General features: G+C 72.2%; 198 protein-coding genes and 5 pseudogenes (2 of these 203 only partly in view). 102 read left to right on the top strand and 101 right to left on the bottom strand.

Annotated elements, in window-relative coordinates:
• From ACMATS_RS35785 to ACMATS_RS35770, 4 genes are all read right to left on the bottom strand, one after another.
• A protein-coding gene (locus ACMATS_RS35785) for an erythromycin esterase family protein (RefSeq protein WP_414170353.1) crosses the window boundary here: on the bottom strand, positions 1–1069 show its 5' portion. The gene continues 320 nt to the left of window position 1, outside the view; 1069 of the gene's 1389 nt are visible here — the first part of the coding sequence; the start codon lies at positions 1067–1069; its stop codon lies off the left edge, out of view.
• Positions 1066–2001: a carbohydrate kinase family protein gene (locus ACMATS_RS35780; protein WP_390775212.1), complete on the bottom strand. Its 936-nt coding sequence runs from the start codon at positions 1999–2001 to the stop codon at positions 1066–1068. The genes ACMATS_RS35785 and ACMATS_RS35780 overlap by 4 nt, the downstream gene beginning before the upstream one ends.
• On the bottom strand, positions 1998–2948 hold the full coding sequence (locus ACMATS_RS35775) for a pseudouridine-5'-phosphate glycosidase (protein WP_391157109.1): 951 nt from the start codon (positions 2946–2948) through the stop codon (positions 1998–2000). The genes ACMATS_RS35780 and ACMATS_RS35775 overlap by 4 nt, the downstream gene beginning before the upstream one ends.
• Positions 2949–3090: 142 nt before the next feature.
• Positions 3091–3519 (bottom strand): GNAT family N-acetyltransferase, encoded by a 429-nt coding sequence (locus ACMATS_RS35770; protein WP_414170352.1) that lies wholly within the window; start codon positions 3517–3519, stop codon positions 3091–3093.
• Positions 3520–3552: 33 nt separating this feature from the next.
• Here ACMATS_RS35770 and ACMATS_RS35765 point away from each other — a divergent pair, with 33 nt between their 5' ends.
• Entirely contained in the window at positions 3553–4242 is a 690-nt protein-coding gene (locus ACMATS_RS35765; protein WP_414170351.1) for a G1 family glutamic endopeptidase, read from the top strand.
• 285 nt (positions 4243–4527) lie between these two features.
• Here the strand turns inward: ACMATS_RS35765 and ACMATS_RS35760 are convergent, their stop codons facing one another.
• Positions 4528–5316, bottom strand: a complete 789-nt coding sequence (locus tag ACMATS_RS35760; RefSeq protein WP_390775217.1) for a polysaccharide deacetylase family protein — start codon at positions 5314–5316, stop codon at positions 4528–4530.
• Positions 5317–5473: 157 nt separating this feature from the next.
• Here ACMATS_RS35760 and ACMATS_RS35755 point away from each other — a divergent pair, with 157 nt between their 5' ends.
• The gene (locus ACMATS_RS35755) at positions 5474–6037 is read left to right on the top strand and encodes a hypothetical protein (protein ID WP_390775218.1); all 564 of its coding nucleotides are present in this window, start codon (positions 5474–5476) and stop codon (positions 6035–6037) included.
• Between the two features lie 71 nt (positions 6038–6108).
• Here ACMATS_RS35755 and ACMATS_RS35750 read toward each other — a convergent pair whose 3' ends face one another.
• A complete protein-coding gene (locus ACMATS_RS35750) occupies positions 6109–6657 on the bottom strand; it encodes a GbsR/MarR family transcriptional regulator (protein ID WP_414170350.1) in 549 nt (182 codons plus the stop codon).
• A gap of 98 nt (positions 6658–6755) precedes the next feature.
• Here ACMATS_RS35750 and ACMATS_RS35745 point away from each other — a divergent pair, with 98 nt between their 5' ends.
• From ACMATS_RS35745 to ACMATS_RS35730, 4 genes are all read left to right on the top strand, one after another.
• Positions 6756–7682: an ATP-binding cassette domain-containing protein gene (locus ACMATS_RS35745; protein WP_414170349.1), complete on the top strand. Its 927-nt coding sequence runs from the start codon at positions 6756–6758 to the stop codon at positions 7680–7682.
• Positions 7679–9298, top strand: a complete 1620-nt coding sequence (locus ACMATS_RS35740) for an ABC transporter permease (protein ID WP_390775221.1) — start codon at positions 7679–7681, stop codon at positions 9296–9298. The genes ACMATS_RS35745 and ACMATS_RS35740 overlap by 4 nt, the downstream gene beginning before the upstream one ends.
• A 71-nt stretch (positions 9299–9369) precedes the next feature.
• Positions 9370–9732: a PadR family transcriptional regulator gene (locus ACMATS_RS35735; protein WP_414170348.1), complete on the top strand. Its 363-nt coding sequence runs from the start codon at positions 9370–9372 to the stop codon at positions 9730–9732.
• A complete protein-coding gene (locus ACMATS_RS35730) occupies positions 9729–10643 on the top strand; it encodes a hypothetical protein (RefSeq protein WP_414170347.1) in 915 nt (304 codons plus the stop codon). Before ACMATS_RS35735 ends, ACMATS_RS35730 begins: the two co-directional genes overlap by 4 nt.
• Positions 10644–11117: 474 nt before the next feature.
• Here the strand turns inward: ACMATS_RS35730 and ACMATS_RS35725 are convergent, their stop codons facing one another.
• Together ACMATS_RS35725 and ACMATS_RS35720 are read right to left on the bottom strand one after the other, a co-directional pair.
• Entirely contained in the window at positions 11118–12245 is a 1128-nt protein-coding gene (locus ACMATS_RS35725; protein ID WP_414170346.1) for an IS4 family transposase, read from the bottom strand.
• 270 nt (positions 12246–12515) lie between these two features.
• Positions 12516–13175: a TetR/AcrR family transcriptional regulator gene (locus ACMATS_RS35720; RefSeq protein WP_414170345.1), complete on the bottom strand. Its 660-nt coding sequence runs from the start codon at positions 13173–13175 to the stop codon at positions 12516–12518.
• Between the two features lie 351 nt (positions 13176–13526).
• On the opposite strand from ACMATS_RS35720, the gene ACMATS_RS35715 reads away from it, so the two are divergent.
• The 4 genes from ACMATS_RS35715 (at position 13527) to ACMATS_RS35700 (ending at position 16468) form a co-directional block, all read left to right on the top strand.
• Positions 13527–13784: a hypothetical protein gene (locus tag ACMATS_RS35715; protein ID WP_390775224.1), complete on the top strand. Its 258-nt coding sequence runs from the start codon at positions 13527–13529 to the stop codon at positions 13782–13784.
• Between the two features lie 352 nt (positions 13785–14136).
• Positions 14137–14463: a hypothetical protein gene (locus ACMATS_RS35710; RefSeq protein ID WP_390775225.1), complete on the top strand. Its 327-nt coding sequence runs from the start codon at positions 14137–14139 to the stop codon at positions 14461–14463.
• Between the two features lie 104 nt (positions 14464–14567).
• Positions 14568–15941 (top strand): hypothetical protein, encoded by a 1374-nt coding sequence (locus tag ACMATS_RS35705; RefSeq protein WP_414170344.1) that lies wholly within the window; start codon positions 14568–14570, stop codon positions 15939–15941.
• A 95-nt stretch (positions 15942–16036) separates the two neighbouring features.
• Positions 16037–16468: a nuclear transport factor 2 family protein gene (locus ACMATS_RS35700; RefSeq protein ID WP_390775227.1), complete on the top strand. Its 432-nt coding sequence runs from the start codon at positions 16037–16039 to the stop codon at positions 16466–16468.
• A 19-nt stretch (positions 16469–16487) separates the two neighbouring features.
• On the opposite strand, the gene pth is transcribed toward ACMATS_RS35700, so the two are convergent.
• Positions 16488–17078: an aminoacyl-tRNA hydrolase gene (gene pth / locus ACMATS_RS35695; RefSeq protein WP_414170343.1), complete on the bottom strand. Its 591-nt coding sequence runs from the start codon at positions 17076–17078 to the stop codon at positions 16488–16490.
• A gap of 165 nt (positions 17079–17243) precedes the next feature.
• Here pth and ACMATS_RS35690 point away from each other — a divergent pair, with 165 nt between their 5' ends.
• Positions 17244–17816, top strand: a complete 573-nt coding sequence (locus ACMATS_RS35690) for a TetR/AcrR family transcriptional regulator (protein ID WP_391157140.1) — start codon at positions 17244–17246, stop codon at positions 17814–17816.
• Positions 17817–17876: 60 nt separating this feature from the next.
• On the top strand, positions 17877–19082 hold the full coding sequence (locus ACMATS_RS35685) for a GDSL-type esterase/lipase family protein (RefSeq protein WP_414170342.1): 1206 nt from the start codon (positions 17877–17879) through the stop codon (positions 19080–19082).
• Positions 19083–19131: 49 nt separating this feature from the next.
• On the opposite strand, the gene ACMATS_RS35680 is transcribed toward ACMATS_RS35685, so the two are convergent.
• Positions 19132–20598 carry a PQQ-binding-like beta-propeller repeat protein gene (locus ACMATS_RS35680; protein ID WP_414170341.1) on the bottom strand — a complete coding sequence of 489 codons (1467 nt, stop codon included), beginning with the start codon at positions 20596–20598 and terminating at the stop codon, positions 19132–19134.
• 294 nt (positions 20599–20892) lie between these two features.
• Here ACMATS_RS35680 and ACMATS_RS35675 point away from each other — a divergent pair, with 294 nt between their 5' ends.
• Together ACMATS_RS35675 and ACMATS_RS35670 are read left to right on the top strand one after the other, a co-directional pair.
• Complete coding sequence (locus ACMATS_RS35675; RefSeq protein ID WP_414170340.1) at positions 20893–22413, top strand: helix-turn-helix domain-containing protein; 1521 nt, start codon at positions 20893–20895, stop codon at positions 22411–22413.
• 56 nt (positions 22414–22469) lie between these two features.
• The gene (locus ACMATS_RS35670; protein WP_414170339.1) at positions 22470–22976 is read left to right on the top strand and encodes a GNAT family N-acetyltransferase; all 507 of its coding nucleotides are present in this window, start codon (positions 22470–22472) and stop codon (positions 22974–22976) included.
• A gap of 6 nt (positions 22977–22982) precedes the next feature.
• Here ACMATS_RS35670 and ACMATS_RS35665 read toward each other — a convergent pair whose 3' ends face one another.
• From ACMATS_RS35665 to ACMATS_RS35655, 3 genes are all read right to left on the bottom strand, one after another.
• A complete protein-coding gene (locus ACMATS_RS35665) occupies positions 22983–23663 on the bottom strand; it encodes a rhomboid family intramembrane serine protease (RefSeq protein ID WP_414170338.1) in 681 nt (226 codons plus the stop codon).
• Between the two features lie 92 nt (positions 23664–23755).
• Positions 23756–24148: a hypothetical protein gene (locus tag ACMATS_RS35660; RefSeq protein ID WP_414170337.1), complete on the bottom strand. Its 393-nt coding sequence runs from the start codon at positions 24146–24148 to the stop codon at positions 23756–23758.
• A 288-nt stretch (positions 24149–24436) separates the two neighbouring features.
• On the bottom strand, positions 24437–25249 hold the full coding sequence (locus tag ACMATS_RS35655) for a hypothetical protein (protein WP_414170336.1): 813 nt from the start codon (positions 25247–25249) through the stop codon (positions 24437–24439).
• Positions 25250–25635: 386 nt separating this feature from the next.
• Here ACMATS_RS35655 and ACMATS_RS35650 point away from each other — a divergent pair, with 386 nt between their 5' ends.
• Positions 25636–25869: a hypothetical protein gene (locus tag ACMATS_RS35650; protein WP_414170335.1), complete on the top strand. Its 234-nt coding sequence runs from the start codon at positions 25636–25638 to the stop codon at positions 25867–25869.
• Between the two features lie 4 nt (positions 25870–25873).
• Here ACMATS_RS35650 and ACMATS_RS35645 read toward each other — a convergent pair whose 3' ends face one another.
• Positions 25874–26758, bottom strand: a complete 885-nt coding sequence (locus ACMATS_RS35645) for an ATP-grasp domain-containing protein (RefSeq protein ID WP_390775238.1) — start codon at positions 26756–26758, stop codon at positions 25874–25876.
• Positions 26759–26900: 142 nt separating this feature from the next.
• Positions 26901–27692 carry a LysR family transcriptional regulator substrate-binding protein gene (locus tag ACMATS_RS35640; protein WP_390775239.1) on the bottom strand — a complete coding sequence of 264 codons (792 nt, stop codon included), beginning with the start codon at positions 27690–27692 and terminating at the stop codon, positions 26901–26903.
• Between the two features lie 58 nt (positions 27693–27750).
• Between ACMATS_RS35640 and ACMATS_RS35635 the strand changes: the two genes are divergently transcribed.
• Both ACMATS_RS35635 and ACMATS_RS35630 read left to right on the top strand, forming a co-directional pair.
• A complete protein-coding gene (locus ACMATS_RS35635) occupies positions 27751–28167 on the top strand; it encodes a DUF5997 family protein (protein ID WP_336412049.1) in 417 nt (138 codons plus the stop codon).
• 133 nt (positions 28168–28300) lie between these two features.
• Positions 28301–30580 carry a SpoIIE family protein phosphatase gene (locus ACMATS_RS35630; protein WP_414170334.1) on the top strand — a complete coding sequence of 760 codons (2280 nt, stop codon included), beginning with the start codon at positions 28301–28303 and terminating at the stop codon, positions 30578–30580.
• On the opposite strand, the gene ACMATS_RS35625 is transcribed toward ACMATS_RS35630, so the two are convergent.
• On the bottom strand, positions 30581–31447 hold the full coding sequence (locus ACMATS_RS35625) for a LysR family transcriptional regulator (protein ID WP_414170333.1): 867 nt from the start codon (positions 31445–31447) through the stop codon (positions 30581–30583). It lies immediately after the preceding gene.
• Positions 31448–31763: 316 nt separating this feature from the next.
• On the opposite strand from ACMATS_RS35625, the gene ACMATS_RS35620 reads away from it, so the two are divergent.
• The 3 genes from ACMATS_RS35620 (at position 31764) to ACMATS_RS35610 (ending at position 33521) form a co-directional block, all read left to right on the top strand.
• Entirely contained in the window at positions 31764–32174 is a 411-nt protein-coding gene (locus tag ACMATS_RS35620; RefSeq protein WP_414170332.1) for a YbfB/YjiJ family MFS transporter, read from the top strand.
• Between the two features lie 79 nt (positions 32175–32253).
• Entirely contained in the window at positions 32254–33309 is a 1056-nt protein-coding gene (locus ACMATS_RS35615) for an NAD(P)H-dependent flavin oxidoreductase (protein ID WP_414170331.1), read from the top strand.
• A complete protein-coding gene (locus tag ACMATS_RS35610) occupies positions 33306–33521 on the top strand; it encodes a carboxymuconolactone decarboxylase family protein (RefSeq protein WP_414170330.1) in 216 nt (71 codons plus the stop codon). Before ACMATS_RS35615 ends, ACMATS_RS35610 begins: the two co-directional genes overlap by 4 nt.
• Positions 33522–33592: 71 nt before the next feature.
• Here the strand turns inward: ACMATS_RS35610 and ACMATS_RS35605 are convergent, their stop codons facing one another.
• Positions 33593–35062 carry an alkaline phosphatase family protein gene (locus ACMATS_RS35605; RefSeq protein ID WP_414170329.1) on the bottom strand — a complete coding sequence of 490 codons (1470 nt, stop codon included), beginning with the start codon at positions 35060–35062 and terminating at the stop codon, positions 33593–33595.
• Between the two features lie 216 nt (positions 35063–35278).
• Here ACMATS_RS35605 and ACMATS_RS35600 point away from each other — a divergent pair, with 216 nt between their 5' ends.
• Both ACMATS_RS35600 and ACMATS_RS35595 read left to right on the top strand, forming a co-directional pair.
• Complete coding sequence (locus tag ACMATS_RS35600) at positions 35279–36187, top strand: universal stress protein (protein WP_414170328.1); 909 nt, start codon at positions 35279–35281, stop codon at positions 36185–36187.
• An 86-nt stretch (positions 36188–36273) separates the two neighbouring features.
• A complete protein-coding gene (locus ACMATS_RS35595; protein ID WP_391157032.1) occupies positions 36274–37410 on the top strand; it encodes a site-2 protease family protein in 1137 nt (378 codons plus the stop codon).
• 51 nt (positions 37411–37461) lie between these two features.
• On the opposite strand, the gene ACMATS_RS35590 is transcribed toward ACMATS_RS35595, so the two are convergent.
• From ACMATS_RS35590 to ACMATS_RS35580, 3 genes are all read right to left on the bottom strand, one after another.
• The gene (locus ACMATS_RS35590; protein WP_391157035.1) at positions 37462–38574 is read right to left on the bottom strand and encodes an alpha/beta hydrolase; all 1113 of its coding nucleotides are present in this window, start codon (positions 38572–38574) and stop codon (positions 37462–37464) included.
• A gap of 163 nt (positions 38575–38737) precedes the next feature.
• The gene (locus ACMATS_RS35585) at positions 38738–39949 is read right to left on the bottom strand and encodes a protoporphyrinogen/coproporphyrinogen oxidase (protein ID WP_414170327.1); all 1212 of its coding nucleotides are present in this window, start codon (positions 39947–39949) and stop codon (positions 38738–38740) included.
• Positions 39946–41223 (bottom strand): globin domain-containing protein, encoded by a 1278-nt coding sequence (locus ACMATS_RS35580; protein ID WP_414170326.1) that lies wholly within the window; start codon positions 41221–41223, stop codon positions 39946–39948. The genes ACMATS_RS35585 and ACMATS_RS35580 overlap by 4 nt, the downstream gene beginning before the upstream one ends.
• A gap of 181 nt (positions 41224–41404) precedes the next feature.
• Here ACMATS_RS35580 and ACMATS_RS35575 point away from each other — a divergent pair, with 181 nt between their 5' ends.
• Entirely contained in the window at positions 41405–41971 is a 567-nt protein-coding gene (locus tag ACMATS_RS35575) for a GNAT family N-acetyltransferase (RefSeq protein ID WP_390776138.1), read from the top strand.
• A gap of 110 nt (positions 41972–42081) precedes the next feature.
• Positions 42082–43422, top strand: coding sequence for an alkaline phosphatase family protein (locus tag ACMATS_RS35570; RefSeq protein WP_414170325.1), 1341 nt, complete (start codon positions 42082–42084; stop codon positions 43420–43422).
• Between the two features lie 61 nt (positions 43423–43483).
• Here ACMATS_RS35570 and ACMATS_RS35565 read toward each other — a convergent pair whose 3' ends face one another.
• From ACMATS_RS35565 to ACMATS_RS35555, 3 genes are all read right to left on the bottom strand, one after another.
• Positions 43484–46174 carry a glycosyl hydrolase gene (locus ACMATS_RS35565; protein ID WP_414170324.1) on the bottom strand — a complete coding sequence of 897 codons (2691 nt, stop codon included), beginning with the start codon at positions 46172–46174 and terminating at the stop codon, positions 43484–43486.
• A 146-nt stretch (positions 46175–46320) separates the two neighbouring features.
• On the bottom strand, positions 46321–47265 hold the full coding sequence (locus ACMATS_RS35560; protein ID WP_414170323.1) for an ALF repeat-containing protein: 945 nt from the start codon (positions 47263–47265) through the stop codon (positions 46321–46323).
• An 88-nt stretch (positions 47266–47353) separates the two neighbouring features.
• Positions 47354–48586, bottom strand: a complete 1233-nt coding sequence (locus tag ACMATS_RS35555; protein ID WP_414170322.1) for an alpha/beta hydrolase family protein — start codon at positions 48584–48586, stop codon at positions 47354–47356.
• Between the two features lie 117 nt (positions 48587–48703).
• Here ACMATS_RS35555 and ACMATS_RS35550 point away from each other — a divergent pair, with 117 nt between their 5' ends.
• Positions 48704–49675, top strand: a complete 972-nt coding sequence (locus tag ACMATS_RS35550; RefSeq protein ID WP_414170321.1) for an ArsR/SmtB family transcription factor — start codon at positions 48704–48706, stop codon at positions 49673–49675.
• 48 nt (positions 49676–49723) lie between these two features.
• Here ACMATS_RS35550 and ACMATS_RS35545 read toward each other — a convergent pair.
• The 5 genes and pseudogenes from ACMATS_RS35545 to ACMATS_RS35525 all read right to left on the bottom strand — a co-directional run.
• A pseudogene (locus ACMATS_RS35545) lies at positions 49724–50347 on the bottom strand (alpha/beta fold hydrolase); the annotation flags it as partial.
• A 121-nt stretch (positions 50348–50468) separates the two neighbouring features.
• On the bottom strand, positions 50469–51158 hold the full coding sequence (locus ACMATS_RS35540; RefSeq protein WP_390775255.1) for a ribonuclease H family protein: 690 nt from the start codon (positions 51156–51158) through the stop codon (positions 50469–50471).
• A gap of 94 nt (positions 51159–51252) precedes the next feature.
• Complete coding sequence (locus ACMATS_RS35535) at positions 51253–51984, bottom strand: transglycosylase SLT domain-containing protein (RefSeq protein ID WP_391157054.1); 732 nt, start codon at positions 51982–51984, stop codon at positions 51253–51255.
• 268 nt (positions 51985–52252) lie between these two features.
• Complete coding sequence (locus tag ACMATS_RS35530) at positions 52253–53617, bottom strand: cytochrome P450 (RefSeq protein WP_390775257.1); 1365 nt, start codon at positions 53615–53617, stop codon at positions 52253–52255.
• 29 nt (positions 53618–53646) lie between these two features.
• Complete coding sequence (locus tag ACMATS_RS35525) at positions 53647–54804, bottom strand: DUF5005 domain-containing protein (RefSeq protein WP_414170320.1); 1158 nt, start codon at positions 54802–54804, stop codon at positions 53647–53649.
• Positions 54805–55010: 206 nt separating this feature from the next.
• Between ACMATS_RS35525 and ACMATS_RS35520 the strand changes: the two genes are divergently transcribed.
• The 3 genes from ACMATS_RS35520 (at position 55011) to ACMATS_RS35510 (ending at position 58664) form a co-directional block, all read left to right on the top strand.
• Positions 55011–56444 carry a glutamate decarboxylase gene (locus ACMATS_RS35520; protein WP_391157062.1) on the top strand — a complete coding sequence of 478 codons (1434 nt, stop codon included), beginning with the start codon at positions 55011–55013 and terminating at the stop codon, positions 56442–56444.
• 10 nt (positions 56445–56454) lie between these two features.
• A complete protein-coding gene (locus tag ACMATS_RS35515; RefSeq protein ID WP_414170319.1) occupies positions 56455–57324 on the top strand; it encodes a class II glutamine amidotransferase in 870 nt (289 codons plus the stop codon).
• A 71-nt stretch (positions 57325–57395) separates the two neighbouring features.
• Positions 57396–58664, top strand: a complete 1269-nt coding sequence (locus ACMATS_RS35510; RefSeq protein WP_414170318.1) for a DUF418 domain-containing protein — start codon at positions 57396–57398, stop codon at positions 58662–58664.
• Here ACMATS_RS35510 and ACMATS_RS35505 read toward each other — a convergent pair.
• The gene (locus tag ACMATS_RS35505; RefSeq protein WP_414170317.1) at positions 58642–59490 is read right to left on the bottom strand and encodes an SDR family NAD(P)-dependent oxidoreductase; all 849 of its coding nucleotides are present in this window, start codon (positions 59488–59490) and stop codon (positions 58642–58644) included. The genes ACMATS_RS35510 and ACMATS_RS35505 overlap by 23 nt on opposite strands.
• 81 nt (positions 59491–59571) lie before the next feature.
• On the opposite strand from ACMATS_RS35505, the gene ACMATS_RS35500 reads away from it, so the two are divergent.
• Both ACMATS_RS35500 and ACMATS_RS35495 read left to right on the top strand, forming a co-directional pair.
• Complete coding sequence (locus ACMATS_RS35500; protein ID WP_390775263.1) at positions 59572–60036, top strand: MarR family winged helix-turn-helix transcriptional regulator; 465 nt, start codon at positions 59572–59574, stop codon at positions 60034–60036.
• A gap of 110 nt (positions 60037–60146) precedes the next feature.
• A complete protein-coding gene (locus tag ACMATS_RS35495) occupies positions 60147–61253 on the top strand; it encodes an AI-2E family transporter (protein ID WP_390775264.1) in 1107 nt (368 codons plus the stop codon).
• 104 nt (positions 61254–61357) lie between these two features.
• Here the strand turns inward: ACMATS_RS35495 and ACMATS_RS35490 are convergent, their stop codons facing one another.
• Positions 61358–62584 carry an RNA-guided endonuclease InsQ/TnpB family protein gene (locus tag ACMATS_RS35490; RefSeq protein WP_414170316.1) on the bottom strand — a complete coding sequence of 409 codons (1227 nt, stop codon included), beginning with the start codon at positions 62582–62584 and terminating at the stop codon, positions 61358–61360.
• A 664-nt stretch (positions 62585–63248) separates the two neighbouring features.
• Here ACMATS_RS35490 and ACMATS_RS35485 point away from each other — a divergent pair.
• The 4 genes from ACMATS_RS35485 to ACMATS_RS35470 all read left to right on the top strand — a co-directional run bounded on the left by ACMATS_RS35485 (position 63249) and on the right by ACMATS_RS35470 (position 67837).
• Complete coding sequence (locus ACMATS_RS35485) at positions 63249–64604, top strand: OFA family MFS transporter (protein ID WP_414170315.1); 1356 nt, start codon at positions 63249–63251, stop codon at positions 64602–64604.
• Positions 64601–64711 carry an MFS transporter small subunit gene (locus ACMATS_RS35480; RefSeq protein WP_414170314.1) on the top strand — a complete coding sequence of 37 codons (111 nt, stop codon included), beginning with the start codon at positions 64601–64603 and terminating at the stop codon, positions 64709–64711. Before ACMATS_RS35485 ends, ACMATS_RS35480 begins: the two co-directional genes overlap by 4 nt.
• Before the next feature lie 158 nt (positions 64712–64869).
• Entirely contained in the window at positions 64870–65883 is a 1014-nt protein-coding gene (locus tag ACMATS_RS35475; RefSeq protein ID WP_414170313.1) for an SMP-30/gluconolactonase/LRE family protein, read from the top strand.
• 211 nt (positions 65884–66094) lie between these two features.
• Positions 66095–67837: a TIGR03767 family metallophosphoesterase gene (locus ACMATS_RS35470; RefSeq protein ID WP_414170312.1), complete on the top strand. Its 1743-nt coding sequence runs from the start codon at positions 66095–66097 to the stop codon at positions 67835–67837.
• Positions 67838–68075: 238 nt separating this feature from the next.
• On the opposite strand, the gene ACMATS_RS35465 is transcribed toward ACMATS_RS35470, so the two are convergent.
• Positions 68076–68927, bottom strand: a complete 852-nt coding sequence (locus tag ACMATS_RS35465; protein WP_414170311.1) for a class I SAM-dependent methyltransferase — start codon at positions 68925–68927, stop codon at positions 68076–68078.
• 106 nt (positions 68928–69033) lie between these two features.
• Here ACMATS_RS35465 and ACMATS_RS35460 point away from each other — a divergent pair, with 106 nt between their 5' ends.
• The 4 genes from ACMATS_RS35460 to ACMATS_RS35445 all read left to right on the top strand — a co-directional run bounded on the left by ACMATS_RS35460 (position 69034) and on the right by ACMATS_RS35445 (position 72605).
• Complete coding sequence (locus tag ACMATS_RS35460; protein ID WP_414170310.1) at positions 69034–70476, top strand: glycoside hydrolase family 47 protein; 1443 nt, start codon at positions 69034–69036, stop codon at positions 70474–70476.
• 104 nt (positions 70477–70580) lie between these two features.
• On the top strand, positions 70581–71555 hold the full coding sequence (locus tag ACMATS_RS35455; protein ID WP_414170309.1) for a helix-turn-helix transcriptional regulator: 975 nt from the start codon (positions 70581–70583) through the stop codon (positions 71553–71555).
• A gap of 89 nt (positions 71556–71644) precedes the next feature.
• Positions 71645–72100: a hypothetical protein gene (locus ACMATS_RS35450; protein ID WP_414170308.1), complete on the top strand. Its 456-nt coding sequence runs from the start codon at positions 71645–71647 to the stop codon at positions 72098–72100.
• A gap of 16 nt (positions 72101–72116) precedes the next feature.
• Positions 72117–72605, top strand: coding sequence for a hypothetical protein (locus tag ACMATS_RS35445; protein WP_414170307.1), 489 nt, complete (start codon positions 72117–72119; stop codon positions 72603–72605).
• A gap of 916 nt (positions 72606–73521) precedes the next feature.
• Here the strand turns inward: ACMATS_RS35445 and ACMATS_RS35440 are convergent.
• Positions 73522–73634: pseudogene (locus tag ACMATS_RS35440) on the bottom strand (glyoxalase); the annotation flags it as partial.
• An 87-nt stretch (positions 73635–73721) separates the two neighbouring features.
• Here ACMATS_RS35440 and ACMATS_RS35435 point away from each other — a divergent pair.
• The 3 genes from ACMATS_RS35435 (at position 73722) to ACMATS_RS35425 (ending at position 76244) form a co-directional block, all read left to right on the top strand.
• Positions 73722–74573, top strand: a complete 852-nt coding sequence (locus ACMATS_RS35435) for an IS5 family transposase (protein WP_414169457.1) — start codon at positions 73722–73724, stop codon at positions 74571–74573.
• A 175-nt stretch (positions 74574–74748) separates the two neighbouring features.
• On the top strand, positions 74749–74898 hold the full coding sequence (locus ACMATS_RS35430) for a hypothetical protein (protein ID WP_414170306.1): 150 nt from the start codon (positions 74749–74751) through the stop codon (positions 74896–74898).
• Between the two features lie 206 nt (positions 74899–75104).
• Positions 75105–76244, top strand: coding sequence for an alpha/beta fold hydrolase (locus tag ACMATS_RS35425; RefSeq protein WP_414170305.1), 1140 nt, complete (start codon positions 75105–75107; stop codon positions 76242–76244).
• Positions 76245–76431: 187 nt separating this feature from the next.
• Here the strand turns inward: ACMATS_RS35425 and ACMATS_RS35420 are convergent, their stop codons facing one another.
• Positions 76432–77238 carry a VOC family protein gene (locus ACMATS_RS35420; protein WP_414170304.1) on the bottom strand — a complete coding sequence of 269 codons (807 nt, stop codon included), beginning with the start codon at positions 77236–77238 and terminating at the stop codon, positions 76432–76434.
• A gap of 239 nt (positions 77239–77477) precedes the next feature.
• Between ACMATS_RS35420 and ACMATS_RS35415 the strand changes: the two genes are divergently transcribed.
• A complete protein-coding gene (locus tag ACMATS_RS35415; RefSeq protein WP_414170302.1) occupies positions 77478–79538 on the top strand; it encodes an alkyl/aryl-sulfatase in 2061 nt (686 codons plus the stop codon).
• Positions 79539–79834: 296 nt separating this feature from the next.
• Here ACMATS_RS35415 and htpG read toward each other — a convergent pair whose 3' ends face one another.
• The 7 genes from htpG to ACMATS_RS35380 all read right to left on the bottom strand — a co-directional run bounded on the left by htpG (position 79835) and on the right by ACMATS_RS35380 (position 90988).
• Complete coding sequence (gene htpG / locus ACMATS_RS35410; RefSeq protein ID WP_414170301.1) at positions 79835–81730, bottom strand: molecular chaperone HtpG; 1896 nt, start codon at positions 81728–81730, stop codon at positions 79835–79837.
• Between the two features lie 148 nt (positions 81731–81878).
• Positions 81879–83849, bottom strand: a complete 1971-nt coding sequence (locus ACMATS_RS35405) for a potassium transporter Kup (RefSeq protein ID WP_414170300.1) — start codon at positions 83847–83849, stop codon at positions 81879–81881.
• Positions 83850–84061: 212 nt separating this feature from the next.
• A complete protein-coding gene (locus ACMATS_RS35400; RefSeq protein WP_414170299.1) occupies positions 84062–87325 on the bottom strand; it encodes a tetratricopeptide repeat protein in 3264 nt (1087 codons plus the stop codon).
• 130 nt (positions 87326–87455) lie between these two features.
• A complete protein-coding gene (locus ACMATS_RS35395) occupies positions 87456–87773 on the bottom strand; it encodes a hypothetical protein (RefSeq protein ID WP_390775295.1) in 318 nt (105 codons plus the stop codon).
• Between the two features lie 61 nt (positions 87774–87834).
• Positions 87835–89151, bottom strand: coding sequence for an NRAMP family divalent metal transporter (locus ACMATS_RS35390; protein ID WP_390775296.1), 1317 nt, complete (start codon positions 89149–89151; stop codon positions 87835–87837).
• Between the two features lie 56 nt (positions 89152–89207).
• Positions 89208–90014: a Tellurium resistance gene (locus tag ACMATS_RS35385; protein WP_391154390.1), complete on the bottom strand. Its 807-nt coding sequence runs from the start codon at positions 90012–90014 to the stop codon at positions 89208–89210.
• 443 nt (positions 90015–90457) lie between these two features.
• Positions 90458–90988: an SRPBCC family protein gene (locus ACMATS_RS35380; protein ID WP_391154392.1), complete on the bottom strand. Its 531-nt coding sequence runs from the start codon at positions 90986–90988 to the stop codon at positions 90458–90460.
• A 194-nt stretch (positions 90989–91182) separates the two neighbouring features.
• On the opposite strand from ACMATS_RS35380, the gene ACMATS_RS35375 reads away from it, so the two are divergent.
• The gene (locus ACMATS_RS35375; RefSeq protein ID WP_414170298.1) at positions 91183–92775 is read left to right on the top strand and encodes a trypsin-like peptidase domain-containing protein; all 1593 of its coding nucleotides are present in this window, start codon (positions 91183–91185) and stop codon (positions 92773–92775) included.
• Here ACMATS_RS35375 and ACMATS_RS35370 read toward each other — a convergent pair.
• From ACMATS_RS35370 to ACMATS_RS35355, 4 genes are all read right to left on the bottom strand, one after another.
• A complete protein-coding gene (locus tag ACMATS_RS35370) occupies positions 92772–94151 on the bottom strand; it encodes a cytochrome P450 (RefSeq protein WP_414170297.1) in 1380 nt (459 codons plus the stop codon). The genes ACMATS_RS35375 and ACMATS_RS35370 overlap by 4 nt on opposite strands.
• A 354-nt stretch (positions 94152–94505) precedes the next feature.
• Positions 94506–95162, bottom strand: a complete 657-nt coding sequence (locus tag ACMATS_RS35365) for an NADPH-dependent FMN reductase (protein WP_414170296.1) — start codon at positions 95160–95162, stop codon at positions 94506–94508.
• A 64-nt stretch (positions 95163–95226) separates the two neighbouring features.
• A complete protein-coding gene (locus ACMATS_RS35360; protein ID WP_414170295.1) occupies positions 95227–96309 on the bottom strand; it encodes an alpha/beta hydrolase in 1083 nt (360 codons plus the stop codon).
• 54 nt (positions 96310–96363) lie between these two features.
• Positions 96364–97620 carry a lanthionine synthetase C family protein gene (locus tag ACMATS_RS35355; protein WP_414170294.1) on the bottom strand — a complete coding sequence of 419 codons (1257 nt, stop codon included), beginning with the start codon at positions 97618–97620 and terminating at the stop codon, positions 96364–96366.
• Between the two features lie 153 nt (positions 97621–97773).
• On the opposite strand from ACMATS_RS35355, the gene ACMATS_RS35350 reads away from it, so the two are divergent.
• The 7 genes and pseudogenes from ACMATS_RS35350 (at position 97774) to ACMATS_RS35320 (ending at position 106914) form a co-directional block, all read left to right on the top strand.
• Complete coding sequence (locus ACMATS_RS35350; RefSeq protein WP_414170293.1) at positions 97774–97920, top strand: hypothetical protein; 147 nt, start codon at positions 97774–97776, stop codon at positions 97918–97920.
• Positions 97921–98020: 100 nt separating this feature from the next.
• Positions 98021–101038 carry a lantibiotic dehydratase gene (locus ACMATS_RS35345; protein WP_414170292.1) on the top strand — a complete coding sequence of 1006 codons (3018 nt, stop codon included), beginning with the start codon at positions 98021–98023 and terminating at the stop codon, positions 101036–101038.
• A gap of 37 nt (positions 101039–101075) precedes the next feature.
• Entirely contained in the window at positions 101076–102818 is a 1743-nt protein-coding gene (locus ACMATS_RS35340) for a pyruvate dehydrogenase (RefSeq protein WP_390775303.1), read from the top strand.
• On the top strand, positions 102815–103015 hold the full coding sequence (locus tag ACMATS_RS35335) for a hypothetical protein (protein ID WP_391154408.1): 201 nt from the start codon (positions 102815–102817) through the stop codon (positions 103013–103015). The genes ACMATS_RS35340 and ACMATS_RS35335 overlap by 4 nt, the downstream gene beginning before the upstream one ends.
• Positions 103016–103119: 104 nt before the next feature.
• Complete coding sequence (locus ACMATS_RS35330) at positions 103120–103695, top strand: IS607 family transposase (RefSeq protein WP_414170291.1); 576 nt, start codon at positions 103120–103122, stop codon at positions 103693–103695.
• A pseudogene (locus ACMATS_RS35325) lies at positions 103688–105332 on the top strand (IS200/IS605 family accessory protein TnpB-related protein). The gene ACMATS_RS35330 and the pseudogene ACMATS_RS35325 overlap by 8 nt, the downstream one beginning before the upstream one ends.
• Before the next feature lie 331 nt (positions 105333–105663).
• Positions 105664–106914 (top strand): cytochrome P450 family protein, encoded by a 1251-nt coding sequence (locus ACMATS_RS35320; protein WP_414170290.1) that lies wholly within the window; start codon positions 105664–105666, stop codon positions 106912–106914.
• Here ACMATS_RS35320 and ACMATS_RS35315 read toward each other — a convergent pair.
• Positions 106904–107143, bottom strand: a complete 240-nt coding sequence (locus tag ACMATS_RS35315; protein ID WP_414170289.1) for a hypothetical protein — start codon at positions 107141–107143, stop codon at positions 106904–106906. The two genes, ACMATS_RS35320 and ACMATS_RS35315, sit on opposite strands and share 11 nt — an antisense overlap.
• Positions 107144–107264: 121 nt before the next feature.
• Between ACMATS_RS35315 and ACMATS_RS35310 the strand changes: the two genes are divergently transcribed.
• Positions 107265–107531 carry a GlsB/YeaQ/YmgE family stress response membrane protein gene (locus tag ACMATS_RS35310; protein ID WP_390776139.1) on the top strand — a complete coding sequence of 89 codons (267 nt, stop codon included), beginning with the start codon at positions 107265–107267 and terminating at the stop codon, positions 107529–107531.
• A gap of 90 nt (positions 107532–107621) precedes the next feature.
• Positions 107622–108230 carry a TMEM175 family protein gene (locus ACMATS_RS35305; RefSeq protein WP_414170288.1) on the top strand — a complete coding sequence of 203 codons (609 nt, stop codon included), beginning with the start codon at positions 107622–107624 and terminating at the stop codon, positions 108228–108230.
• On the opposite strand, the gene ACMATS_RS35300 is transcribed toward ACMATS_RS35305, so the two are convergent.
• Positions 108211–109185, bottom strand: a complete 975-nt coding sequence (locus ACMATS_RS35300; protein ID WP_414170287.1) for an AEC family transporter — start codon at positions 109183–109185, stop codon at positions 108211–108213. The two genes, ACMATS_RS35305 and ACMATS_RS35300, sit on opposite strands and share 20 nt — an antisense overlap.
• Before the next feature lie 93 nt (positions 109186–109278).
• Here ACMATS_RS35300 and ACMATS_RS35295 point away from each other — a divergent pair, with 93 nt between their 5' ends.
• The 3 genes from ACMATS_RS35295 to ACMATS_RS35285 all read left to right on the top strand — a co-directional run bounded on the left by ACMATS_RS35295 (position 109279) and on the right by ACMATS_RS35285 (position 113544).
• The gene (locus ACMATS_RS35295; RefSeq protein WP_390775310.1) at positions 109279–111147 is read left to right on the top strand and encodes a CASTOR/POLLUX-related putative ion channel; all 1869 of its coding nucleotides are present in this window, start codon (positions 109279–109281) and stop codon (positions 111145–111147) included.
• Positions 111148–111179: 32 nt separating this feature from the next.
• Entirely contained in the window at positions 111180–112904 is a 1725-nt protein-coding gene (polX, locus tag ACMATS_RS35290) for a DNA polymerase/3'-5' exonuclease PolX (protein WP_391154428.1), read from the top strand.
• A gap of 109 nt (positions 112905–113013) precedes the next feature.
• Entirely contained in the window at positions 113014–113544 is a 531-nt protein-coding gene (locus ACMATS_RS35285; protein ID WP_414170286.1) for a hypothetical protein, read from the top strand.
• A 71-nt stretch (positions 113545–113615) separates the two neighbouring features.
• Here the strand turns inward: ACMATS_RS35285 and ACMATS_RS35280 are convergent, their stop codons facing one another.
• The 6 genes from ACMATS_RS35280 to ACMATS_RS35255 all read right to left on the bottom strand — a co-directional run bounded on the left by ACMATS_RS35280 (position 113616) and on the right by ACMATS_RS35255 (position 121364).
• Entirely contained in the window at positions 113616–115049 is a 1434-nt protein-coding gene (locus ACMATS_RS35280) for an FtsW/RodA/SpoVE family cell cycle protein (protein ID WP_414170856.1), read from the bottom strand.
• A gap of 37 nt (positions 115050–115086) precedes the next feature.
• Positions 115087–116421 carry an LCP family protein gene (locus ACMATS_RS35275; RefSeq protein ID WP_414170285.1) on the bottom strand — a complete coding sequence of 445 codons (1335 nt, stop codon included), beginning with the start codon at positions 116419–116421 and terminating at the stop codon, positions 115087–115089.
• The gene (locus ACMATS_RS35270) at positions 116402–116914 is read right to left on the bottom strand and encodes a DUF6542 domain-containing protein (protein WP_414170284.1); all 513 of its coding nucleotides are present in this window, start codon (positions 116912–116914) and stop codon (positions 116402–116404) included. Before ACMATS_RS35270 ends, ACMATS_RS35275 begins: the two co-directional genes overlap by 20 nt.
• A gap of 212 nt (positions 116915–117126) precedes the next feature.
• On the bottom strand, positions 117127–118713 hold the full coding sequence (locus ACMATS_RS35265) for a M4 family metallopeptidase (protein ID WP_414170855.1): 1587 nt from the start codon (positions 118711–118713) through the stop codon (positions 117127–117129).
• A 362-nt stretch (positions 118714–119075) separates the two neighbouring features.
• Positions 119076–120116 (bottom strand): methyltransferase, encoded by a 1041-nt coding sequence (locus tag ACMATS_RS35260; protein ID WP_414170283.1) that lies wholly within the window; start codon positions 120114–120116, stop codon positions 119076–119078.
• Between the two features lie 264 nt (positions 120117–120380).
• A complete protein-coding gene (locus ACMATS_RS35255) occupies positions 120381–121364 on the bottom strand; it encodes an Lrp/AsnC family transcriptional regulator (RefSeq protein ID WP_414170282.1) in 984 nt (327 codons plus the stop codon).
• Between the two features lie 140 nt (positions 121365–121504).
• Here ACMATS_RS35255 and ACMATS_RS35250 point away from each other — a divergent pair, with 140 nt between their 5' ends.
• From ACMATS_RS35250 to ACMATS_RS35240, 3 genes are all read left to right on the top strand, one after another.
• The gene (locus ACMATS_RS35250; protein ID WP_414170281.1) at positions 121505–122977 is read left to right on the top strand and encodes an MFS transporter; all 1473 of its coding nucleotides are present in this window, start codon (positions 121505–121507) and stop codon (positions 122975–122977) included.
• Between the two features lie 178 nt (positions 122978–123155).
• Entirely contained in the window at positions 123156–123791 is a 636-nt protein-coding gene (locus ACMATS_RS35245) for a DUF4956 domain-containing protein (protein WP_390775318.1), read from the top strand.
• Entirely contained in the window at positions 123788–124612 is an 825-nt protein-coding gene (locus ACMATS_RS35240; protein ID WP_414170280.1) for a polyphosphate polymerase domain-containing protein, read from the top strand. The genes ACMATS_RS35245 and ACMATS_RS35240 overlap by 4 nt, the downstream gene beginning before the upstream one ends.
• Before the next feature lie 16 nt (positions 124613–124628).
• Here the strand turns inward: ACMATS_RS35240 and ACMATS_RS35235 are convergent, their stop codons facing one another.
• Positions 124629–125834, bottom strand: coding sequence for a cytochrome P450 (locus ACMATS_RS35235; protein WP_390775320.1), 1206 nt, complete (start codon positions 125832–125834; stop codon positions 124629–124631).
• 258 nt (positions 125835–126092) lie between these two features.
• On the opposite strand from ACMATS_RS35235, the gene ACMATS_RS35230 reads away from it, so the two are divergent.
• On the top strand, positions 126093–127112 hold the full coding sequence (locus ACMATS_RS35230; protein ID WP_414170279.1) for a DUF1259 domain-containing protein: 1020 nt from the start codon (positions 126093–126095) through the stop codon (positions 127110–127112).
• A 17-nt stretch (positions 127113–127129) separates the two neighbouring features.
• On the opposite strand, the gene ACMATS_RS35225 is transcribed toward ACMATS_RS35230, so the two are convergent.
• The 4 genes and pseudogenes from ACMATS_RS35225 to ACMATS_RS35210 form a co-directional block, all read right to left on the bottom strand.
• Positions 127130–127309: a hypothetical protein gene (locus tag ACMATS_RS35225; RefSeq protein WP_391154449.1), complete on the bottom strand. Its 180-nt coding sequence runs from the start codon at positions 127307–127309 to the stop codon at positions 127130–127132.
• A 115-nt stretch (positions 127310–127424) separates the two neighbouring features.
• Entirely contained in the window at positions 127425–128411 is a 987-nt protein-coding gene (locus ACMATS_RS35220; protein WP_414170278.1) for a CapA family protein, read from the bottom strand.
• 202 nt (positions 128412–128613) lie between these two features.
• A pseudogene (gene tnpA, locus ACMATS_RS35215) lies at positions 128614–128868 on the bottom strand (IS200/IS605 family transposase); the annotation flags it as partial.
• A gap of 102 nt (positions 128869–128970) precedes the next feature.
• On the bottom strand, positions 128971–129555 hold the full coding sequence (locus tag ACMATS_RS35210; protein ID WP_414170277.1) for a sugar O-acetyltransferase: 585 nt from the start codon (positions 129553–129555) through the stop codon (positions 128971–128973).
• 151 nt (positions 129556–129706) lie between these two features.
• Here ACMATS_RS35210 and ACMATS_RS35205 point away from each other — a divergent pair, with 151 nt between their 5' ends.
• Together ACMATS_RS35205 and ACMATS_RS35200 are read left to right on the top strand one after the other, a co-directional pair.
• Entirely contained in the window at positions 129707–130750 is a 1044-nt protein-coding gene (locus tag ACMATS_RS35205) for an ArsR/SmtB family transcription factor (protein ID WP_414170276.1), read from the top strand.
• A gap of 152 nt (positions 130751–130902) precedes the next feature.
• Positions 130903–131268: a hypothetical protein gene (locus ACMATS_RS35200; protein WP_414170275.1), complete on the top strand. Its 366-nt coding sequence runs from the start codon at positions 130903–130905 to the stop codon at positions 131266–131268.
• 9 nt (positions 131269–131277) lie between these two features.
• On the opposite strand, the gene ACMATS_RS35195 is transcribed toward ACMATS_RS35200, so the two are convergent.
• Positions 131278–131604 carry a putative quinol monooxygenase gene (locus ACMATS_RS35195; RefSeq protein WP_390775327.1) on the bottom strand — a complete coding sequence of 109 codons (327 nt, stop codon included), beginning with the start codon at positions 131602–131604 and terminating at the stop codon, positions 131278–131280.
• A 395-nt stretch (positions 131605–131999) separates the two neighbouring features.
• Between ACMATS_RS35195 and ACMATS_RS35190 the strand changes: the two genes are divergently transcribed.
• The 4 genes from ACMATS_RS35190 (at position 132000) to ACMATS_RS35175 (ending at position 139252) form a co-directional block, all read left to right on the top strand.
• Positions 132000–135881, top strand: a complete 3882-nt coding sequence (locus ACMATS_RS35190; protein WP_414170274.1) for a helix-turn-helix domain-containing protein — start codon at positions 132000–132002, stop codon at positions 135879–135881.
• Between the two features lie 82 nt (positions 135882–135963).
• Positions 135964–136890, top strand: coding sequence for an ATP-grasp domain-containing protein (locus tag ACMATS_RS35185; protein WP_391154458.1), 927 nt, complete (start codon positions 135964–135966; stop codon positions 136888–136890).
• 11 nt (positions 136891–136901) lie between these two features.
• Positions 136902–137423: a nucleoside deaminase gene (locus ACMATS_RS35180; protein WP_414170273.1), complete on the top strand. Its 522-nt coding sequence runs from the start codon at positions 136902–136904 to the stop codon at positions 137421–137423.
• A gap of 356 nt (positions 137424–137779) precedes the next feature.
• Complete coding sequence (locus ACMATS_RS35175; protein WP_414170272.1) at positions 137780–139252, top strand: hypothetical protein; 1473 nt, start codon at positions 137780–137782, stop codon at positions 139250–139252.
• Between the two features lie 125 nt (positions 139253–139377).
• Here ACMATS_RS35175 and ACMATS_RS35170 read toward each other — a convergent pair whose 3' ends face one another.
• On the bottom strand, positions 139378–141054 hold the full coding sequence (locus ACMATS_RS35170) for a bifunctional 3'-5' exonuclease/DNA polymerase (RefSeq protein WP_414170271.1): 1677 nt from the start codon (positions 141052–141054) through the stop codon (positions 139378–139380).
• Positions 141055–141318: 264 nt separating this feature from the next.
• On the opposite strand from ACMATS_RS35170, the gene ACMATS_RS35165 reads away from it, so the two are divergent.
• The 3 genes from ACMATS_RS35165 (at position 141319) to ACMATS_RS35155 (ending at position 143519) form a co-directional block, all read left to right on the top strand.
• Positions 141319–141552, top strand: coding sequence for a chaplin family protein (locus ACMATS_RS35165; RefSeq protein ID WP_390775332.1), 234 nt, complete (start codon positions 141319–141321; stop codon positions 141550–141552).
• Positions 141553–141758: 206 nt separating this feature from the next.
• Positions 141759–142772: a non-homologous end-joining DNA ligase gene (gene ligD / locus ACMATS_RS35160; RefSeq protein WP_390775333.1), complete on the top strand. Its 1014-nt coding sequence runs from the start codon at positions 141759–141761 to the stop codon at positions 142770–142772.
• A 108-nt stretch (positions 142773–142880) separates the two neighbouring features.
• Entirely contained in the window at positions 142881–143519 is a 639-nt protein-coding gene (locus ACMATS_RS35155; RefSeq protein ID WP_390775334.1) for a hypothetical protein, read from the top strand.
• Positions 143520–143532: 13 nt separating this feature from the next.
• Here the strand turns inward: ACMATS_RS35155 and ACMATS_RS35150 are convergent, their stop codons facing one another.
• The 3 genes from ACMATS_RS35150 to ACMATS_RS35140 all read right to left on the bottom strand — a co-directional run bounded on the left by ACMATS_RS35150 (position 143533) and on the right by ACMATS_RS35140 (position 146577).
• Complete coding sequence (locus ACMATS_RS35150; protein ID WP_390775335.1) at positions 143533–144072, bottom strand: class I SAM-dependent methyltransferase; 540 nt, start codon at positions 144070–144072, stop codon at positions 143533–143535.
• Between the two features lie 11 nt (positions 144073–144083).
• Positions 144084–145295, bottom strand: a complete 1212-nt coding sequence (locus ACMATS_RS35145; protein WP_414170270.1) for a serine hydrolase domain-containing protein — start codon at positions 145293–145295, stop codon at positions 144084–144086.
• Positions 145296–145449: 154 nt separating this feature from the next.
• Positions 145450–146577 (bottom strand): dispase autolysis-inducing protein, encoded by a 1128-nt coding sequence (locus tag ACMATS_RS35140; RefSeq protein ID WP_414170269.1) that lies wholly within the window; start codon positions 146575–146577, stop codon positions 145450–145452.
• A 241-nt stretch (positions 146578–146818) separates the two neighbouring features.
• On the opposite strand from ACMATS_RS35140, the gene ACMATS_RS35135 reads away from it, so the two are divergent.
• Complete coding sequence (locus ACMATS_RS35135) at positions 146819–147235, top strand: hypothetical protein (RefSeq protein ID WP_390775338.1); 417 nt, start codon at positions 146819–146821, stop codon at positions 147233–147235.
• 103 nt (positions 147236–147338) lie between these two features.
• Complete coding sequence (locus ACMATS_RS35130) at positions 147339–148967, top strand: APC family permease (RefSeq protein ID WP_414170268.1); 1629 nt, start codon at positions 147339–147341, stop codon at positions 148965–148967.
• A gap of 172 nt (positions 148968–149139) precedes the next feature.
• Here ACMATS_RS35130 and ACMATS_RS35125 read toward each other — a convergent pair whose 3' ends face one another.
• On the bottom strand, positions 149140–150375 hold the full coding sequence (locus ACMATS_RS35125; protein WP_414170267.1) for a cytochrome P450 family protein: 1236 nt from the start codon (positions 150373–150375) through the stop codon (positions 149140–149142).
• Positions 150376–150684: 309 nt separating this feature from the next.
• On the opposite strand from ACMATS_RS35125, the gene ACMATS_RS35120 reads away from it, so the two are divergent.
• The 3 genes from ACMATS_RS35120 (at position 150685) to ACMATS_RS35110 (ending at position 152376) form a co-directional block, all read left to right on the top strand.
• Positions 150685–151344, top strand: a complete 660-nt coding sequence (locus ACMATS_RS35120; protein WP_390775341.1) for a DUF4360 domain-containing protein — start codon at positions 150685–150687, stop codon at positions 151342–151344.
• A gap of 47 nt (positions 151345–151391) precedes the next feature.
• Entirely contained in the window at positions 151392–151904 is a 513-nt protein-coding gene (locus ACMATS_RS35115; protein ID WP_414170266.1) for a hypothetical protein, read from the top strand.
• 265 nt (positions 151905–152169) lie between these two features.
• Positions 152170–152376, top strand: coding sequence for a hypothetical protein (locus tag ACMATS_RS35110; protein WP_414170854.1), 207 nt, complete (start codon positions 152170–152172; stop codon positions 152374–152376).
• 81 nt (positions 152377–152457) lie between these two features.
• On the opposite strand, the gene ACMATS_RS35105 is transcribed toward ACMATS_RS35110, so the two are convergent.
• The 4 genes from ACMATS_RS35105 to ACMATS_RS35090 all read right to left on the bottom strand — a co-directional run bounded on the left by ACMATS_RS35105 (position 152458) and on the right by ACMATS_RS35090 (position 156018).
• On the bottom strand, positions 152458–153918 hold the full coding sequence (locus ACMATS_RS35105; protein ID WP_414170265.1) for an FAD-dependent monooxygenase: 1461 nt from the start codon (positions 153916–153918) through the stop codon (positions 152458–152460).
• Positions 153919–153952: 34 nt separating this feature from the next.
• Positions 153953–154663: a VC0807 family protein gene (locus tag ACMATS_RS35100; RefSeq protein ID WP_414170264.1), complete on the bottom strand. Its 711-nt coding sequence runs from the start codon at positions 154661–154663 to the stop codon at positions 153953–153955.
• Between the two features lie 65 nt (positions 154664–154728).
• Positions 154729–155370: a TetR/AcrR family transcriptional regulator gene (locus ACMATS_RS35095; RefSeq protein ID WP_414170263.1), complete on the bottom strand. Its 642-nt coding sequence runs from the start codon at positions 155368–155370 to the stop codon at positions 154729–154731.
• Between the two features lie 150 nt (positions 155371–155520).
• Positions 155521–156018 carry a hypothetical protein gene (locus ACMATS_RS35090; protein WP_414170262.1) on the bottom strand — a complete coding sequence of 166 codons (498 nt, stop codon included), beginning with the start codon at positions 156016–156018 and terminating at the stop codon, positions 155521–155523.
• A 146-nt stretch (positions 156019–156164) separates the two neighbouring features.
• Between ACMATS_RS35090 and ACMATS_RS35085 the strand changes: the two genes are divergently transcribed.
• The gene (locus tag ACMATS_RS35085) at positions 156165–156695 is read left to right on the top strand and encodes an NADPH-dependent FMN reductase (RefSeq protein ID WP_414170261.1); all 531 of its coding nucleotides are present in this window, start codon (positions 156165–156167) and stop codon (positions 156693–156695) included.
• 229 nt (positions 156696–156924) lie between these two features.
• Here the strand turns inward: ACMATS_RS35085 and ACMATS_RS35080 are convergent, their stop codons facing one another.
• The 5 genes from ACMATS_RS35080 to ACMATS_RS35060 form a co-directional block, all read right to left on the bottom strand.
• Positions 156925–157800: a hypothetical protein gene (locus tag ACMATS_RS35080; protein WP_414170260.1), complete on the bottom strand. Its 876-nt coding sequence runs from the start codon at positions 157798–157800 to the stop codon at positions 156925–156927.
• Positions 157801–157912: 112 nt separating this feature from the next.
• On the bottom strand, positions 157913–158458 hold the full coding sequence (locus ACMATS_RS35075; RefSeq protein ID WP_414170259.1) for an EF-hand domain-containing protein: 546 nt from the start codon (positions 158456–158458) through the stop codon (positions 157913–157915).
• Between the two features lie 117 nt (positions 158459–158575).
• Positions 158576–159235 carry a hypothetical protein gene (locus ACMATS_RS35070; protein WP_390775350.1) on the bottom strand — a complete coding sequence of 220 codons (660 nt, stop codon included), beginning with the start codon at positions 159233–159235 and terminating at the stop codon, positions 158576–158578.
• 172 nt (positions 159236–159407) lie between these two features.
• Positions 159408–160010 carry an NADPH-dependent FMN reductase gene (locus ACMATS_RS35065; RefSeq protein WP_390775351.1) on the bottom strand — a complete coding sequence of 201 codons (603 nt, stop codon included), beginning with the start codon at positions 160008–160010 and terminating at the stop codon, positions 159408–159410.
• A 34-nt stretch (positions 160011–160044) separates the two neighbouring features.
• Positions 160045–160731 carry a PhzF family phenazine biosynthesis protein gene (locus ACMATS_RS35060; protein WP_414170258.1) on the bottom strand — a complete coding sequence of 229 codons (687 nt, stop codon included), beginning with the start codon at positions 160729–160731 and terminating at the stop codon, positions 160045–160047.
• A 70-nt stretch (positions 160732–160801) separates the two neighbouring features.
• Here ACMATS_RS35060 and ACMATS_RS35055 point away from each other — a divergent pair, with 70 nt between their 5' ends.
• The 9 genes from ACMATS_RS35055 to ACMATS_RS35015 all read left to right on the top strand — a co-directional run bounded on the left by ACMATS_RS35055 (position 160802) and on the right by ACMATS_RS35015 (position 170442).
• Complete coding sequence (locus ACMATS_RS35055) at positions 160802–161401, top strand: TetR/AcrR family transcriptional regulator (protein ID WP_414170257.1); 600 nt, start codon at positions 160802–160804, stop codon at positions 161399–161401.
• Positions 161402–161429: 28 nt separating this feature from the next.
• On the top strand, positions 161430–162023 hold the full coding sequence (locus tag ACMATS_RS35050; protein WP_390775354.1) for a DUF4865 family protein: 594 nt from the start codon (positions 161430–161432) through the stop codon (positions 162021–162023).
• Positions 162024–162184: 161 nt separating this feature from the next.
• Positions 162185–162823, top strand: coding sequence for a hypothetical protein (locus tag ACMATS_RS35045; RefSeq protein ID WP_390775355.1), 639 nt, complete (start codon positions 162185–162187; stop codon positions 162821–162823).
• A 142-nt stretch (positions 162824–162965) separates the two neighbouring features.
• Positions 162966–163448, top strand: coding sequence for an NADH-quinone oxidoreductase subunit B family protein (locus ACMATS_RS35040; RefSeq protein WP_336415860.1), 483 nt, complete (start codon positions 162966–162968; stop codon positions 163446–163448).
• On the top strand, positions 163445–165751 hold the full coding sequence (locus tag ACMATS_RS35035; protein WP_414170256.1) for a proton-conducting transporter membrane subunit: 2307 nt from the start codon (positions 163445–163447) through the stop codon (positions 165749–165751). Before ACMATS_RS35040 ends, ACMATS_RS35035 begins: the two co-directional genes overlap by 4 nt.
• 5 nt (positions 165752–165756) lie before the next feature.
• Entirely contained in the window at positions 165757–166710 is a 954-nt protein-coding gene (locus ACMATS_RS35030; protein ID WP_414170255.1) for a respiratory chain complex I subunit 1 family protein, read from the top strand.
• A 7-nt stretch (positions 166711–166717) separates the two neighbouring features.
• Positions 166718–167425 (top strand): hypothetical protein, encoded by a 708-nt coding sequence (locus ACMATS_RS35025; protein WP_336415863.1) that lies wholly within the window; start codon positions 166718–166720, stop codon positions 167423–167425.
• Positions 167425–168921 carry a proton-conducting transporter membrane subunit gene (locus ACMATS_RS35020; RefSeq protein WP_414170254.1) on the top strand — a complete coding sequence of 499 codons (1497 nt, stop codon included), beginning with the start codon at positions 167425–167427 and terminating at the stop codon, positions 168919–168921. The genes ACMATS_RS35025 and ACMATS_RS35020 overlap by 1 nt, the downstream gene beginning before the upstream one ends.
• A gap of 3 nt (positions 168922–168924) precedes the next feature.
• Positions 168925–170442 (top strand): NADH-quinone oxidoreductase subunit C, encoded by a 1518-nt coding sequence (locus ACMATS_RS35015; RefSeq protein WP_391154509.1) that lies wholly within the window; start codon positions 168925–168927, stop codon positions 170440–170442.
• 4 nt (positions 170443–170446) lie between these two features.
• Here ACMATS_RS35015 and ACMATS_RS35010 read toward each other — a convergent pair whose 3' ends face one another.
• A complete protein-coding gene (locus tag ACMATS_RS35010) occupies positions 170447–171322 on the bottom strand; it encodes a universal stress protein (protein WP_414170253.1) in 876 nt (291 codons plus the stop codon).
• A 171-nt stretch (positions 171323–171493) separates the two neighbouring features.
• Between ACMATS_RS35010 and ACMATS_RS35005 the strand changes: the two genes are divergently transcribed.
• The 5 genes from ACMATS_RS35005 to ACMATS_RS34985 all read left to right on the top strand — a co-directional run bounded on the left by ACMATS_RS35005 (position 171494) and on the right by ACMATS_RS34985 (position 176389).
• Positions 171494–172114, top strand: a complete 621-nt coding sequence (locus tag ACMATS_RS35005) for a hypothetical protein (RefSeq protein WP_391154511.1) — start codon at positions 171494–171496, stop codon at positions 172112–172114.
• A gap of 15 nt (positions 172115–172129) precedes the next feature.
• Positions 172130–173155, top strand: coding sequence for a zinc-binding alcohol dehydrogenase family protein (locus tag ACMATS_RS35000; RefSeq protein ID WP_414170252.1), 1026 nt, complete (start codon positions 172130–172132; stop codon positions 173153–173155).
• A gap of 43 nt (positions 173156–173198) precedes the next feature.
• Positions 173199–174113 (top strand): ABC transporter ATP-binding protein, encoded by a 915-nt coding sequence (locus ACMATS_RS34995; RefSeq protein WP_414170251.1) that lies wholly within the window; start codon positions 173199–173201, stop codon positions 174111–174113.
• Entirely contained in the window at positions 174110–174934 is an 825-nt protein-coding gene (locus ACMATS_RS34990; protein ID WP_414170250.1) for an ABC transporter permease subunit, read from the top strand. Before ACMATS_RS34995 ends, ACMATS_RS34990 begins: the two co-directional genes overlap by 4 nt.
• A gap of 225 nt (positions 174935–175159) precedes the next feature.
• Positions 175160–176389, top strand: coding sequence for an FUSC family protein (locus ACMATS_RS34985; RefSeq protein ID WP_390775366.1), 1230 nt, complete (start codon positions 175160–175162; stop codon positions 176387–176389).
• A gap of 248 nt (positions 176390–176637) precedes the next feature.
• On the opposite strand, the gene ACMATS_RS34980 is transcribed toward ACMATS_RS34985, so the two are convergent.
• From ACMATS_RS34980 to ACMATS_RS34955, 6 genes and pseudogenes are all read right to left on the bottom strand, one after another.
• Complete coding sequence (locus ACMATS_RS34980; RefSeq protein WP_390775367.1) at positions 176638–177495, bottom strand: isocitrate lyase/PEP mutase family protein; 858 nt, start codon at positions 177493–177495, stop codon at positions 176638–176640.
• Between the two features lie 389 nt (positions 177496–177884).
• Positions 177885–178283: pseudogene (locus tag ACMATS_RS34975) on the bottom strand (L,D-transpeptidase); the annotation flags it as partial.
• A gap of 418 nt (positions 178284–178701) precedes the next feature.
• Positions 178702–179319 carry a trimeric intracellular cation channel family protein gene (locus ACMATS_RS34970; protein ID WP_414170249.1) on the bottom strand — a complete coding sequence of 206 codons (618 nt, stop codon included), beginning with the start codon at positions 179317–179319 and terminating at the stop codon, positions 178702–178704.
• 157 nt (positions 179320–179476) lie between these two features.
• Positions 179477–180349: a hypothetical protein gene (locus tag ACMATS_RS34965; RefSeq protein WP_414170248.1), complete on the bottom strand. Its 873-nt coding sequence runs from the start codon at positions 180347–180349 to the stop codon at positions 179477–179479.
• Positions 180342–181073, bottom strand: coding sequence for a hypothetical protein (locus ACMATS_RS34960; RefSeq protein ID WP_390775370.1), 732 nt, complete (start codon positions 181071–181073; stop codon positions 180342–180344). The genes ACMATS_RS34965 and ACMATS_RS34960 overlap by 8 nt, the downstream gene beginning before the upstream one ends.
• 70 nt (positions 181074–181143) lie before the next feature.
• Positions 181144–182067, bottom strand: coding sequence for an MBL fold metallo-hydrolase (locus tag ACMATS_RS34955; protein WP_390775371.1), 924 nt, complete (start codon positions 182065–182067; stop codon positions 181144–181146).
• Between the two features lie 179 nt (positions 182068–182246).
• Here ACMATS_RS34955 and ACMATS_RS34950 point away from each other — a divergent pair, with 179 nt between their 5' ends.
• The 5 genes from ACMATS_RS34950 to ACMATS_RS34930 all read left to right on the top strand — a co-directional run bounded on the left by ACMATS_RS34950 (position 182247) and on the right by ACMATS_RS34930 (position 187715).
• A complete protein-coding gene (locus tag ACMATS_RS34950) occupies positions 182247–183464 on the top strand; it encodes a hypothetical protein (RefSeq protein ID WP_414170247.1) in 1218 nt (405 codons plus the stop codon).
• Between the two features lie 24 nt (positions 183465–183488).
• Positions 183489–184655, top strand: a complete 1167-nt coding sequence (locus ACMATS_RS34945; protein WP_390775373.1) for a MalY/PatB family protein — start codon at positions 183489–183491, stop codon at positions 184653–184655.
• Positions 184656–184780: 125 nt separating this feature from the next.
• On the top strand, positions 184781–185413 hold the full coding sequence (locus ACMATS_RS34940) for a 50S ribosomal protein L25/general stress protein Ctc (protein WP_390775374.1): 633 nt from the start codon (positions 184781–184783) through the stop codon (positions 185411–185413).
• A 58-nt stretch (positions 185414–185471) separates the two neighbouring features.
• Positions 185472–186611, top strand: coding sequence for a permease (locus ACMATS_RS34935; protein ID WP_414170246.1), 1140 nt, complete (start codon positions 185472–185474; stop codon positions 186609–186611).
• A 165-nt stretch (positions 186612–186776) separates the two neighbouring features.
• Positions 186777–187715 (top strand): hypothetical protein, encoded by a 939-nt coding sequence (locus ACMATS_RS34930; RefSeq protein ID WP_414170245.1) that lies wholly within the window; start codon positions 186777–186779, stop codon positions 187713–187715.
• A 51-nt stretch (positions 187716–187766) separates the two neighbouring features.
• Here ACMATS_RS34930 and ACMATS_RS34925 read toward each other — a convergent pair whose 3' ends face one another.
• Together ACMATS_RS34925 and ACMATS_RS34920 are read right to left on the bottom strand one after the other, a co-directional pair.
• Entirely contained in the window at positions 187767–188528 is a 762-nt protein-coding gene (locus ACMATS_RS34925) for a CbtA family protein (RefSeq protein WP_391154534.1), read from the bottom strand.
• A gap of 21 nt (positions 188529–188549) precedes the next feature.
• Complete coding sequence (locus tag ACMATS_RS34920; protein WP_390775378.1) at positions 188550–188753, bottom strand: CbtB domain-containing protein; 204 nt, start codon at positions 188751–188753, stop codon at positions 188550–188552.
• Between the two features lie 260 nt (positions 188754–189013).
• Between ACMATS_RS34920 and ACMATS_RS34915 the strand changes: the two genes are divergently transcribed.
• Positions 189014–189589, top strand: a complete 576-nt coding sequence (locus ACMATS_RS34915) for a histidine phosphatase family protein (protein WP_414170244.1) — start codon at positions 189014–189016, stop codon at positions 189587–189589.
• A 73-nt stretch (positions 189590–189662) separates the two neighbouring features.
• On the opposite strand, the gene ACMATS_RS34910 is transcribed toward ACMATS_RS34915, so the two are convergent.
• The 3 genes from ACMATS_RS34910 to ACMATS_RS34900 all read right to left on the bottom strand — a co-directional run bounded on the left by ACMATS_RS34910 (position 189663) and on the right by ACMATS_RS34900 (position 192119).
• Positions 189663–189989 carry a cupredoxin family copper-binding protein gene (locus tag ACMATS_RS34910; protein ID WP_414170243.1) on the bottom strand — a complete coding sequence of 109 codons (327 nt, stop codon included), beginning with the start codon at positions 189987–189989 and terminating at the stop codon, positions 189663–189665.
• Between the two features lie 289 nt (positions 189990–190278).
• Positions 190279–191358: a PP2C family protein-serine/threonine phosphatase gene (locus ACMATS_RS34905; protein WP_414170242.1), complete on the bottom strand. Its 1080-nt coding sequence runs from the start codon at positions 191356–191358 to the stop codon at positions 190279–190281.
• Positions 191358–192119, bottom strand: coding sequence for a DUF72 domain-containing protein (locus tag ACMATS_RS34900; RefSeq protein WP_414170241.1), 762 nt, complete (start codon positions 192117–192119; stop codon positions 191358–191360). The genes ACMATS_RS34905 and ACMATS_RS34900 overlap by 1 nt, the downstream gene beginning before the upstream one ends.
• Before the next feature lie 44 nt (positions 192120–192163).
• On the opposite strand from ACMATS_RS34900, the gene ACMATS_RS34895 reads away from it, so the two are divergent.
• The 3 genes from ACMATS_RS34895 to ACMATS_RS34885 all read left to right on the top strand — a co-directional run bounded on the left by ACMATS_RS34895 (position 192164) and on the right by ACMATS_RS34885 (position 195489).
• Entirely contained in the window at positions 192164–192586 is a 423-nt protein-coding gene (locus tag ACMATS_RS34895) for an HIT family protein (protein WP_390775383.1), read from the top strand.
• A 275-nt stretch (positions 192587–192861) separates the two neighbouring features.
• Positions 192862–194178, top strand: a complete 1317-nt coding sequence (locus tag ACMATS_RS34890) for an alpha/beta family hydrolase (RefSeq protein WP_414170240.1) — start codon at positions 192862–192864, stop codon at positions 194176–194178.
• A gap of 327 nt (positions 194179–194505) precedes the next feature.
• Positions 194506–195489: a trypsin-like serine peptidase gene (locus tag ACMATS_RS34885; RefSeq protein WP_391154544.1), complete on the top strand. Its 984-nt coding sequence runs from the start codon at positions 194506–194508 to the stop codon at positions 195487–195489.
• Positions 195490–195515: 26 nt separating this feature from the next.
• Here the strand turns inward: ACMATS_RS34885 and ACMATS_RS34880 are convergent, their stop codons facing one another.
• Positions 195516–196370, bottom strand: a complete 855-nt coding sequence (locus tag ACMATS_RS34880; protein ID WP_414170239.1) for a universal stress protein — start codon at positions 196368–196370, stop codon at positions 195516–195518.
• Between the two features lie 214 nt (positions 196371–196584).
• Here ACMATS_RS34880 and ACMATS_RS34875 point away from each other — a divergent pair, with 214 nt between their 5' ends.
• Positions 196585–197259: a response regulator gene (locus ACMATS_RS34875; protein ID WP_390775387.1), complete on the top strand. Its 675-nt coding sequence runs from the start codon at positions 196585–196587 to the stop codon at positions 197257–197259.
• Positions 197260–197301: 42 nt separating this feature from the next.
• Here ACMATS_RS34875 and ACMATS_RS34870 read toward each other — a convergent pair whose 3' ends face one another.
• The 11 genes from ACMATS_RS34870 to ACMATS_RS34820 form a co-directional block, all read right to left on the bottom strand.
• Positions 197302–199014, bottom strand: a complete 1713-nt coding sequence (locus ACMATS_RS34870; protein ID WP_414170238.1) for a GAF domain-containing protein — start codon at positions 199012–199014, stop codon at positions 197302–197304.
• A gap of 68 nt (positions 199015–199082) precedes the next feature.
• A complete protein-coding gene (locus ACMATS_RS34865; RefSeq protein ID WP_414170237.1) occupies positions 199083–201839 on the bottom strand; it encodes a SpoIIE family protein phosphatase in 2757 nt (918 codons plus the stop codon).
• A gap of 112 nt (positions 201840–201951) precedes the next feature.
• A complete protein-coding gene (locus ACMATS_RS34860; RefSeq protein WP_390775390.1) occupies positions 201952–203439 on the bottom strand; it encodes an amino acid permease in 1488 nt (495 codons plus the stop codon).
• A gap of 463 nt (positions 203440–203902) precedes the next feature.
• Positions 203903–205819: an ATP-dependent zinc metalloprotease FtsH gene (gene ftsH / locus ACMATS_RS34855; protein ID WP_414170236.1), complete on the bottom strand. Its 1917-nt coding sequence runs from the start codon at positions 205817–205819 to the stop codon at positions 203903–203905.
• Between the two features lie 70 nt (positions 205820–205889).
• On the bottom strand, positions 205890–208784 hold the full coding sequence (locus ACMATS_RS34850) for a hypothetical protein (RefSeq protein ID WP_414170235.1): 2895 nt from the start codon (positions 208782–208784) through the stop codon (positions 205890–205892).
• Positions 208784–210613, bottom strand: a complete 1830-nt coding sequence (locus ACMATS_RS34845) for a peroxidase family protein (RefSeq protein ID WP_414170234.1) — start codon at positions 210611–210613, stop codon at positions 208784–208786. The genes ACMATS_RS34850 and ACMATS_RS34845 overlap by 1 nt, the downstream gene beginning before the upstream one ends.
• Positions 210610–211014 carry a hypothetical protein gene (locus ACMATS_RS34840; protein ID WP_390775394.1) on the bottom strand — a complete coding sequence of 135 codons (405 nt, stop codon included), beginning with the start codon at positions 211012–211014 and terminating at the stop codon, positions 210610–210612. Before ACMATS_RS34840 ends, ACMATS_RS34845 begins: the two co-directional genes overlap by 4 nt.
• 89 nt (positions 211015–211103) lie before the next feature.
• Positions 211104–212267, bottom strand: coding sequence for a hypothetical protein (locus ACMATS_RS34835; RefSeq protein ID WP_414170233.1), 1164 nt, complete (start codon positions 212265–212267; stop codon positions 211104–211106).
• Positions 212264–213676 (bottom strand): Dyp-type peroxidase, encoded by a 1413-nt coding sequence (locus tag ACMATS_RS34830; protein ID WP_414170232.1) that lies wholly within the window; start codon positions 213674–213676, stop codon positions 212264–212266. Before ACMATS_RS34830 ends, ACMATS_RS34835 begins: the two co-directional genes overlap by 4 nt.
• A 13-nt stretch (positions 213677–213689) precedes the next feature.
• Positions 213690–214964 carry a hypothetical protein gene (locus tag ACMATS_RS34825; RefSeq protein ID WP_391154558.1) on the bottom strand — a complete coding sequence of 425 codons (1275 nt, stop codon included), beginning with the start codon at positions 214962–214964 and terminating at the stop codon, positions 213690–213692.
• Position 214965: 1 nt separating this feature from the next.
• Positions 214966–215424, bottom strand: a complete 459-nt coding sequence (locus tag ACMATS_RS34820) for a hypothetical protein (RefSeq protein ID WP_414170231.1) — start codon at positions 215422–215424, stop codon at positions 214966–214968.
• Positions 215425–215562: 138 nt separating this feature from the next.
• Between ACMATS_RS34820 and ACMATS_RS34815 the strand changes: the two genes are divergently transcribed.
• The 4 genes from ACMATS_RS34815 to ACMATS_RS34800 all read left to right on the top strand — a co-directional run bounded on the left by ACMATS_RS34815 (position 215563) and on the right by ACMATS_RS34800 (position 224282).
• Positions 215563–218928, top strand: coding sequence for an NACHT domain-containing protein (locus tag ACMATS_RS34815; protein WP_414170230.1), 3366 nt, complete (start codon positions 215563–215565; stop codon positions 218926–218928).
• A gap of 133 nt (positions 218929–219061) precedes the next feature.
• Positions 219062–221449, top strand: coding sequence for a phosphoketolase (locus tag ACMATS_RS34810; protein WP_414170229.1), 2388 nt, complete (start codon positions 219062–219064; stop codon positions 221447–221449).
• Between the two features lie 480 nt (positions 221450–221929).
• Positions 221930–223345: an MBL fold metallo-hydrolase RNA specificity domain-containing protein gene (locus tag ACMATS_RS34805; RefSeq protein ID WP_414170228.1), complete on the top strand. Its 1416-nt coding sequence runs from the start codon at positions 221930–221932 to the stop codon at positions 223343–223345.
• A gap of 109 nt (positions 223346–223454) precedes the next feature.
• Positions 223455–224282, top strand: a complete 828-nt coding sequence (locus ACMATS_RS34800; protein ID WP_390775402.1) for a universal stress protein — start codon at positions 223455–223457, stop codon at positions 224280–224282.
• Positions 224283–224301: 19 nt separating this feature from the next.
• Here ACMATS_RS34800 and ACMATS_RS34795 read toward each other — a convergent pair whose 3' ends face one another.
• The 5 genes from ACMATS_RS34795 to ACMATS_RS34775 all read right to left on the bottom strand — a co-directional run.
• Positions 224302–224709 carry a hypothetical protein gene (locus tag ACMATS_RS34795; RefSeq protein ID WP_390775403.1) on the bottom strand — a complete coding sequence of 136 codons (408 nt, stop codon included), beginning with the start codon at positions 224707–224709 and terminating at the stop codon, positions 224302–224304.
• A gap of 312 nt (positions 224710–225021) precedes the next feature.
• Positions 225022–225429 carry a peptidase inhibitor family I36 protein gene (locus tag ACMATS_RS34790; RefSeq protein WP_390775404.1) on the bottom strand — a complete coding sequence of 136 codons (408 nt, stop codon included), beginning with the start codon at positions 225427–225429 and terminating at the stop codon, positions 225022–225024.
• Positions 225430–225455: 26 nt separating this feature from the next.
• A complete protein-coding gene (locus ACMATS_RS34785) occupies positions 225456–225827 on the bottom strand; it encodes a hypothetical protein (protein ID WP_414170853.1) in 372 nt (123 codons plus the stop codon).
• Positions 225790–226677 carry a hypothetical protein gene (locus tag ACMATS_RS34780; RefSeq protein ID WP_414170227.1) on the bottom strand — a complete coding sequence of 296 codons (888 nt, stop codon included), beginning with the start codon at positions 226675–226677 and terminating at the stop codon, positions 225790–225792. The genes ACMATS_RS34785 and ACMATS_RS34780 overlap by 38 nt, the downstream gene beginning before the upstream one ends.
• A protein-coding gene (locus ACMATS_RS34775) for a hypothetical protein (RefSeq protein ID WP_414170226.1) crosses the window boundary here: on the bottom strand, positions 226674–226841 show its 3' portion. It continues 627 nt past the right edge of the window; the window shows 168 of its 795 coding nt (coding positions 628–795); the start codon falls outside the window, past its right edge; the stop codon is at positions 226674–226676. Before ACMATS_RS34775 ends, ACMATS_RS34780 begins: the two co-directional genes overlap by 4 nt.

Here is a 226841-nt window from a genome sequence, read left to right as displayed (position 1 = left end):
CGTAGAGGGACGTGCCGACGGCCACGTACTTGCTGCCGATGAGCTCGCGCAGGGCCGCGCCCGTGGTGACGGGGTAGTAGGCGGGCATGACCGTCTCGTAGGAGATGTGGCCGTCGTGGGCCGACACGACGACGCGGTCACCGGTCTGCCGCTGCCACCACACGGCGATCTCCGCCATGACGCGGTCGCGTTGGCGGCCCATGGCGGCCGCCTGGGCCGGGTCGTCGATGTCGAAGGTGTAGGACGTGGCCAGCTGGGAGATGATCCAGGCCTCTTCGAGCACCCGGGGATCCTGCTGGTCCGCCTCGGCCAGCAGTCGATAGGCGGCTGCTGCGTCCTCGGAGATGGCCTTCCGCTCCGCGAGCGGCTTGGCGTTGTGCGCGGCCATGCGCGTGGCGACCCCTCCGGGCAGGGCGCGAAGTGCCGCGTAACGGCTGCGCAGTTCGGGTACGAGGACGGGTTCGTGGGCGGCCGCCCAGGCCAGGATGCGCTCGTACTGCTCGGGGCCGGCGTCGGAGAAGTCCATGCCCACGACGTGGACCTTGTGGGCACTGGTGCGGTTGTGCTCCCGCATCCAGCGGAACATGGTGAGGAGTTCCTCGGTGTTCAGCAGCAGGTATCCGTCCTGGAACTCCTCGCGCATGATCTGCTGCGGGTCGCCCTCGCCGGTCAGGACGTAGGTGTTCAGCCGGGCCGCCGCCGACCAGCTCATCTCCGTGGCGAGGGCGGAGAACCCTTCCCGCTCGACCAGGTATCGGAACAACCGGTCCTTCACGGTGAAGACTTCCTTCGAACCGTGCGAGGCCTCGCCGAGGCCGACGACCGTCGCGCCCCGGGTCATCGCACCGAACGCGGCCAGATCGCTCCCGGAGCCGCCGGGTGCCGTGCTGCGCAGCGGATGGGCGTGCCGCTGCAGTCCCGCCACCACGGCCCGGTCCGGGGCGGCAACGGTGGAGGAGGATCCGGCCCGCGGCCCGGCCGCCGCCGTCGCGGAGGCGGCCGGGACCAGGAGTGCCGCCAGGGCGAGGGCCACGGCCAGGGGGGTGCGGCATAAAGTCACGTGCGTCATACAGGTGTTATACCCGGCGACTTCTGTGACTCCTGTGGCGGGCGCCCGCCGATGACGGTCACCGCCTCGGCGCCCGCCCGGCAGCCGAGGCGCGCGGCGGTGACCGGGTCGTGCCCCGCCAGACAGGCCGCCAGGTACGCCCCGGTGAAGGCGTCGCCGGCGCCCGTGGTGTCCACGGCGGTGACGGTCTCGGCCGGAACCCGGCCGACGACCGTGCCGGATCGGGCCACCACCGCGCCCCGCGGGCCGAGGGTGGAGACCACGAGCGGAACGTCCCGGCTCAGCTTCGCCACCGCGTCCCGGGGCTCCGGCAGTCCCGTGAGGAGCGCCGCCTCGTCGCAGTTGGGCAGCAGAACATCCGCCCCGGCAACGGCCGTCAGGAAGCGGTCCACCCCGAAGCGGGCGATGAAGCCCGCCGAGGCCGGGTCGACGCTCACCGGCACGGACCGGGCACGGGCCGCCTCCATCGCCAGCCGGGCGAGCGCGCGGCTCGCGGCGGCGAAGAAGAGATAGCCGGAGACGTGCAGGTGTCCGGCTCCGGCCAGCAGGTCGTCGCTCCAGTCGGCGGCGGACAGGCGCAGCACCGCGCCGCTGTCGGTGAGGAACGTCCGCTCGCCGTCCGCCCCGACGAGGGAGACGACCGTGCCGGTGGGCACGTCGGGGTCGAGCACCAGGTGCGGGAGGACGCCTGCTGCGCGCAGCGCGCGCTCGTGCCAGTCCGCCGACTCCTCCCCCACCCGGGCCAGGATGCGCACGTCGCGGGCGCCCGAACGGGCCGCCCAGCAGGCCACGTTGGCGCCCGCGCCGCCCGGGAGGGTGGTGATGCGGGCCTCGGTGTCGGTCGCGGGGGCGAGCGGTGTGCGGTGGCGGGCGACGACGTCGGTCACCACGTCGCCGACGACGAGCAGCGCCCCGCCCGTGCCGCCCGTCATGACGCCGACGCGTACGCCACGGCGACCTCGGCCGCCAGCCGCACATTGCCGCGCACCGCGGCCACGTTGGCCTCCAGCGATGCACCGTCCGTGTGCCGGACGAGGTGGTCGAGGAGGAAGGGGGTGACGGCCTGGCCGGAGATCCCCTCCCGGGCACAGGCTTCCAGCGCCCCGGCCAGTACGCGGTCGTGCAGCGCCGGATCCAACTGCTCCGCTTCGGACACCGGGTTCGCGACGACCAGCGCCGAGGGCGGGCCTCCGAGTGCGTCCTGGGCGCGCAGCACGGCGGCGACCTCCTCCGCGGACTCGGCAGTCCAGTCGACCGGTTCGCCGGAGCTGCGCAGGTAGAAGCCCGGGAACTGCGTGGTGCGGAAGCCCAGGACCCCGACGCCCAGCGTCTCCAGGCGCTGCAGCGTGGCCGGCACGTCCAGGACCGACTTCACCCCCGCGCAGACCACGGCGATCCGCTCGCGGGCCAGGAGGTGCAGGTCCGCCGACTCGTCCTGGGTCCGCGTCCACTCCCGGTGCACCCCTCCCAGGCCGCCCGTGCCGAAGACCCGGATCCCGGCCCGTGCGGCCAGGAACGCGGTCGCGGACACCGTCGTCGCCCCGCTCGCGCCCGCCGCCACGGCCGGTGCCAGATCCCGGTGCCCGAGCTTGCGGATGCCGTCCCCGCCCGCCACCCGCGCCGACTGCGCCTTGTCCAGGCCGATGCAGGGCCGTCCGTCCAGCACCGCGATCGTCGCGGGAACGGCGCCGCCGTCCCGTACGAGCTGCTCCAGCTCCTCCGCCACCGCGAGGTTCCGCGGCCGCGGCAGGCCGTAGGCGATGATCGTCGACTCCAGCGCGACCACCGGCCGACCGCGGTCCAGCGCCTCCCGCACCTCTTCCGACACGACCGTCACGGCTGTCACGGCCGGCAGTCGCCCGGCTGACACCTCTGGCATCGCAGGTCCCTTCTGTCACACCACGCGTGGCACTGCTCGATGGATCCTGGCGGCACGGAGCAGATTCCAAACCCGTGAGGCCGGAAGCCTTCGGCATCTTGGCCTAGGGGGGGGCCGCACGGGCGGCGCGGTCGGCCGTGCGTCAGATCCCGAAGGGTGCCGCGTAGCGGACGGTGCCGCGCGGCAGCGGGCGGGACGCGTCCAGCGAGAGGACCATCAGGGCCTCGTCCGGGACGTCGAACTCCTCGGCCGCGTTCAGGGCGGCGCGGACGGCGGCAGAGCCGGCACCGCTCCCCTGCCGCTCGGGCCGCCGTACGGCGACGGGAGCCAGGCACAGGGCCGGGGTGTCGCCGATGTGGCAGCGGGTCAGCAGGGCGTGGCCGACGAGCGTGCCGTCCGGGTCGGCGGCGACGACGACGGACAGGCCGTCGGTCCAGGAGCCGTCGGCGCGCAGGGCGTCGACGAGGTCGGCTTCGAGCGGGGTGTCGAACGCGGCGAGGTTGATCTCGCTGATGGCGGGGATGTCGGCGGCGGTCGCCCATGAGGGTGAACACGCCCGGACCGCACCCATGACCGACGGACATATCGGGCAAAGAGGACGGCCATGGGCATCAAGGCATGGAAGAGAAAGCGCGGGCGCATCACGGCAGCCGCGATGTGCACCGCCGTGCTCACCCTTCCCCAGGGAGCCGCACACGCGGCCACCGCATCCGCAACCCCCGTCCTGCGTACGTACCTGGACAGCAACTGGGGCGGCTACGTCGCGCAGGGCAGCTTCACCGGCATCACCGGTTCGTGGACCGAGCCGCACGTCACCTGCGGAAGCGCCAACGACCTGTTCGCTCCCTGGGTCGGCCTGGACGGCTTCGGGTCGAACACCGCCGAGCAGACGGGCGTGCAGACCGACTGCTCGACCGGCGTGCCTGTGCTGTCGGCCTTCTACGAGATGTATCCCGGCCCGCCGATGTACTGGAGCGACCCTGTGCAAGAGGGCGACAGCATCACCGCCTCCGTCGTCTTCAACGGCGGGGACAGTTACGCCTTGACGCTCACCGACACCACCCAGGGCTGGACCGAGCGCGTGAACAAGAGCATCGCAGGGCGCAATGCCAGCGCCGAGGCGGTCATCGAGTCGCCCTCACAGAGCTACCCGTCCTTCAGCCGCCTGACCTTCACCGGCGTCACGGTGGACGGGCAGCCGTTCAGCAACGCCAAACCTCTGCCACTGTCCAGCGGGGGCTACACACCGGGACCTCTGTCCGGCGGATCCTTCTCCCTCACCCGGTCCCCGTGAACCGGCCGTCCACGGGGACGCGCACGCCGGGGCACGGCTGACAGCCTCGCCACTTGCATCGACGCTTGCGTCAACTGCCGCGGACGGCCTGCTGGTAGGCGCGGAGAAGGTCGGGGGCGTCGATACTTCCGTGGTGGTGGTACTGGTGCCAGAAGCCGTCCTCGTAGCGGAAGTACCGGCTGGTACGGATCTCCAGCAGGGCGGACGTGCCGTCGGAGGTGGTGTGACTGCCGGTCTCGCGGCCGGCGAAGATGGCGTGCCGCTCGTGCCACCCGGCCGCCCGGGCTACGCCTTGGGGAAACTGAAGGTGTAGCCCTGCTCCTTGAACCAGGGCAGCAGTTGTTCCAGGGCCTGCATCGTCTGTGCGCGGTCCCCTCCGCCGTCGTGGAGCAGGACCGTGGGCCCGTTGGCGAGTTGCCGCTTGACCGTCGTGACGATGGTGTCGACGCCGGGCTTCCGGTAGTCGCCAGGGTCCACATTCCAGCCCAGGCTGCGCATCCCGTGGGCGGCGGCCAGTTGACGGCTCTGCGGGGTGAACGCGCCGCCGGGTGCCCGGTAGTAGTGGAGCTTCGCCCCGCCGGACGCCTCGTCGATCATCCGCTTCGCGTCGAGGATCTCCTTGCCCTGGTAAGCCACGGGCTTCTTGTCCATGGCGGTGTCGTGGCTCACCGAGTGGTCGCACAGCCGGTGCCCCGCCGCGACGACCTTCTTCACCAGGTCCGGGTGGGCCTGGGCGTTGGGGCCGGTCATGCAGAACGTCGCCTTGGCACCGAAGGAGTCCAGTATCTCCAGTGCCTTGGGGGTCCACGTCGGGTCGGGGCCGTCGTCGAGGGTCAGGTTGACGGCCTTGCCCGGGTCCTCCGCCTGCCGGGAGATGCTCATCTCGACGGTGGGGGTGGGCAGACCGGGGTCCGGCCGGTTGTCCTCCGCGGCGCCCGCCGGGCCGTTCGGCCCCAGCACCACGGCGCCCGTCAGCGCGGCCATCCCCGTCAGCGCCGCCGCGAGCGCGCCCAGGGTGCCCCGCATCGCCGTGAACTTCGCCTTGGCCTTCTCCGCCGTGAACCCTGACTTCATCCGACCGCTCCCTGTCGTCGCCTGCCAGGTGAGCCAATCACGCGAAAAACGGCGAAAGGGGGCTTGTCATCGTCCGGTCATGGAATGCGCACGCAGTGCGTGCGAGGCGGTGAAGTGACCGGTCGGAGCCGACATCGTTGCACAGCGTATGCGGAGTATGCGGATTCTCAAGCGGCCGAAGCTCGTCCTCTCCTCCTTCGCCGCACTGACGGCACTCGGGGCCATCGGCGCGGCCCTGGTCGGCCCCGCGCTCCCGATCACCGGCAAGAACACGTTCTGCCTGGCCAGGGGCACCGGTATGAGCCTGGCCGGCATCGAGGGGGCGTCGACCTCGGGGGGCTGTGCGACGCTGTCGGGCAAGGGCACGCTCTCCACCGACCTGACGGCCGGCGAGATCCCGCTCCAGGGCGGCCTGCGCCTGTACACGCCCCAACACCGGCTGGACGTACACAACTTGATCATGCGCATCGACAGCCGCACGGCGACGGCGGACCTCTCGATCGACGGCGCCCGGCCGGCCCACGTCACCTTCCTCACCTACACGATCAACCCCGGGCACGTCACAGTCGCGTACCCGACCGTCAGGACCACCTCGGTGTCCCTGCACCTGGCCGACTCCGCGGGCCCGTCCTTCCTCAGGGCCTTCCCGGCCAGTCCGGTCGGCGTCCACGACAAGCTCTTCGTCTACAGCGGAACGGCCGAGTTCACGAAGGTGCAGTAGCCCGACGTCTCCGCCGGGCGCGGGTTTCCCCGTGTGGACCGCCGCGGATCGCCGCGGATCGTCGGGGTCACCTACGCGCCGGACGACGGCACCGGCGGGAGGTCCAGGGTCGCGCGGTGGGCGCGCCAGCGCTCCAGCATGGTCTGCATCTCGCCCTGCAGGAAGTGCATGAACGCCGCCGTCTCGATCAGCCGCACCCCCGCGGGAGTGCTCACACCGCCGAGGGTCTCCGCGCCTTCGCGGAGGAGCTTCTCCCAGCGGGCGAGCAGCTGGTCGCGGCGGGTGAGACTCTCGTACCAGATCTCGTTGTGCACGACGTACCGGTCGCGGCGGGAGCCGGGCTCGCGCTCGCGGCTGACCATGTCGACCTGGGAGAGGTAGCGGATCGCGCCGGAGACGGCGGCCGGGCTGATCTGCAGGGCCAGGGCCAGCTCCGCCGAGGTCATCGAGGCGTTCTCGGAGGAGAGCAGGGCCGCGAAGACGCGGGCGGCCATGCGCTGCATGCCCGCCTCCGCGAGCTCGGAGGCGAAACGTTCCACGAAGCGGGACATCTCGTCCGGGCCCCGGTCCGCCGGTGCCGCTCCGGCGCCGTCACTGCTCTTGCCGCTCTTGCCACTCATGGGCCCGTCGCCTCCTTCGTCCGCCCCGTCCCGCACCCTTGAACTTTACACGGTTCCTTATCTTCACAAGTTCGTGAAACTACTGTACATTCAAAAGCATGACGAAGGCCATCACGGTCGCCGGACTGCACAAGTCGTTCGGGCGCACCCACGCGCTGGACGGCCTCGACCTCGCGGTCGAGGCCGGTGAGGTCCACGGCTTCCTCGGGCCCAACGGCGCCGGGAAGTCCACCGCCATCCGCGTCCTGCTGGGGCTGCTGCGCGCCGATTCCGGCGCCGCCCAGGTGCTCGGCAGGGATCCGTGGCACGATGCGGTGGAGCTGCACCGGCACGTCGCGTACGTACCGGGGGACGTCACACTGTGGCGCAATCTCTCCGGCGGCGAAGTCATCGATCTGTACGGGCGGTTGAGGGGCGGCCTCGACGCACGGCGGCGCGCCGAGCTCCTCGACCGCTTCGAGCTCGACCCCACCAAGAAGGGCCGCACCTACTCCAAGGGAAACCGGCAGAAGGTCGCCCTGGTCGCCGCGTTCGCCTCGGACGTGGAGCTGCTCATTCTGGACGAGCCGACCAGCGGCCTCGATCCGCTGATGGAGGAGGTCTTCCAGAGCTGCGTCGAGGACGAGCGCAATCGCGGCCGGACCGTCCTGCTGTCGTCCCACATCCTCAGCGAGGTCGAATCCCTCTGCGACCGGGTCAGCATCATCCGCAAGGGCCGGACCGTGGAGACCGGTTCGCTCGCCGAGCTGCGGCATCTCACCCGCACCTCGGTGACGGCCGAGCTGGCCGGCCCGGCCGACGGGCTCTCCCGGCTGCCCGGGGTGCACAACCTCGACGTCCAGGGCCTGCAGGTCACGTTCCAGGTGGACACCGACAAGATCGACGCGGCGCTCCGCTCGCTCACCGTCTCCGGGGTCCGCTCGCTCGTCTCGACTCCCCCGACCCTGGAGGAGCTGTTCCTGCGCCACTACCAGGACGACGTCAGCAGCGGCGCGACCGCCGGTGAAGGGGCGGTCTCGCGATGACCACGGCAACCGCCCCCGCGCTCGTCCGCCACCGCAGGCCCTCCGGCCGACTCGCCGGTACCGGTGCCCTGTTGCGGCTCGCGCTCCGCAGGGACCGGCTGATGCTCCCGGTGTGGATCCTGGCACTCGGCGGGACGCTGGCCAGCGGGGCCGGCACCCTGGCGAAGTTGTACGACACGGCGGCCAAGCGGGCCGACCTCGCCGAGTCGATGAACGGCAACAGCTCGCTGCGCGCCCTCTACGGCCCGGTCTTCGCCGACTCCCTCGGCGCGCTCAACGCCTGGCGGCTGGGCGGAGCCATGGCCGTGCTGGCCGCCGTGATGAGCCTCATGATCGTCGTGCGCCACACCCGGGACGAGGAGGAGACGGGCCGCCAGGAACTGCTGTCCTCGGCATGTGTGGGGCGGCACGCGCCGCTCGCCTCGGCCCTGCTGACGGCACTGCTCGCCAATGCCGGCGTGGCTCTGATCACCACGGCGGGGCTCGCCAGGTCGACGGGTTCCGCAGCGAGTTCGGCAGCGCTCGGGCTCGCCGTCGGCGCGACCGGGATGGCATTCGCCGGTGTCGCGGCGATCACGGCGCAGCTGACCGAGAGCGGGCGGCTCGCCAAGGGGCTCGCGGGCGCCGTGCTCGGCGCCGCCTTCGTGCTGCGAGCGGCGGGCGACACCTCGACCCGCGACGCCTCGTCGGTGCTCAACTGGCTCTCCCCGCTGGGCTGGGCGGAGAACGTGCGGCCCTACGCCGGCGAGCGCTGGTGGGCGCTGCTCCTGCTCGTGGCAGCGGCCGCGGCCCAGAGCGCCGTGGCCTACGCGCTCGCCGGGCGACGCGACATCGGCATGGGGCTCGTGCCGCCCCGGCCGGGCCCGGCCGAGGGGCGCATGACCACGGTGTACGGACTCGCCTGGCGGCTGCAGCGCGGCGCCGTCACCGGCTGGACGGCCGGATTCGCCCTGGCAGGACTGCTGTTCGGCGGAATGACCAAGGGAGCGACGCGGCTGCTCGGCGACAACGAGCAGACGAAGGAGATGTTCCAGCGCATGGGCGGCCAGACCGGGCTCACCAACGCCTACCTCGCCGCCATCATCGGCCTGCTCGGCATGGTCGCCGCGCTGTTCGCCGCGCAGTCGGTGCTGCGCCTGCACAACGAGGAGACGGGCGGCCGGGCCGAGCCGGTCCTCGCGAACGCGGTGGGCCGACTGCCGTGGGCCGCAGGCCACTTGGTGATCGCATTCGGCGGCTCGGTCCTTCTGATGACGGTCGGCGGACTCGGCCTGGCGGCCGGTTGCGGCGAGGGCTTCGGACGGATCCTGGGCGCCGCGCTGGTCCAGGTCCCGGCGATATGGGTCCTGGCGGGCCTGACGGTGCTGCTGTACGGGGCGCTCCCGAAGGCGGCCCCGGCGGCGTGGGGCGTGGTCGGGGTCTGCCTCGCCCTCGGCTGGATCGGCCCCGCCCTGAATCTGCCTCAGGCCGCCCTGGACCTTTCCCCCTTCGGCCATCTCCCCAAGCTGCCCGGTACGCCGATGCACTGGCTCCCGGTCCTGAGTCTGCTGGTCCTGGGGACTGCCCTGACCGGCGCGGGCCTGGCGGCGCTGCGGCGGCGGGACATATCCGGGTGAGCGGGGGCGGCAGTAAGGCGGACCCGGAAGACACGATGACCATATGCCGATGATCGGCATATGGTCGTCACATGACCGACCGACCATTACAAGAGCCGACGCTGCTCCTGCTGACAGCCCTGAGCGACCAGCCGCGGCACGGCTACGCGATCGTCCAGGAAGTCCTGGCCATGTCCGGCGGCCGCGTGCGGCTGCGCACCGGCACGCTGTACGCCGCCCTCGACCGGCTGGTGGGCGAGGAACTGATCGAAGTGCACCGCGAGGAGGTCGTCGACGGCCGGCTGCGCCGCAGTTACACCCTCACCGGCGAGGGCCGGGTGCGGCTGGCCGCCGAGGCCGAGCGGCTGTACGCCACGGCGCGCGAGGCGCGGCGCAGGCTGGGGCTGGCCGACAGGCTCGGCTTCGGCCCGGCGCCGAAGGGAGCGACCGCATGAACCGGCCGCCCAGAGCGCTCTCGCTCTACCCCCGCGCGTACCGCGCGGCTCACGGCGAGGAAATCGCCGCGCACTACGCCGAGTCCACCGCCGACGCCTCCCGGCCCGAACGGTGGCGGGAGGAGGCCGACCTGGCCGCGCACGCGCTGCGCCTGAGGTTCCGGCTGACCTCCGACCACTCCGGAGGCCGGGCGCTGGCCACGGCTGCGCCCTACGCCGCGGTCGGGGCGGCGGTCTACGCTGCGCTGGCGGGCGCCCAGTTGGTGCTGGCCACTACGCGACCACCTGTCCTCCACGGAGGCTTACCGCTCGTGCCACAGGTGGCCGCGGATGTGGCGCTGACAGCGGCGGGAGTCTCCACACTGGCCGGGCGCTGGCGCGCGGCGCGCTGTCTGATGTTGCTGGGCACACTGTTATTGATCATGCAGTGGGTCGGCTACGGCATCCTGCTGGAAGGCGACAGCCGCCCGTTGTCGCTCGGCCTCGCCCTGGCCCTGGTGTTCGGCTGCCCGCCCGACACCCCGCCGGTGGGGCGTGGACAGCGCAGGAGAACGGCCGCCTTCGCCGTCTTCGCCCTGCTCCCCCTGCTCGCGCTGCTGCTGATGGGGCAGTTGCTGCTGCTGGAGAGTACGTTCATGTTCACCAGCATCTCCACGTCCGTGCCGGTCGTCCTGGCCCTCTCGGTGCTCCTCGCCGTCGAGGGAATGCGCTCCGCCACGCCCAGGGCGCACGCGACCGGTGTTGCGTTGTCCGCGCTGCCTTGGTTGACGTTCTGCGTCCAGTGGTTGTACGGGGAGTTGGACACCCTGCTGTTCTGTGCCGGTCTACTGGGGGCCGGTGCCCTCACCATGTGGGCGCGGCAACTGCGCCGGGCCGACCGGGAGCTCGACGGCGGACCGCTGCCACGGTGAGGTGAACAAGCCTCCCGGCCCGGACCCGCACCCCCGTGGCGTGTCCGGGCCGACTTCCTCACGAGAAGTGAACCATGCGGTTCACAAAATGTCAGGGGAATATCTTGCTGCCGTGATGCGGCATCGGTGACACCAAGTGACCAGCTTTCAGGGGCGATCCACTCCCGTGCCCACGCTCTCGACAGTGAACTTGCGGCGCACCGCCGAAGCCCCCCCGGGCCCCCGGCGCTCCGCTCCGGACACGCCCTAGGGCCAATGCCGTTGCTTTAGGGTCCGCGTGGTGCTGGGTCGTGAATGGTGACGGCATCGGCGGGTGCTGTTGCTGGCTGAGGCCAGTATCGGTGGTGGGCCCGTTTGAGGTGGTAGTTGGACATCTTGCGTTTGACCACGCGGGGCTGGGCCCGGAGCCGGCGGGGTGGCAGGAGGTGGGACAGCAGGTCGTCGCGGAGCTGGACGAGCGCGGTGACCAGCTGTTCAGGGGGAAAAAATGCCTGGCGTGGTGGTGACACTGCGGCGTGCTGAGCGCAGGGTGTCGGTGAAGGAGAGCCGGTCGGGATCGGTCCCACCAGCGGCCGCTGTTCTGCAGGCCAGGACCCTCAGGGCGTGGTGGACGAGCAGGTGGGCCCAGATCTGCTGGAGCACGCCGTCCGGCGTTTTGCTCGACAGCACCACGTGCCTCCCGCGCTGCTGGGTTTTGATCTCGGCGAAGACGGACTCGATCTCCCACCGCTGGCAGTAGAGCGCGGCCAGTTCCAGAGCCGGGAACCGTTGCGCATCCAGCAGGTCGGTGACCAGCCGGTATTCGGTGTCGTGGCCTTCCACCCCGTAGGCGATCACCCGGACTCGTACCGGGTCGCGTTTCTTGCTGTCGCTGCCCGCGTGGATGCGGCTGAGCCAGGAACCGTCCGGCAGGCGGGCCTGCACGGGCAGAACCCGGTTCGCCGGCACCCTCCACAACAGGCGGGCGCCGGTCGCGGTGAAGGCCCGCCAGAGCGGGACGCCGAGGAACTCACGGTCGGCCAGGACGAGCATGCCCGGCCCGGCGGAACGCACCAGACGAGCAGCCAGGGTGAGCTCGCCGGTCCGGCATCCGCTCAGCTCCGCATCCAGCACCGCATGGGTGCCGCATTCGGCCAGGGCCGCCATCCTCACCTGCGGGAACGCTGCCCTGTCCGGTCTGCGGGTGTTGCCGGGCCTGCCGAATGCCTCCTGGTTCGCCGGTGTGTCCGCGGTGTCCCAGCAGGTGCTGTCCACCGCCATCAGTCGCAGGCCCCGCCAGAAAGCTCCTGGTGTCCGCTCGTCGGCCAGCGGCGCGGCCGTGGTGGCGAACAGCACCCGCAACGGCTCCGGCCCCAGCCGGTCCCGGGCGCGGAACAGCGACGACTTCGCAGGGACCCGCCACGAACCCAGCATCCCGGCCCCGCGCAGGCCCTCGACCAGGTGCCGCAGCACCTCCAGATACGGTGCGGGTGAGAACAGGGCCAGACCGAGCACGAAATAGACCACCAGCCGCGCGGGCAGCAGCCGTCTGCGTTGCTCGGTCCGGCCGCACGCGGCCACCACCCGGTCCACCAGACCCGGCGGATACACCCAGGTCAACAACCCAAGACCCGATAACTCCGGCACACTCTCGGCCACCGGCACCACCCCCGAGCTCGCGCCAGCAGCGTACGCCCCAGCCAACAAGCCCGTAAGGCAACGGCATTGGCCCTAGGGCGTGTCCGATGGGTCAGTGCGGGCCCCGCGACGTCTGGTGCGGTGCATCGCAAGGCGGAGCATCATCCGCGTACTGGGCGTACTCGGGTGATGCGACAACGCAGCGAGGTGCCGTGCCAGGCGTCGCGGGGCCCGCACTGACCCATCGGACACGCCCTAACCCCCGGCGGCCTCCTCCCGCTCCAGGGCGCGGACCAGCGCCTCGAACCCCGCGTCGACGCCCACGGAATCCCCGCTCGTCGCCAGTTCGAGCAGGAGGCCCCGGAGCGTCGCCAGGGTCATCGCCGCGATCTCCAGCCTGCGTCGGTCGGACCAGTCCGCCGGGCAGAGGGTCAGCATGGCGGGCAGGTACTCCTGCGCCGCCGTCCTGGCGATCCCGCCATGACGGCCGGGGTTGCACATGGCCAGGCCCATGGCCTGCTCGAGCACCCGCGCCCCCGACTGCTCCCTCTTCAGGGCCGGCCACGCGGCGCGTACGCGCGCTGCCAGCGTCCGGTGGGCCGGATCACGGGCGGCGGCGACGAGTGCATTGTCCATCTCCGTGCGTCGTTCGCGCAGCGCGAGTACCGCCTGCCGGAGCAGGTCGTCGGCTCCGTCGAAGTGGTAGAGCAGCACCTTGTGCGTGGTGCCGGCCGCCCGCGCCGCGCGCCGGAGCGAGAAGTCGGGGAGCCCGTTGGCCGCGAGGTCGTCGGCGACCCGGTCGAGCAGTTCCCGGCGTCTGGCCTCGCCCCGCGGAGAACCTGCCGACCGCCGATAGCCTGCTCGTACTGGTGCGCCATCGTCGGCAGAGGTGGTGTTCACCATGCCAGTGTCCATGGCCGCTCACCGCACGATCCAGCGGCGACCGTTCCGACTTCCGCACCCGGCACCCGGCACCCCCGCACTGGCGCCGGACCGGGCGAACGTTCCACACCTGACAGGGTTTTCGCCGACAGCGTCAGGGCGCTGCGCCGTTTACCCCCTCCCGGGGGACCGCTCCGACACGACTGGGTGATCAGCGCATTGGCGACGTGTCGTGTATTCCTATTCGGGCTAGCCTCTGTGGGGGACGGCAAGGACACGGACGGCCAAGGCTGTTGTGTTCGTATGCGCCGGCGGGGGCGCACGGTGGAGGGCCGGGCGCGACGGCGTCGTCCCAGAGGGAGGGAACCAGGAATGGGGTCCGCCGTGACCTTCGGAGAGCTCGACCGGGTATGCGGGGAGGAGCTTCCGCCGCGGATCGCGCTGTCGAGCGTCTCGCCGGCAGGCGCCGAACAGGCCGTGTACCCGATGCTGGTGAGAACGGACCACGGGACGACGGTGGCCTATGCCTGTCAGTACCGGCAGGATGCGCCCGGCCCGGGTCTTCTCGTCGCGTTGGGATTGGCTCCGAGCACTCCTGGGTACACCACCACCTGTATTCCCGCGGCCATTTCCCATCACTGACTGCCGCACCGGATTCATCGACTTCCCGACTTCACCGATCAACTTTCACCGATCGATTTTCCACGGAACTGACCGGCCCGGCCGATTGGTTCACGGGTGACAGCTCGCCCTGTTCAGTTTCGCCGTATCACCGCCGACGACAACCAGCAGCGCGCACGCGGAAAGTCGAACGCATCCGCATGCTTCAGACGCCTTCAGATGCTTTCGTACGCCTTCCTGCGCCTGCACGTCGCCGGAAAACAAGGATTCGTCCTTGACGCCCTCTGCAACGAGGGCTCTTCGAGGGCGATTTCGGGTCGCCGCTCCGGCGATCCGAATGCGGAAACCGCGGAAACGAGAGAAAGGGAACGGCATGGAGAACCCCATCAGCTTCGAGGAGCTCGACAAGATCGCGGGCGAGGTGCTGCCCGAGCGGACCGTCCTGGGCGTCCTGGCCACTCCGTTCAACCACGGCGGTGGCCCCGGCAGCAGCGCCGGCGCCGGCAGCAGCAGCTCCGCGGCGGCCACGGGCGGCGGCGTCTTCGCCCCCGCCCCCAGTGACCACGGCACCACGATCCTGTCGTCCTGCCAGTCCATCGACCGGCAGGGAACCCCGGGGCTGCTCGGTTCGCTCGGCCTGGGCTCCGAGAACCCTGCCAGCAACATGACCTGCACCCCCGCGGCCATCTCGAGCCACTGATCGGCCGGCGGCTCTCCGCAGCCGCCGGGGAGGGCCGGGTGCACCCGGCCCTCCCCCCGCCGTCGCAGGCCGTCCGCCCGCCCCGTCGTTCCTGGAGAGCGCCCATGTCCCTGCCATCCGCTCCGCGCACCGGCGAGGCCGGGTCACCGCCGGGGCGGCGGCGAACTCCGGACGGCCGGGTCGGGGAGCCCGGGCTGCTGGACGGGACGGAGCTGGTCGGCGAGTTCGAGGACTCCGGCTACCGCGAACCGCCCCATCTGGTCTGCCGCCCCGACGGTCAGCTCGTGCGGCTCCCGGTCCTGTTGTACCGGGTCGTCAGAGCGCTGGACGGCCGGCACCGGGAGCGTCAGGACGGACCACCGGACGAAGGCCGGACGATCACGGCGCTGGTGGCGGACGAGCTCAGCCGGGAGTCGGGCCGGCAATTCACCGCCGCGCACGTCGCATTCCTCATCGACGAGAAACTCGCGCCGCTCGGCATCACCACCCACAGCGACGGTTCGCCGCCTCCGCCCACGCCCAGGACCGACCCGTTCCTCTCCTTCCGTTTCCGACTGGCGGTCGTCCCCGAGCACGTCACCTGGTTTCTCTCGGGGCTCTTCGCGTGGCTGTTCCGCCCGCTGCTCGCCGCGCTCGGCATCTGTGCCTTCGTGGCGGGTGAAGCGTGGCTGTGGACGACGCAGAACACCGGTGCCGCACTGCAGGAAGTGCTGTCGGCCCCGTCCAGCGTTCTCCTCGTCGTTCTGCTGGCCGTCGCCTCGTGCGCCTTTCACGAACTGGGCCACGGCGCAGCGTGCCGGTACGGGGGCGTGCGGCCGGGCGCCATGGGGTGCGGCATCTATCTCGTGTGGCCCGCCTTCTACACCGACATCACCAACTCCTATCGGCTGGGCCGCGCCGGGCGCATCCGGGCCGACTTGGGTGGCGTCTACTTCAACGCGCTGTTCACTCTCGGGCTGCTGGGCGTTTACGCACTCACCGGATTCCCGCTGCTTCTCGTGGCGATCCTCTCCGTCCATCTGGAAATCGTTCAACAGCTGCTTCCCACGCTGCGGTTCGACGGCTATTACATCGTCGCGGACCTGGTCGGCATTCCCGACCTCTTCAAATACATCGCCCCCATCCTCAAGCGGGTCCTGCTGCGCAGGCCTCAGGACGACCGGCTTCGGGGCCTCAAGAGGTGGCCGCAAATCGTCGTCACCGTATGGGTCCTGTTCCTGGTTCCGGCGCTCACTCTCCAGTTGGGCTTGGTGGTCGTCAATCTGCCCCAACTGCTGCAGGCGGACTGGCAGACAGCGGCCCTGCTGATCGCACGCGCCGACACGGCGGGCCTTCAGCCGCTCGCAGTGCTCTCGGCCTGCCTCCAGATCCTGCTGCTGGCGCTGCCCGTTGCCGGTGTGCTGCTGGCACTGGTGCGGCCGCTGCGCTCCCTCGTCCGGTTCGTCTGCCGAGCAGGCAGACTAATCAAGTTTGACTAATGAATCGCTCCGACCTACCTTCGTGGCAGTAGATCCGGCACGCCTGACACTGCTGCCGGTACGTCTCATGTGTGCACCAGCATGGAGGAGAGATCGTGACGGTTCTGCCCGACACCGGCTACTGCCCCACCGACGAGGAACTGTCCGAAATCCAGGAGTGGTTCGCCGCCTACGACGCAGCCAGCGGCCGACGCGACATCGAGGCCATGGCCGACGTCGCGGTCTTCCCGCTCAACCTCGTGAGCGACGACTCCGCGGGGCAGGGGGCGAGCGCCCAGTGGGACCGGCAGCAGTTCGTCGCAGCCATGACCCGCATCATGGGGGACGGCGACGAGGGCATCACCTTCGACTCCACCCGCACCCCGGTCTTTCTCGGCCCCTCCCTCGCCGTGGTCTTCACCGACTCGGTCATGACCGCGGAGGGGCGGACACAGCGGCTGCGCTACGCGGACATCCTTGTCCGGCAGGGCGACTCGTGGGCGTTCCAGACCATGATCCAGGGTGGTTGGGGGGACCAGCTGGCCTGACCGGTCGCGCGCGTGCCCGTCACACCTGGGCCTGGGCGGTGTGCAGCGCGGTCTGCGCCTTGTCCAGGCCGTGGACGACGAGAGCTTCGACCGTGTCCGCGCAACGGTCCAACAGCGGCGGAAGGCCGGTCCGTTCGGATTCCGAGAAATTCTGCAGGACGAACTGACCGGCCTTCTGCCCCTGCGGCGGGCGGCCGATGCCGAACCGGAGCCGCGCGTAGTCCTGGGTTCCCAGGGCCTCGGTCACCGAGCGCACCCCGTTGTGCCCGCCCGCGCCGCCGCCGCGCTTCATCCTGACGGCGCCGAACCGGAACGCCATGTCGTCGTACACCACGAGAAGCCGCTCCGCCGGAACACCGTAGGCCTGCAGTACGGCGGCGACAGGGTTGCCCGAAAGGTTGATGAACCACTGCGGCTTGGCCAGGATCACGCGCCTGCCGTCGACCTCGATCTCCGCCAGACGGCAGCGGGCCCTGTGCCACCTGAACGCCGCTCCATGCCGCCGGGCGAGATGGTCGACGGCCAGGAAGCCGGCGTTGTGCCGCGTCCCGCCGAACCACGGTCCCGGGTTTCCGAGCCCTGCCACGACCCAGCATTCGTCGGACGTCACAGCGTCGGAACCTCTCGTAGACACAGGCGGTGCGTCGCATGGTAGCCGGAAGATCATCACCCCCCTCCCCCGCTCCTCCACTTCCTGAAGAGCAGGGTCGTTTGCCTAAAGGGTTTAGGCAAATGCATAATCACTTCTGTCCACACGAGGACCAGGAGGAGAGACATGGCGCGCGCAGGACTGACCGCGGAACGCCTGACCCGGGCGGGGGCGGAGCTGGCCGACGAGGTCGGCTTCGAGCAGGTGACCGTCTCGGCGCTCGCCCGGCGATTCGACGTCAAGGTCGCGAGCCTGTACTCGCACCTGAAGAGCTCCCAGGACCTCAAGACCCGGATCACCCTGCTCGCGCTGGAGGAACTCGCCGACCGGGCCGCCGACGCCATGGCCGGGCGGGCCGGCAAGGACGCCCTGACCGCTTTCGCGAACGTCCTCCGCGACTACGCCCGGGAGCATCCCGGCCGCTACGCCGCGGCTCAGCTCCGGCTCGACGCGGAGACGGCTGCCGCCAGCGCCGGCGTCAGGCACGCGCGGATGATGCGGGCGATCCTGCGCGGCTACGACCTGGAGGAGCCCGACCAGACGCACGCGGTCCGGCTGTTGGGCAGCGTCTTCCACGGCTACGTCAGCCTGGAGGCGGGCGGAGGGTTCAGTCACAGCGCCCCCGACTCGCAGGAATCGTGGTCCCGGATCCTGGACTCCCTCGACGCCCTGCTGCGCAACTGGCCCGCGGGGCCCTAGCCCCGCGCCGCGCACCCTGCATCTCCGTCATCCGCAAACGTCGATCGGCAAGACGAGAGCATGAACACCACCAAGCACGGCAAGCACAACGATCACGACTGGATCACCACGCCCATCACCGCGGATCTCCTGCGCGGCGCCCTTGAGTTGGAGCACACCGCGCACGGGGTGCTGCCGCACCGGCTGCCCGCGTGGGCCCGCGCCCAGTGCACCGACGGTCAGCTCGCCATGGCCGAGGCCCAGCCCTCCGGCGTACGGCTCGTCTTCCGGACCCGGGCCACCGCCGTCGAGCTGGACACGCTGCCCACCAAGCGCGTCCACGTGGGTGCGCCGCCCCGTCCGGACGGCGTGTACGACCTGCTCGTCGACGGGCAGTTGGCCGATCAGGCCGGTGTGGCCGGCGGCAACACCCTGACCATCGACATGACGACCGGAACCGCCGAGAGCCGGCCCGGACCGGTCGGCACCCTCCGCTTCTCCGGCCTGCCCGGCCGGGACAAGGACGTCGAGATCTGGCTGCCGCACAACGAGACCACCGAACTCGTCGCCCTGCGCACCGACGCCCCGGTCGGGCCCGCGCCGGACCGCGGCCGCATGGTGTGGCTGCACCACGGCAGTTCGATCAGCCACGGTTCCGACGCCGCGAGCCCCACGACCATATGGCCCGCGCGCGCCGCGTCCCTCGGCGGCGTGGAACTGGTCAACCTGGGCCTGGGCGGCAGCGCGCTGCTCGACCCGTTCACCGCCCGCACCCTGCGGGACACCCCCGCCGACCTGATCAGCGTCAAGATCGGCATCAATGTCGTCAACACCGACCTGATGCGCCTGCGCGCCTTCGGCCCTGCCGTCCACGGCTTCCTCGACACCGTCCGCGAGGGCCACCCCGCCGCACCGCTGCTGGTCGTCTCGCCCGTCCTGTGCCCCATCCACGAGGACACCCCGGGGCCCAGCGCCCCGGATTTCACCGCCCTCGCCGCCGGGCGGCTGCAGTTCCGGGCCGCGGGTGATCCGGCGGAGCGCGCGAGCGGGAAGCTGACCCTGGGCGTCGTCCGGGACGAACTGGCCCGCATCGTGCGGCAGCGCGCGGCCGACGATCCGAACCTGCACTACCTCGACGGCCGCGAGCTCTACGGCCGGGCCGACTCGGCCGAACTGCCGCTGCCCGACGGGCTCCACCCGGACACCGCCACCCACCGCCTCATCGGTGAACGCTTCGCGGGGCTGGCGTTCGGCGACGGCGGTCCCTTCGCGGACCGCAGGGCCTGACGCCGGCAGGGCGCATGCCGCCGCATCGCGCCCTGCCCCGCTGCCGTCCTCAGGAAGCCGGCAGGGAGATCAGTGCCTTCTGCCGCGCCTTCGGTGCCTGTCCCGGCTTCTCGCTGACGTAGCCCGCCGAGAGGTACAGCCGCCCGTGGCCGACCAGGGCCAGCGGGTCGGAGCCGATCCATGCGGTTCGGGGCGTCGGTGCGTAGCGGCGCACCAGCGTCTGACGGCCTGTTGCGGGATCGAAGCGCACGAGCCGGGCAGGGTCGTGAATGTTGCCCGCCATGTAGGCCAGGACGTCGTCGGTGTCCGAGGCGACGGCGTAGAAGTCCTGCAGGTAGCCGCGCGACCGCTGCTCCCACAGACGCTGTCCGTTCGTCAGCGACCAGGCGACCATCTTGTTGTTGTCGGTCGCGTCCGTCTCCTTGCTCTGCGCCACGACGAAGATCTTGTCGCCCTTGATCTGGACGTTGGCGGCGGGGCTGCCGTCGGTGGTCAGCAGTTCGCGGTCGGTGTCGGAGCCGCCGGCGAGGCGGGTGCGGAGCCGGCCGTCGTCGTCGAGCACCACCGGACGCAGCTGCTTCATGTCGCGGGACTCGGGCACGTTGACGACGACCGGTGAGGTGGCAAGTACCTTGGCCTCGCCGCCGTGTTCGCCGAGCCGGTAGGCCCACTGGGGGCGTCCGGTGGCGGGGTCGACGCCGACGGCGTCGTAGACGGTGTCGCGGGCCTCGTTCCAGCAGGACTGCAGACGGACGAGCCGGCGGCCGCCGGTGTAGCCCATGCTGATGTTGCCATGGGTGCCGTGGCAGTCCTCGCCGCCGAGGAGTTCATCCGTCTCCTTCCACAGCAGGGTGCCGTCGGCGACCCGCAGAGCGCTGGTGCGGTGCCCGGCCGCCGAGACGACCACGGTGTCACCGCTGCGGGCAATCTTGTCGCCGGCGCCGATGACCTTGTCGTCGGCGTCGAGGGTGTGCTCCCAGAGCGCCTTGCCGGAGGCCAGGTCGACGGCGACGAAGGTGGAGCAGGTGTCCCCCTTGCCGCGGGCGAAGACGGCGACGTCGCCGGTGGAGTCGGTGGACGCCTGGCAGAGCCTGGCGCCGTCGGGGTTGCGGACGGTCCACAACTCCTTGCCGCTGTCCGGTTCGTAGGCGTGGACGCCGTCCGGCAGGGCCTTGACGACGGCCTTGTCCGTGAACCAGACGCCGCGGATCATCTGCGGGTGCTCCGCGCCGGTCGGCATGTAGGGCACGCTCCACGATCCCTTGCCGGCCTCCGGCCCGCGGTGCCATCCGCCCGGGCGCACGCCCAGAGCGGGCCACAACCACCAGACGCCGGCGGCCACGACGGCCGCGAAGGCGAGGAGCGCGGCCACGACCATGCCGACGATCCTGGCCGAGGACGTGGTGGCCGGTGCGGGCGCACCGCCGTACCGGGGTGCAGGCGCAGTGACGGCGCTGCCGTCGGCGGGCTGCTGCTCGTGGGACTGCAGGGGGCTTCGGTCTGCGGCATCGTTCACCGCGGGGTACTCCTCGGGCAGTCGGGCCCACTCGGCCGCGAACGCCTTTCCGGCACCCGGCGTGTGGTCGGTCGTCGGTCTGTCGTCCGACGGCCATTTCTATCAAACCGGGGCAGGGCGCTCCCCTCCGCCTCCGCCCCGGAATCCGGGGTGGTGCCCTGATCGCTCTCGGTTCCTCCCCGCACGGCGGGATCACACCTCCGATACCGGAATGCACGCTGTCCGCCCGAACGGGTAGTCTGCGGCGCACATATACTGGGGGGTAATATGCAAGTCCGGGCACACGAGACATTCTTGTCCGACCCGCGCGGCCGCAGAGCCGACGACGTGCTGGCCATGCACCGCTCCGCCCGCAGGGGCGGCACCCGGTCCCTGCTGCGATGGCTCGCCGGGCGCACCGGAGTTCGCGTACTGCTGATCGCCACCGACGGCACGGTCCTGGCCGAGGAAGGCGGCACCGGAACAGCGGGCCACACCGAACTCGCCCGGAGCGGAGCGGAGGAACTGCGCTCCCGCGGCCTGGGGTCCCTGACCCTCGACGGGGAGAGCGGCACGGCCCTCTTGGTCTCCCTGAACGGAACGCGGAAACACTCCGCGCCCGCCCTCGCCGCCGTCACGCCCCGGCCGGTTCCGGACGGACTGGCGCGGCTGCTCTCCGACGTGGCATCGGCCCTGGACCTGTGCTGGACGTCGGAACAGACCGAACGGCAGTTGCGCCGCCTGGAACTCGCCGAGGTGCGCAACCGGGAAGCCGTACTGCACCTGCTGATGAACGGTCATGTCGCCACCGCACGGCAGATCGCGGACGTCCTGGAGCCGGCGCTGCCCGACGTGATCCGCTACCTCGTCGCCGAGGCCCCGCCCCGCCTGCGTCATGCGCTGGCACACAGGTGCGCCGAACTCGCGCCCGGCGCCTGGGTCGTGCCGTGCCCGGTGTACGAGGACCACGTGCTCGTCCTGGCCCCGTCGGCCCCCGGAGCAGGTGCCGAGGAGGCCTCGGCACTCGCCTCGGCCGTCGCGGGGACACCGGGCGACGTCACGGTCGGCGTGAGCGAGGCCGTCCCCCTGCGCGACGCGGCCACCGGCTACGCGCAGGCCTTCCACGCCCTGGTGACGGCACGCAGCCGTACGGACCGATGGGCGACGTTCGCCTGCCGGCCCGATCCCGCCCTCGTGCTCGGGCCGACGGCGCGGGAGTGGGCCGCGCAGGTGCTGGCGCCCCTGCGCACGTACTTCGCGCGGCGCCCCCAGGACCCCGACAGCGCAGAACTCGCCGTCACAGCGACCTCCTGGCTCGCTTTCTCCTCACAGGCGACCACCTACCTCAAGATCCACCGGAACACCCTGTCCGCCCGGCTGAGGCTCATGGAGGACCTGCTGTCCCTCGACCTGGACCGGCTCGCCGACCAGTCCCTCCTGGCGCTGGCCCTGCGCGCGGACTCCGGCCCGCGGGCCCGCCCTGCAGGGCCCGGCACGGTCGGAGACACGGCGCCGCGCTCGCTCGACGACCTCCTGGCCCGGCCGGCCGCCGTGGAGTGGGCCCGCAACCTGCTGCGCCCCGTCGAGGCGCTCTCCCCCGCCACCGGCCTCGGGCACACGCTGGACGCCTGGCTGCGCAACGACGCCCGGCTCGCCCCCACGGCCACGGAGCTGTCGCTGTCGACCACGGCGGTCCGCAAACGTCTCACCCGCGTCGAGGAACTCCTCGGACGCTCCCTGCTCCGCGCCCCCAGCGACCGCCACGACCTGTGGCTGGCCAAACGCGCCCTGCACCTCACGGACGCCGCGCGGCAGTGCGCGGCAATTCCCGGTTGAGCCACCTCGTGGATGCGCTGCGGACGGCGCCCCACCCGGCCTTGGAGAATGGATCCATGCGTATCCGAGCAGCACACCTGGACGAACTGCCCGTCCTCCAGGACATCGAGAGAGCCGCCGGAGAGTGTTTCCGGGCGATCGGCATGCCGGAGATCGCCGACGACGCGCCTCCCTCGACCGACGAACTCGCCCGCCACCAGCGCGCCGGCCTGGCCTGGGTCGCGGTCGACGACGCCGCTGTCCCCGTCGCGTATCTGATTGCGGACCGCGTCGACGGCAACCTCCACGTGGAGCAGGTGTCGGTGCATCCGGGCAGCGCCCGTCGCGGTATCGGCCGGTCCCTGCTGGACCGGCTGGCCGCCCGGGCCAGGAGCGAGGGGGCGCCCGCGCTGACCCTCACCACATTCACCGAGGTTCCGTGGAACGCCCCTTACTACGCGCGCCTGGGATTCCTGCCCCTGGACGACGGCGAACTCACCCCCGGCCTGGAGCGGATCCGCCGGCACGAAGCGGCACTCGGCCTGGACCGGTGGCCGCGGACCTGCATGCGCCGGGCGCTGTGACCGGATTCAACTCCGGAATCGACTCCGGAATCGACTCCGGAATCGACTCCGCTTGCTCGCGAGGGTGATGGCCGCGCCCAGGAGCGAGCCGGTCAGGACGCCGATGCCATGGTTGTTCTGAAGGACGCACAGCACCACGCCCGCGGCCGGGACCGGCAGCGAGAGCCAGCGCAGCGGCGCGCGTTCACCGGTCAGGGCGTACGCGCACGCCAGGGCGCCGACCAGGCCGCACAGCCCGACCGAGTCGCCGCCGCCGTGCACGCTCCAGCCCGCCATGCTCACCGCGTGTGCGGCGGCACCGCTCGCCACGAAGAGCAGCGGCATGCGGACCGGGCCGAACAGCCGCTGCGCGGCCGGGGCGACGACCGCGGCCGCGACGAGGTTGAAGGCGAGCTGGCCCGGGCCCGAGGTCTGCACGAGCAGCGCGGTGAGCGCCCGCCACCACGGCCCATCGGGTGTGCGCTCCAGGTGGGGCATGACACCGGGAACGACCGTCTGCACCACCGCCATCACCGCCATCACGCCGACCAGTGCCGCGGCGGCCCACGGCACCGGACGCCCCCACAGCGTGCGCACCAGCTCGGGCGGAGCGACCCGGCGCCGGCCCGTCTGTGCCGTGATGACCTCGGCACCGGGCATGACCACGGCGGCCGCGCAGGTGTACAGGGCGATGGTGTGCACATTCATGGCACAAGCCTGCCGAATGCGGGGCTCCGGACGGCAGGGAGGGATGTGGGGCGGCCGTCGTGACAAATGTCCTGCCGGCCGGTGTCAGGGCATCACCCGCCGGCCGGGGCAGCGGCCTTGTCGTCCTCGTTCTCTTCCTTCTCCTCTTCCTTCTCCTCTCTCCTCTCCGCTTCCTTGTCCTCTTCCTTGTCCTCGTCGGCCCGGACCTTCTGCCACGCGCGGATCTCGGCCTCGGCGACGGGCTCGAACTCCGGCCGGTGCTCGGCGACGCGCACCCAGACGTACGCGCGGCGGCGGTGGTTCTCGGCGCGCTCGTCCTCCGGCACCGGCTCGCCCTGCAGTGCGGCGGCCAGGAAGTCGTCGCTCTGCTCGGCCAGTGCGGCGAGCAGGAGCAGGGCGTCGCCGGGGTGGGCGACGTCGGGGCCGGTCGCTTCCAGCAGAAGCGCACGGTCGTCGACCATTTCATCGGGCTGCTGTTCACTCATCCGGGTCTCCTTCCGAACATCTGAACCCCGTCCTGCCTCAACGACGCCGCGGCCGCAGGGACACGCATCCCTGCGGCCGGGCGGGAACAGGTGACGAGGTCGGTGGAGCCGGTCGTGGCATCGAGCCACACCACCCGGGTGCCGCTGTCGGCCGTACGCTCTCGGTGGCCGACAGGCGGATGCCCTGCAGCGCGTCCTTGCCGCTGCCCGGGCTGATGTCGACGGCACCGGAGCCGTCGAGGTTCACGCGGCGCACCGCGGTCATGTCGCTGGGCCAGTGGTCCCTGGTCAGCCATAAGACGTGCTGGCCGGTGGCAGCGGTCGGTGGACCGTCTCCTGGGGCGTGAGCTGCTGCAGCACCGTCCGCTTCCCCGTCGCGGTGTCCAGGACCTCAAGGTCGGTGCGCCACTTGCGGTTCTCGTGGTACCAGTCGGCGAAGGCGATCCGGCCGTCGGCAAGGGACGGCTGCTGCGTGGACGGGCCGCGTCCCCAACCGTCGCCGCCCGGCGTGATGTACGTCGGATCCGTCTCGCCCATCCGCAGGTACACCACGCGCTGGCCGACGTGCCGCAGGGTGACCTCGAAGACCACGGTCTTCCCGTCGACGTGCATCGAGTCGGTGCGCCCGGCCCAGACCGAGTAGGCCTCGCTGTCGCCGCCGCCGTACACCGTCTTGGTGCCGTCCCAGAAGGCGTTGACGTACGGTGCGCCGTAATCGCGCACACCGACGAGGGAGTTGACGGTCATGCCGCGGCCGTCGAGGCTGTTCCGGCCGTGGACCGTCCTGTAGCAGTCGTAGGCCTTGCCCGCCGCCCGGTGGGCGTCCACCGCGCCGGCCTCCGTGGCCTCCTTGCCGAAGGCCGGGGCCGGCGAGGCGAACTCCTTGATGCCGCCGGGCCAGTTGCCGGCGACGTCGCCGACATCATGTGACGCCGGAGCCCTGCACTCCGGAGTCGGAGGCGGGCGGCCCCGCCGGGGGAACCGTGGGGGTGCCCGTCCCTGCTCTGCGTCTTCCTGCGCGTGCTCTGGGCCGGCGCAAGGTTTCCCTCCCCAACGTGTCCGAAGCCGCTGAAACGTCTGGAACGTCTTGGGCAGGGCCATGCAAGCGGGGATATGACAGCGGTATCAACGGTTACGGTTTCCGCCGGACGGCTTTCGGTCTTGATCGGGCCGGGGCCGTCGAAGTGCCGCTGGACTGCACCGATCCGCAGGTACCGCTCTCGGGCCTGGGCTGTGCGTCGTCTGCTCCCCTGTCTGAGAGCCCTTCAGACCTGGGACGGCACGGTCTCCCAAGCCGGCGAACGGGGCTTCGCTCCCCCGCTGGTTCTGGTGGACAAACGGCCGCGCAAGCGCGAGACGGGCGCGCTCGAACCAAGCGGGCTCGCCGACGAAGTCCGGTGCGTGATCGCGCCCCGAAGGGGCGCGGGGAACTGCGCGACCAGCCACGACGAGCCCGTAGCCGACGCACCGCGCTTCCCGCGGAGCTCTTGGTCACCCCCACCACCGTCCGCGACGGTGCAGCCGGGCTGGAGGTTCTGGTCGTGGCCCACGACGCCGTGATCGTGGCCGTGCGTCATGTCCTCGCCGGGCTCGGCAGCCCGGCGCCCGATGCCGCTCCCGTGGCGAACGCGTCGATATCCCGGTGGGATGGCGACGGCGCGCGTCTGCTGCTCGACGAGTACGGCGCCACCGGGCACGTGGGGGACCTGGCACCGTCATGACCCGTCATGACCTGCGGCGGCTCTCCGTCCGTACGGCCTCGGCGAAGCGCTCCAGGGCCTGCGGGTCGTACCGGAGGAACAGGTTGGGCTCGATGAGCTCCAGTTCCATGACCACCGGGTCGCCGGCCTCGTTCAGCGCGAGGTCCACTCGGGCGTACAGCAGCGGATCCGGTGCGGGAATCGCCGCCAGGGCCCGGAGCGCCGTGCGGATCTCCGTCTCGGTCGGCTTGTAGCGGGTCACGCCGGGGTGGGGTGCCCTGTCGTTGTCGATCACCCCCGGTTCGCTCAGGAGGGGCTGTTTGCGGATCGCATGGCTGAAGGTGCCGGAGAAGAAGGCCAGGGCGCGTTCGCCTTCCGCCACGCGGCGCAGGTACGGCTGGACCATCGCGGCGCGGCCCTGGTCCAGGAGCATGCGGGCGTGGTCCACGGCGTCGGCGGCGCAGTCGGGCTCGTAGCGCGCGGTGTCGCGGGCGCCCAGGGAGACCACGGGTTTGACCACCACGCCCCCGGCCGCGTCGACGTCCGCCTCGCTGCACGGCCGGCCGGGTTCGAGCCATCGTGTCGGGACGACCGGGACTCCGCGTTCGGCGAGGTGGCGCAGGTAGTGCTTGTCGCTGTTCCAGCGCACCACGGGTGCCGGGTTCCGCAGCCGGGTGGCGTGGGCCGTCGCGTCGGCCCACGCCAGGAATTCGCCGAGGCGGTCCACGTAGTCCCAGGTCGAGCGGATGACCGCCAGGTCGAACCGGTCCCAGCGCACGGAGTCCGCGTCCCAGGGCACCGCCTCCGCGACGCAGCCGTCGGCGCGCAGGGCTTCGATGAGCAGGGGGAGGTCCTCGTCGTGCTCGGCACCGACGTCACTCGTCACCAGCGCGATCCTGTCAGCGCCCATGCGACTCTCCTGTCTCAGCAGTCCGGACCGGCGCCCCTGTTACAGAAGACCACGCCGGACACTGCCGGGCGGGATACGGGCGCGGCTTCGCCGTGTCGCGGAGTCGCGGTGCCGCCGGTGCTAGGGAATGTGACGACAGGCCCTAGCCCCGGCGGCGCGGCTTGCCGCGCTTCGCGCTCCCCTTCGTGCCGCCGGAGCCGCTGCGCGAGCCCTTGCCGGCCGGCTTGCCGCCGGACTTGGCCGCGGGCTTGGCGCCGGCGGGCTTGCGCCGTGCGCCGCCGGTGCCCGCGGGCTTGCGCTCCGGTTCCTCGGCGGTGCGGCGGCCCCGGGTGCTGTTGACGGTGCGGCCGCGGACGATCCCGATGAAGTCCTCCACCAGGTCCGTGGTCCGCTCCTCGGGCCACGACAGTACGACGCTCGACTGGGGCACGTCCGTGACCGGCCGGTAGGTGAGGTCCTTGCGGTGGTGCAGGCGGGCGAGCGACTGCGGGACGAGCAGCAGGCCCACCCCGGCGGCCACCAGTTCGATGGCGTCCGCCGTCGTCGCCGGCCGCTCGAAGGCGGGCTTCCCGGGCGGGTGCTCCCAGTCGAGGGTGTCGTCGAGGGGGTGGAAGAGGATCTCGTCGGCCAGGTCCTCGGCGGACACCTCCTCGACCGCCGCGATGACGTGGTCCTTCGGGACCACGACGACCGTCGTCTCGGTGTAGAGCGGGATCGCGCTGAAGTACGTGCGGTCGACCGGCAGGCGCACGAGACCGGCGTCCGCGTCGCCGCGGCGCAGCACGTCGGGCGCCTCGGCGGCGGGCGTCTGGACGAGGTCCATGGGGGTGCCGGGCAGCCGCTCCTGCCAGATCCGCACCCATTTGGCGGGGGTCACGCCCGGGACGTACGCGAGCCGGAACGAGGGAGTTGCTTGTGCTTCCGAGCCTGTCACCTGGCCAGATTACCGGGCGTGGTCGGAAGCGGCGCACGCGATCGATATCCTTGACCCCATGACGTCGCACCAGAACGCCCAGACCATGAAGCCCGCGACCGCGGCCAAGAAGCTGGGTGTGTACCTCGAAGCCACCCCCGCCGAGTTCCGGGAGGGCGTGGTCTCGCGCGGCGAGCTCAACGCGCTGCAGGCCGACCCGCCCGCGTGGCTGCAGGAGCTGCGGCGCAACGGCCCGCACCCGCGCCCGGTGGTCGCGGCCAAGCTGGGCATCTCCATCTCGGGTCTCGCGCGCGGCGGGGTCAGCGAGGCGCTCACCACCGAGCAGATCGAGGCGCTGAAGGCGGAGTCCCCCGAGTGGCTGCAGAAGGAGCGCGCCACCCAGGCGGAGGTGCGCAAGGAAGCGGTGCGCATCAAGGAGAAGCACAAGCAGCAGGATGCGGAGCAGGGCGGGCAGCCGCGGCAGGCGCGTTCCTGACCCCTTCCCGATCCTTTCCGCCTGCCACCGCATCGCGGGTGGCAGGCGTGCCATGCGCGTGACGGATGCCGGAAAAGTGTAGATATGCAGGCATGCCCTGGTACGTACACCGGCACTGTCCGCAGGCACCGGCATGAGCGAGGATCCCGGCCGGCGGCCACGGCGCCGGCTGCCGAGCGCGTGGAGCGTGGCGAACCAGGCGTTCGCCCTCCATGCCGCGGTGGTGCTGTTCCTGGTCGTCGCCGTGGCGGTGGAGTGGGTGTACATCGCGCGGGACGACGCCCTGCACGAAGCCCGCGACCGGTCCCTGTCCGTGGCCGAGGGCTTCGCCAACGGCCCCGGGATCGCCGCGGTGCTGCGCTCGCCCGATCCGACGGCGGTGCTGCAGCCGCGGGCCGAGGCGGCCCGCACGCGGTCGGACGTCGACTTCGTCATCGTGATGAACACCGACGGGATCCGCTACACCTCTCCTGATCCGCAGCTCATCGGCAAGAAGTTCATCGGGACGATCGCCCCCGCCCTGGAGGGACGCTCGTTCACCGAGACGATCGACACGTCGCACGGGCCGAAGGTGCAGGCCGTGGTCCCGGTGACGGATACCGGCAACACCGTCGTCGGCCTGGTCTCCGCCGGTGAGGCGGTCCACGGGCTGAGCGGGCACGTCAGCCGGAGGCTCCCGTTCCTCTTCGGTGCCGCGGCCGTCGCGCTGGCGGTGGCCGTGGGTGGGAACGCACTGATCAGCCGACGGCTGCGGCGCCAGACCCACGGGCTGGGGCCCGCGGAGCTGGCGCGCATGTACGAGCACCTGAAGCTGCTCTACGACGCCAGCACCGCCGTGGGCACCACCCTGGACGTCCGGCGCACCGCGCAGGAGCTGGCGCACGTGGCGGTGCCCGCGTTCGCCGACACCGTCACCGTCGATCTGGCCGAACCGGTCGTCGAGGGCGGCGAGCCGGAGCCGCAGAACGGGGCGCGGCTGCTGCGCGTGGCCAGGGGCGGCATCGACGACGACCGTTCGCCGGCCCCCGAGGGGGAGTCCGTCGCGTTCGCCCCCGCCGCTCCGCAGAGCCGGGCCCTGCGCGACGGGCGGGCCTGTCTGCTGTCGGCGCCGCAGACGGACGGGCCGTTGATCGCGGCTCCGCTCGCCGCACGCGGTGCCATGCTGGGCGTGGTCTCGTTCCTGCGGTCGCGCACGGCGCAGCCCTTCGCCGCCGACGACCTGTCCGCCGCCGGCGAGCTGTGTTCCCGGGCGGCGGTGAGCATCGACAACGCCCGCCGCTACACCCGCGAGCACACCATGGCCGTCACCCTGCAGCGCAGCCTGCTGCCCGGGGTGCTGCCCGAGCACGGCGGCGTCGAGGTCGCCTCCGGCTATCTGCCCGCGCTGGGCGGCGTGGGCGGGGACTGGTTCGACGTCATCCCGCTGCCCGGCCTGCGCGTGGCCCTGGTGGTGGGCGACGTCGTGGGACGCGGACTGCACGCCGCGGCCACGATGGGACGGCTGCGCACGGCCGTGCACAACTTCTCCGCCCTCGACGTGCCGCCGGACGAGCTCCTGGCCCACCTCGACGAGCTGGTGACCCGCATCGACGAGGGCACCCAGACCGCCGGGGGCACACCGGTCACCGGGGCCACCTGCCTGTACGCCGTCTACGACCCGACCATCGGCCGCTGCACCCTGGCCCGCGCCGGGCACCCGCCGCCGGCCGTCCTGCACCCGGACGGCCGCGTCGAGTTCCCCGACGTCCCCGTGGGCCCGCCGCTGGGCGTGGACGGCCTGCCCTTCGAGGCGGCCGAGCTCGACCTGCCCGAGGGCAGCCGGCTGGTGCTCTACACCGACGGACTCGTCAGAGGCGCCGACCACGACCTCTCCGCCGGCATGCGCGCCCTGGGCGACACCCTCGCCTCCCGCGCCGGGCGCACCCCGCAGGAGACCTGCGACGCGGTGCTCCACGCGCTCGCCCCCGAACGGCCCCGCGACGACGTCGCCCTGCTCGTGGCACGCACCCGGCTGCTGGAGCCCGACCGGATCGCAGCCTGGGACGTGCCCGCCGACCCCGCCGCCGTCGCCCGGGTGCGCAACGCCGCCACACGCAGACTGGCCGAATGGGGGCTTGAGGAACTGTCCTTCACCACGGAACTGATCCTCAGCGAACTGATCACCAACGCCGTCCGCTACGCCGCCTCCCCGATCCGGCTGCGCGTGCTGCGCGGCCACAGCCTCGTCTGCGAGGTCTCCGACGCCAGCAGCACCGCCCCGCACCTGCGCTACGCGGCGACCACGGACGAGGGCGGGCGCGGGCTGTTCCTCGTCGCCCAGCTCGCCGACCGCTGGGGCACCCGCTACACCGCCACCGGCAAGATCATCTGGAGCGAGCAGGCGCTTCCGGACACCGGCCCCGGCACCGCCTGATCACCGCGTTCCCGGGGCGCGGCAGGGCCGTTCCGCCATCGCCGCCTCAACGAACGCGCGCAGGAGCGGGTGGCGGCTGCTGGGCGAGTGGACGATGTGGACGGGGATCGGGGGCGCGTCGTCGATCGGCAGGAAGCGGATCCACGCGTGCGGGCTGCGGCGCGCGGCGCTGTCGGGCACGACTCCCACCCCGCGTCCGGCGGCGACGAGTTCGAGCCACTCGTCGAAGTTGCCACAGGCGACCACGCCGCCGGGGGCCTGGTCGGCCGCCCAGTCCGCCGGAGTGGTGGTGCCGCTGACCGTGTTCACCACGAGCGGCCAGTCGCGGAACCCGTCCCAGCCCAGGCGGTCCCGCCCGGCGAGCGGGGAGGAGGTGGAGACGGCGGCGACGCGGCGCTCCTCGAGGAAGGGCACGGATATCGCGTTCCCGCCCGGCGGGACGCCGCGGATCACGGCGACGTCCACCTCGCCCAGGTCGACGGCCGCCGCCGGGTCGTCGTGGCGCACCGGCTCGACGGTGCCGCGGGTGGCGTCCTCGAAGCGGACGACAGCCCGCTGCGTCCAGGGATCGGGCAGCAGCCAGGCGAAGCCGAGCCGGATCGTGCCGCTGTCGCGGATGGCGTTGAGCGTGCTGTCGAGCGCGGGGAGCAGCCGTCCGAGCCGGTCCTGCGCGTGGTGGCCGGCCGGGGTGAGCGCGACGCGGCGCGACGTGCGGCGGACGAGCCGGGTGCCCAGCGCCGCCTCCAGCCGCTGGACGGAGCGGGACAACGAGGGCTGGGTCACACGGAGTTCACTCGCGGCCCGGCTGAAGGAAAGGTGCCGGGCGACGGCCAGAAATGCACGTAAGTGCCCGAGTTCGACATCCATGCGTCCACAGCATAGATGCGCTTGAGAAGGCATTTCCGCCTGGATTGTTCGCATGCTTCACTCAATTCCCGTAGACGCCTTGACCACGGGGGTGTTGGCCACGTGCCGACGGACCGGTCCGACCAGACCGACGGAATGAAAACGGCGCGGCAGCGCAGGCAGGACGGTGCCTCGCAGCCCGCGCGGCGGAAATTACGGGGAACAGAACGCAGAGTCGTCCTGGAGGGCGTCGGCTACATCGTCGCCGCCACCTTCCTCGTGGCCGCCCTGTCCGCCGACGGGTCGCCGTCCTGGCTGGGCACCGGTGCCCGGGTGAGTGGGCCTGGCCGCCTTCCCCTCGTGCGTGCTGTGGACGGCGCCGAGTCTGCGCGTCCCGCGCACCGTGCTGCTCACCGTCGCCCTGCTGGTCCAGGCGGTGGCGGTGGCGCTGCCCTCCGTCCCGGGCGGCACGGGTGCGGCCGTCGTCCCGGCCGTCGGCTTCGGCGGCACGTTCATGGCCATCACCCAGCTCTGGCTCGTCACCGGCACCGCCCTGGGCACGCCGCGCACCGTCGCCCTCCTCACCGCCGGGTACGGACTGGGGCAGGTGGCGGGGCCGCCGGCCGTCCGGCCCGTCCTCTCCCACGGCTACCGCCCGGCCCTGGCCATCAGCGGCGGAGTGCTGCTGGCCGCCGCCGTGTGTGCCGCACCGCTCATGCGCCGCGCGGCGGACCCGGCCCCCGCCTGACCACGACACCTTCCCGACCTCCCGACGTCCCGACGTTCCGACGTTCCGTCACCATCCCTGCGACCCAGGAGACTTCTCCATGCCGTTCCACCTCGACCAGCTGTCCGTTCCACTCGTCCAGGCGCCCCTGGCGGGCGGTGCGTCCACCCCCGAGCTGGTCGCCGCGGTCAACAGCACCGGCGCCCTGGGGTTCCTGGCCGCCGGGTACCGCACGGCGGACGGGATGCGGCAGCAGCTGGTCCGCACCCGCGAGCTGACCTCGCGGCCGTTCGGCGTCAACCTCTTCGTGCCGGGTGCGGTGGATCCCGCGGCGGCCGCGGCGGTCGGCGCCTACCGGGACGAACTGCGGTCCGAGGCCGAGCGGTTCGGCATCACACTGCCCGTCCCGGCGGCCGAGGACGACGACGCGTGGGAGGCGAAGGTCGGGATACTGCTGGACGAGCCCGCGCCCGTGGTCTCGTTCACCTTCGGCCTGCCCTCCCCCGCGGAGGCCGAGGCGCTGCGCCGCGCGGGCAGCCTCCTCCTCGCGACCGTCACCACCGTCGCCGAGGCCGAGGCGGCGCAGGCCGCCGGCATGGACGCGCTGTGCGTCCAGGGTCCGGAGGCGGGCGGGCACCGGGCCACGCACGACATCGCGGCCGAGCCGGAGACCGTGCCGCTGCCGGACCTGCTCGCCGCGGTGCGCGAGCGCATGCGGCTGCCGCTGGTCGCCGCGGGCGGGCTCGGCTCCGGCGAGGACGTCGCCGCCGTGCTCCGCGGCGGCGCCTGCGCCGCGCAGCTGGGCACCCTCTACCTGCGCGCGCACGAGTCCGGGGCCTCGCAGACGCACAAGGACGCCCTCGCCGACGCCCGTTTCGACACCACGGCCGTCACCCGGGCCTTCTCCGGGCGCCCGGCCCGGGGGCTGCGCAACCGCTTCATCGACGCGCACGACGGCGCGGCGCCCAGCGCCTACCCGCACGTCCACCACCTGACCCGCGGCCTGCGCTCGGCCGCCGCCGAAGCCGGTGACGCCGAGCGGCTCCACCTGTGGGCCGGTGCGCGCTACCGCCTGGCCCGGTGCGCGCCGGCCGCCGAGATCACCCGCGCTCTCTGGGAGGAGACCCGTGCCGTCCTGTCCGCCGTAGCGGAGTGACGGCCCGGGCGTACCCGCCCGTCACAGGCTCGCCCCTTCTGTTCGTCCCCGACCCGCTCCGCAACGGCTGCACGCCGGAGGAGCCGGCCGAGGTCGCCCTCCAGTGCGCGGTCTACGCGGGCGCCCCGGCCGGCATCGGCACGATGAAGCTGATCCGCCAGGAGGTCGCCCGTTTCGAGGAGGAGAACGGGGCGTTTTCCGAAGGCAGTTGACGCATGGTCCGGCATGCACGACGGGCCGGTTCCGGGCTGCTGCCCGGGGCCGGCCCGTCCCGTGACCGCCGTCAGGGGGTGTGGGGGCGGCGGCCGGGTTCCTGGTGCGGCACCGTCTGGACCGGCGGCACCGCAGGCGGCGGAAGGGTCGCCGCCTCCTGCTCCTCCAGCGCGAGGAGCGGTGCGGGGTCGGGCAGTTCGGGGAAGGACCGGTCGCAGTCGTGCAGGCGCAGCGCCGACGTCAGGTCCCCCATCGTGCTGCGGCGCCAGGCGCTGATGTTGGGCTCGTGCACACCGAACCGGCGTTCCAGGAACATCAGCAGGGAGGTGTGGTCGAAGACCTCGTTGCACACCCAACCGCCGCGGCTCCACGGCGAGATGACCAGTGCGGGCACCCGGAAGCCCGGCCCCACCGGCCCGGCGGTCCCCTCCGCGCCGGGCGGCAGCGGGGAGACGGTGACCCACTCCCCCGGTGTCCCCTCGGGCGGGACCGGCGGGGGCACGTGGTCGAAGCGGCCGTCGTTCTCGTCGTAGACGATGACGAAGACGGTCTTCGCCCAGACCTCGGGCCGCGAGCCCAGGGCGTCGAGGACGGTGTAGATGTACTCGGCGCCGGCCGCGGGGAAGTTGGGGGGCTCCTCGGACGCCTCGGGGAGGCCGTAGACCGAGGGGAGGTACTGCGCGTCCAGCCAGGTGACCGAGGGCAGTCCGTCCCCGCGGATCATGTCGGCGACATCGGACGGCGTGTAGGGCACCATCGCGTTCTCGTACAGGTCGTCACCGGGCCGGGCGTCCTGGAAGGCCTTGAACCAGCCGAGGTCGGTGTCCGGCGGGTAGGCGGTGCAGTAGCGCCAGCTGATCCCGGCGGCCTGCAGGCGTTCCGGGTAGGTGGTCCACCGGAAGCCCGTGGACGTGTTGTCGACGACCGGTCCGCCGAGCAGCCCGGCGGGGTCGACGGTGCCGCTGATGGCCATCACGCGGTTGGGGTGCGTGGGGCCGAGGACCGAGCAGAAGTAGTGGTCGCAGACGGTGAAGGCGTCCGCGAGCGCGTAGTGGAACGGCAGGTCGTCACGGGTGTAATAGCCCATGGTGAACGGGCCCTTGACCGGGCCGTCGGCGGCGCGGTGGGTCGGCACCCAGTTGTCCATCCGGCCGTGGTTCCAGGACCGGTGCTGGGACGGCCAGGAGTGGCTGGTGCCGTAGGCCTTCACGGCGCTGGTGGTCTTCGTGTCGTCGTGGAACGGCAGCAGGTATCCGTCGGGGTTCTGCGGGTCAGGCTGGTGGAACACCGAGCGGCCGGTGGACAGGGTGACGGCGTCCGGGTCGTCGAAGCCGCGCACGCCCTGAAGCGTGCCGAAGTAGTGGTCGAACGACCGGTTCTCCTGCATCAGGAAGACGACGTGCTCGATCTCGTGGAGCGAGCGCAGCGGCCGCGCGGGCGCCGCGAGGGCCTTGCGCAGGGAGCCGGGCAGCAGCGACACGCCTGCTGCGGCTCCCAGAAGTCTGCGCCGGGTGATGCCGTCGGCCGGGTCCGCGTCCATGCCGCACTCCTCGCGCCCTGTTCGCGATGGTTCACGACGGTTCACGGCAGGAGAGTTCCGTCCTGCCTGGCCTGCGGCCGCAACCACCATGGGCCGTGCCGGAACCCCGGTCAAGAGTGCCGGCGGCGCGGTCCGGATCCGGCCTGAGTGGTGCCCGGCTGCGGGCGGCGGCAGCCTGGGAGGCAGGGGGACGCGAGGATCCTCCGGGAGGCGGCGATGGCAGGAGCGCACGGCGGACGAGGCCGGCGAGGCGGCCCGGTCGTGGCCGGTGTCGCCCCGGACACCGCACGGCGGGCGGCCCCGGCCTGGGCCGTCGACGAGGCGGCCCGCCGCCGCGTGCCGCTGCTGCTCGTCCACGCCCAGGGGACCCCCACCGGCGGCTACCGGAAGACGGACGTGCGGCCGTCGTGGGAACAGTGGAACCAGGCGCTGCACGAGGCCGGGGACCGGGTGCTCGGGGAGGCGGTGGCCTTCGCCGAGACGCGGCGTCCCGAGGCGGAGGTGTCCGGGCTGCTCGCGGAGGGCGACCCCGCCTGGGTGCTGCGCGAGCAGGCGCGGGACGCGTCCGCCGTCGTGCTGGGCTCCTCGCACCTGAGCCGGGTGCAGGAGGTGTTCTCCTCCGCCTCCGTCGCCCTGCCCGTCATCGCGCACAGCCCCTGCCCCGTGATCGTCGTCCCGGAGCGGGAGCACACCGCCGCGGACCCGCCGTACTTCGTGGTGGGCGTGGACGGCAGCCCGCAGTCCGCGGCGGCCGTCGCCTTCGCCTTCGAGGAGGCCGCACTGCACGGGGCCGCACTGCGGGCCGTGTACGCCTGGTGGCGCCCCGAGGAGCCCGGGATCCGGGACGAGCAGGCCGCGGAGCAGGAGGGCCGGGCCGTTCTCGCGGCGGCGACGGCGGAACCGGCCGCGGCCCGGCCGGGCGTGGAGCTGGAGCACGCCGTCGTCCGCGGGCATCCGGTCGAGGTGCTGGCCGAGGCGTCGGAAAAGGCGCTGGGGCTGGTGGTGGGGACGCGGGGGCACGGGGGTTTCACCGGGATGCTGCTGGGTTCGGTGAGCCAGGGCGTCCTGCGTCACGCGCGGTGTCCGGTCATCGCGGTCCCGCACGCGGGTGCGCGCTCCGGCTGAGGGCCCGGGGCCCCTGCCTCCCCTGTGCGGGGCGGGGGCGCGGGCGGATGATGGAAGCCGGAGGTCAGGGCGAGGGGGCCAGGCACATGGGCGGTTCCGTACCACTGGGCAAGCTCCTCGGCATACCGCTGCGGATCCACTGGAGCGCGCCCGTGCTGATCCTCTTCCTCGGCCTCGGGCTGGCCGGCGGGACCCTGCCGGCGTGGGTGCCGGGGCGTTCCGCCGCCGTCTACAACACGGCCGGGCTGGCGGGCGCGGTCCTGCTCACGGTGAGCCTGCTGCTGCACGAGGCGGCGCACGCGGTGACCGCGCGCCGGGCGGGGATCCGGGTCGAGGACATCACGGTCTGGGGGCTGGGCGGGGTCACCCGTCTGGGCCAGGCCGCGACCCCGCGCGTCCAGTTCCTGGTGGCGGCGGCCGGGCCGGTGACCAGTCTGGTGCTGGGCGGGCTGGCCCTGGCGGGCGGCTACGGGGCCGGGCACGTCCTGCACTGGACGCTGGTGTCGGCCGTGCTGGTCTGGGCGGGCGGGGCGAATCTGCTGCTGGGGCTGTTCAACCTGGTTCCGGCCGCCCCGCTGGACGGTGGCCGGATCCTGCTGTCGGCCGTCTGGTGGCGCGGCGGGGACCGGCCGCGGGCGCAGCGCGTGGCCGGCCGGAGCGGTCAGGTGGCCGGCTTCCTGATGGTCGCCGCGGGCTGGATCGCGCTCACCCGGGGCCTGGGCTCGGGGCTGTGGCTGATGCTCGTGGGCGGCTTCGTCGCCGTGTCGGCCACGGCCGAGATGCGCCAGGCCATGATCCTCGCGGCCCTGGAGGGGGTGCGGGTCGGCGACGCCATGACGGGGCCCCCGGTCACGGGACCCGACTGGCGCACCGTGGAGGACTTCCTCGCGACGGTCATGACGAGGACGCAGCGCCCGGCCGTTCCCGTGGTCGACTTCGACGGGCGCCCGAGCGGTGTCGTCGAGCGGAACCGGCTCCTGCTGGTCCCCGTCTCGCGGCGGCCGGAACTGCGCGTCCGCGACCTGGCCGTTCCGCTGGCGCAGTGCACGGTGGCCACCCCGCAGGAGGAGCTCGTGGAGGTGCTGGGCCGGGTGGTCCCGGCCGCGCACCTGGTGATCCTCGTCCTGGAGGACGGGCGCCTGGTCGGGACCGTCACCAGTGACGACGTGATGCGGATGGCCCGCCGCCGGCTGCCGGACCCGGGCGGTGGCCTGCGGATCTGACAGCCGGCGGATCCGACGGCCGGCGGCGGGCGCCGGAACGGACCGGCCAGGTCAGGAGGAGGGCGTCGGCCCTTCCAGCTGCTCACTGATCCACTGGATGGGGGCCTCCATGTTGGACAGGTAGGTGGCGCCGTTGTGGGTGCCGCCCGGTATCTCCCAGAGCTTGGTGTGGACCGGGCCCTTGCCGTAGGTGCTCATGAAGTCCTTGACGCCCTTGATCATCGTCTTGTTCTCCTTCGTGCCGTACTGGAAGGCGATGTAGACGTCCGGACCCTTGGTGGCGGCCAGCTGCTTGGCCAGCACCTCGGGGTTGTTCTCCTGCTTCTCCTTCTCGTGGCCCTTCCACAGCGGGGAGTCGGGCACGATGTCCGGACCGTTGGCGACGGCGGCCTTGAACTTGTCCGGGTGCTTGAGCACGGACTTCAGGCTCGCGAAGCCGCCGGTGGAGGAGCCCATGTAGCCCCAGCCCGCACGGTCCTTGATCGTGCGGAAGTTGGCCTTCATCAGGTCGGGGACGTCCTCGGTCAGCCAGGTGCCCATCTTCGGCTGGTTGGGGATGTCACTGGCGTCCCAGTAGATGCCCTTGTCGTCCGGACCGGGGTTGAGGATCGGCATGGCCAGCAGGAACGGCTTGCTCTTGCCCTCCTCGTACCACTTGGAGATGCTCTTCTCGAGCGAGAGCTTGTCCTTGCCGAACTCGCCCAGCGCCCAGTAGTTGCTGTCGTTGCCGGGTCCGCCGGGCAGGGCGACGAGGACGGGGAAGCCGCTCTCCGCGAACTTCGGGTCCTTGTACTCCTTGGGCGCCCAGACCCACACCTTGCCCTTGAACCCGGACTTCGGGCCGTCCAGGGTGACGACGCTGACCTGGGAGCCGTCGCTCAGGGTCTTCGCGTTCTTGAACTCGGCCTTGGGGCCCGTGGGCATCAGCGTCTTGGAGTCGACGGGCTTGGCGTTCCCGCCCTTGCCGTCGTTCGCACCGCCGGCCTGGTCGTAGCTGACGGGGTCGCCCTTGTCGGAGAAGGGCGGGATCTGGTAGTGGCTCATCACCGGCCAGGCGATCAGCCCGAGCGTGGCCACGGACGCCGCCCCGATGATCCAGCCTCGGGCGCGCGACGCGCGGCGCCGTCCGGTGGACTCGTACATCCCGGCGGGTGGGTTCGTCATGTTGCTGCTCCGGCTGGTACTGCCCCAAAGGGACAAGAAGGTCAGTTCCGTCCTGTCGGACGGAGAGCCAGGGCCAAGGGTTGCATGATCACGTCGTTCGGCAGGTCTTTGATACGAAACCATCACAAACGCGCCCGGCAGAAACGGCTGGGGCCCGTGTTGTTCAGTTTTCCGGTCCCGCGATCCTCTCCGCCGCACTCCGCCCGCTCGCCACGCAGTCGGCGACGCCGACCCCGTCGTAGGCCGCCCCGCAGATCTCCAGGCCCGGCAGGCCGCCGAGCGCCCCGCGGATCCGGGCGACCCGGGCGCGATGGCCGACGGGGTAGCGCGGCAGGCCGCCGATCCAGCGGGTGACCTGCGCGGCCACCGGGCGGGCGGCAAGCCCCGTCGCCGCCCGCAGGTCGTGCAGGGAGGCGCCGACGAGGTCGTCGTCGTCCAGGTACAGGCTCTCCTCCTGCCCGTACCGGCCGAGGGAGGTGCGCAGGACGAAGAGGTCCGGGGCGCGCCCGGCGACCCAGCCCCACTTCGCGGTCATGAAGGCGGCGGCCTTGATGGACGCCGTGCCGGGCGCCCTTCCCGGGCGGCCGGCCGCGGGCGGGACGAGGAAGCCGGACCAGTCGCCGAACGCGGCCAGCCCGGCCACCTCGCGGCGCCGGAACGCCATCGTCACCACGGCCGTCGACACGTACCCGATCTCGCACAGCTCGGCCGCCGCGGCCGGGGCCGCGGCGGCGACCAGGGTGGACGCCGTCCAGGCGGGCGCCGCAATGACGACGCCGTCGCAGCCGAGGGTCCGGGCGGCGGTGCGCACCTCCCAGCCGTCGGCGGTGCGGGTCAGCGCGAGCGCGGGGGTGCGCAGGAAGACCTGGCCGCCCGCGGCGCGGACGGCGCCGGCGACCGCGTCCGCGAGGGCTCCCGCCCCGCCGTCGAGGCCCATGACGGCGGGACCGGCGGACGGCGGCGCGGCGCCGGGCTGCCGGCGCCGGGCGGTGCGGAGGGTACCGGCCGGGGACAGGGTGTCCGCCAGGGCGGCCGGGTCGCCGGGCGTGCCCGTCCCGTGTCCCCGGGGCAGCGGGCGCAGGGCGTCGCCGGACCACAGGGCGACCGGGGTGACGGCCGGGAACCGCAGCCGGTCGCCCAGTCCGACGGCCCGTGCCAGGTCGACCGCCTCCGGGCGCTGGGCGGGCAGCCCCTCCGTGCCGAAGTCGACCGGGACGCCCGCGATGTCGCCCGTGTGCAGCTTGCCGCCCAGCCGGGCGGTGGATTCGAGCACGGTGACGCGCCGGCCCGTGGCGCCGAGGCGGTGGGCGGCCGCGAGGCCCGCCACGCCGCCGCCGATGACGATGACGTGGCCCGCGGCGGCGGGGCCGCTCATATGTCTGCTCCTTCGAGGGCCTCCGCGCGGCGACCGGTGAGGGCCGGCATGCCGGGCAGGGGGTCGTGCCGGATGTGCTCGGCGGGCAGCCCCAGTGCGGCGAGCCGGGTCGCGACGGCACCGACGGCGGCGGGCGGGCCACTGACGAAGGCGAGGTGCCGGGTCCAGTCGCCGTGCCGGGCCACGGCCTCCGCCAGCGTCTGCTCCCCGGTGGCCACGTGGATCACGCGCAGCCAGGGCAGCCGCTGCGCCAGGGCGGCCACCGCCGCGGCGTCGTACCGCTCGACGGCGTGGCGGGCGCCCAGGAAGAGGTGCACCATGCGGAAGCCGCTCCGGTGGGCGGCCAGTTCCTCCAGCAGGGCCTTGGCCGGGGCCCAGCCGGTGTCGTCGGCCACCAGCAGCACATCGCGCGTCGGTGCGGCATCCAGCGTCGCCGTCCCGCTCGCGGGCCCCAGCCGCAGGGTGTCCCCGACACCGGTCCGCGCCACCAGGGCCTCGCTGACCCCGCCGGGGCCGGCCTGCCGCACATGGAACTCCAGCTCGCCGTCCTTCCGGGGCGCGCAGGCGATCGAGTACTGCCGCCAGGCCTGCGGCAGCAGCGGCGAGGCCACGGCCGCGAACTGGCCCGCCCGGTACGAGTACGGCTCGTGGGGGCTGACGCGCAGCACGGCCAGGCCGGGGCCGCGCAGCTCGTGGCGGGTCACGGTGGCGTGCCAGGAGGGGGGTTCGCGGAGGGCTTCTTCGGCTCCCCGGTTCATGGCCGCCACGGCGAAGCGCAGCATGCGCAGCCAGGCCTCCTCCATGGCGTCGTTCCACTGCGCTCCGGCCGTGCCTCGCAGCGCCTCGCACAGGGCGGCTTCGAAGGCCTGGTAGTGGGCGGGCCGTACGCCGAGTTTGCGGTGGTCGCGGCCGAGGCGGGTGAACTGCGCCGCCACTTCGTCCGGTCGGTGCAGACGGTCGATCAGGTAGCGGAAGATCTGCACGAGATGCCGCTTCTGGAAGTCCATCGACTCGGGGAAGAGGGAGCGCAGATAGGGCCAGTGCCCGAACAGTGCGTCGTAGAGTCGCGCGATCAAGTCGTCGAGCGAGGCGACGAGTTCGAGGGACTGGACGATCACCCGCTGGTCGGCCGCGCCGTCGTAGGTCGGCTCCAGCTCGCGGGCGGTCCGCGCGGCCGGGGACCGGTCGGGGGCCAGCATCTGCCGGCGCAGCCGCATTGCATCGTGCCGGGCGAGCAGGGCGTGGTACTCGGGGGTGACGGTGTCGCGTGGCACGGGGAGACTCCTGTCAGGGAGGTGGGTCCTGCCGTCCGTTCCGTGGACGGCGCGCGCCAGTATGACATCGGGCATATGTGCCCAAGCGGCCCTATTCTCCAGGGCCTTTCGGCCCTATCGCGGGCCCGGACCGGCCCCCGCCCCTGACGGAGGGCGAGCCGCCTGGGACGATCGCGAGGTGATGCGCGACGTGATGCTGGAGACGCCCCGCCTCGTCCTGCGCCGCTTCCGCCCCGAGGACGCGGCGCCGCTCGCCGCGTACCGGTCCGATCCGCTGGTCGCCCGCTACCAGAGCTGGACGGCGCCTGTGCCGTACGACGCGGCGCTCCGGGCGGTGCAGGGGTTCGCCGAGGGGTCCCCGGACCGGCCGGGCTGGTTCCAGTACGCGGTCGAACTCGCCGCGGAGGGCTGCCTGGTGGGGGACGTCGGCGTCTGCCTGCACGAGAACCTGATGCAGGCGGAGATCGGTTTCACCCTCGCCACGGAGCGGCAGGGGCACGGCTATGCGACCGAGGCGGTGCGTGCGGTGCTGGCCGACCTGTTCGAGCGGCGGGGCCTGCACCGGGTCTCCGCCGAGTGCGACGCGCGCAACGCCCGCTCGGCGAGGCTGCTGCAGCGGCTGGGCTTCGCCCGGGAGGGGGTACGCCGCCGGGCCACCTGGATCAAGGGCGAGTGGACGGACGACATGCTGTTCGGCCTGCTGGCCCCGGACCGGCGGGCGGCAGAGGGCACGGACCGCGGCGTGTGATTCCCCGGCATGGCCGACACCGCCGCCGGGCGCGGCGTGGCACCTTGCCCTACGGTGGGACGGGAGGCCGCCCCGCATTCCCGTCCGCCCGCGCCTGCCGGAGGCGACAGATGCCGTCGAAGTCGAACGCGAACCTTCTGGGTCAGATCGATCACTTCGTGGTCCTCATGCTGGAGAACCGGTCCTTCGACCACATGCTGGGGTTCCTCTATACGGACCAGGGCAACCGCTCCCCGTCCGGCCAGCCCTTCGAGGGCCTGACGGGCACGGAGACCAACCCGGACGGAAACGGCAGCAAGGTCTCCGTCTTCCGGATCGACACCACGAAACCGGGTGCGTACTTCATGCCGGGCGCCAACCCCGGCGAGGGCTACCGGCCCACCAACAACCAGCTGTTCGGCACCCAGACCCCCGCCACGCCGGCCCCCGTCCCCACCAACGACGGCTTCGTCGCCGACTTCGCCGCGACCATCCAGCAGCGCATCCAGCAGAAGCAGCCCGTCTACGCGGGCACCACCCCGGACGACATCATGGGCTGCTTCACCCCGGAGGGGCTGCCGGTGCTGTCCGGCCTGGCCCGCGGCTTCGCGGTGTGCGACCACTGGTACAGCTCGGTGCCCACGGAGACGCTGCCCAACCGGGCCTTCGCCTGCGCCGGCACCAGCCAGGGCCACATGGACGACCACACGCACACCTTCACCAGCCCCAGCATCTTCGGCCTGCTGGATGCCCACAAGGTCGACTGGGCGATCTACGGCTACCACGCCCAGCCGCTCACCCGGGGCAACTTCCCCGACCTGGCGAACGCCGACGCGCACCACTTCGGCCAGTTCATGGACTTCAAGAACGCCGCCGCCAACGGCACGCTGCCCGGGTTCACCTTCCTGGAGCCGGCCTGGGCCTCCACCGGGAACAGTCAACACCCCAACTACGACGTGGCGTTGGGCGAGCAGCTCATCCACGACGTCTACCAGGCGCTGCGCAGCGGCCCGGGGTGGGCCAAGACCCTGCTGGTGGTCACCTACGACGAGCACGGCGGCTGCTACGACCACGTGCCCCCGCCCGCCGGTGCGACGCCGCCCGACGACGCGGTGGGCGAGTTCGGTTTCGACTTCACCCGGTTCGGGGTGCGCGTGCCGACGGTGCTGGTGTCCCCGCTCATCGCGCCCGGCACGGTCTTCCGGGTGCCCGACGGCAGCGTGCCGCTGGACCACACCTCGCTGCTGAAGACGGTCCAGCAGCGCTGGAACCTGCCGCCGCTGACCGCCCGCGACAAGGCGGCCCCCGGCTTCGGGGATGTCCTGACGCTCGGTCAGCCGCGGGACGACGACCCGCTCGCCGGTGTCATCGTCCCCACGTCGGTCGGCCTCAACCCGGCCGCGGGCGAGGTCTCCCACCTCGACGAGGTGCACGAGGACCTCGTCGCGCGGAACCTCATCCCGCCCGTCTGAGTTCGGGCGGAAGGGGCCGGCGCACGTGCCGCCGGCCCCGTGACGTCAGGCCGTCCATCCGTCAGTCCCGGCGCCCCTCCAGGCTCCGTACGTCGAACGACCAGATGCCCCGCCCGTGCGTGGCCGCGTAGAGCCGCCCGTCCGGGCCGAGCCGCACCTGCAGCGCGGCCGTGGTCGGCAGCGCGCGGCCCAGCACCTCCCACTGTCCGGAATCGGGCGCGCGGTGGAAGACGGCCAGGTCGGTGCCGAGGGCCAGCCCGCCGTCGGGCAGCAGCCGGACCGAGTCGGCCGGGACGTCCGGCAGGTTCGCCGAGATGTCGGTCCAGTCGGCGCCGCCGTTCCGCGACTCGAAGACGTGGCCGACGCCGGCGCCGGGGCCCTCGGTCCAGGCGCGGGAGAACCCGTTGACGGCCAGGAACACGTGCTGAGGGTCGGCGGGGTCGGTCTCGAACGCAGAGAGGTAGCGGTTCGGGACCGTGCCGTTCACCGGCAGGGCGAGCTGGTGCCAGCCGGTGCCGTCGGCGTTGCCGACCGCGATGCCGCGGGTGAAGCCCTGGTTGTTGCACGGGCCGCACCAGGCGACGTAGACCCGGCCGCCCGAGGCCGCGACGGCGGTGGCCACGTGGCCGTCGCCCAGGTCGAAGACGTTCTTCCACTCCGTGCCGCTGCGGATCGCGAAGCCCTTGTTCTGCACCCACACGTGCCGCCCGCCCGCGATCCAGGTGCCGGTGTTCTTGGCGTCGGCGGCGATCGGCGCGATGAAGCGGGCCCCGGCGCCGCCGAGGTCCTTGTCCGGCGGCGCCACTTCGTACTCGGTCGCCTTGGCGGGGTCGGTGCTCCAGGCACCGTTGTTCACGCCGCAGTCCTGGGTGACCCACATGTCGAGGTACACGTATTCCTGGGCGATGTTGCAGCCGTTCGCGGGGTCGGTGATGGTGTCGGCGCCGTCGCCGCCGAAGTTGGAGCCCATGACCCTGTCGCGGCCGCGCAGCATCGACTGGCCGTTGTCCTGCAGGCCGCCGGTGACCGAGACGCCGCCGTAGGTGCGGTCCCTGCCGATGCCGACCGAGTAGTACTGGAGGGTGTCGATGGTGCCGTCGGCCAGGGACTGCCAGTCCTTGGCGTGGCCGCCGGAGTCGACGGCGCCGTTGAGCGGGCGGCGGTAGATGCCGCCGTCGTTGCCCACGTACACCCAGGTCCTGCCGTGGTACCGGCCGACGGCGACGGCGTGCTGGTCGGAGTGGGTGGTCGGGAAGCAGTCGCCGGTGCGCTTGGCGGGGGCGACGCTCCAGCAGGGGAAGGTGAAGTTCCAGTACGGGCCGGGGGTGATCCAGCTCGTACCGCCGTTCTTCGTCTCGTAGACCTCTTCCAGACCGAGGTAGACGTGGTCGGGGTCGGCCGGGTCGACCTGGAGGAACTGGTTGTACCAGGACTGGATGCCGGGCATGTAGCCGGCGGTCTGCAGGGCCGAGCCGGAGGCCTTGAGCTTCGGGTAGTCGGCGATCTGCGTCCACGGCCCGGTGGGCGAGCCGGACTTGGAGACGTAGACGCCCTTCAGGCCGCTGTCCGGGTTGCTGTTCATCTGCGCCGGGGACTGGTCGACGGCGTAGAGGCGGGAGCCGTCGGCGGCGGCCGCGAAGGTCACGTTGCCGACGTCGGCGCTTCCGGAGGGCAGGTCGCCGAGGGAGGAGAGCCGCTGCCAGGTCCCGTTCTGCTTGCTGTAGAGGCCGTTGTAGGTGTCGCCGCCGCGCCAGCCGACCGCGAGGACGACCTTGGCCGGGTCCTTGGGGTCGACCGCGATGTCGTTGGCGATGTTCTTGTAGGGGGCGGCGGGGTCGGAGGCGAGTGAACCGCCCGGCAGATACGCGGGGTTGGGGGCGAACTCCAGGGTCCACGGCCCGGAGAGGTCCTTGGTGGAGTGCGACCACACTCCGCGGCTGGTGGCCGCCCACACGCTGTCGCCGGCGAAGCGCAGGGCGTGGATGACGGTGCTCTCCAGCTCCGGTCCGCCGACCCTGTCACCGGGCCGGAAGGTGCCGTGCCGGGGATCGGCGAGGACGTAGACGCCGGTGCCGACGAAGGAGGTTGCCCCGGTGTTGGATTCACCGGTGGCGTACCAGAGCCGCCCGGAGTGGTCGAGGCCGAGCGTGCCCGTGGAGAGGGAGGGCAGGCTGTCGGCGATGGGCTGCCAGTGGCCGCCGCCCGTGCGGGAGCGGAAGACACCGCCGTTGGCGCCGCCCGCATAGACGTAACCCTGGTCGTCGGCGGCGATGCCGGTGATCCGGCCGGTGACGTAGCCGGCGCCGCCGCTGGAGTTGGAGTTGATGTCGCGGTAGCGGGGATCGTCGGAGTCGTAGGGGCGCCGGGTGACGTGCGACCAGTCGCCGTCGCTGTGGGGCATGGACTGCAACTGCCGCCAGGCGGCTCCGTAGGCGCCGGGCGCCACCACACCGGGGGCGGTGCGCGCCTCGGTGAACTGGGCGGAGGCCTCGGCCGAGTTCTCGGCCTCGTCGGAACCGCCGTCCTTCCCGGGGGAGTCGGCCCCCGGGGTCAGTGCGGTCATCCTGTTGCCGGAGCGGACGAGGTGGCTGTGCTGCCGCCCGACGTCGGCCTGGTGACGTGCGTGCCAGGGCCTTGGCCTGTGTTGGGGGTCGGTTGCTGCGTGGGACTGCGTACCGATCAGCGCGAACGCGGCGCTGAGGACCACGCAGGCCGCGTATCTCCGTCGATGGCGATGCCGATGAGGCGTCATGCCTCTCCCTCCCTGCGGCGGCCGCCGGATGCGGCCCGGCCGAGGAGGGAGATTCTGGCGTGGCCACGTCAGTCAGGGAAGGCTCCCGCAGGATCGGGCTCGGGGCCGGGCCGCCGGTGTCCAGCGGCCCGGCCCCGCCCGGGTGTTCAGCCCTGCTCGGCCGCGCGGCGGCGGCGCGCGAGGACGACCATGCCGGCACCCGCGGCAACGGCGGCGGCCCCGCCGCCGAGGGCCCACGGGACGGAGGCGTCCGCGCCGGTGCTCGCCATCTCGCCGCCCTTGGCGGAGGCGGTGGCCGGGGCGTCCTTGGCGTCCTTGGCGTCCTTGACGGAGGCGGCCTTCACGGAGGACTTCCCGCCGTCCTGGGCCGGCTTGGTACCGTCACGGTCGGCGTCCTTCTTGTGCCCGTCCCCGGTGGAGGGCTTCTCGGCGTCCTTCTTGTCCTCGGCAGGCTTCTTCTTGGCGGCCTCCTCGGCCGCCTCGTCCTTCTTGCGGGCCTCGTACTGGCCCGTCTCCAGGAAGTGCTTGACGTCCTCGTAAGTGCCGCGCAGCGCCTTCTCCGCGGCTTCCTTCACCGCCGGGCCGCCGACGCTGTGGATCTGGGTGGCCCGGATCTCGTCATCGGTCTGCTGCGCCGCGTACTGGCCCTTTTCCAGGAACTCCTTGATGGCGTCGGCGCCACCGTCGAGGGCCTTGCTGCCGGCCTCCTTCACGCAACGGCCGCCCTTGTCCATGATCTTCAGGACCCGGACCCGGTCGTCCTCCAGACGCGCCTTGTACTGGCCGACTTCGAGGAAGTGGCGCCGGTCCTCCGCGGTGCCGTTGAGCGCCTTGTTCGCCTCCCTCTCAAGGCCTCGGCCGGCCTTGCCGTCGAGCATCCGCAGGATCGCGAACCTGTTGTCCTCGTCCTGCTTCGCCGCCGACTTCGAGGCCTCGTCGCCCTTGGTCTCCGATTTGGTCTCCGACGCCTTGTCGGGAGCCGAGTTGGCGGGCGGCTGTGCGCCGTCGGCAGCGGACGCCGGGGAAGCGAACAGAACGGCCGGCGCTATCGCAGCGGCGGCAACGGCGGCCGAAAGACGGGTCAGCTTCACGCAGTACACCTACTTGTCCGGATAATGATCTTGTAAGTACCAAGCAACAGCTTATGTCACTTTTGGGAATCTCTTGACCAAAGCCTCGCTACCCCCGAAGGTGCCGGGCGAAGAACGAGCGGACGGCATTGCGCACCGCGGGTACGGACACAGCCGGGTCGACCGCACCGACCAGGTCACGGCGGGCTTCCGCGGTCATGAGTCCCGCGGCCTGCAACTGGGGCGCCATGGCGGCATAGTCGGCGAATACCCAGTGCGCGGCACCGTCGAGCTGCGCCCGCCGAGCCCGTCCTCCCGAGCGGGCGAGGACGGCCGACCAGGAGCGCTCCAACTCCCCCCGGTGCTCGAAGCCTTCGGTTCCCAGCAGGAGCAACGGGCGGTCCGCACCGTGCCGGGCGACTGGGAACAGCTCCCCCGGCTCACCGGAGCGCTGCGGCGCCTGGTCCAGGTAGCCCTCCAGGTTCACGGCCGCACCGATGCGCCGGTCCTCGTACATCGCCTCCGCCGCGGCCGTGCCGCCTGCTGAGTGGCCGTAGACGCCCACGCGCCGGAGGTCCAGCGCGCGGCCGAGGTCTGCGGGCAGGGCGTGCCCCAGCGCGTCCGGGTTCCGCCCTGCCGCCAGGGCCTCCAATCGGTCCAGGACGAACCGGAGGTCCGCGATGCGGGTGCCGATCGCGGTGCGGAAGAGCTGCGGGTCCGTACGGGGGTCCCCGCGGAGCACGGTCTCGCGGATGCCCCTGGGCAACTCGACCTCACTGGCGTCGCCGGGGTGGTCGACGGTCACCACGACATGCCCGTGGCTCGCCAGTTCCTCGGCGACCGTGGTGCCCAGGGTGCGCGGATCGCCGCCGCCGGGGCTGTACAGCAGTACCGGCCTGCGGACGGGCTGCGCGGGCGCGTCCCGGTGGGCATGGGTCGTGGTGGCCGCCCAGTTCACGCCCGTCGGCGGCAAGTGGTGCACGAGGACGTCGATCTGCCGGAACCGCTCCGCGGCGCCCGCGGTCATCTGCCGTGCGACCGGGCGGCCGGCGACGGTGCGGGCCGGGTAGAACACCGTGGCCATCACTTCCCGGACGGGGACCGACTCGTCCCACGGATCGCGTCGCGAGCGGTCGACGAGGTACAGCGTGGTGACCCCGATCCGGTGCGGGCCCGTCGGCGCGGGCAGTCGCAGGGTGATGCCGTCCGCGGTGCGGGCCTGCGCGATGCCGCCTCCCCCGCCGCCCGCGAGCAGCAACGCGGCTGCCGCCACGGCCGACTTGGCGGCCGTCCGCCGGTCGATGCCGGTACCAGTGCCGCCGCCTGATTCTCCGTACACCATGAGCCTTCTCCCTTGTGCCGGTCCGTCGGTGTGATCTGCATCCTGGTCCGGGCCGGGGAGAACGGGCGATCGTTGAGGCCCTGACCGAAATGCTGGCGCTGCACGCCGGGGAGACCAGTGATCCGGATCCACTTCACGGCCGCCGACTTCGCGCAGGTCCGGTTCGCTCCGCGCCCGGCCCCGATGCAGGAGCTGAACACGGCCCTGATGATGCTGGTCCACCGGCACGACGAGCTGCTCTTCGGCCGCTGGCGACGGCGGTTGCTGCGTTCCCTGCCCGACTCGGCTCTGCCGCTGGCCGATCTGGTCCCGGGGGCGCAAGCCCCCTGCTTCCTCGACGTGTTCGACGACAGCCTGGAGGAGGGCCTGCACACCGTCCGGACCACGGACCCGGATCTGGTGCGCTCCGAACTCGAGCGGGTCCGCACCGGGCACGCGGTGCCCGCCCCGGCGTGGGTCCGCGATCTGCACCGGGGGGATGCCGGTGCGTGGCAACCACTGCTCCGCGCCCAGCAGACGGCGTTCGAGACCGTGGTGCGTCCCGTGTGGTGCCTCGTGCAGGACCTGCACCGGGCGGAGTTCGCGCGCCATGCGCTGACCGTCGCCGAGCACGGCATCGGCACCGGACTCGCCACGCTCGTCCCCGGATCCCGACTGTGCGGGAACGTCTGGGAGTTCGAGGGTCCCGTCCGGCAGGACATCCGGCTGGACGGCCGTGGCCTGCTGCTCCTGCCCACGTTCCACTGGACCGGCCGGCCCCTCGTCGCCGATCCGCCCGGCCGTCCGGCCGCCGTGACCTACGCGGCCGGTCCGGGCCTGCCGCTCGCGCCGGACGGGACCGGCGGAACGGACGAGGCGCTGGCCGGTGTGCTGGGGCGGACCCGCTTCGCGATGCTGCTCCTGCTCGCGGAGGAGCACACCACCAGCGGGCTCGCCCGGCGGCTGGGGGTCAGCAACGCGACCTGCTCAGCCCACGCGGCCGCGCTGCGCGGCGCGGGCCTGATCACGACCGTCCGCGCAGGACGGGCCGTGCTGCACCGGCGCACTGCCGTGGGGAGTCTGCTGCTCCAGCGGCGCGGGGAGCGCTGACGGGTCCGGGCCGCGCAGGAACTCCGAGACCTGAGCGGTGAATTGCTCCGGTGCCGCCGCGTGGATCAGGTGCCCCACCGGGACGGTCACGCACCGCGCATCCGGAATGCGGCGGGCCAGCTCGGCAACACGCTCCTGCGGAAGGTGGCTTCGCGGGCCGCCGCCCAGGACGAGGGTGCGCGCGGAGATCCTGCCCAGATCCGCGAGCCAGCGCGGATCCGGCTCGTCGATCTGGCGCCGCACGGCGAGCACCATGTCCCAGTCGAAGGCGAGCTCCCCCTCCGGCCTGACCGGGACGCTCCGCTCACGGGGCAGCGGGGCGGCGACGTCCTCCAGGACCAGCCGCCGCACCCGCTCCGGGCACTTCGCCGCGACGAGACAGGCCACGAGCCCGCCCATCGAGTGGGCGACGACATCCACGCGCTCCAGCGCGAGGGCGTCCAGGAAGCCGAGGACGTCGTCCCGCATCAGCGGCAGCCCATAGGCGCCGGGCCAGTCGCTGCGGCCATGGCCGCGCAGATCGAGCGCGTACACGCGCCGGTCGCGGGCGAAGGCGGGCGCCACACCGTCCCAGTCCGCCGCGCCCTCCCCCAGGGCGTGCAGGAGGACGAGCGGCGGAGCGCCCGGCGGGCCGGAGACGCGGTGGGCCAGGCGGATGCCCCCGGCCTCCACGGAGGAGTGCTCGACAGAAGAGTGCTCGACGGGAGAGTGATCGTCCACGCGCCGAAGCTACCCGCCGGGCCGAACCGTCGGTCCCGTGTTCACCCGCAGCCGAACGGCCGGGGCCGGCCGGTCAGGCGGCGCAGAGCGGGTGGCCCCAGCCCTTGGGCCCCTTGGAGATCGACTCCCCGACCGCGTACGCCTGTCCGCACGGGCACCGGCCCGCGAACTTCGCCTTGATCGTCCCGGCGGGGCGGCCCGCCTTCGCCTTCGACGCGGTCCGCTTGGCCGGTGCGCCGGAGGAGCGCCGGGCCTCCGACGGAGCGGGCTGGGCCGGTACCGGCAGCGCGGCGTGCCCGTGGGACGTGCCCGCGGGCTCCTGGGCCACCGCGGCGTCGCTGGCGGCCTGGTCCGCGATGGCGTTCAGTGGATCGCCGTTCACCTGGTGTGCCGGCACGTAGACGAAGTCGACCGTGCGGCCGGTCAGCAGGGCGTCGATCCGGACGACGAGCTCGCGGTTGGCGACCGGTGAGCCGGAAGCGGTCTTCCAGCCCTTCCGCTTCCACCCCGGGAGCCACTTGGTCACCGCGTTCATCGCGTACTGCGAGTCCATGCGCACCTGGAGGGGCACGGCCGGGTCGGTGGCCTCCAGCAGCCGTTCCAGAGCCGTCAGCTCCGCGACGTTGTTGGTGGCCCTGCCCAGGGGGCCGGCCTCCCATCGCTGGGGAGCTCCCGCCGCGTCGGCGACGACCCAGGCCCAGGCCGCGGGTCCGGGATTGCCCTTCGAGGCCCCGTCGCAGGCGGCGATGATGTGTTCAGACATCCCCCGATCATGCCATTGGTCGCGGCCGCGCAGCGCAAGGGCGGCGGCACCCCGGTGGGGGTGCCGCCGCCCTTGTGTGTCTGTTTGACGACTCTTAGTAGGCGGAGTTGACGCTGTCCATGGAGCCGTACTTGTCGGCGGCGTAGTTGCAGGAGGCGACGATGTTGGCGACCGGGTCGTAGATGTCCCAGGAGGTGCCCTCGACGTGATACGCCTTGAAGGTCGGGTCGATGATCTGCAGCAGGCCCTTCGAGGGGATGCCGTTCTGGGCGTTGACGTCCCAGCCGTTGACCGCCTGGGGGTTGCCGGTCGACTCGCGCATGATGTTGCGCTTGATGCCCTCGTACGAGCCGGGGATGCCCTTGGCCTTCATGATGTCCAGCGCCTGGGTGATCCAGCCGTCCAGGTTGTTGCCATAGGCCTTGGGAGCCGGAGCAGCGGCCTCGGCCTTCTCGGCCTTGATCGGGGCGCGCTCGGTGGAACGGCTGGCGGCCTCCTTGGCGGCGCGCTCCTTGTCGGCCTTCGCCTTGGCGGCGGCAGTGGCGGCATCGGCGTCCGCCTTCTGCTTGGCCTCGACGGCGGCCTTGGCGGTGGCCGTGGCCTGGGTGGCGGCGGCGTCGGCCTGCTGGGTCAGCTCGTCCTGCTGCGTCTCACCGAAGGACTGCGCGTTCTGGGCCACCGTCTTCACGGCGGGGGCGGCGTTGGCCGTGCCGCCGCCGAGGGCGGCGAAGGCGACGGCGGCGATGCCGGTCGCGGCGATGCCTGCGGCGGAGAACTTGTGGGTCTTGGTGAGAGCGGTATAGCCGGAGGTGATGGTGGTGCGCATGAGCGAGCTGATCCTTCCAATCGCGAAGTCGCAGTGGCCGTCATTGGCGCGGATGAAGCGCCGCGTCTCTTTCGACGGCGCCGTGCGACTCGGCAATTGTTAGCGGCGGGAAAATCCGCTGGCAAAGGTGTGACCTACTACCGGACGTCGTTACGCACACCCGCCGAATAGCCCGGAAATGTCCGCTTCAGGCCTTTGGTCCTCTACGAAGCGCCATCGCACGTGACCTGGCTCTCATGGGCGGGCTCACACGGGACCCCTTGATCGCTCACTCCGAGCAGCCGCCCGGTGACACATTTCCGAAGGCTCCGAGGCGGCCGACGGGCCCCCGCGGCTCGGCCGTCATCGGCAGGGCGTCGGGGCGCAGGACGTTGCTGCGGACGCACCGGATGCGGTGCTCCGGCACCGGCCGCAGCCGCCAGGCGCCGGCGATGGTGCACAGGGCGAGCGTGGCGTGGGCCGTGCCGAGGGAGCTTCCGATGCACTGGTGGTCGCCCGCCCCGAAGGGCAGGAAGGCGCCGCGGGGCAGCGTCCTGGCGCGGCCGGGCAGCCACCGGTCCGGGTCGAAGCGCAGCGGGTCGGGGTAGAGGTCCGGGTGCCGGTGCAGGGCGTGGGGGCAGAAGGCGACGTCCGCCCCCTGCGGCACCCGGTAGCCGGCGAGGTCCAGCTCGCGCAGGGCGCGGCGCCCCACCAGCGGCGGTGCGGCGAGCCGCAGCACCTCGGTGACGACCCGGCCGGCGTACGGCAGGCGGGCCAGGTCCTCGTGGCGTGCGGGACGTCCGCCCAGGACTTCGTCGGTCTCCTCCTGGAGCCGGTGCTCCACGTAGGGGTGACGGCCCAGTTCGTGGCAGGCCCAGGCGAGGATCATGCCGGTCGCGACGGCCCCGGCGACCAGCATCTCCAGGGCCTGGTCGAGGACTTGGCGCCGTGACAGCCGCTCGCGGGTGGTCCGGTCGCGGACCTGCGCCAGGACACCGAGCAGGCCGGCCGGTGCGCCGCCCGGGGGCGGGAGCGTGTCGATCGCGTGGACGAGCATCCGCCGCAGCAGGGCGGCGGCGCAGCGGTGCCGCCGCCGGACCGGGGCCGGGGCCCGCGAGAAGAGCCCGGTCTCCTCGGCCGCTCCCCGGTCGACGTCCAGGATCCGGCGGGCGGGGTCCGAGACGGGCATGCGGGCCGGCCGCACCCCCGTCAGGACGCACCACATGGCCTCGGCCGCGCAGGCGACGGACTCGTGGACCATGTCGACCGGCCGTCCCGGGCTCCAGTTCGCGGCGAGGCGCGCGGCCACCGGCCCGATGACGTCGGCGTGGCAGGCCATCAGCTCGTGCCGGAAGGCGGGTTGCAGCATCCGGCGCCGCGCCCGGTGGGCGGGGCCCGCCGTGCCCAGCAGCGCCTCGCCGAACAGCCGGCCCGGCCCGTCCTCGTACACCCGGCACAGCGCGTCCCCTTCGAGGGCGAGCGCCTGGCGGACCGGCTCCGGCTCGGTGAGCAGGTAGAGGTCCCGCGGCCCCAGCCGCAGCCGCTGGACCGGCCCCGCCCCGGCGCACGAGGCGAGCAGGCCGGGCAAGTCCTTGAGGAGCGGCCGCACATGGCCGAGCACGGCACGCGCACCGGGAGCGACGGGCGGTTTCATCCGGCGAAGCTACCCCTCGCGGGAGGCGGTCAAGCACTCTGCCGGTGTCCGGAGGGTGTGAGCGTGATGCGCAGGAAGCGCGGCCGGTAGAGGTCCGCGCGGCGGACGACGTCCTGCGGGTCGAGGCTGTTGACGTTGTACGAGACGACGAGCTCCCCGCGGCGTTCCAGCTCGGGGTGCTCGTGCGGGTTGTAGGCGATGACGTTCGCGTTGCGGTAAGTGCCGTACGGTCCCGCTTCCGGCGCCCTGTACACCGTCCGCGCGCGGCCGAACGGGCCGAACGGCGTGCGGGACCAGGCCACTTGGAGCTCCGCGCTGAACGGCTGGTCCGCCCGCTGCGTGAGCAGGGCGTACCAGGGGCCGTGCCGGACGACGCTGAGCTCGTCGGAGGTGAGCAGGGCTGCACCGCCGGGCCCGGTCAGCCGGGCCGCGTCCGCTTCGCGGGCGGACCAGGTGCCGCGGGCCGTCCGGTACTGCCAGGGCCGGCGCAGGTCGGTGCCGGTGACGCGGGCCAGGTGCAGGAAGTTGCCGCCGGAGGGCGCCCGTTCGGTGCCGTAGACGTAGGTGTGCCCGTCCTGCCGGGACAGCCAGGCGCCCCAGGCGATGCGGGCGGACGAGGGCAGGGGGGTGACCGACACCGGCCGGTCGAGCCGGCCGGTGCGGAACCGGGCCAGTGCGTTGCCGCGCCAGGCGATGTCCAACGGGCCCGCGCCGGTGAGCTCGTAGCGTGCGTAGACGACCTCCACCGTGCCGGGGCCGTCCGTGGTGCCGGCCCGGGCCCAGTACCAGCCGGACGGGGGCGCGACGAGGGACGTGGGGCCGCCGTCCCGGTCGTGCCCGGCGACCGTGTGGGGGCCGGAGCGGTTCCAGAGCACAAAGGTGTTGTGGACGAAGGGCGTCGGGGTCCGCGAGCCGTCGGGGTGCACGGTGCCGAGGAACGTGTCGGAGAAGAGCCAGAGTTCACCGGCGGCCGTCGGCACGGAGTAGGTGCTGTCGCCGCCCGTCCAGTGGGCGGGCGCGGCGCTCCGGGCGGCGTATCCGCGGAACGCCTCGTCCAGCGCGGTGTCGGGCCGGACGTGCGACAGCGCGGGCGGCTCCGCGACCGGCGCGGGGGCGGCGGGCGGGGCGAACGCGCAGAGCAGGGCGAGCAGGGCGGATGCCGCCGTTTTCAGCGGGAACTTTCGCACGGAATTCCCAACGAGCGGGACGTACCCGCCGTTTCCCTCTCCGGTGCCCACAGGCCCGGAACCCGGTGCAACGGGAGCCCGGGGAGCTCCCGTAGGTACAGGCTGGGTGTCGCGATGCCGCAAGGCGACCCTCCCCGGCGCGGTGAACGCCGCCGCTGCGGGGTAGGCGGCAGGGGCGCCTGATTCCCTGGGAGAGGACGTCGACGATGGCCCTGAAGCATCCCCGCCACCACCGCCGTGCCGCCCGCGACGTGGAGATCAATCCGGTCTTCACCCGGGAGCCGGTCCACGTGCCCCGGCACGCCCTGCCGCGCGGGGAGATGGGGCCGGACACCGCGTACCAGATCGTGCGCGACGAGCTGATGCTGGACGGCAACGCCCGGCTGAACCTGGCGACGTTCGTCTCCACGTGGGCCGAGCCGCAGGCGCTGCGGCTGATGGCCGAGTGCGCCGAGAAGAACATGATCGACAAGGACGAGTACCCGCAGACGGCGGAGCTGGAGACCCGCTGCGTGCACATGCTGGCCCGGCTGTGGAACGCCCCGGACCCGCACCGCGCGGTCGGCTGCTCGACGACCGGTTCGAGCGAGGCGGCGATGCTCGCGGGCCTGGCGCTCAAGCGCCGCTGGCAGCACCGGCGCCGCGCCGAGGGCGCCCCGGCCGACCGGCCGAACCTGGTGATGGGCATCAACGTCCAGGTCTGCTGGGAGAAGTTCGCCGACTACTTCGAGGTCGAGCCCCGGTACGTGCCGATGGAGGGCGACCGCTACCGCCTCGACGCACCGACCGCCGTCGCGCTCTGCGACGAGAACACCATCGGCGTGGTCACGGTGCTCGGTTCCACCTTCGACGGCAGTTATGAGCCGGTTGCCGACATCGCCGCCGCGCTGGACGACCTGCAGGCGCGCACCGGCATCGACGTGCCGGTGCACGTCGACGGCGCCTCGGGGGCGATGATCGCCCCGTTCCTCGACCCCGGACTGTGCTGGGACTTCCGGCTGCCGCGCGTGGCCTCGGTCAACACTTCCGGGCACAAGTACGGGCTGGTGATGCCCGGAGTCGGCTGGGCGCTGTGGCGGGACAAGGACGCGCTGCCGGACGACCTGGTCTTCCACGTCAACTACCTGGGCGGGGACATGCCGACCTTCGCCCTGAACTTCTCCCGCCCCGGCGCCCAGGTGGTCGCCCAGTACTACAACTTCCTGCGGCTCGGCCACGAGGGCTACCGGCGGGTCCAGCAGACGTGTCGGGACGTCGCGGTGCGCCTGGCGACGGAGATCTCCAAGCTCGGCGCCTTCGAGCTGATCACCGACGGCAGCCAGACGCCGGTGTTCGCCTTCCGGGTGCGCGAGGGCACCGAGGCGTTCACCGTCTACGACGTCTCCGCCGCCCTGCGGGAGCGGGGCTGGCTGGTACCGGCCTACACCTTTCCGCAGAACCGTACCGATCTGGCCGTCTTGCGCATCGTCGTCCGCAACGGCTTCAGTCATGATCTCGCCGATCTGCTGCTGGACGACCTGCGCCGGGTCCTGCCCCGGCTCGCCGGCCAGGACAGGCCCTACCGTGGAGAGGACGACGCGGGCGCCTTCGCGCACGGCGCCGAGACCAAGTGCCCGCGGGCCCCGGGACCCCACGAGTGAGGAGCCCCCGATGTGCCGTCTGTTCGGCCTGAGCAGCGCTCCCCGGCGCGTGCGCGCCACGTTCTGGCTGCTGGACGCGCCCGACAGCCTCAGCGTCCAGAGCCGGCACGAGCCCGACGGCACGGGGCTCGGCCACTTCGCGGCCGACGGGAGCCCGGTGGTCCGCAAGGCGCCGCTGGCCGCCTGGCAGGACCGGGAGTTCGCCCAGGAGGCGCGGCAGGTGGAGTCGACGGCGTTCGTCGCGCACATCCGCTTCGCCTCCACCGGCGGTCTGCAGGAGCGCAACACGCATCCGTTCGTGCAGGACGGACGGCTGTTCGCGCACAACGGGGTGATCGAGGGGCTGGACGCACTGGACGCCGAACTCGGCGCGGACCGGGCCCGGGTGCTGGGCGACACCGACTCCGAGCGGTTCTTCGCTCTGGTGACCCGGGAGATCCGGGCCCGCGGCGGGGACGTCGCGGCCGGGATCGAGCACGCGGCCCGGTGGGCTTCCGGGCACCTGCCCGTCTACGCCCTCAACCTGGTCCTCGCCACGGCGGACGGGCTGTGGGCGCTGCGGTATCCGGACACCCACGAGCTGTACGTGCTGGAGCGCCCCGCGGGGGGCCATCACGGCCGCCGGCACCTGGACCACAGCGGCACCGCGGGCCGGCTGCGGGTGCATTCGCAGGACCTGGCCCACTCCCCCGCGGTCGTGGTCGCCAGCGAGCGCATGGACGACAGCCCGCACTGGCGGCCGATGCAGCCCGGCGAACTGCTGTACGCGGGCCCCGGCCAGGAGGTCACCCGCCGTGTGGTGCTGCCCGAGGAGCCCCGGCACCGGCTGGCGCTCGCGGACCTGCGACCGGAGGCGGCCGCCTCGCAGCATGCGGCCTGACGCCCATAAGTGTGAGGCAAATTAAACGCAAGACCCTGCCGACGGTAACCTCGGTCACCGACCCTGGAGAGATGTCACAGAACATATCAACGGCAGCCCTCCCGGCTCCTTCCCCTGCCCGCGCGGGGAACGGTGCGGGTCGCCGCACGGGGGCGGGACGGCTGGTCGGCGTGGATCTGGCCCGGGGACTGGCGGTCTTCGGGATGTTCGCCGCCCACGTCGGCCCGGACCCGTCCACCGGGGGGATCACCGGATTCCTGATGGAGCTGTCGCACGGCCGGGCGTCCGCGCTGTTCGCCGTGCTGGCCGGGTTCTCGCTCGTGCTGATGACCGGCCGGCGGGTGCCGAAGACCGGCCGTGACGGGCAGGTCGCCGTCGCCCGGATCCTGATCCGCTCCGCCGTGCTGCTCGTGCTCGGCACGGCGCTGACCATGACGGGTACGCAGGTCGAGGTGATCCTCGCCTACTACGGGCTGTACTTCGCCCTCGCCCTGCCGCTGTACCGGCTGCGGGCGCGCACCCTGGCGTGGCTGGCGGCCGGCGCGACGCTGGTGCTGCCGCAGGCGCTGTACCTGGTGCAGGACTCCATCAGCACCGGCACCTGGGCCGAGCGGGTCGCCGCGCACGATCCGCTGGCCCGGATCAGCGGCACGGACGGGCTCGTCGACCTGTTCTTCACCGGCAGCTATCCGGTGCTGACATGGATGCCGTTCGTACTGGCCGGCATGGCGGTCGCCCGGCTCGACCTGGGCTCGCGCGCGGTGCTCGGGCGGCTGGCCGTCGCGGGCGGTGCGCTGGCGCTGCTCGGCTACGGCGGCTCCTGGCTGGCGCTGAACCTGTTCCGCAGCATCTCGGCCGCCGTCGGGGCGGTGGGCGACGGGCCGGTGATGTCGGCCTGGTGGTCGGACGCGGTGGGCGACCCGACGGGCGACACCCCCGCCTGGCTGCTGGTGGCCGCACCGCACAGCGAGACCACCCCGTCCATCCTCGGCAACGCCGGGGTCGCGATCGTGGTGCTCGCGGCCTGCATCGCGGCGGCCGACGCCCTGCCGCGCTTCCGGCGGGCGGTCTGGCCCGTCGTCGCGGTCGGCAGGATCTCGCTGACGGCCTACGTCCTGCACATCGCCGCCATCTGGGCCCTGGGCATCGGGGACGTGCCCGGCTCCCCGCTGCCGGTGCTGCTCGGCTTCGTCGCGGCGTTCATGCTGCTGGCCGTCATCTGGCTGCGTTACTTCGAGCGGGGCCCGCTGGAGTACCTGATGAACAAGGCCACGGGGATCGCCCGGCTCGTCCCCGAGAGTCCGGAAGCACAGCCGGTCAGGACGTCCAGTCCGCAGTGAGGGCCTGCACCGCGGAGCCGTCGGGGTCGGAGAGCTTGATGCCGACGAACTCGCGGGCCCAGTCGGAGGTCTGCACCCGGAAGGGCGGCCGCTCCGCGGTGAGGACGTCCATGACGGCGACGGCCGCCTCGTCCGGGGTCTGTGCGGCGCCGAAGGCCTTCACGGTGCGGTCGATGTAGGCCTGCAGGGCGGGGGCGTACGGGCCTGCCGCGTCCAGCATCGCGGGCACGTCCAGGTCCACGTTCGCCACGAACTCGCTGGCCACCGCGCCCGGTTCGACCACCGAGACGCCGACACCGACGGTGGCGGCCACCGGGGCCAGCGACTCCATGAAGCCCTCGGCGGCGAACTTGGCCGCGCAGTAGGCCTCGTTGAAGGGCTGTCCGACGACGCCGCCGACGCTCGTCACGGTGACGACCCGGCCGCCGGAGGCGCGCAGGTGCGGCATGGCGGCCCGGGTGACCTCGACGACGCCGAAGAAGTTGACCTCCATCGCGGCCCGTACCGCGTCGACGGTGCTCTGCTCGATCGTGCCGAGCTGCCCGGCGCCGGCGTTGTTGACGACCGCGTCCAGGCGGCCGTGCGCGGCGACAGCCGCCTCCACGCAGGCGGCGACCGAGGCGGGGTCGGTGACATCGAGGCGCTCGACGTGGATGCGGTCCCCCGCTCCGGCGTCGGCGGCGGCCGCGCGCAGCGCCCCGGCCTTGGCGGTGTCGCGCATGGTGGCGACGACGGTCCATCCGGCGCGGGCGGCGGCCACGGCGGTGGCCAGTCCGATCCCCGAGGAGGTGCCGGTGATCAGGACGGTCTTGGCGGTGGTGGTCATGGGTCTCTCCTGCGAGCCTGGGAATGTGTGTGCACACACTAATATTGCGTGCACACACACGCAACCCCGTAGACTGCCCCCATGGCGCGCACCGACATCACCCTGGGAGAACTGACCGCCCGCGACCACGCGTTCTACGGCCTGGTGTGGGCCGGCACGACGCTGAGCGCCCGGGTCGACCAGGCGCTGATGCGGGCCCACGACCTCCCGCTGTCCTGGTTCGAGGTCATGTTGTGGCTGCGCGGCCAGAGCGAGCCCGTCGCCGCGTCCGACCTCGGCGCCAAGACCCTGCTCAGCCGCAGCCAGGTCTCCCGCGTCGTGGACGCCCTGCAGGCGCGCGGCCTGGTCGCCCGCGTCCCCTCCCCCACCGACGCCCGGTCCGTGCGGATCGCCCTCACCGACTCCGGCCGGCAGACCTTCGCCGCGGCGGACACCACGCGCCGGGAGGCCCTGGCCGAGGTGTTCGACGACCGCCTCGACGACGGCGACATCCAGGCGCTGGAGACCGTCTGGGCCAAGCTCAAGCAGCCGCCGCCCGCGCCCTGACCGGCCCCGGCACTCGTCCCAGCAGGTGGTCTTGCCGGGCGAGCGATGCACCGCACCGTCGGCAGGGTACGTAGGGCCTGTCCGATGGGTCGGTGATCGAAGAGGACGGCATGCCGGCAAGCAACGGTCCGGAAGGCGCCGGCGGAGCCGGCCGCCCCCGGGAGCCCCGTGCGGAACGCGGGCTGCGGGTGCGGCCGGTGTCCTCGTGGTGCGCGGCCGGCTTCAGCGCCGGACTGGGTCTGACGCTGGCCTACCTGGCCGTGCAGACCGTGCTGCGGATCAGCGGCATCCTCACGCTCCTGCTGCTGGCCCTGTTCGTGGCGATCAGCCTGGAGCCGCTGGTGGCCGGGCTGGCCCGGCGCCGGATGGGCCGGGGGTGGGCGGTGACCCTGGTCGTCATCGGCCTGCTGGCGATCCTGGCCGGGTTCCTCGCCCTGGTCATCCCCCCGGTCTCCGACGAGGTCGCCTCGCTCGTCCACACCCTCCCGACGTGGCTCGACCAGCTGCACGACCACCACTCCTTCCTCGGCCGCCTGGAGGACCGCTACCACCTCGTCTCCAAGGCCCGCCGCCAGTTCGGCTCCGACCTGGGCAAGGCCGTCGTCGGCGGGCTCCTGGGCGCCGGCCACGTCGTCATCAACGCCGTCACCGGCACCGCACTGGTCGTCGTGCTGACCGTCTACTTCATGGTCGGCATGGAGCAACTGAAGCAGTTCGCCTACCGGTTCGTCCCGCTCAGCCGCCGCGCCGGGGCGACACAGCTCACCGAGGAGATCCTGCTGCGCGTCGGGCGGTACATGCTCGGCAACGTCGTCACCTCGGCCATCGCCGGACTCGCCACGTTCTTCTGGTGCATCGGGTTCGACGTGCCGTACGCGGCGGCGCTCGGCATCTTCGTCGCGCTGATGGACATGATCCCCGTCATCGGATCGACTATCGGCGGCATCGTCGTCAGCCTCGTCGCCCTCTCGGTGTCCTTCCCGATCGCCGTCGGCACGGCGTGCTTCTACACCGGCTTCCGGCTCGCCGAGGACTACCTGATCATGCCGAAGGCGATGCGCTACGCCGTCAACGTGCACCCCATCGTCACGGTCGTCGCCGTGGTGGTCGGCGGCGGCCTGCTCGGCATCGTCGGGGCGCTCATCGCCATTCCGGTCGCCGTGGGCATCGGCATCGTGCTGGACGACTCGGTGTTCCCACGGATCGATGCGGCGTGAGGCAAGTTGAGGTCCACGCGCCACGGACGAGGTGGATTCTGCGGAATTGACTGCTCCCCCCGGCTGAAGCCGGGGGATGCCGGCTTCCGTGGTTCCGTGAGGATTCACGGCTCAGGTGGTCTTACGCCCTCAGCGCCGTCCGGGGTCAGACCAGCCCGGACCAGCATCACGCGGGCGGAGTTCTTGTCCCTGGGGGACACGGCTCCGCACACGGTGCAGGCATACGTTCTCTGCGAGAGAGGAAGTGCGTGCTTGGTTCTCGCTCCGCACCTTGCACAGTCCATCGTGGTGTGCGCGGGGTGCACCAGCCGCACGTCCCGCGCATGCTTGCGGCCCATCTCGACCAGAGCCGCCTTGGTGGCCGAGATGGCGGCATCCGCGGCCTTGCGGGCCATGGTGGTCCTGGCGAGGAACTTCGGCCGGAAGTCCTCCACAGCAACGGCGTCGTGGTCGCGCATCACAGACTTCGCCCACTTGCGGGCGGTGTCCTGACGCTGCCGGGCCACCTTCTTGTACAGCTTGGCTGCCTGTTCCCTGGCTTTGCGGTAACCCCGCGTCTGAGCCTTGCCCTTCGGGGCACGACGCCGAGCCATCTGCCGCTGGTAGTGCGCAAGACGCTTCGCGGCCTTCTTCCCGTACTCGGCGTGCGGAAGATCGTGCGCACCGGATGCAGTTGTCGCCGTCTCCCGGACGCCCCAATCCACACCGATCGCACGTCCAATTGCGGGCAGGGGTTCGATCTGAGCAGGGACGACAAAGCTCGCGTACCAGTGGCCGAGACTGTCCCGGTACACACGCGCCGAGGACGGCTCGGCGGGCAGCTCACGCGACCACACCACCGTCAGCACGATCCCGCCCGCGAGGTGCAGTCGGCCGTCTTTCAGGCGGAAACCTCGTCGGGTGTAGTTCAGACTTGGCCGGGCATCGCGCTTGCGCTTCCAGCGGGGCATCCCGGCCCGCCGATGCATGGGAAGCCCGTCCTTGATGTCCTTCAGCGCTTTCGTCCGCGCCTTGGCGAAGTCGCGGATGACCTGTTGCTGTGGCACCGAGGCGCCTTCAGCCAGCCACGGCGTCACACTTCGGGCCGTGGTCAACATCTTGTCAAGCCAGGCAGGGCCGCACGTCGGCTTCTCGCCGGTCGCCTTGCTCTGTTGGTGCACGGCCTTGGACTTGGCCACGCACTCGTTCCACACCCACCTGCAGCGCGCCCACTCCGTCTCCAGAGCAGTACGGGCGCCATTCGAGACACGAAGTCGGTAGGTGTACCGGGCACGTCCCGGATCCCCTGTCTTCACTTCCCCCGCCACGGATACCAACCTAGCAGGAAACATAAGGCAGTTGATTCCGATTGACTCCTATGGATACGCCTCACCTTTGGAGACGGCGGACGCCGAATCACCTCGCCCTGGCGGCGATTCGACTTTCCGCGCTCTGTTCCACAGGAGTCCGGCTCCTCCCTGTTCTGACAACCATGGCGTCTTCGGAGGAACCTGTTGACCTTGCCCGCCCTGCGAAAGCCTGAGGGCGGACGCGCGGGTCACTGATCCGCTTGGATACTCGCTCGGATACCGGCCGAGCGAGGGCCCTGTTTCATGCCCCTGGCTGTAATGCACACCACGGGCACAATGTCTGCACTGCACCTAAGCAGACACACGGTCAGCGTACCGACCCCGGCGCCGTCGCACTACCGAACGCCAAGAGCGCCCGGTACCACCTCCCGTATCCCCTACCGTCCTCGTATGACGGATCACGGCGACACCGACCGCTCCCAGCCAGTACAGGACATGTAGGGCGACACCGCGTCACCCGCACCCGTCCCGACACAGGACGACTCCGGGGACTTCGACCGCAGCCCCTCCGGTCGTCGGCCGGGACTGTGGCAGCGGCTGAAGGCCGCGTGGAACGGGGAGATCTAGCGCTGCGACCGACAGCCGGCCGTTCGGCCGACGGCTGGGCGCTCTTTCCAGCCGTGACCGGCCGCAGTACCGTCCGACCGTGCTCGCCCGCTCCCACATCGTCGCGCCGCCGGGGTGGAGCCGCTGGCTCGTGCCGCCCGCCGCGCTGTCCGTCCATCTCGCCATCGGCCAGGTCTACGCCTGGAGCGTCTTCAAACCGCCGCTGGAGTCCTCGCTCGGGCTCTCCGGCACCGCCTCCGCGCTGCCGTTCCAGGTGGCGATCGTGATGCTCGGCCTCTCCGCCGCCTTCGGCGGGACGCTCGTCGAACGGCACGGCCCGCGCCGGTCGATGCTCGTCGCGACCGTCTGTTTCTCGTCCGGTTTCCTGGTCGCCGCCCTCGGTGCGGCCACGCGCCAGTACGCGCTCGTCGTGGCCGGCTACGGCCTCCTCGGCGGCATCGGGCTGGGCATCGGCTACATCTCGCCGGTCTCGACGCTCATCCGGTGGTTCCCCGACCGCCCCGGCATGGCCACCGGCATCGCCATCATGGGCTTCGGCGGCGGCGCCCTCATCGCCTCCCCCTGGTCGGCCGCGCTGCTGTCGGCGTTCGGCGCGGACGCGCCGGGGATCGCGCGGACCTTCCTCGTCATGGGCCTCACCTACGCCGTCTTCATGACCCTCGGTGTCCTGCTGGTCCGCACCCCGCCCGGCACCTGGCAGCCGCCGAGGGCCGCGGCCGCGCCGCGCCCCCTGGTCACCACCGCGCGGGTGTCGGCCCGCAACGCCCTGCGCACCCCGCAGTTCTGGTGCCTGTGGGTCGTGCTGTGCACGAACGTGACCGCGGGCATCGGCATCCTCGAGAAGGCCGCACCGATGATCACGGACTTCTTCGCCGCGTCCTCCGCACCGGTCGGCACCGCCGCTGCCGCGGGCTTCGTCAGTCTGCTCTCGCTCGCCAACATGCTGGGCCGGATCGCCTGGTCCTCCGCCTCCGACCTGACCGGCCGCAAGAACGCCTACCGCCTCTACCTGGGCGCAGGAGCCCTGATGTACCTGCTCCTCGCCCTGTCCGGCGGCTCCTCCAAGCTCCTGTTCATCGCCTGCACCGCCGTCGTCCTCTCCTTCTACGGCGGCGGCTTCGCCACCGTCCCCGCCTATCTCAAGGACCTCTTCGGCACGCACCAGGTCGGCGCGATCCACGGGCGGCTGCTCACCGCCTGGTCCACTGCCGGGATCCTCGGCCCGCTCATCGTCAACGCCATTGCCGACGCGGGCAAGTCCGCGGGCCGCACCGGGCCCGCCCTCTACACCCCGTCGTTCGCCGTCATGATCGGGCTGCTGGCCGTGGGCTTCGCCGCCAACGAGTGCGTCCGCCCGGTCCACCCGCGCCACCACGAACCGCCCGACGACGGCGGACGGCCCGCTGCCCTGGAGGACGAGGGGGTGGCCCCGTGACGGCCTCCCGCAAGGTGCTGCTGGTGTTCGCCTGGCTGTGGGTGGGCGCCCCGTTCGCGTACGGAGTGTACGAACTCGTCCTCAAGCTGCGGCAGTTGTTCGCCTGATGGCCGTTGCCACGTGGCGGAAGCGGCCCCGCGGCGCCGCTGCCACCGAGTCCTTGCGGCTCCTTGACGCGCCGTCGGCCGCGAACCGGAAGCCGTGGGACCGCGGTGCAGGTATGTTCGCCTCGTCCACCCCCGCACGGCCCACGGAAGGCCCGCTCATGCTCCCGCAGAAGCCCGCCCTGCGCCCGGTCGTCTGGCAGCCGCCGGGCCGGCCCCCGCGGTCGCTCGTCAAGGTCAGCCGTCCGCCGCTGCCGCGTGTGCGCCGGCTGCCGCTGGGCGGGAAGGCGCCGGAGGACGTGCGGGTCGACGCCGCGGGCCGGGTGCTGACCGGGGTGGAGGACGGGCGGGTGCTGAGCGTGGACCCGATCAGCGGGCGGGTGGCCACGGTCACCGACACCGGCGGGCGGCCGCTCGGTCTGTGTCCGTTGCCCGACGGGCGGTTGCTGGTGTGCGACGCGGAGCGGGGGCTGCTGCGCACGGACCCCGCCTCGGGGCGCACCGAGACGCTGCTGCGCGAGGCGGCCGGGCGGCCGCTCACGGTGTGCAGCAATGTCGTGGCGGCTCCGGACGGCACCCTGTACGTCAGCGACGCCAGCCGACTGCCTCTGGAGCACTGGATGGGTGATCTGCTGGAGCACACGGGCAGCGGGCGGCTGATCCGGTACGAGCCCGGTACGGGCACCGCCGATGTGGTGCTCGACGGGCTGCAGTTCGCGAACGGCGTGGCGCTGGCCCTCGACGGTTCGTTCGTCGTGGTCGCCGAGACCGGTGCCTACCGGCTGACGCGGCTGTGGCTGACGGGCCCGAAGGCGGGGCGGCGCGAGCTGTTCGCCGAGCTTCCGGGGTTTCCGGACAACATCTCCACCGGGCCCGGCGGTCTGATCTGGGTGGCCATGACCGGTCCGCGGGAGCCGCTGCTCGACCTGCTGCACCGCACCCCTCCCGGCCTGCGTCGCGCCCTGTGGAAGCTGCCGACCGCCCTGTTCCCGGGGCCCCGACCCACGGCGTGGGTCATGGCCCTGGACGCCGACGGGCGCGTGGTGCACGACCTCCAGCGCCCGGCGGACGGCTACCGCTTCGTCACCAGCGTGTGCGAGCACGACGGCGTGCTGTACCTGGGGAGCCTGGTCGAGTCGTCCCTGGGCGTCGTCGGGCCGGTGCCGCAGTCCTGACGAGAGTCCCGACAAGCCGGGCGCTTCGGGGCGTTCATACTCCGCGTCACCATCGCTCAACGATCATCTCACCGTTCCTTCGCGAATCGTTCACGGAACGTCCAGCACCGCTCAGCAAGCTGTCCGGCGACCATAACGCACCAGTAAGTGCGTGCCGGACCTTCGTCGTTGCGGCACGCCACGTTGCTGACCGATCGTCAGGAGACGCGGCATGCCCGCATACAGCAGACGCCACTTCCTCACCGGTACCGCGGCTGCGGCGGCCGCCACGGCCCTTTCGCTGGGCAGCAGCCGGTTCGCGTCTGCGGCCGCCCTCGACCGTGCCGTGGCCGCCACCGCCGCCCGCGCCGTCCGCACCACGGGCACCACCCTCGAACAGGCCGCCACGGCGACGGGCAGCGGCCCGTACAAGCGCCTCCAGGCCGGGCCGGGCTGGCCGCTGGTGGTGCGCACCGAGCTCGCCCAGGCGGCCCCGGCGCGCGACGGGCGGCGCACCGCGCTGGCGTCCTTCGTGCAGTTCACCGACCTCCACCTGGCGGACACCGAGTCCCCGGTGCGCTTCGAGTACCTGGCCCGCTACCTGGACAGCGCGCACCGGCCCCAGGAGGCGCTCACCGTGCGCGGGGCCTCCTCCCTCGTCGAGCGGGTCAACGCGCTGCCCGGCGGCCCGTTCACGGGGAGCCCGTTCTCCCTCGTGATGGCGACCGGCGACAACACCGACAACCACGAGCGGCTCGAACTCGACTGGTACCTCACGGTGATGAGCGGCGGCGAGATCACCCCGAACAGCGGCGACCCCCGCCGCTACGAGGGCGTGCAGAACTCCGGCAGCGCGCTCTACTGGAACCCCGAGGCGTCCTTCCAGGACGGGTACAAGGCCAAGGGCTTCCCGGAGATACCCGGCTTCCTCTCCGCGGCGGCACGGTCCTTCAAGGCGCCCGGCCTGCGCACCCCGTGGTACAGCACCATCGGCAACCACGACGACAGCATCGAGGGCACCCTGCCCGACCTCGGCCTGCTGCACTCGCTCTACACCGGCGACCGCAAGCTGGAGGGGATCGACGACACCGAGGCGGCCAAGCTGGCCGACGCCCTGCGCAACGACCCCGCCGCGGCCGTCCTCCATCTGGCCAAGCTGCTCAAGAGCGGCGGTCCGGTGCGGCACGTCACCCCCGACCCGCGGCGCGCCCCCTTCACCCCGGCCGAGTTCGCCAAGGCCCACCTCGACCCCGCCCGCACCGGACCCGGTCCGGTGGGCCACGGATTCACCGACTCCGCGGTCGACAGCAAGCAGCTGTACTACACCTTCCCGATATCCGACGGCGTCCTGGGCATCAGCCTGGACACCACCAACCCGGCCGGCTGGGCGGACGGTTCGCTCGGGACCGCGCAGCTGAGGTGGCTGGAGTCCGTCCTGCAGTCCCACAGCAGCCGCTGGTACGACACCGACGGCCGCGTCGTGCGGGGCGGGCAGTCCGACCAGCTGGTCGTGCTCTTCAGCCACCACACCAGCGGCTCCATGGGCAACCTGCTGCCCGACCCGCACCACCCCTTCGAGAAGCGGCACGACGGGAACGAGGTGGTGGCCCTGCTGCAGCGCTACCCGAACGTCGTCGCCTGGGTCAACGGCCACACCCACGAGAACCGGATCCTCGCCCACGGCCACGCGACGCCCGAGCGCGCCTTCTGGGAGATCAACACCGCGTCCCACGTCGACTTCCCGCAGCACGCCCGCATCATCGAGATCGCCGACAACGGCGACGGCACGCTGTCGCTGTTCACCACGCTGGTGGAGTCGGCCGCCCCCTACGCGACCGACTTCGGCGACACCTCCGACGCGGGCCTCGCCGCGCTGTACCGGGAGCTGTCCTTCAACGACCCGTACGCCACCCCGGCGAAGAAGCTCGGCGCCGCGGCCGACCACAACACCGAACTGCTGCTGGCCAGGCCCTAGCGCCCCGAAGGGGCGCGGGGAACTGCGCGACCAGCCAGGATGCGCCCGCAGTCGAGTCCCCCAGCTACCGCTGGGGGTGCCCCCAGGGGGCTTCGCCGCCTTCGCCCCGGACCCCTGGGGCAGTGCGTCGACTGCAGGCCGTCGGCGGCTGATCGCGCAGCTCCCCGCGCCCCTTCGGGGTGCAAAGATCCGCCGGACACGCCCTGGCCCCGGGACCTCCCGCAAGGGAGGAACCGCATCAGCCGTGCCGCACCGCACGGAGCGCGTACAGCAGCGGGATCCTCGGCGCGGCGTCCGGCAGCCGCCACCAGCCGCCACCCGCGGGCTCCATGGCGGCGAAGCGCCGCCACGGCAGCAGGTCCGTCTCCCGCAGCACGTCCACCGCCAGGCCCGCGGCGGTCGCGGCACCGACGACCTCGCCGACGCCGTGCCGCCACTCGTAGCTGACCGTGTCCCCCTGCAGGGGCGGGCCGTCGGTGTAGGTGTGCGAGGAGTCGCGGCGAACCGGGCCCCGGCCCTCCAGGTAGTCGTGGCGCAGCAGCAGTTCGTGCTCGCCGGGGACGGGCACCGGGCCCAGGGCGTTGAGGAGCGGGTGGAACTCCACCACGTACAGCATCCCGCCCGGCCGCAGCAGGTCCCGGACCACCTCCGCCCACCGGTGCAGGTCGGGCAGGTAGCACAGGGCGCCCTTGCCCGTGTAGACCACGTCGAACCGCCGCCCGCCGAGGGCCTCGACGGCCCGGTGGACGTCGGCCCGGACGAACTCCGCCTCCCGCCCCGCCTCCGCGGCCAGCCGGCGCGCCTCCGTCACGGACGCCCCGGAGAAGTCCAGCCCGACGGTGCTCGCGGCCCCGCGGCCGGCGAACGCCTGGGTCTCCACGCCCAGGTGGCACTGCAGGTGCAGCACGTCCCGGCCGTGCAGGTCGCCGAGGTCGTCCCACTCGAAGGGCGCGAACCAGCCGTCCGGGGAGCGGGCCCCGTCCAGGCCGTAGAAGTCGCTGGCGACGTGCACGGGGGTGCGGGCGTCCCAGTTCCGGGCGTTGGCGCGCAGCATGTCCTCGGTCGTCGGCGCGTGCTCGTCGGTGGTCATGTGCCCTTTCTACTGCGGGCAGGGGGCCGTGCGGTACGGGCAGGTGCACCCGGCCGCGCCGTCGTGCCTTGCCGCGGAGCGCCCCGGGCACCCGCATACTGCGGTCGTGATCAGCAGATCGTTCACCGCCACTGCCAGCCGCCGCAGTCTGCTGCGCGCACTCGCGGCCGCGGGCGGCCTCGCCGTCGGCGGTGCGGGCCCCGTGCCGGCGGCCGCGGCGCGCCATCCGCTGCCCCGCGCGGCGCGCCGGCACAAGCCGGACCCGGACAAGGCGCACGAGATCCGCTCCGAGTTCGTCCACGCCTGGGAGGGGTACAAGCGGTTCGCCTGGGGGCACGACGAGGTGCGGCCGGTCTCGGGGGGCCACAGTGACTTCTTCGCCCACGGGCACCCCGTGGGGCTGTCGATCGTCGAGGCGCTCGACACGCACCACGTGATGGAGCTGGACACGGAGGCCGACCGGTGCGTGCAGTGGATCACCGGCCACCTGGACTTCGACATCGACGCCGACTTCCAGGTCTTCGAGACCGTCATCCGCCTGGTCGGAGGCCTGCTCTCCGGCTATCTGGCCACCGGCGAGAAGGGCCTGCTCGACCTCTGCACCGACCTGGCGGACCGGCTGCTCCCCGCCTTCACCACCTCGCCGACCGGCATGCCCTACCGCTACGTCAACCTCCGTTCGGGTGAAGTCTCGGGGCCTGTGCTGCCGCTCGCGGAGGTCGGCACCAACATCCTCGAGTTCGGGGTGCTGTCCGACCTCACGCACGACTCCCGCTATCGCAAGGCCGCCAAGCGGGCGCTGCGCGCGGTCTTCCAGCGGCGTTCGTCGCTCGACCTGCTGGCCACGAGCATCAACGTCGAGACCGGCCGCTGGGCCGACCATGACGCCGTCGCCTTCAACCCCCCGGTGGACTCGTTCTTCGAGTACCTGTGGGGCGGCTGGGCGATGTTCCGCGACGAGGACTGCCTGACCTGGTTCCGCATCCTGGAACCCGCGGTCAAGAAGCACCAGGCCGAACGCGTGGGCGAGCTGCTGTGGTTCAAGAACGTCGACTTCCGCACCGGAAACCTGCTCAGCAGGCGCCAGTCGTCCCTGGCCGTCGCCATCCTCCCGGTCGGCGGGGACAACACCCTGGCCGCGGACTACTTCCGCTCCTGGACCGCGGTCCTCGACAAGTACGCCGTCATCCCCGAACTGATCGACTACGCGCACCTCGACGTCGTCGACCCCCACAACCAGCTGCGCCCCGAGTACGCCAACTGCGCGTTCGAGCTGTACTGGCAGACCGGCGACCCCTTCTACCGCACCGCGGCATGGCGCTACTTCAAGAACCTGCGGACCCACCACCGCGTCCCCGGGGGCTACACGGTCGTCACCGACGTCACCCGCAAGCCCATGCCCAAGGGCGACCACTGCCCGGCGTACGTCTTCGCCGAGAACTTCAAGTGGCTCTACCTCACCTTCGCCGACGCCCCGCGCTTCGACTACACACGGGGCTACCTCAGCACGGAGGGCAAGATCCTGCGGGGGCTGCGGCGGCGGGCGTGACTTCCGCCGACCGCCCCCGTTTATCGCTCGTTTCACCCCCCGGCATAGAGTCGAGTCTGCTGCGACCGCGGCCGCGGAAACATCCCAGGAGCTGGGGGGTTGACATGCCGGAGAAGCGCAAGAGCGGCCCCGGGGCCGAATGGCTCCACCGCGCTCTGCCCGCCATGGCGGCGGATCCCACGACTGTGCCGGAACTGGCCGGCGAACTGTCGCGCCTCGTGGGCCAACTCATCCCGCACGACGGATACATGCTGGCGGGCCTGGACCCCAGCTGCTTTTACCACAGGAGAAACGGCTACCGCCCGGACACGTCCAGACACCTGGACCGGTCCCACGCCATCATGCCGACGGAGGGGACCGACAGCGAGATACGCATCGCGCTGACGCTCGGCGGGGTGCCCTGGGGCGGCCTGACGCTCCTCCGGGAACTGGGGAACCGACCGTTCTCGGAGACGGACGCGACACACGCCGAACGCCTCGCGGACTCCCTCGCCGCCGCCCTGAAACGGTTCGTGGCCGCCCGGCCACTGCGGCCGAGCCGCCACAGTCTGCCGCCGGGCCTCGTCGTCATCGGCGCCGACGACAAGATCCAGGCCATCACCCCGTCCGCACGCGCCTGGCTGGGCCAGTTCATGCCCGGGGCCTTGCTGGCGAGCGACGAAGAACTCATCCACCGGCTCTGGGACATCACCTGCTCGGCACGCTGCTCCAACCATCCGGTACTCAGGTGTGTTCCAACACCCGACGGCTGGATCGCGGTGCACGCGCAGTTCCTGAACAACAACGACAACAACGGCGAAGGCGAAGGTGAAGGCGACCCGGGCACCGAACGGCGCGTCGTAGCGATCACGTTCCAATCCGCCCCGGCCACCCTTCTCCTGTCCACCGTCTCAGCCTGGTACGGGCTCACGCCGCGAGAGCAAGTGGTCGTCGGACACCTCCTGCAGGGCTTGCCCATCAAGGGCATTGCCCGCGTCCTCGACAGATCCCCCCACACGGTGATCGAACATCTCCGGTCCATCTACCGCAAGACCGGCACGGCGGGCCGCGAAGAACTCGTCGCCAGCCTCATTCACTGAGGGCTGTCAACCCCCACATACACGGGATACCGACGAGCCCGTGGGGAGGCCACCATCATGCGTGGCCGACTTGAAGGGACGGCATCACCGTGAAACGGTTCAACAGACCCAAGTTGATCGTGGCGCTCCTGGCGTTACTGGCCATGCTGACCGCGGTGCCGGCAAGCGCCATCACCGCGTCGAAATCCAGCCCGAGGACCGAGGCCACCGCGAAGGTCCAGGACACCAGCATCACGGGCCTCTACCAGCTCAACGCCAATGGTTCCACCGGCACCTTGCACATCCTGAGCGTGAACCAGGGCCAGGTGCAGGCCGACATGCGGTACGACGCGGTCGGGTTCGACGAACACGTGAGCGGCACCTGGGACGGCTCCGCTCGCACCTTGACCCTGGTCCGCCCGTTCGGCCCCGCCCCCGGCAACCAGACGTACACGCTGTGGCTGGGCGGCAGCGCCTCCTACCCCGCGCATCTGATGTTCGGCGGCTACTTCACCGAATCCGGTGCCCAGTACGGCGCATACGCCAACTACATCTGGAACGGCTGAGAAGCGGAGGCCGACCATGTTCTCCAAGCTCTCCGAGTTCGCCAACAGATCCCGAGCGGTACGTGGCCTGGGAACCGCCACCTGCGGTCTGGCCGTCGGCCTGCTCGTGGCCGTGCCGATGTCCTCGGCCACCGCGAACTCCACGGACTCCGCGGCTCACCACACCGCCGCCAAGACCACCTCGTCCACCTCGTCCACCTCGTCCACCTCGGCGTCATCCGGACTCTGGGTGGTGACCGACTACTCCGGCAACTTCGTCCGCGGCAGCAACGTCGTCGGCATGACGAAGTTCGGCACCGGCCGTTTCGAAGTCACGTTCAACCAGAACGTGGCCTACTGCTCCTACGTGGCAACGGTCGGCGATCCGTCCAACAATCTCGTCTACAACCCGGGCCTGGTCTTCACCGCCGGCGGCCACAACGGCGCCAACGGCGTCTACGTGGAGACGAAGAACCTCGGCGCGGGGCTGGAGGACCGCCCGTTCCACCTCCAGGTCGCCTGCTGACCCCAGTCCTCCGTGACTACCAAGGCGGCCCCACCCTCGGAGGGCCGCCTGTCGCTCACGCAGCAACCTGGCGGATTCCCTGACGGGGCACCGGGCAAGAACCGCGGATGGACGATCAGCGCCAGGCCGAACTCCACGACAAACGGCAGGTAGTTCAGCGAGCCGGACACGTCGTGCGGCGTCGGCCAGCGCGGTGCACGCGGCCGGCGGCCGGGTGGCGTCGTTGATGGCCAAGCCGAGGGCGGCTCGGCCGGGAGTGATGGCGCTCGTCGCGCCGCGGTGGCCAACAGTCCCAGGACGACGGGGAGTTTCTGCGCGTACCTGCTCAACAGTGCCAGAGCCACCAGGGCGCCGGCGGACATCGAAACGGCTTGCGGCACGGTACGACGCCTGCCCGCCCCAGGCCGGGCGCCGTTCGGCTCGTGCAGCTGAGCTATGCGCCGGACCACCCGCCTGCGGCCAAAGGGGGCACGTCAGAGCACCGACGCGCGCAGCGAGACTGCGCAGCTCGGTGGTCTTGAGCCCTGGCCTTGGGCCGTCCGCCGTGGCTGCCTTCCCTGACGGCAGGTACCTGGCCTTCGAGAGGGTTCTCGAGTTGAATGCCGCCGCCTTGGAACTGGTCGGACAGCGCCGTCAGTTCGGCGGTGTTGCGCGGCGAGATGATCGAGGCGGTGCTGGAACCGCTGTTTCCGAAGGGCAAGAAGCCTGGACGGCCGCCGACGTGGGCCAGGCAGCAACTGATCGACGGCATAAGGCTCGGCACACAATCGAGTGCGGCATCAACCGCCTCAAAAGGCACCGCGCCGTGGCTACTCGCTACGACGAGCTCGCGGTCCGCTATGAAGCAACCGTCCTGATCGCAGCCATCAACGAGTGGCTGCGACCAGCACTTTCACCAGAGGCTCGGGAGAAGCCGTCAGCGGTGGCCCAGCACGTTGACCACCGTCCACTGGGGTCGCGGACAAAGAACCGTCGCACGCCCCACTCCTCGTCCTGCAAGAGGTGAATGATCTCCGCACCGCTCTCCCGCAGACCGCATAAGAGGGCATCTGATCTAGGTTCGCTGCGCTCTGTCCGGTCCGGTGACCAGGACTTCGGTGGGTCGTTGCACGGCTCGTGACTGTTCGACGTCCGTATCGCAGTGACGTGTCCGATGCCCGGTGGGCCTTGATCGAGCCGGTCTTCATCCAGTGGCGGGCACGGCGGACCGGTCCCGGCACGGCGGCCCGGGTGCACGACTTGCGGGAGATCGTGAACGCGATCCTGTACGTCAACCGGACCGGGATCCCGTGGGAGTACCTGCCGCACGACTTCCCGCCGCACAAGACCGTCTACGACTACTACGCGAAGTGGGAGGCCGACGGCACCACGCAGCAAGTTCACGACCTCCTGCGCGACCGGACCCGTCGGGCACACGGACGCGCGTCCAGTCCGTCCGCGGCCGTGCTGGACGCGCAGAGCGTGAAGACCTCCTCCAACGTCGCCGAGACCGGCCAGGGCATCGATGCGAACAAGAAGATCAAGGGCCGCAAGCGCCATCTGGCCACCGACACCCTCGGCCTCCTGCTCGCTGTGATCGTCACAGCCGCCTCGGTGCACGACACCGCCGGCGGCAAGCAACTACTGGACCAAGTTGCCGTTTCCCACCCGGAGGTGGCCAAAGTCTGGGTGGACGGCGGCTACCAGAACTCCGTGATCAACCACGGGGCCCGGCTGGGCATCGACGTCGAGGTCGTGAAGCGACCCGCGACCAGCGGTTTCCAGCCCATTCGGAAGCGTTGGGTGATCGAGCGGACGTTCGGCTGGCTAATGCAGCACCGTCGGCTGGCGCGCGACTACGAAGCCCTGCCCCAGCGATCCCGGACAATGATCCACTGGGCCATGACTAACACAATGAGCCGCAAACTCACCGGAGAATCCACACCAAGCTGGCGAATTGAATCCGGCGAAACGGGCGTTCCAGCCTGAACGTTGATCAGATGCCCTCTTAATGGCAACGGATCGCCGTGCCAGCGCAGACGCTCACGATCAACCCCGCATGCCAGAATTCGCCCGATAGGGGTGGCTCTCGTTCACCCTGCCGAAAACACGTAAGCCCCGACATCGCCGACTACGCCTCGCCGGAGGGGGCAACCCCGCCAACGTGGTCCGCCCGTGCCCCGACGAGGCCGACACGGCCCGCCTGCTCGCGCTTGCCTGGTGGGACCGGCCCGCCGAGCAGCTCACCCGCCTCCTGCGCACCGTCATGTCCGGCACCGTCGACGACATCGAAGCCGCCGCACCCACAGCCTGACCCCACGGGCGGCGCCGGGCTGCATCCATGGGTGCTCGCACCTGCCAGTGCCTTTGCCCAGCGTCATGCGTGAGTCCAGATGCAGAATCCACCCCGGCCGCCTTGCGCTGGACGGCGGCTCTGCTGTGGCGCGGGGCAGGCGCCTCGCCGACTGTTGGGCTGTGGACGGACCACCATCCCGATCCGGCCGGTAAGGAGCTCGACCCATGGCCATCACGATGACCGACCACTCGGTGCCGCACACCTCGACCGTCCCCGCAACGGCGGGCCAGAAGGTCGAGCTCTTCGTGCGGGAGCGCGACGGTACGCCGCCCGGTCCGCCCGCGGACCGCAAGGCCGTCCTCATGCTGCACGGCAGGAGCATTCCGACGCTGACAGCCTACGATCTCCAGCACACCTCGTACGGGTGGGCCGAAGCCCTCGCCCGGGCCGGGTACGACGTGTTCATGATGGACCTCCAGGGCTCGGGCCTGTCGCCGCGTCCCCGGATGGAGGACCCGTGCAACGTCGGCCCCAACGAGCAGGGCGCGGTCAACCCTCCGCTGTCGGGTCCGCGCACCGCGAGCTACCCCTTCGTGCTGACCAACTCCCAGAGCGACCAGGACGAGCTCGCCACCGTCGTCGAGTTCATCCGCAGCACACGCAACGTCTCGAAGGTCGCCTTCATCGGCTGGTCGGCGGCCGCCTTCGCGATGGGGCCGTACGCGGTCAAGAATCCGGGGAAGGTGGAGAGCCTGTTCCTGCTTGCCCCGATCTTCCCGCCGCTGGGCCCGCCGAACCCGCCGACGCTGCCGGTGCCGGGCTTTCCCACCCACGTCCTCACCCTGAAAGGCCTCGACCAGGCCTGGACCAACGAGGTGCACTGCGCGGACCAGCGTGAGCCCGGCATGGTCGACGTCGTGTGGAGTGCTCTGATGGACATCGACCCCATCGGTCGCACCTGGGGACCGGTCGACTCATCCACCGGGAAGCCCGTGGGCGCGAGCCGGTACCGGAACTTCGTCACGTGGGGCTGGAACAACACCACGGCCGGGCAGGGAGGTGTCCTCGGCGGAAGCGTGCCCGTGCTGATCGTGCACGGCGAGTTCGACAAGACGGCCAACACGACACCGCCCAGCTCCAACCCGGTACTCGACTTCCACGTCCCCGCGCTCTACGACGCCATCGCGGGCACTCACAAGATCCTGGTCACGGCGAAGTGCGCAAGCCACCAGATGCCCTGGGAGGTCCAGCACAAGAACCTGCACAACCTGTCCAAACACTGGCTCGACCAGGCCAAGGTCGACGGAAAGACGACGGGCCGTTTCGAGATGGACGAGAACGGCAACATCAGCCCGGTGTCATGACCCCGCGCACCGGAGCCTCCCTCGGAGGAGAGCGTGCTCAAGCCGCCGGGGTGTCGACCTAGTGTGATGAGCCATCCGATGGTGACGAGCATGTCGCAGGGTCCCGGTCACGTCTGCCGGCGTGTGTGGACGTCACAGTCGCGGGACACAGCCGGCACAGACCGGCCCGGTTCCCCGCACTCGCCCCTCAGGCGTCCGCCATCACAGGCTTGTCGCCGACCGTCCTGCCCATGTCGATGATGCCGAAGGCCGCGCCCTGCGGATCGCCGACTGCCGCGAACCGCCCGAAGGGGCTGTCCATCGGGCCGAAGAACACCTGCCCGCCGTGCACCGTCAGCTTGTCGATGGTCGCGTCGCAGTCGCCCACGGCGAAGTAGACGCTCACGTACGAGGGTGCCTCGGGCGGCAGGTCGTCCGGGCCGACGGCCATCCGGCCGAGCACGGGCTGTCCGCCGACGTGGAAGATCTTGTAGTCGGCCTGCTCCGTGTCCATCTTCTTCACCGTGTACGGGAAGACGGCCGGGAAGAAGGAATCCGCCTTCGCCGCCTCGCGGGTCATCACCTCGGCCCAGGCGTACGAGCCGGGCGCGCCCTGCTTCTCGAAGCCCTCGTGGGTACCGGCCTGCCAGACGCCGAACGTGACGCCGCCCGGGTCCTTGGCGATCACCATCGTGCCGAACTCGCCGACCTGCATCGGCCCCATCAGCACCTCGCCGCCGTTGCCGCGGATCTTCTCGGCGGTGGCGGCGGCATCCGGCGAGGCGACGTACAGGCACCACGCGGACGGAGCCGACCCGCCGTCCTGGCCGGGCATCGGCGGCACGATGGCGGCCACCGCCTTGCCGTCCGAGTACGCCTGCGTGTAATTGCCGTACTCCGACGTGCTCTCGCCGAAGGTCCAGCCCAGCACGTCGCCGTAGAACGCCTTCGCGCCCTCCAGATCGGTGAACATCGCGTCGGCCCAGCAGGGCGTGCCCTCAGGTAGCGCAGCCATCCTTCTGCCCTCTCGATGCGGCGGCGGGCACGCATCGCTGTATGCGTATGCGCGCTTCGCCCCTCTTCGCCACCCTAGTCAGTCCATCGCCCGAGCGCGCGCCCGGCTGCATGGCCGTCTGGCCGGTTCCTCCCCTTGTCGGCTGATCTTGGCGGCGGTTAGCGTCACCACGTTCCATGCGCTGTACATCCATGTTTCGTGACGACGCGGTGTTCCCGCCTGTCCGAGGAGGCTGTCGCATGCCCGAGTTTTCCGAGCCCGTCGAGGCGTCCCCTTCCGTCGCCGAGGCGAACCGGGGAATCATCGACACGATTCCACCGAACGCCGAGGACTTCGAAGACGCCCGGCAGGGCCTGGTCGCGCTCCCTCCGATCCCCGCGATCCCGGCCCGCCGGCAGGGAGACCGGGTGGTGTGGAACTTCGTCGCCTACGACTTCCTGAGCGACTCCGAGGTGTCCGAGGCCCCGCCGAGCGTCAACGCGAGCCTGTGGCGCCAGGGACTGCTCACCGCCCAGGCCGGGCTCTTCCAGGTCGCGTCCTACGAGCACGGTGCGATCTATCAGGTCCGCGGCTACGACCTGTCCAACATGACCATCATCGAAGGCGACTCGGGCATCCTCGTCATCGACCCGCTCGCCAGCTACGAGACCGCCCAGTGGGCGCTCAAGCTGTACCGGGACACGACGGAGAGCAAGCGGCCGATCGTCGGCATCATCTACACCCACAGCCACGTCGACCACTTCGGCGGCGTCCGCGGTCTGTTCCACGAGCGCAACGACGTGATCGACACCGACATCCCGGTCATCGCGCCCGACGGCTTCCTGGAGCACGCCGTCAGCGAGAACGTCTACGCGGGCCCGGCCATGGCACGGCGCTCGGAGTACATGTACGCGGCCAGACTCGACAAGGGCCCGCACGGGCAGGTCGGTTCCGGTCTCGGGCTGACCATCTCCACCGGCGAGGTCACGCTCATCCCGCCGAACGTGAACATAGGCGGCACCGGCACCGCACCCGTCCCGCGCGACCAGTGGTCGTCCAAGGACGTCATCGCCTGGCGGCCCGGTCTCTACCGGCAGCTCCTCGACGGCATCCGGCTGATCTTCCAGCTCACGCCCGGCACCGAGGCCCCCGCGGAGATGAACATCTACCTCCCGCAGGCCCGCGCCCTGTGCGCCGCCGAGAACGCCACGCACACCCTGCACAACCTCCTCACCCTGCGCGGCGCCCAGGTGCGAGACGCCCACGCGTGGTCGAAGTACCTCACCGAGACGATCCAGACCTTCGGCGAGCACACCGACGTCGAATTCGCCTCCCACCACTGGCCCCGCTGGGGCAAGGAGAAGATCGTCGAGTACCTGAGCACCCAGCGGGACCTCTACGGCTACCTCAACGACCAGTCGCTGCGGCTGATCAACGCGGGCAGGACGGGGATCGAGATCGCCGAGGAGCTGGAACTGCCCGCCTCGCTCGCCGGCCACTGGTACACGCGCGGCTACTACGGCTCCCTCAGCCACGACCTCAAGGCCGTCTACCAGCGCTACATGGGCTGGTTCGACGGCAACCCCGCCCACCTGTGGAACCTCCCCCCGGCCAAGGCGGGCGTCCACTACGTGGAGGCCATGGGCGGTGTCGACGCCGTCGTCGCCAAGGCCCAGGAGGCGTACGACCGCCACGAGTACCGCTGGACCGCCGAACTCCTCAACCACGTGGTCTTCGGCCACCCCGAGGACAACGCATCCGCCAAGGAACTCCAGCACAAGGCCCTGACCCAGCTCGGCTACGGCTCCGAGAACGGCACCTGGCGCAACTTCTACCTCACCGGCGCACACGAACTGGCCCACGGCATCGAACGCCCGGCCAACCAGGAAGCCGGCGACCTCGTCCTCAGCATGACCCTGGAGCAGTACTTCGCCACCCTGGCCCGCACCATCGACGGCCCCGCCGCCGGCCGCGAACAGAGCGACCCGATCGTGCTCCAGTGGCTGGTCAACGGCGCCGAAGAGGAGGCCTGCACAACGACCCTGCGCAACGGCGTCCTCGTCTACGTACCCGGCAAGGACCACTTCGCCGGAACCCCGCAGACCGTGATCAAGCTGACCCGCGAGGTCCTCAACGGCCTGATGTACGGCCCCAAGGGCTTCAAGGACGCCTTCGACGCCGCCGTCCGCGACGGGCTCGTCCAGATCCCCGAGGGCAAACAGGATTACGCGGACACGGTCTTCGGCTATCTGACCGCCTCCGCCCCCTCCTTCCCGATCGTCGCCCCCACGGGCGAGGGTGCCACGGCAACGCAGGGGTGAGGCCCTGAGGCGAGGCCCGGGGCGCTTCGGCACCGGCCCCGGGCCGCGGTCAGCGTGTCGGTTCCGTCAGGCTCCCGCTTCCACCGTCATCACCTCCCGCGCCCGGCGCCCCGGCACCATGCCCAACTGCCGGGTCTGCCAGCCCCGTTCGGTCTCGATGCAGGTTCACCCGGCACCCTCTGAGCCGATGTGGGCGAGCAGCGGAGCGGCGCCGTCCTCTGCGGCGATCCCGCGGGCGAGTTCGGCTGCGCGGTGCGGTGGAACCGTCCAGAGCTGCACGGCACCGGGGAGGCGAGTTACAGCGCGCGTTCCAGACGGTCCGCCATCAGCTTCACGAACCGGGCCGGTTCCTTCGGCTGGCCGCCCTCGGCGAGCACCGCCAGGCCGTGCAGGAGTTCGGCGGTCCCGGCGAGTTCCGTGCGGTCCTCGCGCTCCTTGTACGCCTGGTTGAGGCCCTTCACCAGCTGGTGGTCCGGGTTGAGTTCCAGGATCCGCTTGGCGCGGGGCACCTCCTGGCCCATCGCGCGGTACATGTTCTCCAGGGCCGGAGTCAGGTCGTGTGCGTCGGAGACGATGCAGGCCGGGGAGGCGGTGAGGCGGGAGGACAGGCGCACGTCCTTGATGTCCTCGTCGAGTTGCTCCTTCATCCAGCCGAGCAGCCCGGCGTACTCCTCGGTCTGCTTCTCCCGCTCGCCGTCGGAGGTTTCCTCGTCCTTGGCGTCGAGGTCGATATGGCCCTTGGCGATGGACCGCAGCTTCTTGCCCTCGTACTCGCCGACGGCGTCGGCCCACACCTCGTCGACGGCGTCGGTGAGCAGCAGCACCTCGATGCCCCGGTCCCGGAACGCCTCCATGTGCGGGGAGTTCTCGATGCCCTGCCGGGACTCGCCGCTCAGGTAGTAGATGTCCTCCTGCCCGTCCCGCATCCGCTCCACGTACTGCTTGAGCGTGGTCGGCTCGGTGTCGTGGTGCGTGCTCGCGAACGACGCGACGGTGAGGAGGGCGTCGCGGTTCTCCGCGTCGGTGACCAGCCCCTCCTTCAGGACGGCGCCGAACTCCCGCCAGAACGTGGCGTAGCGGTCCTGGTCCTTGGCCATCATGTCCTTGAGCGTGGACAGGACCTTCTTCGTCAGGCGTCGCCGCATCATCTCGATGTGGCGGTCCTGTTGAAGGATCTCGCGGGAGACGTTGAGCGAGAGGTCCGCCGCGTCGACGACGCCCTTGACGAAGCGGAGGTAGGGCGGCAGCAGTGCCTCGCAGTCGTCCATGATGAACACGCGCTTGACGTACAGCTGCACGCCGCGCTTGGAGTCCCGCGTGAACAGGTCGTGCGGGGCATGGGCGGGGAGGAACAGCAGGGCCTGGTACTCGAAGGTGCCCTCGGCCTGGAGCCGGATCGTCTCCAGTGGTTCGCGCCAGTCGTGGCCGATGTGCTTGTACAGCTCGTGGTACTCGTCGTCGGACACCTCGTTGCGCGGCCGCGCCCACAACGCCTTCGTGGAGTTGAGCGTCTCGGGTTCGGCAGAACCTTCGGCAGAACTCTCGGGCACCATCCGGATGGGCCAGGTGATGAAGTCCGAGTACCGCTTGACGATCTCCCTGATCTTCCACTCGGAGGAGTAGTCGTGGAGCTGGTTCTCCGGGTCGGCCGGCTTGAGGTGGAGCGTGACCGAGGTGCCCTGCGGCGCGCCGTCGGCCGTCTCCAGCGTGTACGTGCCCTCGCCGCGCGACGTCCAGCGGGTGCCCTGGCTCTCGCCGGCGCGCCGGGTCACCAGGGTGACCTCGTCCGCCACCATGAAGCCGGCGTAGAACCCGACGCCGAACTGGCCGATGAGCCCCTCCGCCCCGGCCGCGTCCTTGGCCTCCTGCAGCTCCTGGAGGAACTTCGCGGTGCCCGAGTTGGCGATGGTGCCGATGAGTTGCCCGACCTCGTCGTACGACATCCCGATACCGTTGTCCCGCACGGTGAGGGTGCGGGCCTCCTTGTCGACGTCGATCTCGATGTGCAGATCGGACACGTCGGCGTCCAGCGCATCGTCCCGCAGCTTCTCCAGACGCAGCTTGTCCAGCGCGTCGGAAGCGTTGGAGACGAGCTCCCGCAGGAACACGTCCTTGTCCGAGTAGACCGAGTGGATCATCAACTGCAGCAGCTGACGTGCCTCTACCTGAAACTCAAACGTTGCGGTCGACATATACGTGAATACCTCGCAGTTCCCATCGCCGGAGCTGATCGCAGCCACTGTAAAACACCACGTCAGGACGGTGGCCGGAGTACGGGGAACGATGCACGGAGAGCTGACCGGCGCGAAGGGCCTGCCTGCGCCTTCGTCCGGCACACGCCTACACCTCGATGTGCGACCCCATGATGACCGTCCGGTCGCGCGGCAGGCCGAAGTACTCGGCGGCGTCGGCCGTGATGTAGGAGGTGGCGATGAACAGCCGCTTGCGCCAGGCCGCCATCGTGGGCGCCTTCCCCCGCCGGAGCTCGATCTTCGACAGGAAGTAGGACGCCTGACCGGGCTGCAACCGTCCCTCGGTCTCCGCCGGGCCGAGCAGGGCCAGCGCGCCGGGCACGTCCGGTGTCTCCATATAGCCGAATCGGGCGGTGACGTGGATGATCCCGTCGTCGGCGTAGCCGAGTCCGTCGACGGCGATCCGCCGGTGGTCCGGGACGCGGGGCACGGGCTCGGTCTCGATGGAGAGGATCACGACCTGGTCGTGCCGTACGTGGTTGTGCTCGACATTGGCCCGCATGGCCAACGGCGCGGTCTGCTTGCCCCGGTTGAGGAAGACGGCCGTGCCCGGGACCCGGAGTGTCGGCGCCTTTCCGCTGCGCAGGTGGTCGATGAACTCGCTCAGCGAGCCTTCGTGCCGTGCTCGTTCCGCGGTGACGAGTTCGCGGCCGCGCTGCCAGGTCGTCATGACGGTGAACGCGATGAGCCCGATCAGCAGCGGCAACCATGCGCCGTGGACGAGCTTGGTCAGGTTGGCGGCCACGAACAGCAGGTCCACGAAGAGCAGTACGGTCGCGCCGACGGTGACCAGCCACACGGGTGTGCCCCACTTCGCACGGGCGACGTAGAAGAACAGCAGGGTGGTGATGGTGATGGTGCCGGTGACTGCCATGCCGAACGCGAACGCCAGCGCCGTGGAGCTGCGGAAGGCGAAGACCAGGGTGAGGACCGAGACCAGCAGCAGCCAGTTGATCCAGGGCACGTAGATCTGGCCCATGGTGGACTCGGAGGTGTAGGCGATCCGCAGTCTCGGCAGATAGCCGAGCTGGGCGGCCTGGGAGGTGAGCGAATAGGCGCCGGTGATGACCGCCTGGGAGGCGATCACCGTCGCCGCCGTGGCCAGCAGGACCATCGGCAACCGCCCCCAGGCCGGCACGAGCAGGAAGAACGGGCTGCTGACGTTGGCCGGACCGGCGAGAACCAGCGCGCCCTGGCCGAGGTAGCTCAGCACGCACGCGGGGAAGACGAGGATCAGCCAGGCGCGGGTGATCGACCGGCGGCCGAAGTGCCCTATGTCGGCGTAGAGCGCTTCGGCGCCGGTGACCGCGAGCACGACCGCCGCCAGAGCGAAGAAGGCGGTGCCGAAGTGGCCGGACAGAAAGCCCAGGGCGTAGGCCGGGGACAGCGCCCTGAGGATCTGCGGGTGGTCGGTGATGCCGGCGACGCCGCACGCGCCGATGGCCAGGAACCAGGCGATCATCACGGGCCCGAACACCCGGCCCACTGCTGCTGTTCCCCTGCGCTGCACCAGGAACAGCACCACGATGATCACCGCCGTGCCCGGCACGACCGCGCTTTCCAGCGACGGCTCGACGACCTTGAGCCCCTCCACCGCGGAGAGCACCGAGATCGCCGGCGTGATCATGCTGTCGCCGAGGAACAGCGACGCGCCGAAGATGCCCAGAGCGGCCAGTGCGGCGGCGGCCCGCCGGCCCCGCTGCGCGTTCCCCCGGTGCAGCAGGGTGATCAGCGCCATGATGCCGCCCTCGCCGTCGTTGTCGGCGCGCATCGCCAGCAGCACATAGGTGATCAGGACGATGATCACCACCGACCAGAAGACGAGCGACACCACCCCGTACACGTTCTGCGCGGTGACCGTGACGGGGTGCGGGTCACCCGGGTTGAACACGGTCTGGATGGTGTAGATCGGGCTGGTCCCGATGTCACCGAAGACCACCCCGAGCGCGCCGATCACCAGCGCGGAACGCACCGTGTCGTGCTCGCTCGGGCGATGGGCCTCCGAGGGCAGCGACGCGGAGCCGTCGTCCGGCGGATTCCCGTGCTGCCGATCGGCCATGGCGCTTCTCCTCCGCGCAAGCTGCTGTGCGGCGGACGATACCGATCACTCGATACAACCTCCGGTAGGTGAGCATCTCCTCGCCCCGAACGGCCGCTCCGCGCCACAAATGGGCGAAGCACGCCTGCGGCCGGCGGGAAAGCCGGGATGCCCTTGCGCGCACACGACTGCAGCTCTGCGGCGCACGACCTCCCTGCCGGGCCGCGCGATGCCTACACCCCCATGACCTCCCGCGCCCGCCGCCCCGGCACCATGCCCAGCTGCCAGGCCTGCCAGCCCCGTTCGGGCTCGACGCCCTGCTGCAGCACCAGCGCGTACGCCCCCGCCGCCTCGCTCAGCGCCGGGTCGACCGGCCATTCCGCCGCCTCCAGCTCCCGGCGCAGCTCCGTCAACTCCTCCTCGGCCACCGCCGCTCCGACCACCGTGCCGCCCGGCGAGGAGTACGGCAGGAGCGTGCAGCGCAGGAAGCGGGCCCAGCCCGCTCCCCGCCGGTCGCCGTAGCCGGCGAACAACCGGGCGGCCTCGTCGGCCAGTTCGAGCGCGGGGCCGGTGCGGTCGTTGCCCGCGTCGACGACGGCGAGTTCCACGCAGGACCAGGCCTCGCCGTGCGGGACGCCCCCGCGCTGGAAGTCCGTCCGGGCCTCCTGCAGCAGCTGCCGCGCGAAGCCGCTGTTGCGCAGCGAGCCCGTCTGGGCCGCCCGCTGGTCGCGGGTGACGCGGCCGGAGTGGTGCCGGGTGCACGCCAGCCCGTACTGGTCCCGCATCCGGTTGAACATCACGCGGGCCCGCTCCAGTTCGCGCACCGCGGACGCCAGGTCGCCGAGCTCCTCCAGCGCCTGGCCCAGGTAGTACAGCGTCCAGGCCTCGCCGCGGGCGTCCTCGTTCCGCCGGTGCCGGGCCGCCGCCTGGCGGAACTGCTCCGCGGCGGACGCGGCGTCCCCTTCGAGCAGGGCGGTGCGGGCGAGCTGGGTCAGGGCCCAGGCCTCGCCGCGGGCGTCCTGGGTGCGCCGGTAGAGCTCCAGCGCCTGCCCCAGCTCCTCCCGCCCCGGTTCGGTGCGGCCGCGGCACAACTGCACCTGGCCGAGCTGGAAGTGCGCCCATGCCTGGCCGTGCAGGCTCTCGCTCTCGCGGTGCAGCTCCAGGGAGTCCTCCAGCATCTTCACCGCCTCGGCGAGCCGTCCGCGGTCCCGCTCGACGGCCGCCAGCGCGTGCAGCGTCCAGGCCCGGTCGCCGCTCAGCTCGGGGGACGCCTGCAGTTCCAGCGCCTCGCACAGCTTCTCGCCCGCCTCGCGCAGCTGGCCCTGGTGGTGCAGGGTGACGCCCAGGTCGCGCAGCGCCCGGGCGGCCCCGGCCTGGTTCTGGGCGTCGAAGTACAGGTCGACGACCGAGGCCAGGGTCGCGCGGGACTTGTCCAGCTCGCCGAGCTGGCGGGCCGCGACACCGGTGCGCCACTGCACCGAGCGCATCAGCAGGCCCCGGTCCATGGCCTGGGTCAGCTCGCTCAGCTCGCCGAGGCGGTGGAGGTCGCCGCGGAGCAGGCAGTAGTCGCACAGCGCGCCCAGCAGGTGCAGCACCACGGACTGCTCCACGCCCTCCGCGTGCCGCAGGGCCGCCGTGATGAAGCCGGACTCCTCGTCCAGCCAGCGCAGCGCCGCGTCCAGCGAGGTGAAGCCGTGGACGCCGCCGGGGCCGCGGGCGAACATGTCGGCCCGGGTGGAGGTCTTGCCGTCCACCATGCGGATGACCGAGTCGGCCAGTTCCGCGTAGCTGCGGAACAGCCGCTCCTGGGAGGCGGCGCGCTCGGCGGGCCCGTCCTCCTCGTCCAGTCGTGCCTGGGCGAAGGTGCGCACCAGGTCGTGCATCCGGTAGCGGTTGGCGCGGACGGGCTCAATCAGTCCGGTGCGGGCCAGGGCGGCCAGCCCGTGCGCGGCCTCCTGCTCGTCCTCGCCGAGCAGGGCCGCCGCGGCCGCCGGGCCCAGCGAGGCCCGTCCCGCCAGCGCCAGCCGGCGCAGCAGCCTGCGGGAACCGTCGCTCTGGTCGAGGTAGCGCAGCCACAGGGCCCGCTCCACCGGGTCCTGCTGTCCGGAGGCAGCCAGTTCGGCGCCGAGGACGTGCAGGGTGCGCGGGCCGAGGGCGGAGCCCGCCACCCGCAGTGCCAGCGGCAGGCCGCCGCACAGCTCCCGCACCCGGCCCAGCGCGTCCGCCTCGAACGGGGCCTGCGGGCTCTCCTCGGCAACCGCGCGCAGCAGTTCCTCGGTGCCGGCCGTGTCCAGCGGGCCGAGCGGCAGTTCGTACGTCCAGGCGGCCGTGCCCTCCGGCAGGGACAGCGGGGTGCGGGCGGTGACCAGGACCAGGCTCTCGGAGCGCTGCGGGATCAGCCGGCGCACCTGCTCGGCGTCGGAGGCGTCGTCCAGCACGATCACGGCGGGCAGACCGGCGAGGTGCTGGTCGTACAGCTCGGTCAGGCGCTGCAGGTGCTGCTCCTGCGAGGAGCGCTCCCGGAAGAGGAGTTGCTCGCGGGGGGCGCCGAGCTGGTTCAGCAGGTGCATCAGCGCGTCGCGGGCGGGCAGCGGCTGCTCGTCGGGGCTCTCGCCGCGCAGGTCCGCCACGCCGACGCCGCGGAACTGGTCGCGCAGGTGGTGGGCGGCCCGCAGGGCGAGTGTGGAGCGGCCGGAGCCGGGCAGGCCGTAGAGCACCACGACCGTCGGTTTGGTCTCGGTGTTCGCCCGGGCCTGCTGCACCCACTGGCCGATGCTGTTGAGCTCCTTGAGGCGTCCCGCGAACGGGCCGACGGCCTCGGGCAGATGGTCGAACGACCGGCCCAGGACGTTGCGCCGCTGGGCCGCCGCGCTGCGGTCCACGCCGCGCAGCGCCGGTCCGCGGCCGGTGGTGCTCGCGGCCCGGTCGGGGCGTGCGGTGCGGCCGCGGGTGGAGCCGGTCACCATGCGCTGGTGGTCCAGGAAGGGGCGGATGCCGCGGACCTCGACGGCCGTCAGCCACTGCAGCCGCAACTGCTCGGCGCCGCCGGGCTGTCCGCGCCGCGCGGCACGCCCGTGCGCGGCCGACCAGTGCCCGGAGGTGAGCCGGAGGACGGTGGCCGCGGCGCCCGCGACGGCGGCGGCCGCTCCCGCGCCCGCCGCGGTGCCGCCGGAGGTCCCGAGGCCGAGGTCCGCCGCGGCCGCGGCGAGTGCCGCCACGGCGGTGACCAGGGCCGGGGTGCCGAGCGAGGCCCGTGAGAGGCGGGAGCCCAACGGCCGTACGGAGGCGGCCTCCTCGTCCAGGGCGCGGGTGTAGGCGGTGTACTCCTCCGCGGCCGCGGCGGCCAGGGAGTCCAGTTCGGCGCGCCCCCGGCGCAGCAGCGCCTCGCCGTCCGTGCGCCCGCCGGAGCGGCGCACCTCCTCCTCGACGGCGCGCTCCAACAGCTCCTCGACGTTCCTGCGGTGGTCCGCTCGCACCGCGGTCAACGAGCCCTGCATGTGGTCCCCCTCCGACGGCGTGTTCTTCCCGCTGCTGTTCCCACTGCCAAGTGTTCCGTGTCGGAGGACTCTACGGCGGGGCTACGGGCAACTCGTCGGCAGGGCGGGCCCGGTGTGCACCGGGCCCACGTCATTCACCTGCGGATTCCTCCTCTCCGCGGGGGCGCGCACGGTTGGTGGAGGAGATGATCCAGGCGGCTCCGCGCGCCGCCAGGACGCGCCTGCGCTGCCAGCGCGAGCTGCGCCGGACGGCCTTCTCCCCGTCCGAGCAGACGAGGGCCAGTCCCGCCAGGCGCCGTCCGGCGCGGGCGAGTTCGGCGAGGAGCCGCGTCCTGCCGGCTCCGTGCCTGCTCACGCTCAGGGCGGCGTACAGGCCCACGATCTCCGACACGGCGGCGCCGATGCCCGTGACCGGGGCGTCCGCCTCCGGTGTCTCACCCTGTGGCACTGGTGGTGCCCCTTTCGCATCCGGGCTGCCGGAGCGGCCTGTTGACGGTGCCGGTTGGTGGTCAGGGGCCGGTGAGGACGAGCTGGTACAGGCCCAGTGCGCTGACGACGGTGATCAGCACGGTGATCGTCCAGCCTGCGGCCTTCGTCCCGGGGCCGATGGCGTGTCCGTCCATCAGCTCGCGGTGCGAGGCGGTCCGCAGGAGGAAGACCAGGCCGATGGGGGTGCCGATGGCGCCGACGACACCGGCCCAGTACAGGAGCCGGATGGGCGGGACCTCCGCGTAGGTGGCCGCGAGGCCGATCAGGACGGACGCCGCCATCGCGGCGAAGAACTTGGGGGCCTCGCGCGGGCGCAGGGACAGCCCGCGCCGCCAGTTGAGGTGGGCGCCGGTCACGTAGGCGGTGGTGGCCGTGATGACGGGGAGGGCGACCAGGGCGGAGGCCAGCAGTCCGAGGCCGAAGAGTTCGCCGGCCCAGGCCCCGGCCACGGGCCGCAGGGACTGGGCCGCGTCCTGGGCGGTGTCGACGTTCATGCCGTGGACGCCCAGGGTGGCCCCGGTGGCGATGAGGATGAACCAGAAGACCACGGTGGCGAAGAGGCTTCCCGCCAGGGCGTCGAACTGCCGGACGCGGTGCCAGTGCCAGGGGACCTTCTCCTCGGACTGGGAGATGGTCTGCCACACGTAGACGTAGCTGGTGGCGGTGGTGCCGATCAGGGACAGCAGGTCGAAGAGGAAGGTCTTGTCCCAGTGCAGGTGCGGCAGCAGGGTGCCGCGGGCCACCTCGGCCCAGTCGGGGTGCGCCAGCACCGCGGCGGCGGCGTAGGCGAGGAGCACGAGCAGCAGGTATTTCAGGGCGCGTTGGAGGACGTGGTACCCGAGCAGCATCACCGCGGCGAGCAGCACGAGGGACAGCGGGGCGGCGAACCAGCGCCAGTCCTGTCCGGTGAGCAGGCCCAGGGCGGTGGAGCCGGCCTCCAGGTCGGCGGCGATGGTGACGATGTTGACCGCCAGGATCGATCCCAGCAGCAGCCGCCCGACGGCCGGCCGGTACATCTTCGACACGGCCTCCTGGAGGTCGAGCCGTCCGGCCACGCCGACGCGGGTGGCGATCGACTGGATGACGCCGATGAGCGGGAAGAGCAGCAGGACGCACCAGCCCATGTCGTAGGCGGTGCCGGCGCCGATGACGGCGAGGGTGGCGACGGTGGTGGGGTCGGTGTCGGAGGCGCCGGCTATCAGGCCGGGCCCGACGGCGCGCAGATAGGTGCGCCAGGTGACGGGCCAGGCCCGCTGCTTCTGGGCGCGCGGGCTCCGGTTCTGTATGCCGGACAGGAAGGAGGATGCCTTGGTCCTCGATCCGGGTGTGGTCGACATCGGCTGCTCTCTCCCAACCGCGAGGAAACGAGGACCTGTTGCGCGTGGCGCGTCGGCTACTGCGCGGCCTTGCGCCCGCGGGCCCACTGCAGCCCCCATCCGTAGAGCCGGTCGAGGTCGGCCTGGTACCCGTAGACGTACCGGGCCTCGCGGCGCATGGTGAGCTGCCCGTTGCGGTTCTCGATCAGCGCCACGGCGCAGGAGCGGGCGTGCTGCGCCTGTTCGCGGAGCTCGACGACGAGGCGCTGCCCGGTGGGCGGATGGAAGCTGACAGCGGCGTGCACGCGGCTGAACGCGGGGGCGCCGCTGTAGATGTAAGCGAAGATCAGCAGGCGGCGGAAATGAGCGGCCTTGTCCAGGTTGATGTAAAGGGTCTCGCCCGATGCGGCGCCGAAGCGGTTGTCGTCGCCGAGTGTGATGTACGGGGGGTGGTACAGGTCGCCGGACAGGTCGCCGAGCGGCTGCACCACGCCCCGCTGACCGTCGGCCAGTTCGTACATGCAGGCCAGGTCCAGATCGACGGTCACCATGGCGGGGCCCTGCCGCTGCTCCCACCGGCCGGCGCGCTTGGACCAGCGCGGCAGCATGTAGTCCCGCACCGGGCGGAAGTCGGCGGACGGCGTCTGCCAGGTGAGGTTCACGCGCAGGGTGCCGGCGGTCGCCCCGTGGTCCGCGAGGGAGACGACCGGGTGTCCCTTGGTCAGCCGGTTGTGCATCGGATCCCCGAACATGCCGGCGCGGGGACTTCCGTGACTGCGGACGAGATAGCTCCACAGACTTCCGCCGCCCGCCTCGGGCGACGGTGCGGGCAGGGGCGTGCCGGAGTATTCCGGCCTGTTCCTGCGCCAGTATTCCCAGGTCATCTTCCACTGTCCTTTCCGCCCGTACGGCAATGGCCTCCGGACGGCAGATCGGGGACGGACACGGTGAGCGGGACGGTCCATGACGGGAAAGGGAGGGCGGGGCCGACAGGAGGAACCGCCGGAGAACCGGCCGGGGCGAAAACGGCTGATTACCGCCCGGTGACAGGGGGCCACCATGCGAACAGCTGAGAGTATAAGAATACGCAGCAGCGCATGCAAGGCGCCGCTTACACGGGAAGCGGAATTCACCGGCGCGGCACGGGATTTATCGAATGGGCATTCCCTTGCGGCCTCTTCAACGGCAATCCGCGGCTAAAATACGGGAATTGTCAATGCGCCGGAATCACGTACGCGGGCAATTCACCGGCGCGGGGTGCGGGCGCCCGGCGCCCGCCCGCACCCCGCGCGCCGCCACTTCCGGCCACGGGCACGGAAGGACCGGGTCAACGACCCGTCTCTGCCAGGGACTTGACACCGTCCAGCGTGGCCTCGATCCCCGCCCGCAGCTCGGTCAGCCGGGCGGCGATCAACTGCTCTTCCTTCTCCGGCATCTGCGCAATGATCGCGCTGAGCCCGGACGTTCCGGGCCCGATGCGCACGGAGTGCCGCAGCCGCGTCCCGCTGCCCTCCGGCTCCAGCGTGAACCGCCATGTGGCCAGCGCCTGCTCGGGACCGGTGGCGGCGTCACCGAACCGGCCTTCCACGTCGATCACCGCCCAGGCGAAGGCGCGTTCCTCGTCGAGCTCCGCGATCTGCGAGACGGTACGCCAGTCACCGATCTTCGGATGGCTGTTGTACCCCGCGAACCGCGCCCCCACGGCGGGCCCCTCGGCCCCGTCCAGCCATTCGACCCGCTGCAGCTCGGGGCTCAGCCGGGCCGGCAGGCCGATGTCCGTCACCAGCTCCCACACCACGTGCGGGGCCGCCGCCACGAAGACCTCGCACTCGAGGACCGGGCCGTCGGAGTAGCGCATCTCATCTCCCCCTTCACACAAGCAACATCATGTCGCCACAGACCCTACTCGTCGCGCCTGCAGCGCTTTTGAGCCGACCCCACCGGACTCCACGCCTCCGGGGCTGACCAAAAACGGACACCAGCGGTCGAAACCGACCGCGCGGCTCTGCCACAGTCGGCCCGTTCCATCCACAGACGATCAAGGAGAGTGCCGTGAGGGACACCGTTCCCCACCGGAGAGGCATACGCAGAGGCATACGCAGAGGCCTCCGACGCACCTTTGCCACGGGCGCGGCCGGGCTCGTGGTCGCCGGGCTGTCGTGGGGAGGTCCGGCGCACGCCGCGGAGCCGGGGCGCGAGCGGGCCGCGCAGGAGGCACCGTTGCTGGACTCCGGGTCCGCCGCCGGCAGGAAGTTCCGGTCCACCGGGCGCCTCGTCGGGGGCGACGGTACGACCTGCACCGCCACCATCATCCACTCCTCCGCACGGCCCGACCCCGCGCAGAAGGCGCTGATCCTGAGCAACGGGCACTGCGTCAGCGATGTGATGAAGACCAACGAGGTCGTCGCCGACCGGGCCGCCCCCGAGGGCTGGACCTTCACGCCCGCGTACTTCCACGACAACACCGCGGAGCAGAGGACGTTCTCCGTGGACCGCGTGGTGTACGCGACGATGAAGGGCATCGACGTCTCGGTGCTCCGGATCTCCGCCACCTACGGCGACCTCGCGAAGCTGGGCGTGACGCCCCGCACCCCCGCCGCGCACCGCCCCGCGCAGGGCACACGGCTGCAGGCCGCCCACGCCCCGGCCGACGGCGTCGAGGAGGGGAAGCGCTTCCTGCGGCTGTCCGAGTGCGCCGCCACGGGCACCGGAGTGGCCCTGCACGAATACACCTGGCTGTGGCGGGACTTCGTGCGCACCGACTGCCGCGGCATCAGCGGCGGCTCCTCGGGCGGTGCCGTCACCACCGTCGACGGCACGGAGCTCGTCGGCATGCTCAACACCGTCTCCACGCCTGGATACTTCGGATGCGGCCTGGGCCGCCCCTGCGAGGGCGGCGCCTCGGGGCTGGTCGTGCCCCCGGACGACACCGTCTACGTCACCCCGGTCGACGCCGTCGCCTCCTGCCTGGACGGCGCCGGGCTGCAACTGGACCGGCCGGGCTGCCGGCTGGACCGGGGCGAGCAGGTCGAGGTGACCTCGTCCGGGCAGCAGACGCAGAGCACCACGCCGCAGGGGCCGGCCCGCTGGGACGCGCACGTCACCCCGCTCGACGGCAGGCGTCACGCGTACGTCGCCTTCAAGACCGGCCCGTTCGGCGCCACCGACTGCACCCGGCGCGAGGGGTACTCCCGCCCGCAGGACCTGCCGGCGAAGGGTCTCGACTACTCCGAACTCCTCCCCGGGCGGGACAACTTGTACGTGCTGTGCGCCGTCGGCGGCCCGGACGCCACCGCGCAGGGCGCCGCCTGGGCGAGGTCCTTCGCCCACCCCTCGTACGCCTACGCGCGCGTGGACAACACGCCCCCGACCGTGGCCCCCGAGGTGAACGTCCAGCGCTTCGACGACGAGCCGGACGGCACCGTGTACTGGGTGCGTCCCGTCTACGCCCCGTTCGAGATCACCTCGTACAGGATCAAGTACGGCCCGAAGGCGGCCACGCACTGCGCCGACCCCGACGGCTACCACTACTTCCTGGGCATACCGGCCTCGTTGAAGGCCTCCGAGGGGCCGTGGACGTACTGCGCGATCGGCTACGACAACGCGGACAACCCGACGCCGCCGAAGACCGTCGACCTCCCCTAGCCCAACGGTGACCTGACCGCGCGCAGCGTGGCACGCAGAGGGCCGTCCGGCTGGATCAGCAGGGCGGCCTTCGGCCGTACCGGGCCGGGGTCGACGTCCACGTGGAAGCCCTGGGCGAGCGTGGCGAGCAGCAACGCGGCCTCGACCTGGGCGAATCGTGCGCCGAGGCAGGTGCGCTGTCCCCCGCCGAAGGGGAACCAGGCGTGGGCGGGCAGCGCTTCGGACATGCCGGGGTCCCAGCGTTCGGGGCGGAAGGCCCCCGGGTCGGCGAACCAGCGCGGATCGCGGTGCGCGGTCCACTGGCTGCACCACACCTTCATGCCGGCCGCGACGGGCAGGCCGCCGAGGACGGCGCCCTTGCGGGCGACGGCGGAGTGCAGCCAGACGGGCGGGTAGAGCCGCAGCGACTCCTTGACGATCTGCTGGGTCCACGGCAGGCGTTCGTAGTCGTCGATGCCCGGCGGCCGCCCGCCGAGGACCTGCTGCAGCTCCTCGTCGAGCCGGGCCCGCACCTGCGGGGCGCCGGCCAGCAGGTACCAGGTCCAGGTCAGGTTCGTGGACGTGGTCTCGTGGCCGGCCGCCCAGAGCGTGACCGCCTCGTCCCGCACCTCCTGGACGGAGAGCGGCCGGCCGTCCTCGTCCCGGGCCGCGAGCAGCCGGCTGAGCAGGTCGTCGCGGTCCTCGGCGTCCGCTCCGGCGGCCCGGCGCGCACCGATCAGCCGGTGGACCTCCGCGTCGATGGTCGCCACGGCGGCGTCCACCCGGCGCCGTGCGGGGGTGCGCACCCAGCCGGGCAGGAAGAGACTCATGCTGCGCAGCTCGGCCCCGACCTCGTGCTGCGCCACGATCATGGCGTCGCCGAGCGCGCCGCCCTGGTCGCCGATGTCGTTGCCGAACAGGGTGCGGACCACCACGCGCTGGGTGAGCAGTGCCATCTCCCGCAGCACGTCGATCCGTTGGCCGTCGCGCCAGCGGTCGGCGACGGACTGCGCGCAGTCGACCATGGTGGACGCGTAGAGGCGCACCTGGCGGGGTCTGACGGTCGGCTGGACCAGGGACCGTTTGCGGCGCCACTCGGCGCCCTTGCTGAGGATGACACTCTGTCCGGCGACGCGCCGGAACGCCCAGCCCACGTCGAGGATGTCGAAGGTCTGCTCCACCGCTCCCAGCAGTTCGCCGATGTGCTCGGGGTGCGAGACGAACAGGCTGCGCAGAGGGCCGAGCGACCAGGTCACGCCGTCGCCGTAGTCGTCGCGCAGCCGGGTGAGGAAGGTCAGCGGGTCCCGGCCGAAGGCGGGGAGGTTGCCGAGCAGCGGCAGGCCGCGCGGGCCGGCGACGGGGCGGAGGGGAAGGACGGCGGGCGCGGCGGCGGCCATGGCGGGAACCTCCGGGCGGCGGTACGGCCGCCCTGGCAGACAGTGGATCCCCTGATGGTGGCGCGCCTCCGGCACAGGCAAAAGACGCAGATCGGGTGATACGGGCACAGATGTGCGGGCCTTGGCGCCCCGTAGGGGCGCCAAGGTGCCGAGTGACGAAGCGTCCTGGAGCCGGTCCGGCGGATCTTGCAGCGCCCCGTCAGGGGCGCGGGGAACTGCGCGACCAGCCACCGACGGCCTGCAGCCGACGCACCACCTTGGGGTCCGGGGCGCAAGCCCCGAGCACCTCGACTGCGGCCGCGTCGTGGCTTGTCGCACAGTTCCCCGCGCCCCTGACGGGGCGCCGGACGCGCCCTAGTCCTGGGCCCGCTGCGTCAGCGGGGCGTCCGTGCGGTCGCCGAGGAACTCGTACCAGCGCCGCTGCAGGCACACGTACCGGGTGTCCGCCTCGACCAGGCTCAGGAACGACGACACGGTCTCCCCGAGCCGGTCCTGCAGCCCGGGGTCGGACAACTGCCCGTCCTGGAGCATCTCGTGCGCCTTGGCCAGGCTGAACATGTCGGGATACACCCGCGTGCCGAGGTGTTCGAGCGGGACCCGCAGGGCCCACAGCCCGCGGTTGCCGCCGACCATGGACGGGGAGGCCGACGCCAGCAGGGCCTGCTTGTCCTTGAACGGCTGCGGCCGGACGCGGGAGACCCAGTCGACCGCGTTCTTCAGCACGCCGGGCACGGAGGCGTTGTACTCCGGCGAGGAGATGACGAAGGCGTCGCAGGCGTCGAGCCGTTCGCACAGCGCCCGGGCTCCCGGCGGGATGCCCTCGGCGGCCTCCACGTCGCCGTCGTAGAGGGGCATGGGGAAGTCCGCCAGCCGGACCGCATCGGCCACGGCGCCCGTGCCCTCGACGAGGCGCGCCAGGAGCGCGGCGAGGCGCGTGTTGAGCGAGTCGGCGCGCAGCGAGGCGCTCAGGACCAGGACGCGGATCGGGGCGGGTGCGGCATCGGTGGCCATGGGGCCCATGATGGCGGCGCCGGGGGCGCCCGGCCACCCGGCGGGCGCCGGTCCGGTGAGCCCGTCACGGGTGCGGGACCGGTGCCTCCATGTGCGCGCTGATCCACTGGATGGGCCCCTCCCCCATGCTGGGCACGTACGTCCGCGCATTGTGCGAGCCGTTGGGTATCTCGCGCAGCATCGTGTGGACGGGACCCGTGTTGCTGTAGGTGGCGATGAACTGCTTCACGTCCGCCATGGCCTTCTTCTCCTTGGTGCCGACCTGGAAGGCGATGTAGACGTCCGGCCCGCCGGCGGCGATCAGCTCCTTCGCCAGCACCTGCGGGTTGTTCTGCTGCCGCTCCTGCTCGTGGCCGGCCCACAGCCGGGAGTCGGGCACGATGTCCGGGCCGGAGGCGATGACGGCCTTGAACTTGTCCGGCTTCTGCAGCACGGACTTCAGCCCCGCGAAGCCGCCGGTGGACGAGCCCATGAAGCACCAGCCGTCCCGGGACCTCAGCGTACGGAAGTTGGCCTTGACCAGGTCGGGCACGTCCTCGGTGAGCCAGGTGCCCATTTTCGGCTGGCCGGGGATGTCGCTGGCGTCGTAGTACACGCCCTTGCTCTCGGGAACCGGGTTCAGCACCGGCATGACCACGAGGAACGGGAGGCTCTTGCCCTCCTCGGCCCAGGTGGTGATGGAGGACTGCAGATGCAGGTCGGTGCCCATCCAGTAGTTCTTCGGGAAGCCCGCGCCCCCGGGCAGGGCGATCATCACGGGGAAGCCGCTCTTCGCGTACGCCGGGTCGTCGTACTGCTTCGGGGCCCACACCCACACCGGGCCGGTGAAACCCGACTTGGCGCCGTGCAGGGTCGTCACGGCGATCTTCGTGCCGTCGTCCAGGGTGCTCTCGACCCGGAAGTCCGCCTCGGGCCCGGTGGGCATCCGCGTCCGGGGGTCGGTGCGCTGCGTCGCCTGCCCGCTGCTGGGCTTCTTGCCGAACCTGATGGATTCGCCCTTGTCCGAGAAGACATCGAAGTGGTCGAGCACCGGCCACGCGATGAGCCCGAGGACCACCAGGGAGGCCAGGACCAGGCACCACTTCCTGGCGCGTGATATTCGATCACGCGCCTTCGATCGGTGAGTGCTTCCGGGCGAGTAGGACATCGCAATTCTCCAAGGGAATTCTCGCCTCCGGTCCCCCGGAACGCACCTGCTGCGCTAGGCGATCAACAACGCCGCGTCCCAGGGCAGGCCCCCGTCCGTCACGGGTCCCGCCAGGTGGTCGGCCAGCGCGAGGGCGGTGCCCGCCGCCCCCTCCAGGAAGCCGCACAGGGAGGAGAAGACGAACTCCCGCGCCGGATCGCGGTGCGCCAGGACCTCCCCGGCCAGCGGACCGAGCGCGGCGTGCAGCCGGGCGTCACCGCCGTCCTGGGCCATCCGGGTGACGACCTGGAGCAGCCCGGCGGTCCCGTGGCAGATCATGCCGTCCGGGAGCTCCCACTCCCGGCGCGGTCGCTCCAGCACGGCGAGCACGGCGTCGACGGCCTCCCGCTGCCACCCGGGCTCGCCCAGCGCCAGGCCCGCCAGCTGGAGGGCGCGGGCGACGCCCGGTGCGCCGTAGCACCACGCGGAGCGGGACCGGGGCGCATGGACACCGTCGCGCCCGTGACCGTGTTCCGGGTCCAGGCACGCAGGCCACGAGGAGGCGGTCCCGCCGTCCTGCAGGCGGTGCTTCCGCAGCCAGCCCACGATGTGCCGCATGGCGTCGTCCGTCCCCGGTACGACGACACCCTCCCGGTGGGCGAGGGCCAGCAGGGCCAAGGGGCCCGGAATGCCGTGCGCGAGGCCGAGGTTGAGGTGTCCGCGCGGGTAGCCGTCCGCCGCGGCCGGGGACGGCGGCCCGGGCACCCACCACCCCGGCACCGTCCGGCCGCCGTTCCGCAGCGGGCGGCACAACTCCACGAAATATTCGAGGACTTCACGGAGCAGCTCCCGCTGTCCGGCGCCGCAGGCGAGCAGGTAGCGCCCGATTCCCGCGAGTCCGCCGATCACGTCGTAGGCGGCCATGGCGGGTCCGGCCGTCCCGGCCGCCAGCCGGGCCCGCTCCCGGGCCAGGACGGAGCGCACATGCCGGGCGACGCGTTCGTCCAGCGCCGGGAGGAGCCGGGCGTAGTCCTGCGGCACCGTCACCGCGGAGCGCACGGCGAAGGCCAGGGCCGGCACGCCGTAGTAGAGCCCGGCGGCCGGCTGCGGGCTCCCGAGGCGGGACACCGCGGCGGCCAGGTGGGCGTGCGTCACCGGGCGCCGGGCGGGGTCCTCGCGCCCGAGCCTGGCGTGCAGCAGGGCCACCCCGGGGTGGCCCTCGCCCAGCGAGACGGCTCCGGGGACGCGGCCGGGGTCGCCGAGCCGGTCCGCGACCGCCTCGACCGCCGCCTCCGCCGCCGCCACGCCCGCCTGCAGCCTGGAATTCGTCATCGATTTTCCTCTCCTCAGCAATTCCGGAACGAGCCGGAAACAATCCCTTAACACTTCGCCCAGGGCTTTCCAGCCCCGGTTTGACGAAGATCGTAAACGTGTCCTAGCGTTCGAATCACGCCGGACTCCCCCGGTCCGATCAAAGGAGAAAAAATGAAGACGATGCACCTTGCAGAGATCGACATGATCCAGGCCGACGCCTTCGACCTGGACCTCAAGGAGATCGCCACCCCGACCGACGAGACCCTGGCCCAGCACCCCTCGTTGGGCACCTGCTTCTGCACCGCAATGCACTGCTAAAAAGCAGGCAAAACCCCGCCGGGCCGCTTCCCTCACACCCGGGAAAGCGGCCCGGCCGCCTGTCCGAATTCTTTTCCGCCTTCTTTTCGGGAGCTTTTCAGTGTCCGTATCGGCACCGATTTTCCGCTGCGCGGATATCGCCCTGCTGAGGGCTCCGGTTCTCGCTCGTGAAACGCTCCGGAACACCTGGGCATATCTCCACCCCGGGGACTCCGACGAGCACGAACAACTGACCCGGTACATCGCGGGGCTCGCTTCCCGCCCGGAGGTCGAGGAGGCCGTCGCGACGGCGAGCCCGTCCCTGGCCCGCACCGTGGCCGAGGTGCGCGAGGGCAGGCCGGTGGAACTGAAGCGGCTGCGCAGCGCCGCGCTCTCGCTGAGCCGCTACTGCATCCGGATGGCGTCGCGGCCCACGCCCTTCGGGCTGTTCTCAGGCGTCGCCGCCGTGCAGGTCTCGGACACTGCCGAGGCCCGGCTCGGCCGGGCCCACCGGGCGGTGGTGCGCCCCGACATGGCCTGGCTGACGGAACTCCTCACCCGTCTGGAGACGCGGCCCGACGTCCTGCCCGGGCTGCGGGTCACGGTCAACGATCTCGCCTTCGTGCGCGGCGACCGGCTCGTCCTGCCCTGTGCGGGCCGGGCCGTCGCCGAGGTCTCCGTCCGGCACACGGCCGCCGTCGAGGCCGCCCTCGCACTCGCCGCCGGCCCGGTCGTCCACGGCGAGCTGCGCCGCAGGATGACCGAACACTTCCCGTCCGTCCCCGCCTCGCGCGTGGACGACCTCCTGACGCACATGGTCGAGCACGAGTTCCTGCTCACCGAACTCCGCCCCGACCCCGGCACGGCCGACCCCCTCGCCCACGCGCTCGGCCGTCTCCCGGACATCCCCGAGCGCACCGAACTGGCCGCCGTCCACCGCGAGCTCGGCACCGACACCGCTGCGGCGGCGCAACGGATGCAGCGCCTGCACGCCTCCGACCGGCCACTGCAGATGGACCTGGCACTCGACGCAGAGGTACGCCTGCCCGGCGGCGTGGCAGCCGAGGCCGAGCGTGCCGCCACGGCCCTCTGGCGGATGTCCCTGTCCCCGGCGGTGCCCCATCTCGCCCAGTACCACGGCGACTTCCTCGAACAGTACGGCACCGGCCGTGCGGTCCCGCTGCGGGAACTGCTCGACGCCGACTGCGGACTCGGCGTGCCCGCCGGGTATCTCATGCCGCCCGGCGAACGGGAGAAGCCGCCCCGCCCGGCCATCACGCCGCAGGCGGAGCTGCGCATCGAACTGGCGCAGAGCGCGGCCCTGGCCGGGCAGCGCGAGGTCGTCCTCGACGACGACCTCGTCGCCCGGCTGAGCCCCGATGCCGAACTGCCGCCGCCCGCCTCGCTGGAGCTGTACACCCGCGTCCTGGCCGGATCGGCCGACGACCTCACGGCCGGGCGCTTCCGCCTCTGGCTGACCCCGGGGACGGGCGCCGACCACGCCGGAGCGACGATCGGCCGGTTCTCCCGCCTGCTGCCCGATGCGGCCCGGCGCACCGCACTGGCGTGCCGGGACGCCGAGGCCGACGGCGCGGACTGCGCCCAGCTCTCCCTGCGCACGGTCCACGCACGCTCGGCGAACCTGACCCGGGTCCCGCGATGGCTGGACCGGCAGATCGTCGTCGGCTCCTTCGCCGACCCCGCCGACCCCTGCCTCGTACGGCTCGACGACCTCGCCGTGGAGGCCGACACGACACGGCTGCACCTGGTCTCGTCGAGCACCGGCCGCCGGATCGTGCCGCTCGCCTGGAACATGCTCAACCCGGCGGCACAGGTCTCCAACCTCGGCCGGTTCCTGCGCGAGATCCGCCTGTCCGGCGTGCGGCCGGGCTTCGGGTGGGACTGGGGCCCGATGGAGGCCGCCCCGTACGCCCCCCGCGTGCGCTACGGACGCACCGTGCTCGCCCCGGCGCGCTGGCGCATGACCGACCCCTTCTTCGCCGACAGCACCATGCCGGACGACATCTGGCGCCGCGAGTGCGGCCGTTGGCGCGAGCGCTGGGGTGTGCCGGACCGGGTGCAGCTGTGCGTGGCCGACCGCACTCTGGAGCTCAACCTGGCCGCGGGGCTGCACATCCGGCTGCTGCGGCAGGACGTGCTGCGCTCGCCCGAGGCGGTGTTGCGCGAAGTGCCGGAGGAGGAGCACGCGTACGGGTGGTTCTCCGGGGAGGACGGTGCGCATGCCGCCGAGGTCGTCTTCCCGCTGCTCTCACCGCGGCCGACTGCTCCACAGCCCGCACGGCGCGCGCCGCTCCGGGCCGTCCGGTCGCAAGCACCGGGCGGCGAGTGGCTGTACGCCAAGCTCTACGGATCCACGCACCGGCAGAACGAGTTGCTGACCCGTCACGTGCCCCGCCTGCTGGCGGCGCTCCCCGAGGGGACCGACCGCTGGTTCTTCCTGCGCTACCGCGACCCCGGCCCCCACCTGCGCCTGCGCTTCCACGGCGACCCCGAGGCCCTGAACCGGCAGCTGCTGCCCCGCGTCCACGACTGGTTCGCGGACCTGCGGCGCTCGGGGCTGGCCGGCCGTCTGGTGCTCGACTCCTACGAGCCCGAGTGGGAGCGCTACGGCGGCCGGGCCGCGGCGGCGGCGGCCGAGGAGGCGTTCTGCGCGGACAGCAAGGCCGTGCTGGCACAGCTCGGCGCCCTGGAATCGGGCCGCCTGACGACGGAACCGGAGCTGCTGGGCGCCCTCAACATGCTCGACATCGTGCAGCACGCCCTCGGCCGTGAGCACGCCGAGGAGTGGCACCTGGCCACCTATCCCCGTTCCCCCGCCCACGACACCGTGCGCGACCGTCGCCGGCAGGCGGCCGCACTGATGGCGGAACTGCCGCACACGCTGCCCGGCAGCCCGGAGCGGGCGCCTGCGCTGTCCCGCTACGGCGAGGTCCTGCGCTCCCTGCCCGCCGTGGACCGCCGGGTGGCGCTGACGGGCCTGGTGCACCTGCACCACAACCGGCTGCTGGGCATCGACCCGGAGGCGGAGGACCGGGCCCGGGCCATCGCCCGCGGCGCCCTGGAGATCCGCCGCGGACGCCGCCGGGCCGATGGCACAGCCGCGCGTTCCATGGGTTGATGGGGGAAGGAGACGGCCACGGAGGGCAGGTGCGCGCATGGCGAAGCAGACGGTCGCCGAACAGTTCGTGGACATCCTGGTACGCGCCGGGGTGCAGCGGCTCTACGGGGTGGTCGGCGACAGCCTCAACCCGGTCGTCGACGCCGTGCGCCGCCACCGCGGCATCGAGTGGATCCAGGTCCGCCACGAGGAGACCGCCGCCTTCGCCGCGGGCGCCGAGGCCCAGCTGACCGGAACGCTCGCCGCGTGCGCGGGCTCGTGCGGCCCGGGCAATCTGCACCTGATCAACGGGCTGTACGACGCGCACCGTTCGATGGCCCCGGTCCTCGCGCTCGCCTCGCACATCCCCAGCAGCGAAATCGGCACCGGGTTCTTCCAGGAGACGCACCCGGACCGGCTCTTCCAGGAGTGCAGCCACTACAGCGAGCTCGTCTCCAGCCCCCGCCAGATGCCCCGGGTGCTGCAGACCGGCATCCAGCACGCGGTCGGGCAGGGCGGCGTGAGCGTCATCGCCCTGCCCGGCGACATCGCCGCGGCACCGGCCCCCGAGCGCACCGCCGAGCACGCCCTGGTCACCAGCCGCCCCTCGGTACGGCCCGGCGACGCGGAGATCGCCGCCCTGGCCCGCATGGTCGACGAGGCGGAGAAGGTGACCCTCTTCTGCGGCAGCGGCACCGCGGGCGCCCACGACGAGGTGATGGCGTTCGCGGAACGGGTGAAGTCCCCGGTCGGGCACGCCCTGCGCGGCAAGGAGTGGATCCAGTACGAGAACCCGTACGACGTGGGCATGAGCGGCCTGCTCGGGTACGGCGCGGCCTACGAGGCCACCCACGAGTGCGACCTGCTGCTCCTGCTGGGCACCGACTTCCCGTACAACGCCTTCCTCCCCCACGACGTACGGATCGCGCAGGTCGACGTGCGGCCCGAACACCTGGGCCGGCGCGTCAAGCTCGACCTCGCGGTGTGGGGCGACGTCCGCGAGACGCTGCGCTGCCTGACCCCGCAGGTCCGGCCCAAGGAGAACCGGAAGTTCCTCGACAGGATGCTCAAGAACCATGCCGACGCCCTCGAAGGCGTCGTGAAGGCCTATACGCGCAACGTCGAGAAGCACACGCCGGTCCACCCCGAGTACGTGGCCTCCGTGCTGGACGAAGAGGCCGCCGACGACGCCGTGTTCACCGTCGACACCGGCATGAACAACGTGTGGGCCGCCCGCTATCTCACCCCCAACGGCCGCCGCCGCGTGATCGGTTCCTTCACACACGGCTCGATGGCCAACGCCCTGCCGCAGGCCATCGGCGCCCAACTACTCGACCGCCGCCGCCAGGTCGTCTCGATGTCCGGCGACGGCGGGTTCACGATGCTGATGGGCGACTTCCTCACCCTGGTCCAGTACGACCTGCCGGTCAAAGTGGTGCTGTTCGACAACTCCTCGCTGGGCATGGTCGAACTGGAGATGCTGGTGAGCGGCCTCCCCTCCTACGGAACCACCAACCACAACCCCGACTTCGCCGCCATCGCCCGGGCGGCGGGCGCCTTCGGCGTGCGGGTCGAGAAGCCCAAGCAGGTGCGCAGTGCGCTCCGCGACGCCTTCCGGCACAAGGGCCCGGCGCTCGTGGACGTCGTCACGGACCCCAACGCCCTGTCCATCCCCCCGAAGATCACCGCGGAGATGGTCGGCGGATTCGCCGTGTCCGCAGGGAAGATCGTCCTGGACGGCGGGGTGGGCCGCATGCTCCAGATGGCACGCTCCAACCTGCGCAACGTGCCACGGCCGTGAGCGAGGCCGCGTTCGCCACAGCGGCCCCCGGGGCCGGTCTCGCCGCACTGCGCGGCGCGCCCCGCTCGTCGCCCGGGCCTGACCGGATCCGGATGCAGGGCGCGTACCTGCACACGCCCGTCCTGGAGGCCTTCGACGGCATGCTGCACGTCCCGCAGTCCACCGTCTTCGGCGGTCTCGCCTCGCTCAGCTACTGAATTACCCCTCCTCAACCACTGGCCATTCAAAGGTCTTCAAGTGTCGGCTCTCGAAGTCGGGTAAGTGAGCGTAACCATGTATAAGTGAGTGTCGTTGTCATAGCATGAACCTCACGGAATGGGCGAAGACGCAGGGCGTGCATCCGCAGACCGCGTATCGCTGGTTCCGTGAGGGGACGCTGCCTGTACCGGCTCAGCGGGTCGGCCCGCGCACGATCCTCGTGAACGTGGGGGTCGGCTCCGCGCCCGGGGCAGTCGGCGGGCTGGGTCTGTATGCCCGCGTCTCCTCGCACGACCAGAAGGATGATCTGGAGCGCCAGGTCGCCCGGCTGACCCGGTGGGCTGCCACCACAGGCCATCGAGTGGTGCGAGTGGAGTCCGAAATCGCCTCCGGCACGAACGGCGCCCGTTCCAAGGTCAAGCGGTTGCTTGCCGATCCTGCCGTGCAGGCGGTAGTGGTGGAGCACAAGGACCGCCTCGGCCGGATGAACGTCGAGCTGGTCGAGGCCGCCCTGTCCGCGACCGGGCGCCGTCTGGTCGTGCTGGATGACGGCGAGGCCGAGGACGACCTGGCACGGGACATGGCGGAGGTACTGACCTGGTTCTGTGCCCGCCTGTACGGGCGCCGGTCGGCGAAGAACCGTGCCCGCAAGGCGCTGGAGGCTGCCGAGCATGGCTGACCAGCGCAGGCCGCTGCGGCACATTGCCCGGCCGTTCGTCGCCGACGGCCCGAGGGGTGTCAGCATCCGCGACCGTCTCAAGGGACTGACAGCCGAGGACGAGAAGGTGTTGCGGCTCGTCGGCGCGCACCTGGGCACACTGGCCTCGCGTGATCTGGCCCGCAGGTGCCGTGACGGCCTGGAAACACTCCACCGACGCGTGGGCAGAGCGCAAACGCGATCTGACGGCGTTGTCGTCCTCCCGCTGGGCCGGTTCGATCACGTCCAGCACGCACGACCAGTGGGGCCTGTCCCGGCGTGCGCAGCACGCGCACCTTAAGTCCTTGGATGCTGGTATCCGCATGATCCGGCACCGGCTGTCCCTGCCCGTCGGGGAGAAGGGCAGCCAGGGCAAGCCCGGCGGCTATCGGTCCTCGCACGAGTGGCTCCACAAGTCCCGGCGCCTGGCGATCCTCGAAGAGCGGTACGAACAGGCCACGACCGAACGCAACGCCGGACGCGTGTCAATCACACGCGGGGGCCGCCGGCTGCTCGGCACCCGTCACCACCTCACCGCCGCGAACCTGACCGAGGCACAGTGGCGAGCACAGTGGGAGGCGGCGCGGTGGTTCCTGACCGCCGACGGCGAGTCCGGCAAAAGGTTCGGGAACGAGACGATCCGCGTCAGCCCCGACGGCGAGATCAGCATCAAGCCGCCCGGCCCTCTCATCGAGCACGCAAACGCGAAGCACGGCCGGTACGTGCTGGCCGCGACGGTCGCCTTCCGGCACCGGGGCGACGAATGGCGAGAGAGGATCGAAGCGAACCGGGCCGTGGCCTACCGCATCCACCTGGACACAGTCCGGGACCGCTGGTACCTAGACGCCTCCTGGACCCGCAAAGACCTCCCCGTCGTGTCACTGGCCGCGCTGCGCGCAGGCGGCGTGATCGCCGTGGACACCAACGCCGACCACCTCGCCGCATGGCGCCTCGACGAACACGGCAACCCCCTCGGCACACCCCGCCGCTTCGACTACCAGCTCACCGGCAGCGCTTCGCACCGCGACGCCCAGCTCCGCCACGCCCTCACCCGCCTCCTGCACTGGGCCGAACAGACCGGCGTGCAGGCCATCGCGATCGAAGATCTCGACTTCACCGACTCCACCACCCGCGAGAAACACGGCAGCCGCAAGCGATTCAGACAGCTCATCTCCGGCATCCCCACCGGCCGCCTGCGCGCACGTCTGCTGTCCATGTCCGCGCAAGCCGGCATCGGCGTGATCGCAGTCGATCCCGCGTACACCAGTGCCTGGGGCGCCCGGCACTGGCAAGCCCCCCTCACCGGCAAAACCCGCAAGAGCAGCCGACACGCCGCCGCCTCGGTGGCCATCGGCAGGCGCGCCCTCGGATACCGGATCAGGCGACGGACGACACCGCCCCGTGCACACCAGAGCGATGTGCACGGGCATCGGACCGCCCAGGCCCGACCCGGCGACCGAGGGAGCGAGGGAAGCCGCCCCCGCATCCCCGGACCGCGGACACGATCCGTGCGCGCTGGACGCGGAGTGAACGCGGTGGACCAGAACACCCAAGACCGTTCGGGGTGTTCGGCTGAGCATGGGTTCTGGCAACAGGACTCACTCCCGCTCAGTCTCTAGGAACGGTGTTCGCGCGCACGGCCCGCGGCTGGCACCGCCTCGGCTCCGGCCTCCCGCTGGTCCGTGTCGGGCATCGCGTACGACCACACCGCCCACCGGCTGGTGGCCGCCACGTTCGGGCGCGGCTTCTACGCCATCCGCGTCCCGTAGCGCCACCCCCACGGAGCCGGCCTTCCGGAGATCCCCCTCACATCGCCCCGCTGTGCCCCGGTGATAGAAATGAGTCCGCCGCGCCGGACCGGCCAGGGGAACTGACGAAGCGTCAGAAGTGCCGTCCGGCACGACCGCGCCGGGCCGGGGCGCCGTCCCCGTACCCGCAGCAAGAGAGCACATGAACACTCAGCACACCGCAACCGCCTGCCCGTTCACCCTCGACCCGGCCGCCTCCGACGTCCACGGCGAGGCGGCCCGGCTGCGCGCCCTCGGGCCCGCGGCGCGCGTCGAGCTGCCCGGTGGCGTGCAGGCCTGGTCGGTGACCGACTCCGCCCTGGCCAAGCGACTGCTCACCGACGCCCGCGTCTCCAAGGACGCCCACCGGCACTGGCCCGCCCTCATCGACGGCGAGATCCCCGAGGACTGGCCGCTGCGCTCCTGGGTGGACGTGCGCAACGCGCTCACCGCCTACGGCGACGAGCACACCCGGCTGCGCCGGCTGATCGGCACCGCCTTCGGGCCGCGCCGCGTACGGGCCCTGGCCCCGGCCGTCGAGGAGATCACCGCAGAACTCCTCGACGCGCTCGCCCCGGACGAGGACGGCGTGGTCGACCTGCGCGCCGCGTTCGCGTGGCTGCTGCCCCTGCGCGTCGTCAACACCCTGCTCGGCGTGCCCGAGGGGATGCACGACTCCTTCCGCACCGCGGTCGGCGGCCTCTTCGACACCAGCGCCTCCGCGGAGGAGGCCATGGCGAACGTGCAGACGGTGTACGGGCTGCTGACGGAGCTCGTCGCCGTCAAGCGGGAGACCCCGGGCGACGACGTGACCAGCGTGCTCATCGATGCGCGCGACGACGAGGCCGGCACCCGGCTGAGCGAACAGGAGCTGCTCGACAGCCTGCTGCTGCTCATAGGCGCCGGGCACGAGACGACCGTCAATCTCCTCGACCACGCCATCGTCAACCTGCTCACCCACCCCGGCCAGCTGGACCTGGTCCGCGAGGGCCGGGCCGGATGGCCGGACGTCATCGAGGAGACGCTGCGGCACCAGGCTCCGGTGGCGACCGTCCTGCCGCGCTTCGCGGTCGAGGACATCCACGTCCCGGAGTCCGGCGTGACCATCCGCCGGGGCGAGATGATCGTCGTCAACTTCGCCGCCATCGGGCGCGACCCGCGCGTGCACGGCGAGGACGCCGGCCGTTTCGACATCGTCCGGCCGGGCCGCCGCGAGCACCTGTCCTTCGGCCACGGCACGCACTACTGCCTGGGCGCCGAACTGGCCCGTCTGGAGGCCCGGATCGCCCTGTCGGCGCTCTTCGAGCGGTTCCCGGACCTGGCGCTCGCAGTGCCGGCGGAGGAGCTGCGGCCGCTGGAGTCGTTCATCTCCAACGGCCACCGCACGCTGCCGGTCCGTACGGTCAGGGGCTGACCGCGTCGAAGCCGTAGCGCAGCGGCTCGGCGGTGACCCGCAGGTCGCGGCGGTAGACGTAGATCGCCGCGACCTGCACGGCGGGGCCGGCGGCCGGCGGGTTCTCGACGGCGCACGGCCGGGTGACCTGGACGACACCCGGCCGGTCCGTCACCCGGATCCGCAGGCCGTCGGCGGGCCCGCCGTCGAGGACCGCCGTCTCCCACACCGTCACACCGTCCTGAGTCATGATCGACACCATACTTCAGCACTTACGCAAGTATGCAATCGCGGGGCATGCAACCCCGTCGGCCGGGCATGCGTCCGTGAACAGTACAGACGTAGCAACAACGGAAGGCAGGACCACCACCATGGGCATCCTCGGCTGGATCATTCTGGGGCTGCTGGCAGGCGCGATCGCGAAGATCCTGCTTCCCGGCCGCGACCCGGGCGGCTTCATCGGCACCACGCTCATCGGCATCGCGGGGGCGTTCCTCGGCGGCTGGCTGTCCGCCAAGTTCCTCCACAAGCCCATCGCCAAGCACTTCTTCGACGCACCCACCTGGGGTGCGGCGATCGTCGGCTCGCTGGTGCTGCTGATCGGCTACCGGATCCTCTTCGGGAACTCACGGGACTGAGCGACCCCCGGTCCGTGCACTCTTCACCCGATCGCGTGGTTTCGGACGGATCATACGCAAAACACACCCGACGTCCCCCAGCCTAGGGGCGTGGCGCGCGAAATGTACGCGATCGACGTGGACCGGCTGCTGGCGTTCGCCGATGCGGTGATCGCCATCGCCATCACCCTGCTGGCGCTCGAACTCCATGTGCCCGACGGCCTTCCGGCGGCGGAGCTCGGTCATGCCCTGCACGAGGTGCTGGCCAAGGTCGATGCCTATCTGCTCACGTTCGTCGTGATCGGCCTGCTGTGGCTCGCGCACCACAGGCTGTTCGGCATGGTCGCCACGCTCGACCGCACCATGGTGCGCCTGGAGCTCGGCCTGCTGGCCGTCATCGCCGCGCTGCCGTTCCCGACCCGGCTGATCAGCGAATACGGCCAGACCTCCGCCGCCACGGCCGTCTATGCCGGCACCCTCGCGACTGCCTCCTCCCTGATGACCGTCATGTGCCTGCGCCTGCTGACCCCGGGGCCGCTGCGCGCGCCCGGGGTGACCCAACAGCAAGTGAAGCGGACCGTGTTCGTCAGTGCCACGCTGGCCGCCGTGTTCGCCACATCGGTCCCGCTGGCTTTCGCTTCACCCACCCTTGCCAAGTACTGGTTGTGGCTGGCCTTCCTCGTGCGGGCGCTGCCCCGCTTCAGGCGAGCAGCCATGTGATCAGCGACAGCGTGCCGAACGACAGCAGCGTCGACCCCACCACCGTGTCCCTGGCCACGTCGGTGCGCAGCCGGTACTCGGCGGCGTAGATGAACGCGTTCTGTGCCGTCGGCAGGCCCGCGCACAGGGTCGCGGCCAGCAGCGTGTGGCGGTCCAGGCCGAAGGCCCAGCGGCCGAGCGCGTAGGCGGCCGCGGGCTGCACGGCGACCTTCAGCGCCACGAGGACGAGCCGCTCGGCGAGGCCCTTGGCGTCCGGCAGCACCCGGGTGTTGAGGGACATGCCGAGAGCGAACAGCGCGGTCGGCACCCCGGCGCCGCCGATCATGTGCAGGGGCTGGACGACGACTCCGGGCAGCCGCCAGCCCGCCGCGGAGACGGCCACGCCGGCCGCGGCGGACCCGATGACCGCGTTGCGCAGGGGCAGTTGCGCCAGGCGCCGCCAGCGGCCCGGCCCGCTCCGGTGGGCGTCGAGTTCGATCATCACCATGATCAGCGGGGTGACCACCAGCATCTGGAACACGGCCGCGGCGGCGATGAACGAGGTGTCCCCCAGCACCCCGAGCGCCACCGGGATGCCGAGGTTGGCCGAGTTGACGTAGGACGCGGCCATGGCGTGCACGGCCCGGTCCGCCGGACGCATCGGCCAGAGCAGCCGGCAGAGCAGCAGCGCCGCCCCGAACACCAGGACCAGGCTGAGCGCGAAGACGGCGACGCCGGGGTCCGCGATCCTGCCCAGGGGCGCCTGGGACAGGGTGAGGAACAGCAGCGCCGGCATCGCGCACACGAAGGCGAAGCGGGCGAGCACGGGCTGGGCCTGCGGGCCGAGTATCCCGGTGCGACCCGCGCCCCAACCCGCCGCCGTCACCGCCCAGATGGGAACGAAGCCCGATATGACCGACTGCACAGCGCTCCACCCAATCGCCCGATATCCATGATCCACTGCCCACAGTTGCATGCATGCTTTACGGAATCCACGGAGGTCGTGTGCAACTGCACGGTCCGGCACGGGTAGGTCTCCTCCCTTGCACCGGACGACAGGGGGACACACGTGAAACGGCGGGACCGGCTGCGGTACTGGTTCGACAGCACGATGGACCGCGGCACGCCGGCCCTGATCGGCTGGCTGGCGCTGGCCTCCGTGGTACTGATCGCCTTCACCGCCACGCTCGTCGTGCTGTTCACCGACACCGACACCGAGCGCAACGGCGGCTGGCTGGGCGTGGCCTGGATGAGCCTGCTGCGCGCCCTGGACCCCGGCACCATGGGCAGCGACACCGGAACTCCGGTGTTCCTGGGGCTGATGCTGCTGGTGACGGTGGGCGGGATCTTCATCGTCAGCGCCCTCATCGGTGTGCTGACGACGGGCCTGGACCACCGGATCCAGCAGCTGCGCAAGGGCCGTTCGCAGCTCCTGGAGCGCGGGCACACCGTCGTGCTGGGCTGGTCGGAGCAGATCTTCACGGTGGTCGAGGAGCTCGTCGAGGCCAATCAGAGCGAGCGTCGCTCGTGCGTGGCGGTCCTGGCGGACCGCGACAAGGTCGACATGGAGGAGCAGATCCGGATGCGCGTCCCCGACCCGGGCCGCACCAAGGTGATCTGCCGGTCGGGCAATCCGCTCAAGCAGGACGACCTGGAGCTGGTCAGTCCGGACACCGCCAAGTCCGTCATGGTGCTGCCGGCGTTCGGGCCCGACAGCGACACGACGGTCATCAAGATGCTGCTGGTGCTCAACAACAGGCCCTGGGCCAAGGCCCGTCCGCCGGTGGTGGCCGCGGTGCAGGACTCGGGGAACCTGGCGGCCGCCCGGCTCGCCGCGGGCCCGAGCGGCCTGGTCATCGACGCCGACGACCTCGCCGTGCGCCTGGTGGTGCAGTCGCACCGGCAGACGGGGCTGTCGACGGTGTGGAACGAGCTCCTGAGCTTCTACGGCAACGAGTTCTACATCCACCACGCCCCGGCGCTCACCGGCGCGTCCTACGGCGACGCGCTGAACCGCTACCAGCTGGGCATCCCGGTCGGGCTGCACCGGGGCGACGGCCGGATACTGGTCAACCCGCCGATGGACACCGTCATCGCCGAGGACGACAGGATCGTCGTCGTGGCCGAGGACGACGCGCTCATCCGGCTCGCCCACTCCGCTCCTCCGGTGGCCGAAGAGGCCGTCGTCCAGCCCTCCCGCAGGCCCTCGAAGCCCGGCCGGACCCTGCTCGTCGGCTGGAACGCCCGCGCCGCCAAGATCATTGAACTGCTGGACCGGTTCGCCCTGCCCGGCTCTGTCCTCGACGTCGCCTCGCCCGTCCGCCCCGACGGGCTCGACGGTATCCCGACCGCGAACCTCGCCCTCGGGCACAAGCCCTGCGAACCCACCGGGCGGCAGTCGCTGGAGGACCTGTTCCCCGGCGGCTACCAGCACATCATCGTGCTCTCCGACGACACCTCCGATCCCGAACACGCCGACAACCGCACCCTGGTGACGCTGCTTCAGCTGCGGGACATCGAAGTCGGCCTGGGCGACCCGTACTCGATCGTCTCGGAGATGAACCACGACAGCAACCGCGAGGTGGCCCAGGTCACCAAGGCCGACGACTTCATCGTCAGCACCAAGCTCGTCAGCCTGCTGCTGACCCAGCTCTCCGAGAACGTCGACGTGTACGCGCTGCTGAGCGCCCTCTTCGACCCGACCGGGGCGGAGATCTACCTCAAGCCGGCCGGCGACTACCTCCGGCCCGGCGCCGAGGCCACCTTCGCCACCGCCATCGAGGCGGCCCGGCGGCGCGGGGAGACCGCCATCGGCTACCGGCTCGGCCGCGACCGCGACGTGCCGCCCTCCTACGGCATCCGCCTCAACCCGCCGAAGGCCGCTCCGCTGACCCTGCACGAAGGGGACCAGGTCGTCGTCATCGCCGGTCACGAGTAGCCGGACTCCGGGGCCGGTGGCACGCTGAACACATGGGCCGGCCCAACGAGGAGGTCGAGGCGCTGCTGCAGGAGTACGCGGACCTCGTCGCGATCTCCGGCGGCGACGCCTTCAAGGCGCGCGCCTACGAGAAGGCCGCCCGGGCCATCGGCGGCCACCCCACGGACGTCTCCACGCTCGACGCCAAGGGCCTGCAGGAGATCCCCAACGTCGGCAAGTCGATCGCCGAGAAGGTCGTGGAGTTCCTGAGCACGGGCCGGGTCGCCGCCGTCGAGGAGACCCGGGCGTCGGTCCCGGCCGGGGTCCGGGAGCTGCTCGCCATCCCCATGCTCGGGCCCAGGAAGGCCATGACCCTCTACGAGGAGCTGCAGATCTCCTCCGTGGAGCAGCTGCTCGACGCCGTCCACGAGCAACGGCTGCGCGACCTGAAGGGGTTCGGGGAGAAGACCGAGGCGAACATCCTGCACGGCATCGCCCTGATGCAGAAGGCCGGCAAACGGATCCTGATCAGCGCCGCCACGGACGTCGCGGACCAGGTGGTCGGGGACCTGTCGCAGGTGGAGGGCTGCGAGGGGTGCGCGTATGCGGGGTCGCTGCGGCGGATGCAGGAGACCATCGGGGACGTCGACGTGCTGGTGGCCGCCGAGGCGTCCGGCCCCTTCATGGAGGCGTTCGGCAGCCTGCCGTACGCCGCCGAGGTCATCGCGAGCGGGCGGAAGAAGACCTCCATCCGCACCACCAAGGGCCTCCAGGTCGACCTGCGGGTGCTGCCGCCGGACTCCTGGGGCGCGGGCCTGCTGTACTTCACCGGCTCCAAGGCGCACAACATCCGCATCCGCGAGATCGCGGTGCGGGACGGGCTCAAGCTCTCCGAGTACGGCCTCTTCCGGACCGAGGACGGCGCGAAGGTCGTCTCGGAGACCGAGGAGGAGATCTACGCCCGGCTGGGGCTGCCCTGGATCCCGCCCACCCTGCGCGAGGACCGCGGCGAGATCGCCGCCGGGCTGCGCGACGAACTCCCCGAACTGGTCGAGGAGGGCGACATCCGGGGCGACCTGCACACCCACACCGACCTCACGGACGGTCTCGCCTCCCTGGAGGACATGGTCACCGCGGCCGCGGCCCGCGGTTACGCGTACTACGCCGTCACCGACCACGCCCCGAACCTGTACATGCAGCGGATGACCGACGCCAAGATCCTGGCGCAGCGCGAGACGGTGCGGAAGCTCGACGGCAAGCACCGCCGGATGCGACTGCTGCACGGCACCGAGCTCAACATCGGCCCGGACGGCGAGGTGGACTGGCCGGACGACTTCCTCGCGGGATTCGACCTGTGCGTCGCCTCGGTGCACTCCCACTTCCGCCAGAGCCGGGACAAGCTGACCCGCCGGCTCGTGCGCGCCTGCGAGAACCCGCACGTGGCCGTCCTGGGCCATCCCACGACCCGGCTGATCGGCAAACGCCCCGGGATCGACGCCGACTTCGACGCGGTCTTCGAGGCGTGCGCGCGCACGGGCACGGCCCTGGAGATCAACGCGCACCCCGAGCGGCTGGACCTGCGCGACGAGGACATCCTGCGCGCCAAGCGGTACGGCGTGAAGTTCGCGGTCAACACGGATGCTCACTCGGTGACCCACCTGCCGTACATGCGCTACGGCGTGGGCACGGCGCAACGCGGCTGGCTGACCGAGGACGACGTGATCAACACCTGGCCCCTGCAACGGCTGCGGCGCTTCCTGGCCGGGCCGAAAGCATGATCGTTGACCAGGAATTCACCCTTCAGGCCCTGTTCACGGGGCACTTCACGATGCTGTCATGAACGCAACACCCCGGAAACCTCCGGGTCTTCATCGTGCGGAGCCCCCCATGAACTCCCTGCGCCGAATCACGGCCGCGGCAGCATGCCTGCTTCTTCCGACCGCCGGACTCGTCCTCACCGCCGGCACCGCCCACGCGGCCGGCAGCACCACGTGCAGCCAGTCGTACCTGCCGCTGCCCGACCCGTCCTGCCAGCCCGGTGCCTTCAACCCGGACGTCACCCAGGCGACCATAGGCTCGACGATCTGCGTGTCGGGCTGGACGAAGACCGTCCGCCCGCCGGCCTCGTACACCAACAAGCTCAAGGCACAGCAGATCGCCGCGTACGGGTACACCGACACCGACCCCGCCAGCTACGAAGAGGACCACTTCGTCCCGCTGGAGCTGGGCGGTGCGCCCAGGGACCCCAAGAACCTGTGGCCCGAGCCCCGGTCCGGGAACGAGCAGGCAAGCGACAAGGACCAAGTGGAGAACAAGCTCAAGCAGGCCGTCTGCAACGGCACCGTGACCCTCGACGCCGCCCGCAGCGCCATCGTCACCGACTGGACGACGGCCCTGGCGGACCTCGGCCTGGAGTAAGGAAACCGGAGTGATGAAAGAGGCCCTCCAGGACGGGGAGTTGCGTCCTGAAGGGCCCTTCGGGCACGTCGCTATCCGAGGGCGACGCCCTGTTGCAGGGCCCGGCCCGCCCGGATCTCCTCGGCGGACAGCGTGACCGTCCCGTCCGGGTCGGGTCCCGGCTCCAGCTGGGTGCGTCCCGCCGCGTCGCTCAGCTTCAACAGCAGGGCGACCAGCAGCCAGTTGGCGAGCATCGACGAACCGCCCTGGGCGAGGAACGGCAGGGCCTTGCCGGTGAGCGGAATGAGGCCGCTGGCACCGCCCGCCACCACGAAGACCTGCAGCACGAGCGCGGCCGCCAGGCCCGACGCCAGCAGCTTGCCGAAGGGGTCGGTCAGCACCAGGGCGGTGCGCAGCCCGCGTTCGGCGAGCAGGGCGTACACCAGCAGGAGCGCCAGCACGCCCGCGGCGCCCAGTTCCTCGCCGACGGTGGTGAGGATGAAGTCGCTGCGCCCCGCGAAGCCGATCAGCCACGGGTAGCCCTGGCCCAGGCCGGAGCCCAGGATGCCGCCGCTGCCGAAGCTGAACATCGCCTGGGCGCCCTGCTCGGAGATCAGGCCGGGCGGCGGGTGGGGCAGGTAGATGTCCATCGGGTGCAGCCAGGCGACCACGCGGCCGTGCACGTGCGGTTCCATGGAGCCGACGACCCCGGCGCCGACGCACGCCAGCAGCAGGCCGATCACCACCCAGCCGGTGCGTTCGGTGGCCACGTACAGCATCACCACGAAGATCCCGAAGAAGATCAGCGAGGTGCCCAGGTCGCGCTCGAAGATCAGCACCAGCAGGCTGGCGGCCCAGATGGCCACCACCGGGCCGAGGTTGCGGCCGCGCGGCAGGTACATCCCCAGCACCCGGCGGCTGGCCAGGGCGAGCGCATCGCGCTGGACCATCAGGTAGCCGGCGAAGAAGATCGTGATGACGAGCTTGGTGAACTCGTCCGGCTCGAAGGAGAATCCACCCAGCCGGATCCAGCGCTTGGCCCCGTAGGTGTCGCCGGGGAAGAACGCCGGGGCCGCCAGCAGCACCAGCGCGCCCGCCATGAGCACGTACGTGTAGCGCTGGAGGATGCGGTGGTGCTTGAGCCCGACCGTCACGGCGACGAAGGCCGCGACGCCGATGCACAGCCACATCACCTGGCCGCCGGCGACGGGCGCGGACCTGTACTTGGCCGCGTACGAGATGTCGAGCCGGTGCAGCAGCACCAGGCCCATCCCGCTGAGGAACACCGCCAGGGGCAGGATGAGGGGGTCCGCGTACGGGGCGAAGCGCCGCACGGCGAGGTGGGCCAGCACGGCGACCGCGCCCAGCCCGCACACCTGCAGGGCGAACGCGCCGGGGAGCCCCCCGTGCAGGGCGCACTCCGCGTCGGCGTCGGCGAACGCGGCGGTCAGCACCGCGAAGAGCACCAGCACCAGTTCGGTGTTCCGGCGGCGCCGGACCCCGTCGGCCCCGGCGCCCGTCGGCACCCGCCGCGCTCCGAGGAGACCCCGGCCCGGCCGGATGTCAGTCAACACAGGGAATTCCCCCCATTTTCACGGTCTGCCCCGCCTGGTCGTCGTCCGATGCGGACGGGGATGCGCTCGGGGCCGGTGAGGAGTCCGCCGCGGGGGCGGAGGACTGTCCGGCGGACGGCGTCGGCGACGGCGTGCCCCCGGACTTGGCGTCGGCGGTGCCGTCGGACGGGGTGGGAGAGGAGGACGGGGCCTGGCCGGTGGCCGCCCGCACGATCTCCTTGATCTTATCGGCGTCGACGAGGTTCACGTCCTCTCCCGCGCGCGTGGCGAACCCGGTGATGGGCAGGGTGTGGAAGTCCACCTTGCCGCCGGTGAGGCTGGGGACCTGCTGCATGAAGTCCAGGACGTCCCAGGAGCTGTCGAGCACGACGTCCTTCTTGACGGCGTCGAACAGGCCCTGGAGCTTGCCGAGATCGCCCCAGACGCCCTCGGACTTGAGCTTGTGCGTGACGGACGACAGGAACGCCTGCTGGCGGTGGGTGCGGTCCAGGTCGCCGTTGTCGAGGCCGTGCCGCTGGCGCACGAAGGCCAGTGCCTGCTTGGGGTTGAGCTCCTGCGGACCGGCGGGGAAGTCGGCACCGGAGTACTTGTCCTTCACCGGGTGGTTGAGGCACACCTGGATGGGCTGGAGCACCTTGGCGATGTCGTAGAAGCCCAGCAGGTTGACCTCGGCGAAGTGGTCGATCGGGACGCCGAGGAAGTTCTGCACGGTTGCCAGCGTCGCCTCGCGGCCCGCCTCGCGGCTCCTGCGCTCCAGGTCGGGCCCCTTGACGCCCTCCGCATCGAGCTTCTCCCGCTCCTTGGTGTAGGCGATGGAGTACGCCTCCTTGATCTTGAAGTGCCCCTGGGGGGAGCCGTCCCCGTTGAGGGTCTGCACATAGTCGTCCCGCGGGACGGAGAAGGCGGTGGCCCGGCCGCCGTCCGCAGGTATGTGCATCAGGATCAGGGTGTTGGTGTTGTAGTAGCCGATCTCGCTCGACCCGGCGTGCAGTTCGTCCTGGACGAACTCCTTGGGCAGGTCGTTGCCGTCCATGTCCTTGCGGGAGTCCAGGCCGACCAGCAGGAGGTTGACCGAGTTGTCCAGGTGCTTGGGCGCGCGCTTGCGGATCGCGTCCAGCGCGTCGGACGTCTTCAGCCCGTTGGTCAGCGAGTGGTGCGCGAACCAGCCGGCGCCGCTGACCGCGAGCACGGCCGAGGAGACGGCGCACACCACGAACCGGGCGGCCACGACGGACCGGGAGGTCTTCTTTTTCTTCGCTGCGTTCTTGGCGTTCTTGGCGTTCTTGGCGTTCTTCGCGCTCTTCTCATCCTTGTGCTCGGACATCGCCGCTCCTCCCACGACGGCGGGAGCGGACGAAGCGCACCCCCACAACGATCAACACGGCGGCCTGCGCGGCCGCCATCGCCGGAAACGCGTCCACGGCCCAGCGCACCGCCTCGGCCGGCAGCGCCGCGCTCTTGCCGGAGGACGTCCCCGTGACGAGCGCCACAGTCATCGTCACGGCGGCGGCCACCGGGGGCGGCGCGGGGACCACCCACCACAGCTGGGCCGGGCGGACGGCCGCCCCCGCCCAGACGGCGGCCAGCACCAGCCCCACGGCGAAGCCCCAGCCCACGTGCGGCCCGGCGGCCCGGTCCACGCAGGCGCCCAGCACCGGCAGCAGGGGGGCGATCAGCAGCGCCCGGCGGGCCCGGCCCGCCCCCTTGCAGGCGCGGCGATGCTGTCCCCGCCCCCGGCGCCCGGCGGGCGGGCCGCCGGACGCCCGCGGCGCCGGGATCGTTCCCGGATCGGCCGAGGTCACCCTGGGATTGGTCACGGTCACACCCCCACGCTCAGGCCGGTATCGCCCGACGTCGTTCAAGACGGTCGTCTGCGAGACTTGGTGCGGCACACTTTGATTGCATACTTGCGCAACTTAGCAAACTACCGCGGTCCCGCGCGCCCTGCACCCCTCCTCACCAGCAATGGAACGGAAAAACAAACTGCCGCCGCACTCGGATGTGCGGCGGCAGCTCGGTGTGACAGGGGTCAGGAGACGTTGACGGCCGTCCAGGCGGCACCGACGGTCTGGTACTCGGTGCTGTCGGCGCCGTAGAGGTCCGCAGCCGCCTGCAGGGTCGCCTGGCGGGCGCCCGCGTAGTCGGTGCTGGACGTGAAGTACGTGGTCAGCGCCTTGTACCAGATGGCCAGCGCCTTGTCCCGGCCGATGCCGGAGACGGTGGAGCCGTCGTAGGTGGGGCTGTTGTAGCCGACCCCGTTGATCGTCTTCGCCCCGCTGCCCTCGGAGAGCAGGTAGAAGAAGTGGTTGGCGATGCCGGACGAGTAGTGCACGTCCACGTTGCCGGCGTCCGCGCTCCAGTAGTCCAGCGACGAGCTGTCCTTGCTGGGCTGGTCCATGTAGCGCAGCGGGGTGCCGTCGCCGTTGATGTTGATCTGCTCGCCGATGAGGTAGTTGCCCGGGTTGTTGGCGTTGTGGGCGAAGAACTCGACGCCGGTGCCCATGATGTCGCTGGTCGCCTCGTTCAGGCCGCCGGACTCACCGCTGTAGGTCAGGCCCGCCGTGGCCGAGGTCACACCGTGCGTCATCTCGTGCCCGACGACGTCGAGCGAGGTGAGCGGGTGGGTGTTGCTCTGGCCGTCGCCGTAGGTCATGCAGAAGCAGGAGTCGTCCCAGAAGGCGTTCACGTAGTTGCTGCCGTAGTGGACGCGGGAGTAGGAGGCGACGCCGTCGTTGCGGATGCCGCTGCGGCCGAAGGTCTGCTTGTAGAAGTCCCAGGTCTCCTGCGCACCGTAGTGCGCGTCCACCGCGGCGCTCTGGCTGTTGCTCGCGCTGCCGTTGCCCCAGATGTCCGAGGAGTTGGTGAAGAGCGTGCCGCTGCCGGACGTGCCCCCGCGCAGGTTCGTGGTCTTGTGGCCGCCGCGCGTGGAGTCGAGCAGCTGGTAGGAGCTGCCGCTCTTCGTCGTGGTGATGTTCACGTTGCCGCTGTAGACGCCGGTGCCGGTGCCGGTCTCGATGCCGTCGAAGGAGTACAGCTTCTTGCCGGTGGTGGCGTCGGTGATCACGTGCAGCTGGCTGGGGGTGCCGTCCTTCTGCAGGCCCGTGACCACGGACTCCCACGCCAGGACGGGCTTGCCGGAGGCGGCCCAGACGACCTTGCGCACGTTGTTCTTCGCCGGGGCGGCGAGCTTCTCGTCCGAGGCGTGCGCCAGCGCCTTGTTCTGCGCCGCGGAGGCGGAGACCTTCGGGGTGGTGCTGGGGACGGCGATCTTCTGCGAGGTCGCCTTGGTGACGCTGCTCTTCTTGCCCTTGACGTGCACGACGAGGTCGCCGCCGAGGACGGGCAGCCCGGCGTACGTCCGCTCGTAGCGGGTGTGCACGGTGCCGTCCGCGTCCTTGACGACATCCTTGACCACCAGTCGCTCCTGCGACCCCAGGCCCAGCGAGTGCGCGGTGGAGCCGGCGCCGTCCCGGGCCGCGGATATCAGCGCGGCGTGCTGGGCGGGGGACGGCTGCGCGGTCGCGGCGCTCCTCGCGATGCCGGGGTCGGCGTCGGCGGTCCCGGCCTGGGCGCCCAGCGCGACCATGGCGGCTGTGGCGACGAAGGCGGCGCTCATGCGCGTACGACGGGACGTGCCTGCGACGTGGGGGGTGGATCTCACACGAACTCCTCTGGCCTGGCCGCCTGTCGGCGGCCTGCTCTGACCCGGCGACGGGATGCCGACGGGGTGGTGCCTGTCCTGCGTTCGGTGGGGTGCTCGCGCACGTGCGCCACCGGACGGGCCGAAGGGCCGCCCGGGGTCTGCGGTGCGAGTGGGGTGAGCTTGCCATCGAACAGGCGTTGCTGACAGGTCCACGAAGAAAAACTTGGTCGTGAGTTGACCGATGAGAGCGAGAAGGTGTCCGTTATCCGGAATCAGGAAGCGGAGCCCACCATTTCGCGTCGACTCTCATGTCCGCCCCGTCACCATCCGTGAGATCAGGCGGACTTGGCCTCCACCACGGCCTCCACGACGGACAGCGTCGAAGCCGTGGGCAGAATGCGCGTCAGGCGCAGGCCCGCTGCGGACAGCAGGCGGTGGAATTCCTGCGCGCTGCGCTCGCGCCCGTCGAGCGACGTCATCATCAGCACGTCGAGGATCTTCCCCGGATGCGGCTCGTTGCCCTGCGGAAGGACGGCGTCGACCACCAGCAGACGGCTGCCGGTCGTCATCGCGGCCCGGCAGGCGCGCAGGATGCGCAGGCAGCCCTCGTCGTCCCAGTCGTGCAGGATCCGCTTCATCAGGTACACCTCGGCACCGGAGGGCACGGAGGCGAAGAAGTCGCCGGGGCACGCCTGCCAGCGCCCGGCCAGCTCCGGCTCGTCGAGGGTGTGGTCGCGCAGCACCTGTTCCCGGTCGTACAACACCCCGTGGAGGCCCGGGTTCCGCACGAGGGCACGGCGCAGCAGCCCGCCGCAGCCGCCGCCGATGTCGACGACGGTGCCGCGCTCCGGAAAGGCCCAGGCTGCGGCGATGGCGTCGTCCTCGCTCGTGGACAGGCCCGCCATGCCGGTGTCGAAATCCTCGCCGGCCTGCGGGATGCGGGCGAGGTGCTCGAAGAACGGCGCCCCGAAGATCTCCTCGAAGACCGTGTGCCCGGCACGGACGGTGTCCTCCAGGCGCTCGGCGGGCTTCCAGAACGTCTCGTCCGTGAGCATGACCACCGCGGTGCGCAGGGACGACGGCCCGTCCGAGCGCAGGAGCGAGGCGGCCGGGGTGAGGCGGAAGGCGCCCGTGGCGTCCTCGGCGAACACCCCGCGCGTGGCCAGCAGGCGCAGGGCGCGGCGCAGGTGCGGGGCGCTGACGCCGGTCAGGGAGGCGAGTTCCTCGGCGGTGCGCGGGCCGGCGGTCAGGTGGTCGGCCACTCCGAGGCGTGCCGCGGTGCGCAGGGCTGCGGAGTGCAGGTAGCCCAGCGCGTGTTCGGTCAGCAGCGCGGCGAGGGAGTCCTCGGCGGCACGGTGCGGCCGGGCCTCGTCCATGGCTGTTCCTCCTCCTGGCGGTGGGGGGTGTCCGATGGGTCAGTGCGGGCCCTGCGGTGTCTGGTGCGGTGCATCGCAAGGCGGAGCATCGCCCTCGGACTGGGCGTCCTTGGGTGATGCGACAACGCAGCGAGGCGCCGTGCCAGGCGCCGCAGGGCCCGTGCTGACCCATCGGACACCCCCTGGTCCGGCACCACCCTGGCCGGGCCGGGCCCCGGGCACCAGAGCGCCTTTCCGCCATGCGCGGTGGACGGAATTCCGCCGTCACCGCGCGCGGGGTCCGCGGGCTGCCGGGGCAAGGGTGCCCGCAGCCTTGAGGGTGTGGACGACGGGGGCGGTCTCCAGGGTGCGGATCTCCTCGAGCGCGCCGAGGCGGCGGGTGAGGTAGCGGTGCAGGTCGGCCGGGTCCGAACACAGGGCGTGGGCCAGGAGGTTGGTGGGGCCGGTGGTGGCGGCGACGACCGCGAGTTCGCGGTGCCCGGCCAGGGCCCCGGCGACGGCGTCGAGGTGGGCGGGCGGGACGGACATCCAGAGCAGGGCCTGGGTGCCGGCCCCGAGGGCGCGCGGCTCGATCTCCACGTCGAAGAACAGCGTGCCGTGGGCGCGCAGTTCGGCCAGCATGCGCGCCACCGTGGCCTGGGACCGGCCGGTGGCGGCGGCGAGTTCGGCGTGCCCGGCCCGGCCGTCGTGGCGCAGGGCGCCGATCAGATCGCGGTCGGCCTGCGTCAGCGGCGGCCCACCCTCGCCCGGGGGCGCGCACTCGGGTGCGAGCCGGTCCTGCTGCTCGGCCGTGAGGGCTTCGAGGCGTCCTCGCCATGCAGCAGGGCCGCCGAGGTAGGTGTGGAGCATGCAGTGGGCGGAGACGGCGGTGATGCCCGCCTTGCGGGGTATGTCGTGCAGCAGGGTGCGGGAGAACTCCGCGTCGTGCGGGGCGTGAACGACGGCGAAGACCTCCGTGCCGCCCGACGTGAGCTTGACCCACGAGGTGTCGGGCCGCCGGGCCAGCGCATACGCCAGGTGCTCGGTGGCCGCCGGGGCCGTGGTGAGCCGGAGGGTCCACTGGGCCTGCCCGGCCCGGTGCGGATCGGGCAGCCCGACCACGCGCAGCCCCGCCTCGGTGCGCAGCCTCCGGTAACGGCGCGTCACGGTCTGCGTGGAGACGCCGAGCACCTCGGCGATACGGCTGAAGGGCGCCCGGCCGTCGATGTGCAGGGCGTGGAGCAGAGCGCGGTCCAGGTCGTCGAGCATAAGCACTTTTCCTCGTCACGTCGTCACTGATGGAAGAAATCATCCAGGATCCCGGCCTGACTGGAAACGGCAATACCGGCCGCCCAGGCTGGGGTTCGCGCCGCGGGGCGCACGGACGACCGGGAAGGGCACGGAGAACCATGCACGTGAAGGAGCAGGCGGCAACCACGGTGGCGGCCTGGCGGTGGCGATGGGCCGCGCTGGCCGCGCTGTTGACCGCCGAGGCGATGAACCTGCTGGACGCCACGGTCGTTCAGGTCGCGGCTCCCGTGATCCGCGCCGACCTCGGCGGGGCCGACTCCGTCGTCCAGTGGGTCAGCGCCGCCTACACCCTGCCGTTCGCCGCGCTGCTGATCACGGGCGGCCGGCTCGGTGACGCGCTCGGCCGCAAGCGGGTGTTCCTGGCGGGGACGGCCGTCTTCGCCCTGGCGTCGGCGGCCTGCGCCCTCGCGCCGTCGACGGGCGTGCTGCTCGCCGCGCGGGCCGTCCAGGGCACGGCGGCCGCGCTGGTCGTCCCGCAGACCTTCGGGCTGATCAAGGCGATGTTCGCGGGGCCCGAACTGGCCCGCGCCCTGGGCTCGATCGGGCCGGTCATGGGCCTGGCCGCGGTGTGCGGTCCCGTCCTCGGCTCCGTGCTGACGCACGCCGACCTGTGCGGCTCGTCGTGGCGGTCCGTGTTCCTCGTCAATGTGCCGCTCGCCGCCGCCGTCCTGGCCGCGGCCCCGCTGCTGCGCGAGGACCGGGCGGCGCAGCGGCCGCGTCCGGACCTGCCCGGCACGGGACTTGCGGTCCTGGGCACGGCACTCGTCGTCCATCCGCTCATCGCCGGCGGTGCGGCCGGCCTGCCGGCCCGGAGCACGGCCGAGCTGCTCGCCGGCGCCCTGGTGCTCGTGGTGTTCGCACTGCAGCAGCGGCGCGGCGCCCGGACGGGCCGCAGTCCGCTGGTCGAGCCGTCGCTGTTCCGCGGCCGGGGCTTCCCCGCCGCGCTGGTGACCTCGGCGCTGTTCTTCGCCGTGGTCAACGGCCTGACGACGGTCGTGGTGCTGCAGCTGCAACTGGGCCTGGACAGCGGCGTGCTGGCCGCCGGGCTGAGCCTGCTGCCGTGGTCCTGCGCGCTGGCCGCCGCCTCCTGGGCGGCGGGGGCGTACCTGGTGCCGCGGCACGGTTCCCGGGTGATGTTCGCCGGGCTCGCCGTGCTGCTGGCCGGGCTGCTCTGCGCGCTCGCCGCCTACCACGCCGCCCGGCCCGGCTGTTACCCGTGGCCGCTGCTCGCGGCGCTGGCCGTGGCCGGGGCCGGGAACGGGCTCTTCACCGTCCCGTTCTTCGCGGCCGCCCTGTCCCGGGTCCGCCCGCACGAGACGGGTTCGGCGGCCGGACTGCTCAACGCCGTCCAGCAGTTCGGCGGCACCCTCGGCATCGCCCTCCTCGGCTCGGTCTTCTTCCGTGCCCTGTCCTCCGGTGCGCCGGGGGCGGGTTCGCTCGCGGGTGCCCGGCACGCCGTCTGGCTCGCGGCAGGCCTCCTCGCCGCGGCCGCCGCCGCGGCGGCTCTCCTGCACGCGGACGGGCGCTCCCGGCCCGTCCCACCAGGGCCGACGGCCGGTACCGTCATGTGACGCACAGCGGCAAGAGTGCCTCGTGCGACAGGTGGTGCAGCGTTCCGGACACTCGGCCTCCGATTGCATCAAGGAGGCGCATCGTTTCTCCACAGGCAAACACATGTTCACCGGAAGTTTCCCTATCGTCTGTGCTCGTTCCGTCACTCAGCGAACGCACAAGAGGGGGCTCACTTCAATGGACGCTCTGCGGCACCTCGCCGCCCACCTGGGACTGGATCTCGCCGCCGTCTGCCTGCTGACCTTCGGCATCTACTACCCGCGGCACCGGCGCCGCGACCTCGTGCCGGCGTATCTCGCCCTGAACGTCGGCCTGTTCACCGTCGTCTCCGCGTTCGCCGCCGTCGGCGGCCGCGGCGGCACGGCACTGGGCCTCGGCCTGTTCGGCGTGCTCTCGATCGTCCGGCTCCGCTCCGACGCCGTGCAGCACGAAGAGGTCGCGTACTACTTCACCACGCTGGTGCTCGGTCTCCTCTGCGGGCTGCCGCACCTCGAGTTCGCCCTGACCGCAGGCCTCACCGCCGTCCTGCTGCTGGTGGTCTACACCGCCGACCACCCCCGCCTCATGGCCCGCTCCCGCCGCAGCCTGGTCACCCTGGACACCGTCCACGAGGACCCCGCCGCACTGCGCGCCGACCTCGCCCGGAGGCTGGGCGAGCCGCTGCACTGGACGGTCATGGAAGTCGACTTCGTCCGCGACCTGACCGTCGTCGACGTCCGCTACCGCGAGCCCCTCCCCCAGCAGGACACCCCCGGCACCCGCACCTCCGCCGAGCCCGTGCGCCGCACGACGCCCGCCTGGGAGACCGTGTGACCACCGTCGCCCAGACCCGCCCCGAACCGGCCGCCGTCCACGGCATCCGCACCGCCGCACACGCCGCCGAACCCATCACCCTCGCCGAACTCAACGAACGGGCCGAGCTCCTGGCCCGCTTCGACAACAGCTACCTCGTCCCCGCGGAGATCTTCCTGCGGCTGGCCGAGCGGCTGACGGACCCGCGCCGCCCCGGCGGACCCTTCCGGGCGCTGACGATCGACGGCCGGCGCGCCTTCCGCTACCACTCCGTCTACTACGACACCCCCGGACTCCGCTCCTTCCACGACCACCGACAGGGCCGCCGGCTCCGCTTCAAGATCCGGGAGCGGGTGTACGAGGACTCCGGGGAGCGGCAGTTCGAAATCAAGCTCAAGGGGCGCCGCGGCGACACCGTCAAACACCGCCGCCCGCTCACCGGCGCCGCCACCCCGCTCGACACCGGCCACCGCTCCTTCCTCGCCGACACCCTGCACCACGCCTACGGCATCGACTCCCCCACGGCGCTGGCCCCTTCGCTCAGCACCGACTACCTGCGCGCGACCCTGGTGGGCGACGGCGAGCGCATCACCTGCGACGCCGGGCTGGTCTGCCGTGACCTGCGCGCGCAGCGGACCGTGCAGTGCGACGGGGGCCTCGTCCTCGTCGAGACGAAGACCGCCGGCCATCTCACCGAGGCGGACCTGCTGTTGCACTCCTACGGCGTGCGGCCGGCGGTCTTCACCAAGTACTGCGGGGCCCTGGCGGCCTTACGCCCGGCCCTGCCCGCCAACCGCTGGCGGCGCGCGGCGCGCAGGGCCTTCGGCGACGGCGGCGGCTGAGCCCGCCGCTCCGCCGTCACCAGGCGACGGGCAGCTCCAGGGGATAGCGCCAGATCGAGTTCGTGTTCCACGTCACCTCGGCGGGCTGCACCGCCAGCTTCAGGCTGGGGAAGCGCTTGATCAGCGTGCTGAACGCCACTTGGAGCTCCATGGCGGCGAGCGGGGCGCCGAGGCAGTGGTGCGAGCCCCAGCCGAAGGTCATGTGTGCCGGCTTCGGCCGGTCGAGGTCCAGCTCGTCGGGCCGGTCGAACTTGCCGGCATCGCGGTTGGCCGTCAGGTAGGAGACGTGCACGATGTCGCCGGCCTTGATCTTCACCCCGCTCAGCACCACGTCCTCCATGGCCACGCGCGGGATCCCGACGCCCTTGCGGAACGGGATGTAGCGCAGCAGCTCCTCGATCGCCTGCGGCAGCATGTCCGGCCGCTCGCGCAGCCGCGCCAGCAGCTCGGGGCGGCTGAGCAGGGTGTAGGAGATGTTGCCCAGCTCGTAGGAGGTGGTGTCCTGGCCCGTGATGAGCAGGACCATGGCCATGACGGTCAGCTCCTGGTCGTCGAGGATCTCGTCCCCGTCGCGGGCCTGGGCCAGGGTGCTGATCAGATCGTCGGCGGGGTTGGCCCGCCGCTCGGCCGTCAACTCGGAGAAGTAGGCGCGCAGTTCGGCCTTGGAGCGCTTGGCGTCCTCACGGCCGCTGGCCCCGATGCGCATCATCGTCCAGGCGTGGGAGCGCAGTTGGGGCCGCTCCGCCTCGGGGATGTCCAGGACCTCGCAGATCGTCGTCATGGGCAGCGGCGACGTCAGGTGCTGCACCAGGTCGGCCGGGGAGCCGCTCGCCTCCAGGCCGTCCAGCAGGTCGTCGACGACGCCCTGGGTGCGCTCCCGCATGCGGTCCACGTGCTGCGGTGCGAAGCCCTTGGCGATCAGGCTGCGCAGGCGGCTGCTGGCCGGCGGGTCCATCACGTTGATCGCCTCGGCCTGGATGATCGGCTCGGGCGTCATGCGCGGGTAGTCGCGGCCGACGACGGCACTGCGGCTGAAGCGGCGGTCCGTGGTGACCGTGCGCACGTCCTCGTAGCCGGTGACGAGCCAGGCCTCGCCTTCGCCGTAGGGCATGCGGATGCGGGAGACGGGCTCTTCCGTCATCAGCCGCCTGAGCTGCGGGTCGAATTCGAGGGCGTCGGCGAAGTCGAAGGGGCAGGTCCATACGGTGGCGCCGGGTTCCATTGCGGGTACTCCAGTTCCAGTGCTCCGGGCGAGGACGGGGATACGGGGATACGGGGCTGCGCGGTCGTCCGGCAGGCCAGGGCCGGATGTCGCATGGATACCCACCACCCTGCCCCGGGACGTACCCAAGCGCCCGAATTAGCCCAAACAGGTGTCCGCCGTCCTCACCAAGCCCCTTGGCCCCTAGCCCGGATGGCCCTCTTCGACCCCGGGGCCCCGATCCGGCCGTGCTTCGATCTGGGGGTGGAGGTGCAAGCGATGACCGCAGAGCGCGAGCAGGAGAGCGGCACACGATCGGCCATAGCCAGGAGAAACGTCCTGGCCGCAGCCGCGGCGGCACCCGTGCTGGCGGGAGTGGGGGCACATGCCGCCCGTGCCCTGCCGCCCCCGGTACGGAGCAAGGCGGGCGTGGCGCTGATCGAACCGGTCAGCACCACCGAGGCGGACTGGAAGGGCGTCGCCAAGGCGCTGGGCCGCGGCGGCAGCCTGATGCGCAAGACGGTCTTCCGGACCGGCTTCGGCCGCACCGACCTGCACGTCGTCTCCCGCGACGTCCAGGTCACCGCCGGGCTCGCCCTCGGCTCGCACGCGGCCTTCATCCGGTACTCCGACGGCAGCACGCTGATGATGGGCGACATCGTCTCCACCGAGGACGAGCTGCAGCCCATGCTCGACACCATGCACGCGCACGGGATCCGGCAGACGGCCATCCACAAGCATCTGCTCGCCCACAGCCCGGACATGTGGTGGACGCACGTCCACGGGCACGGCAAGGACGCGGCGGCGCTCGCCGCCGGCCTGCGCGAGGCACTGGACTGCACCGGCACACCGGCCGGGGTGCCCCCGTCGAAGACGCCGCCGCCCGTCGACCTGGACACCGCGGGAATCGACCGGGCGCTCGGCGCCAAGGGCTCCAACGACCAGGGCATCTACAAGTGCGTCTTCGCCCGCCGGGAGCGGATCTCCGACGGCGGCCTACTGCTGCCCGCGGGCTCCGGAGCGACCTCGGCGTTCAACTTCCAGCCCCTCGGCCACGGCCGGGCCGCTCTCAACGGCGACTTCGCCATGATCGCGGAGGAGGTCCACGACGTCCTCAAGGCACTGCGGAAGGGCGGGATCGAGATCGTCGAGCTCCACAACCACGGACTGACGGACGAACCCCGGCTGTTCTTCACCCACTTGTGGGCCGTGGACGACGCCGTGAAGATCGCCAAGGCGCTGCGCTCCGCGGTGGACTGCACCAACGTGACCCCGACGTCCATCAAGGCGCCGACGTAGCACCCGTGAACGGGAGTTCAGCCCGCAGCGCCGGGCTTCGGCCCGAGCTTCCCCTTCCACAGCAGTGACGCCGCACGCCCGTCGTCGATCGTGAACGGACGGGCGCGCGGCTCGTCCTCGCCCGTCGCGCGGGACGGGCCGGAGAGAAGACCGAGGAGTGCGGCGGCACCGAGGGTCATGACAGCAGTACGGCGCATGAACTACCTCTTATCCGGTGATCGGTCTGGACACTTCACCTTTGCCCTTGCCCTCGCCCGTCCCCGTGCATGCGCCGTGTCCCTCGTACGGGGCGGTACGGGAACGGAGAACCGGTCAGCTGCTCCAGTCCACGATCAGCCGTTCCCCTTCGACGGTGACGGGCGTCCCGAACTCGGCACAGGCGCGGGTGAATCGGTCCCGGATCCGCTCCCAGTCCCTGCCGGTCGCCGGCACCGTGCGGCAGTAGTCCAGGTGCAGCGGCAGCGCCTCCAGGCGCACCGGCCGGTGGGCGGCCGGGTCGGGACCGTCCAGGGTCACGAGGAACAGCAGGCCGAGGTCGTTGCGCAGCCGGGAGTCCACCGCGTAGTCGTCGACGAAGTCGCCCATGTCGTGGATCACGCGGTCGGCAACGCCGTGGAAGACGTGCGCGGAGTGCCCGGCGATCAGCGTCGCCCCGGCCTGCTGCAGCACCGGTACCGCGTCCCGTACGTGGGGCGGCGGCCGGGAGGTCATGTTGGGACCCCAGTGCGGGGTGGCCAGCACGACGTCCGCCTCCTCGGACGCCCGCCGCACGAGGTCGGTGAGCCACCCGGGGACGCCCCGGCGCAGGTCCGCGAAGGAGACGCCCGCGCGGTCGTCCTCGGCCGCGTAGTCGTCCGGGTGGTCGGTCACGCCGACCACCGCCAGCCGGACGCCGCCCGCCTCCAGCACGGTGTACGCGCGGGCGGCGGCCGCGTCCGGGCCCGCGCCCACCGTGCGCACGCCGGCCCGGGACAGCAGGTCCGTGGTGTCCGCCAGGGCGTCGTACCCGAAGTCCAGCGCATGGTTGTTGGCGAGCGTCACGCAGTCCACGCCGAGCTCCGCCAGGACCTCTGCGGCCTCCGGCGGGGCGCGGAAGAAGAACGGCTTGCCCGGGGCCGGCCAGGGCTCGCCCCGGCCGGAGACGCAGCACTCCAGGTTCAGGACGCATAGGTCGGCCTCCGCGACCGCGGCTCTGACCTCGTCGGACAGGATGGTCTCCGGGCGCGGCGCGAGGTCCAGCTGCTCGGCCACGCTGCGGCCCAGCATGGTGTCGCCGGCCAATGCCACTGTGATCGCCACCGGTGGGCCGCCTTCCGTCCGTTCTGCTCGTTGCCTATCACGGCCCCGGGCGGCCCACCAGCGGACTGGTCCGAATGCGCGGCGTTCAGCGTGTTCTTGCAAGGAATCCCGAGTCTCCAGACCCGGGAGGCATTGCATCCTGAGCCGAGTGGCGCGGAGCGCCGCCGCATCACTCCGCAATGCTCTCGCACCGGCGGCGCGCTCAGTCCGGGCGTTTCTGGTTCTCGATGTACTCCTTGACCACGGCCAGCGGTGCACCACCGCAGGACCCGGCACAGTAGGACGGGGACCGGAAATGCTCGCCCCACAGGTACCGGTTGACGTGGGTCGGGTATTCCTTGCGCAGCAGCCGGGCGGAGACGCCTTTGAGGCTGCCGACGAGCCGGGACAGGGCGACAGACGGCGGGTAGTGCACGAGCAGGTGGACATGATCGGTCTCGCCGTTGAACTCCCGCAGCGCGTGAGTCACGCGTCCCAGCCGCCCAGCCATCCGGCTGAACGGCTCAGACGCGGGAGGCCACCTCACAGCCAGTGGGGCCCTACCTGCAAGCCTGGCCCTTTAGGGCAGGGCAGTTGACCGGTCCTGCGGTTCCAGGATCCTCACGACGCGGGCCGGGTTGCCGACGGCCAGGACCCCTGGCGGCAGATCCTTGGTGACGACGGCACCGGCGCCCACCACCGTGTCCGCGCCGATGGTCACTCCGGGGCACACGATGACCCCGCCGCCGAGCCACACGTTGTCCCCGACGGTCACCGGTTCGGCCTTCTCCCAGCCGGCCCGGCGGCGTCCGGCGTCGAGCGCGTGCGTGGGGGTCAGCAGCTGGACGTTCGGGCCGATCTGCACGTCCTCGCCGATGGTGATCGGTGCCGCGTCGAGGAAGACCGCGCCGAAGTTGACGAACGTGCCGGCGCCGATGCTGATGTGGTAGCCGAAGTCGCAGTGGAAGGGCGGGCGGATCCGCACCATGGCACCGACGGATCCGAGCAGTTGTCCGAGGATCTTCGCGCGCTCGGCCGGGGTGGCCGTGGCCGCCGCGTTGTAGGCCGCGCAGAGCGCGATGCGCCGTTCGGTGTCGGTGCGCAGCTCGGGGTCGTCGGGGAGGTACCAGTCACCGGCCAGCATGCGCTGCTTGTTGTCGCCCATGAACATCCTCTCGTCCCAGGAGCATTCACGGTACCGGCCACCCGAAAGGGTCATCCGCCCGGTGCCGCGCAACCTCTGTGAGAGGCGGCGGCGTCTGAGTGCTCAGCAGCAGGAAGTTCCCGGTGCGGGAACGTGGGAGGACGGACGAACGGTGCTGCGGATCCACTTCACCGGTGAGGATTTGGCCAGGACGCGCATCGCGAGCGGGCCGGACGTGCTGTGGGAGGCGTTGCTCAGCATCCACATGGTCCAGGACCGCAGCGCGGCGCAAGTGACCCCGGCGTCGGCGGACTTCGCGCGGTGGCGCCGGGCCGTGCGCCCAGGAATCTCCGCACACTTGAGGGAACAAGCCCCTCTTCTGGGGGATTTGGCGCCGCCCGTGGGCTACTCCGCGGACTTCCTCACGCCCACCGCGGGATCGGGCGACATGGAGTCCGCCGTCGACGCGGTCCTGTCCACGCCGCGTCTGCACCTGCAGCGGGACATCGGCCGCCTGGCCGCCGCGCGGCGGCCGGCGTCGGGCCGTCTCGCGCTCCTCTCCGAGGGCGACCCGCGGACGCTCGGGTTCCTGGGCCACGCGCTGCACTCCTATCACCGCATCGCGCTCGCCCCCTACTGGCACCACGTCCAGGAGCAGATCGCGGCCGACCGCGCCGTGCGCGTCGCGGCACTGGCGGAGGGCGGTACGGAGCGGCTGCTGGCCGGACTGCATCCGGGGGCGCGGTGGGAGCCGCCCGTGCTGGTGCTGGCGTACCCGCGGTCGCAGGACCTGCACCTGGAGGGGCGGGGGCTGATCCTCGTCCCGTCCTTCTTCTGCTGGGGGATGCCGATCACCCTGCGGGAGCCCGGGACCACTCCGGTGGTGGTGTACCCCATCGCCCGGCGCAGCGGCTGGACGGGCGAGGAGGCCCGCGGGACGGCCGTGCCGGATCCGCTGGTCACCCTGCTCGGGCGGACGCGCGCCCAGGTGCTGTACGAGCTGACGCACGGCTGCGGGACGCGCGAACTGGCCCGGCGCATCGGGGTGTCCGACGCCTCGGCCAGCCAGCATGCGACGGCGTTGCGGCAGGCGGGCCTGGTGATCAGCCAGCGCTCGGGCAACACCGTGCACCACTCGCTCACCGGGCTGGGCCTGGACCTGCTGCTGGCCGGCGGCCCGTGGGCCACGGGCCGGGCACCGCGCCCGGCCGGCTGAACGCTCCGCGGCAGTGCCGCGACAACCGGACGAGCAGATCAAGTAGGCCGGAAACACTCTCCCAGCGGTCCCGCGGTTCCTCTTGAGTGGCCGTCGACGATCACGATCATGCGCCCGGGGTCGAGGACACCGGCGCCCACTCAGGAGGATCCATGCGAAGATTCCGCGCCGCCGGTCTGGTGCTGCTGGGCACGGCGCTTGCCGCCACCGTCACGGCGGGCCCCGCCCAGGCGGCCCCCGGCGACACGATGACCCTGTGCGGCAGCACGCTCACCCCTGCGGGCTGGGTCGACGTCAACTGGGGCATCAGCGCCTCGTGCGGCGCGTCCATGAGCCCCAACGTCAAGATGGTCAAGCAGCTGACCGGGCTGCCGGTCGGCAGCACCGTCAACGCCTGTGCCACCACTTACCCGCCCGCCGGGTGGACCCAGGTGAGCACGTACTACAGCAGCGGCTGCCAGGCCTTCCTCAACCCGAGCTTCCAGCCGAACACCTGGACCCTGAAGCGCGTCTCCTGACCCGCCGCGTCAGGCGCGGGGCGTCAGCTCCGCCATCGCCGACCAGGACGTGCCCGGCACCTCGACGTTGATGATCTGCGGGGTGCTCGCGACCACGTCCGGCATCCAGGCCATCGCGGTCCTGAAGTGCTCGGAGTTCACGTGCACCTCGCCCGCCTCGGCGTTCTCGAAGGCCTCCAGCAGCACGAACTGGTGCGGGTCGTCCACGCTCGTGGACCACTCGTAGAAGAGGTTGCCCGGCTCGTTGCGGGTGGCCTGGGTGAAGTCCTCGACCAGATCCAGCCACTCGGCGCTGCGCTCGGGGCGGACGGTGAACTTGACGGCGATGAAGATCATTGGGGGGCTCCTGCCTCTCGGACCGACCCGCAGGATCCTGCCCCGTACGCTCCCCGGACGCGAGCATGAAGCGCCCCGATTCCGGCCCTGCCGGAAAACGGGGCACCCGTGCCGCCGCGGCCGGGAGCGGGCTCACCCATGCCGCCCCCCGCGACGGCACGGGTGAGCCCCGGCCAGTGCCGTGCAGCCGCCCGCCGCACGCCTGGCGTCCGATGCACCGGGCGACAGCCCCCGTACGGCATCCCTCCGATGCCCTTTGCCCCCGGTGTCGGCTCACTCCACCATGGGGCAGTGGGGAGTTGTCCGAAAGCCCAGTTCACGCTGGACAAACAACTCGGACAAAGTTTCAGGTCGTACGGACAGGCCCCCTCCGGGGCCGTGGCGGAGGCGGCGACATGACGGACTCGGGCAGGGCGGGCCGGGCGCGGCTGGGCCGTCCGGAGCGGCCCGTCGACCCGGACGCGGGACCGGTGGAGCACCTGGCGTGGGAGCTGCGGCAGTTGCGCGAACGGGCCGGGAAACCGAGCTACCGCGTCCTGGCGCGGCGGGCCCACTACTCGGTCAGCACGCTGGCGGAGGCGGCCAAGGGGGAGAAGCTGCCCTCGCTGCCGGTGGTCCTGGCGTACGCGCAGGCGTGCGGGGGCGACGCGGTGGAGTGGGAGGCCCGGTGGCGGGCCGCCTCGGCCGCGCTCCCCGAGGACGGCGGCGACGGGCAGGGCGCGCGGGAGAAGGACGCACGGTGCCCGTATCCGGGGCTGACGGCCTTCGCACCGCAGGACGCCGACGTCTACTTCGGCCGGACGGAGCTGGTCAAGGAGCTGCAGCTGCACGTCGAACAGGGGCCGCTGGTGGCCGTGTTCGGGGCCTCGGGCTGCGGGAAGTCCTCGCTGCTGCGCGCCGGGCTGCTGCCGGGGCTCGGCCCGCAGCGGCACCCGGTGCTGCTGGTGCCCGGGGCCCGTCCCCTGGCGGCCCTGGCCTCGGCGGTGGCCTCGGTGCTGGGCGGCTCCCCCGAGCCGCTGCGCCGCCGGCTCGCCGAGGACCCCGCGGCGCTGGGCCTGGCGCTGGGCACCTGGCTGGCATCCCGGCCGGAGGACGAGCGCGTGGTGCTCGTCGTCGACCAGTTCGAGGAGGTCTTCGTCCTCTGCGAGGACGAGGACGAACGCACCGCGTTCCTCGGCGCGTTGGCCGGGCTGGCGCACGCCGGCACGCCGCGGATCCGTACGGTCCTGGCGGTGCGCGCCGACTTCTACGCGTCCTGCTTCTCCCACGCGGACCTGGTCGCCGCCCTGCGCTCGGGGGTGCAGATGCCCGTCGGCCCGCCGTCCCGGGAGGAGCTGCGGGAGATCATCACCGGGCCGGCCGCCGCGGCCGGGGTGAGCACGGAGGCCGGGCTGACCGAGGCCGTGGTGGCCGAGGCCGCCGGCCAGCCCGGGTCCCTGCCCCTGGTGGCCCACGCGATGCGCGAGGTCTGGCAGCGCCGCCACGGCAGGGTGCTGCGGCTGGCGGACTACCGGGCCAGCGGCGGTATGCAGGGGGCCGTCGCCCAGACCGCCGAGCACCTCTACACCACGGCCCCCGAGGAGCAACAGGACGTTCTGCAGGCCCTGTTCGTCCGCCTGACCGCCCTGGGCGAGGGCACCGAGGACACCCGGCGCCGGGTGGACCGCGGCGAACTGCGGGGGCTCGCCGGTCCCGAGGTCCTCGACGACCTGCTGCACCGCCTGGCCACCGCCCGGCTCGTCGTCCTGGACGGCACCACCGTCGAGGTGGCCCACGAGGCCGTCATCCGCGCCTGGCCGCGGCTGCGCCGCTGGCTCACCGACGACCGCGACGCCCTGCGCACCCACCGCCGCCTCACCACCGCCGCCCGCACCTGGGAGGACCTCGGCCGCGACCCCGGCGCGCTGTACCGGGGCACCCAGCTCGCCACCGCCCGGTCCTGGGCCCAGGACCGCGCCGGAGCGCTCAACGAGCTGGAGTCCGCCTTCCTCCAGGCCGGGATCACCGCCGACCAGCGGCGGGTGCGCCGCGCCCAGCGGGCCATCGCCGCGCTCAGCGCCCTGCTGGCGCTGGCACTGATCTCCACCGCCGTGGCCATCTGGCAGCGCAGCGACGCCGTGCAGCAGCGCGCGGACGCCGAGTTCCGCTCCGTGGTGGCCGAGGCGGACCGGACACGGACGTCCGACCCGTCGCTCTCGGCCCAACTGGCCCTGGCGGCCCACCGGATGCGCCCGGAGGACAAGAACGTCGACGACACGCTGATCTCCACGGCCAACATGCCGCTCGCCGCCCCGCTGCGCGGCCACAGCGGCGCGGTGTACCTGACGTCGTTCAGCCCGGACGGGCGCACCCTCGCCACCGCGAGCTACGACCGCACGGTCCGGCTGTGGGACCTGCGCGACCCGGCCGGCCCCAAGCCCCTCGGACCGCCGCTGACCGGCTATTCCAGCTGGCTGACCTCGGCCGTGTTCAGCCCCGACGGGAAGACCCTGGCCTCCGCCGGGGACGACCGCTCGGTCCGGCTGTGGAACGTGGCCGACCCCGCACACCCCACCCCGCTGGGCAACCCCCTCGCGGGCGGCAACGGCACCGTCTACCTGGTGGCGTTCAGCCCCGACGGGCACGTCCTCGCCACCGCGGACGAGGACCGCACGGTGCGGCTGTGGGACGTGAGCGACCGGCTCCGTCCCAAACCGCTGGGCGAGCCCCTCACCGGCCATACGGCACAGGTGCGTTCGGTGGCGATCAGCCGGGACGGACGGCTGCTGGCGGCGGGCGGCGACGACGACACCGTCCTCGTCTGGAACATCTCCGACCCCGCCCGCCCCCGGCAACCGGGCCCGCCGCTCACCGGCCACACCGGGACCGTCCACTCGGTGGCCTTCAGCCCGGACGGGCACGTCCTGGCCACGGGGAGCGACGACAAGTCCATCAGGCTGTGGGACACCGGCGATCCCGCGCACATCGCTCCCCTCGGCACCGCCCTCATCGCCCACACCGCCCCCGTGTGGTCGGTGAACTTCAGCCCGGACGGCCTGCTGCTGGCCTCCGCCGGGGCCGACGGCGCCACACGGCTGTGGAACGTGGCCGATCCGCGGCGGATCCTGCAGTTCGGGCAGCCACTGGCGGGCAGCGGCGGCGGCATGTTCACCGCGGTCTTCAGCCCGGACGGGCACAGCCTCGCCACCGGGAGCGACGACGGCACGGCCCTGCTGTGGTCCCTGCCCGCCGACACCCTGGTGGGCCACACGGCCAACGTCGCCGGCGCGGCGTTCAGCCCCGACGGGCACCTGCTCGTGACCGCGAGCGACGACAGGACCGCCCGCCTGTGGGACACCACCGACCCCGACCGCCCGAAACCCGTCGGCCGGCCCCTCACCGGCCACACCGGTTACCTGAACGGCGCCGCATGGCACCCCAACGGCCACATCCTCGCCACGTCGGGCGGCGACGGGACGGCACGGCTGTGGAACGTCTCCGCCCCCTCCTCCCCCACACCGCTGGGCAAGCCGCTCACCCTGCGCACGCGCTATTCCGGCCCGCTCGCTTTCAGCCCCAACGGCCATGTGCTGGTGACGGGTTCCGACGACCAGAGCCTGCAGCTGTGGAACATCGACGACCCCGCGCACCCGACCCCCGTCGGCCCCCCGCTCACCGGGCACACGGGCTACATCAACGCCATCGCCTTCAGCCCCGACGCGAGCACGCTGGCCACCGCGAGCAGCGACCGCACCGTCCGCCTGTGGGACGTCGACGACCCCACGCACCCGGAGCCGCTCTGCGACCCGCTGACCGGCCACACCGCGGACGTCCGTGCGGCGGCCTTCAGCCCGGACGGGCACGTCCTCGCAACCGCCGGGAACGACAAGGCGATCCGCCTGTGGAACGTACGGGACCCGGAGCACCCCAGGCCCCTGGGCTCCCCCCTGCCCGGCCATCGCGAGCCCGTGCTGTCGCTGGCGTTCAGCCCCGCCGGGCGGACGCTCGCCAGCAGCGGCAACGACACCATGGTGCGGCTGTGGGACGTCTCCCACCCCGCGGACGGCGTGCCGTCGCGGCAGCTCGCCACCGGGCACACGGCCTCGGTGCGGACGGTCGCCTTCGGCCCCGACGGCCGGCACCTGGCGACGGCCAGCGCGGACAACACGGCGCGGCTGTGGGATCTGGACCTGGAGCGCTCCGTGCGGCGGATCTGCGATGCGAGCCGCGGCACCCTGACGCCGGACCAGTGGAAGCAGCACGTGCCGCGGCAGGAGTACCGGGCGCCGTGCAGGTAGACGACGGGGACCGGCGATACGCTGCCAGCGGTCGTCCCGGTCCCGGTCCCGGGACAGGAGAAGAGGACATATGGCGCATGCGGTGACGCCGACATCTGCCGACGTGTGGCTGCTGGCGAGAGAGCACCCCGCTGCTCTCCGACGCTCGACCGACGAACTGGCCGACGCTCTCCGGGCGGTGTACGGCGACAGGTTCGCCGTCTGGCGCACCGACGAGCTCGTCCTGGGCGTCCGCGGCGGCCGGCTGGTGCTGCGCACGCTGGGCGGCGCCGACGTGCCCGTCCCGAAGGTGGTGTGCGTGCGCCAGCTGCCCGGCTCGATGCACCACGACCGCGAGGTCTCCCTGCTGCGGCACCTGGAACGCATGGGGGCCGCGCTCCTCAACCCGCTCGACGCGCACCTCGTGTGCCGCAACAAGCTCTGGCAGCTGCAGGAACTGGCCCTGGCCGGGCTGCCGGTGCCCGACAGTCTCTCCTACGCCACCGCGCCGCTGGAGGGCGTGGTCCGCACGCCCGGCCTCGACGCGCCGTGCGTGGTCAAGCCCGTCACCGGCTACCAGGGCAGGAGCGTCTTCCTCGCGTCCGACGCGCGTCTGCTGCGCGAGATGGCCGGCGCCCTCGCGCAGGACGTGCCGCTCCTCTTCCAGGAGCACGTGGCGTCCTCGCACGGCCGCGACCTGCGGATCGTCGTGGTCGACGGGGAGCCCGTGGCCGCCGAGGTGCGCACCTCCTGCGACGGCGGCCTCGCCTCGAACCTCGCCCGCGGCGGCTCCGCCACCCTGTGCGCGGGCCGCTATCCACAGGCCGAGGCCCTGGCCGTCCGGGCCGCCCGCACCATGGGGCTCGCCGTCGCCGGCGTGGACCTGCTGTTCGCCTCGGCGGACACGTACACGATCTGCGAGGTCAACGCCGTCCCGGGGTGGCGCCCGGAGATGACGGCGGTGGTCCCCGCCATCGCCGCGTGCGTCGCACGCCGCCTCGACGGCCGGGGGGATCGAGAACCACTGTGAGGAGAACGGCCTTGTCCGACATCAGCTCCGCGTCCGACATCAGCTCCGCCGACGTCGCCTTCCTGCAGCGCGCCGTCGCCATCTCCCGGCGCGCGCTGGAGGCGCCCGGCATCACCCCGTTCGGGGCGCTCGTCGTCGTCGGCGGCGCCGTCGTGGGCGAGGGCAGCAGCTCGGTCGTCAAGCTGCACGATCCCACCGCGCACGCCGAGGTCATGGCCCTGCGGGCGGCGGGTGCGGCGCTGGAGCGGCACATCCTCGCGGACGGGGTGATGTACACCAGCAGCGAGCCGTGCCCGATGTGCCTCACCGCCTGCTACTGGGCGTGCATTCCGCGGGTGGTGTACGCGGCGGACAGCCGCGACGTGGCGGCGCACGGCTTCGAGGACCTGCGGCTCTACCGCGAGCTGACGCTGGACAGCACGGACCGCACCCTGCGGGGCGTGCCCGTGGACGGCCCGCTCCGGGCGGAGGCGGTGTCCGTGCTCAAGGCCTGGACCGATGCGCTGCCCGAGCCGGTTGTTCCGAAATTCTGAGCGGGCTCGGCGAAGTGCGGTGCGTGGTCGCGCCCCGAAGGGGCGCGGGGAACTGCGCAACCAGCCACGGCGAGCCCGCAGTTAACGCACTGTGCTTCCCGCGGAGCGCTTGGGCGCTGCCGCATTGGTCTCTTTGGCCGGAAGGTTGCTGTACACACCCGCTCTTTGGTGCGGACCATCGATGAGTGCGACATTGCACGCGTTCCCGGAAATGAGAACTCATCGTCCATTTCCGGGTTCTTCAGACATCGGCACTGCCCTTTGGAAGACACATGGCTTCTTCGGCAACCCCACTGCTTCTGTCTGCACCGACCCTTTCACCGGACGATGCACACGTCCCCACCGGTCGAATTCTGATGATCCATCCGCCCTATGTGCACGACGACTACCTCGGCTCCGGCACCCCGTTCTCCCCGGACCGGCTTCCCTTCCTGCCCGTTGCGCCGCTGTACGCGGCCGAATTGCTGGAACGGCAGGGCCTCGCCGAACCCGTCCTGTTCGACTGCCAGCTCCACGACCTGCGCAGCGCCGAGAACCTGGAGGACTACGACGCGTTCGGCATCGCCGTCATGGGCGCGCAGAACATCAGCCCGGCGGCCCAGGTCCACCGCCACCTCACGGTCGAGCGCGAACTGCCCGCCCACCGGGTGCACGTCGGCGGCCAGGGGGTGGAACGGCTCTCCCCCGAGGAGTTCGAGCGCATCTTCCCCGGGGCGCACCAGACGGACCGGCGATGGCTGTCCGCGGCCCCCGGCGCCATGGACATCGACCTGCGCCGCCAGCTCGACCGCCTCCCCGAGGACGACCTGCGCACCTACCTGACCCATGAACTGACCCTGCCGTTCAGCCAGGGGTGCCTGTTCGGGTGCAGTTTCTGCGGGGCACAGATCCAGCAGCGCGAGTCGTTCTTCAACGTCCGCGCCCATCTGGAGAACGCCTGCCAGATCGCGGAGCGCCTCGGCCTGTCGTCGCTGTATCTCTACTGCACCTCGCTGGACTTCTTCCAGCAGGGCCTCCCGGGCGGGAACCTGGGGCTGCTCACCGCCCAGTTGGAAGCGGTCATCGAGGTCGAGGAGCGGTACCCGGAGATCCGTATCGGTCTGCACGCCCTGACCCGCGCCGACTCCTACAACGCCGCGATGTGCTCGGAGCAGGTCCGTGACCTCGTACTGCGCGCAGGGTTCGACCGGTTCGGCTTCGGCGCCGACGGCGCGGCGTCCGTCGCGGTGCTGCGGGCCATGCGCAAGCACGCCGACACGCTGCGCTCCGACCTGGTCACGGCCTTCCAGCACATGGAGGAGAACCGGTTCGTCCCGGAGATCCTCTATGTGTTCGGCATTCCCGAGGAGACCGAGGAGACGCTCGCCGAGACGCGCATGCTCTGCGGCCTGCTGCTGGAGACCTTCCCGTCGTCGGAGTACCGCGGGTTCCCCGCGAAGAACGAGATTCCGGGCAACTCCAACTGGAAACGCCCCGGATGGCGGGGCTCGGCGGCCCACCGCACGCTGCTCGACCACCCGGACCACTTCCTGAACCTGGGATTCGAAGCGCTGGCGAACGAGACCTCGCACCGCGATCCGGAGATGCGCATGATGGTCAACCGGTATGCCGTGGACATGAGCCGGCACGCACACGACCTCGGCCGGGTCCGCAGCTATCTGACCCTGCCGGTGGCGAGCCCCGGCGCCGCGGTCATGGACGAGGAGACGCTGGACGGTTTCCGCAGCATCGCCGCGCACTACGCCCCGGACGCCGCCGCCGAACTGCGGACGGACAATCTGGCCGAACTGCGGCCGGTGCTCAACTCCGCCATTCCCAAGGACTACTGAGGACTACTGAGAACTACTACCGTTCTTGAGCCGGCTCAAGGTCATGGCTGAGAGGGCTCATTCCTCGCGCGACGATCGTTCTTTGCCATCCGGCCATTGTGCACAACGGGAGAGGCCGGAGAAACCTACCCCTTCGCGTCCGCGTAGCACTGCACCACAGCCGTCGAGAACGGGAAGCGCACGGGCGTCTCGCCGAAGGCCGTCCGGCCGGCGAGGTCGCCCGCTGCGCGGATGGCCTCCGCGACGGCCTCCGCCTCCTCCTGCGGGCAGTGGACGATGACTTCGTCGTGCTGAAAGAAGACCAGCTCCGCCCGGAGTCCGGCGATCGCCTGCCGTACCGCGGCCAGCATGATCAGCGCCCAGTCGGCGGCGCTGCCCTGGACGACGAAGTTGCGCGTGAACCGTCCGCGGGCCCGGGCGCCCGCCGTGCTGCCGGGGGCGGCGGACGGCTCGTCCTGGGGGATGCCCGCCTCGTCGTCCACCGTGGTGGAGGAGGGCGGGCAGGTGCGGCCGAGCCAGGCGCGCACGAGGCGGCCCTCCTCGCCCGCGCGTGCCGCGTCGTCGACGTAGGCGACGGCCCGCGGGAAGCGGCGGCGCAGGTCGGCCAGGTGCTTGAGGCCGTCGCCGGAGGTCTGTCCGTAGATCGCGCCGAGCATGGCGAGCTTGGCCCGGTCACGGTCGCCGGAGAAGGCGCGCTCGGCGAGGTCCGCGTACAGGTCACGGCCGCTGCCGGCCACGTCCATCAGGCCGGGGTCACGGGAGATCGCGGCCAGCACGCGCGGCTCCATCTGGTCGGCGTCGGAGACGACCAGGCACCAGCCGGGATCGGCCACGACCGCGCGCCGGATGATCCGGGGGATCTGCAGGGCGCCGCCGCCGTTGGCCGTCCAGCGGCCGGAGACCGTGCCGCCCGGCAGGTATTCGGGGCGGAAGCGGCCGTCGCGCACCCAGGTCTGCAGCCAGGACCAGCCGTGGGCCGTGTGCACGCGGTAGAGCTTCTTGTACTCCAGGAGCGCCGGGACGGCGGGGTGGTCGATGCCCTGCAGCTCCCAGGCCCGGGTGGAGGTCAGGGCGATGCCCTGGCGCGCGAAGGCCCGGACGATGTCGGCGGCCAGGTCGGGCCGGACACGCTCGCCGAACGCCTGCGAGACCTCTTCGGCCAGTTCGGCCAGGCGCCGGGTCTCCTGGCCGCCCGGATAGCGCTCGCCCAGCAGGGACGTGAGCAGCTCACGGTGCACGTCCGCGCGCCAGGGCATCCCGGTGCGTCCCATCTCGGCGGCGACGAGCATGCCTGCCGACTCCGCGGCGGTCAGCAGCCGCATCCTGCCCGGGTGCGCGGTGCGCTCCGTGCGGGCGAGCTGGGCCGCGTACACCTGGAGCAGGGCGTCCAGTTCGTCGGTGCCCGGCGGCAGGGGCACCGGGCCGGGCTCGAACAGCGAGGGCTGGGTGTCGGCCGTGCGCACGGGCGGATCCTCCGGCACGGGCAGCCCGTGCAGCCGCGCCCAGCCGGCGGCCAGCGAGCGCGGCTGGCCCGCCTGGCCCTCCTCGTGGCCGGTGAGCAGGGCCTCCGCGGCCTCCACGTCGTAGCACCGCGCCACGCGGACGCCCTCGGCGAGCAGCCGCCCGTAGACCTCCCGCGTGGCACGCCACACCCACCGGTCGGCCTCGGGCCGGGCCCGCACCGCCTCGGCCAGGCTCCGCTCCGCCACGACCGGCCCGGCGGCCCGTCCTTCGCCGTCGACCGGGCACAGGCGCACGCCCTCGCCGCCCGTCCCTGCTGCCACTGCCCATCTCACGGGCACGACTCTGCCACCGGGGTCTGACAGTCGCCGGTGTCCGCGGGCGGGGCCGGTGATCGGAGCCGGTCCGGCGAACGGGCAACTTCCGTCACATTCAAGACCGTTGATGCGACCGGATGCACCCACAAGTGGTCAAGGGCGGAGTCGCCGTCCCCGGAGGGGATGAACATATCGGCTGCTCGTATGGGAAGCGGTTTTCCATGAGCAAGACTCCCTCTTGCCAGAGCTTTTGCTCTGCCACATCCCCCCTTCCACGATGGAGACATCATGAGCATCCGCAACGCCGCCGCCGTGACCGCCCTGGCCGCCGCCGCCATCGGCGCCGGAGCCGCCAGCGCCGCCGCCGACGGCGCCCACGCCGCGACGTGCAAGGACCCGGGCGTCGTCGCCGGGAACATCGCCCAGGTCGCGCCGCGCGTCTCGCCGAACGTCGGCGGCAACACCATCTCGGTCGTCGGCATCCTCAACAGCTCCACCGGCAACACGCTCGTCAACGAGTGAGCAGCCCCGGTTCCAGCCGCCGTGGGCACCGCGGGTGAGGCGCTGAAGCGCCCCGCACCCGCACCGGCCGCGCGTTCCTCGTCCACCTCCCGGCGAGGGCGCGCGGCCCTTCCCGTGCGGATCCGGAATGCGGGCCGCCGTTCCGGGCGGGAAGCTGGAGACGTCCAGCACCACGCACCTGCCCGACCCGGGACGGACGGATGCCGATGGCGGAGCCCGGGCCCCTCGACCGGCTCACCCCCGCACAGCTCGCCCGGCTGCGTCCGGCCCGGGAGCGGGACACCGACCGTCCCATGCTCGCCGTGCCGAGCGAGCGCCGGGCGTTCGGCGCCGGCTGGCTCTTCGAGCGGAAGCTGGACGGCGTGCGTGTCCTCGCCTCGCGCCGCGCGGACCGGGTGCACCTGGTCTCCCGGACCGGGCAGGCGGTCGGCAACGCCTATCCCGAACTCGTCGACGCCCTGGACGCACAGGACTGCGGCGACTTCACGGTCGACGGCGAGGTGGTCGCCCTGTCCCGGGGGCGGACCGACTTCGTCCGGCTCCAGCAGCGGATGCAGATCACCGACCCCGCCGTGGCGAGGGCGAGCAGGATCCGCGTCGTCTACTACCTCTTCGACCTGCTCAGCCTGAACGGCGTGGACACCACCGGGCTGCCGCTGCACACCCGCAAGGCCCTGCTCCGCGACGTCCTCGCCCTCCGGCCGCCGCTCCGCTTCACCGCACACCGCACGGGGGACGCCGGGGCCCTGCTGGCCGAGGCCTGCGCACGGGGCTGGGAAGGGCTGATGGCCAAGCGCGCCGACGCCCCGTACGTGCACCGGCGCTCCCGGGACTGGCTCAAGCTCAAGTGCACCACCGGGCAGGAGTTCGTCATCGGCGGCTTCACCGACCCGTCCGGCAGCCGCACCGGCTTCGGCGCACTGCTCCTCGGCCACTACGAGGACGGCCGGCTGCGGTACGCGGGCAAGGTGGGCACGGGGTTCTCCACGGCCGTGCTGGCCGGGCTGCGCCGCCGCCTCGACGGGCTCGGGCAGCGGCGCTCGCCGTTCCACGACGAGGTCCGGGAGAAGGGCGCCCACTGGGTGCGCCCCGAACTGGTCGCGCAGATCGCCTTCGCCGAATGGACCCCGGCGGGCCGGCTCCGGCACCCCCGCTACCTGGGGCTGCGCGACGACAAGGCCGCCGCGGACGTGGTCCGCGAGCGGCCCGCGCACGCCTGACGGATTCACGCCAATGTCGGACCGGCATCTACAGAACTCCCGTACTCCGCACGATCATTCCTGCACTGCCCGGCCGCCCGGCCGGGCACGGCAAGGGAGGGAACAGCCATGCGGAGAGCGAGACCCCTGTCCGTACCCCTGTCCGTCGCCATTGCGGCGTGCGCGGCCCTGACCACGGCCATGGCCGTACCGGCTTCGGCGACACCGGCGTCGGCGGCCCGGATCGCCGGTGCCGGCCGGGAGATCCACACCAGGGTCGACACCGGCATCTACTTCGGCCCCGGCCTGAGCACCCCGCAGATCGGCACGGCGTGGGCCGGCGACAACGTGGCCGGCATCTGCCAGGTCCTGGACAACAACGGCAAGCGGCTGGTGCTGAGCATCGAGAGGCCGGGGCGCAACGGCGTCCAGTGGGCCAACACCGCCGGTTACATCTGGGACCTCGACATCGTCGAGTACACCGGGAACCTGCCGAGCTGCGACGGCTACGGCAAGGGCGTCCACCCCCGGGTCGACACCGCCGTGTACTCCGGTCCCGGCCTGAGCACCCCGCAGGTCGGCACGGCGTGGGCCGGCGACGACGTCGCCGGGGTCTGCAAGATCGACGACAACAACGGCAAGCGTCTGGTGCTCGGTATCGAACGGCCCGGGCGCAACGGCGTCCAGTGGGCCAACAGCGCCGGCTACATCTGGGACCTCGACATCACCGAGTACACCGGCGACCTGCAGGACTGCGGCGTGTCGTGACCGCAGTGGGCGATCACGGCTTCCGGCAGGCCAGCCGCAGGTTCTGCATCCCGCGCTCCGCCCGCACCACCTCGAACCGCTCGCGGCACAGGGCGAGGACGGACGCGGCGCGCCGGGCGTGGAGCACGGGCCGCCACAGGAACAGCACCACCTGGCCGCCCGGGCGCAGCACACGCTCGGCCTCGGTCAACGCGGCCCGTGCGTCGGGCATTTCCTCCAGGCTGTAGCTGTAGAGGAGGGCGTCGAGGGAGGCTGTGGCGAAGGGCAGGGCACAGCCGTCCCCGGCGATGTACGCGATGCGGGCGCCCGGTGCGGCGGGCGGCTCGTGCGGGGTGTCCGCCGCGGCCGGGTCCAGGGCCACGAGCAGGCTCTGCGGGCCCAGGCGGCGGGCCAGTTCCGCGGTGTAGAAGCCGCCGCCGCTGCCGATCTCGGCGCACACCGTTCCCGGGCGTGCGGGGATCCAGCGCACGTCGCGGCGGGGGCGGTCGCCCAGGGCGGCGCGGATGGTGCGGTGGCTGATGAAGTGGTAGCAGCGGGCCGGTGTGCGGAGCATGGGGGGCGGCCTCAGCGGAATCCGGGCGCCGGTGCGCCGGGGACGGCTCGCGCCTGCGGGGCCGGAGCCTTGCCGCAGAACTCCGCTTCGAGGAGGGCGAAGATGTCGAAGACGAAGCCGTAGGCGTTGACGCTGAACACTGCGGTGTGGCCGGCGTCGCGCGTGCTGTTCACCAGGGAGAGGAATCCCGGGATGCCGCCGCCGTGGCCCCACACCGTGGTGCCGCAGGAGAGTCTTTGTTCGTCGATGCCCAGGCCGTACCGTCCGATCCCCCGGATTCCGGTGTCCACGGTCGTGAGCATTTCGTCGAGTTGGCGCTTGGGCAGGAGCCGGCCGCGGAGGAGCGCACGGTAGAAGGCCTGGAGGTCTCCGGCCGAGGAGATCATCTCGCCGGCCGACCCGGCGACGCTGGGGTTCATCGCCGTGACGTCGTGCAGCGGGGTGCCGGGGGATTCGCCGGGAAGTTTCATGTACCCGTGCTCGGCCGGGCGGGGAATGCGGGGCGAGGTGCCGGGGACGATGGTGGAGTGCAGGCCGAGCCGTTTGATGATGCGGTGTCTGATCTCGGTCGCGTACGAGTGGCCGGTCACCTTCTCGATGATCATCCCGGCCAGGATGTAGTTGGTGTTCGAGTAGCTCCATCCGGTGCCCGGTGCGAAGACCGGCCGGTGCGCCATCGCGGTCCGGACGAGCTCGCGGGGCCGGTAGGTGTCGAAGCGGTGGCGGGGGAAGTCCTTGCCGAAGAACTTGGCGGAGAGCACGGGGTCGTCGGTGTAGTTGAAGATCCCGCTGGTGTGGTTGAGGAGTTGGCGGACGGTGATGCGGCTGCCGTCATGGCCGTTGCCGTGGACCACGCCCGGCAGCCAGTGCTCCACCGTGTCCCCGAGGGCGAGCCGGTGCTCGGCCTCCAGCTGCAGCACGACCGTCGCGACGAACGTCTTGGTGTTGCTGCCGATGCGGAAGCGGTCACCGGGCCGCGGGGCCCGGCGGTTCCTCAGGTCGGCGACGCCGGACGAGGCGGTCCAGATACGCCCGGCCTCCCGCGCCCGGCCCAGCACTCCGGGCACCCCGCCGCGCACGATCGCGCCCATGACGGCCCGGGTGGCCGCGTGGCCGGCGGGGCGGGAGGCGGAGACGGGCGGGGCTGCGGAGAGCCCCGCACCGGTCAGTACTGCCGCCAGGACGGCCGGCAGGACGGTACGCAGCGGACGGCGCTTCGGCATGGGTGGCCTGCCTTTCCGGAACGGCGGGGGTGCCGCACCGGTGCGGCCATGGGCGGCCGCGAGCCGGTCGGCACTTCATCGCTACCGCGCAGGCCACGCCGCAATCGGCCGGGCCGCAGAACTCAGCCGAACGAGTGCGCGGCGCGCCTGCCTGTCACGGGCGCTCGTCCACGCGCACTTCCTCGACCCCCAGGTACATCACATTCGGCCGGGACGGGTGGAAGGCGATGGCGGAAATGCCGTCGTAGCGGTTGTGGGTCTTGGTGACCGTGCCCGTGGCGGCGTCGAAGCGGAACAGGTCGGTCCCCTCGCCCTGGAACCAGGTGCCGAACTCGAAGTACAGGACGTCCGGGTCGGCGGGGCTCGGGGCGAGCAGGGTGCTGTTGGTCAGCTTCGTCGCCCCGGAGTCGTCGACGGCCTTGGCGAAGGTGCGGCCGCCGTCGGTCGACCGGTACAGGTGGCGGCCCTCGGTGGCCGCGCCCGGGGCGGCCTCGACGAGGTCGATGCCCAGCGCGTAGACCACGGAGGGGTCGGCGGGCGAGACCGCCGCGCCGAAGAGGTTCGCGGAGCCGCCCGCGGTGCCCGACAGGCCGGTGACGGGGCTCCAGGTGGCGCCGCCGTCGGTGGTGACCGCGCCGCCGCGCACCATGGCGCCCACGACGGCGTGGTCGGGGTCCGCGGGATCGAAGGCGACGGTGTAGATGCCCGTTCCCCGGGGGAACGCCAGGGTTCCGGTGCGCCGCCAGTTCGCGCCCGCGTCCGTCGAGTCGTACAGCCACCCGTCCTTGCCGGCGAGGCGCACGTGGTCCGGGCGGGCGCGGTCGATGCCCAGGCCCATGATGGCGGTCGTGGGCGGCTTCAGGGCGGTGACGGTCCGGCCGTCCACGCGGGCGAGGTGGCGCCCGTTCGGCTCCCAGGCGAAGGCGCGGTCGCCGCGGGCCGCGGTGAGCCGGCTGGAGCTGCTGCCGAGCGTGGCGACCGGGGTCCAGGTGCAGCCGGCGTCGGACGACATCTGGAGCGTGCTGTTGTGCGTGGCGAGCAGCGTGTTGGCAGTCTCCAGGGCCACCAGGCCGTGCGTGTAGCCGGTCTGCCGGAGGGTGCCGGTGGTGGGAGCGAGGGTCCTGCCGTCGTCGGTGGTGAAGGTGACGGCCCCGTCGCCGGTGACCCGGCTGCAGGCCGGCAGGGTCCAGCCGTCGCCGCCCGCCGCTGCGGCGGGGAAGGACGGCTGGGCGATGGCGAAGGCCGCTACGGCCGTGATGACGGCCGTACGGATCCGCTTCATGGTCTCTCCCTTGTGGGGAACGGGCAGCAGTGCTGCTTGACGATCACGTTGTAGCCGCAAGGACCTTCGCCCCAGAACCGGTTCGGGCGCCAATCCTGCTGTCTCGTAATGATCTTGACGGAAGTCTTCCGCCGGGGGCGGCCGGGCGGGAAGGGCCCGGTTGGCCCTGGTGCTGGTGCCGGTCGGCCCGGCATCTCGTACGGTCGACAGTGACACTGCCGCCACAGAGGAGCACCGGGTCATGAGCGTCCACGACCGTGCGGACCACGGGGGTCACGTCGAGAGTGCCGACCACGTCAGTGTGCATCTGACCGCCTGCGGCCACGAGGACGCGGGCGCGGTCTTCCGCTCCCTGGAAGCGGCCTTCCCCGAGCTGGAGGAGGAGTCGCGCAGCGAGGTCACGGCGGCGTCCGCCGACATGGCCGACCGCATGGTCTGGTGCATGGTCGTCGACGCCCGCACCCGCACCGTGCCGTCGAAGGGCGTCCCGGTCGCGCTGTCGGCCCCCGTGAGCGTCGACCTCTTCGGCGCGGCGGATCCCGTCCGCCAGGTCCGGCAGGAGCTCGCGGCGGCGTTCGACGTGGAGGACCAGGGAACGGTTCCGGGCGAGCACGAGCTGGAGGTGCGGCTCAAACTCCGCCCGTCGTCGGCCGGTTAGGGCATCCCGTCATCGGACTCCGGTTGCTCCAGCCCTGACACTGGCATCCTCTGCGCGGGAGAAGGATCATGGCCCGGAACCAGGGGACGAGGAGGGCCGTGTCATGTCACAGGCGGATCCGGACGGGACGGAACCCGAAGGGCGCGTCGCGGGGGACGGCGTTGCGCCGACCGTGCTCGCGCAGGAGCGACGGCTGCACCGGGACCTCGGCTTCTGGGGTCTGACGGCCATCGGCTTCTCCAACATCGTCGGTTCCGGCTGGCTGTTCGCCGCGATGTACGCGGCACAGACGGCTGGGCCGGCGGCACTGCTGTCGTGGATCGGTGCGGGACTGCTGTGCGCGCTGGTGGCCCTGGTGATGATCGAGCTGGGGGCCAGCCGGCCGGAGGGCGGCGGCACGGTGCGCTGGCCGCTGTACGCCAGTGGCCGGCTGGTCGGCACACTGGTGGGCTGGTCGGTGCTGCTGTCGGTGGGCGGGACCGCGGCCGAGATCAGCGCGATCATGCAGTACATGGCGCACTACTGGCCGGTCATCTACAACGGTCACACGCTCACGCTCGCCGGACTGGGCGTCGCCGTCGCGCTCAGCGTGCTGCTGACGGCCCTGAACTGGTTCGCCGTACGGCTGTTCGCGCGGCTGAACAACCTCGTCTCGGTCTTCAAGGTCGTCGTACCGATCGTCACCGTCGTCGCCCTGTTCGCCTCCGGCTGGCACTCCGGGCGGCTGACCGACCACGGCGGCTTCGCGCCCTACGGCTACGCGGCCTGCCTGACCGCTCTGGCCGGGGGCGGCATCGTCTACTCGGTCAACGGCTTCCAGGCACCGCTGGACTTCTCCGGCGAGACGCCCAACCCCCGCAAGACCATTCCCGCTTCGGTGCTCACCGGCATCGCACTGGCCCTGCTGATGTACCTGGCGCTGCAGGTGGCCTTCCTGTTCACGGTGCCGGAACACCTGCTCGGGCACGGCTGGCGCGGGGTCAGCTTCGACTCGCCGTTCGGTCAGCTGGCACTCATCCTCAACCTGCACTGGCTGTCCAGCCTGCTGTACGCGGACGCCGTGCTCTCGCCCGGCGGTTCCGCCTACGTCGGGGTGGCCATCGACGCGCGGCACACCTACGCGCTCGCCAAGAACGGCACGCTCCCCCGGTTCTTCATGCAGGTGGACAGGCGCAGCGGCATTCCGCAACGCGCGCTGCTGCTCAACCTCGTGGTGATCGTGCTGTTCCTGCTGCCGTTCGGCGGCTGGCAGAGCATCGTGCGCGTCATGGGTGACATGTATCTGCTGATCTACGCGGCCTCGGCCGTCGCCGTCGCGGTGTTCCGGGCCGACCCGGACGGCGCCGGCACGGCCGGCTGGGTGCCCGGGCTGCGCTGGATCGCTCCCCTCAGCTTCGTGGTGTCGAGCGAGTTCGTGTACTGGTCCGGGTGGCACGACCTGCGGCTGGCCCTGCCCCTCGTGCTGGCCGGGCTGGTGCTCTTCGTCACCATGTGGCGTCCCGACCACGGCAGTTCACTGGCCGGTGAACTGCGCACGGGGACCTGGATGGTGGTGTACCTGGGGGTGCTGACCCTGCTGTCGTGGCTCGGCACGTTCAAGGGCTCGGGACGGCTGCCGGCCCCCTACGACTCGGTGACCGTGGCGGCCGTCTCACTCGGCGTCTTCTTCTGGGCCGTCCGGTCGGGCGTCCGGCAGCTGACGGCCGAACGCCTGAGGGCGCCGGCCGCATAGGGCGCCCCGTCAGGGGCGCGGGGAACTGCGCGACAAGCCCCCGCCGGCCCGCAGCCGACGCACCACCCAGGGATCCGGGGCGAAGCCCCAGGACATCGACTGCAGGCGCATCGTGGCTGAGCGCGCAGTTCCCCGCGCCCCTGACGGGGCACGAAGATCCGCCGGACACGCCTCAGCGGCAGCGAACCGGCAGCGTGCGCGGGCCGCGGACCAGCAGGCCCGGCCGGTACGGAAGCGTCTCCGGGTCGGCGGCGAGGCGCAGGTGCGGCAGTGCCGCGAACAGGCGCGGGAGCGCGACCGCGGCCTCCAGGCGGGCCAGACGGGAGCCGAGGCAGAAGTGCGGGCCGTGGCCGAACGCCAGGTGCGGCGCGGGCCGTCCGCCCTCGGAGCGGTGGCGGGCGGGCCGGAAGGCGTCCGGCTCGGGGAAGTACTCGGGGTCGCGGCCGGCTGCGGCGAGGACGACGAGGACCGAGGCCCCGGCCGGTACGACCGTGCCGCCGCCGAGGTCCACCGCCTCCGTCGTGCGCCGCCACGTCGTCCCCTCCAGGGGGCTCGCGTGCCGCAGCACCTCCTCGGTCACCGCGGCCCAGTGCCCGGGGCCGCCCCGCTGCGCGTCGGCCAGTTCCTGCGGGTGGGTGAGCAGCAGGAGCCCGGCGGAGGCGAGGAGGTTCATGGTGGTCTCGTAGCCGGCGAAGAGCAACAGGAAGGCCATGGCGAGCAGTTCGCCGTCGTCCAGCCCGCCCTCGGCGGCGTCGTGGACGAGGGCGCTGAACAGGTCGTCGCCCGGGGTGTGCCGCTTCCTCGCGATCAGCTCGGTGAAGTAGCCGTACAGGCGCGTCCAGGCGTCGTCGGCCGCGCCGTCCTCCAGCGCGTCGGCGGGCGACCCGACCCGGTAGGTCCAGGTGCGCAGGTCCGCGCGGTCGGCCTCCGGCACGCCGAGCACCTCGCCGATGACCAGGACCGGCAGCGGGAAGGCGAAGTGGTCGACCAGGTCGGCCGTGCCCTCCCGGGCCAGCCGCCCGGACAGTTCCGTGAGCAGCCCGTCGGTCAGCCGCTCGATGCGCGGGCGCAGGGCGTCGACGCGACGCGGGGTGAAGGCCGCGGTGGTCAGCCGGCGCAGCCGGGTGTGGTCGGGGGCGTCGGAGTTGAGCATGTGGCGGGCCAGGCACCCGCGGGCGCGCCGGGCCGGGGAGTCGGGCCGGGGGCGGCCGGCGCCCTGCGGCGGGACGTTCGAGAAGCGCGGATCGGCCAGGACCTCCCGGGCCTGCCGGTAGCCGGTGACGAGCCAGGCGTGGGTGCCGTTGGCCAGGGGCACGCGGGCCGCGGGGCCGCGGGCACGCAGCTGCGCGTAGTACGGGTACGGGTCGCGCGCGAAGCCGGGGTCCGCGGGGTTCAGGGGAGCGAGCACCTCGTCATCCTTGCCGATGCGCCGCGGCCCGTCGGCGGCGGGCCCCGTCAGGAGGGACCCCGGTCCGACTGTACGGTTCCTACAACTTTCCCCGGCCGGTGCCGGAGCGGCCGATTCCCGTTTGCCCTGCGGACGGACCGTATTGACTTCTGCACGGGCGTGTGGAATTGATGAAGCATTCGTATCCGGTATCCGGATTCCCACGGATACGGATTATTGCGCTCTCACATTTCCGTTCGCATCTGCTCGGCATCGTTTCCGCAGCCAGGCCGTGCCCGGCAGCACGGTCGCGACCACCATGGGAGCCCCATGTCCAGATTCCTGGCCACCGGCAGCGCACTCGCCGCCTTATGCGCCCCGGTATTGGCCACCAATGCATCGCCCGCGGCGGCGGCCGGTATCCAGGTGCCGCCCGACAAGATTGTGATCGAGATCGCGACCGTCAACGGCTCGGGCTGTCCGGCCGGCTCGGCCGCCGTCGCCGTCTCCCCGGACAACACCGCCTTCACCATTACGTACAGCAAATATCTCGCCCAGGTCGGCGTCGGCGCCTCGCCGACCGACTTCCGCAAGAACTGCCAGCTCAATCTGATCGTGCACGTCCCCCAGGGCTTCACCTACGCCGTCGCCAGCGCCGACTACCGCGGCTTCGCGCACCTCGAAACCGGCGCGACGGCCGAACAGAAGGCCTCGTACTACTTCCAGGGACAGCCGGACACCTCCGTCGCCTCCCACCCGTTCAAGGGCCCGCTCGTCGACAACTGGCAGGCCACGGACACCACCGACATCGCCCAGCGGGTGTGGTCGCCCTGCGGCGAGCAGCGCAACTTCAACGTCAACACGGAGCTGACCGTGGCGGCCGGGACCTCGGACCCGGAGAGGACCACCAGCTTCGTGACCATGGACTCCACCGACGGCGCCATCAACACCGTCTACCGGCTGGCCTGGAAGGACTGCCCCTCCAACTGACCGGCCGCCGCCAGCCGCCGGGCTGCCGGATCGCTGGTGCGCGACGCGTGGCAACGAGCGCAGCGGACGACGCGGACCCGGGCCGGCTCTGCGAGCGGCTCGCCGGGTTCGCCAGGACCCAGGAACGGATGCGGGCGCTGCTGGGGGCCATGCTCTCCGCCAGCGGGGAGCTGGAACTCGCCGTGGTGCTGCGCCGGATCGTCGCCACCGCCATGGAACTCGTCGGCGCCCGCTACGGCGCGCTCGGTGCCCTCGACGAAGAGGGCGCCGGGCTGGCCGACTTCATCCCCGTCGGCCTGGACGACGCGGAACGGGCCCGGCTGGAGGGGGTCGCGCTGCCGCACGGCGAGGGGCTGCCGGGCCTGCTGATCAGCGACCGCAGCCGCTGCGCGTGGACTCCACGGCCGCCGACTCCCGGTCCGCGGGGTTCCCGGAGGGCCACCCGCCGATGCACAGCCTGCTGGGCGTGGCCATCCCGGTGCGCGGGCACGTCTACGGAAACCTCTAGCAGGTCCGCAACGGCGCCGAGCAGTTCCAGCGGCTGCTGCTGCCCAGCCTGACCGACCTCGCGCCGTTCACCTCCTGGGCCCTGGCCTGCGAGCTCCGGCGTCCTGCCCAGCGCCCTGCTCGCCCGGCTCGACCGCACCCTGCAGGCGGTCGCCGACCCCACGATGGTGACCGTGTGCATGACCCGCATCGAGCCCTGCGAGGGCGGCTGGTCGCTGCTGTGGAGCAGCGCAGGGCACCCTCCGCCGCCGGGGGCCGATCAGGGGGCTCCCCCGGCACGACCACCGGCACGTCCTGCCGCCGGGCCCGACCGTGCCGATGTTCGCCGACGGGCTGTACGAGCATCCGAAGCGCGACATGGACGACGCCCTGCGCACGGTGGCGGAGGTCGCCGTGGCCCATGCGGGCCGACCACTGGACGTGCTGGGCAAGGCCGTTGCCGATGCGCGGCCGAGTGACGGCCACGACGACATGGCCGTCCTCGCCCTGCGGGCGCCGGGCCGGCCCGTGAAGTGCGGTGCGTGATCGCGCCCCAAAGGGGCGCGGGGAACTGCGCGACCAGCCACGACGAGCCCGCAGACGACGCGCCGCCCCCGCGCGGAGCGCCTAGCGCTGCGGGTCGCCGAACCAGCGGCCGAGCGCGGCGCCGAGTCCCTCGCCGCCGCCAGGGCCGGCCCAGCAGACGTGCCCGTCCGGGCGCAGCAGCACGGCCGCGGCACCATCGCCGCCGGGGATGCCGGCGGCCCGGTCGGCCGTGGTCCGGTCGGCCCGGTCCTGCCAGGGCCGCATCAGCGCCTCCAGGGCGGGCTGGGCGCCGGAGGTCAGCAGCAGACCCCGGCCGGTGGCCAGCCGGACATCCGCCATGTGCCGCCCCAGCAGCGGGTGTTCGGGAGAACCCGGCATCGCGTAGCGGATGTCGAGGCCCGAAATCATCCCGGCGATGCGGCGGTTGCCCTCTGCCGTCTCCAGCAGGCCGGTCACAATGGCTCGCAGGGCGCGGACGTCGGTGTCGGGAATCATCAGCACGCCCTGTGCCCGGGTGTTCTCCAGGACCCGCGCACCGACCGGGTGCCGCTCGGAGTGGTAGGTGTCCAGGAGGCCTTCCGGCGCCCGGCCCCGGATACAGGCGGCGAGCTTCCAGCCGAGGTTGACGGCGTCCTGCATGCCGAGGTTGAGCCCCTGCCCGCCCGCCGGAAGGTGGATGTGGGCAGCGTCCCCGGCGAGCAGCACCCGGCCGACGGCGTACTGCTCGGCCTGGCGCGAGGCGTCGGTGAAACGGGACGCCCAGCGGACCGCCTTCAGTCGGAGGGCGTCGCCGTGCTCGCGGTGCAGTGCCACGCGGACCTCGTCCTCGGTGACCGGGGCGTCGCGGTCGAGGCCCTGCTGCTCCGGTCCGCCGAACAGCATCCGGTGCAGTCCGTCGCCGAGCGGGAGCAGGAACGCTCCCGTTGCGTCGCGGACCTCGAAGGACGGCAACTGCCACTGCTCGGGCAGGACGCCGCCCGGGTCGTCGAGGACGACGTCCGCGACGACCATGGAGACGCGCCCGTCCCGGCCGGGGAAGGCGACCCCGAGCTCCCTGCGCACCCGGCTGCGGCTGCCGTCGGCCCCCACCAGGTACGCGGCCCGCAGCGAGCGCTGACCGTCCGGGCCGTCGACGGTCACGGTGACGCCCTCGGCGTCCTGCCGGAGCCCGGTCAGTTCGCAGCCGCGCAGCACCGGGATGCCGTACGCGGCGAGCCGCTGCTCCAGGTACTCCTCGACCCGGGGCTGCGGGATGCCGATCTGGTACGGGAAGCGGGTGCCGAGGGCCTCGTAGTCCAGCGGGATCCCGGCGAAGTGCCCGCCTTCCAGCCGGCCGACGGCCCGCTGCTGCAGCGGCTCCAGCCAGCCGCGCATCTCCAGCACCTCGGCGGTGCGCGGCTGCAGGCCCAGCGCCTTGGACTGGCCGCTGCGCTCGGGAAGCCGCTCCACGACCAGGGTGCGGACTCCGGCCAGCCCCAGTTCGTTGGCCAGCATCAGCCCGGTGGGCCCGGCGCCGGCGACGATCACATCGGTATCCGTCATCATGTCCCCCATATCCCCATACCCCCTGGTCCCGCTACGCCTTCAGCCCGTGCCGGGTGACATAGCGCGTGTGAAAGGTCAGCAGACCGGCGAGCACCACCAGCCACTGGGCGGTGCTGACCGCCACGATCAGGTCGACGGGCAGGGTGCAGGCCAGCACCACACGCACCCCTGCGTCCAGGGTGAACACCGCGCCCCACACGGCCGAGATCACGCGTATGTGCCGCCGGAACGCCTCGTCCTGCTCCCACCGGGACTCCCACTCCCGCGCGCCGGCCTCCCCCGTCTTCGCGACGGCGATCGTCCGCCCCATGGTGAGTATGAAGGGGCGCCGCGTCGGCAGCGTGCCGAGCACCCACAGCCCCATCAGGCCGAAGATCCAGCTGTCGCGGATCAGCAACACCCGGGCGTCGCCCGTCACCATGGCCATCAGCGTGCCCACGAACATCAGGACCAGGCTGAAGAGCGCGGTCGCGTCGACCCTGCGCTGCCGGACCATGCCGTGGACGATCCACGGCACGCTCAGCAGGGCACCCACCGCCAGGGCCTGCCACTGTCCCCACCCCGCGGCGCGCAGCCCGTAGTAGCTGCCGAGCGGCAGGGCGAGCTCGAGGACAAGCTGCCGTGCGAGGTGCCGGCGCAGGCCGGCGGCCTTCTCCTTCTCCGTCGGGCGGCGCACCGCGGCCGACTGCTCCCTGGCCGGCTGCTCCTGCAGCGCCTGCCCGTTCTCCCGTTCGCTGCGCATTGCCGTTTCCCCCGTCATGCGTAAGTCCGTCTGCGCATCTGTCCGTGCATCTGTCCGTGATGCCGTCACGGTGCGGTGTTGCGCGTCGCGCGGTCGAATATCTCCGCCAGCTCCCGGCCGCAGGCCGTCACGTCGAGGCCGGGCTCGCGCGCCGCGCGGCCGACCACCTCGTCGATGGCGCCGCGCATCGCGTGGACCATCACGTCGGCGTCGAACTCCCTGAAGGCGCCCACCCGCTGGCCCTCGCGCATGCGTTCCGCCAGGACGCGGTTCATCTCCTCCGTCACACCGACGAACTCGCCCAACCCCGCACTGTCCCCGCGAACGTTGGTCAGCACCTCGATCAGGGCCGGCAGATGCTTCGGATACTCGACGAGCAGCGCCAGGTTCGACTCGATGTGCGTGCGCAGCCGCGCCGAGAAGTCGGACTCGGCCTCGATCCTCGGCCGCATGTAGGCCTCGGCGACGCGCATGACCTCGACGACCACCTCGCGCATGAGGTCGTCCTTGCCGGCGAAGTGGTACGAGATCATCCCCGTGCTGCTGAGCCCGGCGTGCCGGGCTATCCGTGCGAACGAGGCCTTGCTGTAGCCGACTTCGGCGATGACCTCGATGGCGGCGGCGACGATCTGCGCCCTCCGGGCGGACTCGGTGAACGTCCGGGCCCCGGGGGCATCTTGCTTGTCCGAGCTGTTGCTTGCTTGCATGAGCAAGACGGTACCGGACACTTGCTCGGTCGAGCAAGAGGTTGTTCGAGCAAGCAAGTTGACGGAGAGATTCCGCTTCCAGGCAGGCATCCGGGCAGGCAAAAGGGCCCGCCGCGACCTGCGGCGGGCCCGAGTGCCGAGCGCGGTGTGTCAGGAGATGGACGGACCGTTCGGGATGGAGTTCACCGCCTCGTAGGGCAGGTTCTGGATCCTGTTCCAGGCGAAGTAGTACTTGTCCATCGCCGCCGGGCTGGTGATCCAGCGCTTGACGCCGTTGCTGAACAGATAGACCTCGGGCCGGTCCGGCGACTTGCCGAGAAACGCGCCGTCGCTGAGCGCGCCGCCCTCCGTGATGTTCCCGATGTCGAGGACCGACACGACGCCGTTCCAGTCACGGAACAGATTGTCGTAGGTGCCCGGGTTGGGTATCCAGTGGCGCCTGCCGTCGAGAACCAAGTAGATGGCAGGGCCGTCGACGGCCTTGATGCGCAGGCCGTTCAGGTCGGGTCTGTCTCTCTGCGGCTTCGCCGTCGAACTGTGCGACGCCGCGTCCGGGGTCGTGGCCACGGCCGCGGACGCCGTCGTCACCCCGGCGGAGGAGGCGAGCACCAGGGCCAGGGCCGCAGCACACCATGAACGTTTCGTCACTGTTCCTCCATGGATTCCGAAGGAGCGCGGGCCTTTGGGCGCGACAACCGTCGTGGCAGCCCGCCCGGGTGTCAAGGGACGTCCTCAGCCGCTCCGCGGGTGGTCGGCGATTCCTCGCCAAGACCGCTCCCGTAGGCTCCCTCCCCATGAAGATCACCGCCATCTCCGGGAGTCTGCGGGACCGTTCGGCCAACGGCACCGTCCTGCGCACGGCACTGGAACTCGCCGACGCCGAGGCCCGCACCGCCGACATCGGCTCCCTCCCCCACTTCAACCCCGACCTCGACGGCGAGGGCGCCGTCGCCCCCGCACCGGTCGCCGCCCTGCGGGCCTCCGTGGCGGAGGCCGACGCGGTGCTGATCGTCAGCCCCGAGTACGCGCACGGCGTGCCCGGCGTGCTCAAGAACGCGCTCGACTGGCTCGTCAGCAGCGGCGAGTTCATCGACAAGCCGGTCGGCGTGATCACCGCCTCCCCGTCGCCGACCGGAGGCGACTTCGCCAACGCCCAGTTGCGCGAGACGCTCAGGATGATGACCGGCATGGTCGTCGACGACGCCTGCCTGTGCATCGGGCTGATCGCGACGCGCATCGACCAGGGCACCGGACGCATCGCCAACGAACCGACGCTCGCCTCGCTCTCCGCGGCCCTCAGGGCGCTGGGTCAGGCCGCGGCCTGACCGCTCCGCAGGGGGGTGCGGTGCGTCGCCTGCGGGCTCGTCGTGGTTGGTCGCGCCCACGCAGCGGAGCCGCTGGAGGTACCTCCTGGGGGCACCCCCAGCGGTAGCTGGGGGAGGTAGCCGGGGGAGTCACAGCCCCGCCCCCCTTACGGGGCGCGATCACGCACCGCACTTCAGCATCGCCGCCGGTGTCGCGCGCAACGGCGAGGCCCCGTCACCTTCGCCGCACTCAACCGTCAGGCAGCAAGGCCTTCATGGGCAGCGCCGCCGCCTCCGCCGATGGCCGGGAGAGATACAGGTCCGCGTGGTAGTAGCCGTCGTCCTCCTTGCCCGCCGGGTCCAGCCGTTGCCGGCCGAGCGCCTCGAAGGCGGCGGCCCGTTCGTGTCCGTCGGCGAACCGGCGCTGTCGGAAGGTGTGTCCATCGAGTTTCTCGGTCACCAGCCCGGCCTCCGTGAACAGGTCGACGACCGGCTGGTAGGAGATCGTGCGCAGGACGAACGCCGCGATCCACGGCGGTGCCGACAGGCAGTCGAAGAGCCGGGTGAAGGTGCGGGTGAAGATGTAGCCCAGGCCGCCGGTCACCGTGATCAGGTGCGTGCCGGCGACGCCCCGGCGCAGTGCCTCTGACGGCTGGTGGTCCTCAAGGTTCTCGGCGAAGGCGTGTTCGAGGAGGCCGACGGAGCGGGCGTAGCCGACGGCCTGGGGCGCGGCGTCCAGGCCGACCACGTGCACGGCGTCCGGACGGCGGCGCTCGGCGAAGTAGGCGCGGTCCGCGGCGGCGAGCCCGGCCGCCGGGACGGCCGACAGCTCGCCGTCCGTGTAGCGCTCGTAGAGCTCGGCCAGGGTGACCTCGTGGTTGAGCAGGGCGGCGTTGATCCCGTAGGAACAGCACAGGTCCAGGACGGTCAGCGGCGCACCGCCCGTGCGCAGCGGGCCCAGGGTGGCGAGCAGGGTACGGAAGACGGCCTGGGCGTGGTGCGGGACCTGGTACTGCAGCGGCGCCAGGGTGCTGAAATAGGCGCGCGGGTCCGGGCAGTTGTAGATGGCGTGGAAATCGGCTTTTCCCCAGTCCGAGCATTTCGTCTGATCCGTCTGAGCGGTCATCCTGCGGGCCCTCCTGATTCCCCCAGGGGAAACGCGGAGTTCGAGGATCCCGCCTCGGCGGGTCTTTTCTCAAGGGCGCCCTTTGGCCGGTGAACGGGACCTGCGGCGACTATCAGGCTTTCATGCCGAGGATACGCACGCCCGGGACGTCGGATCCGGTACTGGTGTAGAACTCCAGTACAGCGGACTGCCATTCGGAAATGGCCAGCCGGCCGTCGCCGTCGCGGTCGAGAAGGGAAAAGGCCTTGCGGGCGTCGTCGGCGCCGATTCCCGCGGCCTGCTGCGCGTTCACGAACTCGCCTTCGTCGACATAGCCGTTGCCGTCCCGGTCGGCGAGGGCGACGTGCGCCGCCACCGAGGGGCGCATGATGTCGGCAACGATTCCGGAGTCGTAGGCACTGGCGAGTGCGGCGACGAACCGGTTCTCGTCGATGCGGCCGTCGACGGGGACGCCCGCGATGTCGGCGATGCTGCGCCAGCCGTCCCGCACCCCCTCGACGAGGGCCTTCGCCCGTGCCGAGTCCGCGGGTTCGCCCAGGCCGTCGACGAGCTGCCGCGCCCGCCGGACGAAGTCGCCTTCGTCCACCCACCCGTCGCCGTCGGCGTCGTGGGCCCGGAAACGGTGGGCGTACCGCTCGCGGAGCACCTCGCTGGTCATGGTCCGTCGCCTTTCCCTGGGGATCTGTCCGCCATGGGCGACTATACGGATTTCGTCCCGTCCGGCACGTCGGGCACCGCGGCCGGAAGCAGGCCGGTCGGGCAGTCGATCAGTCGGTCAGTCGGTCAGGTCCGTGACGAACTTGCGGACGCGGCCGCGCACGACAGGGGTCACGCCGTGGATGAGGTGCGCGCCGTAGGCGACGGCCACACCGGCCGGGGCGTGGGCGGTCCAGCGGCTGGTGGGGGCCGCCTCCAGCCAGCCGGCCTCCTCCGCGTGCTCGCGGACGGCGGCGGCCTGGTGCGAGAGGCAGCGGGTGAGGGGCGTTCCCGGTACATAGCCCTCGGACTCGCCCACCAGGGCACCGGTCCACGGCAGGGGGCTGGAGGTCGTCTCGATGTAGAACAGGCCGCCCTGTTCGGCGTCGCCGATTGTCACGCCGATCCGGCCGATGCGGCGCGGTGATGCCGCGGGGGCGGGGATGCCGTCGAGGTGGGTGGGCACCTTCTGCCCCTCCCCCAGTTCCGTGAACCCCCAGGCGGCAGCGGCCCGGACGGACGGCATGGCCCGGCGGACGGCCGGCAGGGCCCGCGCGGTGGCGACCTGCAGGATGTCCTCGGCGTCCACGGGCGCCGGGAGGACCTCCGCCTGACGGGCGGGCGGCCAGGCGGCGCTCCGCAGCTCGATGTCCATGATCTTGTTCAGCTGGGCGAGCTCGTCCGCGGCCAGGAAGTCCTCGACCGTCTGGACCATCAGGGTTTCGCTGATGTGGATCACGTTGCCTCCTGGGCCGGGCAGGCGCCGGGCCGGCGCGGGACCCCACCACCGTGCGCCCGGGGGCAGCCCCGCACAAGGAGCACAACCGGCCGCGCCGGGGCTGCGCGCTGCAGGCGCAGCCCAGGCGGACGGCCGGGACGGAGGACTCAGACGGAGAACTCAGACAGAGGACTCAGGCGGAGGGCTCCGCCGCGCCGTCGCGGACGGCCGCGGCGAGCACCTTGGCGAGGTCGGTGAGGGAGGTCCGCAGCTCCGGGCTCACGGGCAGGCCGTCGGGGCCGAACGCCGAGTAGGCCTGGGCGATGCACAGTTCGGGGCCGACGACCTCGGCACCGCACGCGGTCAGGACCTTGCGCAGCTCGGCCTGGGCCCACTTGGCGCCGAAGCCGCTGGGGCTGGCGCCGATGACGGCGACGGTCCTGCCGGCGAGGACGCCCTTGCCGTGCGGGCGGGAGGCCCAGTCGAGCGCGTTCTTGAGCTGGCCGGGGAGGGAGGAGTTGTACTCGGGGGTGGCGAAGAGCAGGGCGTCGGCCCCGGTGACGGCCTCGCGCAGCGCGAGCACGGCCGCGGGCGGCGCGTCCTCCTCGTCCTGGTTGTACGGCGGGACGGCGGCCAGGCCGTTCCACACCTCCAGTTGCACCTCGGCACCGGCGAGCGCGGCGACCGCACGGAGCGCCGCGGTGTTGAAGGATTCGGAACGAAGGCTGCCGGATATGCCGAGCACCCGGACGGGGCCGGTGGAGAGGTCACCGGTGGGGAGATCAGTCGCATTCATGAGTTTGATCTTGCCGGATCCGCCGGATGATCTGTCAAGTCTCCACAGAACCAAGGGATGTCACACGGCCACCCAGGTCCACGACGCCGCCGGGCCGGCAGCGCGTCAGGATCCGGGACGCGACGCCCTGGCGGATCTCCAGCGACCGGCCGAGTTCCGCCGTGAGCGTCAGGGCCGCGGCTCCGGTGGCCTCGTCCTCGGCGATGCCGTCGCCGCGGCGCGGGAAGCCCCGGGCGCGGACCCGCCCCCGCTCCTCGTCCTCCCAGGCCCAGGCGTACAGCCAGCCCTCGCCAGGCGGCGGGGCGGGCAGCGCGTCGACCTCGGCGACCGAGGCGAACTGCTGCGTGCGCCGCCCGGACGCCCATGCGGCCCGTGCACGGATCCAGACGGTCTCCTCCTCCCGCCACACCGGGACCTCCCCGGCCGGCGGCCGAAGCACCGCCACCTCGTACCCCCGCTGCCACAGCAGCCACGCGGTCCCCACCAACGGATGCCCGGCGAAGGGCAGTCGGGTACCGGGCGTGTAGATGTCGACCGCACCGCGCACCGCATCGTCCACGAACGCCGTCTCGCTGTAGCCGAGTTGCGCGGCGAGCCGCTGCCGCCGCTCCGGGCCGGGGACGGACGGGCCGTCGAGCACGACACCGAGCGGATTCCCGCCCTCCGCGCGACCCGGCGGACCGGCGAAAACACGCACCACTGCTATGTCCGGATCAACCATGGCGCGATTCAACCATCAGGGCGCCGACCCCGCACCCTCCTTTGTACCTATCGGTATGTACACTGCGATCATGAGCACGGCGGAACGACTCATCGAGACCACCCGCGAACTCCTCTGGGAGCGCGGCTACGTGGGCACCAGCCCCAAGGCCATCCAGCAGCGGGCCGGAGCGGGACAGGGCAGTATGTACCACCACTTCTCCGGCAAGCCGGACCTCGCGCTCGCCGCGATCCGGCGCTCGGCGGAGGAGATGCAGGCCAAGGCGGAACAGCAGTTCTGCGGGCCGGGCACGGCCCTGGAGCGGCTCACCGCCTACCTGCGCCGCGAGCGCGAGGTCCTCAAGGGCTGCCCGATCGGCCGGCTCACGCAGGATCCCGACGTCATGGCCGACCCCGAGCTGCGCCGGCCCGTCGACGAGACCTTCGCGTGGCTGCGCGGCCGGCTCACCGGGCTCCTGACGGAGGCCCGCGAACAGGGCGAGCTGCCTGCGGCCCTCGATCCGGCGGGCACGGCGTCGACGGTGGTCGCCGTGCTCCAGGGCGGCTATGTGCTGGCCCGCGCGGCCGGTTCGGACGAGCCCTTCCACCAGGCCGTCGACGGCATTCTCGGCCTGCTCGCCGGACACACCACGGCACCTGCACCTGCCCCGGCCCCTTCCCACGACCACTGACGAGAGCCGACGAGGGACACAGTCACCCATGTACGCACAGCAGTACGAGATCACCCTGCCCGCCGACTACGACATGGGCACCATCCGCACCCGGGTCGCGAAGGCCTCCCACATTCTGGACGACCGGGCCGGACTGGGCCTCAAGGCCTACGTCATCCGCGAGCGGGGCGTCGACGGCTCCCAGGTCAACCAGTACGCACCGATGTACCTGTGGCACGACACCGGGCGGATGAGCGAGTTCCTGGTCGGCCGCGGCGGTTTCCAGAACATCATCGGGTCCTTCGGCCGGCCGGCCGTGCACCACTGGGCCGGCATCGCCTGCGAGGCGGGACCGGCCCGGGCCGCCGCGCCGAAGGCGGCCTCCCGGCGCCTGACCCCGATGCCGGACGACGCCGACCCGGCCGCCGTCGTCGACACGGCGCTCGGCGAACTCGCCGGTCTGGCCCGCACCGACGGGGTGCACACCGCCGCCCTCGCCTTCGACCCCCGGCACTGGCAGCTGCTGCTGTTCGTGCTGTGGGAGCAGGCCGTGGCCCCGGACCACCACGCGACCGAGCGGTACGAGGTCCTGCACCTGTCCACGCCGCACCTGGACGAGATCCCACGGGGACGGCACTGGTAGACACCCGGTATTTGTCTACAAATCTCTCTGGTGACCGATGACGGAGCGGCACGGCATCACCGCCCAACTCCCCGGCCCCGGATGGCGGGTTCCCGATTGCGGGGTCACGGAGCCCGGCGGAGGGTGATCGAAAAGATCCCTCCGCTCGAAGGAGTACGTCGATGGGTGCCTCCTGCAGAACCCGGTTCCTCCTGGCCAGTACCGTGTGCGGCGCGCTCGCCCTGGGCACGGCGCACTACACGGCCACCGCTGTCAGCGCGCCCCCGGCACAGAAACCCGTGGCGGAGACACGGCACTCCGAGCCACGGCACTCCGTCCCCGTCCCGTCGCCCGCGGCCCTGCGTTCGGCCGCGGGCGACAGCATGAAGGCCATCGACTCCAACAGCATCACCAAGGAGTCCAACGACGCCGCGGCCGCCTGCAACAACCGCGTCCAGCGCGCCGAACCGGAGCGCAGGCGGTGCGCCGCGCTCCAGGAACACCTGGGAGACCTGGGCCGGGCCCGCGCCGGGCTGGACCGGCTGTCCACGGCCGAGCACCCGGACGTCGACGCGGTCGGCAGGGCGACCACGGACGCGGTCACGGCCACGGTCCACCTCGCCCAGGACCGGCAGGCGATGCGCAGCGGCGGGCGGGAGCACCCGGGCGACGGCGCTGCGAGTGGCCTGCTCGGGACGTTGCAGAGCCTGCTGCAACCGCTGGTCAACTCCCTGGGCCGACTGGTGGGCGGGGTCCCGAGCATCGTCAACGGACTGACCGGACTGCTGGCCTCCCTGCTGGGAGGACTGGGAGGCCGCTGACAACTCCCCGGCGCAGCAGGCATTCCACGCCCGTTCCGTCACCCCCGCATCCGCGGTAGGCCAAATTCCGGAAAAGCCCCGCACCCGCAGCAGGGGTCGTGCCGTTACAGGCGGTACGAACGCCAGGTATCGAGGAGTACTGGTGAGCCTGCTGCGAAAGATCCGTGACACCGGCCGCGTGGCCCGGCCCGCCCCTCCGGCGCCGCAGGGCGACGCGCCGCCCGTGGCCCGGGAGTTGCGCGGGTCGGCGCAGGTGCGGTGCGTGGACGCGGGTTCGTGCAACGGATGCGAGATCGAGATCGGCAACGCCTTCGGCCCGGTGTACGACGCCGAGCGCTACGGCGCCCGGCTGGTGGCCTCCCCCCGGCACGCCGACGTGGCCCTGGTGACGGGACCGGTGACCCGCAACATGGACGGGCCGCTGCGCCGCACCCTCGCCGCCATGTCCGAGCCCCGCGTCGTGGTCGCGGTGGGCGACTGCGCCCTGGACTGCGGCGAGTTCGCCGGGGGGTACGGGGTCGTGGGGGCCGTCGGTGACGTGGTGCCGGTCGATCTGAAGGTGCGGGGCTGCCCGCCGTCCCCGGACGAGATCGTGGCGGCCCTGCGCACCGTGACCGGCCGGTGAACCCCGTCGGATCCGCCCTGGGCACGGCCGCGGGACTGGCCGGCTGTGGGGCGCTGGCCGGGCTGCTGCCCCGGCACCGGGCGCGGACCGTGCTCGCCGGGGTGTGCACGGCGGGCACCGGGGCGGCGGGCACCGCCGCCGGGATCGCGGCCTGCGGCGGAGCCCGCTGGTCCCTCGTCCTGCCGGGCGTCCTGCCGCTGTCCGGGCTGCACTTGGCGGTGGACGGGCTGTCGGGCCCGTTCCTGACGACCGCCGGGATCGTGATCGCGGCCGCCGCCCTCTACGGCATCGGATACGTACGGCCCAGCGCCTGTCCGGCGGATCTTCGCCCGTGGGTGCAGTGCGCCCCGTCAGGGGCGCGGGGAACTGCGCGACCGGCCACCGACGGCCTGCAGCCGACGCACCACCCCGGGGATCCGGGGCGCAGCCCCCTGGGGGCACCCCCAGCGGTAGCTGGGGGACTCGACTGCGGGCGCATCGTGGCCGGTCGCGCCCACGCGGCGGAGCCGCACAAGTCACCGGCCCGCGCCCCTGACGGGGCGCTGCGGTGCCGCGCGACGAAGATCCGCCGGACACGGCCCAGCGGCACCGGGGAGTCCGCGCGCGGGGTGCAGGCCGTGCTCCCGCTGTTCGCGCTGACCCTGCTGCTGGTCCCTACGGCCGCGTCGGTGTCCGCGTTCCTGATGCTGTGGGAGCTCATGGCGCTCACCTCGCTCGTGCTGGTGCTCGCCGGGCACCGCGAGCGCGCCGCGGTGCGGGAGGCCGGGGTCTGGTACGCGGTGATGACGCACCTGGGCCTGGTCCTGCTGCTGGCCGGGCTGGCCCGGTTCGCGGCCGGGGCGGGCGGGCAGACGTTCGCGGACCTGCGCGCGGGCGCCGCGGGGCTGCCCGGCGGGGTGCGCAGCGTGGTGTTCGTCCTCACGGCAACGGCGTTCGCGTCCAAGGCCGGTGCGGTGCCCCTGCACGTGTGGCTGCCGCGCGCCCACCCCGAAGCGCCCAGCCACGTCTCGGCGTTGATGAGTGCGGCTATGGTGCACCTGGGGGTCTACGGCATCGTCCGGGTCGGCTTCGACCTGCTGGGCGGCGGGCCCCGCTGGTGGTGGCTCGCGCTGATCGGGGCGGGCGGGCTGTCGGCGGTGTACGGGATGCTGCAGGCGGCGATGGCCTCGGACCTCAAACGCCTGCTCGCGTATTCGACGAGCGAGAACGCGGGGCTGATGCTTATCGGCGTGGGCGCGGCCGGGCTGTTCGCCGATGCGCAGCACGAGGAGCTGGCGGCCCTCGCACTGGCCGCCGCGCTGCTGCACATGGTCAACCACTCGGTCTTCAAGGCCCTGTTGTTCTGCGCGGCGGGTTCGGTACTGCGGGCGAGCGGGCTGCGGGACCTGGACCGGATGGGCGGGCTGCGGGCCCGGATGCCGCTGACGGCCGGGCTGTTCGCCGTGGGCGCGCTGGGTGCGGTGGCCCTGCCGCCGGGCAACGGCTTCGTGAGCGAGTGGCTGTTGCTGCAGTCGCTGATCCACGGTCTGGCGGTGCCGGGCGAGGTCACGTCGATCGTGCTCCCGCTGGCCTTCGCGGTGATCGCCCTGTCGGCCGGGCTGGCGGCCGCCGTGTTCGTCAAGGCCCTGGGCGTGGGCTTCTTCGCCCGGCCCCGCAGCGACCGGGCCGCCGCGGCGGAGGAGAGTCCGCCCGCCATGCTGGCCGGCATGGGCCTGCTGGCCGTGTGCTGCGCCGTCCTGGCGCTGGTGCCGGGGCTGCTCGGCCCGGCGCTGGACCGGGCGGTGGCGGTGGCCGGCTTCCCGCACGGGGCCTCGCTGTCGGGTACGGGCATCCAGGCGCAACTGGACGGCGTGGCCGCGCGGTTGTCCCCGCTGTGGGTGGTCGCCGCGCTGACGGCCGCCACGGCTGCGGCCGCCGGGCTGCCCCGGCTCGTCCGCCGCCGGCCCCGGCGCACCCGCGCCCGGCTGTGGGACTGCGGGGGCGGGGCCCCGACGCCGCGCATGGCCTACACCGCGACCTCGTTCGCGGAGCCCCTGCAGCGGGTGTTCGACGACGTGGTGGCGCCCGAGCAGGACGTGGACGTCACGCCGGTCCGCGAATCGGCCTATCTGGTCGAGCGGGTGCGCTACCGGCAGCGGGTCCCCGACCGGCTGGAGCACCGGCTGTACGGTCCCGTGCTGGCCGGGCTGTCCCATGTCGGCGCGGCTGCCCGGAGGTTGGCGAACGGCAGCGCGCACCTGTACGTCGGCTACGGCTTCTGCGGGCTGGTGACGGTGCTCCTCGCGCTGGCGGTGGGCTGGTGAGCGGCATGAGCGGTCCCGGCGTCGCGGCGGTGGCCGCGCAGGTGGCGGTCGTGACGGCCGGTGCGCCGCTGCTGGCGGGCCTGATGCGGCAGGTACGGGCGCGCCTGGAGGGGCGGGCGGGCGCGGGGATCGCGCAGCCGTGGCGCGATCTGCGCAAGCTGCTGCGCAAGGAGCCCGTCACACCGGTGGGCACGGGGCCCGCCTTCCGCGCCGCCCCGGCGCTGCTGGTCGCCACCACCGCCGTCACGGCCGCGCTGGTGCCGTTCCTCTCGACGGACACTCCCGTGGGCCGCAACGCGGACGTGATCCTGGTGGTGGCCCTGCTCGCCCTGGGCACCGTGGCCCTCGCGCTGGCGGGGCTGGACTCGGGCACGGCGTTCGGCGGGATGGGCGCCTCCCGGGAGATGACGATCGCCGCCCTGGTCGAACCGACCATCCTGCTCGCGGTGTTCGCGCTGTCGATACCGGCCCGGTCGACCAATCTGCCGGCCATCGTGGCGGGTGCCGTCGAGCAGCCGGCCCGGCTCGCCTCGCCCGCCGGGCTGCTGGCCACGGCGGCGCTCGCGGTGGCGGTGCTCGCCGAGACCGGGCGGCTGCCGGTGGACAACCCGGCCACCCACCTCGAACTGACCATGGTGCACGAGGCGATGGTGCTCGAGTACGCCGGACCCGATCTGGCCCTGGTCGAACTCGGCGCCCAGATGCGGCTGACGGTGCTGCTGGGGCTGCTGACATCGGTCTTCGCCCCCTGGGGCATCGCCACCGGGCCGTCGTGGGCGGCGCTGGCCGTGGCCCTGGCCGTGTTCGTCGCGAAAACCGCCCTGCTCGGCGCGGCGCTGGCGGCGGGCGAGGTGTTCTGGGCGAAGCTGCGGCTCTTCCGGGTCCCCGAACTCCTCGCCGGCTCCTTCCTGCTGGCGCTGCTCGCCGTGACCGCCTCGTACTTCCTGAGCGGAGAGTGAACGCGCCGTGAGCGAAGGCACGTACACCCAGCTCCTCGACCTCGCCTGCGGGGCGTTCCTGCTGGCGGCCGTCGTGGTGCTGTGGCAGCGCAAACTCACCGCGATCGTCCGGACGTTCGCCCTGCAGGGCGTCGCCCTGGCGGCGCTGCCCTTCCTGCTCGGGCTGCACGAGGCACGTGGCGAACTCATCGCCGTCGCCGCCGGGATCGGCGTGCTGCGCACCGGCGTCCTGCCGTACCTGATGCGCCGCGCCCTGGCCTCCCTCGTCCCCGCGCCCGTGACGGGGGCCGGGCACCGCTACGTGGAGAACGTCAGCGAGGCCTGGGAGACCCAGCCGCTGGTCAACGTGGCCGCTTCGCTGCTGACCGCGGCGCTGCTGACGCTGCTGGCCTACGCCGTGGCCCGGCCGCTGGTGCTGCTCGGGCCCGCGCCCGCGACCCGGGCGCTGCCGGTCGGGCTGGCGGTGATGCTGATCGGCTTCTTCGTGCTCTCCACCCGCCGCCGGGCCCTGGCCCAGGTGGTGGGCTTCCTGCTGCTGGACAACGGCATCACCGCCACCGCCTTCCTGGCCGCGTCGGGCGTCCCCCTGATCGTCGAACTGGGGGTGTCCTTCGACGTGGTGCTCGCCGTGCTCGTCCTGCAGATCCTCACCACCCGGATGCGGACCGCCTTCGGCACCACGGACATCGACGACCTGCGGGAGCTGCACGACTGATGACCCCCCTCACCTCCCAGGTCTGGCTCGCCGTGCCCGTGGCCGTCCCCCTGGCCGCCGCGGGCGTGCACGCCGCCTTCCGCCGCCGCGCGCTGTCCGCGTGGACGGGCCTGGTCTCCCCCTGCGCCGTGCTCGCCGCGGGGGTCGTGCTGGCCCGGGCGGTGCTCTCCGGCGGGCCCCCGCCGACCGCCTTCCGGGGCGTGCTGCGCGCCGACGCCCTGTCGGTGTGGATGCTGCTCGTCGTCGGCGCGGTCGCGGCCCTGGCCGGTGCCGCCGCCCCGGCCTACCTGGCGGTCGAGCGCGCGGCAGGCCGTGCGGACGCCGCAACGGCCCGCCGCTACCAGGTCCTTGTGCACGCCTTCCTGGGCGCGATGTGCGCGGCAATGCTGGCCGCCAACCTCGGGGTGCTGTGGGTGGCCATCGAGGCCACCACGATCGTCACGGCGTTCCTCGTCGGCCACCGGCGCACCCGCGCCTCCGTCGAGGCCGCGTGGAAGTACGTGGTGATCTGCTCGGCCGGCATCGCCCTGGCGTTCCTCGGGATCGTGCTGCTCTACTACGCGGCGCGGGCCGCGCAGGTCCCCGAGGCGCAGGCGCTGGACTGGCCGGCCCTCGTCGCGCACGCGGACCGGCTGGACCCGTCGGTCACCCGGCTCGCCACCGCCCTGGTGGTCCTGGGGTTCGGCGCCAAGGCGGGCCTGGTGCCGCTGCACGCCTGGCTGCCGGACGCGCACAGCCAGGCGCCGGCCCCGGTGTCCGCGCTGATGTCCGGGGTCCTGCTGTCGGTCTCGTTCACGGCCGTCCTGCGCTGCAAGGCCGTCGCCGACCTGGTGCTCGGCCCCGGCTACACCCGGACGCTGCTGGCCGCAACGGCCCTGCTGACCCTGGCACTTGCGGTCGCGCTGCTGCTCGCCCAGCGCGACTACAAGCGGATGCTGGCGTATTCGAGCATGGAGCACATGAGCCTGATCGCGCTGGGCGCCGCCGTCGGCACCCCGCTCGCGATGTCCGCCGCGCTGCTGCACATCGCCGGGCACGGGCTGGCCAAGACCGTGGCCTTCTGCGCCTCGGGGCACGTGCTGCAGCTGCGCGGCACCACCCGGATCGGGCGGGTGCGCGGGCTGCTGGCCCGGGCCCCCGGCCTCGGGACCGCGTTCGGGCTGTCCGTGCTGGCGCTGCTGGCCCTGCCGCCGTCCGGCCTGTTCGCCTCCGAACTCGCCCTGGCCCGGGCCGCGTTCGCCGCCCGCTTCGGCTGGGCCGCGGCCGTCGTCCTGCTCCTGGTGCTGACGGCCTTCGCCGCGCTCGCCGTGCGCACGGCCGCGATGCTCTTGGGGCCCTCCCGGCTCGCCCCCGGCACCCCGGCCGTTCCGGTGCGGCTCGGTCCGGCCGCCGGGCTGCCGCTCATCGTGGGGCTGGCCGCCTGCGCCGTCCTCGGGGTGGCCGCGGGACCGCTGACCGACCTGCTGTCCGCCGCCGCGCTCCCGGGAAGGCCCTGACCCGTGCGATCCCTCTCCGCGCCCCGCGAGATCACCGACATCGGCCCCGGCGAGCTCGTCCACCGGGCGGGCGCCCTGCTGCGCGAGGGGCACCGGCTCGCCCTGGTCGCCGCCCACCACGACGACGAGGCGGCACCGGGCGGCCGGGCCGTGCGGGTGGTCTACCTCTTCGTGGCGGGACCGCCGGACGTGCGCACCGAACTGCACGTCCGCCTGGACCCGGAACACCCCGAAGTGCCCTCCCTGGCACCGCTGTCCTTCCCCGCCGGCCGCTTCGAGCGCGAGATGCGGGACCTGCACGGGGTCGTCCCGCTGGACCACCCGCTGCCCCGGCGCCTGGTACGGCACTTCCACTGGCCCAAGGGCTGGTACCCGATGTGCCCGGACGCCGGCCCGCCGCCGGAGTTCGGCGAGCCCGAAGGGCCGTACCCGTTCCTGGAGGTCGAGGGCGACGGCGTCTACGAGATCCCGGTCGGCCCCGTGCACGCCGGGCTCATCGAGCCGGGCCACTTCCGGTTCTCCGTCGTCGGCGAGACGATCCTCAAGCTCAAGGCCCGGCTGTGGTTCGTGCACAAGGGCATCGAGAAGCTCTTCCAGGGCCGCGACCTCGCGGGCGGCCTGGCGCTGGCCGAGCGCATCAGCGGCGACACGGCCGTCGGGCACGCCCTCGCGTACTGCCTCGCCGTCGAGGAGGCCGCCGGCATCCGGGCGCCGCGCGCCGCGCAGCGGGCCCGCGCGCTGCTGCTGGAGCTCGAACGCCTGCACAACCACGTCGCCGACCTCGGGGCGCTGTGCAACGACGTCGGCCACTCCGTGCTCAACTCCCAGGCCCAGCGCGTCCGCGAGACCCTGCTGTGCCTCAACCAGCAGGTCACCGGGCACCGGCTGCTGCGCGGCGCCGTGCTGCCGGGCGGCGCCCGGCTGCGGGCCGTGCCGGAGCCCGCGCGGATGCGGGCGATCCGCAACGACATCCGGGAGATCGCCGACCTGGCGCTGGGCCACGGAGGGGTCCGCGACCGCTTCACCGGCACGGCCCGGCTCCCCGCGCAGGCCGCCCGCGACCTCGGCTGCCTGGGCTGCGTCGCCCGGGCCAGCGGCCTGCCCGCCGACGCCCGCACCGACCACCCCTTCCACGAGGAGGCCGCACCGCCCGCCGTCCCCGTGCACTCCGCGGGCGACGTGCTGGCCCGGTTCCTGGTCCGGGCCGAGGAGATCGACGCCTCCGTCGACGTGATCGTGCACCTGGCCGCGGGGCTGCATCCCGGCCTGTCCGTCCACGACCCCTACCCCGGCGGCGCCCGGCCCGCGGGGTCCGGCGTGGGGATCGTCGAGGGCTGGCGCGGCACCATCGCCACCCGCGTCGAGGTCGCCGCCGACGGCACGCTGACCCGGGTGAAGCCGGTGGACCCGTCGTTCTTCAACTGGCCCGCCCTGCCGGTGGCGCTCGCGGACACGATCGTCCCCGACTTCCCCCTGACCAACAAGAGCTTCAACCTGTCCTATGCGGGCAACGACCTCTGACCGGTCAGTCGTGCGGGACCACGGCGACCGGGCAGGACGCGTGGTGCACGCACGCCTGGACCACCGCTCCCAGGCGGGGCGTCAGCGCGGTGCGGTGCCTGCGCCGGCCGACCACCACCAGGTCGGCGCCCTCCGCGGCCTGGACGACCGCGCGGGCCGGGCTCTCCAGCCGGACGATGCCGGTCGCGGGCAGGTCGGGGTAGGTCGCGCGCCAGGAGCGCAGCGCGGCCGACAGCCGCCCCCGCGAGTCGTGACTCAGCTCCTCGGCCACGTCGGGGTCGACGCCCCACGGCGCGTACGCCTGCACCGGCAGGGACAGCCCGTGCACGGCCCTCAACGGCACCCCGCGCCCGGCGGCCGCTCCGAACGCGAACGCGAGCACCTCGTCGCCGCCCGGGCCATGCAGCCCGGCCCCCACGACCACGCCGCCCCCGTGTGCGGGCGACGGCCCTTCGTCCCGCGCCCCGGCGCGCACCAGCACCACCGGGCGCTCGGCCCGGCCCGCGACGTGCAGGCCCACGTCGCCCAGGAAGAAGCTCGAGACGCGGTCCAGTCCGCGGGAGCCCAGGACGGTCATCGTCGACTCCGCCGCGGCCTTCAGCAACGCCGTCGCGGGCTCCTCCGCCACCAGTTCGTCGACGATGTGCAGATCGGGGTGGCGCTCCTGGACCTCGGTGTGCGCGGCGCGCACGAGGCGCTTCGCCCAGTAGTCCTGGTCGTTCTCACGGGCGACGTTGCGCGGCTGCGCCACCAGCAGGATCCAGGCGTGCAGCAGGCGCAGGGCCGCCCCGCGCCGCTCGGCCTCGCCGGCCGCCCAGTGCGCGGCGGCCAGGCTCTCGGGCGAGCCGTCGAGTCCCACGGTGATGGGTGCCGGTTCCATGGGTCCGCCTCCGTCCGGTCCGCGGCGGCCCCTGCACGGCGCACGGCCGCCGTCCTGCTTCCAGTGTCGGCCCGCAGCGGACAAGAGGGGACGACGTTCCCCGTGACGTCGCGCGCGTCTGCCCCGACCATGGAGGGAAGACCGCTGCGCCGGGCTCAGGGAGGCACCACCATGAACCTGCGAGGCAGGCACAGCACACCCGGGTCCGGTCCCGCCGGCCACGGCCCGGGCGGGGGCGAGGACACCCTGTGGCGCCCCTCCGACCGGCTGCAGGCCCGGCTCAACGCCTGCCTGACCGCGCTCCTCCTGCTCGCCCTGCCCACGGCGGCGCCCGCGGTGGGCAAGGCGGTGTACGACACCCAGCTGCACACCGTCCGGGCACAGGCGGCGGACCGGCACCAGGTCACCGGCCGGCTGACGGCGCACCCCCAGGGAACCCCGCAGTCCCTCTCGGTGACCGGCGCCCGGCTGGACGACGCCCCCGTCTCCTGGACGGACGCGGCGGGCCGCAAGCACACGAGCATCGCCAAGGTGGCCACGGGGACGCCCACGGGCGCGTCCGTACGCATCTGGGTCGACCGCAGCGGGTCCGTCACCGACCCCCCGATGCCCGTGGAGTCCGCGGTGCTGACCGGCTGGGTGGCGGGCGGCATGACGGCCAGTGCGCTGGTCGTGCTCTCGCTCGGCGCCCGGGCGGCCGTCGCGGCCGTGCTGGACCGCAGGCGGTACGCGCAGTGGGAGGCGGAGTGGACCGAGCTGGAGCCCAAGTGGTCGAGGGGGCCGAGCAGTTGAGCGGAGGCGACGACGATGACGCCGTCCGGTGACCTCGTGACCACGGCCTGGGTGGTCGACCGCACCGCCCCCGCCGCCGAGCACCCGCTGCGCCGCGTGCAGCGCCCTCTGCCGCCGCTCGGGCCGTCCGGGCTGCTGATCGACGTGCACGCGTGCGGGGTGTGCCGCACCGATCTGCACCTCGCCGAGGGGGACCTGCCGCCGCACCTGCCGCGGTGCACGCCCGGGCACGAGATCGTCGGCCGGGTGCTGGCCGCCGGGCCGCAGGCGCAGGGCTTCGCCCCGGGCAGCCGGGTGGGCGCGGCCTGGCTCGCGGAGACCTGCGGCACGTGCCCGTACTGCCGTTCCGGGCGCGAGAACCTCTGCCCGCACTCGCGGTACACCGGCTGGGACCTGCACGGCGGCTATGCGGAACACACCGTCGTCGACTCCCGGTTCGCCTACCGCCTGCCCGAGGGACCGCCCGACGAGGAACTGGCGCCCCTGCTGTGCGCGGGCATCATCGGCTACCGCGCGCTGCAGCGCGCCGAGCTGCCGCCCGGCGGCAGGCTCGGCATCTACGGATTCGGCGCCTCCGCCCATCTGACGGCCCAGCTGGCCATCGCCCGGGGCGCCACCGTCCACGTCCTCACCCGCGCCCCGGCGGCGCAGCGCCTGGCCCTCGGCCTGGGCGCGGCGTCGGCGCGCGGTGCCTACGACGCCCCGCCCGAACCCCTCGACGCGGCGATCCTGTTCGCCCCGGTCGGTGACCTCGTCCCCGTCGCCCTGGCGGCCCTCGACCGCGGCGGCACGCTGTCGGTGGCGGGCATCCACCTCACGGACATTCCGCCGCTGGTCTACCAGGACCACCTTTTCCAGGAGCGCACCCTGCGCAGCGTCACCGCCAACACCCGCGCGGACGGCAGCGCCTACCTCGCCGAGGCGGCCCGACACCGGCCCGTCGTCCATGTGCAGCGCTATCCGATGAGCCGGGCCGACGAGGCGCTGGCGGATCTGGCGGCCGACCGCATGACCGGCGTCGGTGTACTGATCGCCGACTGACACCGCGGGTAGGGAGGACGGTGAGAAGAGGAGGAGGTGCCGTGTGCGCGACCCCGGACCCGCCATCGAGATCCGCTCCCTGACCAAACGCTACGGCCGGACCACCGGCGTCGAGGGCATCGACATCGCCGTCGCGGCGGGCGAGGTCTTCGGCTTCCTGGGGCCCAACGGGGCGGGCAAGACCACCACCATCCGCTGTCTGGTGGGGCTGCTGCGGCCGACGTCGGGCAGCGTGCGGCTGCTCGGCCACGACCCGGTGGACGGGCACCGCGAGGTGGCGCCGCGGCTCGGCTACGTGCCGGGCGAGCTGCGCTTCTATCCCGAGCTCACGGGGGCGCGGACGCTGGGCCTGCTCGCGAGCCTGCAGGGGGCGCCGTCACCGCGGCGGGCGGAGCTGTGCGAGCGGCTGGGGCTCACGGCCGCGGACTTGGCGCGCACGGTCGGGGAGTACTCGCGCGGGATGAAGCAGAAGCTCGGCCTGGTGCAGGCGCTGCAGCACGATCCGGAGCTGGTGGTGCTGGACGAGCCGACCGAGGGCCTCGATCCGCTGGTCCAGGAGACGTTCTACGAGCTGCTGGCCGAGGCCGCGGCGGCCGGGCGCACGGTGCTGCTCTCCAGCCATGTGCTGCCGGAGGTGCAGCGGACCTGCGGCCGGGTGGCGATCGTGCGGCAGGGGCGGCTGGTCACGGTGCAGTCGGTGGCGGAGCTGCGCCGGGCACGGGCCCGCAGGGTGCGGCTGGCGTTCGCCGACGGGCAGGGGGAACGGCCGCTTCCGGGGGCGGAGCGCTGGTCGCCGCGGTGGACCGGGAACCAGGCCGAGCTGCTGGTCCCGCCGCACGAGGTGGTGGACGCCCTGCGCGGGCTGCTGGCGCTGCCGGTGGCGGATCTGACCGTCGAGGAGGCGGGCCTGGACGAGGCCTTCCTGGACCTCTACCGGACTCCCGTGGAGGAGGCATGAGGGACCGTTTCCCGCTGCTGTGGCTGGCGTTGCACCGGAGGCGCCGGATGCTGACGGCGCTGGTGCTCGGCATGGCGGTCTTCGAGCTGCTCATCGTGGTGATCGCCGGCGCCGTACCGCACGGGCAGGCGTTCGGCGGCGACGGCGGGCGGACCCCGCCGAGCGCGTTCAAGGCGTTCTCCGGCTCCACCGGCAGCGTGTCGATCGGCAGTTACCCGGGGCTGCTCGGCGCGGGGCTGACCCACCCGTTCTGGATCGCCCTGCAGGTGACGGCCGTCGCCTCGCTGTCGGCGGCCGCGGTGGCCGCCGACGTGGAGTCCGGGACGATCGAGCTCGTGGTCGTACGGCCCGTCTCCCGGGCCAGGCTGCTGGCCGAGCGCACGGCGGCCCCGGTGCTGGTCGCCCTGGTGCTCAATGCAGTGGCCACGCTCACGGTCGCCGCGGGTGTGGCCCTCTCGCCGGACATGCACCACGACGTGCCCCTGCGCGGGGTGTTCATCGCGGGGCTGCTGGGCTGCGGGCTGACGTTCTGCCTCCTGGGCCCGGCGCTGGCCGTCTCGGCGGCGGCACGGCGCCGGGCGCACGTCCTCGGTGCGGCCATCGCCCTGGGCGCCGTGGGCTTCGCGCTGAACTTCGTCGCCCTGGCCTGGTCGAAGGCGGCTCCGCTGCGCTATGCCAGCCCGTTCCACTACTACACGCCGGGCGACATCCTGGCCCACCCGACCGTCCCGTGGGGCTCGCTGGGCGTGCTGTGCGGGGTCGGGGCGGCGGGGGTCGCGGCGGCGTTCGCCTTGCTGCACCGCCGGGATCTTGCACCGTAGGGCCCCGTAGCCGTAGCGCCCCGTCAGGGGCGCGGGGAACTGCGCGAGCAACCACGACGCGCCCGCAGCCGAGGTTCCCGGCGGGCGCAGCTGTGGCCGGTCGCGCCCACGCGGCGGAGCCGCATATGTCAACAGCCCCGCGCCCCTGACGGGGCGCTACCACCAGCCGGGTGGCACGGCGCGGAGGACGACTGCGGGGCGCCGCGCAGCGGGAAGAGGCACGGTGTGCCCGAGCTTCCCGACCCCCTGACGACCCTGGTGCGGCGCGGCAGGGAGCCCGCGGTCGTGCAGACGGTGCGCTCCACGCTGGCCGCGGTGATCTCGTACGTGGTGGCGCTGCAGCTGAGCCGGGAGCCGCTGCCGCTGACCGCGCCGCTCACGGCGCTGCTCGTGGTCCAGGTGACGCTCTATTCGACGCTCACGACGAGCATCCGCCGGGTCAACTCGGTGGTGGCGGGCGTGCTGATCGCCATCGGCTTCAGCGTGCTGGTGGGCCTGACCTGGTGGAGCCTGGGGCTGATCATCCTGGCCTCGCTGGTCATCGGACGGTTCGTCCGGGTGGGCGAGTTCGTCCCCGAGGTGGCCATCAGCGCGATGCTGGTGCTGGGTGTCACCCAGGTGACGCAGACGGCGTGGGACCGGGTCCTGGAGACGCTGATCGGCGCGGTCGTGGGCCTGATGTTCGACTTCCTGTTCGTGCCGCCGGTGTGGGTGCAGCCGGCGGGCGAGGCCATCGAGGAGCTGGCCCGGCGCATGCGGGACCTGCTGCTGGACATCGGGCGGGAGATCAGCGGGCACATGCCCGTCGAGGAGGCCGCGGCCCGGCTGCACGCGGCCCGCCGGCTGGACCACGACATCGTGCAGGTGGACGCCTCGTTGCGGCAGGCCGAGGACAGTCTGCGGCTCAACCCCCGGGTCAAGGAAGGGCTGTTGTTCCGCGTGGTGCTGCGGACGGGGCTGGACGCCCTGGAGATCGCCGCCGTGGTGCTGCGGGTGTCGGCCCGTACGCTCACCGACCTGGCCAAGGAGCGCAGGGACGAGCCGCTGTTCCCGGAGGACGTGGCCGCCGCCCTGGAGGAGGTGTTCGGCCATCTCGCCCGGGCCGTCGAGAGCTTCGCGGTGCTGATCACCACACAGGTGCGGGACAGCGCCGAGGAGGCCGAGGCCCGGTTCGCCCGGGAACTGGCCGCCGGGCGCAGCAGTCGCGACCGGGCCGCCGATCTGCTGCTGGCGCGGATGCGGGAGCACCCGCGCCAGTGGCAGCTGCACGGTGCGCTGCTGGCCGAGATCGACCGGATCCTGGACGAGCTGGACGTGGAGAAGCGGTCCGAGCGGCTGGTGGAGGAGCTGGACCGGCACTCCCGCGAACAGCACGACAGGCACCCGGTGGTGAACGGGATCAGGCGCCGGCTGCGCAGCAGCCGCTACGGCTGGCGGAGCAGCCGCGGGGGCTAGCGCCCCGTCAGGGGTGCGGGGCGGTGACATATGCGGCTCCGCCGCGTGGCCGCGACCAGCAGCGCCCCGTCAGGGGTGCGGGGAACTGCGCGACCAGCCACGACGCGCCCGCAGCCGAAGTTCCGGGGGGCTCGTCGACTGCAAGCCGTCGGTGGTTGCTCGCGCAGTTCCCCGCACCCCTGACGGGGCGAAGACCCTGCCGGGACGACAAGCGTCCCGGCAGGCCGGCGTACCGGTGCATGCCGCCGTCAGGCGAGCGCGGCCTCGCGGCCGTGGTTCCGGCTGATGTTCTTCTCCAGCAGGCCCAGGCACTCGGCGACGCCGATGCTGGAGGAGGTGAACTCCGGGAGCCTGCCGTCGTCCTGCTTGAGCCGGACCATCGCCGCGTCCATCGCGGACTGCGCGGCGAACAGGCACGGCGTGCTGTAGATGGCCACGTCCACGCCGAGCTCGGTCAGTTCGGGCAGCGACAGGCGGGGCGACTTGCCGCCCGCGATCTGGTTGAACAGCAGCGGCTTGTCGCCGATGACGTCGCGGACCTTGCGGATCCAGTCCACGCTGCGGACGCCGTCGACCAGGACGACGTCGGCGTCGGTGGCCGCGAGCGCCTTGGCGCGGCGCAGGATCTCGGCCTCCTCCGTGGCGTCGGTGCGGGCGACGACGACGAGGTCGCGGCGGGCGTCGAGCACCATGTGGAGCTTCTCGAGGTACTCCTCCAGCGGCAGGATCTGCTTGCCGTCCACGTGGCCGCAGCGGCGGGGGCGCTTCTGGTCCTCCAGGATCACCCCCGAGGCGCCGATGGCCTCGAGGTGCTGCACGGTGTGGCAGGCGGTCTCGGGGTCGACGTAGCCGTCGTCGATGTCGACGAGCAGGTGCTGTTCGGGGAAGGCCAGCCGCAGCCGCTGGACGAAGGCGACGATGTCCGGCCAGGCGATGAAGCCGATGTCGGGCAGGCCGTAGTGGGACGCGGCGAAGCCGAAGCCGGAGATGAACATGCCGTCGTAGTGCTGGGCGGAGACCGAGGCCGAGAGCATGTCGAAGACGCCGATGAGCGGGGTCGTGCCGTCCGCGGCTATGGCGGTACGTAGTCGGGCGGGGTGATTCACGGTACCCTCCGAAGACTGGAGTTCACCGACATGTCGCGCCGGTTTCCGCCGCCAAGCTGTTGACCGGAGCGGGGATGTCGGTGAACTGAGGAGCCCGGGGGGTGCGTGCCGTCGTGCGAGGGCGCGCACCCCGGGGGTGCTGGGGTGTGTTCCCGGAGGCTAGTCAAAGCTTTGGCAATGAAACAATAGCGACCGCGTAAAACCCTTAACGTTGCGCTGTATTCACGCCGATCGCGACAAGCCCCGCAGCCCTGCGGGCACTTGCGGACCAGCGGCGACGAGTGCCCCACCCGCCGCCGCAAGCTGTCCGGAACCATGCACCCTCTGCGACCACTCCCCATGCCGGACGCAACGAGCGACCGCCGCCGGGGACACGCACAGGGCACGCGTCAAGTGCCGGGTTTACGGCCGTAGATGTAGACGGCGTCCCCGGTGCGGAGCAGATTCCAGTACGCCTTCGCGTCCTGCGGCCGCATGTTGACGCAGCCGTGCGAGCCGGGCGGCGCCCAGACGCTGCCGCTGATGGCGTGGAAGGCCTGCCCTCCGTCGAAGAACTGGCTGTAGGGCATGCCGACGCGGTAGAGCGACGACCAGTGGTCCCGGTCGCGCCAGTAGACCTTCTTCAGGCCGGTGCGCGTCACGTAGCCGGCCCGGCCCGACCTTATGTGCACGGGTCCGTAGGCGACCTTCCTGCCGTTCTGTATCCAGCTGACCTGCCGGGTCAGGTCGACACAGGCGATCCGCCCTTTGTTCGTGGGGCACTTGGGGCCGACCGCCGCCTGTGCGGTGCCGCCCACGGCCACCGTCAGGGGGACGGTCAGTGCCGCCGCCCCCAGCAGGACGCCCAGCCGTCGCCCGGCTGTCGCACGCCGTTTTCTTGTCATGAGCAGTAAGACAATGAACGGCGCTGAAAGGTTGTACGACGCATCGGCGAACGCACCCTACGACAGGGGGCGTTCGCCGCTCACCCGGCCGGGAAACGCGTGCGCGCCGAGGTGCACCAGCAACGGCGGCATCTCGGCGCTTTCGGACTGCTCGATCTACGGGACCGGCGCGGTGGTGCCAGCACCGCCACCCACGCCCCGGAACGACAACGACGCCACAGCCACCCCCGAAGTCTCACGCCTGACCCGCTCTCAGCCGTCGGACCGCCCCTGCAGTCAACGGTACGCCGGGGTCCGGTCCCTTCTCAGCCGGTTGGCATCTTCACGCCCCCCGCCGTGCCCCCAGCAGCCTCGGCAGATGCAGGTCGAAGTGGAGCGCCCCCATGCGCACCGCGAAGACCAGCCCCATCGAGACCGCCGCCGCGGCCGTAGCCCCCGCCCCGAGCCGGTCCAGCAGCAGATAGGTGACCGCACCGGCCAGCGCCGCCGTCGCGTACACCTCTTCCCGCAGCAGCAACGGCGGGAACTCCCCGCACAGCACATCCCGGACGACCTCACCCGTCACTCCGGTCATCACGGCCAGGATGATGACCGCGAACGGCGTGACCCCGGCGTGGATCGCCGCCCGCGCGCCGATCACCGTGACGACGGCCAGCCCCACCGCGTCCACGGTCATCAGCGAGCGGTGCGGCAGGTCCCGGTGATGCAGGAAGACCATCGTCGCCAGCGCCGTACCGGTGATGACCGCGAGCAGCACCCAGTCGTGGGTCCAGTACAGGGGTTGACGCCCGAGGATCAGGTCCCGCAGGGTGCCGCCGGAGATCGAGGCGGCGAAGGCCAGGACCAGGCCGCCGAAGGGGTCCAGCCTCGCCCGGTGCGCGGCCAGCACACCGCTGGCCGCGAACGCGGCGATCCCGACGAGGTAGAGGACGTGCAGCATCGCCGTCTCCGTTCCGGTGGTGCAGGAGGAGGGGAGAGAGCGGCACGCCGTCGTCCGCAACCCGACCGGCCCACTCAACCACCGGCCCGCGCCCCGCCGCCTCCTCCGTCCGGCCAGTGCCGCATCGGCCGAAGGGACGAGCCGGCGGGGCCCGCCGTCACCAGGGTCCGAGCGGGACGAGGTCGGGGCCGACCGCGTGCCGGTCCCGGCCGGCGTCGCTGACGTGGTGGACGAGGTGGCCGCAGTACCAGACGACCAGGTTCTGCCCGTCGGTGTCCTCGCCGTTCAGGTACGCGCCGAGCCCGTCCGCGGCGGCGCTGCCCTGCCTCCCGTGCCGGTCCTCGCTGCCGTGATAGCGCAGCAGCCACAGGTCGGAGGTCGAGAAGGCGTCGGCCGTACCGTCGTTCGGGCCCGGCAGCAGGTGGTAGCCCCGGCCGCTGTCCTTGTTCAGCACGGCCCAGCTGCGCCGGGAGGCCGGGTTCTTGACGCGGCTGGTCTCGGTGCGGAACGGGTGCCAGCCGGCGCCCCACCCCTCGTCGGGCGCGTAGGTGTTGTACTCCAGCCCCAGATCGCGCGGCACTCCGTCGAGCGTGAAGTCGAAGCGCCAGTAGGTGTGGTGACGATGGTCGAAGGGGCACTGCAGACCGGCACTGAAGAGCCGGGGCAGCACCACGCCGTCGGCCCGGAAGACCCACCGGTGCGTCAGGCGGTACGCACCGATGGTGTGGTACGACTCCAGGTTCAGCGCGCTCTGCGCACCGCTGCCCGAGGCGTACGCGCACACCCGCGTCCGCGGACACCTGCGGGTGGGGTGGGAGTTGTCGTGGTTGAGCGGATCCTTGTACGGGCCGCACGGCCCGTCGTACTGCACCCGCAGCGAGGGCAGGCTCACCTTGGCGAAGACCTGGTGGCCGCGGTAGGCGGCGCGCAGTACGACGATCCCCTCCTCGTCGGGGGAGTCCGCGAGCCGCCAGTCGAACGTCCACACCGGCTGCCCGGCGGGCCAGGCGATACGGCCGGACTCACTCATCGCCGCCGCCTCCGCCCAGCACGCGCTCCTCGCCGAGGTCGACGATCACCCGCACCCGGGGCAGGCGCTCGCCCGGCGGCCCGAAGCCGACATAGGCGCGGCGGTGCCCGTGATGCTCGTCCCCCTCCTCGACGTCGCTGGTGAGCAGCACCATCGGCACGGAGTCGGCGGTGCGGCGGCGGACGACCTCCGGGTGCGTCCGGGCGAGCTCCACGGCCCGCTCGGCCTCCGCCGGGGACAGGCCCGGCTGGGCGCGGCTCTCCGTCACGCCGACGACGACCGGCGGCTCCGCGTCGGCCAGCGTGATCTCCAGCGTGCGGCGGCCCGTGTAGTCGTGGACCAGGACGAGGATCGCGGGCACCGTCCGGTCCTTGTCGTCGCTCAGCGCGCTCGCGCCCAGGACGACGTACCGCCGGCCGTCCAGCGCGGCCCGGACGCGCCCGTCCGCCAGCAGCACGGGCGTCGTCCGGGCCAGCAGCTCCGCACTGGACGGGTGGCGGGTGCGCTCCCAGGCGACCGGTTCGGCCGGACCCGGCGGCGGGCCGGGCTCCGGAATGTCGGTGAGGGGCGGCTCGACGACCGCGGGGAACTCCTCGGCGCCGGACCGCTGCGGGGGTGGGTCGAGACGGATCTCCGGTGGCACGGCACGCCCTTTCTCCCGGCGCCGGCGCTCCTCGTCGAGCCCTGCAGCACCGATGATTTCAGCCGGGAGCCGGACCGTCACCGGCAGTGACTCCCGGACGGATGCGCGCCGTCGACGGCCGCGCCCCGGCGTGCACCACCGGGCTCCCGCGTCAGGTCCGGTCGAACGGCGCCCAGCGGGATATCGCGAACGCCGAGCCCTCGCGGCGCACTTCGGCACCGCCGCGCCCCGGGAAGTGCCCGGGGAAGACCAACGCCCGGGTGTCCGCGGCCTCTTCCAGGATCCGCCGCCGGGTGCGCGCCGCCCCGGCCTGGTCCTCGCTCAGGCAGGTGTCGCAGTCCGGCTCGGCGAACTGCAGCGGCGTGTGCATCGCGTCACCGACGAACAGCGCCCGGTCCGTGCCCGACTCCAGCCGGACGATGCAGGATCCGGGCGTGTGCCCGGGGGCCGCCTCCAGGGTGAGTGCAGCGTCGATGCGATGGCGCTCGCCCTCCCACAGCACGGCGCGCCCCTCCCGGTGCACGGGCAGGATGCTGTCCTCGAACATGCTCCCGCAGATCTGCTCCACGGTGACGTCACCGAGCACCCCGCGTCTGGGACGGCCGTTGGCAGGATTCCAGTGGTCGAAGTCGGACCGGGGAATCAGATAGGTGGCGTTGGGGAAGGCCGGGACCCAATCGCCGTCCACCAGGCGGGTGTTCCAGCCCACGTGGTCCGGGTGCAGGTGCGTGTTCACCACGACGTCCACGTCCTCGGGCCGCACCCCGGCGGCCGCCAGCCGGTCCAGATAGCCGGTTCTCATGTGCGCCCAGGCGGGCATGTACGGCCGTTCCTTGTCGTTGCCGACCCCCGTGTCGACGAGGACCGTCGTCCCGCCGCTGCGCAGCACCCACGTCTGCACGTTGACGGCGAACGCGTCCTGCTCCGGATCCCAGAAGTCCGGCACCAGCCAGGACGCGTGCTCCCGCCACTTGTCGGGGGTCAGCCCGGGGAACGCGGCGGCCACGGGGCCCATCGGGGCGTGCCATTCCACGACGCGGGTGACCTCCACCGCGCCCAAAGTGATCGTCTGCATGGCCCCGACCCTAGGTACTGCCCATACCGCGGCGGGAGAGGAACGGCCGATTCACACGAACCGGCCGAGGATGTGCGGGGACGTACGGGGATGTACCCGTGCGGCACGGGACGTCCCCACGCGAGTGAAAACCCGTCACCTCCGCGGCAGGGGTGCGACCCGCACGGCAGTCTGCGTCCATGCGCCGACGTCTCTCCCCGTACGAACGGGTCATATGGGCCGCGGGCGAGGTGCTGCCCGCCAACGTCGCCGCCGTCGCCCGGGTCTACGGGCGGGCCGTCCCGGACCGCCTGTCCGGCGCCCTCGCCGCCGCGCGGCTGCGGCATCCGTTGCTCGGGGCCCGGATCGCCTGCCGAGGACGCCGGCACGCGCTGCTGACCACGGACGGCGTGCCGGGCCCGCCGCTGCGGGTGGTCGGGGCCGACGGCAGGGACACCTGGGCCCGCGTCGTCGAGGAGGAGCTGCAGCGGCGCTTCGACACCGCCGCCGGGCCGCTCGCCCGCTTCGTGCTCGTCGACGACGGAGACGCCTTCGACCTCGTCTGCGTCTTCCATCAGCTCGTCGCCGACGCCCTGTCCGCCTGCGTCGTCGTCCGGGACGTCCTGCACCGGCTCGCCGGGCCCGCCCCGGACCCCGCCCCCGCCGCGGCGCTCCCGCCGCCCGCCGACGGCCTCCTGCCCGTCGGCCGCGCCCGGCTCGCCGACCTGGTGCCGTTCGCCCGCACGCTCGGCGGCGACGGCGCGCGGCCGCCGCAGCCGGCCGGCCCGCTCTCGTGCGCGACGTGGACGCTGTGCGCGTCCGAGGTCACCGCCCTGCGGTCCCGCTGCCGCACCGAACGGGCCACGCTGCAGTCCGCCCTCTGCCTGGCCTTCGCCCGCGCCCTGCCGCACCCCGCCCGCATCGCCGTGGGCGCGGACCTGCGCCGCGTCCTCGTCCCCCCGCCCGGCGAGGCCGTGGGCCTGTACGCGGCGAACTTCCTGCTGTCGGTGGACGGCACGACGCACCGCGACTTCTGGTCCCTGGCCCGGGACATCCGCGCCGCCGTCCGGCACCGGGTGCACGCCGACGAACTCGCCTCCCTCGTCCGCACCTTCGGCCTCCTCGCCCCGCTCCCCCGCCGGGCCATCGGGTCCGTCCTGCGCCGCAGCGAGGCCCAGGGCGCCCGCTTCGACGTGTTCCTCGGCAGCGCCCGGGTGCCGATCCCGCTCGACTACGGGCCGCTGCGCCTGTCGGCGCTCTACGGGGCCGCGCACACGAGCCTGTCGGGGGCGCCGATCGTCCTGGCCGCCGGCGTGGGCGGCCGGCTCTTCCTGAGCGTCACCTCGACCGACCCGGACGGCTCGGCGAAGCTGTGCGAGCGCGCGATGGCGCACCTGAAAGACGCGGTCACACGGTGAGGCCTGGGCAGCACAATGCTCTCCATGTCCTCACTGCCGAACGACACGACCGGACCCCTGCAGCAGCTCTCCCTCACCGACCTGCGCCTGCGCACCAGCGCCAAGTGGCGCGTCCACGGCCCGGACGTCCTGCCGCTGTGGATAGCGGAGATGGACGTCCCCCTCGCGGAGCCCATAACCCGGGCCCTGACCGAGGCACTCGCACACGGTGACACCGGCTACGCGGCCGGCACGGCCTACGCGGAGGCCTACGACGGCTTCGCGCGGGAGCGCTGGGGCTGGGACGGGGTGGCGGCGGACCGCACCTCGCTCGTGGCCGACGTGATGACGGGCGCCGTCGAAGTCCTGCGGCTGGTCACCGGGCCGGGGGACGCCGTCGTGGTGAACTCCCCGGTCTATCCGCCGTTCTACGGCTTCGTCGGGCACATGGACCGCCGGGTCGTCGAGGCCCCGCTGGGCACCGGGCACCGCATCGACCCGGACGCGCTGGAGGCCGCCTTCCGCGAGGCCACGGCGGGCGGGCGCCGCGCGGCCTTCCTGTTGTGCAGCCCGCACAACCCGACGGGCACCGTGCACACCCGCGACGAACTGGCGGCGGTGGCGGAGCTGGCGGGCGCGTACGGCGTGCGGGTCGTCGCCGACGAGATCCACGCGCCGGTCGTCCTGCCGGGCGCGGAGCACGTGCCGTTCCTGTCCGTCCCCGGGGCGGAGGGCGCGTTCGCCCTGCTGTCGGCCTCCAAGGCGTGGAACCTGGCCGGGCTCAAGTCCGCGCTCGCCGTGGCCGGTCCGGCCGCGGCCGCGGAACTGGCCCGGCTGCCGCTGGTGGTGAGCCACGGTCCGAGCCACTGGGGCGTCATCGCCCACAGCGCCGCCCTGCGGCACGGGGGTGCGTGGCTCGACGGCGTCCTGACCGGCCTGGACGCGAACCGCAAGCTGTTCGCCGGCCTGCTGGCGGAACATCTGCCGGGGGTGCGGTACCGGCAGCCGGACGGCACCTACCTGGCGTGGCTGGACTGCCGGGACCTCGGTCTCGGGGACGATCCGGCCGCGGTCTTCCTGGAGCGGGGGCGCGTCGCGCTGGCGGGCGGCACGCCCTTCGGGACCGGCGGTGCCGGGCACGTCCGCGTCACGCTGGCGACGTCGCCGGAAATCCTCACGGAGGCGGTGCGGAGGATGGCGGCGGCCCTGTGAATTTCTCCGTATCCCCCTTCGGCCGAACGGAGTAAAGCCGGGCCTTTCGGCCTCCTCGCCGTGGATACACTCGCGGCGGCCCGGACAACGGCCACTGGACATTCTGACTGACGAGGAGTGCCGTCATGGCCGAGGTAAAGCTGGCCGCCACCGTGCGCACCGATTTCGGAAAGGGCGCGTCCCGCCGCATCCGCCGCGACAACAGGGTTCCCGCCGTCGTCTACGGCCACGGCGCCGACCCGAAGCACGTGGCGCTGGACGGCCATGCGCTGTGGATGGCCCTCAAGACGCCGAACGTCCTCATCAACCTCGACATCGAGGGAAAGAAAGAACTGGTCATTCCGAAGGAAGTGCAACGCGACCCGCTCAAGGGTTTTCTCGTCCACGTCGACCTCCTCGCCGTGAAGAAGGGCGAGAAGGTCGCCGTCGAGGTTCCCGTCCACACCGAGGGCGATCTGGCGCCCGGCGGCAATGTCCTGGAGCACATCCTCAACGCCCTCCCCGTGGAGGCGGAGGCCACGCACATTCCCGAGGGCTTCACCGTCTCCATCGAGGGCCTGGAGGCCGGCCACACGGTGCGTGCCGGGGACATCAAGCTGCCGCGCGGGGTGACGCTGGCGGTGGAGGAGGACGCCGCGGTCCTGCAGGTCGTCCTCGCCCAGGTCGAGGCGGAGCCCGAGGAGGAGGAAGCCGAGGAGGGCGAGGAGGGTGCGGCGGCCGAGGCGCCCGCCGAGGAGGAGGCCGCCGCGGAAGGCTGAGCCCTTCCGCATCGCGGGGCGGCGTGCGTGCCGCCCCGCACGGGGAAAGGCTCCGGGAATGACACACGCCGTCCTGCACGCCCTCTCGATCACCGGCTCCATGACGTGGGAGATCGCCTGGGCGCTGATCCTGGGCTTCGCTCTGTCCGCCGTCGTCCAGGCGGTGGTGCGCCGCTCCACCGTCGTCTCCGCGCTGGGCGACGACCGCCCCCGCACCCTCGCCCTGGCCGCGGGCCTGGGTGCCGCCTCGTCGTCCTGCTCCTACGCGGCGGTGGCGCTGGCGCGTTCGCTGTTCCGCAAGGGTGCGCATTTCACCGCGGCCATGGCGTTCGAGATCGCCTCGACGAACCTGGTCGTCGAACTCGGCATCATTCTGGCCCTGTTGATGGGCTGGCAGTTCACGGCGGCCGAATTCACCGGCGGTCCCGTGATGATCGCGGTGCTGGCGCTGCTCTTCCGCGCATTCCTGCGGGAGGACCTGCTGCGCCGGGCGCGGGAACAGGCGGGGCGGGGCCTGGCGGGCTCGATGGAGGGGCACGCGGCGATGGACATGTCCGTGCAGCGTGAAGGCACCTTTCTGCAGCGGCTGTTGTCGCCGGAGGGCTTCACCTCCACCGCGCACGTCTTCGTGATGGAGTGGGCGGCCATTCTGCGGGACCTGGTCATCGGACTGCTCGTCGCGGGCGCCATCGCGGCCTGGGTCCCGGACTCCTTCTGGCGCGCCTTCTTCTTCGAGGGCCACCCGCTGGCGGCAAAACTGTGGGGCCCGCTCATCGGCCCGGTGGTGGCGATGGCGTCGTTCGTCTGCTCGATCGGCAATGTGCCGCTGGCGGTGGTGCTGTGGAAGGGCGGCATCAGCTTCGGGGGCGTGGTGTCCTTCATCTTCGCGGACCTGCTGATCCTGCCGATCCTGAACATCTACCGGAAGTACTACGGCGGCAGAATGGCGGCGTTCCTGCTGGTGACGTTCTTCGTGGCGATGGCGGTCGCGGGGTACGCGGTGGAGTGGGTGTTCGGCCTCCTCGGCATCGTGCCCGGGCACGGCACCGCGAAGGTCCCGATGGAGGGGATCTCCTGGAATTACACGTCGTGGCTCAACGTGGCTTTTCTGGGGCTCGCGTTGGTGCTGGTGGTGCGGTTCTTCCGGACGGGCGGCAGGGAGATGCTGCGGATGATGGGCGGCGGTCCGGGGGCGTAGCGGGGAGAGCGAGCATGGGCGGGCCACGCCCCCGGATGCACCGGTGCGGGACCTGGGTGACTCTGGGAGGAGGGCGAGGAGCCCGCCTGCCGCACGACGGCTGCAACAGTGGGACCCGGTCACGTCCCCACGCTGCTGCCGAGCCGAGCCGCCCAGGAGGGCGAGATGAACGCCTTGCCCCGCCCCGTGATCGACGCCATGGCCGACCGTGCGATGCGCATGCACCACATGCTGTGGCACCTCTCGCGGAACGAATGGGCCGGCATGACCCCCGCACAGCAACAGGAGTTCCGCGCCCACGGCTGGGATCCGCCCCGCCCTGCCCTGACCGGCGGCGCCGATCCCCGGCCCGAGCTCGACAACGGGTCGGGCGAGGACTTCCTCTATATGCACCGGCAGATGATCGCCGACGTCGACGCCATCCTCGCCCGGCTGGCGGATCCCCAGTACCCCCGGGTGGAAGGGTGGCCGAGCATCCCCGCCCCCGGGGACACGGCGTTCCCCGTCCCGCCGCCGTTCGTCGTCCCGGACGATCCGGACACCACCCGGGCCATCGACGACGCCAAGAGCGCGGCCTCGTTCGACCGGATACGCCAGTGGCAGGCGGAGTACACCGACCCGTCGGCCCTGCGCGGGATGACGCTCGGCCGGCTCGGTGCGCGCATCGAGTTCACCATCCACAACCGCATGCACCTGCGCTGGTCGGCCCAGCTGCCGGCGTACCGCCCGGACAGCGACCCGTTCGACGTCGACCCGCGGTGGGACGGCCCCGGCTACGACTGGCTCGCCGACTTCTACGCGTCCCACGTCAACCCGGTCTTCTGGAAGCTGCACGGCTGGGTGGACGCGCGGATCGACGACTGGATGACGGCCAACAGCCGTACGGGGCCCGTTCCCTGGAGCTTCAACCCGCCCTGGACCGGGCCCATGGCCCACGACCGGCACTCGGTCATGCGGCTCGTCTTCGAGGCCCGCCCCGGGAGCGACGAGGCCGACGCGCTGGGAGCACATCTCCGGGCCATGGAGGAGACCGTCGCGGGCCTGAAGCGGACGGGCCTGCGTGTCCGTACGCCGTTCTTCCGGAGCTTCGACCCGCAGCACTGACGTCCCATGGCCCCGCCCGTGGTGCGCGGCAGGGCCATGGGACGTTACGGGTCAACTCGTCGCGGCCGTCCGGGCTCCGGCGTCCGGCTGCCGTTCCGCAGTCGCCCGCGGCAGCAGCAGCCGTTCCGCGAGGTGCCCGAAGAGCAGCCCGAAGCCGGCCCAGAGGGTGCACTGGATGGCGAGGGCCGCCAGGCGGAACTGCCACAGCACGGTGGCCGGGAAGTCCGCCGGCACCTCGTTGACGGCCGGCAGGAACACGTACGCCAGGCCGACCGCGAGGACGAAGGCGGCCGAAGCCACCACCGTGGCGTACCAGTTGCCCAGGCGCGGGGCCAGTCTTCTCCCGAGGATGACGGCGGCGATGCTCAGCAGGACGCTGAGCGCCATCATCAGGAAGTAGAGCGTGGTCCGTTTGCCGATGGTGTCCGGGTCGCCCACGGACGGCGGGTTGGCCGGGTACTTCAGGAACGGCACGATGTAGACGGCCGTCAGGGCCCCGGCGGACAGCAGAGCGGCCGTGGTCCGCGGGCCGAACCTGCCGATGCGGCCCAGCGCCACGCAGAACGCCAGGGCGGCGATGCCGCCCAGTGCCACGCCGTAGACGAGGACTCCGGTGGCGAGCCCGGCCGTCGACTGCAGGCTCCGGCCGACCAGTTCCTCTGCGTGCTCGTGGGTGTGGGCCTGCTCGAAGGCGATGGCCGCGTCCACATGCGGCTCGCCCACCAGATACGCCACCGCCAGCGCGAGCACCCCGGCGGCGAGCCCGGCGAGCATGCCTCTGACGAGCAACGCCCGTACGGATACGGGATTCACGAGGCGTTCCCCCTGCCGTCGTCAGTGGCAGGGGAAGCCGAGCAGGTGGCGTCCGTCGTGCACCCACTCGTGCACGCCGACGCCGGAGAAGACCGAGGTGGCGCCCTGCTCGGCGCCGACGAAGTACAGCAGGACCAGCATCAGGATGCCGAAGAAGACCGCCCACGGGGCGATGGCCTTCAGGGATATGGGGGTGACCACCGGTGCAGCGGCAGACTGTGCCATGACGAAACCTCCTGGGGAAACACGCGTCCCGTTTCTCGGGTCCGGACGACGAGGTGCGGGTCTGACTCCCCTGCCGTGACCGCGCGTTGGCGGGCATCGGCCGGTTACACAGTGGCGCGACCGTGCCGGATTCCCACCGGCTTCCGTTCCCCCGTCGTCATGTCCACGCGACCGTACCGCGTACGAGCCGGTCTGCCTACGGCGTACGGCATACTCGCGCACGCCCCTGTCCTGAGCGGGAGAGAGCAGGAAAGACCAGCATGACTGTGCGCGTGATGCTCGTGTCACCGGCGGCCGGCCCCGCCCTGCGCGACCACCGGTTCGACGACGGCGCCTCCCTGGACGCCGCCGGGCTGCAACAGGCCCGCGCCGCAGCCGCCGCGCTGCCCGGCGCCGACCGGTACCTGTGCGCCCCGGCCGTACGCTGCCGCGAGACGGCCGCCGCCCTCGGCCTGGACGCCCACGCGGCGGCGGACCTGCGCGACCTGGACGTCGGGGCGTGGACGGGCCGGACGCTGGACGAGGTGGCCGCCTCCGCCCCTCACGACCTGGCCGCCTGGCTGGCGGACCCCGCGGCGGCCCCTCACGGCGGGGAGTCGGCGACGGCGCTCGTCGAACGGATCGGCGCCTGGCTCGACGGCCGGGGCGGCGAGAGCGGCCGGGTCCTCGCCGTCGCCGAACCCGCCGTGATCCGGGCGGCCGTCGTGCACGCGCTCGGCCTGCCGCCGGCCGTCTTCTGGCGGCTCGACGTGCACCCGCTGTCCCTGACCACCCTCAGCGGCCGCGCCGGGCGCTGGAACCTGCACTGCGGACGCCCCCTGCACCCGGCCTCCTGACGGGCAGCAACAGCCCCCGCGGCGCGTGCCGCAGGGGCTGTCTGTCACTCCTCACTCCACTTCGCACTTCACTTCACTTCACGACCACCGTGCCGTGCATGTACGGGTGGATCGTGCAGATGTAGTTGAACGTGCCGGCCGAGTTGAACTTGAAGCTGTACGTGCCGCCGCGGCTGAGCGTCGGCGAGTTCAGCCCGCCCGAGCCGGTCACCGTGTGCGGTGCCGAGTCGTTGTTGGTCCAGGTCACCGTGGTGCCCTTGGTGACGGTGAGCGTCGACGGCGAGTACGCGAAGCCGGCGATCGTCACGTGATTGGCGGTCGCCGCAGGGGCGTTCGCCGTCATGGGGGTCGCAGGGGCCGCAGTGGCCATGCCCATCGAGGGGGCCATGACCGGGGCCATCGCGACCGTGCCTGACCGGTGTCCGTGCCCGTGGGCATGTTCACCATGGCCATGACCGCCACCGCACCACCCGCCCACGGCGGGGACCGCAGCGGCGGTGCCGGCGGCCAACAGCAAGGCAGCAACACGCTGTCTGCGCTTGCGCGTTGGGGCGTCTGTGGGAGTCATGATGTCGACCCAATCCAAATCTCGTGCGGGTCCACACGCGCCCCGCAGGATGCGGGTCGCGCATCCAGACACACACCACGCTACTCCGCATCCCGAGCGCCGCCACTCGGGTGCCGGAGGGTCACTCCGTGCCCTCCCGCCGCACCGCCAGGATCGCCATGTCGTCGTCCCGCGGGCCCCCGGTCCACCGCTCCACATCGGCGACCAGCGCATCGATGAGCTCCCCTGGATCCCCGAACGGGCCGAGCCGAGCCAGGCGCGCTACCGGGTCGTAGAACGCCCCGGCAGCATCCCTCGCCTCCGTCACCCCGTCCGTCACCAGCAGCAGCGTGTCGCCGGTGCCGAACGTCCAGGAGTCGGGGCCGGGGCGGGGCACGCCCAGCGGGCTCATGCCCAGGGGGAGGCCGGGATCGTGCGGGTGCAGCAGACGGATCCGGGAACCGGAGAGGAGGTACGCGGCCGGATGGCCGCAGTTGAGGAGGGAGAGCTTGTCGCCGTCCTGCGTGAACTCGCCCAGCAGGGCCGTGATGAAGCCCTCCATGCGCAGCTCCTCGCTGCGGTCCTCGACCTCCCGCAGGATCGCCTGTTCGAGGCGGTCGGCGAGGTCGCCCAGGTCGGGGGCCGTGGCGGCGGCCTCCCGGAAGGCGCCCAGCAGGAGGGCGACCGCGCCCACCGCGCCGATCCCCTTGCCCCGCACGTCCGCGATGAGCACCCGGGTGCCGAACGGCGAGCGCTGCACCGCGTACGCGTCACCGCCGATCTGCGCCTCGGTCTGGGCGGCGTGGTAGCAGGCGGCGACGGCCAGCGGGCCGATCCGGGACGGCGGGACGGGGAGGACCGCCCGCTGGGCGGCCTCCGCCACCGAGCGCACCACGTCCAGGCGGCGCCCGTGGCGGGCGATCACACGGTTCACGCCGATGCCGATCAGGGCGGCGAAGAGCGTGTTGGCGAGTTCGAGCCAGCCCGGGGTGTGGCCCAGGTAGCCGTGCTTTGCCGTCAGCACCAGCGCGCCCGCCACGATCACCGCGCCGACCACGGCCGTGTGCCGCAGCGGCAGCAGGGAGCCCGCGACCACGCAGGCCGCGGCCATCATCGGGTCGCCCCAGTAGTTCGCGGGCGAGAACGCGTCCCAGGTCAGCCCGGCCGCGATCAGCGCGCCGGGGGCGAACCGCACGTACCGCGGCCATGGTGTGGAGGCCATCAACTCCCCTCCGGTGTACGGCTGACCGTGCGTCCCAGCCCGGCCGCGGCGCGGGCGAAGGCGGCGGCGTCGTGGACGGCGGCGGCGCCGGGGTCGTTGTTGAAGTAGGCGTACACGTCGGCCCGGTCGGGCCAGGCGTCGGCGATGCGGCGGGCCCAAGTGGCCAGCGCCTGGCGCCCGTAGCGCGGCCAGGGGTGGGCGCGGCCGCAGTGGAAGCGCACGTAGCCCCAGTCGGCCGTGCGCCACAGCGGGGTCACCGGGCGGGAGTCGTGGTCGGCCCAGCACAGGGCGGCGCGGTGCTGCTCCAGGAGGGAGCGGATCGCGTCGGTCCACCAGGAGTCGTGCCGGGGTTCCACGGCGACGCGGGTGCCGACGGGGAAGCAGGCCAGTGCGGCGTCCAGCAGCCCGGCGTCGGCCTTGAGCGTGGGCGGGAGCTGGAGGAGGACGGGCCCGAGCCGGTCCCCCAGGCCCCCGGCGTGCCGCATCAGGCGCTGTACGGGTTCCTCCGGGTCGTGCAGCCGCTTGATGTGGGTGAGGTAGCGGCTGGCCTTGACGGCCATGACGAACCCCTGCGGGGTGCGGTCGCGCCAGGCGGCGAAGGTCTCGGGCGAGGGCAGCCGGTAGAAGGCGTTGTTGTTCTCGACGGTCGCGAAGTGCCGGGTGTACTCCTCCAGCCACAGCCGCTGCGGGCAGCCGTCGGGGTAGAGGTCACCGCGCCAGTCCGTGTACTGCCATCCCGAGGTTCCGACGAGCAGGGGCATGGATGATCCCTGCCCCGGGGGGCGGGATCCGTCACGCTGATGCCGTGAAGTGCATCTTCTGTGCCATCGCGGCGGGCGGGCAGGCCGCCCACCTGGTCCTGGCGGACGAGACGGCCGTGGCCTTCCTGGACGCCCGGCCGCTGTTCCCCGGGCATGTGCTGGTCGTGCCGCGGCGGCACGCCGAGACGCTCACCGACCTGCCGGTACCGGAGGTGGGCCCGTTCTTCACGCGGGTGCAGCGGGTCGCCGGGGCCGTGGAGCGGGGCATGGGCGCGGCGGGGTCGTTCGTCGCCGCCAACAACCGCATCAGCCAGTCCGTGCCGCATTTCCATGTGCACGTGGTGCCGCGCAACCGCAAGGACGGCTTGCGGGGCTTCTTCTGGCCGCGCACGCGCTACGCCTCGGACGAGGAGGCGGCGCAGGTGGCGGCGCGGGTGCGGGCGGCCCTGGAGGGCGGCGGGGGTTAGGGCGTGTCCGGCGGATCTCGTCATACAGCACCACGGCGCGCCCCGTGGTCGAGGTGCTCGGGGCTTCGCCCCGGACCCCAGGGGTGGTGCGTCGACTGCGAGCCGGTGGGGGCTTGTCGCGCAGTTCCCCGCGCCCCTGACGGGGCGCTGCAAGATTCGCCGGCAAGGCTCTGAGACCGCCCGTGGACGATCCCCGGGAATCTGCGCATGCTGGTAGCAGGAGTGTCCTCCGCCCTCCCCTCCCGGAACCGGACCCCCGGAACCGGAGGTGCAGCATGCGATTCACGGACCGAGTGGATGCCGGCCGGCAGCTCGCCGAGCGGCTGCGGCATCTGCGCAGCGAACACCCGGTGGTGCTGGGCCTGCCCCGCGGCGGTGTGCCCGTGGCCTTCGAGGTCGCGGCCGCGCTCGGCGCCCCGCTGGACGTGATCCTCGTCCGCAAGCTCGGTGTGCCCTTCCACCGGGAGCTGGGCTTCGGCGCCATCGGCGAGGGCGGGGTCAAGGTCGTCCGCGAGGACATCATCCGGATGAGCCGGGTGGACGAGGACGACCTCGCCGAGGTCGAGCGCAGCGAGGAGGCGGCGCTCGCGGAGCAGGCGAAGCGCTTCCGCGGCGGACGGCCGCGGATCCCGTTGAAGGGCCGTACGGCGGTCGTCGTGGACGACGGGATCGCGACGGGGTCGACGGCGTCGGCGGCCTGCCGCGTGGCCAGGGCCGAGGGTGCCGCGCGGGTCGTGCTGGCGGTGCCGGTGGCCCCGCCGGACGCGGTGGCCGTGCTCACCACGGAGGTGGACGAGCTGATCTGCCCGTTCACGCCGGCCCTGTTCTCGGCCGTCGGCGAGTGGTACCGCGACTTCTCCCAGACCGAGGACGAGGAGGTCGTCGAGCTGCTGCGGCGCAACCGCGCCACGGCGCGCTCCGGGACCGGCGACGAGCCGGACCGCAGTGTGCCCGTCGAGGTGCCGGTCGAGGGCGGCGCCGTCACGCTCGCCGGCGATCTGGCACTGCCCGCAGGGGCGCCCGGCATCGTCGTCTTCGCCCACGGCAGCGGCAGCAGCCGGATGAGCCCGCGCAACCGTGCGGTGGCGCAGGCCCTCAATGCGGCGGGGCTGGGCACGCTGCTGTTCGACCTCCTCACGCCGCAGGAGGAGGCGGACCGGGCCAATGTGTTCGCCATCGAGCCCCTCGCGCGCAGGCTCGCTCAGGTGTCGGAGTGGCTGCGGCGGGAGTCCCTGCCGCTGTGCTACTTCGGCGCGAGCACGGGCGCTGCGGCGGCCCTGTGGGCGGCCGCGGACGGCGGCGCGGACATCGCCGCCGTGGTCTCCCGCGGCGGCCGCCCCGACCTCGCCGGGGCACAGCTGGGCCGGGTGCGCGCGCCGACGCTGCTCATCGTGGGCGGCCGGGACGAGACCGTGCTGGACCTCAACCGGCAGGCCGCCCAACAGCTGCGCTGCGAGCATCAGTTGACGGTGGTCCCGGGCGCCACGCACCTCTTCGAGGAGCCCGGTGCGCTGGACGCCGTGGCGGATCTCGCCTGCGACTGGTTCACCTCGCATCTTGCGCCGAGCGCGCCGACGGCGAGGGCGGCGTAGGGCCGCGGGCCCCGTAAGGGGCGCCCCGTCAGGGGCGCGGGGCTGTTTACACGTGCGGCTCCGCCGCGTGGGCGCGACCAGGTGCCCCGTCAGGGGCGCGGGGAACTGCGCGACCAGCCCCCACCGGCCCGCAGCCGACACACCACCCCAGGGGTCCGGGGCGAAGCCCCGAGTACCTCAACTGCGGGCACATCGTGGCTGATCGCGCAGTTCCCCGCGCCCCTTCGGGGCGCCCCGAAAGGGAAATGTTGACGCGACCCTGTCAATCTCCAGCGGAGCGTGGCACGCTGCGAAACGGCACGGACCCCCACAGCAGAAGGAGTTCGCGTGAGACACTCCCGCCGCGCCACCGCCGGCGCCCTGCTCGCCGCCGGCGCCCTGGTCAGCGCAGGCGTCCAGGCCACCACGGCCGGCGCCGCCGCGACCCCCTCCTCCGCCGCCGTCCACACCGGGGCGAGCACGTCCGCCGCACAGCAGCGGACCGCCGCCTACTGGACCCCCGAACGGATGCGCACGGCCACCCCGCTCGACCTGATCACGGCCGGCCCGGACGCTCTGAAGGCCCCGCAGCACCGCGGCGCGCGCACGGCCGTCGCGCCCACCCGGCCCTCGGCGCGGGTGACGTCCTTCCCGCAGTCCGGGGGACCCTGGACGGGCGGCGGCGCCGTGGTCAAGACCTCGGGCCGGGTGTTCTTCACCTTCCAGGGCCGCAACGCATCCTGCTCGGGCGACGCCATCACCAGCAAGAACGCCAGCACCGTGATCACGGCCGGGCACTGCGTCAAGTACCAGGGCAGCTGGCACACCAACTGGACCTTCGTCCCCGGCTACCACGACGGCCAGGCGCCCTACGGCACCTGGACGGCCACCAAGACGCTGTCCACACCGCAGTGGTCGGCCAGCGAGGAGATGAACTACGACGTCGGCCTCGCCGTCGTCGCCCCGCTGGACGGCAAGAAGCTCACCGACGTCGTCGGGGCACAGGGCCTGGAGTTCAACGGCGGCTACAACCAGCCCATGTACTCCTTCGGCTTCCCCGCCGCGGCACCCTACGACGGCACCAGACTCATCCACTGCAGCGGGGATTCGTCCCAGGACTTCCTCCTCACCAAGGACCACGGGCTCGGCTGCAACATGACGGGCGGCTCGAGCGGCGGCCCCTGGTTCACGTCCTTCGACGAGTCCTCCGGCACGGGCCTGCAGGCCTCGGTGAACAGCTTCGGCTACACGTTCCTGCCGAACACGATGTTCGGGCCGTACTTCGGGGACGAGGCCAAGGCCGCCTACGAACAGGCCGAGTCGACGTCCTGACCCGCCTGTCCCCGCTTCACCCGTGTTCACTCGTGCGGGACGACCGCGACCGGGCACGCCGCGTGGTGCAGCACCGCGTGGCTGACCCGGCCCAGCTGGAAGCCCACCCGGCTGCGGTGCCGCACGGCGCCGACGACCAGCAGGTCCGCCGTGGCCGAGGCCTCGACCAGCACCTTGTGCGCGGGCCCCTCGGCCGTCGTGCGCCGCACCTGGATGGCCGGATGCTCGCGGGCCGGTCCGTCCAGGGCCTCGTCCAGAGCGGCCAGGGCCCGTTCCTCGTTGCGGTGCGTCGAGTCGTCACCGGACAGGTGCCGGGAACAGCGCCAGGCCCGGGCCGCCTCCAGCTCGCAGTGCCGCAGCCCGGCCTCGTACAGCGCGAAACGCACGGCGGCCGCGCACTCCTCGGCGTCCCCGACGCCGACCAGGACCCGTCCGCACTCGCCGCGGACGGTGCGCTGGCCGCCGCGCACCACGATCACCGGACAGTGGGCGCGGCCCGCCAGCGAGAGGCCCACCGAGCCCAGCAGCAGCCCGGCCAGGGCTCCCCGGCCCGAGGCCCCGGTGACCAGGGCTGCGGCCTGGTGCGCCTCCTCCAGCAGGGCGCTCACCGCGTCGTCCGGGACGACCACGGCGTCCACCGCGACGTCCGGGGCGCGCAGCTCGGCACGGTGCCGGGCGGCCGCGACCACCTGGTCCGCCAATCCGGCGTCCTCGGGGCGGTCGGGGCCGAAGGCGGGCGCCGAGCCCTCGTAGCGCTCCCACAGCGACGCGTAGATCACGCGCAGGGGGACCTCCCGGCGGGCGGCCTCGTCGACGGCCCAGTCCAGCGCCGGGAGACTGCCGTCGGATCCGTCCACGCCCACGACCAGGGGATGCGTCATCGTCCCCACCGCCTCGCCTCGTGGGAAGTTCCCTCTCCTGGAAAGTTCCCTCTGTCTGCACCATCGCACTGCTCCGGGCCGGATGCGACGGGCAGGACGACGGTGCAGGTCAGCCGGTTATGGGCCGTTCGGCCCATGGCATCCTGCAGGCTCGGGGGAGCATGATCGGAAGAGCGTCCCGGTGCGGGCGCCGACGTCGAGCAGGGAGCCGGTAGTGGAACAGTCAAGGACGTTCTCCCAGGAGCGGCCCATCCGGGTGTTCCTGCTGGACGACCACGAGGTCGTCCGGCGAGGAATCCAGGACCTCCTGGACGGCGAGGCCGACATCTCGGTGGTCGGCGACGCGGGCACCATCGAGCAGGCCCTCACCCGCGGCCCGGCGCTGCGCCCCGATGTCGCCGTGCTGGACGTCCGGCTGCCCGACGGGGACGGCATCTCCGTCTGCCGGGAGCTGCGGTCGCGGATGCCGGAGCTCGCGTGTCTGATGCTCACGTCGTTCGACGACGACGACGCGCTGATGGACGCCGTCATGGCCGGGGCGGCCGGCTACGTCCTCAAGCAGATCAAGGGCGCCGACCTGGTCGCGGCCATCCGCACCGTCGCGTCCGGGCAGTCCATGCTCGACCCGGCCACGACCGCGCGCCTGATGAGCAGCCTGCGCGGCGAGGAGCCGGGCTCCTCGCCGGAGGACGAGCGGCTGGCCGGGCTGTCGCCCCGGGAGCGGGACATCCTTGGCCTGATCGGCCAAGGATTGACAAACCGTCAGATCGGACAGCAGCTGTTCCTGTCGGAGAAGACCGTGAAGAACCACATCTCGCGGCTGCTGGCCAAGCTCGGCGTTGAGCGGAGGATTCAGGCGGCCGTCATCGCCAGTGAGGCGTTGCGTTAACCGCGGGTTGGCTGTGGCTTGTCGCGCAGTTCCCCGCGCCCCTTACGGGGCCAGGGGGATCCGCCAGGTCAGAACCGTACCGCCGCTCGGCGGCGCCCCCAACTCCAGCCCGCCCCCGTGCCGTTCCGCCCGTTCGGCCAGGTTGCGCAGGCCGCTGCGGCGGCCGTCCGGGCGGATGCCCACGCCGTCGTCGGTGACCGTCAGCACCAGGTGGGCGCCGTCGTTGACCACGGCCACGTCCACCGAGTCGGCGTGCGCGTGCCGTGCGACGTTGGCCAGGGCCTCGCCCAGGGCCGCGACCACGTCGTCCACGACCGCGCGCGGCACCCCGGTGTCCAGCAGGCCCTCCATCCGCAGGCTCGGCGCACAGCCGAGCAGCGGCGCCGCCTCCCCCACCGCCCGTACCACGCGGGTGCGCAGCCCGTGCTGCGGCGCGGTCTCCCGGGACCGCAGGCCGAAGATGGTCGACCGGATGATCTTTATGGTCTCGTCCAGGTCGTCGACCGCGCGCTGCACCCGCTCCGACGCCTCGGGGTGCTCGATGAACCGGTCGGCGCTCTGCAGCGTCATCCCTGTCGCGAACAGCCGCTGGATCGCCAGGTCGTGCAGGTCGCGGGCGATGCGGTCGCGGTCCTCCAGAAGGGCCAGCTGCTCGGCGTCCGCCCGCCGGTCGGCCAGTTCCATGGCCAGCGCCGCCTGGCCGGCGAAGGCCAGCAGCGGCTCGGTCTCGGCGCGGGAGAACTCCGGCCGCCCGTGGTCGCGCGCCAGGAACAGCAGCCCGCGCACCGTGCTGCCGGACATCACCGGCACCGCCACGGCCGGGCCCATCCCGGTGAACCGCCGGGGTGCCGCGGTCACGCGCGGGTCCTCGGCGATGTCACGGCTGCACGCGGACTCGCCCGCTTGCAGCGCGACGCCCGCCAGCGTGCCCTCCGCCGGCAGCACCAGCCCCAGCAGTTCCTCCGCCTGCGCGCCGAGGGCGACCTCGACGGTGACGGAGTCGCCCGCGGCCGACGGCACGGAGAACGTGGCCAGTTCGGCCCCGGTGATCTCCTGGGCCAGCTCGGCGATCAGTGCCGTGACGGCCGCGCGCGGGCTGCCCGACATCAGGCTCGTGGTCACCTGACCGCTCGCCCGCAGCCAGCGCTCGCGCCGCGTGGACTCCTCGTACAGCCGGGCGTTGTCGATCGCGACGCCCGCGGCCACGGCGAGGGTGGCCAGCACCGCCTCGTCCTCGTCCTCGAACTCCGCGCCCCCGCGCTTCTCCGTCAGGTACAGGTTGCCGAAGACCTGTTCGCGGACGCGGATCGGGACGCCCACGAAGCTGTGCATCGGCGGGTGGTTGGGCGGGAAGCCGTACGAGGCCGGGTGCTCGGAGAGCTTCGTCAGGCGCAGCGGCTCGGGGTTGCTGATGATCTCGCCGAGGATGCCGTGGCCGCACGGGAACGGCCCGATGTCCCTGATCTGCTCGTCCGTCAGCCCGACGGTGAGGAACTGCGTCAGCCGCCGCCCGTCGGGACCGATCACCCCCAGGGCGCCGTACTGGGCGTCGACGAGCACCACGGCCGCCTCGATGATGCGCCGCAGCACGTGCTCCAGGTCCAGCTCGCGCCCCACCGAGAGCACGGCCTCCAGCAGGCTGTGCACCCGGTCCCGGGTGCCCCGGGCCGAGTCCAGCCGGGCCTGCAGCTCCCCCAGCAGTTCGTCCAGCCTCAGCTGCGGTAAACGCACCTGCTCCCGCCCCGCGTCACCCAACGGTGCCTCCTCGATCCGGCGCCCCGTGCGGGCGTCCCCTGTGCTCGGGGACCACCGTATCCAGCGGGTCAGGCGAGGGGCAGCTCGGCCCAGATGATCTTGCCGTCCGGGATGTAGCGGGTGCCCCAGCGGTCGGCGAGCTGGGCGACGAGGAACAGGCCGCGGCCGCCCTCGTCCTCCGCGGCCGCGTAGCGCAGGTGCGGCGAGGTGCTGCTGGTGTCGGAGACCTCGCAGATCAGGCAGCGGTCGCGCATCAGCCGCACCCGGATCGGCCCGGAGGCGTGCCGGATGGCGTTGGTGATGAGCTCGCTGAGGATCAGCTCGGTGGTGAACACCGCCTCCTCCAGGCCCCAGTCGGCGAGCTGCCGGGTGACGTCGGCGCGGGCCTGGGCCACCACGGCGGGGTCGGCGGGAAGCTCCCACTCGGCCTTGCGGTCGGCCTCCAGGATGCGGGTGCGGGCGACGAGGAGGGCGATGTCGTCGCTCTGCCGCTCGGGCAGCAGGGCGTCGAGCAGCGCGTCGCAGATCTCCTGCGGGGTCCGGCCGGGGTGGGCGAGGGTGGTGCCGAGGACGGCCAGTCCGGTGTCGATGTCCCGGTCGCGGTCCTCGACCAGGCCGTCGGTGTAGAGCACCAGGCTGCTGCCCTCCGGCAGTTGCAGTTCCATGGTCTCGAAGGGCAGTCCGCCCAGGCCGAGCGGCGGCCCGCCGGGGAGTTCGGGGAACTCCACGGTGCCGTCGGGCCGGACGACGGCCGGCAGCGGATGGCCGGCCCTGGCCATCGAGCAGATGCCGGTGGTCGGGTCGTAGACGGCGTACAGGCAGGTGGCGCCGGCGATGGCGGGTTCGTCCGGCACGTCGGCGGCCTCCTGGTCGATGCGGCCCACCAACTCGTCGAGGTGGCCGAGGAGTTCGTCGGGCGGCAGGTCGAGGGAAGAGAAGTTCTGCACGGCCGTGCGCAGCCGGCCCATCGTGGCGGCGGCGTGCAGGCCGTGGCCGACCACGTCGCCGACGACGAGCGCGACCCGCGCGCCCGGCAGCGGGATGACGTCGAACCAGTCACCGCCCACCCCGGCCTGGGCGGGCAGGTAGCGGTAGTCGGCGTCGAGGGCGGTCTGCTCGGGCAGGCCGCGCGGCAGCAGGCTGTGCTGCAGGGTCACGGCCATGGCGTGCTCGCGGGTGAAGCGGCGCGCGTTGTCGATGCACACCGCGGCGCGGGCCGCCAGCTCCTCGGCCAGCGACATGTCCTCTTCCTCGAAGGCGTCGCTGCGCTGGGTCCGCCAGAAGTTGACGACTCCCAGCAGCACGCCGCGCGCCTTCAGCGGGACGGTGATGAGCGAGTGGAAGCCGTAATCCAGTATTTCCTGCGTGCGGGCGGGGTCCTGGGTGCGCCAGCCGTCGGAGTCCGCCAGGGAGGGGACGAGCACGGGCTGCCCGCTGACGAAGCCCTGGGCCTGCGGGGTGGGCGCGGCGAACCGGTGCAGCTCGCCCGCCCGGTACAGCGGGTGGTCCTCCGGGGTGCCGCCGAGCGCCACGCGGCGCAGCTCGGGGGCCTCGCCGGTGGTCGTGCGGGGCTCCTCGCCGCGCAGGACGGGCTCGGCGAGGTCGACGGAGACGTAGTCGGCGAACCGGGGGGTGGCCACCTCGGCGAGTTCCTCGGCGGTGCGCGGGACGTCCAGGGTCGTGCCGATCGCGATGCTGGCGTCGTACAGCAGCCGCAGCCGGCTGCGGGCCACCTCGGCCTTGCCGGCGAGGGCGCGCAGCTCGGTGGTGTCCCGCAGGGTGGCCACGCTGCCGGGCGGGCCGCCGCGGCGGTCGGTGGGCCGGTTGTTCACGGCCAGCAGCCGTTTGCCCACCGGGACCACCTCGTCGGTGGCCACGCGCCGGGAGACCAGCAGTTCCGCCATCCGGGGGTCGAGGCCGAGCCCGGAGACGTGCCGCCCCTCCACGTCCGGGGGCAGGTCGAGCAGGCGGCGCGCCTCGTCGTTGGCCAGCAGCACGTACCCGTCGCCGCCGACGATGACGACGCCCTCGCGCACGGCGTGCAGCACCGCGTCGTGGTGTTCGTACATTCGGGTCATCTCGGCCGTGCCGAGGCCGTGGGTCTGCCGCCGCAGCCGTCTGCTCACCAGCGCGGTGCCGACCGTGGCCAGGGCGAGCGCGGCGGCGCCGGCGCCGATGAGAAGCGGGAGCTGCTGGTAGACGGCGCTGCTCACCCGGCTGATCTTGATGCCCGAGGAGCACAGGCCGACGATGGCGCCGTGGGAGTCCGTCACGGGGACGATGACCTGCAGTTCCTTGCCGAGGGGGCCGTTGACCTCCTCGAAATGGATCTTCCCTTCGAGGGACGGGCCGATGTTGCCGACGAAACGCTTGCCGATGAGCTTCGGGTCCGGGTGGGAGTAGCGGATGCCGTCCCGGTTCATCACCACGATGAAGTCGACCCCGCCCTCCAGCCAGGCAGCCTTGGCCAGGGGCTGGATCACCTTGGCGGGGTCGGGCCCCTCCATCGTGGCCACCAGGCCGGGGCCGTGCGCGAAGGCCTCGGCGGCGGCGAGCGAGCGGGCGCGGGCGGCGTCGAGCCGGTCGCTGCGGGCCTGCAGCAGCAGGGTCGTCACAGCGGCCACGACCAGCAGCAGCACGATGAGGACCTGGAGCACGAACATCTGACCGGCGACGCTGCGGACGCTCGCCACCGACCGCAGGCGCCGCCCCGAGGGCGCCCGGGAACCTGGGCGCCGCTGTGGCCGCTCAGGCCGGCGGCCGGTACGCCGGCCACCGAGCCGACGGCCCAGAGGCCCCCAGGAGCGGCCCCGGTTTCGGGCCATACCCCATGTCTACCCCGGCCCGTTCCCCGGCGCGAACGAAACGAGCCGCCTGCCGACGGACGTGTGTCCGTCGGCAGGCGGCTCGGCCGATCGGTCGGTCAGGCCGTCGGGCTCAGAGCTGCTCGGCCTCGGCCTTGGCCAGCTCGGCCTCCTGCTTGGTCTTGGCGACGCGGCCGCGGGCCACGAACCAGCCGACGACCAGGGCCGCCGCGATCAGCGGCAGGCACAGCACGGTGGTGCGGTCGGCGCCCTTGTCGGACGCCATCAGACCGAGCACGGAGGCCAGGAAGACCAGCGTGATGATCTGGGTGTACGGCGCGAAGGGCAGGCGGTACGAGGGACGCTTGACCAGGCCCTGCTTCGAGCGCCGCCAGAAGAGCAGCGAGCAGAGCATGATCATGCCCCAGGTGCCGATGATGCCGATCGCGGCGAAGTTCAGCACGATCTCGAACGCGTCCGCGGGGACCACGAAGTTGAGGCCGACGCCCAGGACGCAGAACCCGGCGGTGAGCAGGATGCCGCCGTAGGGCACCTGGCCCTTGTTCATCTTCGCGGTGAACTTCGGCGCCGAGCCGGCCACGGCCATCGAGCGCAGGATGCGGCCGGTGGAGTAGAGGCCGGAGTTGAGGCTGGAGAGCGCCGCGGTGAGGACGACGAGGTTCATCACGCCGGCCGCGTACGGGACGCCGATCTTCGACAGGACGGTGACGAAGGGGCTCTCGCCGGCGTGGAAGGCCGTGTACGGCAGCAGCAGCGCCAGCAGGATGACCGAGCCGACGTAGAAGATGCCGACACGCCACATGATCGAGTTGATCGCCTTGGGCATGATCTTCTCGGGGTTCTCGGTCTCGCCCGCGGCGACGCCGCACAGCTCGACGGAGGCGTAGGCGAAGACGACGCCCTGGACGACGAAGAGCATCGGCATCACGCCGGCCGGGAAGATGCCGCCGTGGTCGAGGATGTTCGACAGGCCCGGGGCGTTGCCGCCGACGTCGTGCTGGGTCATCAGCAGGAAGATTCCGATGACCATGAAGATCACCAGCGCGCTGACCTTGACGATCGCGAACCAGAACTCCATCTCACCGAAGTACTTCACCGAGATGAGGTTCACGGTGAGCACGACCGCGAGGGCTATCAGCGCGAGCACCCACTGCGGGATGCTGCTGAACAGGTGCCAGTAGTGCGTATAGGTGGCGACGGCCGTGATGTCGGCGATGCCGGTGGTGGCCCAGTTGAGGAAGTAGAGCCAGCCGGCGGTGAAGGCGCCCTTCTCGCCCATGAACTCACGGGCGTAGGACACGAACGCACCCGAGGACGGGCGGTGCAGCACCAGCTCACCGAGCGCCCGGACGACGAAGAAGGCGAAGAGCCCGCACACCGCGTAGGCGATGAAGAGCGAGGGCCCTGCAGTGTGGAGGCGGCCACCGGCGCCGAGGAAGAGGCCGGTGCCGATCGCGCCGCCGATGGCGATCATGTTGACGTGACGGGACTTGAGGTCCTTGCTGTAGCCCGCGTCACCGGCGTCGACGTGGGGGGTCGTCGCTGCCGGAGCGGCTGTGCCGGGCTGGGGGTCGGCCGCAGTGAGGGTGCGGTCACTCATATGTCTCTTCGCCTTCGTGAGGGGGGCAGGACCGAGCGGTACGACGGTGTCGTGGGGATCGGCCGCGAAGTGTGTGACCGCTCGGTGTCCGGTTCCGGCTGGCGACGCCGGAGGCGGGCGATGAATCGATGAGACTTCGCCCCCGGAGGCGAGCCATCAGAAAACGGAAGCGGCAGCGCCGATTCCGGTCCGATGACTCATGCGCTGAATGGTGTGAGGCGCATAAGTACCCCGTCAAGAGTTCAAGGGATTTTGTTTTTCCGGACACGTTACGTGCGGTAACGGGCCAGGCGCCTTGGGTGCCGACGGCGTCGGCAATGTACGGAAAACCCGCGTTCGACCAGGCGTCCCCGGCCGGTGAGACGGTCGTCACGTCGCAGCCCTCGACGCGGGAGGTCACGGTGGCCGGGAGCAGGGCGCGGGCCGGGCGGCCGGTGAACGCTTCCCCGGCCCCGCTCCCCCGTCAGGAGCCCGTCTCCTGGCGCAGCACGTCCTGGACCACGGAGCCGTCGATGGTCTCGCGGGCGACGAGGAGACCGGCGAGCCGGTCGAGGGCGGTGCGGTGGTCGCGGAGCAGGCTCAGGGCCCGTTCCTCGGCGTGGCGGATCAGGCGGGCGACCTCCTCGTCGACGATCCGCTGGGTCTGCTCGGAGTACGGGGGGCGGTGCAGCAGGTCGTCCGCGGCCGGTTCGCCGAGGTACTGCAGGCCGGCGGACGCGTAGCCGACCGGGCCCAGGGCCGGGGAGAGGCCGAACTCGCGGACCATGCGGGTGGCGATCTGTGTCGCGCCGGCCAGGTCGTTGGCCGCCCCGGTCGAGCCCTCGCCGAAGACGACCAGTTCCGCGGCCCGGCCGCCGAGGCGGACGGCGAGCAGGTCGGTGAGGTAGCCCTCGCTGTAGAGGTGCCGTTCCGCCTCGGGGAGCTGCTCGGTGACGCCGAGCGTCACCCCGGCCGGAAGGATGGTGACCTTGGCGACCGGGTCGGCGTGCTCGCACAGCGCGGCGACGAGGGCGTGCCCGGACTCGTGGACGGCGACGGAGTGCCGCTCCTCGGGGAGCAGGGCGTTGGAGGTCTCGCGCCGGCCGAGCAGGACCCGGTCCCGGGCCGTGTCCAGGTCGCCCTGGGTGAGGGTGGCGCGATCGGCGCGGACGGCGTTGATGGCCGCCTCGTTGACGAGGTTGGCGAGGTCGGCCCCCGAGAAGCCGGGGGTGGCGCGGGCCACGGCATCCAGGTCGACCCCGGGGTCCAGGGTCTTGCCGCGGGCGTGGACGTCGAGGATGGCAGCCCGCTCGGCCTGGTTGGGCAGCGGGACGGTGACCTGGCGGTCGAAGCGTCCGGGCCGCAGGAGGGCAGGGTCGAGGGCGTCGGGCCGGTTGGTGGCGGCGAGCACGACGATGCCGCTGCTCTGGTCGAACCCGTCCATCTCCGCGAGGAGTTGGTTGAGCGTCTGCTCGCGCTCGTCGTTGCCGCCGAGCCGGCTGCCGCCGCCGCGCCGGCCGCCGACGGCGTCGATCTCGTCGATGAAGATGATCGAGGGTCCGCGCTTGCGGGCCTCGTCGAAGAGGTCGCGCACGCGGGACGCGCCGACGCCGACGAACATCTCGACGAACGCCGAGCCGGTCACCGACAGGAAGGGGACGTCGGCCTCCCCGGCGACGGCCCGTGCGAAGAGCGTCTTGCCCGTGCCGGGCGGCCCGACCATGATCACCCCGCGCGGGCCCTTGGCGCCGGCGGCGGCGTACCGGCCGGGGTTGCGCAGGAAGTCCACCACCTCGCTGATCTCCTGCTTGACCCCGTCGTAGCCCGCGACGTCGGTGAAGCCCGTGGTCGGCCGTTCCGCTTCGATGATCTTCGCGCGGGAGCGTCCGATGGTGCTGATGCCGCCGGTGAGCGATCCCGCCGCCCGGCGGAAACCCCAGAAGAAGAGGGAGACCAGGAGCAGCAGCGGCAGGAAGGCCACCAGGAGGGAGGGCCAGAGGCTGCCGCCGCTCTGCACGGCGGAGATGCTCACGTGCTGGGCCTGGAGCTGCTGTTCGAGCCCGCCGGAGCCGAGGGCCGTGGGGAGCTGGGTGGTGAAGTGCGTGCCGTTCTTGAGGGTTCCGTCGACCGTGCCCTTGTCGTTGATCTCGACGGTCTGCACCTGGCCGGTCCCGACCTTGCCGACGAAGTCGCTGTAGGAGAGCTGGTTGCGGGACGGGCCCGTCAGGCCGCGCGATGTCGCGAGGGCGATCAGCAGGCCCAGCATGACGAACGGCATGACCCACAGCCACCAGCGGGGCGACTGCGGGGCCGGGGCGGGCCGCTTGGGCGGGCCTTCCGGCGGCCCCGGGTCCGCCGGCGGTGCCAGGTGGCGGTGCGGCAAGCGCATTCGTGTGATCACGGAACGGCTCTTCTTCTCTTCCACGGGCTCCGGTCCGCCCGCCCTTCCATCATGCACCGGGGCCTGCTGCTCAGGGCCCGGTTCTCCGGGGCCGGCGCAGCCGCCGCCGGGGCGGTGGCTGCGGCGGGTCCAGCAGCGTGGCGGCCCGCTCGCCGATCCAGTGGCCGAGCGCCCGGTAGGCGTCGAACCGCCGCTCGTCGAACCACTGGTCGCTGGTGCCGTCGTGCGGGAACTCCTGGTCGGCCTGGGCGTAGGCGAGGAGCTCGTAGGGCATGTCCGGGGTCAGTGCGGCCCGGGCGACGATCAGCCGTCCCGTCGTCGTGCCGAGCTTCCGTCCCTTCTCGTCCACCAGCTCGCGCGGATAGGTGATCGTGCCCTCGACCGCTGCCGCGGCCGAGAGCCGGAGGCTGAGCCCGGCCAGCGGGTTCGGCGGGCATCCCAGGGAGCCCGGCGGTGGTGGCGGGTTCCGCGGGTCCAGGGGGGACGCGCTGCCGGGGACGAGCCTCTTCCAGTCCTCGCGGTCGATCGTGATCTCGACGCCGAGCTCCTCCCGGGCCAGGGCGATGGCCTCGCCCAGAGCGGCGGCGAAGGCTCCGGAGCCTCCGCTGGCGTCCACGCACACCGCGGTCCTGACACCGTGCCGGAGCAGTTCGACCAGGCCGAGGTTCTCGTAGTGCCCGCCGTCGGTGACCAGCAGCATCCGGTCGTCCATCGGATAGCGGCCGGACACCTCCCGCAGCAGATAGGGCAGACGGCGGATGCCCGGCATCGGAGGCAGCCCCCAGTCGGGGTTCTCTCCCCAAAGGGCGCTCAGCACACCGGGGTTGGGGAGCCAGGTGCCGAGCCGGGCGTTGGAGAGCGCGAACAGCGTCTGGAACGCGCGCGACTGGCGTCCCATGGCCGAGGCGAAGGCCGCGCCGGAGACGGCGACGGCCGATTCGACGGTGAGGTCCTTGCGGATGACCGGCCTGGTGCGGCGGCACAGCACGTCCGTCCGGGCGTACCCGATGTCCGGGCCGCCGACGTAGTCGTGCGACAGCGTGAACGAGACCGCGTGCCGCCCCGGCGGCGTCCGGTCGTCGCCGGAGAGGTTGGCCGCCGCGGCGAAGACGACCTGGGGGAAGCCGGAGTGCCGCCTGCCGTACCAGGTGAGCGGTGTCGCCTCGCCGAACCCGTAGGGAACCGCGATCTGTTCGCCGTCCGGCCAGGTCCTGCGGCGGACGGCGAACGCGGAGGCCAGCCGGGCACGGTAGAAGGGGTGGAGGCTCATCCAGGTCTGGTCGAGGACCAGCACGACCACCCCGAGGACGGCGACAAGGGCGATCTGGCAGGGCACCGGCCAGGTCCTTCCCCTGGCGATCGCCCAGCCCAGCACGAGCAGGGAGGCCGCCGTCACCACCAGGAGGACCGCCCACACCACCAGGTACTTGGAGAACCCGTCGGGAACGGCTCGGGCCAGCCGGGAGCGCTCGGCGACGCCGACCGCGTGCCCGGCCTTCTCGATGCGCGACCACCTGGTGCTGAACAGCACGGTCACATAGGTGAGCAGCGCGGCGCCGCCCGCGCTCGCCCCCGTCGCCGGAGCATGCAGCTTCCACACGCGCGGCGTCACCCACGCCAGGCCGGGGAGGACGACCACCACGACGCCCAGCAGCAGGACCGCCACCACGAACGTGACGAAGACCGTCTTCAGGGTGACCGACAGGCGCCGCCTGGCGAGGCACAGGGACGTCAGCCAGAGGAGCCAGAACGCGACAGCGAGGCCGGCCAGGACCAGGAGGGCCCACAGCGCCGGTCCCCGGAAGACCAGGTGCCGGGGCAGCGGAGTCGTCACCGTCAGCGGAACGAGGTGGTAGCCCCAGCTCAGGGCGAGCCCCAGGACCAGCACTGTGGCGGTCAGCAGGCTCAGGGAGGCCAGCAGGCCCCGCAGCACGGCGCCCACGGCGACCAGCCACTGGCCGGTGCCTTCCGCGACGTACTTCGAGTGCCGGCGGGTGTGGTCCTCCTCCGGCGTGCCGGGCTTGTAGACGTCGCCGGGACCGGCCCCCTGCCGGCCCTCCCCGGCCAGCGCCAGTTGGATGGCACCCGTCGTGTAACCGCCGCCGGAGACCGACACCAGGTAGCGGGCCCGGAGCAGGTGGGAGCGGAGCGCCTGCAGCGCGCCCAGCACGACACAGGCCGAGCGGATGCCGCCGCCCGAGACGCAGAAGCCGAGCCCGCCCTGTTCGCGGCCGGGCGGCACCCGGCTGCCGTTCTGCCACCGCGTCTCCCGGGAGCGGGAAGGGACCGTGCGCGACGCCGCCGGCCAGCGCCGCCCGTCCGACTGCATCACGGGCCAGGGCGGGATGACGTCGGGCCCCTCGTGAACGGGGCGGGGCATGTCGCACCCGCACGGCTCCTCGCAGTCGTGTCTGCTGTGCAGGGCCCACCCGTGGAACACGGCCCGTTTGAGGACGATCGCGACCACGCACGCCGCGACGGGCACGGTGAGGACGAGCAGCAGCCACTTGACCGTCGCAAGGCCCGTCGCCACCCCGAACGGCCAGTCCGCGCCGTCGAGTCCGTGGAGCAGCAGCAGTTTCTCCGTCACGGCGCACACGCACGCGGCGAGGACGCCGGCGATCCCGTACCGGACGAGGCAGCGGTGCCTCATGCGCACCGCGATGGTGCGGCTGCTGAGCCAGAACACGAGCACTGTGCCGATGGTGTAGGCCCCGATGAGGAAGAAGTCGGCCATCACTGCCTTGTGGAAGCCGTCGGGCGGGCCTTGGACGATGCTGCGTGCTTTGCCTGCGCTGCCCGCCAGTTGCAGCCCCACGTCGTTGACGGTGGAGGCGTCGAGGCGCATCCAGATCCCTGCCGCGAAGACGGCGAGGGCCACGACGGCCAGCGTGAAGGCGCACGCGCGCGACAGTCGCGGGGAGTCGTGCGTCTCCCGGCACGGATGGCACGTTGCGCGTCTCATCACCCACCTCCGGTCTCACCGCGAGGCCCTGCCGCCGCCCACGGGGCGAACGCGTTGTCCACCGACCGCAAGGACGCGCGCAGCCCCGGGAAGTGCCGCAGCAGCACGCTGCTCATGCTGTTGTTCTCGATCCAGTCCAGGCCGGTCTGCGTGTACACCTGGGGCGTGTAGTCCCGGGTGAGGAACCGGTCGCTGTTGAGCCGGCGGGACGCCATCAGGACGAAGATGCGGAAGGCCGTGTCGCTGAACGCGAAGCCCTGCGGGCGGGGTTCGGCGAACATGCCGACGGTGAGGTCGACGCGCTCGATGTCCCCGTCGTAGACCCGGCGCAGCTCCTCGGCCCAGACGGGGTTGTCGGTGAGCGTGTCGAAGTCCTGGGCCGGGAGGAGGTGGAGCTGCCGCCGGAACTCGTTGTAGCGGGGCACGCCGACTTCCCGCGAGCGCAGGATGTCGACGGCTCCGAGGTCCATGAGCTTGCCGTCCGGCCGCTGGAACTCCTGCAGGAACCGGGGGTAGTTGTGCAGGGTGACCAGGCCCGGGTGGGAGGTGCCGAAGGAGTAGAGGAGGTCGGTGAGGGTGTGCTTGCCGAGGATGTCGTACGCCTGACGCCCCGTCAGCTCCTTGAAGGTGGCCTCCTGGAGCAGCGCGTCGTCGGCGGCCGACCGGAAGCTCCAGTCGTCGGGGATGAGGGGGTGCATGCGGTAGACGGCGACGAACTCCTCGGTGAGCGAGTACGGGACGCCGAAGTGGTCGGTGCGCCCGCCCACGATGCCGCTGAGCACCTCGCTCCGGCTGAGGCGTCCGAGCAGCTTGTGCAGGCGCTGTCCCAGGAGCCCGTACCAGTTGGCGTGCATGGCGGTGACGGTGGTGGGGTGGCTGATGACGGCGGGGGTCCACTCCACGGTGTGGATCTTGGCGATGAGTGCCGCGTTGACCAGCCGTGCCCGCTGGAAGAGCTCCTCGTCGGACCATGCGGGGTACGCGTCGTGCAACGTGTCGCAGATGGCGTTGTGTTCGAGGAGGAAGACCCGGTGCATCATGGCGAGGCCCAGCCAGAAGCCGGGCACGCCCGCCGGGTCCTTGTCGGGGTCGTCCGGGAACAGCGGGCCGTCGGGCACCCGGAGCCTGCCGCCCTGGCCGGTGCGCAGCGACCGCTGCTCGGCCAGGTTGTTGCCGTAGAGCTGGGAGGCGTCCCACCAGGGCGAGTTGTCGTTGAGGAAGGTCGGCGGCAGGCCGTCGTCCCCGGCCGGCCGGGTGGGGTCGGGAATGGTCCGCGGGACGAGCATCGGCGGCGCGGGCCACGGGTCGTCGTCGGCCAGCTCGATGTGCCAGGGGCAGTCCATGGTGCCCTGCCCGTGGCTGACCCAGTCCTTGATCATGAACTGCAGCCAGGCGGCGACCAGGGCGTTGACGGACTCGGCGGGCACGAACGCGCGCCGGGTCAGCAGGGCCCGGCTCACCTCACGGGGGCTCGGGGAGAGGAGGTCCGGCTCGGGTTCGGGAAAAGCGTGGTCCGGTGGCACGTTGCGGCCGAAGCGCGAACGGGCCATGCCCATGCGGGGGTTCGCCAGGTCGTTGTACGTGCCGTCGGCCGTGCGCCCGGTCACGTCCTGCGCGTCCCGCGGGGCGACGTCGGGCAGGTTGCAGGACGGGTAGCGGGCGGTGTCGAAGAGGTTCTTGCGGCGCAGGTTGTCCCGCAGCCCGACGAGGGTCAGCAGACCGAGGGGCTTGGGCAGGTTCTGCCAGCCGATCCTGTGGTCGACGGCGACCGCCAGCCGGTCGTGCAGCTGCACGAACCACGGGGCCCTGCCGTGCGGTGCTGTGCTCATGAGGGGTTCCCTTCCGGCGGTCGGCACGATCGGCACGGCCGGCCCCGGGCCACGAGGGTCAGGGCGACGTTGACCGTCGAGATCGTCGTGGCCGCGACGGCCATGCGGTGCGGGAGAAGGCCTTCTCGGCCGGCGCAGGCGGCCGCCAGGGCGTCGCTCGCGTGAATGAGCGTGCCGGTCCGCAGCAGCCGGTCGAGCTCGTCCGCGTCGGCGGGACGAAGCAGTTGGGCGCCGATGACCACGGTGCGCACGCCGAACATGCGCAGCACGTAGACCAGCGCGGGCTGTTCGGGGTCCGCACCGAGCCGGCGGGCCATCACTCGCGGGGTCAGCAGTGCCGCTGCACCGTTCACCAGTCGGATTCCGGCCAGGGACCGGCGCGCGGCTGTCCGCGCGTCCATCTCGGATCCCCTTCCCGACGGACATCCAGGGGATGTTGCGCCCTTGATTTCGACGATATGGGAAGTGCTCCCGGCGCGCGCGCCGGGCGTCATGCCCCCTCTCCGGGCTCGTCGTGCGGCGTGCCGTTCATGGCCTGTCTGAGCTGCGAGAGCTGCAGGTAGATCGTGCGGCGGGCACGGTTCTGGTTGCCCAGCGGCCGGTGTTCGGGCAGGGCGTGCCAGGGGTTGAAGGACAGCCGGTCGGCACGGGCGAACTGGTCCGCCGGGTCGCACTGCTGCCGGAGCACGCGCAGGGTGGCCACCGGCACGAACGGCGAGAGGCGCTCGGGCCAGACCACGGACGCGTTCTCGACGGGCATCCGGTGGGCGTCGGTCTGCACCTGGACGAGGAGGTCGAAGCAGACGTCGCGCTTCCGCAGTGCGGCCGTCAGGGCCTGCTGCAGGTAGTCGTCGGGCGGGCGCCACGGCACCCGGCTGCGGGTCCCGTCGCGGGGCACGAAGGAGTACTGCACGGCCTGGCCCGCCCCGAGGAGATACGGCGTGCAGCTCCAGTACCGGGCCTCCAGCGGGCTGGTCTGCGTCTTCGCGTACAGACCCTGCATGATCATGTCGCAGAGGTGCGCATGGCGCGGGTCGAGGAAGTACAGGACCGGGGTGCCCGCGAAGACGTGCTGCTGCAGTCTGAGGTTCTCGACGACGTCGGGCGTGGTGAACGTCGGTGCGCTGATGCCCGTGAAGTCCTGGGTCCACCGCTCGTCGTCGAGCAGCTTCTCGCCGCCGACGCCCAGGAGTTTGACGCCGATGCTGAGGATCCCGTTGTCCTTGATGTCGGGCGGCGCGAGGGGGCCGGGGCCCGCGAACCGGACCCAGGCGCGGTAGGTGGCGGGGGTGCGGAAGACGCCGTGCCGCAGCCGTGCGGGCAGGTCGTCGCGGACGGTGAACTCCGCGTGCACGACCCCGTAGGTCTTGGTGTTGCCCGCCCGTTGGGCCTCCCCCGGCCGGTACTGGCGCCGGACGAAGCGGGCCATCTGCTGCGCGACGGCCCCGGCGACCACCGCCTCCCCGGGCACGGCCCGCTCCTCGGCGAGGCCCAGGTGCTCGTCCCGGCGGCGCGCGTTGATGCACCACTGCACCGCGGCCTGGACGGGACGCAGCAGGGTCCGGTCGAACAGCGGCCGCACGTAGGGATCGATGCGCCGCTCCAGCAGGACGCAGCCCAGGATCGCGTCGTTGAGGCGCTGCCCGGCGTTCACTGCCGCCCGCCGCCCTCGGGTGGTGCGGCCGTGCCGAGGTAGCGCAGCGCCCGCAGGCCGGGGAGGAAGAAGTAGGCGCCGCCCTGGACGGTGACGAACTGCGGCAGGCCGAGGTGGCGGGTGCGTACGGGCCTGCCCTGCTCGGTGAACGTCGACCGGTGGTCCTGGCGCGGTGCGACGAGCGGGTCGGGGGCGTCCTGAAGCCCGTTGAAGTTCGGGTTGTTCAGCCAGGTGTGCTGGATGAACTCGAACTGGCGGGAGATGTTCGCGTTGAGGCCGAGGAAGTGCAGTCCGCGGGCGCCCGTGCCGTCCCCCGCTCCGTCCGGCCCGAAGACCCGGCCGCGGCGCAGCAGCCGGTGACGCCGCCCGATGGCGACCGACTCGGCCGAACCGGGGTGCGGGTCCAGGGAGTCGCGCGGGTTGGCGCGGCGGATGTGGGCCCCGAGCGGGCAGCGCAGGCCGTCCGGGTCGGTGGCGGCGTAGCCGAAGTCGTTGTCCGTGGCCAGCGCGGGGTCGTCGTGCTGCGGCGCATGGGCCAGGGGGGCGCCGCCGGGCCAGCGTCCCACCATGTGCGCGGCGAGCGCCTCCTGGGCGGCGGGGTCGCTGCTGCCGTCGGGGTGCCGGGTCTGCGCGTCGAGGTAGGCGTGGAAGGCCTCGACGTCCTGCAGGAGCTGCCGGAAGACCAGGTAGCTGCCGTTGCGCCCGAAGTCCGCGGCGCCCTGGGGGGTGCGGGGCAGCACGGTGTCGGGGTCGTGGCGGGACGGCAGCAGGGGGCGGTCCGTCAGCAGCCCGTACTCGTTGGGGTAGCCGAGGACGAACTCCCCCGCCCGGACGGCCTGTTCACCGCCCGTGCCGGCCTTGGACAGTCCCTCGACGAGGGGCTGGGAGATGCCGTCGCGGAAGCCGAAGGGCTCCCGGCCGGACAGCTCGGCGGTGCCCAGCCGTACGGTCTCGGTGAGGGCGCCGCCGACGACGGCCTCCTGGCGCGTCTCCCCCTCCAGCCGGTGCAGCTGCTGCTCGTCGCGTGCGTACAGCATCACCAGGACGTGCACGGGCGCGGTGGCCGACCCGCCCCACCGCCAGTACCGCGGAGCGTTCTCCCCCACGTCGCCCAGGAAGCGGCTGCGGTCGGGGTCGGTCATGCCCGAGACGAACTCCTCCGGAAAACCGTCCAGTTCGGATGTCTCCAATCCCAGGCGCCGCAGACCGTCCGAGGTCAGGGCGAGGTTGACCGCGGTGTCCGAGGGCTCCGCGAGGCCGTTCGTCACCCGCAGGGCCAGCCGCCCCAGCGCGGCACGGGCCGCCGTCGGATCGGCGATCGCGAACACCAGGAAACCGGCCGCGGGCAGCGTGCTGTAGCCACGGACGACCAGGCCCTGGATGTCCTTGCGGTCCAGCGTCGTCGTCATCGGGTCACCCCCTTCAGAACAGGGCGAGCCAGGCCTCGGTCTCGGCCGGGCCGAGGGGGCCGAAGAGGCCTGCCCGGATACGGGCGTTGGTGTCGAGGTTGTGCGTGGTCGACGTGTCGTACGCGGAGTACCAGACCTGCGTCGGCACCTCGTGGCAGCGCAGGTAGTTCTTGAAGGCCTGTTCGTCCCTGGCACCGTCCAGCACGAGCCACCGCACCCGCGGATAGCCCAGGCCGTTGCTGAAGACGGCGTTGAGGCCCCAGGCGACCTTGTCGATGAAGTCGTCCATGTAGCTTTCCAGGCTGCCGTCGTAATTGCTCGCGAAGATCATGCGCTGTTTGCCGTCGATGAACAGCCAGCGGGCGAAGTGGATGGTCTTGACCCCGGCGAGATTCCCCCGGTCGAAGACGTGGCGCACGCCGTAGTCGACGACGAAGAGGACGGCGGTGAGCGTGATGCGCCGGAACGGACCGGCCTTGACCGAGCCGACGGCGGTGAAGGGGTTCTGCGCCACGAAGTCCTCGCAGCGCGCGAGTTCGTGTACGTGGTCGCGGCTCGGACGGGCCCGGTCGGGCACGTCGCGGCGTTCGTGCAGCCTCAGCAGGACGGCGCCGGCCGGCAGGGCGATCACCAGGAGCGGTGACAGCACCAGGGCGGCCAGCGGAACCCCGACCAGGTGGGCGGCCCGGCGGATCCGCCACCCGAGCGGGGGCGGCGCGGGTCCGGTGCGGGCCCAGGCGAGGTCCGGGCGGCCACGGACGTACTCCTGGACGGCGGCCCGGATTCCGGCAGGGTCCGTTCCCGCGAGAGCAGGACCCTCCCGGTCGAGGAATTCCTCGATGGCCTCGCGCAGCAGGGCCTCCTGCTCGATCTGCCGCCGTCCCCTGCCGACGGTGTTGACGTAATAGGCGGCGCAGGACAGGCAATGGGAGCGCAGCCAGTCGATCCGGGCCGTCTCCGGGGAGCCGGCCGCCGGATATCCGGCGCAGTTCCCGAACACCCGGTCCAGGCCGTCGCGGGCCTTGCGGGCGAGCTCGGTGAGGTGCGCTTCCGCGGGCCCGTCCACCTCGCCCATGTACACGACGCTGGGCGGCATGTCCGCGGCAGCGCCGCCGGGTCCCTCGGGGACGAGGACGACGCGCGCGAAATGCACGCCCGGCATCCCGGCGAAGGGGAACAGCTCTCCGGCCGTGCCCTTCCGGCCCGCCCCGTCCAGCAGTTCCCGCACCTCGGCGACCCGGTCCGGCGGCAGGGCGGCCCGGACGGTGACCGCCGTCTGATACGGCATCTCAGGGCCTCGCTTCGCGGAACGTCAGGCTGAAATCCAGGACTTTGCGCCGCCCCCAGTACACGTTGCCGAGGTAGACCCCGTTCCCGACGCGGCGGATCTCGTCCCGGATCCGGTGGGCCACGAGCGAGGTGTGCGCGTAGTCGAGGACGATGCATTCCCCGCCGTCGCTCCAGCTCGCATTCCGGTAGACCCGGGCACGTATCGCCCGGATCCCGAACGGCGTGACCAGATTGCGCAGTTCACCGTGGGCGGGGTCGAAGACCTTGCCCTGCCACGCGAGCCGGCGCGCCAGCACGGCCGCCAGGGCGTTCGCTTTCGGGCTGCGCCCCAGGAGCACCGTGCCGAGGCCCTTTCCCCGGGGAATCCCGCCGGGTTGGCTCGCACGGAACAACCCGTCGAGCTCGGGCCGTGACATGGCCAGCAGCCGGTCGGTGTCGAATTCGGTGGCGTGGCTCATGGCTTACCTCCACGCATGCGCTACGGCCATCGTATTTCGGCCCGGATGCCCCGGCATCCCGGCCGCCCGGGAATTCGACAGCGGGGCAGTGCGCGCGCACGATGGTCGAAGGGAGTAGTCGTCGAGGGTGGCTGAATCATGAACTACGCCTTCAGACATCCCAAGGGCAAGGTGTTGCCGGGGCGCAGCCGGCCCGTGGTCCGCCCGTGGCGCTGGGCGTCCCGCGCTGCCCGGTCCGTCGGGCGGTTCTTCCGGAGGACATGGTGCCGTTGGGTCGCCCGCGGTCTGGTGGCCCCGGCCCGCTGGTGGTGGCCGAAGCTGTCGTGGGCGGGGTTCATCCAGCACCTCTCCTGGGTGGCGGCCGGGCTCACCGGACTCTGGGTCGGATCGGCCGTCTACGAGCTCGTCAGCCGGGCCGAGTCCCCGATCGAGAAGTGGTGCAAGTCCGGCAGCGGCAACGGATGCGTCGTGACCTACGGATTCCTGTCCCCGTTCCTCAGCCTCGGACTGGCGACTCTCGCGTTCATGTTCGTGCAGTACTTCTCGGTGCGCAGAATTCTCAGAAAACGGGCCACGAAGGATGCGCGCCATCTCGTGCCGACCGCCGGGCCGATCGCCAAGGAGGTGGTCGGGCGGAGGGAGATGTGCCTGATCATCTCCCGGGCACTGCGCGACCGGCGCACCCGGCGGCCCTATGTCCTCGTCGGCGGGGTGGGCGCCGGAAAAACGTCGGTCCTCGTGCAGCTCACACACATGCTGGCGAAGAAGGGCGCGTTCCCCGTCCCGATCCGCATGCGGGACGTCGATGTGGCGGGCGACCGGCTGGACTTCCGCGAGATGGCCATGAAGCGCTTCTGCGAAATCGTGGACCGCGGTGCGATCTCCGGTCGGCAGAGCGAAAGAGTGTGGCGGCAACTGTGCATGGAGGACAAGGCCGTGGTCATCGCCGACGGTCTGGAGGAGACGTTCACCGAGGACGGTGACGAGAAGGAGCAGAAGGAACGGGACATCCTCATCCGGCAGGCCATCCGGCAGGCGGAACGGCAGAAGCTCCCCTTGGTCATCGCCTCACGCCCGCATCCGCCCCTGGAGCAGACCCGTGCCGCGATCATCGACCTGGAGCCGCTCAGCGAGGAGGCGGCGCTGGAATACCTGGAGGAGAGCCGCGAGGACCGGGACAGCGGGCGTATGGACTGGATCGTCAAAACGGCGGCGGTGTCCGAATCCCCGTTGTATCTGCAGATAGCCAGCGAACTGCAGGAGCACCGACTGCTCGACCGTCTGGACGGCCCCGATCGGGAAGGTGCCCTGGACACCCGCAAGGCCGACCGGCCGGCCCTGCAGCTGCGTCTGCTCGACACATGGCGGCAAGGTCTGATCACGGGGCGCATTCTCGGCGAGCTCCCCTTGCCGTCCGCTCGTCGCAAGGCCACCGTCGAAGTCATGTCCGCGCTGGCCGGGATAGGTCTGCTGCAGGACCGGCTGGAGGTCTGCTTCGACGCGTTGATCGGTGCGGCGCGCCCGTTCCCCGGCATCTGGAGGAGACTCCGGGAGCGGCTGCCGGAATGCCCCGACCACACCGACAGCCACCGGTGCCGGTCGCTCCTGGCCCTGTGCGCCACGGAGGGCGAGCAGCTCGGCCTGGTGGAAGCCCGCGGCGACAGCGTCCGCTTCCCCCACAGCATCCTCCAGGCCTACCTCGGCTCCGGTTACGTCGGTGTCTCCCGGCACAAGCCCCTCGCCGAAGCCCTGAAGGAGCCCGGCCCCGGACGTGAACTCCTCATGGCTGTCGTTCTGCATTCCCGAAGCGCCCCGGCAGACGGCCACGAGGCCGTCACCCGACTCCTCCTCAAGGCCGCAGGTCCCCGCACGGACGCCAAGACACTCGGCATGTACGCAGCCGCCCTCGACATCGACAGGGCGATCGGCGCGCCCAGGCACCAGGACATCGCCCAGGCTCTCTGCCACCGGTGGCCGGACATCAAGTCGGGCGACCGGAGAACCCTCCTGGGAGCGAAACTGATCCTCGTGCAGCGGTTCGGCGAAGCCCTCCGTGCGATCGGCGCAGCGGCACCAGGCGACCCTGCGCACGGCAGGACCCCTGCATACGCGTCGTTCTTCGACATCGCCGAACACGAGCCCTCGCACTCCGTCCGGCTCGCTCTCGCGCGGGAGTTCGGTGCCGGGGGTGACAAGGCGTTCGACGCCCTGCGGGCCATGTTCCCCCTGCCCAGGACGGGCGCGGCCGAGGAGAGGGACCCATGGGTGCAGTACGAGCAGGAGCGCCTCCGTCAGCTCCACACGGAACACCGCGCCCGCGAGAAGCTCCTCAGGCGGCCTCGCAGCAACGAGACGCACGAGCAGTACCTGCAACAGAAAGCAGAGAGCGACGCGTGCCGTCTCCGGATCTGGCGGCGGTTCGTCATGCGGGCCTGGCTCGTTCCCATGATGGTGGGCTCGGTCACCCACAAGCACCGGAGCCAGGCAATGGAGAGGCTGCGCCTGTGGCTCGTTCACCTCGAACCGGAGCACTCCCGCTCACGTGAGGCGGACCTGCCCCTCTCCCTGGAGATGGCCCTCGCCCAGGGTTTCAAATGCGCGGCCAATCGCAGGGCCCGGCACCCGTGCACGAACAAGGAGTCCCGGGACTACCTCGTCGGGCAGGCAGAGTCCATGCTCGCCCACGCCCGCTACTGGTACTCCCAGTTGACGCTCATCCACGCCCTGTGCCTGTGGGAGCTGCCGGACGACCCCGCCCACCGGGCGAAGCGCACCGACCCCGCGCAGGCGGTGGCACGCTGGCTCGCGCTGGCGGGCAGCAAACAGGACCAGCGCTCACTGCACCCGGACGACCGGACCCCCAAGGGGATCCGCCTGCACCCGTTCGTCGCGGAAGGGGCCGCCCTCGCCGTGCTCGCCCTGGAGAGCGGGCACCCCGAACGGTTCCTGTGGATCGACGAGACGGAGGCGATGGTCAACGTCGGCTCCTCGCCCGAGGATCCCGGCGCCTACCGCAAGCAGAACCTCTGGATTCCGCCCTCGTCGGGATGGACCACCCTCCACCCTCGCGCCCAGCAGTTGCTCGGTGACGTGCTTCTGCTGCTGCATCTCGTGCAACGGGACGGAAAACCGGACGAGTTGGAAGAACGCCTGACGCGCGCCAACCGGGCCGTGCTGCCGCCCTGCCTCCATGAGAACCGTACGCCGCTGCACCCCCGGCGCAGCGTGGGCATGGCCAAGGACGCACCGCCGGGCAGCATGTGCCTGCGCCACTGCCCCTTCGAGCTGTGCCCCTACCCCGCCCTGGGATCACAGCCGCACGCCGAACTGCGGGAGGCCTTCTGCCGGCAGCAGCAGGCGCTGCTGCGCGCCTACCCCAGGCGAGGCTTCAAACTGCTGTCCTGGCTGTCCCGCAAGCGGGCCCCGTGGCAGGGCATGACCCGCAGCGAACTCGACCAGTTCTGGGAGGAAATGGCCAAACGGTCCCGGACCCCGTCCGGCTGACCCATGAGCCGGCCCACCAGGCCGCACGGCCCTGCACACAGGGCCCGCCCGGCCCTGTGCAGCCGCCCGCGCAGCGGTCAGGCTGGGACGGCACGCCAGGCAGGCAGGCCCCGCCCACTCCCGGGAGGCACCCATGCGCGACGTCACCACCCCGGCCCCGGCCACCACCCTCACCGACCAGGAGCTGCGGGCCCTGGACGCGCACTGGCGGGCCGCGAGCTACCTGGCCGTCGGGCAGATCTACCTCATGGCCAACCCGCTCCTGACGCAGCCCCTGCGCCCCGAGCACGTCAAACCCCGGCTGCTGGGCCACTGGGGCACTTCCCCGGGCCTCAACCTGGTCCACACCCACCTCAACCGCGCCATCCGCGCCCGCGGCCTGGACGCGCTGTGCATCTGGGGACCCGGGCACGGCGGGCCCGCGGTGCTGGCCAACTCCTGGCTGGAGGGGTCCTACACGGAGACGTACCCCGACGTCACGCGGGACGCGGCGGGCATGGAGCGGCTGTTCCGGCAGTTCTCCTTCCCCGGCGGCGTGCCCAGCCACGTCGCCCCCGAGACCCCCGGCTCGATCCACGAGGGCGGGGAACTGGGCTACTCCCTCTCCCACGCCTACGGGGCCGCCTTCGACAACCCGGGCCTCCTCGTCGCCTGCGTCATCGGCGACGGCGAGGCCGAGACGGGACCGCTGGCCGCCTCGTGGCACTCCAACAAGTTCCTCGACCCCGTGCACGACGGGGCCGTCCTGCCGATCCTGCACCTCAACGGCTACAAGATCGCCAACCCGGCCGTCCTCGCCCGTCTCCCCGAGCCCGAGCTGGACGAACTGCTGCGCGGCTACGGCCACGCGCCCCTCCACGTGAGCGGCAGCGACCCCATGACCGTCCACCGGGCCATGGCCGTCGCCCTGGACACCGCACTCGACCGGATCGCACGGCTGCAGCACAGCGCCCGGACGGAGGGAGTGTCCGAACGCCCCCGCTGGCCGGTGATCGTGCTGCGCACCCCCAAGGGCTGGACCGGGCCCGCCGAGGTGGACGGCCTGCCCGTCGAGGGCACCTGGCGCGCGCACCAGGTGCCGCTGCCCGGGGTCCGCGAGAACCCCGAGCACCTGCGGCAGTTGGAGGCGTGGCTGCGCTCGTACCACCCGGAGGAACTCTTCGACGAGCACGGGCGCCCCCGGCGCGAGGTGCTCGCCTGCATCCCCGAGGGCACCCGCCGGCTCGGGGCGACACCGCACGCCAACGGCGGCCTGCTGCTGCGCGACCTGCCCCTGCCGCCCCTGGAGCGCTTCGCCGTACCCGTCGACAAGCCCGGCGCTTCCCTGCACGAACCGACGCGCGTGCTGGGCGAGCTCCTCGAAGCCGTCATGGAGGCCACCGGCGAGCGCCGCGACTTCCGCCTGGTCGGGCCCGACGAGACGGCCTCCAACCGGCTCCAGGCCGTCTACCGGGCCAGCGGCAAGGCCTGGCAGGCCGGGCTCCTTCCCGTCGACGAACACCTCGACCGGCACGGCCGCGTCATGGAGATCCTCTCCGAACACACCTGCCAGGGCTGGCTGGAGGGCTATCTGCTCACCGGCCGGCACGGCCTGTTCTCCTGCTACGAGGCGTTCGTCCACCTCGTCGACTCCATGGTCAACCAGCACGTCAAGTGGCTGCGCGTCTCCCGCCGGCTGCCCTGGCGGCGCCCCGTCGCCTCCCTCAACTACCTGCTCACGTCGCACGTCTGGCGCCAGGACCACAACGGCTTCTCCCACCAGGACCCCGGGTTCATCGACCACATCCTCAACAAGAGCCCCGAAGCCGTGCGGGTCTACCTGCCGCCGGACGCCAACACCCTGCTGGCGGTGGCCGATCACGTGCTGCGCAGCCGCGACTACGTCAACGTCGTCGTCGCGGGCAAGCAGCCCTGCTTCGACTGGCTGAGCCCGGAACAGGCGCGGGCGCACTGCGCCCGGGGCGCCGGCATCTGGGAGTGGGCCGGCACCGAGGACGGCACCGGGGAACCCGACGTCGTCCTCGCCTGCGCCGGCGACGTGCCCACCCAGGAGGTGCTGGCGGCGGCCCGGTTGATCCGGCGGCATCTGCCGAGCCTGGCGGTGCGCGTCGTCAACGTGGTCGACCTGGCCCGGCTGCTGCCCGCGGGCGAGCACCCGCACGGCATGACCGACCCGGAGTACGACGCCCTGTTCACCCGCGACAGGCCGGTCGTCTTCGCGTACCACGGCTACCCCTGGCTCATCCACCGCCTCGCCTACCGCCGCACCGGCCACGACCAGCTGCACGTGCGCGGCTACAAGGAGATCGGCACCACGACGACGCCCTTCGACATGGTCGTCCGCAACGACCTCGACCGCTACCGCCTCGTCATGGACGTGATCGACCGCGTCCCGGGCCTGGCGGTGCGCGCCGCCGCGGTGCGGCAGGCCATGGAGGACGCGCGCAACCGCCACCACGACTGGATCCGTGAGCACGGGACGGACCTGCCGGAGGTCGCCGACTGGACCTGGGAGGACTGAACTACCGTACGGACGCCCGGAATCCGTACTAAGCGCTCCGCGGGAAGGGCAGCGGGTCGACTGCGGGCTCGTCGTGGCCGGTCGCGCCCACGCGGCGGCGCCTCATGTGTAACCGCCCCGCGCCCCTTTGGGGCGCGATCACGCACCGCACTTCGCCAAGCCCGCTCAGTGCTCGCCGGCAGGACGAGGCCTCGGGCGACGTGCAGTGCGTGTACGTGGTGCCGGACGCACGCGACCGCGGCCTGGGCGGGGAGGGCGCCATGAGGGCCGCGCGCTGCGCGGTCCCGTCGCGGGCCTGGCGGGAAGCGCCGTTACGTGGTGTGCTGGAAGTGACGGGAAGGCCCCTGTGAGAGACGCGGGGAAGCGGAGAAAGACCGCGCACCGCGCAATCAGGATCCGCGAGAAGTGGATGGGCCTTCCCGTCCAGGCCTTCCGGCGGTTCCGTCCGGAGGCCGCCGCGATGCCGGAGGTGCACACGACATGGCCGCGGACACCGGGCCGGCGGCCCGGCCCGGCCTGCTGACGTTCCTGGGCGGTGTCGGCACCGTCACGGGCAGCAAGTTCATGATCGAGACCGATCATGTGCGGCTCCTCGTGGACTGCGGGCTCTTCCAGGGCCTGGCGGACCTGCGCCGGCTGAACTGGCGCCGCCTCCCCGCGGAGGCCGCCGACATCCACGCCGTCGTGCTCACCCACGCCCACGTCGACCACTGCGGCTACCTCCCCCGGCTGGTGCGCCAGGGCTTCCGCGGCGACGTCCACTGCACCCCGTACACGGCCCGTCTCGCCGAGATCGTGCTGCGCGACAGCGCCCGGCTGCAGCAGGAGCAGGCCGAGCACAGCAACCGCCACGGCCACTCCAAGCACCGCCCCGCCGAGCCCCTCTACGAGGAGGCCGACGTCGACCGCGCCCTGCAGCTGTTCCGGCCGCTGCCGGCCGGCAAGGACGCCGGCATCGCGCGGGACACCCGGCTGCGGCTGCACCACGCCGGGCACATCCTCGGCTCGGCCTGGGTCCACCTCACCCTGGAGGACGGGCACACGCTGGCCTGCAGCGGCGACCTCGGCAGGCCCGTCCACCCACTGCTGCGCCCGCCGGACCCCTTCACCGGCGCCGACGCCCTGCTGGTCGAGTCCACCTACGGCAACCGGCGGCACGACACGGACACCAGCCGCGCGGTCTTCGCCGACGCCCTGCACCGCACGCTCCGGCGCGGCGGACTGGTGGTGATCCCGTCCTTCGCGGTGGACCGCACGGAGGTGGTCCTCAACGAGCTGGCCCGGCTGCGCAGCACCGGGCAACTGCCGCCGGACGTGCCCATCCACGTGGACAGCCCCATGGCGCTGGCGGCGCTGCGCGTCTACGAGGAGGCGCTGACCCGGCAGGCGCCCGGCATCCGCCCGGAGGTGCTGGCGGCCGGGGCCTCGGTCCTGGACCCGGCGCCGTTCTCGGCCGCCCGCACGGCGGCCGAGTCGATCGAGATCAACGCCGTCCGGGAGCCCTGCGTCATCGTCTCCGCCTCCGGCATGGCCACCGGCGGCCGCATCCTGCACCACCTGCGGCGCCTGCTGCCGGGCTCCCGCAACACCGTGATCGTCGTGGGGTTCGCCGCCCGCGGCACCCGGGCCCGGGACCTGGTCGACGGCGCGCGGACGCTCAAGATGTTCGGCGAGTACGTACCGGTGCGCGCCGAGGTGGTCAACGTGCCGGGCTTCTCCGCGCACGCCGACGCCGCCGAGATCCTCGACTGGCTCCGCGGAGCCCCGCCGCCGCACGCGACGTACCTGGTGCACGGGGAGCCGGAGGCGGCCGAGGCGCTGCGCGAGCGGATCGACGCCGGCCTCGGCTGGACGGCCGTCGTGCCCCGCTCCGGCGAGCGCGTCCTGGTGCGCTGACCGCCCTCCCCCGGATGCGCGGGACACGCACAAACGGCAGGCTGGCCGTAGACACACCCGCATTCGTCGTGCGTTGCCCGTATGCGTTGTCCGTGCAGGGAGGTGGCCCGTGGTGCGACCGGTGTCCGTCGGGTTCGACGGCTCCGCCGAGAGCCTGGCCGCTGCCGCCTGGGCGGGCCGGGAGGCGGTGCTGCGCGGGGTGCCGCTGCGCGTCGTGCACGTCCTGCAGATGCAGACGGGCGCCGCGCGGCCCGCCCCCGGGACCTCCGCCGAGCGGGAGTGGGCCGAGAGCCGGCTCGAAGTGGCCCAGGAACAGCTCACCGAGGCGCACCCGGGCCTGCAGGTCGGTGTCGACCGGGTGACGGAACCGCCGGTCAGGGCCCTGGTCGACGCCGCCCGGGACGCGGAGGTGCTGGTCCTCGGGTCACGGGAGCTCGGCACCGTACAGGGATTCCTGCTGGGGCCCGTGAGCCTGGCGGTGGCCACACATGCGCCCCGGCCGGTGGTGATCGTGCACGAACCGCCTGCCGGGCAGGCGAACGGGGGCGGAGCCGTCGTGCTCGGACTCGGCCCCGCCCGGCCCTACGACCCGCTGCTCGCCTTCGCGTTCGACGCCGCCGCGGCCCGCGGTGCGGTGCTGCGGATCGTGCAGGTCACCGACGGGGAACCCGCCGCCGGGGAGCCGGAGCCGCGGGGCGGCAGCGCCCTGGCCGAGGTGCTGCGCCCCTGGCGGGAGCGGATGCCCGCCGTCGAGGTGGACGAGTGGCTGACGACCGGCTCCGCGGCCCAGCACCTGCTGGAAGCGGCCGGGCAGGCCGCACTGCTCGTCGTCGGCCGGCGCGAGCACCGGCACCCCCTCGGCGTGGGCCTCGGCCCGGTGGCCCATGCGGCACTGCACCACGCACCGTGCCCGGTCGCGGTCGTGCCGCTGGGCTGACGGGTGGCGGTGCCGCCGGTCAACCGTCTTCGTGACGCACCGTGCACAGCCCCCAGATGACGAGGATGCACAGGGCCATGAGCACGATCGACCACAGCGGGTAGTAGGGAATGGAAAGGAAGTTGGCGAGCAGCAGCATGGCGGCGACGGCAACTCCCAGGATTCTGGCCCAGAGGGAGACCCGGAACAGCCCGACTCCGATCATGATCGCCGCGATGCCGAGGAACAGGTGGATCCAGCCCCAGCCTCCCAGGCTGAACTTGAAGGCGTAGTCGGGTGTCTTGAGGTACACCGCGTTGTGGAGTACGGCCATGATGCCGCGGAAGAGGTTCAGGAACCCCGCGATCAGCATCATCACGGCCGCGAACACCGTGAGACCGGCAGCGGCCGTGCACTTGCCGGTATGGGGATCAGGAGCGGATGCCATGATCGTCCTCCTTTGCCTGCGTGATGCTCCAGGCACGGGGAAAGCACGTCCCGGCTCGGACGAGCCGGACCGCTCCCTTCCATGGTCGCTCGCATCCGTCCGTGATCGCACGCGGGGTGCCGGGGCGGCACCGGGAGTGACGGGACCGTCGCAGTGTGCGTGCGGCGCGTGCTCGCGCCCCGTAAGGGGCGCGGGGAACTGCGCGATCAGCCACGACGCGCCCGCAGCCGAGGTACCCAGGGCCGTGCGTCGGCTGCGGGCCGACGGCGGCTGGCCGCGCAGTTCCCCGCGCCTCCTACAGGGCGCTGCCGCTCACCCGCCTTCACCCGGCGGCGTGCCGCAACTCGGGCCGCCGGGGCCGTCGAACTGCACCGAGGTGAAGAAGTCCCGGAAGTCGGGGAAGAAGTTGCCCTTGCCGGTCGGGCCCGCGGATGTGACGGCCGTGCAGCCGGTGTAGTTCGTGCCGGACCACAGGTGGATGGTGGACGAGGTCCGGTTCCAGTCCGACTCGCCCCGGCCGCTCATGCCGAGCACCGCGAGATCCGGCGTGCTGCTCGTCAGCGTGATCATGTCGCCGGTGCCGTCGAGGCCCGAGAACATGCAGTAGGAGCCGTCGGGGCAGCGGTCGTATCCGTCGGCCGCATGAGCCGTGGAGACCGGCATCGCGACGGCGGCCACGACAGCCGCCGGCACGAGCAGGGCGCGCAACGCGTTTCTCATCTCCCCATGGAACAGCACCGGAAGGCTCAGAGCCAGCGCTGTGCCGCCTCGACGCTGTCGCCGCCGCTGGTGTTGAACGCGATGGCGGCCTGCGGCGCGTGACGGCGGATCAGGTTGACCATCTGCTCGAAGAGCGGGAGGAGTTGCTCCGTCTTGCGGATCCCGCCCCCGACGACGACCACGTCCCACGGGCGCTCGGCCAAGGAGGCGGCGAGGGTGGTCTCGGCCGAACCGTCGAACACGACCAGCGTCATGGCCGCGTCGATGCCGTGCTCGCCGAACCGGGCCAGCTCCCTGTCGAGAGCCGCGCGAAAGGCCTCCCCGTCGACGCCGGGAATCGCCTGGGGGTCGTAACCGTTCCTAGCGTTGCTGACTGTTGTTGGCCAACTCGCCGTAATCCGGGCAGGAAATAGTCCGGTGACCCTCCGAACGGTCTTGAGGGTCGGGGAACAGCGTGAGCTGGTCACCGTGGCGCAGGCTCGTCTTGCCGCCTCCGTTTGGCGTGCGTCCTGTCCTGGGTGGGCTCGCGGTCCCGCGCGGCCTGGAAGTGAATACGGCCTGGCCGGTAGCTCTCCCTGCGCTCATCCTCTGGTGAGCGGGGGTCACACCTGGCCGACGCCGGATTCGGTGTCCCAGACCACGCCTGCCGATGGCCACGGCGGCACCGTGATGCCGCGTGACCGTGGTCTTGGTCTGCTGCTGGAGCGGTGCCTTCCAGTATCGCTCGCCCCAGATCGAGGTGTATGCCGGATCGACCGCGATCACGACCAGGTCCTGGTGGTAGGCCATGGAACGCAGGCGTTCGCGGAACTTCGCGGTAGGGATACCGGCCACCGTGCGGCGGAACTTCTTGCCGCGCTTGCCTCGGCCCATGGTCTCCCGGCCGGTGGCCCGGGCGTCGTCAAAGCCCAGGTTTTCCATCGCGATACCGGCACAGTGGTGCTCATGGGCAATCCTGATGAGCTGGCTGATGGCGGCCCGCAGGCGGCCGTCCCGCTGGGATGCGGGGCCGGTGACGGCGATGGGCACGGTGATGGGTTCGCCGATGGGGTTGCCGTCCGGGTCGAGGACGCAGGCCGCGAGGTGGTCGGCGTTCAGGTCCACGCCGAGCAGCTTATCGCCGAGGGCCCGGATCTCTTCCGGGGTGGGCAGTGCGGCCGCATCGGCGGACCAGGAGGCATCGAGGTACCAGCGGCCACGGTCGGGCTCGTACACAATGTCGTACCGCACGGCACGGTTGGCGGTCACCCGGTCCGGCCATTCCTCCCGCCGGTGAGAGAAGCCCACGGTGCACGCGAGCTTGTACCGGCCTCGGGGGCGTTCGCCAGGTACCGCAACGGTGTTGGCAAAACCATCGACACCTCGCCTGTCCCTGGGTCGGCGGTGATGGTGTAGTTGCCGTGCGGGGCGCC

This window comes from Streptoverticillium reticulum, assembly GCF_047456005.1.
GTDB lineage: Bacteria > Actinomycetota > Actinomycetes > Streptomycetales > Streptomycetaceae > Streptomyces > Streptomyces reticulum.
The sequence above is the reverse complement of the archived record's forward strand: the minus strand, read 5'-3'. Positions and strand labels throughout refer to the sequence as shown.

Excerpts from the sequence above, each read along its gene's own strand:
- ACMATS_RS35780 (WP_390775212.1), bottom strand. The coding sequence starts at position 2,001 with ATGACGGGCGGCACGGGCGGGGCGCTGCTCGTCGTCGGCGACGTGGTG.
- ACMATS_RS35775 (WP_391157109.1), bottom strand. The coding sequence starts at position 2,948 with ATGCCAGAGGTGTCAGCCGGGCGACTGCCGGCCGTGACAGCCGTGACG.
- ACMATS_RS35770 (WP_414170352.1), bottom strand. The coding sequence starts at position 3,519 with ATGGGTGCGGTCCGGGCGTGTTCACCCTCATGGGCGACCGCCGCCGAC.
- ACMATS_RS35765 (WP_414170351.1), top strand. The coding sequence starts at position 3,553 with ATGGGCATCAAGGCATGGAAGAGAAAGCGCGGGCGCATCACGGCAGCC.
- ACMATS_RS35760 (WP_390775217.1), bottom strand. The coding sequence starts at position 5,316 with ATGAAGTCAGGGTTCACGGCGGAGAAGGCCAAGGCGAAGTTCACGGCG.
- ACMATS_RS35755 (WP_390775218.1), top strand. The coding sequence starts at position 5,474 with ATGCGGATTCTCAAGCGGCCGAAGCTCGTCCTCTCCTCCTTCGCCGCA.
- ACMATS_RS35750 (WP_414170350.1), bottom strand. The coding sequence starts at position 6,657 with ATGAGTGGCAAGAGCGGCAAGAGCAGTGACGGCGCCGGAGCGGCACCG.
- ACMATS_RS35745 (WP_414170349.1), top strand. The coding sequence starts at position 6,756 with ATGACGAAGGCCATCACGGTCGCCGGACTGCACAAGTCGTTCGGGCGC.
- ACMATS_RS35740 (WP_390775221.1), top strand. The coding sequence starts at position 7,679 with ATGACCACGGCAACCGCCCCCGCGCTCGTCCGCCACCGCAGGCCCTCC.
- ACMATS_RS35735 (WP_414170348.1), top strand. The coding sequence starts at position 9,370 with ATGACCGACCGACCATTACAAGAGCCGACGCTGCTCCTGCTGACAGCC.
- ACMATS_RS35730 (WP_414170347.1), top strand. The coding sequence starts at position 9,729 with ATGAACCGGCCGCCCAGAGCGCTCTCGCTCTACCCCCGCGCGTACCGC.
- ACMATS_RS35720 (WP_414170345.1), bottom strand. The coding sequence starts at position 13,175 with ATGGACACTGGCATGGTGAACACCACCTCTGCCGACGATGGCGCACCA.
- ACMATS_RS35710 (WP_390775225.1), top strand. The coding sequence starts at position 14,137 with ATGGAGAACCCCATCAGCTTCGAGGAGCTCGACAAGATCGCGGGCGAG.
- ACMATS_RS35705 (WP_414170344.1), top strand. The coding sequence starts at position 14,568 with ATGTCCCTGCCATCCGCTCCGCGCACCGGCGAGGCCGGGTCACCGCCG.
- ACMATS_RS35690 (WP_391157140.1), top strand. The coding sequence starts at position 17,244 with ATGGCGCGCGCAGGACTGACCGCGGAACGCCTGACCCGGGCGGGGGCG.
- ACMATS_RS35685 (WP_414170342.1), top strand. The coding sequence starts at position 17,877 with ATGAACACCACCAAGCACGGCAAGCACAACGATCACGACTGGATCACC.
- ACMATS_RS35670 (WP_414170339.1), top strand. The coding sequence starts at position 22,470 with ATGCGTATCCGAGCAGCACACCTGGACGAACTGCCCGTCCTCCAGGAC.
- ACMATS_RS35665 (WP_414170338.1), bottom strand. The coding sequence starts at position 23,663 with ATGAATGTGCACACCATCGCCCTGTACACCTGCGCGGCCGCCGTGGTC.
- ACMATS_RS35660 (WP_414170337.1), bottom strand. The coding sequence starts at position 24,148 with ATGAGTGAACAGCAGCCCGATGAAATGGTCGACGACCGTGCGCTTCTG.
- ACMATS_RS35655 (WP_414170336.1), bottom strand. The coding sequence starts at position 25,249 with ATGGCCCTGCCCAAGACGTTCCAGACGTTTCAGCGGCTTCGGACACGT.
- ACMATS_RS35645 (WP_390775238.1), bottom strand. The coding sequence starts at position 26,758 with ATGGGCGCTGACAGGATCGCGCTGGTGACGAGTGACGTCGGTGCCGAG.
- ACMATS_RS35635 (WP_336412049.1), top strand. The coding sequence starts at position 27,751 with ATGACGTCGCACCAGAACGCCCAGACCATGAAGCCCGCGACCGCGGCC.
- ACMATS_RS35630 (WP_414170334.1), top strand. The coding sequence starts at position 28,301 with ATGAGCGAGGATCCCGGCCGGCGGCCACGGCGCCGGCTGCCGAGCGCG.
- ACMATS_RS35625 (WP_414170333.1), bottom strand. The coding sequence starts at position 31,447 with ATGGATGTCGAACTCGGGCACTTACGTGCATTTCTGGCCGTCGCCCGG.
- ACMATS_RS35615 (WP_414170331.1), top strand. The coding sequence starts at position 32,254 with ATGCCGTTCCACCTCGACCAGCTGTCCGTTCCACTCGTCCAGGCGCCC.
- ACMATS_RS35605 (WP_414170329.1), bottom strand. The coding sequence starts at position 35,062 with ATGGACGCGGACCCGGCCGACGGCATCACCCGGCGCAGACTTCTGGGA.
- ACMATS_RS35600 (WP_414170328.1), top strand. The coding sequence starts at position 35,279 with ATGGCAGGAGCGCACGGCGGACGAGGCCGGCGAGGCGGCCCGGTCGTG.
- ACMATS_RS35595 (WP_391157032.1), top strand. The coding sequence starts at position 36,274 with ATGGGCGGTTCCGTACCACTGGGCAAGCTCCTCGGCATACCGCTGCGG.
- ACMATS_RS35590 (WP_391157035.1), bottom strand. The coding sequence starts at position 38,574 with ATGACGAACCCACCCGCCGGGATGTACGAGTCCACCGGACGGCGCCGC.
- ACMATS_RS35585 (WP_414170327.1), bottom strand. The coding sequence starts at position 39,949 with ATGAGCGGCCCCGCCGCCGCGGGCCACGTCATCGTCATCGGCGGCGGC.
- ACMATS_RS35575 (WP_390776138.1), top strand. The coding sequence starts at position 41,405 with ATGCGCGACGTGATGCTGGAGACGCCCCGCCTCGTCCTGCGCCGCTTC.
- ACMATS_RS35570 (WP_414170325.1), top strand. The coding sequence starts at position 42,082 with ATGCCGTCGAAGTCGAACGCGAACCTTCTGGGTCAGATCGATCACTTC.
- ACMATS_RS35565 (WP_414170324.1), bottom strand. The coding sequence starts at position 46,174 with ATGACGCCTCATCGGCATCGCCATCGACGGAGATACGCGGCCTGCGTG.
- ACMATS_RS35555 (WP_414170322.1), bottom strand. The coding sequence starts at position 48,586 with ATGGTGTACGGAGAATCAGGCGGCGGCACTGGTACCGGCATCGACCGG.
- ACMATS_RS35540 (WP_390775255.1), bottom strand. The coding sequence starts at position 51,158 with ATGTCTGAACACATCATCGCCGCCTGCGACGGGGCCTCGAAGGGCAAT.
- ACMATS_RS35535 (WP_391157054.1), bottom strand. The coding sequence starts at position 51,984 with ATGCGCACCACCATCACCTCCGGCTATACCGCTCTCACCAAGACCCAC.
- ACMATS_RS35530 (WP_390775257.1), bottom strand. The coding sequence starts at position 53,617 with ATGAAACCGCCCGTCGCTCCCGGTGCGCGTGCCGTGCTCGGCCATGTG.
- ACMATS_RS35520 (WP_391157062.1), top strand. The coding sequence starts at position 55,011 with ATGGCCCTGAAGCATCCCCGCCACCACCGCCGTGCCGCCCGCGACGTG.
- ACMATS_RS35515 (WP_414170319.1), top strand. The coding sequence starts at position 56,455 with ATGTGCCGTCTGTTCGGCCTGAGCAGCGCTCCCCGGCGCGTGCGCGCC.
- ACMATS_RS35510 (WP_414170318.1), top strand. The coding sequence starts at position 57,396 with ATGTCACAGAACATATCAACGGCAGCCCTCCCGGCTCCTTCCCCTGCC.
- ACMATS_RS35505 (WP_414170317.1), bottom strand. The coding sequence starts at position 59,490 with ATGACCACCACCGCCAAGACCGTCCTGATCACCGGCACCTCCTCGGGG.
- ACMATS_RS35500 (WP_390775263.1), top strand. The coding sequence starts at position 59,572 with ATGGCGCGCACCGACATCACCCTGGGAGAACTGACCGCCCGCGACCAC.
- ACMATS_RS35495 (WP_390775264.1), top strand. The coding sequence starts at position 60,147 with ATGCCGGCAAGCAACGGTCCGGAAGGCGCCGGCGGAGCCGGCCGCCCC.
- ACMATS_RS35490 (WP_414170316.1), bottom strand. The coding sequence starts at position 62,584 with ATGTTTCCTGCTAGGTTGGTATCCGTGGCGGGGGAAGTGAAGACAGGG.
- ACMATS_RS35475 (WP_414170313.1), top strand. The coding sequence starts at position 64,870 with ATGCTCCCGCAGAAGCCCGCCCTGCGCCCGGTCGTCTGGCAGCCGCCG.
- ACMATS_RS35470 (WP_414170312.1), top strand. The coding sequence starts at position 66,095 with ATGCCCGCATACAGCAGACGCCACTTCCTCACCGGTACCGCGGCTGCG.
- ACMATS_RS35465 (WP_414170311.1), bottom strand. The coding sequence starts at position 68,927 with ATGACCACCGACGAGCACGCGCCGACGACCGAGGACATGCTGCGCGCC.
- ACMATS_RS35455 (WP_414170309.1), top strand. The coding sequence starts at position 70,581 with ATGCCGGAGAAGCGCAAGAGCGGCCCCGGGGCCGAATGGCTCCACCGC.
- ACMATS_RS35445 (WP_414170307.1), top strand. The coding sequence starts at position 72,117 with ATGTTCTCCAAGCTCTCCGAGTTCGCCAACAGATCCCGAGCGGTACGT.
- ACMATS_RS35425 (WP_414170305.1), top strand. The coding sequence starts at position 75,105 with ATGGCCATCACGATGACCGACCACTCGGTGCCGCACACCTCGACCGTC.
- ACMATS_RS35420 (WP_414170304.1), bottom strand. The coding sequence starts at position 77,238 with ATGGCTGCGCTACCTGAGGGCACGCCCTGCTGGGCCGACGCGATGTTC.
- ACMATS_RS35415 (WP_414170302.1), top strand. The coding sequence starts at position 77,478 with ATGCCCGAGTTTTCCGAGCCCGTCGAGGCGTCCCCTTCCGTCGCCGAG.
- htpG (WP_414170301.1), bottom strand. The coding sequence starts at position 81,730 with ATGTCGACCGCAACGTTTGAGTTTCAGGTAGAGGCACGTCAGCTGCTG.
- ACMATS_RS35405 (WP_414170300.1), bottom strand. The coding sequence starts at position 83,849 with ATGGCCGATCGGCAGCACGGGAATCCGCCGGACGACGGCTCCGCGTCG.
- ACMATS_RS35400 (WP_414170299.1), bottom strand. The coding sequence starts at position 87,325 with ATGCAGGGCTCGTTGACCGCGGTGCGAGCGGACCACCGCAGGAACGTC.
- ACMATS_RS35390 (WP_390775296.1), bottom strand. The coding sequence starts at position 89,151 with ATGTCGACCACACCCGGATCGAGGACCAAGGCATCCTCCTTCCTGTCC.
- ACMATS_RS35385 (WP_391154390.1), bottom strand. The coding sequence starts at position 90,014 with ATGACCTGGGAATACTGGCGCAGGAACAGGCCGGAATACTCCGGCACG.
- ACMATS_RS35380 (WP_391154392.1), bottom strand. The coding sequence starts at position 90,988 with ATGCGCTACTCCGACGGCCCGGTCCTCGAGTGCGAGGTCTTCGTGGCG.
- ACMATS_RS35370 (WP_414170297.1), bottom strand. The coding sequence starts at position 94,151 with ATGGCCGCCGCCGCGCCCGCCGTCCTTCCCCTCCGCCCCGTCGCCGGC.
- ACMATS_RS35365 (WP_414170296.1), bottom strand. The coding sequence starts at position 95,162 with ATGGCCACCGATGCCGCACCCGCCCCGATCCGCGTCCTGGTCCTGAGC.
- ACMATS_RS35360 (WP_414170295.1), bottom strand. The coding sequence starts at position 96,309 with ATGTCCTACTCGCCCGGAAGCACTCACCGATCGAAGGCGCGTGATCGA.
- ACMATS_RS35355 (WP_414170294.1), bottom strand. The coding sequence starts at position 97,620 with ATGACGAATTCCAGGCTGCAGGCGGGCGTGGCGGCGGCGGAGGCGGCG.
- ACMATS_RS35350 (WP_414170293.1), top strand. The coding sequence starts at position 97,774 with ATGAAGACGATGCACCTTGCAGAGATCGACATGATCCAGGCCGACGCC.
- ACMATS_RS35340 (WP_390775303.1), top strand. The coding sequence starts at position 101,076 with ATGGCGAAGCAGACGGTCGCCGAACAGTTCGTGGACATCCTGGTACGC.
- ACMATS_RS35330 (WP_414170291.1), top strand. The coding sequence starts at position 103,120 with ATGAACCTCACGGAATGGGCGAAGACGCAGGGCGTGCATCCGCAGACC.
- ACMATS_RS35320 (WP_414170290.1), top strand. The coding sequence starts at position 105,664 with ATGAACACTCAGCACACCGCAACCGCCTGCCCGTTCACCCTCGACCCG.
- ACMATS_RS35315 (WP_414170289.1), bottom strand. The coding sequence starts at position 107,143 with ATGACTCAGGACGGTGTGACGGTGTGGGAGACGGCGGTCCTCGACGGC.
- ACMATS_RS35310 (WP_390776139.1), top strand. The coding sequence starts at position 107,265 with ATGGGCATCCTCGGCTGGATCATTCTGGGGCTGCTGGCAGGCGCGATC.
- ACMATS_RS35300 (WP_414170287.1), bottom strand. The coding sequence starts at position 109,185 with ATGCAACTGTGGGCAGTGGATCATGGATATCGGGCGATTGGGTGGAGC.
- polX (WP_391154428.1), top strand. The coding sequence starts at position 111,180 with ATGGGCCGGCCCAACGAGGAGGTCGAGGCGCTGCTGCAGGAGTACGCG.
- ACMATS_RS35285 (WP_414170286.1), top strand. The coding sequence starts at position 113,014 with ATGAACTCCCTGCGCCGAATCACGGCCGCGGCAGCATGCCTGCTTCTT.
- ACMATS_RS35275 (WP_414170285.1), bottom strand. The coding sequence starts at position 116,421 with ATGTCCGAGCACAAGGATGAGAAGAGCGCGAAGAACGCCAAGAACGCC.
- ACMATS_RS35265 (WP_414170855.1), bottom strand. The coding sequence starts at position 118,713 with ATGAGCGCCGCCTTCGTCGCCACAGCCGCCATGGTCGCGCTGGGCGCC.
- ACMATS_RS35260 (WP_414170283.1), bottom strand. The coding sequence starts at position 120,116 with ATGGACGAGGCCCGGCCGCACCGTGCCGCCGAGGACTCCCTCGCCGCG.
- ACMATS_RS35255 (WP_414170282.1), bottom strand. The coding sequence starts at position 121,364 with ATGCTCGACGACCTGGACCGCGCTCTGCTCCACGCCCTGCACATCGAC.
- ACMATS_RS35250 (WP_414170281.1), top strand. The coding sequence starts at position 121,505 with ATGCACGTGAAGGAGCAGGCGGCAACCACGGTGGCGGCCTGGCGGTGG.
- ACMATS_RS35245 (WP_390775318.1), top strand. The coding sequence starts at position 123,156 with ATGGACGCTCTGCGGCACCTCGCCGCCCACCTGGGACTGGATCTCGCC.
- ACMATS_RS35235 (WP_390775320.1), bottom strand. The coding sequence starts at position 125,834 with ATGGAACCCGGCGCCACCGTATGGACCTGCCCCTTCGACTTCGCCGAC.
- ACMATS_RS35230 (WP_414170279.1), top strand. The coding sequence starts at position 126,093 with ATGACCGCAGAGCGCGAGCAGGAGAGCGGCACACGATCGGCCATAGCC.
- ACMATS_RS35225 (WP_391154449.1), bottom strand. The coding sequence starts at position 127,309 with ATGCGCCGTACTGCTGTCATGACCCTCGGTGCCGCCGCACTCCTCGGT.
- ACMATS_RS35210 (WP_414170277.1), bottom strand. The coding sequence starts at position 129,555 with ATGGGCGACAACAAGCAGCGCATGCTGGCCGGTGACTGGTACCTCCCC.
- ACMATS_RS35200 (WP_414170275.1), top strand. The coding sequence starts at position 130,903 with ATGCGAAGATTCCGCGCCGCCGGTCTGGTGCTGCTGGGCACGGCGCTT.
- ACMATS_RS35195 (WP_390775327.1), bottom strand. The coding sequence starts at position 131,604 with ATGATCTTCATCGCCGTCAAGTTCACCGTCCGCCCCGAGCGCAGCGCC.
- ACMATS_RS35190 (WP_414170274.1), top strand. The coding sequence starts at position 132,000 with ATGACGGACTCGGGCAGGGCGGGCCGGGCGCGGCTGGGCCGTCCGGAG.
- ACMATS_RS35175 (WP_414170272.1), top strand. The coding sequence starts at position 137,780 with ATGATCCATCCGCCCTATGTGCACGACGACTACCTCGGCTCCGGCACC.
- ACMATS_RS35165 (WP_390775332.1), top strand. The coding sequence starts at position 141,319 with ATGAGCATCCGCAACGCCGCCGCCGTGACCGCCCTGGCCGCCGCCGCC.
- ligD (WP_390775333.1), top strand. The coding sequence starts at position 141,759 with ATGGCGGAGCCCGGGCCCCTCGACCGGCTCACCCCCGCACAGCTCGCC.
- ACMATS_RS35155 (WP_390775334.1), top strand. The coding sequence starts at position 142,881 with ATGCGGAGAGCGAGACCCCTGTCCGTACCCCTGTCCGTCGCCATTGCG.
- ACMATS_RS35150 (WP_390775335.1), bottom strand. The coding sequence starts at position 144,072 with ATGCTCCGCACACCGGCCCGCTGCTACCACTTCATCAGCCACCGCACC.
- ACMATS_RS35145 (WP_414170270.1), bottom strand. The coding sequence starts at position 145,295 with ATGCCGAAGCGCCGTCCGCTGCGTACCGTCCTGCCGGCCGTCCTGGCG.
- ACMATS_RS35140 (WP_414170269.1), bottom strand. The coding sequence starts at position 146,577 with ATGAAGCGGATCCGTACGGCCGTCATCACGGCCGTAGCGGCCTTCGCC.
- ACMATS_RS35135 (WP_390775338.1), top strand. The coding sequence starts at position 146,819 with ATGAGCGTCCACGACCGTGCGGACCACGGGGGTCACGTCGAGAGTGCC.
- ACMATS_RS35130 (WP_414170268.1), top strand. The coding sequence starts at position 147,339 with ATGTCACAGGCGGATCCGGACGGGACGGAACCCGAAGGGCGCGTCGCG.
- ACMATS_RS35120 (WP_390775341.1), top strand. The coding sequence starts at position 150,685 with ATGTCCAGATTCCTGGCCACCGGCAGCGCACTCGCCGCCTTATGCGCC.
- ACMATS_RS35110 (WP_414170854.1), top strand. The coding sequence starts at position 152,170 with ATGTTCGCCGACGGGCTGTACGAGCATCCGAAGCGCGACATGGACGAC.
- ACMATS_RS35105 (WP_414170265.1), bottom strand. The coding sequence starts at position 153,918 with ATGACGGATACCGATGTGATCGTCGCCGGCGCCGGGCCCACCGGGCTG.
- ACMATS_RS35100 (WP_414170264.1), bottom strand. The coding sequence starts at position 154,663 with ATGCGCAGCGAACGGGAGAACGGGCAGGCGCTGCAGGAGCAGCCGGCC.
- ACMATS_RS35095 (WP_414170263.1), bottom strand. The coding sequence starts at position 155,370 with ATGCAAGCAAGCAACAGCTCGGACAAGCAAGATGCCCCCGGGGCCCGG.
- ACMATS_RS35085 (WP_414170261.1), top strand. The coding sequence starts at position 156,165 with ATGAAGATCACCGCCATCTCCGGGAGTCTGCGGGACCGTTCGGCCAAC.
- ACMATS_RS35080 (WP_414170260.1), bottom strand. The coding sequence starts at position 157,800 with ATGACCGCTCAGACGGATCAGACGAAATGCTCGGACTGGGGAAAAGCC.
- ACMATS_RS35075 (WP_414170259.1), bottom strand. The coding sequence starts at position 158,458 with ATGACCAGCGAGGTGCTCCGCGAGCGGTACGCCCACCGTTTCCGGGCC.
- ACMATS_RS35065 (WP_390775351.1), bottom strand. The coding sequence starts at position 160,010 with ATGAATGCGACTGATCTCCCCACCGGTGACCTCTCCACCGGCCCCGTC.
- ACMATS_RS35060 (WP_414170258.1), bottom strand. The coding sequence starts at position 160,731 with ATGGTTGATCCGGACATAGCAGTGGTGCGTGTTTTCGCCGGTCCGCCG.
- ACMATS_RS35055 (WP_414170257.1), top strand. The coding sequence starts at position 160,802 with ATGAGCACGGCGGAACGACTCATCGAGACCACCCGCGAACTCCTCTGG.
- ACMATS_RS35050 (WP_390775354.1), top strand. The coding sequence starts at position 161,430 with ATGTACGCACAGCAGTACGAGATCACCCTGCCCGCCGACTACGACATG.
- ACMATS_RS35045 (WP_390775355.1), top strand. The coding sequence starts at position 162,185 with ATGGGTGCCTCCTGCAGAACCCGGTTCCTCCTGGCCAGTACCGTGTGC.
- ACMATS_RS35030 (WP_414170255.1), top strand. The coding sequence starts at position 165,757 with ATGAGCGGTCCCGGCGTCGCGGCGGTGGCCGCGCAGGTGGCGGTCGTG.
- ACMATS_RS35020 (WP_414170254.1), top strand. The coding sequence starts at position 167,425 with ATGACCCCCCTCACCTCCCAGGTCTGGCTCGCCGTGCCCGTGGCCGTC.
- ACMATS_RS35010 (WP_414170253.1), bottom strand. The coding sequence starts at position 171,322 with ATGGAACCGGCACCCATCACCGTGGGACTCGACGGCTCGCCCGAGAGC.
- ACMATS_RS35005 (WP_391154511.1), top strand. The coding sequence starts at position 171,494 with ATGAACCTGCGAGGCAGGCACAGCACACCCGGGTCCGGTCCCGCCGGC.
- ACMATS_RS35000 (WP_414170252.1), top strand. The coding sequence starts at position 172,130 with ATGACGCCGTCCGGTGACCTCGTGACCACGGCCTGGGTGGTCGACCGC.
- ACMATS_RS34990 (WP_414170250.1), top strand. The coding sequence starts at position 174,110 with ATGAGGGACCGTTTCCCGCTGCTGTGGCTGGCGTTGCACCGGAGGCGC.
- ACMATS_RS34970 (WP_414170249.1), bottom strand. The coding sequence starts at position 179,319 with ATGCTGCACGTCCTCTACCTCGTCGGGATCGCCGCGTTCGCGGCCAGC.
- ACMATS_RS34965 (WP_414170248.1), bottom strand. The coding sequence starts at position 180,349 with ATGAGTGAGTCCGGCCGTATCGCCTGGCCCGCCGGGCAGCCGGTGTGG.
- ACMATS_RS34955 (WP_390775371.1), bottom strand. The coding sequence starts at position 182,067 with ATGCAGACGATCACTTTGGGCGCGGTGGAGGTCACCCGCGTCGTGGAA.
- ACMATS_RS34950 (WP_414170247.1), top strand. The coding sequence starts at position 182,247 with ATGCGCCGACGTCTCTCCCCGTACGAACGGGTCATATGGGCCGCGGGC.
- ACMATS_RS34945 (WP_390775373.1), top strand. The coding sequence starts at position 183,489 with ATGTCCTCACTGCCGAACGACACGACCGGACCCCTGCAGCAGCTCTCC.
- ACMATS_RS34940 (WP_390775374.1), top strand. The coding sequence starts at position 184,781 with ATGGCCGAGGTAAAGCTGGCCGCCACCGTGCGCACCGATTTCGGAAAG.
- ACMATS_RS34935 (WP_414170246.1), top strand. The coding sequence starts at position 185,472 with ATGACACACGCCGTCCTGCACGCCCTCTCGATCACCGGCTCCATGACG.
- ACMATS_RS34930 (WP_414170245.1), top strand. The coding sequence starts at position 186,777 with ATGAACGCCTTGCCCCGCCCCGTGATCGACGCCATGGCCGACCGTGCG.
- ACMATS_RS34920 (WP_390775378.1), bottom strand. The coding sequence starts at position 188,753 with ATGGCACAGTCTGCCGCTGCACCGGTGGTCACCCCCATATCCCTGAAG.
- ACMATS_RS34915 (WP_414170244.1), top strand. The coding sequence starts at position 189,014 with ATGACTGTGCGCGTGATGCTCGTGTCACCGGCGGCCGGCCCCGCCCTG.
- ACMATS_RS34910 (WP_414170243.1), bottom strand. The coding sequence starts at position 189,989 with ATGGCCCCGGTCATGGCCCCCTCGATGGGCATGGCCACTGCGGCCCCT.
- ACMATS_RS34905 (WP_414170242.1), bottom strand. The coding sequence starts at position 191,358 with ATGGCCTCCACACCATGGCCGCGGTACGTGCGGTTCGCCCCCGGCGCG.
- ACMATS_RS34900 (WP_414170241.1), bottom strand. The coding sequence starts at position 192,119 with ATGCCCCTGCTCGTCGGAACCTCGGGATGGCAGTACACGGACTGGCGC.
- ACMATS_RS34890 (WP_414170240.1), top strand. The coding sequence starts at position 192,862 with ATGCGATTCACGGACCGAGTGGATGCCGGCCGGCAGCTCGCCGAGCGG.
- ACMATS_RS34880 (WP_414170239.1), bottom strand. The coding sequence starts at position 196,370 with ATGACGCATCCCCTGGTCGTGGGCGTGGACGGATCCGACGGCAGTCTC.
- ACMATS_RS34865 (WP_414170237.1), bottom strand. The coding sequence starts at position 201,839 with ATGGCCCGAAACCGGGGCCGCTCCTGGGGGCCTCTGGGCCGTCGGCTC.
- ACMATS_RS34860 (WP_390775390.1), bottom strand. The coding sequence starts at position 203,439 with ATGAGTGACCGCACCCTCACTGCGGCCGACCCCCAGCCCGGCACAGCC.
- ACMATS_RS34850 (WP_414170235.1), bottom strand. The coding sequence starts at position 208,784 with ATGAGACGCGCAACGTGCCATCCGTGCCGGGAGACGCACGACTCCCCG.
- ACMATS_RS34845 (WP_414170234.1), bottom strand. The coding sequence starts at position 210,613 with ATGAGCACAGCACCGCACGGCAGGGCCCCGTGGTTCGTGCAGCTGCAC.
- ACMATS_RS34840 (WP_390775394.1), bottom strand. The coding sequence starts at position 211,014 with ATGGACGCGCGGACAGCCGCGCGCCGGTCCCTGGCCGGAATCCGACTG.
- ACMATS_RS34830 (WP_414170232.1), bottom strand. The coding sequence starts at position 213,676 with ATGACGACGACGCTGGACCGCAAGGACATCCAGGGCCTGGTCGTCCGT.
- ACMATS_RS34825 (WP_391154558.1), bottom strand. The coding sequence starts at position 214,964 with ATGCCGTATCAGACGGCGGTCACCGTCCGGGCCGCCCTGCCGCCGGAC.
- ACMATS_RS34820 (WP_414170231.1), bottom strand. The coding sequence starts at position 215,424 with ATGAGCCACGCCACCGAATTCGACACCGACCGGCTGCTGGCCATGTCA.
- ACMATS_RS34815 (WP_414170230.1), top strand. The coding sequence starts at position 215,563 with ATGAACTACGCCTTCAGACATCCCAAGGGCAAGGTGTTGCCGGGGCGC.
- ACMATS_RS34810 (WP_414170229.1), top strand. The coding sequence starts at position 219,062 with ATGCGCGACGTCACCACCCCGGCCCCGGCCACCACCCTCACCGACCAG.
- ACMATS_RS34805 (WP_414170228.1), top strand. The coding sequence starts at position 221,930 with ATGGCCGCGGACACCGGGCCGGCGGCCCGGCCCGGCCTGCTGACGTTC.
- ACMATS_RS34795 (WP_390775403.1), bottom strand. The coding sequence starts at position 224,709 with ATGGCATCCGCTCCTGATCCCCATACCGGCAAGTGCACGGCCGCTGCC.
- ACMATS_RS34790 (WP_390775404.1), bottom strand. The coding sequence starts at position 225,429 with ATGAGAAACGCGTTGCGCGCCCTGCTCGTGCCGGCGGCTGTCGTGGCC.